167 protein-coding genes, 1 tRNA gene and 1 pseudogene are annotated in these 200049 nt (G+C 61.9%); 107 read left to right on the top strand and 62 right to left on the bottom strand.

Annotated elements, in window-relative coordinates; genetic code table 11:
• The 10 genes from PLU72_01760 to PLU72_01715 all read left to right on the top strand — a co-directional run.
• Positions 1-3954 (top strand): hypothetical protein (locus tag PLU72_01760; protein HOT26882.1); only part of this gene is annotated, 3954 nt, incomplete at its 5' end.
• A 119-nt stretch (positions 3955-4073) separates the two neighbouring features.
• On the top strand, positions 4074-4655 hold the full coding sequence (locus PLU72_01755) for a DsbA family protein (GenBank protein ID HOT26881.1): 582 nt from the start codon (positions 4074-4076) through the stop codon (positions 4653-4655).
• 8 nt (positions 4656-4663) lie between these two features.
• Entirely contained in the window at positions 4664-5326 is a 663-nt protein-coding gene (locus tag PLU72_01750) for an NUDIX hydrolase (protein ID HOT26880.1), read from the top strand.
• Positions 5327-5336: 10 nt separating this feature from the next.
• Positions 5337-7052, top strand: coding sequence for a hypothetical protein (locus PLU72_01745; GenBank protein ID HOT26879.1), 1716 nt, complete (start codon positions 5337-5339; stop codon positions 7050-7052).
• Entirely contained in the window at positions 7039-7818 is a 780-nt protein-coding gene (locus PLU72_01740; GenBank protein ID HOT26878.1) for an ABC transporter ATP-binding protein, read from the top strand. The genes PLU72_01745 and PLU72_01740 overlap by 14 nt, the downstream gene beginning before the upstream one ends.
• A 1-nt stretch (position 7819) precedes the next feature.
• On the top strand, positions 7820-8743 hold the full coding sequence (locus PLU72_01735) for a DMT family transporter (protein ID HOT26877.1): 924 nt from the start codon (positions 7820-7822) through the stop codon (positions 8741-8743).
• Between the two features lie 52 nt (positions 8744-8795).
• On the top strand, positions 8796-10199 hold the full coding sequence (locus PLU72_01730; protein ID HOT26876.1) for an RNA polymerase sigma factor RpoD/SigA: 1404 nt from the start codon (positions 8796-8798) through the stop codon (positions 10197-10199).
• Between the two features lie 449 nt (positions 10200-10648).
• On the top strand, positions 10649-11983 hold the full coding sequence (locus PLU72_01725; GenBank protein ID HOT26875.1) for a protein-arginine deiminase family protein: 1335 nt from the start codon (positions 10649-10651) through the stop codon (positions 11981-11983).
• Between the two features lie 158 nt (positions 11984-12141).
• A complete protein-coding gene (locus PLU72_01720; protein ID HOT26874.1) occupies positions 12142-13068 on the top strand; it encodes a 3-hydroxyacyl-CoA dehydrogenase NAD-binding domain-containing protein in 927 nt (308 codons plus the stop codon).
• Positions 13069-13075: 7 nt separating this feature from the next.
• Entirely contained in the window at positions 13076-14284 is a 1209-nt protein-coding gene (locus tag PLU72_01715) for an acetate kinase (GenBank protein ID HOT26873.1), read from the top strand.
• A 350-nt stretch (positions 14285-14634) separates the two neighbouring features.
• Here PLU72_01715 and PLU72_01710 read toward each other — a convergent pair whose 3' ends face one another.
• From PLU72_01710 to PLU72_01700, 3 genes are all read right to left on the bottom strand, one after another.
• Positions 14635-15597, bottom strand: a complete 963-nt coding sequence (locus tag PLU72_01710) for a deoxyribonuclease IV (protein ID HOT26872.1) — start codon at positions 15595-15597, stop codon at positions 14635-14637.
• Positions 15584-16771: an SUMF1/EgtB/PvdO family nonheme iron enzyme gene (locus PLU72_01705; protein HOT26871.1), complete on the bottom strand. Its 1188-nt coding sequence runs from the start codon at positions 16769-16771 to the stop codon at positions 15584-15586. The genes PLU72_01710 and PLU72_01705 overlap by 14 nt, the downstream gene beginning before the upstream one ends.
• Positions 16772-16839: 68 nt before the next feature.
• Positions 16840-19044 carry a HEAT repeat domain-containing protein gene (locus PLU72_01700; GenBank protein ID HOT26870.1) on the bottom strand — a complete coding sequence of 735 codons (2205 nt, stop codon included), beginning with the start codon at positions 19042-19044 and terminating at the stop codon, positions 16840-16842.
• Positions 19045-19120: 76 nt separating this feature from the next.
• Between PLU72_01700 and PLU72_01695 the strand changes: the two genes are divergently transcribed.
• The 11 genes from PLU72_01695 (at position 19121) to PLU72_01645 (ending at position 28475) form a co-directional block, all read left to right on the top strand.
• Positions 19121-20314 (top strand): FMN-binding protein, encoded by a 1194-nt coding sequence (locus PLU72_01695; protein HOT26869.1) that lies wholly within the window; start codon positions 19121-19123, stop codon positions 20312-20314.
• Positions 20311-21525, top strand: a complete 1215-nt coding sequence (gene amrS / locus PLU72_01690) for an AmmeMemoRadiSam system radical SAM enzyme (GenBank protein ID HOT26868.1) — start codon at positions 20311-20313, stop codon at positions 21523-21525. The genes PLU72_01695 and amrS overlap by 4 nt, the downstream gene beginning before the upstream one ends.
• A gap of 119 nt (positions 21526-21644) precedes the next feature.
• Positions 21645-22286, top strand: coding sequence for a polyhydroxyalkanoate synthesis regulator DNA-binding domain-containing protein (locus PLU72_01685; protein HOT26867.1), 642 nt, complete (start codon positions 21645-21647; stop codon positions 22284-22286).
• Positions 22287-22584: 298 nt separating this feature from the next.
• A complete protein-coding gene (locus PLU72_01680; GenBank protein HOT26866.1) occupies positions 22585-22869 on the top strand; it encodes a hypothetical protein in 285 nt (94 codons plus the stop codon).
• A gap of 36 nt (positions 22870-22905) precedes the next feature.
• Positions 22906-23184: a hypothetical protein gene (locus tag PLU72_01675; GenBank protein HOT26865.1), complete on the top strand. Its 279-nt coding sequence runs from the start codon at positions 22906-22908 to the stop codon at positions 23182-23184.
• A 71-nt stretch (positions 23185-23255) separates the two neighbouring features.
• Entirely contained in the window at positions 23256-23546 is a 291-nt protein-coding gene (locus tag PLU72_01670) for a hypothetical protein (protein HOT26864.1), read from the top strand.
• A 188-nt stretch (positions 23547-23734) separates the two neighbouring features.
• Positions 23735-24847, top strand: coding sequence for an alpha/beta fold hydrolase (locus PLU72_01665; GenBank protein HOT26863.1), 1113 nt, complete (start codon positions 23735-23737; stop codon positions 24845-24847).
• A gap of 16 nt (positions 24848-24863) precedes the next feature.
• Entirely contained in the window at positions 24864-25226 is a 363-nt protein-coding gene (locus tag PLU72_01660) for a poly(R)-hydroxyalkanoic acid synthase subunit PhaE (protein HOT26862.1), read from the top strand.
• A 193-nt stretch (positions 25227-25419) separates the two neighbouring features.
• Positions 25420-25764 carry a hypothetical protein gene (locus PLU72_01655; protein ID HOT26861.1) on the top strand — a complete coding sequence of 115 codons (345 nt, stop codon included), beginning with the start codon at positions 25420-25422 and terminating at the stop codon, positions 25762-25764.
• Between the two features lie 33 nt (positions 25765-25797).
• Positions 25798-26883 (top strand): alpha/beta fold hydrolase, encoded by a 1086-nt coding sequence (locus PLU72_01650; protein HOT26860.1) that lies wholly within the window; start codon positions 25798-25800, stop codon positions 26881-26883.
• 245 nt (positions 26884-27128) lie between these two features.
• Positions 27129-28475, top strand: coding sequence for an outer membrane protein transport protein (locus PLU72_01645; protein ID HOT26859.1), 1347 nt, complete (start codon positions 27129-27131; stop codon positions 28473-28475).
• 92 nt (positions 28476-28567) lie between these two features.
• Here PLU72_01645 and PLU72_01640 read toward each other — a convergent pair whose 3' ends face one another.
• The 15 genes from PLU72_01640 to PLU72_01570 form a co-directional block, all read right to left on the bottom strand.
• Positions 28568-29200 carry a nitroreductase family protein gene (locus tag PLU72_01640; GenBank protein ID HOT26858.1) on the bottom strand — a complete coding sequence of 211 codons (633 nt, stop codon included), beginning with the start codon at positions 29198-29200 and terminating at the stop codon, positions 28568-28570.
• Positions 29197-29499 carry a hypothetical protein gene (locus PLU72_01635; GenBank protein HOT26857.1) on the bottom strand — a complete coding sequence of 101 codons (303 nt, stop codon included), beginning with the start codon at positions 29497-29499 and terminating at the stop codon, positions 29197-29199. The genes PLU72_01640 and PLU72_01635 overlap by 4 nt, the downstream gene beginning before the upstream one ends.
• Before the next feature lie 39 nt (positions 29500-29538).
• Positions 29539-30507, bottom strand: coding sequence for a hypothetical protein (locus PLU72_01630; GenBank protein HOT26856.1), 969 nt, complete (start codon positions 30505-30507; stop codon positions 29539-29541).
• A complete protein-coding gene (locus PLU72_01625) occupies positions 30494-32641 on the bottom strand; it encodes an SNF2-related protein (GenBank protein HOT26855.1) in 2148 nt (715 codons plus the stop codon). The genes PLU72_01630 and PLU72_01625 overlap by 14 nt, the downstream gene beginning before the upstream one ends.
• Positions 32638-33894: a LysM peptidoglycan-binding domain-containing protein gene (locus PLU72_01620; protein HOT26854.1), complete on the bottom strand. Its 1257-nt coding sequence runs from the start codon at positions 33892-33894 to the stop codon at positions 32638-32640. The genes PLU72_01625 and PLU72_01620 overlap by 4 nt, the downstream gene beginning before the upstream one ends.
• 140 nt (positions 33895-34034) lie before the next feature.
• The gene (locus tag PLU72_01615) at positions 34035-34532 is read right to left on the bottom strand and encodes a hypothetical protein (protein ID HOT26853.1); all 498 of its coding nucleotides are present in this window, start codon (positions 34530-34532) and stop codon (positions 34035-34037) included.
• A 43-nt stretch (positions 34533-34575) separates the two neighbouring features.
• Positions 34576-35091, bottom strand: a complete 516-nt coding sequence (ispF, locus tag PLU72_01610) for a 2-C-methyl-D-erythritol 2,4-cyclodiphosphate synthase (protein HOT26852.1) — start codon at positions 35089-35091, stop codon at positions 34576-34578.
• Positions 35088-36284 (bottom strand): 1-deoxy-D-xylulose-5-phosphate reductoisomerase, encoded by a 1197-nt coding sequence (locus PLU72_01605; GenBank protein HOT26851.1) that lies wholly within the window; start codon positions 36282-36284, stop codon positions 35088-35090. Before PLU72_01605 ends, ispF begins: the two co-directional genes overlap by 4 nt.
• A 15-nt stretch (positions 36285-36299) precedes the next feature.
• A complete protein-coding gene (ispE, locus tag PLU72_01600) occupies positions 36300-37181 on the bottom strand; it encodes a 4-(cytidine 5'-diphospho)-2-C-methyl-D-erythritol kinase (GenBank protein HOT26850.1) in 882 nt (293 codons plus the stop codon).
• Between the two features lie 93 nt (positions 37182-37274).
• The gene (gene ispD, locus PLU72_01595; protein ID HOT26849.1) at positions 37275-37964 is read right to left on the bottom strand and encodes a 2-C-methyl-D-erythritol 4-phosphate cytidylyltransferase; all 690 of its coding nucleotides are present in this window, start codon (positions 37962-37964) and stop codon (positions 37275-37277) included.
• A complete protein-coding gene (locus PLU72_01590) occupies positions 37961-38872 on the bottom strand; it encodes a polyprenyl synthetase family protein (protein ID HOT26848.1) in 912 nt (303 codons plus the stop codon). Before PLU72_01590 ends, ispD begins: the two co-directional genes overlap by 4 nt.
• The gene (gene xseB, locus PLU72_01585) at positions 38869-39168 is read right to left on the bottom strand and encodes an exodeoxyribonuclease VII small subunit (GenBank protein ID HOT26847.1); all 300 of its coding nucleotides are present in this window, start codon (positions 39166-39168) and stop codon (positions 38869-38871) included. Before xseB ends, PLU72_01590 begins: the two co-directional genes overlap by 4 nt.
• A complete protein-coding gene (xseA, locus tag PLU72_01580) occupies positions 39165-40490 on the bottom strand; it encodes an exodeoxyribonuclease VII large subunit (GenBank protein HOT26846.1) in 1326 nt (441 codons plus the stop codon). The genes xseB and xseA overlap by 4 nt, the downstream gene beginning before the upstream one ends.
• Positions 40450-41907 carry an acetyl-CoA carboxylase biotin carboxylase subunit gene (gene accC, locus PLU72_01575; protein ID HOT26845.1) on the bottom strand — a complete coding sequence of 486 codons (1458 nt, stop codon included), beginning with the start codon at positions 41905-41907 and terminating at the stop codon, positions 40450-40452. The genes xseA and accC overlap by 41 nt, the downstream gene beginning before the upstream one ends.
• A gap of 49 nt (positions 41908-41956) precedes the next feature.
• Positions 41957-42379, bottom strand: a complete 423-nt coding sequence (locus tag PLU72_01570) for a hypothetical protein (protein HOT26844.1) — start codon at positions 42377-42379, stop codon at positions 41957-41959.
• Between the two features lie 513 nt (positions 42380-42892).
• Between PLU72_01570 and PLU72_01565 the strand changes: the two genes are divergently transcribed.
• Positions 42893-43900 carry a hypothetical protein gene (locus tag PLU72_01565; protein HOT26843.1) on the top strand — a complete coding sequence of 336 codons (1008 nt, stop codon included), beginning with the start codon at positions 42893-42895 and terminating at the stop codon, positions 43898-43900.
• A 155-nt stretch (positions 43901-44055) separates the two neighbouring features.
• Entirely contained in the window at positions 44056-45363 is a 1308-nt protein-coding gene (locus tag PLU72_01560; protein ID HOT26842.1) for a tetratricopeptide repeat protein, read from the top strand.
• Between the two features lie 3 nt (positions 45364-45366).
• On the opposite strand, the gene PLU72_01555 is transcribed toward PLU72_01560, so the two are convergent.
• Together PLU72_01555 and amrB are read right to left on the bottom strand one after the other, a co-directional pair.
• Complete coding sequence (locus tag PLU72_01555; GenBank protein HOT26841.1) at positions 45367-45603, bottom strand: hypothetical protein; 237 nt, start codon at positions 45601-45603, stop codon at positions 45367-45369.
• Positions 45604-45615: 12 nt separating this feature from the next.
• A complete protein-coding gene (amrB, locus tag PLU72_01550; protein HOT26840.1) occupies positions 45616-46458 on the bottom strand; it encodes an AmmeMemoRadiSam system protein B in 843 nt (280 codons plus the stop codon).
• A gap of 85 nt (positions 46459-46543) precedes the next feature.
• Here amrB and PLU72_01545 point away from each other — a divergent pair, with 85 nt between their 5' ends.
• From PLU72_01545 to PLU72_01495, 11 genes are all read left to right on the top strand, one after another.
• Complete coding sequence (locus PLU72_01545) at positions 46544-47788, top strand: DUF1343 domain-containing protein (protein ID HOT26839.1); 1245 nt, start codon at positions 46544-46546, stop codon at positions 47786-47788.
• On the top strand, positions 47785-48267 hold the full coding sequence (locus PLU72_01540) for a hypothetical protein (protein ID HOT26838.1): 483 nt from the start codon (positions 47785-47787) through the stop codon (positions 48265-48267). Before PLU72_01545 ends, PLU72_01540 begins: the two co-directional genes overlap by 4 nt.
• A 20-nt stretch (positions 48268-48287) precedes the next feature.
• Positions 48288-48932: a prepilin-type N-terminal cleavage/methylation domain-containing protein gene (locus tag PLU72_01535; GenBank protein ID HOT26837.1), complete on the top strand. Its 645-nt coding sequence runs from the start codon at positions 48288-48290 to the stop codon at positions 48930-48932.
• Positions 48929-51238 (top strand): hypothetical protein, encoded by a 2310-nt coding sequence (locus tag PLU72_01530; protein HOT26836.1) that lies wholly within the window; start codon positions 48929-48931, stop codon positions 51236-51238. Before PLU72_01535 ends, PLU72_01530 begins: the two co-directional genes overlap by 4 nt.
• A gap of 452 nt (positions 51239-51690) precedes the next feature.
• Positions 51691-53307, top strand: a complete 1617-nt coding sequence (locus PLU72_01525) for a hypothetical protein (protein HOT26835.1) — start codon at positions 51691-51693, stop codon at positions 53305-53307.
• 264 nt (positions 53308-53571) lie between these two features.
• Positions 53572-54627 carry a protein-glutamate O-methyltransferase CheR gene (locus PLU72_01520; GenBank protein ID HOT26834.1) on the top strand — a complete coding sequence of 352 codons (1056 nt, stop codon included), beginning with the start codon at positions 53572-53574 and terminating at the stop codon, positions 54625-54627.
• Between the two features lie 48 nt (positions 54628-54675).
• Entirely contained in the window at positions 54676-55134 is a 459-nt protein-coding gene (locus tag PLU72_01515; protein ID HOT26833.1) for an NUDIX hydrolase, read from the top strand.
• Positions 55135-55153: 19 nt separating this feature from the next.
• Entirely contained in the window at positions 55154-57724 is a 2571-nt protein-coding gene (locus PLU72_01510) for a tetratricopeptide repeat protein (GenBank protein ID HOT26832.1), read from the top strand.
• Positions 57725-57740: 16 nt separating this feature from the next.
• Positions 57741-59729 carry a right-handed parallel beta-helix repeat-containing protein gene (locus tag PLU72_01505; GenBank protein ID HOT26831.1) on the top strand — a complete coding sequence of 663 codons (1989 nt, stop codon included), beginning with the start codon at positions 57741-57743 and terminating at the stop codon, positions 59727-59729.
• 334 nt (positions 59730-60063) lie between these two features.
• Positions 60064-60237: a Flp family type IVb pilin gene (locus PLU72_01500; protein ID HOT26830.1), complete on the top strand. Its 174-nt coding sequence runs from the start codon at positions 60064-60066 to the stop codon at positions 60235-60237.
• A gap of 185 nt (positions 60238-60422) precedes the next feature.
• The gene (locus tag PLU72_01495) at positions 60423-60596 is read left to right on the top strand and encodes a Flp family type IVb pilin (protein HOT26829.1); all 174 of its coding nucleotides are present in this window, start codon (positions 60423-60425) and stop codon (positions 60594-60596) included.
• A gap of 89 nt (positions 60597-60685) precedes the next feature.
• On the opposite strand, the gene PLU72_01490 is transcribed toward PLU72_01495, so the two are convergent.
• Together PLU72_01490 and PLU72_01485 are read right to left on the bottom strand one after the other, a co-directional pair.
• Positions 60686-61651: a DUF362 domain-containing protein gene (locus tag PLU72_01490; GenBank protein ID HOT26828.1), complete on the bottom strand. Its 966-nt coding sequence runs from the start codon at positions 61649-61651 to the stop codon at positions 60686-60688.
• Positions 61648-62511 carry a terpene cyclase/mutase family protein gene (locus PLU72_01485; GenBank protein HOT26827.1) on the bottom strand — a complete coding sequence of 288 codons (864 nt, stop codon included), beginning with the start codon at positions 62509-62511 and terminating at the stop codon, positions 61648-61650. Before PLU72_01485 ends, PLU72_01490 begins: the two co-directional genes overlap by 4 nt.
• A gap of 176 nt (positions 62512-62687) precedes the next feature.
• On the opposite strand from PLU72_01485, the gene PLU72_01480 reads away from it, so the two are divergent.
• Positions 62688-62897: a hypothetical protein gene (locus PLU72_01480; protein ID HOT26826.1), complete on the top strand. Its 210-nt coding sequence runs from the start codon at positions 62688-62690 to the stop codon at positions 62895-62897.
• A gap of 100 nt (positions 62898-62997) precedes the next feature.
• Positions 62998-63948 (top strand): SH3 domain-containing protein, encoded by a 951-nt coding sequence (locus tag PLU72_01475; GenBank protein ID HOT26825.1) that lies wholly within the window; start codon positions 62998-63000, stop codon positions 63946-63948.
• Here PLU72_01475 and PLU72_01470 read toward each other — a convergent pair whose 3' ends face one another.
• The 3 genes from PLU72_01470 to PLU72_01460 all read right to left on the bottom strand — a co-directional run bounded on the left by PLU72_01470 (position 63949) and on the right by PLU72_01460 (position 67878).
• Positions 63949-64803 carry a hypothetical protein gene (locus tag PLU72_01470; protein ID HOT26824.1) on the bottom strand — a complete coding sequence of 285 codons (855 nt, stop codon included), beginning with the start codon at positions 64801-64803 and terminating at the stop codon, positions 63949-63951.
• 83 nt (positions 64804-64886) lie between these two features.
• Positions 64887-67115, bottom strand: coding sequence for a fused MFS/spermidine synthase (locus PLU72_01465; GenBank protein ID HOT26823.1), 2229 nt, complete (start codon positions 67113-67115; stop codon positions 64887-64889).
• A 25-nt stretch (positions 67116-67140) separates the two neighbouring features.
• The gene (locus PLU72_01460; protein ID HOT26822.1) at positions 67141-67878 is read right to left on the bottom strand and encodes a hypothetical protein; all 738 of its coding nucleotides are present in this window, start codon (positions 67876-67878) and stop codon (positions 67141-67143) included.
• 200 nt (positions 67879-68078) lie between these two features.
• On the opposite strand from PLU72_01460, the gene PLU72_01455 reads away from it, so the two are divergent.
• Together PLU72_01455 and PLU72_01450 are read left to right on the top strand one after the other, a co-directional pair.
• A complete protein-coding gene (locus PLU72_01455; protein ID HOT26821.1) occupies positions 68079-68627 on the top strand; it encodes a type II secretion system protein in 549 nt (182 codons plus the stop codon).
• Positions 68628-68646: 19 nt separating this feature from the next.
• Complete coding sequence (locus tag PLU72_01450; GenBank protein HOT26820.1) at positions 68647-69060, top strand: type II secretion system protein; 414 nt, start codon at positions 68647-68649, stop codon at positions 69058-69060.
• Here PLU72_01450 and hflX read toward each other — a convergent pair.
• Genes hflX through PLU72_01435 form a run of 3 tightly spaced genes read right to left on the bottom strand, consistent with a single transcriptional unit; the run spans position 69050 to position 72593 of the window.
• Positions 69050-70327: a GTPase HflX gene (gene hflX / locus PLU72_01445; protein HOT26819.1), complete on the bottom strand. Its 1278-nt coding sequence runs from the start codon at positions 70325-70327 to the stop codon at positions 69050-69052. The genes PLU72_01450 and hflX overlap by 11 nt on opposite strands.
• Positions 70324-71151, bottom strand: a complete 828-nt coding sequence (locus tag PLU72_01440; protein ID HOT26818.1) for a PrsW family glutamic-type intramembrane protease — start codon at positions 71149-71151, stop codon at positions 70324-70326. The genes hflX and PLU72_01440 overlap by 4 nt, the downstream gene beginning before the upstream one ends.
• Positions 71148-72593, bottom strand: coding sequence for a hypothetical protein (locus PLU72_01435; protein ID HOT26817.1), 1446 nt, complete (start codon positions 72591-72593; stop codon positions 71148-71150). Before PLU72_01435 ends, PLU72_01440 begins: the two co-directional genes overlap by 4 nt.
• A gap of 269 nt (positions 72594-72862) precedes the next feature.
• On the opposite strand from PLU72_01435, the gene PLU72_01430 reads away from it, so the two are divergent.
• The 12 genes from PLU72_01430 (at position 72863) to PLU72_01375 (ending at position 85962) form a co-directional block, all read left to right on the top strand.
• Positions 72863-74416 carry a glycoside hydrolase family 3 N-terminal domain-containing protein gene (locus tag PLU72_01430; protein ID HOT26816.1) on the top strand — a complete coding sequence of 518 codons (1554 nt, stop codon included), beginning with the start codon at positions 72863-72865 and terminating at the stop codon, positions 74414-74416.
• Positions 74417-74504: 88 nt separating this feature from the next.
• Positions 74505-74948 carry a HEAT repeat domain-containing protein gene (locus tag PLU72_01425; protein ID HOT26815.1) on the top strand — a complete coding sequence of 148 codons (444 nt, stop codon included), beginning with the start codon at positions 74505-74507 and terminating at the stop codon, positions 74946-74948.
• A gap of 4 nt (positions 74949-74952) precedes the next feature.
• Positions 74953-75396: a hypothetical protein gene (locus PLU72_01420; protein HOT26814.1), complete on the top strand. Its 444-nt coding sequence runs from the start codon at positions 74953-74955 to the stop codon at positions 75394-75396.
• Between the two features lie 85 nt (positions 75397-75481).
• Positions 75482-77065 carry a PP2C family protein-serine/threonine phosphatase gene (locus tag PLU72_01415; GenBank protein ID HOT26813.1) on the top strand — a complete coding sequence of 528 codons (1584 nt, stop codon included), beginning with the start codon at positions 75482-75484 and terminating at the stop codon, positions 77063-77065.
• Complete coding sequence (locus PLU72_01410) at positions 77062-77781, top strand: hypothetical protein (protein ID HOT26812.1); 720 nt, start codon at positions 77062-77064, stop codon at positions 77779-77781. The genes PLU72_01415 and PLU72_01410 overlap by 4 nt, the downstream gene beginning before the upstream one ends.
• A 1-nt stretch (position 77782) precedes the next feature.
• On the top strand, positions 77783-78532 hold the full coding sequence (locus PLU72_01405) for a tetratricopeptide repeat protein (protein ID HOT26811.1): 750 nt from the start codon (positions 77783-77785) through the stop codon (positions 78530-78532).
• Positions 78533-78711: 179 nt separating this feature from the next.
• The gene (locus tag PLU72_01400) at positions 78712-80397 is read left to right on the top strand and encodes an ATPase, T2SS/T4P/T4SS family (protein ID HOT26810.1); all 1686 of its coding nucleotides are present in this window, start codon (positions 78712-78714) and stop codon (positions 80395-80397) included.
• 337 nt (positions 80398-80734) lie between these two features.
• Positions 80735-81940: a type II secretion system F family protein gene (locus PLU72_01395; GenBank protein ID HOT26809.1), complete on the top strand. Its 1206-nt coding sequence runs from the start codon at positions 80735-80737 to the stop codon at positions 81938-81940.
• On the top strand, positions 81937-82770 hold the full coding sequence (locus tag PLU72_01390) for a glycosyltransferase family 2 protein (protein ID HOT26808.1): 834 nt from the start codon (positions 81937-81939) through the stop codon (positions 82768-82770). The genes PLU72_01395 and PLU72_01390 overlap by 4 nt, the downstream gene beginning before the upstream one ends.
• The gene (locus tag PLU72_01385) at positions 82763-83158 is read left to right on the top strand and encodes a DUF2304 domain-containing protein (protein HOT26807.1); all 396 of its coding nucleotides are present in this window, start codon (positions 82763-82765) and stop codon (positions 83156-83158) included. Before PLU72_01390 ends, PLU72_01385 begins: the two co-directional genes overlap by 8 nt.
• A gap of 23 nt (positions 83159-83181) precedes the next feature.
• On the top strand, positions 83182-84786 hold the full coding sequence (locus PLU72_01380) for a hypothetical protein (GenBank protein HOT26806.1): 1605 nt from the start codon (positions 83182-83184) through the stop codon (positions 84784-84786).
• On the top strand, positions 84787-85962 hold the full coding sequence (locus PLU72_01375; protein HOT26805.1) for a glycosyltransferase family 4 protein: 1176 nt from the start codon (positions 84787-84789) through the stop codon (positions 85960-85962).
• A gap of 3 nt (positions 85963-85965) precedes the next feature.
• On the opposite strand, the gene PLU72_01370 is transcribed toward PLU72_01375, so the two are convergent.
• Positions 85966-87246, bottom strand: a complete 1281-nt coding sequence (locus PLU72_01370; GenBank protein ID HOT26804.1) for a hypothetical protein — start codon at positions 87244-87246, stop codon at positions 85966-85968.
• Between the two features lie 114 nt (positions 87247-87360).
• Between PLU72_01370 and PLU72_01365 the strand changes: the two genes are divergently transcribed.
• The 7 genes from PLU72_01365 (at position 87361) to PLU72_01335 (ending at position 95231) form a co-directional block, all read left to right on the top strand.
• Complete coding sequence (locus tag PLU72_01365; protein HOT26803.1) at positions 87361-88104, top strand: hypothetical protein; 744 nt, start codon at positions 87361-87363, stop codon at positions 88102-88104.
• Between the two features lie 281 nt (positions 88105-88385).
• Positions 88386-88976, top strand: coding sequence for a prepilin-type N-terminal cleavage/methylation domain-containing protein (locus tag PLU72_01360; protein HOT26802.1), 591 nt, complete (start codon positions 88386-88388; stop codon positions 88974-88976).
• A gap of 164 nt (positions 88977-89140) precedes the next feature.
• Positions 89141-90961: a pilus assembly protein PilM gene (gene pilM, locus PLU72_01355; GenBank protein HOT26801.1), complete on the top strand. Its 1821-nt coding sequence runs from the start codon at positions 89141-89143 to the stop codon at positions 90959-90961.
• Between the two features lie 6 nt (positions 90962-90967).
• Positions 90968-91585, top strand: coding sequence for a type 4a pilus biogenesis protein PilO (gene pilO, locus PLU72_01350; protein ID HOT26800.1), 618 nt, complete (start codon positions 90968-90970; stop codon positions 91583-91585).
• Positions 91586-91590: 5 nt separating this feature from the next.
• Positions 91591-92277: a hypothetical protein gene (locus tag PLU72_01345; protein HOT26799.1), complete on the top strand. Its 687-nt coding sequence runs from the start codon at positions 91591-91593 to the stop codon at positions 92275-92277.
• 40 nt (positions 92278-92317) lie between these two features.
• The gene (locus PLU72_01340) at positions 92318-92836 is read left to right on the top strand and encodes a hypothetical protein (GenBank protein ID HOT26798.1); all 519 of its coding nucleotides are present in this window, start codon (positions 92318-92320) and stop codon (positions 92834-92836) included.
• A gap of 355 nt (positions 92837-93191) precedes the next feature.
• On the top strand, positions 93192-95231 hold the full coding sequence (locus PLU72_01335) for a secretin N-terminal domain-containing protein (protein ID HOT26797.1): 2040 nt from the start codon (positions 93192-93194) through the stop codon (positions 95229-95231).
• A gap of 182 nt (positions 95232-95413) precedes the next feature.
• Here the strand turns inward: PLU72_01335 and PLU72_01330 are convergent, their stop codons facing one another.
• Positions 95414-97240, bottom strand: coding sequence for a carboxypeptidase regulatory-like domain-containing protein (locus tag PLU72_01330; protein ID HOT26796.1), 1827 nt, complete (start codon positions 97238-97240; stop codon positions 95414-95416).
• Positions 97228-99561: a hypothetical protein gene (locus PLU72_01325; GenBank protein HOT26795.1), complete on the bottom strand. Its 2334-nt coding sequence runs from the start codon at positions 99559-99561 to the stop codon at positions 97228-97230. Before PLU72_01325 ends, PLU72_01330 begins: the two co-directional genes overlap by 13 nt.
• 120 nt (positions 99562-99681) lie before the next feature.
• Between PLU72_01325 and PLU72_01320 the strand changes: the two genes are divergently transcribed.
• Genes PLU72_01320 through PLU72_01290 form a run of 7 tightly spaced genes read left to right on the top strand, consistent with a single transcriptional unit; the run spans position 99682 to position 107176 of the window.
• Positions 99682-101439 (top strand): GspE/PulE family protein, encoded by a 1758-nt coding sequence (locus tag PLU72_01320; GenBank protein ID HOT26794.1) that lies wholly within the window; start codon positions 99682-99684, stop codon positions 101437-101439.
• A complete protein-coding gene (locus tag PLU72_01315; protein ID HOT26793.1) occupies positions 101430-102566 on the top strand; it encodes a rod shape-determining protein in 1137 nt (378 codons plus the stop codon). The genes PLU72_01320 and PLU72_01315 overlap by 10 nt, the downstream gene beginning before the upstream one ends.
• Positions 102563-103141, top strand: a complete 579-nt coding sequence (locus PLU72_01310) for a hypothetical protein (GenBank protein ID HOT26792.1) — start codon at positions 102563-102565, stop codon at positions 103139-103141. The genes PLU72_01315 and PLU72_01310 overlap by 4 nt, the downstream gene beginning before the upstream one ends.
• A 2-nt stretch (positions 103142-103143) precedes the next feature.
• A complete protein-coding gene (locus PLU72_01305; protein HOT26791.1) occupies positions 103144-103704 on the top strand; it encodes a GspMb/PilO family protein in 561 nt (186 codons plus the stop codon).
• Positions 103697-104602, top strand: a complete 906-nt coding sequence (locus PLU72_01300; GenBank protein HOT26790.1) for a hypothetical protein — start codon at positions 103697-103699, stop codon at positions 104600-104602. The genes PLU72_01305 and PLU72_01300 overlap by 8 nt, the downstream gene beginning before the upstream one ends.
• 10 nt (positions 104603-104612) lie before the next feature.
• Positions 104613-105824, top strand: a complete 1212-nt coding sequence (locus PLU72_01295; protein HOT26789.1) for a type II secretion system F family protein — start codon at positions 104613-104615, stop codon at positions 105822-105824.
• A gap of 2 nt (positions 105825-105826) precedes the next feature.
• Positions 105827-107176 (top strand): HEAT repeat domain-containing protein, encoded by a 1350-nt coding sequence (locus tag PLU72_01290; protein ID HOT26788.1) that lies wholly within the window; start codon positions 105827-105829, stop codon positions 107174-107176.
• Positions 107177-107316: 140 nt separating this feature from the next.
• On the opposite strand, the gene PLU72_01285 is transcribed toward PLU72_01290, so the two are convergent.
• Together PLU72_01285 and PLU72_01280 are read right to left on the bottom strand one after the other, a co-directional pair.
• Entirely contained in the window at positions 107317-107760 is a 444-nt protein-coding gene (locus tag PLU72_01285; protein ID HOT26787.1) for a hypothetical protein, read from the bottom strand.
• A gap of 93 nt (positions 107761-107853) precedes the next feature.
• Positions 107854-108624 (bottom strand): prepilin-type N-terminal cleavage/methylation domain-containing protein, encoded by a 771-nt coding sequence (locus PLU72_01280; GenBank protein ID HOT26786.1) that lies wholly within the window; start codon positions 108622-108624, stop codon positions 107854-107856.
• 110 nt (positions 108625-108734) lie between these two features.
• Here PLU72_01280 and PLU72_01275 point away from each other — a divergent pair, with 110 nt between their 5' ends.
• Positions 108735-109703 (top strand): hypothetical protein, encoded by a 969-nt coding sequence (locus PLU72_01275; protein HOT26785.1) that lies wholly within the window; start codon positions 108735-108737, stop codon positions 109701-109703.
• A gap of 478 nt (positions 109704-110181) precedes the next feature.
• Here the strand turns inward: PLU72_01275 and PLU72_01270 are convergent, their stop codons facing one another.
• From PLU72_01270 to PLU72_01260, 3 genes are read right to left on the bottom strand one after another with little or no spacing between them, the layout of a single operon-like run.
• Positions 110182-121779, bottom strand: coding sequence for a discoidin domain-containing protein (locus PLU72_01270; protein HOT26784.1), 11598 nt, complete (start codon positions 121777-121779; stop codon positions 110182-110184).
• A complete protein-coding gene (locus tag PLU72_01265) occupies positions 121776-122873 on the bottom strand; it encodes a hypothetical protein (GenBank protein ID HOT26783.1) in 1098 nt (365 codons plus the stop codon). Before PLU72_01265 ends, PLU72_01270 begins: the two co-directional genes overlap by 4 nt.
• Before the next feature lie 28 nt (positions 122874-122901).
• Positions 122902-123537, bottom strand: coding sequence for a rhodanese-like domain-containing protein (locus PLU72_01260; protein ID HOT26782.1), 636 nt, complete (start codon positions 123535-123537; stop codon positions 122902-122904).
• A 234-nt stretch (positions 123538-123771) separates the two neighbouring features.
• Between PLU72_01260 and PLU72_01255 the strand changes: the two genes are divergently transcribed.
• The 8 genes from PLU72_01255 (at position 123772) to PLU72_01220 (ending at position 135608) form a co-directional block, all read left to right on the top strand.
• Positions 123772-124128: an STAS domain-containing protein gene (locus PLU72_01255; GenBank protein HOT26781.1), complete on the top strand. Its 357-nt coding sequence runs from the start codon at positions 123772-123774 to the stop codon at positions 124126-124128.
• Positions 124121-126583 carry a hypothetical protein gene (locus PLU72_01250; protein HOT26780.1) on the top strand — a complete coding sequence of 821 codons (2463 nt, stop codon included), beginning with the start codon at positions 124121-124123 and terminating at the stop codon, positions 126581-126583. Before PLU72_01255 ends, PLU72_01250 begins: the two co-directional genes overlap by 8 nt.
• A 36-nt stretch (positions 126584-126619) precedes the next feature.
• Positions 126620-127300: a hypothetical protein gene (locus PLU72_01245; GenBank protein ID HOT26779.1), complete on the top strand. Its 681-nt coding sequence runs from the start codon at positions 126620-126622 to the stop codon at positions 127298-127300.
• Positions 127301-127452: 152 nt separating this feature from the next.
• Positions 127453-128646: an Ig-like domain-containing protein gene (locus tag PLU72_01240; protein HOT26778.1), complete on the top strand. Its 1194-nt coding sequence runs from the start codon at positions 127453-127455 to the stop codon at positions 128644-128646.
• A complete protein-coding gene (locus tag PLU72_01235; protein ID HOT26777.1) occupies positions 128606-131755 on the top strand; it encodes an Ig-like domain-containing protein in 3150 nt (1049 codons plus the stop codon). Before PLU72_01240 ends, PLU72_01235 begins: the two co-directional genes overlap by 41 nt.
• A 31-nt stretch (positions 131756-131786) precedes the next feature.
• The gene (locus PLU72_01230) at positions 131787-133709 is read left to right on the top strand and encodes a HAMP domain-containing sensor histidine kinase (GenBank protein HOT26776.1); all 1923 of its coding nucleotides are present in this window, start codon (positions 131787-131789) and stop codon (positions 133707-133709) included.
• 7 nt (positions 133710-133716) lie between these two features.
• Positions 133717-134163: a ribonuclease HI gene (gene rnhA, locus PLU72_01225; GenBank protein ID HOT26775.1), complete on the top strand. Its 447-nt coding sequence runs from the start codon at positions 133717-133719 to the stop codon at positions 134161-134163.
• Entirely contained in the window at positions 134112-135608 is a 1497-nt protein-coding gene (locus PLU72_01220) for a hypothetical protein (protein HOT26774.1), read from the top strand. Before rnhA ends, PLU72_01220 begins: the two co-directional genes overlap by 52 nt.
• 23 nt (positions 135609-135631) lie before the next feature.
• On the opposite strand, the gene PLU72_01215 is transcribed toward PLU72_01220, so the two are convergent.
• Together PLU72_01215 and PLU72_01210 are read right to left on the bottom strand one after the other, a co-directional pair.
• Complete coding sequence (locus tag PLU72_01215) at positions 135632-136327, bottom strand: hypothetical protein (protein ID HOT26773.1); 696 nt, start codon at positions 136325-136327, stop codon at positions 135632-135634.
• A gap of 118 nt (positions 136328-136445) precedes the next feature.
• A complete protein-coding gene (locus PLU72_01210) occupies positions 136446-136628 on the bottom strand; it encodes a hypothetical protein (GenBank protein HOT26772.1) in 183 nt (60 codons plus the stop codon).
• A 170-nt stretch (positions 136629-136798) separates the two neighbouring features.
• Between PLU72_01210 and PLU72_01205 the strand changes: the two genes are divergently transcribed.
• The 5 genes from PLU72_01205 (at position 136799) to pgl (ending at position 142615) form a co-directional block, all read left to right on the top strand.
• Positions 136799-137689 (top strand): HEAT repeat domain-containing protein, encoded by an 891-nt coding sequence (locus PLU72_01205; GenBank protein HOT26771.1) that lies wholly within the window; start codon positions 136799-136801, stop codon positions 137687-137689.
• Positions 137690-137792: 103 nt separating this feature from the next.
• Positions 137793-139412, top strand: a complete 1620-nt coding sequence (locus tag PLU72_01200; GenBank protein ID HOT26770.1) for a bifunctional UDP-sugar hydrolase/5'-nucleotidase — start codon at positions 137793-137795, stop codon at positions 139410-139412.
• Positions 139381-140343, top strand: a complete 963-nt coding sequence (gene gnd / locus PLU72_01195; protein ID HOT26769.1) for a decarboxylating 6-phosphogluconate dehydrogenase — start codon at positions 139381-139383, stop codon at positions 140341-140343. Before PLU72_01200 ends, gnd begins: the two co-directional genes overlap by 32 nt.
• Positions 140340-141875: a glucose-6-phosphate dehydrogenase gene (zwf, locus tag PLU72_01190; protein ID HOT26768.1), complete on the top strand. Its 1536-nt coding sequence runs from the start codon at positions 140340-140342 to the stop codon at positions 141873-141875. Before gnd ends, zwf begins: the two co-directional genes overlap by 4 nt.
• A complete protein-coding gene (pgl, locus tag PLU72_01185) occupies positions 141872-142615 on the top strand; it encodes a 6-phosphogluconolactonase (GenBank protein HOT26767.1) in 744 nt (247 codons plus the stop codon). The genes zwf and pgl overlap by 4 nt, the downstream gene beginning before the upstream one ends.
• A gap of 62 nt (positions 142616-142677) precedes the next feature.
• On the opposite strand, the gene PLU72_01180 is transcribed toward pgl, so the two are convergent.
• Both PLU72_01180 and PLU72_01175 read right to left on the bottom strand, forming a co-directional pair.
• Complete coding sequence (locus tag PLU72_01180; GenBank protein ID HOT26766.1) at positions 142678-143349, bottom strand: LysM peptidoglycan-binding domain-containing protein; 672 nt, start codon at positions 143347-143349, stop codon at positions 142678-142680.
• Between the two features lie 239 nt (positions 143350-143588).
• Entirely contained in the window at positions 143589-145769 is a 2181-nt protein-coding gene (locus PLU72_01175; protein ID HOT26765.1) for a rhomboid family intramembrane serine protease, read from the bottom strand.
• A gap of 145 nt (positions 145770-145914) precedes the next feature.
• Here PLU72_01175 and PLU72_01170 point away from each other — a divergent pair, with 145 nt between their 5' ends.
• Positions 145915-146679 (top strand): LmeA family phospholipid-binding protein, encoded by a 765-nt coding sequence (locus tag PLU72_01170; protein ID HOT26764.1) that lies wholly within the window; start codon positions 145915-145917, stop codon positions 146677-146679.
• Here the strand turns inward: PLU72_01170 and PLU72_01165 are convergent.
• Complete coding sequence (locus tag PLU72_01165) at positions 146650-148839, bottom strand: DNA topoisomerase 3 (protein HOT26763.1); 2190 nt, start codon at positions 148837-148839, stop codon at positions 146650-146652. The genes PLU72_01170 and PLU72_01165 overlap by 30 nt on opposite strands.
• 328 nt (positions 148840-149167) lie before the next feature.
• Here PLU72_01165 and gspF point away from each other — a divergent pair, with 328 nt between their 5' ends.
• Together gspF and PLU72_01155 are read left to right on the top strand one after the other, a co-directional pair.
• A complete protein-coding gene (gspF, locus tag PLU72_01160) occupies positions 149168-150379 on the top strand; it encodes a type II secretion system inner membrane protein GspF (protein ID HOT26762.1) in 1212 nt (403 codons plus the stop codon).
• Between the two features lie 45 nt (positions 150380-150424).
• Positions 150425-150577: a hypothetical protein gene (locus PLU72_01155; GenBank protein HOT26761.1), complete on the top strand. Its 153-nt coding sequence runs from the start codon at positions 150425-150427 to the stop codon at positions 150575-150577.
• Between the two features lie 102 nt (positions 150578-150679).
• Here the strand turns inward: PLU72_01155 and PLU72_01150 are convergent, their stop codons facing one another.
• A complete protein-coding gene (locus tag PLU72_01150) occupies positions 150680-151906 on the bottom strand; it encodes a PLP-dependent aspartate aminotransferase family protein (protein HOT26760.1) in 1227 nt (408 codons plus the stop codon).
• 145 nt (positions 151907-152051) lie between these two features.
• A tRNA-Pro gene (locus tag PLU72_01145) sits at positions 152052-152124 on the bottom strand.
• Positions 152125-152570: 446 nt separating this feature from the next.
• On the opposite strand from PLU72_01145, the gene PLU72_01140 reads away from it, so the two are divergent.
• From PLU72_01140 to PLU72_01095, 10 genes are all read left to right on the top strand, one after another.
• Positions 152571-152798 (top strand): hypothetical protein, encoded by a 228-nt coding sequence (locus tag PLU72_01140; protein HOT26759.1) that lies wholly within the window; start codon positions 152571-152573, stop codon positions 152796-152798.
• The gene (locus tag PLU72_01135; GenBank protein HOT26758.1) at positions 152791-153708 is read left to right on the top strand and encodes an RnfABCDGE type electron transport complex subunit B; all 918 of its coding nucleotides are present in this window, start codon (positions 152791-152793) and stop codon (positions 153706-153708) included. The genes PLU72_01140 and PLU72_01135 overlap by 8 nt, the downstream gene beginning before the upstream one ends.
• An 11-nt stretch (positions 153709-153719) precedes the next feature.
• A complete protein-coding gene (gene rsxC / locus PLU72_01130) occupies positions 153720-155078 on the top strand; it encodes an electron transport complex subunit RsxC (GenBank protein HOT26757.1) in 1359 nt (452 codons plus the stop codon).
• The gene (locus PLU72_01125; protein HOT26756.1) at positions 155075-156112 is read left to right on the top strand and encodes an RnfABCDGE type electron transport complex subunit D; all 1038 of its coding nucleotides are present in this window, start codon (positions 155075-155077) and stop codon (positions 156110-156112) included. Before rsxC ends, PLU72_01125 begins: the two co-directional genes overlap by 4 nt.
• Positions 156113-156115: 3 nt before the next feature.
• On the top strand, positions 156116-156760 hold the full coding sequence (locus PLU72_01120; protein HOT26755.1) for an RnfABCDGE type electron transport complex subunit G: 645 nt from the start codon (positions 156116-156118) through the stop codon (positions 156758-156760).
• 9 nt (positions 156761-156769) lie between these two features.
• Positions 156770-157372 carry an electron transport complex subunit E gene (locus PLU72_01115; GenBank protein HOT26754.1) on the top strand — a complete coding sequence of 201 codons (603 nt, stop codon included), beginning with the start codon at positions 156770-156772 and terminating at the stop codon, positions 157370-157372.
• On the top strand, positions 157372-157953 hold the full coding sequence (locus tag PLU72_01110) for an RnfABCDGE type electron transport complex subunit A (GenBank protein HOT26753.1): 582 nt from the start codon (positions 157372-157374) through the stop codon (positions 157951-157953). The genes PLU72_01115 and PLU72_01110 overlap by 1 nt, the downstream gene beginning before the upstream one ends.
• 10 nt (positions 157954-157963) lie before the next feature.
• Positions 157964-158977: an FAD:protein FMN transferase gene (locus tag PLU72_01105; GenBank protein ID HOT26752.1), complete on the top strand. Its 1014-nt coding sequence runs from the start codon at positions 157964-157966 to the stop codon at positions 158975-158977.
• Between the two features lie 307 nt (positions 158978-159284).
• Entirely contained in the window at positions 159285-159665 is a 381-nt protein-coding gene (locus PLU72_01100) for a VOC family protein (protein ID HOT26751.1), read from the top strand.
• A gap of 237 nt (positions 159666-159902) precedes the next feature.
• Complete coding sequence (locus tag PLU72_01095) at positions 159903-160463, top strand: ferritin-like domain-containing protein (GenBank protein ID HOT26750.1); 561 nt, start codon at positions 159903-159905, stop codon at positions 160461-160463.
• 250 nt (positions 160464-160713) lie between these two features.
• Here the strand turns inward: PLU72_01095 and PLU72_01090 are convergent, their stop codons facing one another.
• From PLU72_01090 to PLU72_01040, 11 genes and pseudogenes are all read right to left on the bottom strand, one after another.
• Positions 160714-162090 (bottom strand): MlaD family protein, encoded by a 1377-nt coding sequence (locus PLU72_01090; GenBank protein HOT26749.1) that lies wholly within the window; start codon positions 162088-162090, stop codon positions 160714-160716.
• Positions 162087-162716, bottom strand: coding sequence for a paraquat-inducible protein A (locus PLU72_01085; GenBank protein ID HOT26748.1), 630 nt, complete (start codon positions 162714-162716; stop codon positions 162087-162089). The genes PLU72_01090 and PLU72_01085 overlap by 4 nt, the downstream gene beginning before the upstream one ends.
• Before the next feature lie 108 nt (positions 162717-162824).
• Positions 162825-163490 (bottom strand): hydrogenase nickel incorporation protein HypB, encoded by a 666-nt coding sequence (hypB, locus tag PLU72_01080; protein HOT26747.1) that lies wholly within the window; start codon positions 163488-163490, stop codon positions 162825-162827.
• Positions 163450-163842, bottom strand: coding sequence for a hydrogenase maturation nickel metallochaperone HypA (locus PLU72_01075; GenBank protein ID HOT26746.1), 393 nt, complete (start codon positions 163840-163842; stop codon positions 163450-163452). Before PLU72_01075 ends, hypB begins: the two co-directional genes overlap by 41 nt.
• A complete protein-coding gene (locus tag PLU72_01070; GenBank protein ID HOT26745.1) occupies positions 163808-164152 on the bottom strand; it encodes a 4Fe-4S dicluster domain-containing protein in 345 nt (114 codons plus the stop codon). Before PLU72_01070 ends, PLU72_01075 begins: the two co-directional genes overlap by 35 nt.
• Positions 164153-164168: 16 nt before the next feature.
• The gene (locus PLU72_01065; GenBank protein ID HOT26744.1) at positions 164169-165248 is read right to left on the bottom strand and encodes a nickel-dependent hydrogenase large subunit; all 1080 of its coding nucleotides are present in this window, start codon (positions 165246-165248) and stop codon (positions 164169-164171) included.
• A gap of 7 nt (positions 165249-165255) precedes the next feature.
• A complete protein-coding gene (locus PLU72_01060; protein HOT26743.1) occupies positions 165256-165669 on the bottom strand; it encodes an NADH-quinone oxidoreductase subunit C in 414 nt (137 codons plus the stop codon).
• A gap of 139 nt (positions 165670-165808) precedes the next feature.
• Positions 165809-166204 (bottom strand): annotated as a pseudogene (gene nuoB / locus PLU72_01055) (NADH-quinone oxidoreductase subunit NuoB).
• A gap of 20 nt (positions 166205-166224) precedes the next feature.
• Complete coding sequence (locus tag PLU72_01050; GenBank protein ID HOT26742.1) at positions 166225-167085, bottom strand: NADH-quinone oxidoreductase subunit H; 861 nt, start codon at positions 167083-167085, stop codon at positions 166225-166227.
• The gene (locus tag PLU72_01045; GenBank protein HOT26741.1) at positions 167082-168983 is read right to left on the bottom strand and encodes a proton-conducting transporter membrane subunit; all 1902 of its coding nucleotides are present in this window, start codon (positions 168981-168983) and stop codon (positions 167082-167084) included. Before PLU72_01045 ends, PLU72_01050 begins: the two co-directional genes overlap by 4 nt.
• A gap of 4 nt (positions 168984-168987) precedes the next feature.
• Positions 168988-170337 (bottom strand): radical SAM protein, encoded by a 1350-nt coding sequence (locus PLU72_01040; GenBank protein HOT26740.1) that lies wholly within the window; start codon positions 170335-170337, stop codon positions 168988-168990.
• 240 nt (positions 170338-170577) lie between these two features.
• On the opposite strand from PLU72_01040, the gene PLU72_01035 reads away from it, so the two are divergent.
• Entirely contained in the window at positions 170578-171405 is an 828-nt protein-coding gene (locus PLU72_01035) for a nitroreductase family protein (GenBank protein ID HOT26739.1), read from the top strand.
• A gap of 81 nt (positions 171406-171486) precedes the next feature.
• Here PLU72_01035 and PLU72_01030 read toward each other — a convergent pair whose 3' ends face one another.
• The 3 genes from PLU72_01030 to PLU72_01020 form a co-directional block, all read right to left on the bottom strand.
• A complete protein-coding gene (locus tag PLU72_01030; protein HOT26738.1) occupies positions 171487-172716 on the bottom strand; it encodes a CaiB/BaiF CoA-transferase family protein in 1230 nt (409 codons plus the stop codon).
• A gap of 117 nt (positions 172717-172833) precedes the next feature.
• Complete coding sequence (locus tag PLU72_01025; protein ID HOT26737.1) at positions 172834-173727, bottom strand: carbon-nitrogen hydrolase family protein; 894 nt, start codon at positions 173725-173727, stop codon at positions 172834-172836.
• A gap of 157 nt (positions 173728-173884) precedes the next feature.
• Positions 173885-174232, bottom strand: a complete 348-nt coding sequence (locus PLU72_01020; protein HOT26736.1) for a phenylpyruvate tautomerase MIF-related protein — start codon at positions 174230-174232, stop codon at positions 173885-173887.
• Between the two features lie 159 nt (positions 174233-174391).
• Between PLU72_01020 and pgi the strand changes: the two genes are divergently transcribed.
• Both pgi and PLU72_01010 read left to right on the top strand, forming a co-directional pair.
• Entirely contained in the window at positions 174392-176068 is a 1677-nt protein-coding gene (gene pgi, locus PLU72_01015; protein ID HOT26735.1) for a glucose-6-phosphate isomerase, read from the top strand.
• A 66-nt stretch (positions 176069-176134) separates the two neighbouring features.
• The gene (locus PLU72_01010; GenBank protein ID HOT26734.1) at positions 176135-176332 is read left to right on the top strand and encodes a flagellar basal body rod C-terminal domain-containing protein; all 198 of its coding nucleotides are present in this window, start codon (positions 176135-176137) and stop codon (positions 176330-176332) included.
• 43 nt (positions 176333-176375) lie between these two features.
• Here PLU72_01010 and PLU72_01005 read toward each other — a convergent pair whose 3' ends face one another.
• The gene (locus tag PLU72_01005; protein ID HOT26733.1) at positions 176376-177329 is read right to left on the bottom strand and encodes a DMT family transporter; all 954 of its coding nucleotides are present in this window, start codon (positions 177327-177329) and stop codon (positions 176376-176378) included.
• 101 nt (positions 177330-177430) lie between these two features.
• On the opposite strand from PLU72_01005, the gene PLU72_01000 reads away from it, so the two are divergent.
• From PLU72_01000 to PLU72_00990, 3 genes are all read left to right on the top strand, one after another.
• Positions 177431-183577, top strand: coding sequence for a HAMP domain-containing protein (locus tag PLU72_01000; protein HOT26732.1), 6147 nt, complete (start codon positions 177431-177433; stop codon positions 183575-183577).
• On the top strand, positions 183574-184416 hold the full coding sequence (locus PLU72_00995) for a pyruvate, water dikinase regulatory protein (GenBank protein HOT26731.1): 843 nt from the start codon (positions 183574-183576) through the stop codon (positions 184414-184416). The genes PLU72_01000 and PLU72_00995 overlap by 4 nt, the downstream gene beginning before the upstream one ends.
• A 61-nt stretch (positions 184417-184477) precedes the next feature.
• The gene (locus PLU72_00990) at positions 184478-184675 is read left to right on the top strand and encodes a hypothetical protein (GenBank protein ID HOT26730.1); all 198 of its coding nucleotides are present in this window, start codon (positions 184478-184480) and stop codon (positions 184673-184675) included.
• A 25-nt stretch (positions 184676-184700) separates the two neighbouring features.
• On the opposite strand, the gene PLU72_00985 is transcribed toward PLU72_00990, so the two are convergent.
• Positions 184701-185345: an HAD family hydrolase gene (locus PLU72_00985; GenBank protein ID HOT26729.1), complete on the bottom strand. Its 645-nt coding sequence runs from the start codon at positions 185343-185345 to the stop codon at positions 184701-184703.
• Between the two features lie 253 nt (positions 185346-185598).
• Between PLU72_00985 and PLU72_00980 the strand changes: the two genes are divergently transcribed.
• The 3 genes from PLU72_00980 (at position 185599) to deoC (ending at position 187697) form a co-directional block, all read left to right on the top strand.
• On the top strand, positions 185599-185865 hold the full coding sequence (locus PLU72_00980) for a EutN/CcmL family microcompartment protein (protein ID HOT26728.1): 267 nt from the start codon (positions 185599-185601) through the stop codon (positions 185863-185865).
• Positions 185866-185867: 2 nt separating this feature from the next.
• Positions 185868-186176: a EutN/CcmL family microcompartment protein gene (locus PLU72_00975; GenBank protein ID HOT26727.1), complete on the top strand. Its 309-nt coding sequence runs from the start codon at positions 185868-185870 to the stop codon at positions 186174-186176.
• A gap of 852 nt (positions 186177-187028) precedes the next feature.
• Entirely contained in the window at positions 187029-187697 is a 669-nt protein-coding gene (gene deoC / locus PLU72_00970; protein HOT26726.1) for a deoxyribose-phosphate aldolase, read from the top strand.
• 341 nt (positions 187698-188038) lie between these two features.
• Here the strand turns inward: deoC and PLU72_00965 are convergent, their stop codons facing one another.
• Genes PLU72_00965 through PLU72_00955 form a run of 3 tightly spaced genes read right to left on the bottom strand, consistent with a single transcriptional unit; the run spans position 188039 to position 189981 of the window.
• A complete protein-coding gene (locus tag PLU72_00965) occupies positions 188039-188911 on the bottom strand; it encodes a hypothetical protein (protein ID HOT26725.1) in 873 nt (290 codons plus the stop codon).
• A 51-nt stretch (positions 188912-188962) separates the two neighbouring features.
• On the bottom strand, positions 188963-189508 hold the full coding sequence (locus PLU72_00960) for a hypothetical protein (GenBank protein HOT26724.1): 546 nt from the start codon (positions 189506-189508) through the stop codon (positions 188963-188965).
• 23 nt (positions 189509-189531) lie between these two features.
• Positions 189532-189981, bottom strand: coding sequence for a hypothetical protein (locus PLU72_00955; protein ID HOT26723.1), 450 nt, complete (start codon positions 189979-189981; stop codon positions 189532-189534).
• Positions 189982-190137: 156 nt separating this feature from the next.
• Between PLU72_00955 and PLU72_00950 the strand changes: the two genes are divergently transcribed.
• The 7 genes from PLU72_00950 to PLU72_00920 all read left to right on the top strand — a co-directional run bounded on the left by PLU72_00950 (position 190138) and on the right by PLU72_00920 (position 199636).
• Positions 190138-190551 (top strand): response regulator, encoded by a 414-nt coding sequence (locus tag PLU72_00950; protein ID HOT26722.1) that lies wholly within the window; start codon positions 190138-190140, stop codon positions 190549-190551.
• 203 nt (positions 190552-190754) lie between these two features.
• Positions 190755-193532, top strand: a complete 2778-nt coding sequence (gene ppdK, locus PLU72_00945; GenBank protein HOT26721.1) for a pyruvate, phosphate dikinase — start codon at positions 190755-190757, stop codon at positions 193530-193532.
• Between the two features lie 22 nt (positions 193533-193554).
• Complete coding sequence (gene nusB / locus PLU72_00940; protein ID HOT26720.1) at positions 193555-194271, top strand: transcription antitermination factor NusB; 717 nt, start codon at positions 193555-193557, stop codon at positions 194269-194271.
• The gene (locus PLU72_00935) at positions 194271-195980 is read left to right on the top strand and encodes a methyl-accepting chemotaxis protein (GenBank protein ID HOT26719.1); all 1710 of its coding nucleotides are present in this window, start codon (positions 194271-194273) and stop codon (positions 195978-195980) included. The genes nusB and PLU72_00935 overlap by 1 nt, the downstream gene beginning before the upstream one ends.
• A gap of 12 nt (positions 195981-195992) precedes the next feature.
• Complete coding sequence (locus tag PLU72_00930) at positions 195993-197765, top strand: ATPase, T2SS/T4P/T4SS family (protein ID HOT26718.1); 1773 nt, start codon at positions 195993-195995, stop codon at positions 197763-197765.
• A gap of 10 nt (positions 197766-197775) precedes the next feature.
• The gene (locus PLU72_00925; GenBank protein ID HOT26717.1) at positions 197776-198690 is read left to right on the top strand and encodes a radical SAM protein; all 915 of its coding nucleotides are present in this window, start codon (positions 197776-197778) and stop codon (positions 198688-198690) included.
• 7 nt (positions 198691-198697) lie between these two features.
• A complete protein-coding gene (locus PLU72_00920; protein ID HOT26716.1) occupies positions 198698-199636 on the top strand; it encodes a radical SAM protein in 939 nt (312 codons plus the stop codon).
• Positions 199637-200049 lie beyond the last annotated feature (413 nt).

Here is a 200049-nt window from a genome sequence, read left to right as displayed (position 1 = left end):
GCACGCATCAGGGAAAAGGGGATCTTCGTTCTCTGGATCGGCATGGGCATCTCGACGCCGGCGAAAGAGACGGTGTTCGCCGATGCGGCGAAGGCGACGGACGGCGAATACGTCATCAGCGAATCGACGGACGAGATCGCGAAGAAGCTGACCGCCCTGCTGGAACGTCTCGAGAAACCCGTCGAGTCGAAACTCGTCCCGATCGCGATCGAGATATCGTACACCACAGCCCGGGGCGAAACGCTCCGATACAAGGCCCAGGACCAGGCGACCTTCACGCCCCCGGCGAAGGCCGGCACGCCGATGGAGCCCGACGCGGTGGAAATCGCCACCGGCGAGAAGGCTCTTCTGCACGACGCGCCCACCGCACACACCGTCGGCGGCGCACCCCTCGAGGGGACCGGCACCTCAATCTGCGCCCGGACGGAGATCGGCCGAACGACGAGCAACAAAGCCATGGAGATGACGGTCAAACGGGCCGCCTATTTCGACAGGCTGAAGGGTCTCGACGCGCGAAGAAACGGGTTCCAGTTCGTCGCCTTCGAGATCGAACTCCGAAACCGGACCGAGAAGAACACGCCATATATCATTCCAAGTATATTCAAACACTTTTATCTCGGCCTCGGCGCGAAGGGCCTGTATCCAGCTTCGAAGGCGACATGGCTCGTCGAAACGCCCGTTACCCGGCACGGCGACCCGTCGATCGAGATCCCGGCGGGCGGGACAGCGGCAGGGGCTTTGATCTTCCAGGTGCCGGCGCAGAACGACGGATTCACGCAGCAGTCTCTTCATTTCTACGACACGGAATACGGACACATCCAGATGCCGATCGCGGGCGCACTGCCGGACAAATGGCTCGAACTGGAAAAATTGCCGACCGCCCGGCCGGCAGATCTTTCCGATACGTTCAAACTCGTCGTGACGGCAACGGGGCTCGAATCGAAGCTCGACCGATTCGAGACGGAGCACGGGGCGCGGTTCCGGGTGATCGAAGGCTCATTCGAGTCGCGGGTGCAGGCCTTGCTGAACATCGATCCGGCCCGGCGAATCCTGCTGCGATATCCCACCGCCGCGGGAGACCTGATGGCCGGCCTCAGCGACGTCACGGGGTTCATGCCGCTCGGGTTCCGGGATCCCGTCCTGTTGGCCCCCTCATCGAACAACCCGATCCGGCTGTCCTACGAAATCCCCGCCGCGCTCGATCCATATCAATCGGAATTGTATTTCGATCTTGCCAGCGGAAGCGCCGTCATCCCCGTCACGAACGGGAAACCCTACGGGGCCCCCGCCCCCATCGCCGAGTTCGACGGGGATCTCTTCACGGTCAGGATCAACCAGCTCACGCAGGTTCCGACCGGAGTGACCGTCACGGATGAAACGGGCGATACGAAGACGATCCTCAAGGGCTGCGTCCTGCTCGACGCAACCTTCGCCGACAAGCCGGGGAACGCCGGCACGGTGATTCCGCAGCAGTATTTCGCCCTGGTCAGCAGGTCGTACAAGGCCGATCCCAAGGCCGTCGCCGGCCGCATCGGGCTGGGCGGGGGCGGCGCGTCCCGCAAGGACCTTCTGCCCCCCTCGCGGGCCAACGACAGGCTGGTGTTCGGCATCGGCAACCGGTTCGGCGTCTTCGAAGGGCAGGATCGGCGTGCCGTCGTGATCTTCGACGATCCGGGCACGGATCTCGCGAACTGGAGCCTCCAGTCCCCCTTCAACGACAAGATCCAGGTTCCCGTCAGCCGGGGCGCGTTCGCGTCTCCCGAGCTGATCGCCTATCGGGTCGCCGTGCCGGACCGGGAGATTCCATTCACCCGCCTTCTCGATGACGCCGTCAACGCGGCGGTCCAGACCTACGCGACACTGGACGGAAAGCGGCGTTCCACCCCCGTGATCAGACTCGAGACGAACGACGGCTTCGACGGGCCGATCGTCCCGCCGATCGGCACATTCGGACTGCGCGCCATGGGCGACATAACGAACGTGCAGCAGGTTCTGGATCTGTTGTCGGCGATCACCTGCATCCCGAAAAACGCAAACGGTGACCGGGTGACCGCCTTTGACGCAAGCCCGGAAAGCGTGGTCACGCAGGGATTCGGCGACATCGGCGCGACCGCCAACCTCGCGGTGGCGCTCCTGGCGAAGCTCGGGCTGTCGCCGCGCCTCGAGCCGTTGGAGTTCACAGACGCCGGCGCACAGGCCCTGTCCGAGTATTTCGGCTTCGACGTGAAGAAGGAAAAATCCGTGCCGATCGGCATCTCGTATGACGACGGCGCGAACGGCCGCAAAACGTTCGTCGTCCCGTTTATGCGTGACATCGCCGAGCTCTCGGGCTTCGTGTATCCGCCGAAGGACGCCGCGAAGGTCAGCTCCGCGTCCTCCGGCCGTTCGGCCGTCATCACCGTCACGGCGGTCTACGAACCATCGTCCGACGGCTCTGTCAACGCTGCCGCGGGCGATGCCGGGTCGGCCCTGGGCGGGGGCGGCGGCAAGAAAGCGACCGAACTGCGCATGCTGCAGACCTCGCTGCGACTCGACACTCTGAGCCGCGACGCGGTCGATCTCGCGTTCGCGCCCGTCACGGCAGGCGGGAAAACCGCATACGGGGCGGTCCTGACGACACCGGAAGGCGTCATGACCGGGGAGAAAATGCTGGAGCATGTCGGGCGGATCACGGCGATCCGGGTCGAGATCGGCGGCCTCGACCGGCCTTGCATCCACACGATCGACCTGGCCGGGGAGCGGAAGCCCGAGAGGTTCCTGATCACCCTCGGGATCAACCTCCCCGACCTTCCCGCGAAGGCGGCGTCAGCCTTGTCCGAGGCGTTCAAGGCCGCGTATGCCGGCGTGAAGCAGCCGGAACCGTTCACCGCGGTGCGATGGCACAACCGGCAGATCCTGTACCGACTCATCGCCGGCCAGACGGCCTTCGACACGGGCCTCGTTCCGGCCGGGCTGGTCCTGGGCCGCATCAGGAAGCCGCGCTGCATCGTCGTGGTTTCGGAGCGAGACGGAGCGGGCCAGGTGTCCACGTCGATCGATCTTCTCCAGCCGTTCAACGAGATTCACGCGGGTGCCGACGAGTTGCGGAAAACGTATTTCCTGCTGAACGGCCTCTTCCAGTCGAGCCTGGAGTCTCAGCTTCTGCCGGAAGGAAGCAGAATGGGGTATCTCGACGTGTGGCGGAACGCCCCGAAAGACGCGGAGATTCTCGCCATCGCGGTCGGGCCGGACCGCAGCGGTCTGCTCAAGCAGCTGGAGAAGGCGGGCACATTCCCGGCCGGGTTGCTCAAGGCGGTGAAGGAAAACAAAAAGATTCTGTTTTTCCTGTCGAAGCCGGCAACGATCGCGGGCAAGGAGCGTCTCGCATGGCTGGAGGTCGATCCGGTCACTTTCGAGACGCTGTCCGTGCTGGACAACGGCCTGCACGGCGGGACCGCCGAATTTTCGATGCTGACCACATCGCTGGGTGAAGACACGCGCGAGTTCGTGAAAGGCACCTGGATCGGGATCAACATGTCGGTCTGGTCGGTGGGAAGCATCGCCCTCAAAACCCAGGAGAAAGGCCAGATTTTCACCGAGGCGAAGGCGCTCGCGCTGAAGATCGGGGCCACGCTGGCCGAGTTCCAGGACAATCTGGGAAAGGCGAAGGAATACTACGACAAGATCGGAGAACTACAGGAAAAGTCCGCCGAAGCGCTCGAGAACATGGGCGGCAGCGGAGATGACGGGGGCGATTCAGACGATACCGACGACGGCGCAAAGATCAAGGAGAACCTGACGAAGGTGTTCGACCAGCTTCCCCGCGTGAAGATCTTCGGGGTGGACGCCAACGAGAAGCTGAAAGAGGGCTTCCGGGGCTTCACGAACGGGTATAATACGGCGGTCGACGTGTATTTTCACGCGTTCAGCGGCACGAAGAAGCATGTCGAGGTCGGGGCAGGCGGCGGCAACTGATGGCCGCGTCCTGCCAAAAAGGTGCGTTTCGTTCGATTTTCCTGTGATAGACTCATGACGGCGAACGGGGATTCCGGTCGCCGATTCCGAGTGTTGCCGATGGCTGGAGGAGTGTGGCGGTGGCGGGTGATGCGCTGACTTTCTATTTCGATTTCACGTGTCCCTATTCCTATCTCGGCTGGGAGCTGCTGGAGAGAAAACGGCGCGAGCAGCCGTTCCAGGTGAAACTGGTCGGTATCGGGGCCAACCCGCCGGGAAATCCCGGGCTGCTGGGGCGTGAGTTCTGGAGCGATGCCCGTTGGTCGGAACTTCACGCCATCGGCCACAAACTCGGTATCGTCATCAACAAGCCGCCGTCCCCGTCGTCGTCCCAGGTTGCGCTGCGCGGGCTCAGCCTGTATGAAGGATTCGGCCTGACGGATTACGTGTCGGGCGTTTTCAAGGTGTTTTTTCGGGACAGCGTCGACATCTCCACTTCAAAAGCGCTCGTGGAGCACCTTCAGTTGAACGGAATCGACACACTGCCGCTTTTGAACGCCCTGAAGGATCCCGAAACCCTCAAAAAAGTCGAAGAAGACTCGCTGCTCTGGGGTCACGCCCGCATCAGAACCGTTCCCACCCTCGAGTTCGGCGCCGAACGGCTTGCCGGTCTGTTCGACCAGCGAGCCATCGATAATTTTCTCATCACACTGGACGTCTGAAAACCGCCATGACATTCACGTATGAGTATCCACGGCCGACGGTCACGGTCGACGCCGTCGTTCTCCGCCCCGACCTCGCTTTCACACGCATCGAGATCCTGCTGATCAGGCGCGGGCACGAGCCGTTCACCGGCTGTCTCGCCCTGCCGGGCGGCTTTCTCGAGATGGACGAGTCGCCCCTGACGGGAGCGGCCCGCGAACTGCAGGAGGAGACGGGCATTTCCGGAATTCCTCTCGCGCCCCTGTTCGCCTGCGGCGAGCCGGGCCGCGACCCGCGCGCGCGGTGCATCACCCTCGTCTACGGGGCGCTCGTTTCGGGGGCCGACCTCTCCCCGCGCGGCTCCGACGACGCCGACGAAGCTTCCTGGTTCCCGCTCTTCGACCCTCCGAAGATGGCGTTCGACCACGCCCGCGCGATCCGGGAGATCACGGCCGGGCTCCGATGGCAGGCGCGCACCGCCGTCATCGGCCGCACCTGTCTGCCCGACTCCTTCCGGCCGGAAGCCCTCCGGGCGCTTCACGCCCTCGTCTGTCCAGAGTCCGCGCAGGGCGACGACCCAGCCGAGCGCGGTCTCCGGCTCGGGCTCCTGAAATCCGCGGGAACGTCTAGCGAGCTCCGGTTCGCGATTCCCCCCCAGCCGGATCCCGATTGGCACCCCCTGCCCTGGTGACGCGTCGTCGATGAATCCGAACTCCCTCCTTTTCCCGACCTATCGGGCGTTCGTCCAGAGCGTCCGGAAACGGGGCGCCAGGTTCGCCGCCCTTCTCGCCGGCGGCGGCGTCTTCACGGCGTTCATTATTTATTTTGCATTATATAAATTTCTCGCCTATGTTTCGAAGGCCCCGATGCTGGGGGCGGTCATCGGCCCGATGATCGGCGGCCTGCTGGTGTCGAAACTGCTCGAGATGCTGTATCTCGCGCTGTTCATCATGATCGTCTTCAGCAGCGTCATCGCCGCGTTCTCCTCGTTCTATCTCGACGACGAGATCCGGTTGTTGATGTCGTCGCCGATCCCCTCCGCCCGCATCTTCTGGTCCCGGTTCGTCCTGATGGTGGGGGAAAGCAGTTGGATGGCCGCGGCGTTTTTCCTTCCCGTCTTCCTGGCGTTCGCCACCGCCGCCCAGGCGCCCCTCTGGGCGTATCTGATCTACCCGTTATATATCTTTTTCTTTCTTCTCGCGCCCAACCTGGTCGGGGGGCTTCTCGCGCTCTCGCTGGCGACGCTGTTCCCGATCAGGCAGATGCGCAAGGTGTTCCAGTTTCTCTCGGTGATGGTGCTGGCGGCGATGGTATTTTTCTTCCGATACATGGAACCGGAGAAACTGCTCAACCCAAGCTATTTCGGCAGCGTCTCGAACTACATTCTCAATCTTCAGAACCCGCTCACGAAGATCGGGCCGAGCGCCTGGATGCACACCGCGACGCGGACCCTGTTCGAGGGCGATCCGCTCGTCAGCCTCAGGCAGTTGCTTCCCCTGCTGACTCTGCTCGGAATCGGCCTCTTCATCATGCACGTCCTTGCACGCTCGTTCTACCGGCGAAGCTGGCAGATCTCCCTCGAAGCCGTCGAGAACCAGGTCCTGGGCCTCGAGTGGCTGCGCCGGGTGCTCATCATCCCCCTGAGGTTCGCCTCGCCGGAGTTCCGGGTCATCGGGCAGAAGGAGATTACGGTGTTCTTCCGCGATCCGGCGATCTTTTCCCAGATCTTCATGATGGCGGCGATCATCTTCGTCTACGGGTACAACCTGACGATTCTGCCGCTGAAAGACCTTCCCTCGCTGTATTCCGGGGAAATCAACGATACGATGGTCTATTTCAACGGTCCCTTCATCGGTTTCATCATGGCGGCCGTCGCGATGCGCTTCGTCTACCCTTCGATCAGCATGGAGGGACGGGCGTTCTGGGCCGTCAAGGCATCTCCCGTTCCGGCGTCGCGGCTCCTCCAGGTCAAGTTCATTCTGTATCTCGTGCCGATGATGGCGCTCGGCCTCCTGCTGTGTTTTATATCAAACAGAATATTCGCCGTCACCACCTCGTATCTGTTTCTGATCAGCTTCCTGAACGTCTTCATGATGTCGATCGTCATCACGGGCCTCGCCATCGGACTCGGCACGGTCTTCGCGCGGTTCGACGCCGACAACCCCCTCAAGATATCCGGCTCGTTCGGCGGTTTCGTCTTCATGATCAGCTGCGCGCTCTACGTGATGAACCTGCTCGTGCTCGAGGCCTACCCCATGTTCAGGATGTATTTCTATCGCTATTATCCGATCGCCGGCACGGGAAGCCGGCTCCTCATCCTCCTTTCCTTCGTTCTGCTGATCTTCTGCAGCGCGCTCTGGACGATCGTGCCGCTGATGCGGGCACGGGACACAATCGAACGCTATGAACCAGAATGAACCCGCCATCTCCCTGACCGGCATCGGCAAGCATTACGGCGATTTCGAGGCGCTGAAGCCGACGTCGCTCGACATCATGCCCGGCGAATTTTTCGGTTTTCTCGGCCCCAACGGCGCCGGCAAGACGACGATGATCCGCATCATCACGGGCATCATCATCCCCACCTGCGGCTCGGTGCGCATCTCCGGCCACGACGTGGCGAAAGACCCGGACGCGGCGAAACGGCGCATCGGATATATTCCCGACCGGCCGTATCTCTACGAGAAGCTGACGCCGCTCGAGTATTTCGAGTTCGTCGCCGGCCTGTACACTCTCACCGATGACCTGTGGAAGCAGCGCAGCGAGGAGCTGCTGAAGCTGTTCAAGCTCTGGGAATGGCGAAACGAGCTGATCGAAAGCTTCTCTCACGGCATGAAACAGAAGGTCGCGATGTGCTCGGCGTTCCTGCACGACCCCGACATCATCATCGTCGACGAACCGATGGTCGGCCTCGATCCCAAGAGCGTCAGACTGGTGAAGGACATCTTCAAGGAGCAGGTGAAGAAGGGCAAGACGATCTTTCTCACCACGCACACGCTGTCCGTCGCGCAGGATCTCTGCTCGCGGATCGGGATCATCAACCGCGGGAGCGTGATCGCGCTCGGCACGCTCGAGGCGCTGCGCATCCAGTCCGGCTCCGACACTTCCGATCTCGAATCGGTGTTCCTCAAGCTGACCGAGGAAGAGGCCGAGGAAGCGATGAGCCACCATCCGACCCCGGCCTGACATGTCGCGCCGCACGGGAATCCTCCTGCTCCTGGCGATGAACTTCGTCTGGGGCGGTTCGTATGCCGTGGCGAAATGGGCCCTCCTGTTCATGCCCCCCGCCATGCTTCTCATGTCGCGATTCCTGCTGGGCGGTCTCGTTCTGCTGCTGGTCGCCCCGCGTCCCCTCCCTCGCATCTCCCGGCGCGACTGGCTCGGCGTGACGCTGGTCGGCGCCCTCGGCATCACGCTGGCGTTCCTGCTGAACTTCTGGGGTCTCCAGCGCACGACCGCGACGAAAGCCGCCATCGAGATCACCCTCGAACCCATCATCCTGGTGCTTCTCGCGCGCATGTTTCTCGCCGAGCGGCTTCACCCGAGAACGATGGCGGCGCTGGCGATCTCGCTGGCGGGCACGTTCCTGCTGTTGCTGGGCGGCAAGGACCCGGCGACGCTCTGGAAGGAGATCGTCGGCGCCGGGGAACTGCTCGGCGACATTCTCGTCCTGTTCTCGGTGGCGCTGGGCGGGGTGTACACGGTGATCAGCAAGCCGGTGTCGCGGCGGATCGGGGCGATGTGGACCACGGCGCTCAGCAGCCTCATCGGCGCGGGCCTCACGCTTCCTCTCGCGGCCTGGGAAATCGGCGCCGGCCATGTGATACAATGGAGTCCCGGGCTCGTGCTGGCCATTTTGTTTCTCGGTCTGATCTGCACCGCCCTCGGATTCGCCCTCTGGAATCTCGTTCTCATCGACATGCCCGCGGGTATCATGGCGGTGACGCTGAATATACAACCGCTCGCGGGAATCATCATCGGGTGGCTATGGCTTGGCGAGACGATGACGCTCACGGGATACGCAGGAACCGCCCTGATTCTGGGCGGCGTCTCTCTCCTCCCCGTGGAGACCCCGCCCGCGGCGCCGGCCCCGAAGCCCGTTCCCGCCTGACCGCCCGGAGAGCCGGCGTCTTCCGGCCCGCATCGTCCGGATGAACTGAGCGATGCACTGTTACGAAGCCTTTCATTGCGACCGGACCGACTGCCCCGTCCGCCGAAACCGGATCAAACGATGCTGGCAGTGGTTCGGCGAGAACGGCACGGAAAGCGTCGACGACTGTCCCCACGCCCCATGCTCGACCTGCCATTACCGGATGGGCTGGGAGATCGGGCTGATCGGGGAAAGCCTGTTCCCACCGGATCAGCCGCCCGAACCCGAATCGGTCATTCCCTCTCCCCTGCCGCCAGCCAAACCGGAAGAGGCGCCGGAGCCCTCCCGATCTGCCGGAGAGACGGCGGAGACTCTTCCCGAAATCTCGGGCAAACCTGGCATGCGCTTCTGCTGGGAAGTGCTGCCTTGCCCGAACCCGCGCTGCCCGGTTCGAGAACGACGCATCATCCGGTGCTTCAAGTTTTTCGAGCCGCGCGGCATGGAGGCAAAACTCGCCGTCACCTGTGGCGAGCGGAGCTGCGACGAATGCCACTACCGAACGGGATGGGAAATCGGCACCATCAGCGAGGAACTGTTCGAGGACGTCCTCGCCGAGAAGCGGCTGAACATCGCGCGCGCCGACCGGATCAAGCGCCACACGCTCGTCGAGATGTATCTCGACGAGCTGTCGCGAAAACCCCTGACGCGGCAGCAAGAGCAGGATCTGGCCCGCAGGATCGCCGGCGACCGTGACGCAAACGAGCTTCTGCTGACGGCCAATCTGAAACTGGTTACCCGCATCGCCGCCGGGTATTCGAACCGCGGGCTCAGCATCATGGACCTCATCCAGGAAGGCAACATCGGCCTGATCAAGGCCGTCGCGAAGTTCGATTATACGCTTGGCTATAGATTCTCGACCTACGCCGCATACTGGATCAGATATTACATGCAGAAAGCGGTCAGCGAACAGGGTCGGGTCGTGCGCGTCCCGCACCATCTGCTCGCGGTCGCGCACAAGATCCGGCGCAGCATGCGCGAGCTCGAGGCCGAACTTCTCCGTCCACCGACCCTGCGCGAGCTGTCCCAGGTCCTCGATCTCGAGGAGGACAAAGTCCTCGAGATCATCCGGATCACGCAGACACCGGTTTCGCTCGAGGCGGGAAACAAGTCCGATGACGATACCGGAGAAACCGCCCCAGAGTATTTCCTCGCCGACCGGCGCCAGCTGTCGCCTGAGGAAATCGCGCTCGAGCAGGCGAAATCGGAGGCATGTCGAAAAGCAATCTCCCTCCTTCCGGACCGCCAGCGCGAGCTCGTCGAACTGTATTACGGTTTCCGCGACGAGGTCCCGAACCTCGCCGAAATCGGCCGCCGCATGGGCATCTCCCGCGAACGGGCGAGACAGATCCTGAAGGAAGCTCTCGAAACCCTCGGCCGCCACGAGTTCGTCGCCTCCCTGCAGGATTTCCTGGCGTAGGGCATGCGCATCGTTTTCACAACCTCGTGGTTCATCTCCTCGTCTCATACGTACCACCACAATCACCCGCATACTCGATACCGTTCGTGGTGAGCTTGTCGAAGCACGAATGCACTCGCCCTTCGACAAGCTCAGGGCGAACGACCGTGCCATGTCGGTCTGGAGAATTCTATTTTCCTCGTGATAGCTGTTGCCTAACATATGAGACGAGGAGATGGTGTCATCCGTATGCGTGTTTTGCGTTGAGATCCGATCCGCAGATGACGCCGACCAAGCAGATCTCGCAGATGAAATCTTGAAAAGCAGGTTTTTTTCAGCGAAATGCCTCTGCGAATCACGGCCATTCTCGTGAACACGAACCGATGCACATCGTCTTCATTCGAGGTATACTGTACGTATGTGAGAACAAAGACGCCGTGCCATGCACGTCGCGGGAAAGGAACGAACGAATGAATCTGCGCACGATCCTGGGGGTCACTCTTGCGGCGTTTTCCTGCCTGGTCGCGCCGGCTGCCGATGCGGCGCCGACGGCGGACAAGGTCGAACGGATCCAGCTGGTGAACAACAATCATGTTCCGCAGAAGCTGCTCGTGGTGTACACCTATGGGAACGGGCCGTTCGTGAAGGACCTGTTCAAGGTTGTCAAGCAGATCAACGAGCAGGACCGGCTGCCCGAGAACGACCGGCTGAAGCTGCACATCGTAACGTCCGGGGGTGATCCCGTGAAGGATCTCGGAATCGGCGCCGAGGATGCCGCCCGGTACGTCGAGATCAACCCGACTTTCAAATCGAGCGACATCTGGATGCAGGACTGCATGGAACTGTGCTCCGCCTGGGCGGACGGGAAGCGCGTGCAGGCCGTCTTCGACAGCAATCGCGGGCGCGGCCTCGCCGGGTTGCCGAGAGCTCTCGCCACCCTGTGGGACCTCGTCTATTTCAAGAATCCGGCGACCCAGATGTCGCACGGAGATTACGGCGGCAACCTCGAAGTGACGCCCTTCGACGACATCATGGTCGCCGGCAACACGATCACCGCCTCCTGCAAAGCCTTCTTCGAGAAGCTCGGGTATTCGGGCCGACTCGCCACCCCCGACACGCGCTGGCTGACGGTCGGGCATATCGATGAATATATTTCCTTCATTCCCACCCCCCACGCTCCCGGCGGCTACTCAATCGTCAAGGCCGATCCGGTCTACGCGCTCGAACTTCTCACCAACATCGAGGACGGCGAGCTCGACCGTCTGAACCGCTCCGACCGCGAGTTCCTGCTCCGGGTGAAGCGCGTTCTCAACGAACGGCTCGACGATCCCGACGCCGGCCGAGGGACGGCAGAGGGCGATTTCGTCACTCTGAACCGGGCGATCGGCGACATCATCGAAAAGAACGTCGGCGAGTTGAAGCAGTTCATCCGCGCTGCGGCGAACGACCCGGACCGCGACATCGCGGAAGTGGCCTGGCCGTCGTTGTACGAAGGCCGCGGGGGTACCCGGCCGACCGGCTGCTGCGCCTTCCTGCCCGGGGTCGTGAACCTGACCGTCGTGCGCAACCATCTGCTGGTGCCGGCCTGCCACATCCCGAGCTTCGACCGCATCATCGAGGCCCGGTTCCGCGCCCAGGGGAACACCGTTCATTTCATCGACGACGAGCCGTATCACGCCTCGATGGGCGAGATTCACTGCGGCACGAACGTTCTCCGCGACCCGAACCGCACGATTCTCACCGGGCGGCAGGTGCAGGCGGTCCAGTCCGTGAAAGCTCGCTTCCGGAGCATTCACAACGACTGACCCGTTTCCCGAACCTTGTCCAGACACCGAAGGCCCGTCAGCCTTCGGTGTTTTTCCATGTTTGACTTCTCTTCGAAGGGCTGGTACATTGAGTCGCTTTTGCCGGGGTACAGCCCGGCTGTCGTTAGACAGTGGTTACTCGCATCAGGAGAAGAATGATGAGTCAGAAACTGGTCGTGGTGTTCGGCGTCGGCCCTGTCGGACAGGGACTGGCGCAGGCCGTTGCGATGTCCGGCTGCGACGTCGTGCTGATCGATGAGGCGGCGGACAAGCTCGAGGACAGCCTGGTCAGGATCACGCAGGCGCTCGATTCCGAAATCGCCCGCTGGGGGCTTACCGAGGGCGAGAAGAAGTCGATTCTGAATCGCATCCGCACCTCGACGGATCTGAAGGAGGCGGCGAAAGCAAGCCACGTCATCGAAACGATCCCGGAGGGGCTCGAAGGCAAACGCCAGTTGTTTTCCAAGCTCGACGCCATCTGCCCGGTCGAGACGCTCCTGATCACGAATTCGGCGACGATCACCGTCACCGACACGGCGGCGGGCATGAAGCACCCCGAGCGGCTGATCGGCATGCACTTCCTCAATCCCGTCCGCAAGACCCCCGTCGTCGAAGTCTCTCGCGGCACACAGACCAGCGACGCCGCTCTCGAGAACGCGAAACGTTTCGCGAAGATGCTCGACAAGACCGTCATCCAGGTCTACGAGTATCCCGGCCTCGTCACGACCCGCGTCTTCCTGCCCATGCTGAACCAGGCGGCAAAGGTGCTCAACGAAGGCATCGCCAGCTGCGCGGATATCGACAACGCGATGAAGCTCGGCTTCGGGCTCAACATGGGCCCCTTCGCCCTCGCCGACCAGATGGGCGTCGACTCCCTCCTTTCCTGGATGGAAAGTTTGCACCACGAGACCAATGACAACGCGTATCTGCCCAGCAAGCTGATCCGCAAGATGGTCCGCGCGGGCCTCTACGGGATCAAAAGCGGCCGCGGCTTCTACCGCTACGGCCCCGACGGCCGGCGCATCGAGGGCAGCGGTCTGTCCATTCGCGAACTGAGCGCTCCCGGCGCCATTTCCCAGAGGTGACGAACGAATGAAAATTCTTGTACTCAACTGCGGTTCCTCCTCCCTCAAGTATCAGCTGTTCGACATGGCCGACAAGAGCGTCATGGCGAAGGGCCTCGTGCAGCGCATCGGCATCGCCGGCTCGAACATCGTCCACCGCAAGGGCGACAACGGCCCCAAGGTCACGATCAATACCGAGATCCTCGACCACAAGGACGGCATCCGGAAGGTGTTCGACCTGCTGATCAGCGCCGACAACGGCGTCGTCACGTCGCTGAACGAGATCGAAGCCGTCGGACACCGCGTCGTCCACGGCGGCGACAAGTTCGCCAGCAGCGTACTCCTGACCGACGACGTTCTCCAGGCCGTCCGCGACTGCATCGTCTTCGCGCCGCTTCACAACCCGCCGAACCTCAAGGGCGTGGAAGCGGTCTCTGAAATTCTGCCCAGCCTGAAGCAGGTCGGCGTCTTCGACACCGCGTTCCATCAGACGATGAAACCGGAAGCCTTCCTGTACGGCATCCCCTACAGCTTCTACGAGAAGGAACGCATCCGCCGATACGGCTTCCACGGCACGAGCCACCGGTTCGTCTCCCGCCGCGCCGCCGAACTGCTCAAACGCCCCCTCGAGGAACTGAAGCTGATCACCATCCACCTCGGGAACGGCTGTTCGATGTGCGCCATCGACAAGGGCAAGTCGGTCGAGACGTCGATGGGCCACACGCCGCTGGAAGGCCTGATCATGGGAACCCGCTCCGGCGACATCGACCCGGCGGTCATGCTCCACATCATGAAGCGGTATGAACTGACCCCGCACGAGGTCGACAACCTGCTCAACAAACACTCGGGCGTGCTCGGCATCAGCGCCGAGTCAAGCGACCTGCGCGACCTCGAGGAGGGGTGGCCAACCCGCAGCGAGCGCGCGAACCTGGCGCTCGACGTTTACTCGCACCGCATCAAGAAATATATCGGTGCATATATAGCGGTGCTCAACGGCTGCGATGCGCTCGTCTGGACAGCCGGCGTCGGCGAGAACAGCCCGATCGTGCGCAGCATCGTCTGCAAGGAACTGGGCTGGCTCGGCATCGAGATCGACCCGGTCGTGAACGACAAGACCTGGCGCGGCGCCGAGGGCGACATCGCGACGCCGAACGCGAAGGTCCGCAACCTCGTCATCCCGACGAACGAAGAACTCGTCATCGCCGAAGACACCCTCGAAATCGTCTCGAAGCGCTGAAGAGTTCCCGGGTTCGCCGCAACAGCAGGCACAGGCACAAAGGAAGCGTTCGTTTTTCCTTTGTGCCTGTGCTTGCTGTTGCGGGATCCGTTCGGAGAATCATACTCGTCTCATATATGAGGCGACAATTATCGCATTCGAAATATATCGTATACGACCTGACATGACACAGCCGTTCGCCCTGAGCTTGTCGAAGGGCGAGAGCTTTTGTGCTTCGACAAGCTCAGCACGAACGGCATCGAGTATGCGAGTATACGGGATGAGTGTCGTGGTACGTTTGCGACGAGTAGTCAATCCGAAGATACCGCAGGTCTCCCCTCAACTGGGGATGGATTGCTTCAACCAGAGCCTTATGCCAACGGAGCGTCTTTGGGGCGGAAGGCGCGTTTCGCACAGGCTTTCAACGCCGTGCGAAGGGTGGCGAGGTTTTTGAGGTCATCGGCGGGGTCTTCGTTGCCGGCTTGGGGGGTTTCCATGATGACGGGGCGGCCGGTGAAACCCGGCCGCAGCAGGAGTTCGGCGAGGTTTTCTGCGCCGATCACCCCGCCGCCGATGTTCTCGTGCCTGTCGTGATGCGCTCCGAAGGGCTTCATCGAGTCGTTCAGATGGACCACCCTGACGCCGTCGGGGCCGAACAGGCGGGCTGCGTCGCGTTCGAGCCGGTCGCGTTCCGCCACCTCGCGAAGATCGTAGCCGGCCTGGAACGCATGGCAGGTGTCGATGCAGACGCCCGTCGGGAACGGCATCTCGTCGCGAACGCCGGCGATCTCGGCAAGGTCGGCGCCGAGATCGTTCCGTTCCCCGGCGGTGTTCTCGAGCAGAAGCAGGGGCGAATCGGCCGCCACTCCGTCGAGAGCGGCATGGAGTCCGGCTTTCATGTGGCTCAAGCCGTCCTCGCGATCGGGATTGCTGCCCATGTGGACGACGACGAAATCGGCCCCGCACCGCGCCGCCATCCGGTATTCGAACCGCAGAACCTCGACGGATTTTCGCCGGACATCGGGGTTGGCGGAGGCGAGGTTCGCGAGATACCGCGCATGGACGATCAACGGCGGGGAACCGGCGGCCGCGCGGGCGGCATGAAACCGTTCGACCATCTCGTCAGACCAGGGGCGCAGTTCCCAGACTCTCGGGCTCGACGTGAATATCTGGAGCGTCGTGCATCCGCGGACCCGGTACCGCTCGAATAGGGTTTCAGGGCCAGAAGCGATCGAGAGATGGAACCCCACCCGCAGCCCGTTCGGCCACGGTTCCGAGGAGGTTTTTCTCTTCGCGCGCGGTCCTGCCCGGTCGGGGTGGTCAGGGTTTCGCATCTGGAGGCGGCGTATCGCGCACGCACCGGAACCCGACGGTGGTGCTGCGGTAGAAGGGCGTCCGATGCACGTCGCGGGCGCTGACCCGGCACCCTTTCGATTCATCGTCCCACGAGCCGCCGCGGATGATCGGCTGGCCGAAATGGCCGTTGAAATCGCGGCCGTCGCGGGCGTCGGGTTCGTAGGCGGTCACCGTCCACTCGGCCACGTTGCCAGCCATGTCGAGGGCCCCCCACGGCGAGGCGCCGTCCGGGAAGCTCCCCACCTTCACCGGATACCCGCCTATATTCACGTTTTCGACGCGAAAACTGCTCCCCCACGGGTATTCGCGGCCGTCACCGCCGCCCGCCGCGATCTCCCACTCGTCTTCGGTCGGGAGTCGTTTGCCGGCCCACTTCGCATACGCCCAGGCGTCGTACCAGTCGACGAGGACGACCGGGCACTCCTCCATTCCGGCCGGGGGTCGCCCCCCGAGCCAGCTGAACCGCAGCGCCCAGGTATATGTATGGTATGGTATATGATCTTTCTGCATGGGCTCGGAAGGATGGCACCACTTGTGTCCTTCACGTTTGATCGCATCGATGAAGCGGAGGTATTCGGCGCAGGTCACTTCGTATTTGTCGATCCAGAACCCCGGGCTCTTGATCTTCCGCAGAGGCCGTTCGTCCGGGTTGCCGCGCTCGTTGCCAAGCATGTAGACACCGCCCTTGACCTCGACCATTTCCCCCCTGGGGCGGCCGTTCGCGGGGGCCGCGGCCGGCGTCGAAGCGGGCATCTGGGTGACAGGGGCGAGTTCCAGCGTCAGTCGCTGTTCCTGGCCGGATGCGACGCTGAAGCTGAGCTTCTGGGAGGCGAAACCGGGAGCTGCCGCCTCGAGGCGGTGCTCTCCGGCGGGAATCTCGAACCGGAGTTCCGGCCCCGTGCCGCGGGGAAGACCGTCGATCAGCATCGTCGCTTCCGGCGGCGTCACGCGCACGATGAGGGTTCCCCGCTCGCCCCGAGGGCTCTGCTCGAGTTTTCCCCCGTCGAACGGGCAGAAGTTCACCCCGTCGTCGAACGACTTTCCGCACGCCGGACACTCCCTGCTCGCCAGGGCCGGGCGGATCAGAAGAGCCGCAAGGAGAACGAGCAGGATGGTGATTCCACGGTGAATCCGCATGTAAGCCCGGGGCATGGTTTCCCTCCACCAGACAAGATAGTCATGCCATCATAATACACGGCCACCCGCCTCGCAAACCGTTTTCAGGCATTTTCCGAACGCATGGCAAACAGCTTCGCGGCACACTGGCACAGCTTCAACAGTTCCGCGGTCCCCTTCCCCGAGGGGTGTGCGAGGATTTTCGAGACGAGAAGCACCAGGTCGCGATAGGCGGCCCCGCCGTTCCCCTCGAATGCCATACCATACGATATAATAAAATGGCAGGCCAGGTCGATCTGCCCGTGTTCGGCCGCCTTTTTCGCGGCAGCAACGGCTTTCGTCGAATCCCCGACGAAAAACGCCGCCCGCGCCAGTCGTTGGAGGGCGGCGGGGTTGTCCGGCACGAGGTCCGCCAGGCGAAGCAGGGCCTTGTAGGCGTCCTGGGGCCGCTGAAGCTCTTCGAGAGCCTCGGCCAGCAGTAGATACGCCTGCGGCAGCTTCGGATACAACCGGATCGTCGCATGAAGCGCCTCGGCCGCCTGCTTCCATTCCCCCCTTGCGTGGTGGATCTGACCGAGGGCATACAGGGCTTTCGGCAAGTTGGGCTCCAGGGCCAAGGCCGAACGGAAACAGTCGATGGCCCGCACATGGTCGTCCCCACGATGGGCCAAATCGCCAAGAGCCATCCAAGCCTGAACATGCCTCGGGGCCATCTTCAGCAGGCGTTCGAGAGCGTCCGCCGCCTCGGTGTTCCTTCCGGAGCGGATGTGCCCGGCCGCGAGGTTCCAAAGGTTCTGGGCATCTGCCTGGGCCGCAGAAGATTTACTCTGTTCGAGCCTTTTCTGATGTTCGGCGATAGCCGCTTTCAACTCACGCTCGAAAGTCGTGAGAAGCTCGCCTCCTGATCGCGATACTTCGGCGCACACCTCCCCGAAACACTGGAGAAACATCTTCCGAATATCCTGGCGCTCGTGACGCAACCCGACGCACAACTCGTTGAGGACGTCGAAGGCGCCAAGTTTCCACAGGGTCTCGACGGTTTTCCTGCGAACCCGGATTTCAGGATGCTTCATACTTCGCCTGATCGACTTGAGGACGACGGACGTCACCATTTCTGGCTCTATTCCGCCGATGGCGTTCAGTGCGGCGATGGCAACCTGCGCTTCGGAGTTGTCGAGATAGGAATCGATGATCGAGAGAGTCTCGGGCTTTCTGAACCGGCCGATCGTATCGATGATCTGCGCGAGAACCCCGGCGGCTTTTTCCATGAGAAGCCGCTTGACCAGGGGCATGAAGGCTTCGCCGCCCATCGTCGCTTCCAGCGCAGTGACGGCCTGGAGTCTGACCGCCGGCTCCTGGTCCTCCAGCAGGGGAAGCACGCTGTCTTTCAGCGTCGCGAGAATCGGGGCCTGTGCTCCGACGGAGATTTTCCGAATCGCAATGAGGGCATTTCGTCGGATGTCCGCGTCCTGGTCTCTGAGCGCCGCCAGGACATGCTTCTGAAAGCCGGCGAGCCTGATTTCCCCGATGGCGTAGAGAGCCGACACGCGCTGCCGCTTGTCCTTGTCGGCCAGCATTTCCTTGAGCGTGGCGGAAACCTCGAAGTCACCGTATTGCCAGACGGCCTTGATGGCGTTCGCGCGCACGCGCTGGTGCGGATCGTAGAGATACGGCTGAAGAACGGCGATGATGGATGGATTCTTCAGCGCCTGGAGGGCCTCGACGGCATTCGCCCGGACGCGGGGGTCTTCGTCTTTGAGAAACCCCGCGACAAGGGTCAGCAACGAGTCGGTCATTCGCGGAACGATGGCCGCGAGAATCGTTGCACGGATACGCGGATTCGTTTCCTTCATAAGAAGCTTGCGCATCAACGCCATGCAGACGGGCGTGCCGAGTCTCCCGAGCGCCCGGACGGCGCCGGAAATGGCTTCCTCGCTCAGCAGAACGGCGTCCGCACCGCCGCCCGACCCCGCGAGATACTGCTCGACCGCATCGCTGAGCACCTGGACCGCTTCGTCGGCATTCAGCCGCGACAGGGCGTCGGCCGCGGCGAGCCTGGTCTCGACGTGCGTATCGTGGAGAGCCTGAAGCAAGAGTTTTGCCGCCTTGTCGGCGCTCATTCTGCTGAGCGCGAAGGTCAGGTAATCATCGAGATTGTCGCTTTTGAAGCGCTCGAACAGAATCTCGGCGGCGGTTTCCCCCCGCAATCTGCTCACCGCCGTGAGGGCCGCCTTGCGCAACTCGTATTCGGCGCTGGTGAGATTGTCGAGAAGAAGACGGAAGATATCGGATAGGGCGGGAAAATTCATTTCAGGTTCGCTTTGAAAACAGGTATCATGGAGCCGTTTCACTATACCACCGAACGAGATGAAACGAGGATGAATTTTGAGAGCGAAGACACATCACGTCTTTGCCGGAGTGACGGTTCTCCTGCTGGCTCTCGTCTGGCTCCACGGCGCCCGTACGACGAGAACGCCGTCAGATCGCCCCGGTCCCGCCGGGGACATTCCGGCGGCATGGGAAGCTGCCGCCCGGTCCATCGGCCCGTCCGGTCTCTCTCTGCGCCCCGCTTCTCACGGACCTTGCCGTCTTGAAGGGATCGACGCCTCGGGAACCGTTCGCTGGCACGCCGTTTTCAGCGCGTTTCTCGCTCCACGCCCGGCAGGCTATGCTGGCCCCGTCGATCTCGTCGCCGGCTTCGACGATGCAGGCCGCATCACCGGCGTGCGCCTCCTCTCGCATACTGAAACGCCGACGTTCGTCGCCGGCATCGATTCAGACTGGTTTCTCGGACAGTTCGCCGGAAAAACGGCCCATGACCCCCTTGTTCCGGGTGAGGACATCGAAGGTCTGACGCACGCCACCGTCTCGGTCGAAGCCCTGTGTCAGGCCCTTCGTCAGGGGTTTGCCGTCGCGAACGCCTCCTCCGGTCGGCCCCTTCCGAGAGAACCCGCGTCCGCGCTTCCTTCCAGGAAAGGCGTTCGGACCAGCTTGGTTGCCGTCTTCATCGCCGTCCTCGCGGCATGTTTTCAGCGATTCATCGGAAACGCCCTTGCGGCGACCTTCGTCGTTTTTTCCCTCGGTCTCCTTTCCCCGACATTCGTCTCCCTTTCGCATCTCCGCTTCCTGACGGGCGGTTCGGCGTCCTTCCAGGCGGGCCTGATTCTGGCACTCGCGGCGACGGCCGTCTTTCTCTCAAGGCGCGGCTACTGCCGGTTTCTCTGCCCCTGCGGCCGCCTCCAGGACGTCATTCACTCGATCTCGCCCGCGGCTTCTCCCGGCTCATGCAGCCCCGGACCTGGTCGTGCCCTCCTCTGGACGGTTCTCCTGCTGTATCCGATGACGGAAGACCTCCCCCTGGAGCGGGCGGAAGTCTTTTCGGCCCTCTTCTTCCGGAATCTCGGCGCGTGGGGAACGCTTCTCGCCGTTTCGGTTCTCGCAGGCGCGGCGCTGGTTCCCCGCTTCTATTGCCGGAAACTGTGCCCTCTGAACCCGCTGTTTGCCGACATCGAGACGTTCAAAACGAGCCTGGCCCGTCTCCGGCCAGCCGAGAAACCCGGTCCGGGCGGCGACTCATGAACAGGCGCCGGTTTCTCATCGACGTCTGCACCGCGGCGGCAGGAATCAGCCTCGGCGGACTTCTCCTCGACGGCCGTGCCGGGAGCGGACTGAAAGCCGTTTCCCCGGAACGGGCCCAGCCCGAAGGGCCGGCGGGCCGGCATACCTACGACCGCGCCGCCGCCGAGGCGAACCTGCGCGCCCTCGAAGCGGCCGGCTTCTCCCCGCGTGATGCGATGTACTGGTCGCGCACCGCGAACGGACTGATCCGCTGCGAACTCTGCCCCCGTTTCTGCACGCTGAAGCCGTTCGAACGAGGTCTCTGCAGGGCGCGCATCAGCCTGGAAAACCGTCTCGGCACTCTCGTGTACGGCCGCCCCTGCTCGGCGGCGATCGATCCGATCGAAAAAAAGCCGGTCTTTCATTTCCTGCCCGGCAGCACAGCCTTCTCGATCGCGACGGCCGGGTGCCTCTTCGGCTGCCGCTACTGCCAGAACTGGCAGATCTCGCAGATCGGGCCGGAAGAGTGCGAGTTTTACGATCTCCCTCCCGGGCGGGTCGTCGCGGAAGCGCTTGCCAACAAGTGCAGGAGCATCGCCTACACGTACACCGAGCCGACGATCTTCTACGAGTACATGCTCGACACGTCGAAAGCGGCCCGCGCGGCCGGCCTCGCGAACATCATGATTTCCTGCGGCTATATCAACCCCGAGCCTCTCAGGGAGCTCCTTCCCTGGCTCGACGTCATGAAAGTCGACCTCAAGGGGTTCACGGAACGTTTCTACCGCTCCGTCTGCGGAGGGACTCTCGCGCCGGTTCTTTCGACGATCGAACGATTGGCCGGGAGCAAGACCCTCGTCGATATCGTCACGCTCGTCGTTCCGACGCTGAACGACGATCCCGTGACCTGCTCGGCCATGTTCCGATGGCTCGTGGAACACGCCGGCCCAGACATCAGCCTGTTCCTCTCACGGTTCATGCCCACCTACCGTCTTCGCAGCCTTCCGCCGACGCCGCCCGACACCCTCGAACGACTGCGGGAACTGGCGATGCAGGCCGGCCTTCGGTATGTCTACCTGGGAAACATCCCCGGCCACGAGGGAGAGAGCACCTTCTGCCCGGGCTGCAAAAAGCGCGTCGTCGAGCGGTTCGGGTATTCGATCGGGGAAATGCATATCAGGAACGGCGCCTGCGCTTTTTGCGGAACCGCCATTCCCGGCCGCTGGGAGTGAGCGCGGCTTTTGCGCGACAACAAGGGCCTTTACCTTCCGGCCGCAATGCATTATAATTTTCGAAGGACCGCACGGGAAGCGCGACCGGTCCATTCCGCACCACGAACCGGAGGCACGGCATGACACAGAAACAGCACGGCGAAGGCCAGGGCGAAACCATTCTCCGCAAGTATCCGAACCGCCGCATCTATGATGCGACGCGAAACACCCATGTCACGCTCGGCGAGATCGCCGATCGCATCAAGGCCGGCGAGCGGATTCGGATCCTCGATCACAAGACCGGCGAAGACCTCACGCAGGTCACCATGGGGCAGGTTCTCGTGGAAACGCTGAAATCCCGCCCCGACTATCTCCCGCTCGACCTCGTCACGCTGATGATCCGCGCGCAGGACAACGTCGTCCGCGACTTCCTCTACAACGGTCTTCCCCAGGCGTTCCAGGGATATCTCGACCAGCAGCGGCGCCTGATGTCCGGGATGATGATGAATCCCTGGCTTCCCGGAAGTTTTCCGACCATGTCGCCATTCGGAAGTTTTTTCGGCGCTTCTCCGCAGCCGCAGCCTCAACCACAGGCTCCCCAACCGCAAACGCCGCCTCAGCAGCCCACCCACGGCCAGGCGGCCCAGCCGGTTCAGTCCCCCGCCCAGCCCGCCCCGCATGCGGATGATTCGCTTCGCGAGGAACTCCAGCGACTCCGCCGCGAGGTCGAAGCCCTGAAGCACGCCGAGAAACCGGGGACCGTCCGCCGCCGCAAGAGGTAGCGGCCTCCCGCTTCATTCAGAAACAGCCCGGAAGCTCCCGGGCTGTTTCTTTTCCCTCGCATCCCGGACCACACATTTCCCACGGGTGCCTCGCCCTCTTCGGCTCACCCCGGACGCCCCGACGACGAGTCGCTCCGGGCGCGTCTTGGCACCTCCGCGAACGAGCGGCAGAAAAAATATTTTGCATTGCAAAATTATTTTGCTTGACACAATTTCTTACCGATGCTATATTTGCTTCTGTAAGACCAATTCAACACAAGCACGAAATTGCACCGCACAATTTCAGGAGAACAAAACCATGAACGCCTTCCGCAGCACCATGACCCCGCTCACGGATCTCGCCGATCTCTCCACGCACCTGTTCGACGCCTCGATGCGTCTGGCCGTCCAGTTTTCGCACAACGTCGAGAAGGTCGCCTCGATGCAGGTCGAGACCGTGAATGAAGTCCATCGCCGCCAGGCCGAGATTTCCAACCTAGTCATCGACGAGTCGCTGAAGGCGGCCAGGATTCTCCGGAATCACTGCGAATCGCTCTTCAACCGCGCCATCGACCGCCAAGCCCAGACCGGGACCGACCGATGACCACCCGCAGACACAAGACACGAAAGGATCCGACCAATGACAAACCCGTTGTTCGACCGCGACGAAGTGCTCCGGCTCTCGAGACAGGGGATGGAAAACTCCCTGAGATTCTACATGACGCTGACCGAGAACGCCCTGAAACTCGGCGAGATCCAGAAGGACACGATGAACGAAGCTTCCCGCCGTCAAATCGACCTCGTCAACAAGTCCTTCGAGGAGTATCAGAAGAGCAGCCGCACGATCACGAGTGGCTTCGAGAGAGAGTGGCGGAAGCTCGCGGACCAGTTCCAGTCCCAGCCCCAGGCCGCCCTGTAACGTTCGGTTTCACACAGACGGCGATTCGAAACGCCTTCTCTATTTTGAATACAATATCAAGGAGAATACCAATGACCCCGACCACCAACACCCCCCTGTTCGACCGCGACGAGATGATCCGCCTTTCCCGCGAAGGTCTCGAGAACTCCCTCAAGTTCTACACGACCCTCACCGAGAACGTCACCAAGATCGCCGACATGCAGCGCGAAGCCTACAACGAAACCGCCAAGAAGCAGATCGAGATGGTCAACAAGGCGTATGAGGACTACCAGAAGAACACCCGCGTCGTCATGCACCACTTCGAGAACGTCTGGCGCCAGGTGATCGAACAGACCGCCCCCAAGGCCAAGGCTGCCGAATAATCCCCCGCTCGTCTCCACGGCCGCCGGTCTGCCCAGGCAGTTCCGGCGGCTTTTCATTCCCGGCGTTGCAACCACGGCCATTCCCGATTTGACACCCTCGGAGGGAGCCCCCTATACTTTCCCGGCCGGTATCGGCCGACACACACCGGATATCAGATCCGCCTATCCCAGGGAGGAGCTTCGTTATCATGAGCAAACAGCAGGGAGCAGCCCCCGTCCAGGACCCCCGTCTTCAGGAGGACCTTGCGCGGGCGCGGAAATTCGTCGAGTATCTTCAGCACGCCGCCGCCGTCGGCAACCGGGCCAGCGACCAGCAACTCGCCGCCCTCGGCATGGCCCAGACGCCCTGCCGTACGGTCTACACCGAAGGCACCTGCCGGCTGTTCGAATACGAGGTTCTCGGCAAGCCCCTCGACGCGCCGCCGATCTTCATGGTGTACTCTTTCATCAACCGCTGGTATATTCTCGATCTCCAGCCGGGACACAGCTTCATCGAGGCCCTGTCGAAGGCCGGATACAAGGTCTACCTCCTCGACTGGGGCATCCCCGGACCGGAAAACGCCCAGCACGGCCTCGCCTACTACCTCGAGAGGGTCGCCCTCCGCGCCGTCCGCCGCGTCCGCCGCGCCGAAGGCGGAAAGAAACTCACCCTTTTCGGATATTGCCTGGGCGGCACCTGCGCGGCAATGATGGCCGCCCTGCATCCCGACGAGTACGCAAACCTGGTTCTTCTCGCTACGCCGCTCGAGTTCACCGAGGGCGGCCTTCTCACGCTCTGGACCAATAAGGACTCGTTCGATCCGAAGAAGCTCGCCGACGCATTCGGCTGTGTGCCGGAAAAGATCCTGCACGCCCCGTTCCCCTACCTGCAGGCAAGATCGACGTTCGCGAAGCCGCGCATCCTGTTTGAAAATATATTGGATGATACATACTTGAAGAATTTCAAGGCCCTCGACCGATGGGCGACCGACAACGTCCCGTTCCCGGGCCAGACGTTCGTCGAGATCATCCGCGACTGCTACCAGGAGAACCTGCTCTCGCAGAACGCCATGCGCATCGACGGGAAAACCGTCGACCTGCGGAAGATCACGTTCCCGACGCTGAACCTGTATGCGACGAATGACCATGTCGTCTCGGTGGAGTGCGCCGAACGGAATCCCGGCATCCTCACCAACTCGAAAGTGACGAACCGGAAGTACGAAGCCACCCATTTCACCCTGACCGTCGCCCACCCCATCCGCGAAACCGTCTGGAAAGATACGATGGAGTGGCTGTCCCGCAACAAGCCTTCCAATCCGTGAAGAGGAGACGAACCCCGTGACGAACCCGTTTGATTTCGGCCGCAACATGATGGAACTCTGGGAAAAATCCATGACCGAAACCTTCGAGCGCCTGACGAAGGACGAGCAGTTCCTCAAATCCATGAGCCAGGTCATGTCCCAGTCCCTTGACGTCCGCAAGCACCTCGGCACCCAGATCGAGTCGTATCTGACCTCGATCAACATGCCTTCCAAGTCCGAACTCGACCGCATGTTGTGCTATCTCCAGCGGATCGAAGCCAAACTTCTCGACCTGGAGGATCAGTTCAGCGAGATCCGCGGTGAAATTTCCGCGCTGCGCCCCGAGCGGCCGGCGAAGCCGAAGCCGTCAAAACGGTCGTCTTCCTCGAAAAAATCCTGACTTCCGTCCGCCAGAGCCGCCCGGGCATTCGCCCGGGCGGCTTTTTTTTGCTTCACAGCTTCAGTCTTTCTCAGATTTCAAGGCGATTCACCCGATAATGTTTGTGCATTGCAAAATTATTTCTTGACTTTATATCGCAATGCAGGTATCCTCTTTTCATACGCACCCGGAATTCGACAAAGGAGCAATGACGATGGAAGCACTGTTTCAGGAGTATCTCAAGGCCGGCCGCGACGTCCAGACGTTCTGGGAGAACCGCATCGCGCAGGCGATGGACGAGTTCGCGAAGTCGCAGACGTTCGTCAACACGATGACCCGCTCGCTCGAGCAGAGCCTCGACGTGCGCAAAATGTGGGAAACGAACCTCAACCGCTGGGCCGAGACCTTCCAGGTCGTCACCAAGCGCGAACTCGACGAGATCAACCGCCGTCTCTACGACCAGAACGCCTATCTCGACAAGATCACGACCCAACTCGCCGACATCGCGGGGCATGTCCGCGCCCAAACCGAAGCCGTCACCAGCGGCAAGACCAACTGAGTCTGAATTTTCTATCGCCAACAGGAGGCGACGATGAACGACACCCTCTCGAAAAGCGCGGCCAGGCTTCTCGAAGCGACGGCCGCCAACATCGACCTCGCCGGCCGCATCATCGAGAAGAATCTCGACTCGGTCCTTTCCGGCTCATCTGCAACGCGTGACGAACCGTATCGCGGCGCAACAACGGTCGAGGAGATCTTCCGGTTCGACTCGATGAAACTCCTGCGCTACAGCGGCACGGCCCCCGTCACCTGCACAACGCCGCTGGTGCTCGTTCCCTCTCTCATCAACCGCGCCTACATCATGGATCTGATGCCCTCCGCAACACTGGCCGGCCATCTTCGAGAGGCGGGAATCCAGGTCTACCTGCTCGATTGGGGCACGCCGGGCCCGCAGCACGACCACCTGCCGTTCCGTTTCTTCGTCGACGACCTCATCGGCATGGCCGTCCGCGAAGCCTGCCGCGATACCGGCGCCAAAAAAGCGTCGCTTCTCGGCTACTGCATGGGCGGCACCATGTCGCTCCTCCACGCCGCGCTCCACCCGAACCGCATCGAGCGGCTCATCATGCTCGCCGCGCCCGTCAACTTCCACGACGAAGGCCCTCTCTCGGCCTGGGCACGCAAGGACGCCTTCGACGTCGACACGCTCGTCGATGTCCTCGGCCATGCCGATTCCGCGATGCTCCAGTCGTCCTTCCAGCTGATCAAGCCCTTCTCGGGATATCAGAAATGGAAGAACGTGTTCGAGGGCAGTCTCGACGCGAAGGCCGCCGAAAGCATCGTCGCGCTCGAATCCTGGTTGAACGACAACGTCAACGTTCCCGGCGAGGCATATCGCGGATACGTGAAACTCTGCTACCACGACAACGCCATCAGGAACCGCCGTTTCGATTTCGACGGCATCGAGATCGACCTCGAAAACCTTTCCATCCCGGTCATGAACGTCATGGCCTCGAAGGATCACATCGTTCCGATCGAGTCTTCCCGGTGCCTCTCGCAACTCGTCTCGGGGCCGGTCACCGATCTCGTGATCGACGCGGGGCACATCGGCGTCGTCATGGGTCGCAAGGCCCGCGGCATGTTCGAATCCGTCGCGAAGTTTCACTCCACCGTCTGATTTCACCATTTGCATCCCACGTTCCTATGTTCTCGGGACCGACTCGCAAGAGTCGGTCCATTTTGTATTATATATAGAATATATTATTGTTATCGACGCATGCGGAAGGCTGTTTTTCCGGACACCCGAAAACGAAACTCACGCGGGTCACGGTATGATTCCATTTGCCAACGGCCCTGTATATCGAATATGATCCCTGTCGAAAAATGAAACTCCCTTCGTTTCATCATCGTCTGGAGGAGCCCATGAGCCAGGATCTGAAGAAGTGGTCCGTATTCCTTCTCTTTCTCGTCATCGTGTCCCTGCCCGGTAAAGTCACCGGTGCGGGATACATGGTCCGCGAACACGGCACGACCGGCCTTTCGAGCGCCTTCGCCGGGGCACATACCGGCGCGCACGATCTCGCCGACACGTATTTCAACCCGGCGGCTCTCATGCTTCATAAACCGGGCGAAGCGATCATCTCGGTGCTGCAGCTCGATCCCGAAGTCCGCTTTTCCTTGAGAGGGGCTTCAACGGCCGGCGGAACGGCAGTCGGCGGGTATCCCGGGGGCGAGGACGGAGCGCCCACGGCCACGATCCCGGCCCTCTACGCCTCACTTGCCGATTCGAAGGGCTGGCGTTTCGGCCTCGCCCTGAACGCCCCCTGGGGCCTCAGCACGAAGTATACGCCGACCTGGGTCGGCCGCTACTACGCGATCGATTCTGAAATGACCTCTCTGGCCGTCATGCCGGTAGCCGGCAGAAAACTCGACTCGAAGTGGCTGTTCGCCGCCGGGCTGAACGTTCAGTCCGTCGATGCGAAGCTCACCAACGCGGTCGATTACGGGACGATCGCCGCAGGCAGCGGCATTCCGGGCGCCGCGCCGACCACGCAGGACGGCGTCGCGGAAATGACCGGCGATGCCCGGGACGTCGGCTTCGTTCTCGGATTCATCTGCGACATCTCCTCCAGGGAACGCGCCGGTCTTTCGTATCGATCGGCCGTTCGGCACACCCTGAAGGGCGACTGCCGTTTCGGGTTCGACGCCGCCGGCATGGCGGGCGCGATGAACGCGGCAACCGGGATCTTCTCACAGACCGGCGCGCGCTCCGACCTCACGACGCCCGAAATTCTCGGCGTCGGGTACAGCCGCACCTGCGGCGCGTCCTGGACGCTGATGCTCGACGCGGCGAAGACGTTCTGGCATCGGTACGGAGGACTGCGGGTCACGTTCGACAACCCCGCGCAGCCTGATTCCTTCACCGCGGAAGACTGGAAGGACGTCTGGTATACCTCGCTCGGCGCGATCTACCGGCCGAGTTCGCGACTCGCCTGGCGCGTCGGCGTGGCCCGCGATCGTTCTCCCATCCCCGATTCGCGCCGCACGCCGCGCATTCCCGGTTCCGACAGCCTGCAGGTCGCTCTCGGCGCCGAGTATCGCACCTCCGACCGCATGGTGATCTCCGCGGGTTTCATGCGAATCTGGTATGACGACGCCCCGATCGATCTCCGGGCGTCAGCCCCCGGCAATCTCCTGAGGGGCAACCTGTCCGGCGACTTCACCACCGGTCTCGACATTTACGGCGTCCAGGCGTCATATACCTGGTAATATAGTTCAATACCGCAACGCCCCGCCGGCTTCGAGCCTGCGGGGCGTCTTGCTTCTCGCCCTTCGACAAGCTCAGGGCGAACGGGTGGTTTTCATTCTGCAGGATAGCCGCTCAGGATGTCCCGGACGGCCGGTTTTTTCGGGCATTCCGGCTTCACCGCCGGCCAGCCGACGGGAATCACGGCACCCAGCCGCCAGGGCTTTTCGATGCGCAGAAGCCGCTCGAGCGGATTTTCCGCCACCAGCGGCCCGCTCATCCAGCAGCTTCCGAGGCCGACGGCGTGCAGGCCGAGCAGCAGGGCATGCACCGCCCCGCCGAACGCCTGGATCTCGGCGAGGCCTTCGAGCGTCCGGTCGTTCTCCCCGCTCGGCAGACGGGACGCGAAGCTTCGATACGCCCCGAACAGGACGACGGGCGCGCGGTCGAAAAAGGTGAACCATTTCGAGTAGTCGCGAAACGCCGCGGCCGAGGCTTCGTCGAGCCTGCCGGCGATCTCGTCGATCCGACGCAGGACGTCCTGGCTCATCGATTGGAGCAGAAGGCGGTCGGAAACGGCGATGAACCGGAAACACTGCCGGTTGGTCGGCGAGGGCGAATACCGGACGGCTTCGACGACGCGTTCGATGATTGCAGGGTCGACGGGGTCCGGGCGGAACTGACGCACGCTCCGCCGTTCCGACATCAGCCCGGCGAAGGCTTCGAATGTCGCGGAAGCACCGCTCACCTGAACGACTCCTGGACGGCCCGTTTCTTCTCGAGTTTACGAACCTCCTCGTCACGCTTGTTCAGATAGGTTCGCAGGTCCCCGTTCCGTTTGACGAGGATGTCCATCATCTTGTAGGCCTCCTGCCTGTGCTTGCTGTTCGGGTAATACCGAACGATCCTCTCGAACGCTTCATAGGCGGGGAAGTCATACTGCCAGCTGATCATCAGATTCGCCTGGAAATAGAACACCCTGTCGCCGTAGACGTAGCCCAGGATTCCCAGGATGACGAGAATAACGAATATGTGCTTGAAAAACATCGCTCAACCTCCGTGCCGATCTGATTCCGCCTCCATGCCTCAGACTGCCGGGCGCACCTCGCAGCGGTCTCCCGTCGGAAGGGGCATCGGAATGACTTTCGCATCCCGCGTCCGCCGGGCCGTCTGGCCGGTGGGCATTCCCAGGGTCGGAATGCACAGGACGACGGCATTGATGAGGCTCACCTGGATCTTCAATGCGTGCTTTTCCTTCAGTTCCTCGATTTTCCGCGCCTGCTCCGCCTCGAGTTCGCGCATCATCCGGTCGATTTCCTCCTCCTTCTGGAAGAAATACAGGTGGAAGCAGACGTTTTCACGTTTTTTCAGAAGTTCCCGCTTCTGGTCCTCGAGATACTCCTGGACCTTGGCGAGTTCCTGCTGGTAGGCCTCCTCGGATTCGGCCTGCAGTTCGCGGATATGCTCCTCGAGAGATGATTCGAGGGTCCTGCACGCCTGGAGATACAAACGGACGAGATCTTCACCGGATTCCTGTATCGGGAGTGACGGATCGGGCTTTTCGCTGAATTCGTTCAGATCGATTCCGCTCAGCCCTTCCTTCAATGATATTTCGCGCTTCGCGGGGTCCGCAAGTGCCGAGAAGAGCAGCTCGCGGCGCTGCTCCGCCGAGACGCTGACGCGGAAATGGAACAGCACCTGCTGCCGGTAATGGGCCTTGCAGCCGCTGATCACACGCAGATCGCCGGGCTGGCCCGACGAGGACGGGAGCTCGGGTGCCGCGGCGCTGAACAGCCGGCTGACCTTGGGAATTTCCACGAGCCTGTCGACGATCTTGCGGAGCATGAACGAGCCCGAGCAGATCAGTTCCAGTTCGCGCCGCCGTTCCGCGATCTCGCGATCGAAGGTGAAGTGCAGGTGCTCGTAGCCGTTGAAGAACGCCCGTTCCGACTCGGGGATCTCGGCGCACCAGACGCCCTCGGAGGTTTCCCACCTGGAAATGCCGACCTTGTCCATGAACGAGAAGACGAGGGTCTGGATTTTACTCGTTTCCATTGAAGATGTCCTCCTGGGCGCGGGTGATGTCCTGATGGATCTTGAGGGCCTTTTCGAGCTTGTTGCCGAGCGTCTGGAACTTGCGCTTCATCGCTTCCTGGTTGGGCGACATCGTCACGATATCGATGATGATCTGCTCGAGCGTCTTCTTCGAATGCATATTGCCAAGAATCATTTCGAGCTCGCCGATGATGAGGCGGAACATGTTGATCTTCTTGTCGAGCAGCTCGAGCACGTAGGACTCGATCGTGTCGCTCGCGCTGAGGTTGATGATATGAACGTCGTCTGTCTGCCCGAGGCGGTGGATACGACCGATTCGCTGTTCGATGCGCATCGGGTTCCAGGGCAGATCGTAGTTGACGAGCACCTTGCAGAACTGCAGGTTGCGGCCTTCGCCGCCGGACTCGGTCGAGATCAGGATCTGGTTCTTGTTCCGGAACGACTCGATGCACGCATCCTTCTCGGCCTGCGACAGCTGTCCGTTGAAGATCGAGACCGAATACCCTTTCTCGCGAAGCAGGTCTGCGAGATAATCCTGGGTGCCGCGGAACTGCGTGAAGATGATCAGCTTCTCGTTGAGATTGCCGAGCAGTTCCAGAAGGACCTCGGTTTTTCTCGACATGCCGACGTTGTTGGCGAGATCGAGAAGCCGCTTGAGGGATTCGTCGAAATCGTCCTTGTAGAAGTTGCTGGAAATCATCTTCGTGAGCGCCCGTTTGAGCGCCTGCGTCGAGCTTCCCATCAGTTTCTGCAGGAGGATGAGGGTGAGGCGATTGATGCCGCGAGGATTGTTGTGGGTCGGCAGGGTAAAGTAGCGGCGACGGATGAAGTCGGTCAGTTCGCTGTACAGGCGCGCCTCGTCGGGCTTGAGATTGATCGCCTGGGTATGGACGAACCGCTGGGGGAACTTGATCATCGTGTCGCTGCGGCGGTGTCGGATCATGATCTCCGACAGCATGGCCCGCAGTTTCAGCGAGTTTTTCGGAATGCGCTTGTCGCGCTCGGCCAGAAAGTCGCTCTTGAACTTCTGCAGGGTCGACAGGTGGCCCGGCTTGAGGATCGTGATCAGGTTGAACAGTTCGATCAGGTCGTTCTGGATCGGCGTCGCGGTGAGCATCAGCAGATACTTCGTCTTGATCGAGTTCACGAACTTCCAGTTCTGCGTTTTTTTGTTCTTCAGCTTGTGCGCTTCATCGATGATCAGCAGGTCGTAGTTGACCTTCTGGACCGATTTCTGGTTCTTCTGGCTTTTCGCGGTGTCGAGCGAGGCGATGACCAGGTCGGACTGCTCCCAGTCGGAAATCTCGTTGTGGTTCTTGAAGCTGAGGTCGAACTTGGTCTTGAGTTCCTGCTGCCACTGCGTGATCAGCAAGGCCGGCGTGAGGATCAGGACCTTACGCACCATGCCGCGAAGCAGGTATTCCTTGAGAATCAGCCCCGCTTCGATGGTTTTGCCCAGACCGACCTCGTCCGCGAGCAGGGCGCGGCCGTTGTAGCGCCCGAGCACGCTGTGAACGGTGTTCAGCTGATGCTGATACGCCGAGACGCCGAAACACGTGGCGAGCGACATCAGCTCCTGGTCATCGCCGCGGGCGTTCATTTCCTCGCCCTGAAGGATCAGCCCGGTCTCGGCGTAGGGGGAGAAATCGCCGGCGATCAGCTTGCGAAGGACTTCGAGGTTCCCCGACGTATACTGGATCGGCAGGTCTCCGCCGGAGCGCATCGTGATCTTGACCTCGTCGGATTTCGCGGCAAGTTTTTCCGCATCGGGAACGACGCGATACAGCCGGTAGCGGCGCTCGGCCAGGCTGATCAGCTCGATGCCGATCTGATCCCCTTCGCGCATCTGGTTCTTCTCCCACCATTCGCCGAAGGACAGGCAGACCATGTAGCCGCGGGCCTTGTGATATATCGCTGAATATACAACTTCGGCGTCGTCGACGAACAGGATCGAACTGAGCTCCTCCTTGAAGGGGAACAGGCGGAGCATTTCGGGGGTGAGAAACAGATATCCCTCCTGGAACGCCTTCCCCTTGACCTGGAACGCGACGCCGGCGTGGCCGACACTGTTGATCTGGACGAGCGGCGACTTCACGCCCCCTCCCCGCTTCACGGTCATCGAGTTCGTCATCATGCCTTGTCTCCCTTCTCAGCGGGGATCACCACTTCGGTTCCGATCTTGAGGTTCTTCGGATTCAGTCCCGGGTTGGCCTTGATGATGATGCCGGCCTTCGACGCCTTGCCGTAGAACCGCTTCGCGATGATCGCGAGCGTGTCTCCGTTCTGGATCGTGTACCGCTGGACACACGCCGAAGCATCGCCGGCGGCAATCGCTTCTGACGCCTTTTCGGAGGGGCGAACCGAGGTTTCCTTCTTCGGTTCATTCTTCGAGTCCTTCTTCGGTTCCTTCTGGGCGGTGTTCTGCTTCAGCCCCGAAAGCGGCTTCACATCGACGATGATCTCCTCGCCGGGCTTGACCTGAGCACGGGCTTCGATGAAGTTGAGGTCGGCGATGGTCCTGTCATGACCCGCATCGCCATAATACCGCTCGGCAACGCTCTGGAGGGTGTCTCCGGCCTTCACGACGTAGATCACCAGTTCCTCGTCGATGGTGTGGAGGGTCTTGAACTCGTTCGGATTGATCACGCGAGGCTTCGCCGCGGGTGCCGGGGAGGGATTCTTCGCGACGACGTCCGTCGAAGGCTTCGCGGACACCGCGGCCGGAACCGCCGGCGCGACGGGAGCAATTCCGCTCTTCGCCGGCACGGGGGCGACACCGGCCGTTTTGCCGGGCTTCGCGGTAGGAACGGCCGCAGCGGCGCCGGTCGCGGGCTTCTTCTGCGTCGATGCGGCTGCGGTCTTCGGAGCGGCCGGGCGGACGACCTCGTTCTCGAAGGGGATTTCTCGAGGCGGCGCATCGGAGCCTGGTTCCGGAGCGACTTCCGTATACAGCGTCGTGACGACGCCGTCGGAGCTCTTCACGGCAGCCTGGCGGCTGCCGGCAAACGGCTCGGACCAGATTTTCCGACCGTCGATACGAGCGAACGCCCTGACCAGCTCGGGTTTGCCTCCAGCGTTCAGCGGCACCTTCAGACGGAACGTCCGCAAGACCCCGCCGGCGATATCGCCGGTCGGCTTCATCACATACGTCTTGACGCCCTTGGAGCCCTGAACTTCAACCCCGACGTCATACCGGCCGGCTTTGAGGGCGCCGGGATCCTGGTTGAAGACATGTGCGAGAACGATGTTCCTGCCGTCCACGACAGCCTGTTTGCCGCCGGGAAGGCGCTCGAGAACGTAGCCGCCGACGACCGGTTCCGCCGCGAGAGGGGCGCAGAGCGAGAGCAGTCCGGCCAGCAGGCCGAGATTCCGAATGGTTTGCCTCATGTTCGTTCGTCTCCTGAAAGCGAGGTCGCGTATTCTCTGAGAAGCTTATCGGCATGAGGCGGCTCACGCTTTAGGAGTTCGGCGAACGTGGCGAAAAAAACGAAAGAGCCCCCGAGAGGGCTCTTGTCGGCGGTTCGGTTTCAGTTTTCTTCGTAGACCGTCACGGGAGACCATGCGCCCTGCATCAGAACGGGCAGGACGGGATCGGCGCGCAGGGAGATGGTGACTTTCGAGGATTCGGCCGTAACGGCTTTGGACGTTTTTCCCATGCCGTAGAACGGGACGAACGGATTCCGCCCGACGCGGAAGGGGCTGGATTTGGCCGTGACGATCCTCAGCTTGTCGACGACGGGGGGGAACCCCTCCCGGGCCAGCTTGTCGATATCGGCCGACGTCATGCGAAGCGGCACTTTTTCGAAGCCCGCCTTTTCGGAGGCTTTGCTGGTGCCGGCATAGGTCTGCATTTCGGTGACCATCTTGCGCATCTCGGTGTTGAGACGGCGTTCCTCCTCGAGTCGTTTCCGCAGGACCTCGGCCTCGCCGAAGTAGCTGCTCATCGCCATCTCGCCCGTGACGGCAACGATGCCGCGCGAGTCGCCGCGCTGGCCGATATAGTTGATCAGGATGATCCCTGCCACGAACAGGTATCCTACGCCGAGGAACAACTGGGATCTCTGCTTTTCACCTGCCACAGCCGACATTCCTCCGGGATTCAAGTAACACCACGGCGTTGCATACCATGGCGCGCCGCTCCCCCACCGCGTCGAACCCCTCGTTCGTGCCGGCTTTCACCGAGACCCTGCTCTTGTCGATGCGCAGGCCCCGGGCGAGCGACTCGCGAATGGCTTCACGGTGAGGAGAAATTTTCGGACTCTCACACTGTATCACAGTATCGATGTTGACGACACAAAAACCGGCTTCCTCGATGCGGCTCATGACGCGCTCGAGCAGCAGCATCGACGAGATGCCGCGATAGGCGGGATCGGTATCGGGAAACAGCATGCCGATGTCGCCGAGCGCGGCGGCCCCGAGCAGGGCATCCATGACGGCATGAAGCAGGGCATCGGCGTCCGAGTGGCCCTTGAGACCGTACGAATGGGGAATGCGGACACCGCCGAGCCACAGTTCCCGGTCGGGAATCAGGGCATGAATATCGTGGCCGAAGCCTATTCTGAGGCCGCTCATCTCCCCGTTCATGCCGCGGCCTCCCCGCCTTGCCGGACGGCAGTCCGCGCCGCAACGCAGACCGCTGCGGCCCCGCGCGCGAGTTCGTCGTGTCTCAGCAACGTCTCGAGGTCGGGCGAGGCCTCGAACGGCAGTTCATCCATCACGGTGCGGATCACGACCGGAATATCGGTGAACCCGATGTCCCCGCGCAGGAACGCCGCCACGGCGACCTCGTTCGCCGCATTCATCGCGCAGGGAAGGCTGCCGCCGCGCCGCCCCGCCTCGTATGCGTAGGATAGGCAGGGAAAATCCGCCATCCGCGGCGGTTCGAACGAGAGCGTTCCCAGTTTGAGCAGATCGAGCCGCTCGCCGCTCGCTTCCCAGCGTTCGGGATAACTTAGCGCATACTGAATCGGCAGGCGCATGTCCGGGGCGCCGAGCTGGCCGAGAAACGAGCCGTCGATGAACTCGACCAGCGAATGAATGATCGACTGCGGATGAACGACCACTTCGATCCGGTCGAAATCGATGTCAAACAACCAGTGGGCCTCGATGACCTCGAGACCTTTGTTCATCAGCGTCGCCGAGTCGATCGTGATCTTGCCGCCCATGTCCCAGTTCGGGTGTCGAAGAGCTTCACCGGGCGTCACCCGGGCAAGACTGCCGGCGTCGGTCATGCGGAACGGGCCGCCTGACGCCGTCAGGATCAGGCGTTTGATCCGGCTCCCGTCCTTGTGGCCGTCAGCGAGGCACTGGAAAATCGCGGAGTGTTCGGAATCGATCGGAATCAGGGGAACGCCCTTCCTGTGAGCCGCAGCGGTGACGAGGGCCCCGGCGACGACGAGCGTCTCCTTGTTGGCGAGGCAGACGGCCTTTCCCGCATCGATGCCGGCCATCACCGGCCGCAGGCCGATCGAGCCCACCAAGGCGGACACAAGCGTATCGGCTTCATCAAGGCCGGCAGCCTCGAGCAGGCCCGGCATCCCCTCGCGGACGGCCACGTCCGAGCCGCGCATCGCGTCCCTGAACCGGGCGGCCGCTTCCGGGTCGAAGATCGCGACCATCCTGGGCCGGAATTCACGCGTCTGGCCGACGAGGCGCTCCCATTGGCGACCGGCGGCCAAGGCAACCACGGAAAGGCGGTCCCGGTGGGCTCGGATGACGTCGAGCGTGCTCTGGCCGATGGAGCCGGTCGAGCCGAGGAGGGAGATGCGGCGTTTCATTCCGGCAATTTCCTCTCAGCGCGACTGCGAGCGCAGTGTATGTTCGATGAACACATCGACCGTGTCCGGGTCGAGTGAGCTCGCGGCCTTCACGGCATCGCGACGCTCCTCGAACAGGCCGAATACGGACGGCCCGCTGCCGGACATGAGAACCACGCCGTCGCCGGTTGCGGCCAGACGCTCCTTGATTGCGGCGACTTCGGGATGCCGGTGCAGCGTGACGGACTCGAGGTCGTTGAACACGTTTTTTCTCAGGAGGGCGAGGTTCCGCTCCCGGCATGCGGGAAGGAGGGTGGCGAACAATTCTTCCTTGCGGGTGTTGTCGCCCGGCTGGTAGTTTTCATACGCCCATTTCGTCGAGACGCTGACGTTTTTCGGAACGGCGATGACGACGACGTAGGGCGGCTTCGGCGCGTCGTAGAACGTCAGGTTCTCGCCCCGGCCCGTGGCGAGGGCGAGGCCTCCGTGCATGACGAACGGCACGTCGGAGCCGATCGACTGGCTCATCGTCATGAGATCGAGCATCGGCAGGGACGAGTCGTAAAAACGGGCAAGCGCCAGCAGCACGGCGGCGGCGTCGGTGCTTCCACCAGCCAGTCCCGCGGCGACCGGAATCCGCTTTTCGATCTGGATCAGGAGACGCGGCGGAATGTCGAGTTTCTTCAGCAGCAGCATCGCCGACTTGTAGGCGAGATTCTCGGGGCCGGTCGGAACGCCGGGGTGATCGCACTCGATCCGGAGGCCGTCTTCGCGGGTCTCTTTGATCGCGATCGTGTCTGCGAGCGAGATCGTCTGCATCAGGCTTGCGATCTCGTGATACCCGTCCGCCCGTTTACCCTTGACCCAGAGCCCGATATTGATCTTCGCAGGTGCCTGAACAATCAGCGTTCGTTTCATTCGTCGTGCGCTCCTCGCTTCTTGCGGCCAAGTCTAGCAATCACCCTCGTTCTTCGTCAATGCCGGATGCATCGGCACACGCATCGACGGCGGTCAGCCTGGGGGGCGGAGGACCGACGCGAGCAGGAGCAGATCTTCGGGCCGGGTGACTTTGATGTTTAGGGGGGAACCCGGGGCCAGATAGACAGGCAGGCCGAGACGCCTGACGAGTCCGGCGTCGTCGGTGGCATCAACGCCGTCGGCGCGCGCCCGGGCGAGCGCCTCCCGCAGAAGGTTCACGGGGAAGATCTGCGGGGTCTGCATGGCGAACATCTTCGACCGATCGACGGCGCCGGTCACGAGACCGCCGGCAGTTTCGACGAGGGTGTCGGAAACCGGCACCGCGCACGAGGCGTTTCCTTTCGCGACAGCCATCTCAAGGCAGGCCCGGACGATTTCGGGCGTGATCGCCGGACGAGCGCCGTCGTGCACGGCAGCCCACCCGTCTTCGTCGGGAATGCTCGACACGCCGGCTTCGACGGAGTCCTGCCGTCGCAGTCCTCCGCATATATAACGAATGTTATGTTTCGATCGCCAGCCGGACAGGCGGCGTTTGCCTTCCTCGAGCCAGGCTTCCGGAAGAACGACCGTGATGTCGACGGTTTCGGAAACCGCGTCGAAGCACTCGAGCGACCATTGCAGGACGGGTTTTCCCCCGATGTCGAGAAACTGTTTCGGAAGATCGCTTTTCATGCGCGTTCCCGACCCGCCGGCGACCACGACGGGATACAGTTTCACGGTCACCGTTTTCTCCCGTGCAGCCATCCGGCGAGTTCCGACATGCGGGAAATCGGCCTCGGGAGCGATGCGGCGGCTTTCAGCGCCTCGTCGCGCACGCGGTCGGCTTCCCGTTTCGCCCCGTCCATGCCGAGAAGCGCCGGAAACGTGGATTTGCCGAGGCGCGCATCGCTTCCCGGCGTCTTTCCGAGGGCGGCGGCGTCTCCCTCGATGTCGAGTATATCGTCTACTATTTGAAACAGAAGACCGATGTGGCGGCCGTATTCGGTAAGTTTGCGCATCTCGTCGGGATCTGCGCCGCCCAGGATCCCGCCGATTCGGATCGAGGCCGTGAGGAGCGCGCCGGTCTTGAGCCGATGGATCCGGCGAAGTTCGTCGATCGTCACCTCTCCGTTCTCGGCGTCGATATCGAGCATCTGACCGCCCACCATGCCGGCATGGCCGGCAGCCTCGGCGAACGACTTCACTGCGGAGACCGCCCGGCCCGCGGGAACGTCGTAATCTGCGATGCGCGCCATCCACTCGAACGCAAGCGTCAGCAGGGCGTCTCCGGCAAGAATCGCCGTCGCCTCGCCGAACACCTTGTGGTTCGTCGGCCGGCCGCGCCGCAGATCGTCGTCATCCATCGCCGGCAGATCGTCATGGATCAGAGAATATGTATGGAGCAGCTCGAGTGCGCAGGCAGCCCTCAGCGGCCCGTTTCCCGAGACGCCGAAGCCCTCCGCGATCATCAGGCACAGCGCCGGCCTGATCCGCTTTCCGCCCGCGCAGACGCTGTACCGCATCGCCTCGTGAAGGCGCGCGGGCACAGCATCGGCCGGGGGCAGCCAGCGGTCGAGCGCCTCGTCGACACGCGACCTGCAGGCGCGCAGCCAGTCTTCCAGCCCCGTCATTGAAGCCCCGTCCGGGGTCATGACGGCCTGCCGTCCTTCTCGGGATCGAACGGCTCTTCGCGGGCCGACTCGATGTTGCCGATCAGCTGCAGCATCCGCGCCTCGGCGGCGTCGAGCACGTTTCCGCACCGGCGGCTCAGCCCCGTGCCGACTTCGTACAGGCGCAGGCCGAGCTCGAGCGGGGTCCCCTCCTGTTCGAGCGCCTCGACGGTTTGCTCGAGACGCTCCATCGCGTCTTCGTACGACAGCTTTTCGATCATCTCGGGAGTGAGAGCTGCGAGCTCCTCGAGTTCTTTCCGATCGAACACCTTTTTCATGAACGCGTGCCTCCCGGGGTTTTGATTTCGACATCCTCGACGGCCACGCGGGCCCGACCGTCGACCATCTGCAGATCGAGTTTTCGTCCGGTTTTCAAAGCCGCGGCGGACGTGACGACCACGCCGTCTTCGTTCGTCGCCAGCATATAGCCTCTCGCGAGCACCGCCCGCGGATCGAGGGCCGTCAGCCGTGCGGCGGCCATTTCCCATGCGTGGCGGCACCGTCGCATGAAAGCCTCGCAGGCGGTTTCCAGGTCTCGGGCCGTGTTTGCGACGTGCGTCCGGCGTTCGGCGACGAGCAGGGCCGGTTTCCGCAGGAATCGGCAGGAACGGGCATGAGCCAGCCGCCCGGCCAGGAAAACGATCATGTGCTTCAGGGCTCGGCCGAGCCTATTGCGCCTGTCGGCGATCGCCTTCACGAGGTCTTCCTTGAGGGGAACGACCAGTTCGCCCGCCACCGACGGCGTAGCCGCCCGCTGGTCCGCGACAAAGTCGGCGATGGTGAAATCCGTCTCATGGCCGATCGCCGATATGACGGGGGTTTCGGCCGCCGCGATCGCGCGGGCGACGCGTTCGTCGTTGAACGTCCAGAGATCCTCGAGACTGCCGCCCCCGCGCGCGACGATGATCACGTCGACCCGCGAATCGGCGTCGAGCCGTCGGATGCCGGCCACGATCTCTTCCGCAGCTCCCTCACCCTGCACCTTCACGGGGACGAGATACAGCGGCATGTTCGGAAAGCGCCTTCGTATCACTCGATATATATCCTGCACGACGGCGCCCTTCGGCGAGGTCACGATCCCGACGCCCCGCGGCAGGAACGGCAGGGGCACCTTCCGGTCGGCGTCGAACAGGCCTTCTTCCTGGAGTTTCGCCTTGAGTTTCTCGAAGGCTTCATACAGCGCACCCAGGCCGGCCGGGCGCAGGTCGGTAATGATGAGCTGGTATTCGCCACGGGGCTCGTAGACCGAGATGGAGCCGTAGGCGGCGATCAGGTCGCCGTTCTTGATTTCATGCCGGATCCTGCGCCTGTTCCCGGCCCAGACGGCGGCTTTCAGGACGGACGTCGCGTCTTTCAGGGAAAAATACCAGTGTCCCGATGCCGCCTTGACCAGGTTCGACACTTCTCCCTGAACCCAGACGCTCTCGAGAAGGCTGTCCTTTTCGAGAAGCCGCTTGATGTGGCGAGTGACGTCCCCGACGGACAGAACCCCGCGCGTCAGCTCGCCAGACTCGCGTTCCGTCTCATCCGGGGGGGCGTCGAACAGGGTTCGTTTCGCTTCAGGCTCTTCCCGTGCCGTTCTGGTCCTGAGTTTTGCCATGTTCGACCGCCTTCCCGCCGGCTCCGTTCGCGCGCTCACGTTCATCCTCGTCGGCCCGCTGCATACAGGCGATCATCGACACCTGGTGCTTGTCGACGAAGCCTGTGGTCAACAGCCCCGCCCGGAACTCCTCGTGCCCGAACGCCCACTGATGAAACGGGATCGTCGTTTTGATCCCTTCGACCCGGAACTCGTGCAGGGCCGCCTGCATGCGGTCCATTGCCGTCTCGCGATCGGGGCCCCAGACGATCAGCTTGGCGACCATCGAGTCGTAACTCGGGCTCACCGCGTATCCGGTGTAGGCCGCCGAGTCGACGCGCACCCACGGCCCCCCCGCGGGCAGATAATCGTTGATGCGGCCCGGACACGGCGAGAAGCCGTTCGCAGGATCTTCGGCATTGATGCGGCACTCGAACGCCCACCCGTGAGGGGCGATGTCTTCCTGCTTGAAGGGAAGCGGCTCGCCCGACGCGACGCGCAGCTGCATTTCGACGAGATCGTATCCGGTAACCAGCTCGGTGACGGGGTGTTCGACCTGGAGACGGGTGTTCATCTCCATGAAGAAGAAGTTCCCGTCGGCATCGAGCAGGAACTCGATCGTGCCAGCGTTCACGTAGTCGATCGCCTTCGCAGCCTTCACGGCCGTTTCGCACAGTCGCCGGCGCAGATCGGCGTTGACGGCCGGGGATGGCGACTCCTCGATCAGCTTCTGATGCCGGCGCTGGATCGAACATTCGCGTTCGCCCAGGGCGACGATGTTGCCGTGATGGTCGCCCATGATCTGGACTTCTATGTGGCGAGGGTTCCGAAGGTATTTTTCGACGTAGACGCGGCCGTCGCCGAATGCCGACTGGGCCTCGGCCTGAGCCGTGCTGAACAGCGTCCGGAACCGGTCCTCCGTCTCGACCAGGCGCATGCCGCGTCCGCCGCCGCCGGCGGAGGCCTTCACGAGGACGGGGAAGCCGACCTTGTGGGCGATCTTCAGACCTTCCTCGGGATCCTCGACGCTGCCGGTCGAACCGGGCATCACGGGAACGCCGGACCGGATCATCAGGTCGCGCGCGACGGACTTCTGGCCCATCCGTTCCATCGCCCGGTGGCTGGGGCCGATGAACACGAAACCGCACTTTTGGGTGATCTCGGCGAACGTCGGGTTTTCCGACAGGAAGCCGTATCCGGGGTGAATCGCGTCGCACTGGGTCGCGTGGGCAACGGAAAGGATGTTCGGGATGTTCAGATACGAAAGGTCTGGGCGGGCCGGCCCGATGCAGTAGGCTTCATCGGCGAGCCTGACATGCAGAGCCTGGCGGTCGACTTCCGAAAAGACGGCGACTGTTTTGATGCCGAGCCTGCGGCAGGTTCTGATGACACGGACCGCGATTTCCCCGCGGTTCGCGATGAGAATCTTGTTGAACATGGTTACACCTCACGTAAGGCTGTCACGCCACATCGGCATCGGCCGGGCGTCAATCAGGAAGGATTGAAAACAGGGCGCGGCCGAAGTCAATGATCTCGCCTTCCCGAACGAAAACGGCATCCACGGTGCCGGAAACGGGGGCAACCACCTGGTCCTGGATGCTGATTCCCTTGATGATCCCCAGAGCCTGCCCTTTGGAGACCTTCGATCCGGCTTCGATTCGCTGTTTTCCGAAGGAGAACACGCCGACCCGCTCGGCAGTCACGGAAACCGGTTTCGGCGCGGCATCCTCTGCGGACTTTCCGGGCAGCTCCGAATCGGGAGACGGTGCGGGGGCAGAAGCCGGGGCAGAACCAAGAACCATGCGCACGTTCAGGTCCGCCGATTCGATTTCCAGCTCTGCGAAGCCGGCATTGCGCATTTCACCGATGAGCATCCGCAGCTGTGCGGCCAGTTCTTGTTTTTCTGACATGTTTGCCATCCGTCTGTCCTTATTGGTAAGGTGGCGCGAAGCCGGTGCATGGTAGCATGATGCCGCCCAAGGCGCAAGACAGCCCCCTCCGGTATTCTGGGGACGTGATACCGATTTCGCGTTCCTGTTCGTGCTGAGCCTGTCGAAATGCATGCGACTCTCGCCCTTCGACAAAGGTCAGGATAAACGGGCATTATTCTTACTTTCACCGGGGGGCAATAACAAGAAAGGCCGGATCCCCAGAGACGTTTCACAGCGTTTTTTCAGAAGTCAGATGTAACGTCGTATTTGGCCACGTTATGATCGGAAAGATATGTATCACGTCCCCAGAATTCCCCCCCCCGACAATCCGCCGACGATGTCATCCGTTCGACGATGAGGATGCATCCGTCACGCGATACGACCGAGCATGCTTGACTTTCCCCGGGCTCGCGTCTATCATTCCGGAATCCGGCCGCACCCGACGAGGGAAGCGCCCGAATGACGAAATCAAGAGGAGAAAGGGATCGACCGATGTTGACCAAACGTTTTCTGGTAACCGTACTTCTGCTGGCCGCCACTGCGATGAGCGCCATGGCCGGCGACCTGATGCAGCTCGTTCCTGAGAACACCGCGTTCCTGCTGAACCTGAACCTGAGCAAGATGTTCTCGACCGAAGCGATCAAGAAGCAGATCGACGAGGGCATGGCCAAGCAATCGCCCGATCAGAAGAAAGCCTACGACGAGTTCATCACCAAGACCGGCATCGACCCCTTCAAGCACCTGAAGAGCGTCGTCGTGTTCGCCGCCGCCAAAACCGATGCCAAGTCCGAGAAGCAGGACGCCGGCGTCCTCATCGACGGCACCTTCGAAGTCGCCAAGATTCTCGAATCCATCAAGAGCGACAAGAAAGCCGCCGAAGACGTCACGATCGAGAAGTTTGAAGGCTTCGATGCCGTGAAGGGCAAGAAGGACGCCGACGGCATGGGCGTGTTCCTCGACAACAGCACCGCCGTCCTCGGAACTCTCCCGGCCATCAAGACCGTCGTGGACGTGAAGAACGCCAAGGCCAAGAACCTCTCCGCCAACGCCGCTCTCGGCGGTCTCCTCAAGAAGGTCGACACCGGCGCCACCCTCTGGGGCGTGGGTATCATCCCGCAGACCCTGAAGGACCAGGCCAAAGCCAACCCGCAGGCCGCCCCCCTCGCCGCCGTCAACTCCCTGTTCTTCTCCTTCAACTACGATGCCGACCTCACCTTCAACTTCACCGGCGAAGTCGACAAGAAGGAAAACATGGACCAGGTCATGACCGCTCTCAACGGCTTCCTCGCCATGATCAAGATGCTCGCCGGCCAGACCCCCGAAGCCGCCGAGATCCTCAACCTGATCAAGGTCGAGGCCGTCGACACCGCCGCCAAGATCACCCTCAACGTGCCCAAGGCGAAGCTCGACGAAGTCAAGAAGAAGATCGAAGAGCGCATGAAGGCAGCCCCGGCTCCGGCCGCCGAAGAAAAGGCCCCCGCAGCCCCGGCCGGCAACTGATCCGAACCGCGCCTGACCGACCGCTCCCCCTTCGGGGAGCGGTTTTCTTTTGCACGCCATCCGAAGGAAATAACGAACTCCCCGCCTCCTGCCGATACAGGGTGTTGATGTGTCGCCAGCTCAGGTTTGCACAGGAATTCCGGCTTTTCTCCAGGATGTTCTTTCTATTCCTGGCTGTCGCGCTATGTCTCGCATCTCCGAACCCCGCCCTCGCCCAGCCGTTCGATCTGATGGTTCCGGACGAACAGACAGGAGACTCGCTGAGCACGGAACTCCGGCGCATTCAGAGCATCGAGCGCGACATCCAGCTCGAACGTCTGACGCAGCGCCCGCACAAATTCGACGCCCTGGTCGAGATCGGAAACCTCCGGCTCGAGCAGGGCCGGCTGGAAGAGGCCCAGCGCTTCTTCGAGCAGGCGCTCGAGATCCAGCCCGACAACATGCGGGCGAACGAAGGTCTCGCGGCCGTCTTCCTGCGCCAGGGTCGATTCAGCGACACGAAAGCGATCTACGACCGGCTGACGCTCCTGTATCCCCTCAGCGACAAGCTCCGTGAGAACCTGGAACGGGTCCGTTCCCGCCTCAACTCGGTCGCGGAGATCGGCGTCAGGCTTCACGAGGACAATGCCGGTCAGACCGAGTTCGTCTCGAGCCTCGAGGCGTATTTTCCCTCTTTCACGTATCCAAAACTGTCGGCCCGGTACAGGCTCGAAACCTGGGCCTACGAAGACCGCAACCTCGACGAGACGACCGACAGCCGCATCCTGTCGGGAACCTTCGAATACAGCCTCGATCATCGCACCCGCGTCGCCGCGACGTTCGCCCCCGAGCGGTTTTCCGATGTAGACACGGTCAACGGGTATTCGTTCCAGGGCGTGACGGGGAACGGGCAGCTCAATCTCGCCGCCTTCGCGGGCCACGGCTCGTACAAGGAAAATCTCGAGACGGCGCGCAGGCTGCTTTCCGAGGACTACGCGACGCTGACGGTCTTCGGAGACCTGCACGAGCAGACGCGCATCCAGCAGTCGTTCACCACGGGCGACATCTCGGACGGCAACGCCAGGCGCAGGTTCGACACCGAGATTCTGCACTACATCAAGCGCCGCGGTATCCCATTCCTGTCGCTCCAGCTCAAGCTTTCCCAGGCGAGTTTCGAGAATCAGCTCGCCGCGGACGGTGCGGCGTATCCCTACTGGGCGCCCCGAGATTTTCGCGGCGCCGAACTGGTTGCGGGCTGGGAGCGGGCCGTCGGCTCGAACTGGTGGTGGGGGTTCGACACCCGCCTCATCTCGAATTCCTGGCGCGACACGTCACCGGAAACTCGCCGCGAAAGCGGATTGGGAATGACCCTGCACGCCAGTTACCGGTTCGACACCGGCCGGCTTCATGCCGAGTTCGGCAACACTCTCCGTGATTTCACCCGCGAACGCATGCTGGGCGTGTACGGCAGTTTCGACTTCTGACGTTCACCAGATCAGCGAGGCGAGCCATCCGATCACATAGCCGCTGATGAACCCGTCGGCGAACGCCCACGCGGCGCCATGCAGGATGCCGCGCGGCGTCAGGTCGAAGCCCTCGTAGACGATCGCGACGACCAGCAACCACGGGCTGGGCTCGCCGCTGGTGATCTCGGCGAGAGCCCAGACCGTCAGCACGGCGGCCCACGCCATCCCGACCAGGATGCCGATCTCGAACGGGGTCACGGGTCTCCTTGGTTATATGTGTTCGAATATGACGGAAGCGTATCCGACGCCCCGGGGGTGAGCCATGACATCCATGGAGGTGGCGTAGGCCAGCTTCGTCGCGCGAACGCTTTTCCCCGTCAGCGAGGCGAGGAACGCAGTGATGGGAATGACGCCGCAGATGCTTCGGTCTTCCCCCACGACAAGTTCGTGAAAGGCCTTCGCGTCAAGCGACAGGATGACGTCGAGCGCCTCGCCATCGATCCGGTAGGCTTCGTCTCGGGGGGTTTCGTGAGAGAAATCGGAACTGACGACGCAAACCGTGTCGGCGAACTCGGGTTTCGCGAGCACATCGGCGATCGCCTTTCCCCACCGTTCACATTGCGGATAATCGGCGAAGCCGAGAGCAAGCGGAACGATTTTCGGCAGTGACACGTGCATCATCTGCTGGACAAAGGGGATCTGGACCTCGATCGAGTGTTCGAAGGCGTGGGCCGAGTCGTCCCTCGTGAAAACGCCCGTTTGCTCGAGAGCGGCTCGCAGCATTTCGTCGGTTTCGATGCTTCCAAGCGGTGTCATCCAGGCGTCTTCGGCGCTCAGAGCCGCCGTGGCGCCGTATGGCGTGTGCTTCGGTCCGAGCATCAGGAGCCGCTTCGGGGCAGGCTTCTCATCGCCGAGCCGCAGGAACGACCAACTCGCGACCGGGCCGCTGAACACATACCCGGCATGCGGCACGATCATGCCTGCCAGCCTCCCGGCCTGGGCGTGATGGCGGTCACGAACGCCGAGCCTGTGCTCGTAACACTGTCTGATCATCTGATACAGCTCGGTCGGCTCGTCGGGATAAAAGCGACCGCTCACCGCAGGTTCTCTCATTTCGATCCTCCTGTAAAAATTCTCTCCCCAATTCTACCACCATTTTCTTCACGCATCGGTGTATAATCCCTCTGAGGACTCGATCATGAAACAGACAAGACTCCTTCTTCGAATCATTTTTTTGGCAATGTTCGCGTTCACCGTCGGCTCGACGGTTTCGGCATCCGAACGTTTGTCGATCGGCCTGGAAGTCCTTGCAACCGGACATCCCGACCTCGTTGCCGGGAAAAAAATCGCCCTCCTCGTCGGTCTCGCCTCCTACGATCAGAGCATGCGCCACACGGTCGACCGGCTCGCCCGGGCAACCACGATCACGGCGATCTTTTCCGGCGATCCGTGGCCGCGCAAGCTGATCGAGTCAGCCTCAGGATCGAAACAGATCGACGCCCTCACGCAGGCCCCCGTCCACATCATCCGCGACCCCCTCGAAAAACCGAGGGCGGAGCAGCTGAACGGGGCGGAAATCATAGTTATTGATATACAAGATATCGGCATCCGTTTTTTCCATGCCGTGACGCTTCTCGCCCAGTTTCTCGAACTCGGCAAGACGGCGGGAATTCCCGTCTTCGTTCTCGACCGGCCGAATCCGATCGGCGCGTCGAAGGTTTCGGGTCCGTTGCTCGACGTCCAGTTCAGAAGCAGGTTCGGCGTGTATCCGATCCCGCTGGTCTACGGCATGACGTTCGGCGAACTTGCTCTGTTCTTCAACAAAGTATTCGGTTTGAACGCCGATCTCACGGTCGTCGGCATGGAGAACTACCGTCGGAACGTCACCTACCGGAACTGCGGCCTTCACTGGGCGATGCCGTCGGAGCATCTCCCGGATCCCGAATCCCCGGTCTATTACGCGACGACGGGCTTCCTCGGCGAAATGGGCATCTTCTCGACCGGCGTCGGCACGACGCGGCCGTTCCACTACGTTCTGGCGCCCTGGATCGATCCCGACGTGCTCGTCTCGAAACTCACGGTGCTGAACCTGCCGGGCGTCGCCTTCCTCCCGGCGGCGGTACGGCCGTATTACGGGCTGTTCCAGCAGAAACGGGTGCCCGGCATCGAGATCGTCGTAACGGACCATCAGGCATACGACCCCGTGATGACCGGCATCGCGATTCTCCACACTCTCTGGACGCTGTATCCCGACAAGATTCCCCTGTCGAACCAGACAGCCGCAGAGGGCGTCGATATTCTGCTGGGGGGTTCCGACATCCGCACGGCGATCATCCAGGGAAAAGGGATGGACGAGATTCGAAGTCGAATCAGGTCGTCGGTTTCCGATTTCATGAAAAGACGAAAACAGTTTCTCATCTACCCGGAGGCGGAGACGCCATGACCGCTCCCGTTCATTCCGACCGTCTCGGCATGTCGATGGTCGAGGTCATGATCGGCGTCATCATCCTGGCGCTGGTTCTGATACCTTCGCTCAACGTCATCATTTCCGAAACCAAAACCGTCAACGCCACGCGCGACCATACGCAGGCGTCGTTCTTCGCCCAGAAAATTCTCGAGTCGGCCCATGCCTGCAAATTCGATCTGCTCGATGCCGACCAGTATGATCACGATCCCGCCACGCAGAAGACCACCTTCGAATACATGCTGAAAAACAACGAAGACTTCCGCACGGAAACCATCAACGGGATCAAATACGAAGTCGTCAAAACGGACAAGGATCAAGTCAAGTATGCCGCCGACAAGAACGATCCGGATATCAGGCCGAACATGGTCTTTCTCTCTTTCACCGTCAAATATACCGGTCAGGATAAAAATACGCACACGCTCGACATCCATACGGCCATCAACAAGCGCCAGTAATCCGAAAGGACGGGCAGATCATGCGACGTGAAGGTGTGACGCTCATCGAGGTCATGATGGCGGTCATCGTTCTCGCCCTGCTCCTGACGGCCCTCTATCACACGTTTTCCTCATCCCGCAGACAGGCGCAGGCGGTCATGCAGGCGCACCAGACGAACGACGAGCTTCAGCGGCTCTTCGACAAGATCACCGACGACATTCGCGAGTCGAACTTCATCCTCGAAGGCACGCCCCCCAAGGCAACTCTGGAGCAGTCGAAAACGCTGAACACCGGAGACGCGGCAAACTATATCTCGTTCCATAAAGTGACGTACGATTTTTCCATTCAGCCGAAAAGTCTCGGAGACAACCAGTATAACTACACGCAGTTGCGCGTCACCTACAAACTCGAGAAGGTGGACCCCGATCAGGCGACCGGCCCGTATATTCTCTGGCGGGAAACGTTGCCGTTCGACGACCGGCGCCAGGAAGTCCCGGCCCAGCGGGCGCGCAAGGTCATGATGGAAAACATCGACGAAATGGTATTCTTCAGGCTCAATGAGCCGAACCTGCCGCACCATGACAGCGTCTGTATTCGTGCGCGGCTGACGGGCCGCGGGAAGGAAGGCAAATACGACTCGACGCTTCTGACATCGATCAGGCAAAGGGGGGCCGAACCGCAATGAATTCCCGTGGTCGTAAAGGCTCGGCGATCGTCATCGCCCTTGGGCTCGGTTTCGTTCTTCTGATCGTCATCGCCTCGCTCAGATCGTTCACCTCGTATCGCGTTCAGAACACGATCATGGAAAACAGGAACCTCAAGGCACTGGCCCTGGCCGAAGCTGGCATTTCCTTCGCCATGACGGAACTGAGCCTGAACAGTTCGTTCAGAACCCACAAGGTGAAGATCGATGCGGCCCAGAAGCAGGTCCTCTGGGACGAAACCAATCTCCCCACCTGGCAATCGTCCATCGCGAACGACAGCGGGGTTTCCTTCTCCCAGCTGAACACCTCGGGAAAAGGATCATATCAGGGGACGCTCGGGGACGGGCAGTTTCGGTTTCGCGTCGGTCTGATCGAGTATGAGGACGACGAGCGGACGAAGAACATCGACGAGAGCAAGTGCTTTTTCAAGATCGACTCGATGGGCCGGGTCGGAGATACGATGCGCAGCATCTCCTGCGTGGCGCAGCGACGGTTTCCGGGCCGCGAGTTTCTGATGTTCGACATGGAGTTTCTCTCGATCGTGTATGGCGAACCCGGCCAGAACAACGTGAACAAGTTCTCGACCGGCAATCTGTACGGTCACCACGGCGTCGAAATCGGACAGATCCTGATGGATGGCCATACCCCCTGCACGCCCGGCACGAAGCAGGAGCTGTTCGATATTCACAGCATCATCAGCGGGGCGGGCGGGATTTTCTTCTGGCAGCCAACGAAGGTCACGTTCCGGGCGAGGCCCGGCATGCCCGAAGAGACGATCACGATGCCGCCAAGCAACATTCCGTTCCCGCAGCACGGCACCTATTCATCACCCGAAGGGGAAAAATACGGAGAGGTGCCGGCGGAAATTCGCGGAAAAACGCCGACGATTCCCGACAATCTGACAGAGAAACTCAAGGGACGCATCCTGGATAAAACGTCTCAGATCAGCCTTTCGCCAGGCGAACCTCGGTTCGGCGACCTCAAGAAGCAGGCCCAGAACGGCGGTTATATTCCTGAAAACGACGGCGCGAATCCAGCCCAGGCATACAAGGTTCCCGCCGGCTGGGCGCCTTCCAATGGAGGCTCGGTCGATGCCAGAATCCTCGATTTCGGAACGGGGCTTCGCAAGGGAAACGTGACGTTGCCGCCGAACTTCAACGGCGTGATCTACTCCGACACGAACCTCGTCATCAAGGGGAACCCTCCTCGAGACGTGAAGATCGTCTCGAAGAAGAGCATCTTCGTCGCCGGCGATTTCAACCAGCGGAACAACAAGTCGAAAAAAGCGGAAAAGTACAGTTTTCCCCAGGACTACGACCAGAACGCACTTCTCAGCGACGACTACAAGGAGAACTCCAGAAAGCTGCTGACAGACGATCTGAAGGCGGGATCGAACCCGGACGACCCGAACAATTACAAGCACCATTTCGCGGCGAACGTGATCGCCAACGAGCGCGTGGTTTACGATTATCGAAGCCCGGCCGACTGTTTCGAGAACGAAATATATCCCATCATGAAGTTTGCCCTCGCGAAGGAATTCATGGCCGAGGCTGACGCCGAGACGAGCATGCTCACTCATGCCGGAGACGGCAAAATCACGGCCGATCTGAGCGACGCAGAAGCCACGAAAAATAGAATCGCATCGTATTTTGAAAAGTTCCCTCTCGCGGACGGGACCGACAAGTCGGCCCAGGAGGCGATCGCAGAACGTTTCGCGACGAAGTTCAACTCCACCGACGGCATCAGCGAGGCCGATTTCGAGAAGTTCTGCAACGAAGAAATCTGGCCCGCCCACAGGAAGGGATACGAAGAGAACGTCCTTTCCGAAAATAACGGCGTATACAAGCTCTTCAACAAACTCCTGGAAAAGGTCGAGGGGAAGACCGACAAGGACAACGACTACCTGTATTTCCCCGAGATGACGACGAACGGGATTTTCCAGAGTTGCGGCGTCCGTTCCAACATTTTCTACATGGGCCCGGATTATAGCAAGCGATATGACGAGATCGGACGGTCGCCGTCCTGCCAGAGCGCGGGCGTGGGCCGCCCCTACTGCACCATGGAGCAGATGGTCCATCGGGTGTATGGGTCCGAGGTCCGGTATGCGACGAACAAGACGCTTCCCAAGATCACCGGCCCGTCCTATCGGCCGCCCACCCGCAGAAAGCTGTATGATCCGACGCTTCCCTCGCTTGACATCGGTGACGGCAGCGGCGACATGGCGGCGTTCGTGATTCTCACCTGGAAAGATCTTCGCGCCGCGCCAGACGAGTTTACGAATTTCTGAGGCGCCGGCGTATTTCCCCTGTACATGGCAAACCGGATGGCTTCCTTCCATCCGGTTGCGCAGGATATCCTGAATTTTGCCGTTCAGACGAAGTTCAGGACACCATTTCCCCGCGGGGCGCCTCTTAGCGTCCCCGCACCCAGGGGCCATTCGTGCGGCACGGAACGTGAGCGTTCGTCGTTTCCCACAACGGCGTTTCGGCCACCCGGGGTTTTGCGATCATCCGTGTTCGCACCATATGCCTGCCTCCTTGTTTTCGGGCCGGGAGGGGGGGTATCCCCAACTCCTTATCTCTATGATTTACATCGTCAGAACCCACACCCGACTTTCACCCGATATATTCAGATTTTTCGCCTAAACCGCCCTCTTTTCGCCCCCGATCTTTCGTTTTCTATCACAGATAACTAAATAGAAATTCTTTTCGGCGCCTCATCACGAGCTTTGTTCGTCACGTGCTCAAACTTGAAAATCAGGGTCGCGCGTCTTCTGCGGTCCGTATTATCATCCGGTTCATGGTTACCACCCGCACGGGGTTGTCTTCGATCCTTCAAGAGGCCGGTTCCCTCAGGGCCGGGCGGCTTGCGCTCCTGGTCATCTGGCTTCTGCTTCACATCTTTTTCCGCACGTCCTTCTTCAATGATTGCGGCACCTATTCCCACACGATGTATGGGAATGTCATGCTTCACTCGGGAAGCCTGATCAGGATCGATCCCTTCACGTGCTCGAGGTTCGGCCAGCCCTGGATTGCCCAGCAGTGGCTGAGCGAAGTCGGTATGGCGCTTCTGAGCATGGTCGGCGGATTCGACACGCTGCTCCTGGCCGCCACCCTTCTGACCGCTCTCACCTTCACGGGGATCTGGATCAGGCTGTACAACTCTGGAATGCATCTGCTGATAACGGTTCTCATCATGGCCATGGTGTTTTCGGCAGCATCGATCCAGTTTCTCATTCGACCGCTTCTCATCACGATGGCCGCACTTGCCGTTCTCTTCGCGATGCTCGTCGATATCGAGGCGGGGCGGCGCCCGGTCAGCCATCTTCTGCTCCTGCTCCCCATGTTCTGGATCTGGGCAAACAGTCATGGCGGCTATCTCGCGGGAATCGGCACCTTCGGCCTGACCGTTGCCGGCTGGACCGCCCTGCGCCTCTCCAGCGTCCCTACGCCGCTTTCAGCGCCCCGCAGGGTGTTCATCGCCTGGGCGTCTCTCTTTTTGGCCTGCGCCATGTCGTTTCTCGGTCCGTACGGCGTCGAACTTCCAAAGACGTGGGCCACGATCATGGACTCCGCGGAAGTCAGAGCCCTGATCATCGAGCATATGCCCATCTATACGACTTCCGACGGAGTCGTTCCGATCCTCCTGTTCCTGGGATACATCGCATTTCTGGCGAAATTCGGGGAGCGCCCCCTGCGGATTACCTGGGTCATTCCCATCGTCTGGTTTCTCCTCGCCTGGAGCCGCGTGCGCAATGCGCCGCTGTTCGCGATCACGGCCGCCATCGCTTTGGCCGAGATCTATTCCCAGTCTTCCCTCCTAAAAGAGATTGCGGAAAGGAAACCGCTCTATGGCCTTGTGAAAGACCGGCTCCCCGCGAAGCTTCCGCTCAGAACCGCGACCGTTCTCCTCCTCGCCGGCTTCTGGCTTCAGGCGAGCGGTTCCGCGTTGCCGCTCCTCGGAACCGGGTGGGCCAAGCCCGACGATGCCCGCTGGCCGTTCGAGCTTGTCCCGGTCATTCGCGCGTATGCGGAACGGAAGACGCCGAACAAGGCGGTGTTCACCGAGTTCAACCTCGGTTCCTGGGCCGTCGGCGTCGATCCGCGTCTGCGCGTCACGATCGACGACCGGTGCGAACTGTTCGGCGACCGGCTCATGCGCGAACATTACGAATCGGCTTCGAACACCCGGTTGATCGCCTCGTGGGTGAGGTCGTTCTCGACGACCGCGGCCCTCACCTCCCCCGATTCGGGTTTCGACCGCTGGTTCCGCTCCGCACCGGGGTGGCGCGTCGTCGCCACGGCACCGGCAGGAGTCTGGCACGAACTCGACACGGGCGAAGTTCCAGCACCGTAATCGCCTCAAACCGGCTTGCGAACGGCCTCTGCCCGTGATACCATGGATCGAGGGACGCACCATATGCAGGAAGAACGCTGCCCGCTCTGCTTGCGGATCAAACACTATGACATTTCCAATAAGACGTATTACCGCTTCCAGAACACCGAACGTCTGGTGTGCGAGCCTTGCGCGAAGGAAGTCGAAAACCGTCTCCGCCCGACGTGGCAGATCGTCGCCGGCAGGGTTTTTCCCCGAAGCACGAAGAATGACTGAGCGGCCCCGATGAGCCGCTCGTTCTCTCCCAACGAGTATGCCCAGTTGCGCGATTTCCTTTCGCGCGAGTTCGGCCTTTTTTTCGACACGAGCAAGGTCACGTTTCTCGAAAACCGCGTTCTCCCGCTCATCGAAAAGTACCGGTGCTCCGACATGAACGGGCTGATCTCCGTCATCCAGTCGGATCAGGCCCGGAGGATCGAACTGCTGGACATCATCACGACGAACGAGACCTGGTTTTTCAGACACCCGAGACATTTCGACATTCTCCGGGATGAACTGCTCCCCCCCCTTCTCCGTTCCCGCGACCAGGAAGGCCAGCGGAAGCTTTCCATCTGGTCCGCCGGGTGTTCGATCGGCGCCGAGGCATATTCTATAGCCATATCGATATTCGAGACGCTTCGCGATCCGACTCCATGGAACATCTCCATCATCGGCAGCGACATCGCCTCATCGGCCCTCGAGCGCGCCCGCCGAGGGGTGTATACCTCGACCGAACTAAAACTGCTGTCGAACATGCTCATCACCCGGTATTTCACACCCACCGGCACCGGCGAGTTCCGCGTCAAGCCCGATCTTACCGCGATCGTGCGCTTCGAGCACCTCAACCTGCTCGACGTCTGGCCCGACCGGAAATTCGACATCATCTTCTGCCGCAACACGATGATCTACTTCAAGGAAGCAACCAAGGCCGCCCTGACCGAACGAATTTACAAAGCCCTCGAGCCCGGCGGTATGTTCTTCACGAGCGCGACCGAAACCCTCCACTGGAAAGGCGACGACGAATTCGAGAAGCTGTTCCTCCACGGCGAATACGTGTATCACAAGCGCCCGGCGACGAAGTCCTACGTCCTCTATCGGTTTCAGACGCCCTCCGATCTTCTGCGGGCCCTGAACCTCCTCGTCAAGTTCAACCATGAGTATCAGCTCATGAACATCCCGCAGACTTCCCCCTCTTCCCCCCGGAAGGCGCTCTTCGTCCCCAAGCGCCTGCAGTTGGCCGTCGGCCGGCTGTTCGACGAGGCGAATCTGCGCAACGTCGTCTCAGAAGAGTTCCGAAAATAGGACTGCACACCTTCCCTCGGCCTGCCGATAACAGGAAGGGGGGAACATATGCTCGATTCGTCCGTACCTGTCGTCCGCGTCCGCGTGACCGTCGCTCTGCGTCATCCGGACGGCCGCCTCTGTTTCGTCCGGCATCTCAAGGATGGCCGGCGCTACTGGCTGCTTCCCGGGGGCGGACAGGACGCGTTCGAACCCCTCGAGGAAACGGCCCGGCGCGAGTTACGGGAAGAGCTCCGCATCACCGTTTCCGGGCTGAAATTCCTCGGCCTTCGCGAGACGATGAACCGCGCGGCCGGCCGGCACATCCAGTTCCCCATCTTCGAGGCTTTGAATCCCGATCTTTCGACGCTCGGCACGGGGGAAGACCCTCGCGTCGAAGGCGTCGACTTTTTCACGGCCGACGAACTGACCGGGCGACCGATTTTCCCGAACATGGGCGAGGACATCCGGAAAATCGCCCGAGGCGAGCGTATCGAACCGTTCCGCACCCTGGAATGGGTCCCCTGACAAAACCCTGGAGGCGCGCATGATCGACAAAAAATACGATCAGATCATCAACGACTGCAAGAAGCGCATCGCGGCCAATCCCCGCGACTTTTTCGCGTATTACCAGCTCGCGCGGGCGGTCGAGATGACCGGTGAGACCGACACGTCGATCGGTATCTATCGCGAGGCTCTCGCAATCAATCCCAAAGATGCGTACGCGCACAATTTTCTCGGGCTCGCGTTCAAGAACAAGGGCATGCTCAACGAGGCCATCACCGAGTTCAAGAAGGCGATCATGTTCAACACGAACTACGCCTTTCCCTACTCGAACCTCGGCATCATCTACAAGCAGAAGGGCATGTACGACGAGGCGATCATCCGCTTCAAGAAGGCGATATCGCTCAAGCCCGACTTCGCTTTCGCGCACCTGCAACTCGGCCTCATTTACAAACTCAAGAAGCTGTATGACGAGGCGATCATCCGGTTCCGCAACGCCATCGATCTGAACCACGATTACGCCTACGCCCATTTCGCGCTCGGATCGACGTATCTCGAGATCGGAAGGCCGCGCAAGGCGATCGTCGAGTTCAAGAAGGCGATCATCCTGAACCCGCAGGATTCGCACGCCTTGAGCCAGCTCGGCCGGGCCATGATCTCGATGAAGCAGTATGACGAAGCCGTCACGGTTCTTCGCACCTCGATCGAGCTGAACCCGGACAACGCGTTCACGTTCCTGAACGTCGGTCTCGCCCACTTTCACGCCGGTCGCAACGACGAGGCGATCGAGTCGCTGAAGCGGGTCCTCGACATCAGCCCCGACATGACCGAAGCGCGCGTGCTGCTCGGCCAGTCGTTCTTCCGGAAATCGATGGACGACGCCGCCCTGCAGGAGTTCAGGCGGGCCCTCAAGACGGACCCGAAGTTTCCGCGGCTCCATTTCCACATCGGGACGGTTCTGCGGAAGAAAAACGAGACACAGAAGGCGATCGACGAGTTCAAGCTGGAAAACGGGCTGAATCCGAACGACGCCGAATTGCATTTCAACCTGGGCCTCGCCTACAAGGACCGCGGCATGCTCGACGAGGCCGTCGGGGAACTGAAGCGGGCGCTGTATCTCGACGCGGGTTTGTCGCGCTGTCATGACATGCTCGGCGAGATCTACGACGTGAAGGGACAGAACGACCAGGCCGTCACGCACTGGCGCAAGGCCGCAGAACTGCGCAAGAAGGGCGAGGCCCGGGACATGGCCGAAAAAGTCGCCCCTCCCGTGCGGACGCGCTCCGAGATGGATCTCATGATCGAGCGGTACCGCGTCGAGGTCGCCGCCCACCCGGACAACGCCGAAGCTCACTACAAGCTTGCCTCCGCATACAAGAACAAGGAAATGTACGACGAGGCGATCATCGAGTTCCGAAAGGTCCTCGCCCTGAATCCCTACGACTCGTTCGCCCATTATAATCTAGAAGTTATATATCGTTTGAAAGGCATAGACGATCAGAACCTCGTCCGCTGGAAGCGATCGGTCGCGATCAACCCCGAGAACGCGGGCGCGCATTACCGGCTCGGCCTCGCCTACAAGGAGAAGGGCATGCTCGACGAGGCGATCCGCGAGTGGGAAAAGGCAGTCGCTCTCGACCCCGACTTCTCGCACGCGCATCTCCAGCTCGGCATCGCCTACAAGAGCACGGGCCATTCGGACGAGGCGTTGAAGGCCTGGAACCGCACGATCGAGATCGATCCCGAGTTCCAGGAGGCGTTCATGCACCTGGGGAAGGCCTACCTGAACCAGGGCATGCTCGACGAGGCCGTCGCCGCGATCAAGAAGACGATCCGGCTGAAGCCCGACGACGTCGAGTGCCGATTCGTTCTCGGGCTGATCTACAAGAACAACGGGATGCTCGAGCAGGCCCGCGACACCTTCGAGGATCTGCTGTCCGTGAAGGAAGACCATGTGGCCGGACTGGTGAACCTGGGAGCCGTCTACAAGAACCTGAACCAGCTCGAAAACGCCCTCAACTGCCTGATGATGGCCATCCGGCTCGACGAACGACAATTCTTCGCCCATTACCTGCTCGGAACCGTTTACCGTGCGCTGGGCAGCTTCGAGCAGGCCGAAGAGTCGTTCAAAAAGTCGATCACGCTGAACCCGGACGATGCCTTCTCGCAGTACAGCCTCGGCGTGATCTACAAGAACTCGGGCCGCCTTCCGCTCGCGATCAAGGCGTTTTCCAAGGCAATCGAACTCGACTCGGACGACGGGTATTCGTATTCCCATCTCGCATTGTCGCTATATGAGCAGGGACAGCTGCACGACGCCATCAACGCGTTCCGGCGCTCGGTCGAAATCAACCCGGAAGACACCTACGCGCTGTACAACCTCGGCATGGTGCTGATGGACAATCACGACACCGACTCGGCCATCGAGGTTCTGGTGAAGGCCGTCAACCTCGCGCCGGAAGACCCGTATGCCTGCTTCAACCTCGGCCAGGCATACGAGGAGAAGCGGTTGCTGCCCGAAGCGAAGGCATGCTACCAGCGCGCCGGTCAGCATGCGCCCAAGAACAGCCAGATCTCGCGGTTCGTCCAGGAAGCGATGGCCCGACTGAAATAACGCCGGAGAAGACTCGATGCGCTCATTCATACGCACCAACGCCCTGGCAGCGGTTCTTGTCTGTCTCGGCGCGCTCGCGGCGCTCATCGGATGCGAGGCGGACAACAGCGTCACGCCGCGCGAAGGCGAGCTTCAGGGAACCGTGTATTCGAAAAGCGGCACCGCCCTGAAAGACGTGCTCGTGAGCTGGACGTATGATCCCACCCGCTGGGGACGGAGCGGCGCCGACGGCGTGTTTCACGTCGCCGGCATCGGTTTCGGCGAGCAGGAGTTCGTCGCGACGAGATCCGGCTACCGCCCGAAGACGTTCAGGGCCGCCATCTATTCGAATGCCGTTTCCGTGATCACGAACGTCACCATGGAGACCTCCTCGTTCGATTACCAGGACATCACGGTCGCTGATTATTCCTCCACGCATGCGGTGATCACCTGGAAGACGACCGATTACACGAACGGCCTCGTCGAATACGGCACCACCGACAGTTACGGAAGTTACGTCAACGAGCCCTCCGGCCAGTATGCGACGACCCACAGCGTGACGATCACGGGCCTCAAGCCCAATCAGCTGTATTTCTTCCGAATCGTGGCATCCCGGCAGGGACGAGAATCAGAGACGTCATCGAGCGGCTCTTTCTCTACGCTTGCTCCGCTGGATGACTCGACCGTGCCTGCCCCGCCGTCGGGAACATCGATCGCCGTTGACGGAACTCCGAACCAAGTTGTCGTCTTCTGGGCGCCAAACACCGAGAACGACCTGAAGGGATACCGGATCTACCGCTCGGAACTTCCATCGAGCGGCTACGCGATGGTTTCCGACACGCTCATTGCGAAAGGCCAGGAACGGTATACGGACACGACGGTCAGAACCGGCATGAAATACTATTACCGAGTGTCGGCCGTCGACCAGGCGGGGAACGAAAGCGGGCCGTCCGAGATCGTGTCGATGCTGGTTCCCGGCGAAATCACGGGCACCGTGACCTGGACTCTGGCCAACAGCCCCTTCGTCGTCCCGGGTGATATTACAGTGACCGATATGGGAACGCTGAAGATCGACCCCGGCGTCGTCGTGAAAATCTCTGATTCCGACGTGCTGCGAACAAACGACACGGGGAAAGTCGAGCTTCTCGTCACCGGCGGCGTTCTGATTGCCAGCACGAGTTCCGAACAGCCCATCATTTTCACGTCAGAGCGGCCGACGCCGTCTGCAGGAGACTGGGGCGGAATAACCATTTCCGACTCGCCAGACGCCACGACGTCCCTCTGCGGCGTCACGATCGCGTATGCAGCCACAGGACTGAAACTCGAAAAAGCGGCGGGGCATTTCCAGAGATTAATTCTGGACCATTGTTCCGTGGGCGCCCGGATTCTCTCCTGCACCGATCTAGCTCTCAACGCCTCGAGGGTTCTGTACACGCCGGACGGCGTGAAGGCCACAGGCAACACCCGGCTTTCGATAACAAACAGTACCTTTTCTCACGGCGTCACCGGAATCGATGCGAGCGGGAACGACGCCTCGACCTACTCCGGCAACAACTTCTTCGATCTTTCCGGGGTCGGGCTCTCCTGCGCCGACACGGCCGGCTCCATCAGCGTCACGAACAACCTGTTCGTGGCGAAGACGGGGCTGGGGCTGAGAATTTCCGATCAACCGCCGATCGTTGATTACAACACCTTCGACGCGGCGTACGGCATCCAGGTCGTCAACGGCGTTCCGACGATCCGAAAAAACATTCTCGTCGCGGGCACGAGTTTCACGGGCCAGGGTTTCAAGGGAATCGAGAATCTCGGAGGCCAGACCACGCCGCCGGTTTTCGGACCGAACAGCGTTTACGGATTCCCGGCCGGAAAAGAGTACATCGGTTGCGCGTCGGCATCGGGAAGCCTCGCCTCGTCGCCTCTCTTCGTCAGGGACTTTACGGGCGACACGTATGACTACCGCCTTCAGCAGGCGTTCCCGAGCACCGGCGACCAGTGGGGCATCCAGCGCACCGAACGGCCGGAGTGATGTACGCCGCTGCGGAAATTCTTCGTGGTTCGAGGTAAATAAGCCTCGCGCAGGATATGGTCAACTTCTGCCCCCCTCCCATGGGAAAAGAATTATTTGTGCGAATTCACTGTTCTGTACCAATGAGAAAATAAGCAATTCTAAAGTTTCATGAAGATCTCTCGTGAAATGGCTTGCCCAGCGGCTTTTCAATTTGAAAATAGGAGTTGCATTTTTGACGACGATGTGTGATATACTTCCGTCTGAGAGGGGCAATATGCAGCGTCGAAGTTTGGCATGCGGATTGCGCTATCTTCAAGCAGGACAGATCCAAAATCTTTTCAGGAGGAACCATATGAACCTGATTCAGCGCTTTGTGAGAGAAGAAGAAGGCCAGGGTCTTGTCGAGTACGCCCTCATCATCGGCCTCATCGCCGTTCTCGCCATCGTGGCTCTCACCTTCGCCGGCGGCAAGGTCAGCGGCATGCTCGGCTACATCGGCGACCAGATGGTCACCACCGGCTCCTGATCACCGTTTGAGGTCAACAGACCTCGTGCAGATGTTCGCTGCACGAGGTTTTTTTTTGAAAGAAACGTCTCGCGAATGTGAGAGACTCCAATGGGAACATGAATGTTCGATATCTCATTTCTGGCACACGACTTGCTAGTAAATCAGTGGCTCAAAGCCGAATACATTCCAGCAGGAGGAACCATATGAACCTGATTCAGCGCTTTGTGAGAGAAGAAGAAGGCCAGGGTCTTGTCGAGTACGCCCTCATCATCGGCCTCATCGCCGTTCTCGCCATCGTGGCTCTCACCTTCGCCGGCGGCAAGGTCAGCGGCATGCTCGGCTACATCGGCGACAAGATGGTCACCACCGGTTCCTGATCACCACATCAGGTCGTTAGACCGCATCCAGGAGAGGAGCAATCCTCTCCTGTTTTGTTTTACTTCCGTTTTGATTTCCCCGGATTTTCTTACCAGAACGGGCCAGTCTGCCACGATCTGAACGCATCCACACAGGCAAAGGTCGAAGCGAATCTGCGGGGATGCTCGGCCGGATAATCGTTCATCTCGTCCAGCATTCCAGGGATATGCGGCATGGCAAGCGCCATGTATGGGATATTTCCAGGCTCGAAGCCCATCATGCGGGCGCAGGTTGCATCGACGGCCAGGGGGTCCCTCCCCATCACCACAACTCCCATCGGCTTCGCCGTTCCCATGATCGGGCCGTCCCCTTCCATGCCGGTAATACCGTCCACAACAACGAATGCGGGCGGCATCGTGAGAGTGAGGTCCACGATCGACCTGGCAACGCCCTGCACGTGCAGGAGGTTTTTTGGCCAGCCATAGACGATGCCGGGCAGGTTCCCGAACAGGTTTTTCATGGAAAGCGTCACGCCCATCCAGTGATGAGTCTTCATCTTGGGCATACTGATGACGAGATCCGCTTCGGCAAGCGGGGTCGTGATGTAAAAATGCTGGAGTTTGGTGTACCACCCTTTATTTGGCACTTTCACGAGATCGCCATGATTGAGGTCAATACACCTCACTTGGGATGGTAATGCCTCACGCAATGTCGAATGATAGATCGAATACCAAGGGTCCCGCCTGTGGCCGGGACCTTCCGCCACCGCTACGGATAAAGCGCCCAGCCGGAAGCAGGCGTCGGCAACCTGGGCGATGAGTCTTGCATCGGTATTGATAGGCCTTCCCGGGTGACATTCAACGAAGTTGGGCTTTATGAGAACCTTTTTCCCTTTCAGAGCGAGTTCTTCCTGTGCCAGCACTCCAGCAACATCACGGGAAAGATCACGTTGGTAATCCTGTCCGGGGAGCACCCATACACGGCACCGTCTGTGCCAATAACGGCCGATGAGGGCCCCAAGGCCCGCAGCCCCGACGGCGGCAAGGGACCATTTCAAAAACTGTCTTCGATTCATTCCCAGAGGACTCCCCGTGACCCCAGAGCCTGAAGGGCCAGACCGAGATGCACCGTATTCAGCCGCTCACCCGCCATCATCGACACACAGCCTTCCAGGCGTTTCAACACGGCATCGCCGTTCGGTCTTCGGCAACGTCGCAGAGCGAGCCCCGTCAGCGCCAGGCCATAGGGAGACTCCTGAGTTGCAGCATCCGTTTCGAGGAATCGTATCGAACGTTCAATGGAAGCCTCGGGAACCCTCTCGCAGAGGGCCAGAAGGGCCAAGGCCGTCGTATCGGCGAACGGGATCAGTTCCTGTCCGTAGACGGTCTTGTTGCCGTAGTTCCATCCCCCGGCCGGAATCTGCCTGTCCAGCAACAGTTTTCGTCCTTCTTCAACCCTGGGATGGTCACTCTTTCCCGCCGCTTCGAGTGCGAGCAGGCTCCAGGCGGTCGGCTCTACCCAGGAAAACGCACCTTTTCCCCAGGGCCAGCCCGTCAGCGAGCCGTCGAGATCGTTCGTGCTGGTGTTCTGCACCGTGATGGAGACGAAGGAAAGCAGGAACTCGACAGCGGCGGAGACAGAACGGGTATCTCCAGCTTTCGCCATGGCAACGACCCAAGGAGCGGTGACCCAAAGACCCTGATCCGGGAATTCAGGGGAACAGGGAACGGAACCGTCCTGGTTCCGTCTTCCGGAAAGCCATGCGATGGAAGGGGCAAGTTCCCGGGGATCCACGCCCCCGGCCAGTCCTGCAAGAACGGCATGAATGGTGGGTTCGACCGCCGAACGCAATCCTGGCGCATAGGGGAAGCTGCCGTCGGGAAAACGCATTCCCGCAAACAGATTCCAGTGGCGTATCCATTCATCGGCTCTCATCATATTCCCCGTTGCCGCTTGCGATTATATCACACGAAAATGCCGATTTTCGGGGGCGATTCAGGCAAAAATCGGAATCAGGTTGCCCACCAAATGAAAATTTCTGGTAAAATCATCCGAGGTCATGGAAAGTGAACTGGCATAATGTTTGCTGTTTTCATGAAGGGGGATCACTTATGAACAGATACTGTCTGAAAAGGCTCAACCGCCGCTCCGGCCAAGGACTCGTCGAGTATACCCTCGTCATCAGCCTGGTGGCGATAGCTTTGCTTGTGGTGCTTTCCCTCGTCGGACAGCTCATTCGCGATAATTATCTCGGAAATTTTCAGCGGGTGGCCGACTCCGTTCTCCCGTCCTCTTCTTCCGCCCCTCCCAGCGGAGGTTGAGGAATCATCCGACCGAAACCCTTTACAATATCCCGCAGGGTCTTGACACCCCCCGGTCTCGGTACTAGAATCGAGATCAATTTCTGGGGGGATTTTTATTGTGAAAATTATTAAGATTATCTCCGTTCTCGTGATCATCGCTTCCGTCATCGCCCTGGGCATTTTTGCGGGCAAGCAGATGTTTCGGATGCTGGAAGAGAAAAGCCAGACTCCTGCCGCATCGGCCGGGCCGTCGCCGAATACACCCGTCGCAGCGGCGCCCGCACCCGCCGTTTCTGTTCCAGCGACGGGAGGAACGTCCCCGGAATTCCGGCCGTCGGCGCCTTCAGCAATCACACAGACCGCCGGCGTTGCGCCGGCATCCCCCTCGCCCGCTCTCTCTTCCGGCAGCTCGACTGCGGCAACGGATCCCGGGAAATCTCTTCACGGAAACGAGGTCGCATACGCGCTGACGAACGGCGTGAAGGTTCGTGAATCCGCTTCGACACAGGCAAAAGAAATGATGCGGGTCAACCAGGGAACGAAGGGGTTCGTTCTCGAGCGCAGCGATGGGTGGACGAAAATCAAATGGGATTTCAACAAGAAGATCGGCTGGACCCGCGACGATCTGCTGCTGATAGGCCCACAGGAAGTTCTTTCGACGATGGTCGATCATAACGGGAAACTGATCGGCGACCAGAGCGTTGCGAGTGTGACTGCTTCCGCCGTTGCAAGCATGACCGCCGCCCGGATCCAGGCGGCGGCGAAGAAAGCGCAAACCATCGCGATGACGGTCAGCACCGCCGTCGCAAAGCCGGCGGCTCCGGCCGAAACGGTGAAGGGATACGTGGCCGGCGGCAAGCTTCCCGAAGAGGGAACGATCATAGCCGACCCGCTCGCGAAGATCCGGAGCAGCCCCGACGTGAAGTCTCAGCTGGTTGGAAAAGCTCCGAAGGGGCTCACCGTGAAGATCCTCGCCGCCCAGCAGGCCGGGAAATACATGTGGTTCCGCATTTCCTACAACAACGGCAAAAAAGAGGGCTGGACGCGGGAGGACAATCTCCAGTTCTGATCAGGGTTCGCCGCCCGCTTCTCCGAGGACGATGCCGCGCCATTCCCAGCCGCCAGGAACGCGGTGGATGGCGAATTGGACGTTCCTGAATCCGCCTTCCATCTCGCTCCAACCGTGGGTGTTCGCATACAGCACCTTCTCGTCCGCCTTTTCACTGAGCGAGGCGATTTCAGCTTCGTTCGACCAGGAAATCCCGGCTTCCCGATGCTTCGCCAGGAACGCGATCAGATCTTCGCGAGCGGTCGGCTCGAGCTCGCTCTGCCACCACCCGACGTAGATATCGGGCACGGCGAGCAGCGTATCGAGCCGGGTCGTTCCGCTCGCGGCGACCGCCGCCATGATTTCCCGGGCGAGCTCGACTGCGCTCGGTCGCGCCCAAGGCCGTTTCCCGCCTCCCCGGATCCACTCGAGCTTTCCCTGGATCAGGTCGCGGAAGGTTTTCTGGCCATCTTCATCGGCGATCTGCCCGCCGAATTCTTTCTCGAGACGTTCGTACCAGGGGCGGGCGGCTTCGAGATCGCCGCTCTCGCACAGGTGGTTTGCGAGGGCAAGCATGAGTTGAGGGACGTTGACGAGCACCGTCGACGTCTTGTCGTTCATGGTACCGGTCAGAATCGACTCGGCTTCCGAAGCCTGGCCACGCGCCAAGGCGTCGTAGAATCCGTTCTCGATGACAGTTGTGGCATCCTGAGCCTCTTCGGCGGCTTCTTCCGGGACATCCTGAGCCAGGGCGGGAGTCAGGAACGCCGTTCCGGCGGCGAACGCGCCGACGAGGGCTGCTGTGCGCCAGAACCGCCGGTATTCCGAGCGCCGAAACCCTCCCATGCATGCTTGCAGAGACATATTAAAAGACATACACCTCTCCTCCGAATCCCCTTTTGGGGAATCGGCCGGCGCCATTATTACCCGCGCCGAAGGAGCCTGTCAAAGTATTTCGTTCACGGCGTGCGGTATGCCTGCCAGATGCTCGAGAATGCATCGCTCCAGGCGACCCCGGGAGGTCCTGCCTTCGTCGGTCTCCAGGCGGAGTCACGCGCCAGTTGGCCGAAATGCTCCCGTTGCGATGCGATCAGCATCCATTTCGAGCCGAAGACGTAGCGCACATCCGATTCGTAATGCAGGGCCTCATTGTCACCGGGGTCGTAGAGGGCCGTCATCGAAACCAGGCGAAGGCTTGCGGCAATGGCACCGAGAACCGGCTCGAGATCGAGATATCGATTTGAAATATGGAAAAGGAGAAGACCGGACGGCGACAGTTTTCTCATATACAGACCTATCGCCTCGCGCGTCAGCAGATGCATCGGTATCGCATCGGAGGAGTAGGCGTCGAGAATGATCAGATCGTATGCCCCATCCGGGGCTTTTTCCAGATTCACTCTCGCATCGCCGGCGACGATACGCGTTTTCGCGGCGGTATCCTGCAGGAAACTGAACAATTCGGGATCGTTGGCGATCCGGATGATAAGCGGATCGATCTCGTAGAAGACGAACCTCTGCCAGGGCCGCCCGTAGGCGGCGATTCCGCCGGTTCCCAGGCCGACCACGGCGACCCGCTTGGCACGTCTTCCGATGGACATCTCCCGGAACACTCTGCCGACCGGGCTCTCGCGGGAATAGTAGAACATCGGCACGTTCCGTCTGCCGGCCTCCCGCCGTTGCCCGCCGTGATGGATGTTCCCGTGCTGGAGGAGATGGTATCTGCCGCCGCCGGTCTCGACCACCTGGAACGCGCCGTAGAAACTTCGGGCCCGCAGGACCACCGTCTGGTCGTGGAACGCTGGTCCCGCTCCGCCGATGAGGCTGACGGCGAAGACGGCGCCCCAGAACGACGGCTGCCACAACGCCATCGCCGTCATGGCGAAACCGCTCGCGATGGGCATGAACAGGCGACCCGCCGAAGGCGCCGCCCCGAATGCGCCTATTTTATAGAGGATTGCATATACGATCATCAGCCCGACGCAGACGGTTACGGCGCGCGAAAACGTGCGTTCTTCCGAACGAAGCCGGGACGCAGGAAAGAGCAGGGCGGCGGCGACGAGCATCGCGGGATACTCGATGATGTCGGAAAACAGGCACGGGGCGGCGATGCCGTTGAACAGGCCGCCGGTAGCGCCTCCTGCGGCGAGGGTCAGATAGAACGACGTGAGGCGGCCGGGAGGCGGGCGGGTGGAGGCCAGCATGCCGTGAAATACCAGGCATGTCGTGAAGAACGCGGCAAGATGCACCATGAGCTGGACCGGGATCGAGGTCGCCCCGCCGTGCAAAAACACAGGCAGAAGAACGGCGAATGTGACCGGCATGCCGGTGAGAACAATCCATGATGCGGGCCGAACGCCCGGCGCGAAAACGATGACGAACGACAACAGATACGCGGCCAGAGGAACGACCCAGAACAGCGGCAGAGGCGCGACATCCGTCGTGATATGCGTCGTCATGCCCGCGAGGAGGCTTGCCGGAATGGCGCTCCAGACAAACCACATCCATCCCGGGCAGGCGTCCGTCGCTTCCGGGCCCGGAGATTCGTCGACGCCGACGCATTTCGCGCGAAAGTCGGGCGGCACCGCCGCCATGACGAGCATGCAGGCGAAGACGGACAGGATGAATGCGGCAAATCCGACACTCCACCAGCGGGCCTGGAGAGCGAGCGGGCTGGAGGGTTCGACGACGAAGGGATAGGCGAGCAGCGCCGCGAAACTACCAATATTGCTTGCACTATACAACTGATACGGGTCCGCGCGGCTGTCGCCGCGGGCGACGAGGAACCAGTTTTGAAGGAGAGGAGCCGTCGCCGCCAGGAGGACGCACGGCAATCCCAGCGTCCCGAGCAGGCGGAACAGCAGGGCCCATTCCGGCCGTCCCGGAAATCCCCCCGGGTCGACGGCCGCCTGCAGGCGGGAGATATCGAGAGGAAGCAGGGGCATGACTCCGAGCAGCAGGAGGAGATGCACCGGAGCAACCTTCTGCGGGCCGACGCCTACAACTCCCAGATGAGCGTATCCGTATCCGGCGAGAAGCGCCGTCTGAAAGAAGGCGAGGCAGACGGCCCAGACGGCGGGAGCGCCTCCGAATGCGGGAAGAAGGGCTTTCCCGGCCATCGGTTGGATCAGAAACGTCAGGAAAGCTCCGAGGCCGCTCGCAACCGCGAAAAGGAGTCCGACCGGCCTCATGGCGGTGACGCCGGGAAGTCGCCGATCATCGTGCGAAGACCCATGCATCGAACGGCGATTTCACGCCGTATGTCGCGCGTATCGCATCGAGACGCTGAACGACGAACGAAACCGAGACTTTCCCTCGCTTGAGGCGAAATTTTTCGAGACCCCACGGAGCGTTCGGCATGGAGCGCAGGAAAAAAAACTTCCCCTCGACGGGAGGTTTGCCCGGCCGCGTGACCGTCACTTCCCGCCTCTTTCCCCGTTCCTTCGTGGTGCTGGAAAGGCGCATCCTGACCCGGTTGATCTCGATCGAGTCCTCCGGCTTCGGCTCGAAATCCGACCGCCGGAGTTCCGACAGGAGCAGAAGGAAATCCTTGGCGGCTTCCTGGTGCGATGGCTCGAATCCCTCGAACCGGGCGTAGATCTCGGACGTCCTGTTGAGCACAGCATCGGCCCGGCGTCCGGTTTCATTCACTCTGAACGCGTAGTAGGTTCGGGCCTTTTCGGGGTCCTGGACGCAGGCGTGAAAGATCACCTGGTTCTGGCCGTCGCCGAGTCCCTGGAAATACCCGATCGCGCAACCGAGCCGTTCGGAAGCCTGTTTCACCGACCCGCGATACTGGGCGTTGATCTCGAACGCCTCCCATTCGCCGGCCACCGCTATAGTATACGTTCCTAAATATATCTGGAACAGCAGAAGAGCGAGGAATAACACCACTCCGTTGCAGCAGGGCGCTCTCATCTTCTCCCCGTTTTCCGCCACGCCGTTTCGTATCATTCGATACCTCCCAGGCCGCTCGATGCTGGCACGTTTTTCATTCGACCGGTCACAAAATACTTTACCACACGGCAGTCGCAACGGTGTCGCTCGTGACTGACAGAATCGAAGCAGCATCCGGGTATCGCAGAGCCGATCGCCCCCTGCCCGCTTCATCGTCGAGCTGGAAAATTCCCCCACGTATCGGATATAGTAGTCGCATGCTCAAAGCCGCCCGAATTGCTCTTCATGCTCCTTCCAGAGGCGCGATCGCCGCCCGTCGGGGCCTGTCGCTGATCGAGATGATCATCGTCGTTTCGGTCATCTCGGTGCTCGCCCTGATGGCCCTTCCGACGGTCGAGCTGTTCGACATGAAGACACGGGAACGCATGCTTCGCGACCGCCTGTACGACATGCGCCTCGCGATAGACAGATACAGGAACGCCCGCATGGACAACCTGCCGCCGAAATCCATCAGAACGCTCCTGGACGTCATCCCGGAGGCCGAAACACGTTCCCGGGCGACCGAAGGGCCGTTTCTCACGCTCGGTCAGACCCAGAATCCGTTCACGCCAAATGACGATATGTTTCGCTGGGATCTGCGATTCATTGCCACCTCACCGGCCGCCAGCATCTGGGTGACGAACGTCGCCAGCATCGAGCACCAGCTGACCAACTCGCGCGTGTTCGACGTCCGTTTCCCGGCAGATCCGACGTTCATCGGCGGCTGGAGGATCGGGTTCGACGATACCCTTTACAAAGACTGGTGACACGTGGAGGAATCATCTCATGCACAGGCAATACTCCTTGGCCCCTGCCGTCATGGAAATCGGGCGCCGTAAGCGCTCCGGTTTTTCGCTCGTGGAACTTCTCATCGTCGTCGGCGTCATGGCGGCGCTCGTCGGCCTGGCGATGCCGTTTTATTCCGATTACGTCGCCCAGAGCGAAGTCGCCGTCATGAAGACGAACCTCAAGGCGCTCCGAAAGGCTCTGATGGAGTATCGCACCGACAAAGGACGATACCCGTACACCGCCGAAGTCGGCATTCTCGCGACGACAACGCTCGGCAAAGGGTATCTCCTGGATTTTCCGAAAGATCCGATGAAGGAGCACCAGTCGATCGCGACGTGGGGGTACGAGTACCAGGCCGGCTGGACGGACTACAAGCTCGATCCCGTCTACGACGGCGTCATCAACGAGTGACTCCCGTCCTGAACGCGGCAACCCGCGAAAGAAACGTCTTGGGAAGATCCGCCCGCAGCTGAACAGCCCCTTCCATCCATTCTTCGCTGAGAATGCGCCCCAGGAGCCTGATGTCCTTCAGCACCGGCGCGTCCGAAGGTACCGTGAGCTCGACCGTTTCGAACGACGCGCATAATTTTTCCTCCATCACCCTCCTGAGTTCATCCAGGTTTTCACCAGTCCGGGCCGACAGGAAGATGGCATCGGGGAACATCGCGGAAAGGGCCTCGCGGTTGTGGGGAACGCCGCGATCGATCTTGTTGAAAACGATGATCCGATCGGGGTCCTCGAGTTCCATCTCCTGCAGCACTCGTTCCACGGCGGCCAGGTGCTCGCGGGCCTGGACGTTCGATACGTCGCAGACGTGAATCAGGACCTGCGAGTGCCGGACGCTCTCGAGCGTGGCGCGGAACGCCTGCACGAGCCCGTGCGGAAGTTTTCTGATGAAGCCGACCGTGTCGGAGAGGATGCCCCGGAGGCCGCCGGCCAGCTCGACGCGGCGCGCCGTCGGATCGAGGGTCGTAAACAGCCCGTCGCACACCCGGACGGCCGAACCGCTCAGGGCGTTCAGGAGGGTCGATTTTCCGGCGTTCGTGTAGCCGACCAGCGCGAACAGCGGGGCATACCGGTCGGTGCGTTTGCGACGCTGGAGATCGCGGTCCTGCACGACCTTGTCGAGTTCGTCGTTCAGCCGTTTGAGGCGCATCTTCAGAACGCGCCGGTCCGTCTCGATCTTGGTCTCGCCGGGGCCTTTCAGACCGATGCCGCCGCGCTGTCTCGACATTCCCCTGTATCCGCCCGCCAGCCGGAGAAGTGAGTATTGCACGGCAGCCAGTTCGACCTGGAGTTTCCCCTCGCGCGTCGAGGCGTGATCAGAAAATATATTCAATATTATACCGGTTCGATCCAGGACCTCGCAGCCGATGCCCTCTTCGAGACGGCGCACCTGGAGCGATGTCAACTCGTCATCCGCCACGACCTGGACGGCGCCGGTCGTTTCGATGAGTTCGGCGACCTCCTTCATTTTCCCGGTTCCCAGGTAGCTCGAGCGGTCATACCGCTGCCGCTTCTGAACGACGGAGCCGACGACGACTCCCCCCGCCGTCTTCACGAGCTCGGACAGCTCGGCGAGAGAGTCCTCGATTTCCGCGTCGGACTGTTCCGGAAGCTGGACGGCGATGGCGATGATGCCTGGTTTGTCGGGTTTTGTCGCATGGGTAGGGCTCATCTGATGGATCTCCTGGCGCCGCAGCGGGCGCAGAATCGGCCGCGGGAATCGAGCGGAAACGCTCCGCAGGCGGAACAGGGCGCTTCGCTTCCGCTTTCAGCCCTGTCGAGAACGAGAACGCGCATCCATCCCTGGCGAAGCAGGGAGATGCCGAACGCAAGCATGACGGCGAGCATCGGAACGGTGGTCGACGCCGTGAAACGCATCGCGATCATGTTGAATCCGCCGTGAAGGACCGCCGCGCTCATCAGGCCTGCCAGGAACAGACCGTATCCGCGCCACGTCACCGCCCGTTCGCCGTCTCCCTGCTGTCGGCAGAGCGCCACCGCCGCGGCCCAGCCGGCAATGCCGGAAAACAGCACATGCCCAGTCGTGCTGAGGGGGACCCTGGCGAACAGGACGTCGGTTCCGAAGAGGGAAAGATAGTCCAGGCTTTCCATCGCCGCGAAGCCGAGACCGGCGGCGAGAGCGGCGAGGAAAACGGCGGTCGAGCGGCGCAGGGAGCCCATCCAGCCGGCACCCGCCAGCGCCGCTCCGAGCTTGGCGGACTCCTCGAGGCAGCCGACCAGGATGACCGCGACGCAGAAGCGCATCCAGAAATCGTCGGAATCGGCTATCACCGAGCGAAGATCTACGTCGAGAGCTATCTGAAGCACAGGATATATAATATATTTTATAGGATAAATCGAGAGGGCGCCGGCCACGCCGCCGGCGACCGCGGCTTCGCGAAGCGCCGGATCGCCGAGAGCCGACCGGAACAGCCAGACGAAGACGGCGACCGGAAGCAGGGTGAGCAGGATTCCCCCCAGCGATCCGTCGATCAAGGGCGGGGGGTCTTCTTCAGGGTGACCAGATACAGGCTTTTCCGTCCTTCGCGGTCGGCATGGGCGACGATCCCGCAACCGTCGCTGGTCCAGACGGGCCGGAAGGCGTCGGCCCCGCCGAACGCGGTGATCGGAAACTCCTTTCCAGAGTCGATCCGCCTGACGCGAATCTCGTTGTCGCTGCCGTCGGTGCTCTTCGACCGGACATACGCGAGCCAGCGACCGTCGGGCGAGGGGTCGGGGAGCCAGCTGCGCGCCTGGTCGCCGACGAGGGTTTCAGGCTTTCCGAGCGGCTCCAGGGCGAGTTTCATGATATGCGACACTTTCATCTTCTGCACGATCCGGGTGAACACGATCGCCTTTCCGTCGGGCCACCACCGGGGTTCCCGGTCGTCCTCGGGGCCCGACGTCAGTTGCGTGAGGCCTTTTCCGTCGATCCCGATCATCCAGATATCGTTCGAACCGGCGCGGTTCGAGGTGAACACGACCCGCTCGCCGTCGGGAGAAAGCGCCGGCATCATGTTTTTGCCGCCTGTGCCGGTCAGATTCCGATGCTGCTGCGTCACCCGGTCGAAAACGAACACCTGCTCGGCCTTCTCGCTGTCGCTCGAAAAGACGAGCCGGTTCCCGTCACGCGTCGATTCGGGCGTCCAGACGTTACCGGGCCAGGGAAAGAGACGGACGGCCCCCCCCTTCGCCTTCAGCGACCTGAAATAGCACTGGTATTTCGAGTCTGCCCCGCCGGTCGGGCGGTTCGAGGAAAAGATCAGGCTGTCCCCGTCGGCGGCCAGACGGCCGTGGTAGTTGTTCCCCGCCCCCGTTTCGAGCTTCTCGAGCCCCGACGGAGCGAGGTCCGCATCCGGCAGTTCGGCGGGCTTCGCGGCAACGGCGGATCCCGTTGCGGAGGCGGCCTCGGCTGCCGTCGCGACAACGGCATCGGGGCCGGATACGGCGGCAACCTCGTCGAAGCCAGCGGCGACCGGTCCGCTTGCGGCGGCCTGCGCGGGCGATGAAGCCGCGGTCGCATCGCCGGGCGTACGTTCGAGGGGCGGCAGCTGCGCCATCGAGGGCGCCCCGGGCTCGCCGGGCTTGAACGCCACGCCGGAGGGAGGCACCGTCCCCTTGCCGCTTCCGGCCGGCTGGATCTGCGGCTCGGAAGAAGGCGGGGAAACCGTCTCCCATTGCGGCCCGGGCGAGATCTGCGCCGGCTCGCTCGCCGGCCGGCCGCCCCCTGTCAGAAGGTCGATGAGAGAATGGTCCCACGAGCGGCCCCTGAATACAATACTATCAAATATACTTCCGGTGAACGCGCCGGCGAGGAAGATGAACAGCCCGAGCAGAAGCCGCTGGCGATGGCGCTGTCTTCGCTTCTGCGGAGTGTCACAAGTGGGGCAGACGGCGGAGCGGGGCTGAAGTTCGTGACCGCAACGGAAACAATACATGCAGAATCTCCTGGCGAATATGCCCCGCATCATACATCACGCAGGGAATCTCACACAATATCCCCCCTGTGAGAAAGCTCTATTCCCAGCTCACAAGAGACACGACAATCGCTCGCATTCGCGATGCCGTTCGTGCCGAGGCTGTCGAAGCACGAATGCTCTCGCCCTTCGGCAGGCTCAGGGCGAACGGTCGTATCCTGCCGGGTAGGGCACAATCTACCGGTATCAGCCCCTTGCGAAATTTCAGGGACGGCATTTATCATCACGGCATGAATACGTTGCGACAGAAAATCGGACAGCTGTTCGTCATCGGATACCAGGGCCTCGAGCCTTCTGCAGACGTTCTCCGGTTCGTCGGGGAATGGGGCATCGGCGGACTCATCGTCTTCGCGCGCAACCTCGAGGATCCGCTCGCGCTCGCTCCTGTGCTGAAGCGCTTCGAGGCGGCATCGGGAGTCCGCATGTTCACCTCCATCGACCAGGAAGGCGGGCTCGTGATGCGCATTCTCCGCCACGGCAGCCTCTTCCCCGGCGCGATGGCCCTTTCGGCGACCGGCGATCCGGAACTCGCCCGGCGCATCGGGGCCGCCATGGGCGCCGAAATGCGGTCGATCGGTCTGACCTGGAACCTGGCCCCGGTGCTCGATATCAACCATGCGGGCAACCCCGGCATCGGCGCACGCTCCTTCGGCGACACCCCGGAAACCGTGATCAAATTCGGCATTCCCTTCGCGAACGGCCTCCGCGATGGCGGCGTGCTCGCATGCGCCAAGCACTTTCCGGGAAAGGGCCACGCGAAAGTCGATTCCCACCTCACGCTTCCGGTCATTCCCTACGACCGCGATCGCCTGCTGTCGTTCGAACTCGCCCCCTTCAAAGCGGCCATCGACGCGGGAATCGACGCCGTCATGACGGCGCACGTCTTCTTCCCCGCGTTCGAGCCCTCCCCCAACCTGCCGGCGACCCTTTCCGAGAACGTTCTCACCGGTCTCCTGCGACGCGAACTCGGCTTCGATGGGTTGCTGATCACGGACGACCTCGAGATGGGCGCGATCACCGAGACATACGGCGTGGCCGAAGCCTCCCGCCTCGCCTTCCTCGCCGGGGCCGACCTTCTGCTCATCTGCCACGATCTCGAACGCCAGAAGGCCGCGGCCGAAACCATTCTCCGCGAGGTCGAATCATCGCCGGCGGCGGCCCGCAGGCTCGACGAAAGCCTCGAGCGCATCGCCCGGGCCCGCGCGAAGCTCTCAGCCACGACGCCGTCCGCTACTCTGGTCAATCTCGCGCAATCGCACGAAGCGCTGGTTCGCGAGGCCCACGACAAGGCCGTTCTCGCGTCTCGCGTGCAGACGGGCGATCTGCCGCTCGCTCCCGACACGCGCCTCGTCGTTGCATGCCCCCACATCGCCTCGCTCGTGCAGGTCGAGGAGGACCACGCCGATGCCGGTCCGGCGCACCAGATTCAGAAAGCGTTCAAAAACGCCCGCTGCGTCCTGTATCACCCGAAGGATGCCGCCGACGCCATCGCGGCGCCGGTCCGCGCGGCTCTCGAATCGGCGGAACAGCCCGCGAAGCTCTTGATCCTCTCCTACAACGCCCATTTGTTTCCCGGTCAGAAAGAGGCCTTCCGGAGTCTCGCGGCCGCAGCTCCGGGAACGATTCTCGCGGCTCTGCGAAATCCCTACGATCTCGACTGCGTTCCCGAAGCCACGACCGGCCTCGCGACCTTCGGCTTCCGGTCACCGGACATCGAGAGCCTGATTTCAGTATTCGAAGGAAAGCTCCCCGCTGATACCTCCCGCTGGCCCGTCATGCTCTGAACCGTCGGACGAAACGTCCTCTTCGGCTTTTGTCGTTCGATGCCGATAGATATCGGAGAAAAATATCCGATCGACGGAGGCATCAGCCATGCTGGAACTCGAATTCAAGATTCTGCTCCTGACGATGGTCTATTTCGCGGGATGGTTCATTTTCGAGAAAGTCTTCTCGGCCGCCTGGGAACGCTGGACGGCGCAGCCCTCGACCGGCTCGCGGCCGGCGAACAGGACTCGCGTTCCCACCCTGGCTTCCGTCACGCCGCTCGATCAGACCTTTCGGTACATCCGGGGCCTGAAGAACCCCGACTGGCGCGTCCGCCGCATCTCCTGCATCCAGCTCGGCGACAAGCGCGGCACGGCCGTCGTCCAGGCCCTCATCGCCGCCCTCGCCGATCCGAAGGAAGAAGTCAGCATGGCCGCGGGCGAAGCGCTTGCCAAAATCGGCGATCCCGCCGCCATCAACGCGCTGCAGGAGCATCTGCAGAAGCTCGACAGCAGGCTCGACGGCACCTGGGAGCAGTATCGGGCCGCATGATCGCGTGACAGCCTCTTCAAACGACAAGCCAGAAGCCGCCGTTCCCGATGGAACCGCGGCTTCGGCCATTTCTCCGGCATCCACACCGACGCCTCCTTCAGGCAGGAGTCTGGTCAAGGCGATCCTGCTCAGCCTTTTCGTCTGCCCCGGCATGGGGCATCGGGCCATGGGACGCTCGCTCGCCGGCTGGGTCGTGATCGGCCTTTTCCTGCTCACGTTCCTGTATCTGAGCGTCACGTTGAACCACCTCGTCCAGGACGTTGTGGCGCAGATGCGCTCGCAGAGATCCACCGATCTGCTCCGGATCGTCAGCCGCGTTGAAGATGCGTGCAAAAACGCTCCAGACGTTTCTCAGGCATTGGAACTTCTGCTGATCGTGTATGTCGGCGCCCCGATCGAGCTGGTGCTCACATGGTTTTGCACCCCTTCGGGGAAGTCAGACGTTTGAAGCTTGAAGTTTGAAATGAGAATGGCAGTCAGGGCGCGTTGACGCAGGGAGTTCGGGGGGTGTAGAGTGACGGGACGAAAGTCCTATGCGCACCTACCTGAAACGATACCCGTTCATTCTGTTCACGGCCGGCATTCTGCTGGTCGTGGGCGGCATCGCGCTCACGCTGAATCGTATTCCCGCTGATATACGGTATTCGGCGGAGAACCTGCTGAGCCTCGGGTTTCTCGTCTTCACGTCTCTCCTGCTCGGCATCATCAGCTTCTGGTGGAACACCATCAGGAACCTGTCGACCGATCACGTCGACGGTTCGCCGCTTCCCGATACCCCCCCGGCGGATCTGACGGATCTGTTCTTCCAGTCGAACGCCCTCATCGACTGGTACAAAAGCAGCATTTCCCGCCTGCACAACCGGTGCGTCGATCTCGAGCGCATCTCGCACCTGCTCGGCTACATGAACTACGCGGCCGAGCTCGGCCGCCAGCTGCACGTGGCGCTCCAGCTCTGTCAGGAGCTGTTCCCCACGATGACGATCCTCATCTACACGCGCGAGGCGTCAGCCCTTCAGTTCGCGTGCGGCACGAAGCCGCGCACCGGCGAGGTTCTCCCGCTGATTTCGAAAGACGACCCGATCACCCGCAAGATGCTCGAGATCATCCGGCAGGAAATCGACATCGAGCGCCTGAACTCGGATGACTGGAAGAACTTCTCCCTGCCTCTCCGGGGGCGCCAGGAGCCGCGTGATTTGACGATCCTCCCGCTCATGGTCTGGAACCGCATTCTCGGTCTCGTCGTCTTCACGAACTCAGAAAGGCGCGCGCTCGCCGACGACGAGAAGGTGATGGCGACCCTGTTCAACAAGCACATCGCCATCTGCATCGAGAACCACCGGCTGTTCAAGGAGAACCTACGCCAGGATCGTCTGATCCACGAGGTCGACATCGCCCGGACGCTGCAGACCTCGACGCTTCCGCAGCAGTCGCCGATTCAGCAGGGCCTCGACGTTCACGGCACCTGCGTTCCCTGCAACGAGATCTCGGGCGATTACTACGACCTGATCCCGCTTTCCAACGACCGCCTGCTCGCGACGATCGCCGACGTTTCCGGGAAGGGGCTTCCCGCGGCCCTGTTCCTGTCGAAGATCCAGGCGCTGGTTCGCGCCATGGCCGACAAGTTCGACGGGCCGGGCCCGTTCCTGCTGTTCCTTTCGGAGCAGCTCGCCAAGGAGCAGATGGGGCCGCTGTTCGCCACGATGATCATCGCGGTGTTCGATCCGAAGAAGCGCACCGTGACCTGCGCGAGCGCCGGCCATTGCAAGCCGCTCGTGGTGCGCAGCGGCACAGGTTTCGTCGAGGAGATCGACTTCGATGCGGGCATCCCGCTCGGCCTGTTCGAGCAGGAGGAGAACGCCTATTCGGAACGCACCGTCGACCTTCTTCCCGGCGACGGCGTCTTCCTCTACACCGACGGCGTGCTCGACCTCCTCAACCGGCAGGGCGAGCGGTTCGGCCTCGAGCGGCTCAAGACGGCCCTCGACACGGCGCCGGCAGGAAAAGCGGCGTCGGTGGTGTATCATGTGATGAACGAGATGAACAGGTTCAAGGAAACCATTCCCCATGATGACGACATCACGATGGTGTATGTGAAATCGGAAAAGGCAGCCACATGAACGAGACATGCGACATTTTTGAGAAATACGTCTTTTTCAGCAGCCGCAAGGACCGCGAGATTCTGTCGAATGTGCTCGAGACGATCCTTGCCATGCCCCTCGAGCGTCTGAGCATCACCCGCTCCGACCGGCCCGACGAGGAGTTTTCGACGTTCAACGACCGCACCCGAAAGATTCTGCTGAACCTCGAGAAACCCGAGCGCATCGAGGTCATCAGGGGCGATTTCGAGCTCGGCGGCATGTTCGAACTGCGCGGCGGCGAGCTCGCGATCACGATTCCGGCCGAACAGTACAACTACGAGGTCGTCGACGCGATGAAGCGGTTCCTGTCGCCGATCTTTCCGATGTGCGTGTTCAAGAACCCCTACATCTGGGGCGTCGACCTGTACGAGGCTTACGAACGCGAGCACTTTTTCGCGGTCCGGCGGTTCGGTTCGCGCAGCCAGCATCTCGAAGATCCCGAGGTCGATATCTTCCGGCGTGACGACGGTATCGTCTACAAGCTGCGGTTCCACCTTCGCGAGGAGGAGCAGATCGAGCCGGGCATCCATCATCTCGCGCCGCTGTTCGAAGGCCTGCTCGATTCGCTCGGGAAACGCGCCTACGAAGGCCTCGAGGTTCTCCATCGGTACTGCACCGACCGCTCGTCGTTCCGGCTGGTCGAGCCCCGCACCAAGCTCGGCCGCGACATCAAGTCGGTCCTTTCCCAGCGCTGACGTGGCCCCCGTCGATAGCTACAACACAGCCCTGATCGACGAATTGGTCGACGCCTGCATCAAGTTCCTGCGGGTGCATCCCAAGCACCACGAGGTGCTGTTTCATCTCGGAAATGCTTTCTACATCAAGGAGCAATACGACAAGGCCTCGTTCTGCTTCGTAAAAGCGGTCAATATACATCCCAAGAACCCCGTCTACTACCTCCACATGGGCCACGCCTACCGGCGCATCGGCGACAGGGAACAGGCGATCGCGGCATACGAGTCGGTGCTGACGCTGAATCCCCGCTTCGCCGACGCACACTTCAACATCGGCCTCCTGTTCTACGACAACCGCTCCCTCGACAAGGCGATGGCCAGCTTCTCGAACGCTCTGGCCATCAATCCGCGCTACGCGGCGGCGCGCTACTACGTCGGCCGCATCCTCCAGGATCAGGGAGCCTTCAACAAGGCGATGATCGAGTACCGACGCGTCGTCGAGGATCATCTCGGCGGGCGGCTGGACAAAAGCAGCGTCACCATCGATTTCGGTCTCGTCTTCACCGACCTCGGCCTACTCGACATCGCCGAACGAGAGTACAAGCGCCTGTTGAAGGAACATCCCGAATACGCCGACCTGCATTACCATCTCGGGATGGTTCTGAAGAAGCAGGGACGCACGGATGAGGCCATGGACGAGTTCCAGCAGGCGATCAAGCTCAACCCCCACTACATGGATGCCCGCCGCAAATACTGGGAGTCAGCCCGCTGAAGAAGGATTTTTCGTCCCGTGAGACACCGATATGATGATTTGCAGATTTCGCAGATTCCTGCTCTTGTTATATCGAGTAATTTACATTCGTTATCCGCGTCATCTGCGAATAACATCCGATCCAGTCGAAGAATTTCAGGCTCATGCGTCGTAACGTAGCAGGATAGAGGAACCAGGCAATGTTCAAACGGAAAAAAATCGGCGAGATGTTGATCGAAGCCGGCCATATCACGGACAAGGAGCTGAACATCGCCCTTGCCGAGCAGAAGAAGCGCGGGAAGCGCCTCGGCCAGGTGCTGATCGAACTGGGGTATCTCACCGACGCGAAGCTCCTCCCGGTGCTGGGAAAGCAGCTCAAGGTGCCGTTCGTCGACCTGAACAAGGTCGAAATAAAGCCTGAGATATTGAAAATGGTGCCCGAGAAGATCGCGCGCAAGCACATGCTCGTGCCGATCAACTTCGACGGCAAGAGTCTGATGATCGGGATGGCGGACCCGCTCGACGTGTTCATCATCGACGAGATCCAGTTCCAGAACAACTGCGAGGTCGTCCGCTCGATCTGCTCCGAAGTCCAGATCAACGAGACGCTCGACAAGCTGTACGTCGCCGGCGCCATGGCCGACGCCCTGAGCCAGATCACCGCCGACGGCCCCGAGGGCGACAAGAAAGGCGACATGGACAACCTGAAGAAGGCCAGCGAGGAAACCCCGATCATCAAGCTGGTCAATCTGATCCTCACCCAGGCCGTTCAGAAGGGCGCCTCCGACATCCATATCGAGCCCGACGAAGGGGAGTTGCGCATCCGCTACCGCATCGACGGCACCCTCCAGATCGCGATGACCCTCCAGCCCGAAGCACAGGCGTCGGCCGTCTCCCGCCTCAAGATCCTCTCGGGCATGGACATCTCGGAGCGGCGCATCCCGCAGGACGGCCGCATCCAGATGACGATCATGGACAAGCCGATCGATTTCCGCGTCAACACGATTCCGGTCGCGTTCGGCGAGAAGGTCTGCCTGCGGATTCTCGACAAGTCGAACGTCCAGGTAAGCCTCGACCAGATGGGCTTCACCCCGGACAACTACAAGCTGCTCACGAAAGCCATCGGCGCCCCAAACGGCATGGTGCTCGTCACGGGCCCCACGGGCTCGGGAAAAACCACGACGCTGTATGCGTGCCTGAACGCCATCAAGGGCGTCGACATGAACATCTGCACCGTCGAAAACCCCGTCGAATACAAACTGAAGCTGATCAACCAGGTGCAGGTACGCCAGGAGATCAACCTCGACTTCGCGACGGTGCTGCGCGCGTTCCTGCGACAGGATCCAGATGTCATCATGCTCGGCGAGATCCGCGACAAGGAGACGGCGACGATCGCCATCGAAGCGGCCCTCACCGGTCACCTCGTTTTCGCGACGCTCCACACCAACGACGCCCCCAGCACCGCGACCCGCCTCGTCGACATGGGCGTCGAGCCGTTCCTCGTCTCGGCCGCGCTTCTCTGTATCGTCTCTCAGCGTCTGGCGAAGCGCATCTGCAAGGTCTGCCGGAATCCCGACACGACCATCACCCCGGAGGTCCTCAACGAGATCGGCCTCCCCCCCGAGGCGATAAATACCACGTATTATAGAGGCAAGGGCTGCGACAAATGCGGCAACACCGGCTACAAGGGCCGTCTCGGCGTCCACGAGGTGATGTACACAAGCGAGAAGATCCGTCGCCTGATCATCCAGAACGCCGGTCCCGACGACCTGATGCAGGCCGCGATCGCCGGGGGCATGAAGACCCTGCGCGAGGACATCACCCTGAAATTCCAGCAGGGCCTCACCACCCCCGAAGAAATCTTCGCCCTCTCCCGCAAAGAATAGAGCTGAAACGACAGCCGAACCGCTCGTTTTTCAGGAATCATCCGCGCCATCTGCTTCATCAGCGGTATCTGCGGATTGATTTTATTGAGTCCTGCATATCAAAAACCAGCTTCGTGTCTCCGTTCGTGCTGAGCTTGTCGAAGCACGAACAGCCACTTGCAGATGTTTCCTCATTTCGCCCTTCGACAGGCTCAGGGCGAACGGGGGGCTTTCATTCTGCAGGAATCAATAAAAGTGAAAAACGCATACCACAACACAGCGATTTCACAGAGATCTTCCGGGAATTTGCATACGGGGCGGCGGACCGGTAATATGTCGGTGATGCGGGGGTGACCGGATGCCGAAGTTCGACTGTGAAGTCAAGAACGCGAAGGGCGAAGTTCTCAAAACACAGATAGAAGCGGAGAGCATGGCGAAACTCGCCTCGATGCTGTCCGACAAGGGTTTCTACCTGATCAAGGCGACCGCCGCGAAGGAAGGCGGCAGCTTCAACCTCTCCTTCGGCGGCAGCGTTTCGGCCAAGGAGTTGATGGTCTTCACCGTCCAGCTGTCGACGCTCGTCGGTTCGGCCATCCCTCTGGTCGACTCGGTTGGCATCATGTACGACCAGGCCGAGAATCCCTATTTCAAAGACGTCCTCGACAAGGTCGGCAAGGATCTCCGCTCCGGCCAGCCGTTCTCTGGGGCGCTCCGCAAACATCCGAAAGTTTTCAACAATATCTACTGCAATATGATCGAGGCCGGCGAGGCCGGCGGTATTCTCGACAAGGTGCTCATGCGGCTGGCGGCCTTTTCCGAAGCCGATTCCAAGATCAGGGGCAAGGTCAAGTCGGCCCTCACCCTTCCGGTCGTCCAGTTCGTTCTCGCCATCGGCTGCGTCGTCTTCCTGCTCGTGAAGATCTTCCCGAACTTCACGAAGATGTTCAAGAAGATGAAAGCCGAGCTTCCGCCCATCACGAAGTTCCTGATCTGGGCGTCGGACACCCTCCGTGAGCAGTATGTCCTCGTGATCGGCGTTCTCGCGGGCGTCGCCTTCGGCCTTTACACCTTTTTCAAGACGGAGCTCGGGGAGTCGCTTCTGGCGAGATTCGTCATCTCCGCCCCGATCCTCGGGCCGATTTCGAAAAAAATCGCGATCAGCCGGTTCGCCCGCACGCTTTGTTCCCTTCTCGGTTCCGGCGTTCCGATCCTCGATGCGCTTCGCATCACCGGCTCGGTCATGGGCAACAAGGTGCTCGAGGAGATCGTCGGCCAGATGGCCATTTCCGTACAACAGGGCAAGGGGCTCGCATCGAGCGTCAAGGGCAGCAAGATTTTTCCCTCGATGGTCCAGAAGATGATGGAGGTCGGCGAGAACTCCGGCAATCTCGACAAGATGCTCGAGAAGGTCGCCGACTTTTACGACCAGGAGACCTCCGAGGCGCTCGAAGGACTCACCAGCGCCCTCACCCCGATCCTCACCGTCTTCATGGGCATCGTCATCGGCGGCATCGCCCTGTCGGTCTTCATGCCCCTCTTCTCGATCGTCCAGCAGATGAAATGATCCCTGTCCAGCCCCCCTCAGGCTTCCCGACACGACGTCCGCCGCCCGGACGGCACAAATCGCGACCCCACCCCCCGCGCGAATCTCTTGAACGCGCTGGTCCGGCGCCTTTGCGGCGTGTCCTGATATGCATTCCGGCGTTCAACGAGGAGCACAGGCTTCCGGCAACGCTGAGATCCCTTGCAGATACCCTGCCCGGCGGCGCAGATGTTGTCGTCGTGAGCGACGGGTCGACCGATGCGACGGTTTCCATTGCGGAAAAAGCCGGCGTACATTGTATATCATTACCGATAAATCTTGGCTACGGCGGCGCACTGCAGACAGGGTTCAAATATGCCCTTCGCCAGGGATACGACGTTCTCGTGCAGATGGACGCGGACGGGCAGCACGACGCCGGCTCGATTCCGAAGTTGATCGCCCCCATCCAGCAAGCGCAGGCCGATTTCGTCGTCGGCAACAGATTCCACAAAGGGTGCCCTTACGACTCCCCGTTCGTCCGAGATGTCGGCAGACGGTTTTTCGCATCGATCTGCCGGTGTCTCACCGGTGTTCCACTGAAGGATCCCACGTCGGGATTCAAGGCACTGAATCGCCGGGTTCTGGAACTGCTCGTCCGCGACGGATTTCCCATGGATTACCCTGACGCGGATGTTTTCATCATGCTCCATCTCGCGGGAATTCGGATTCGCGAAGTGGATGTGATGATGCACAGGGCGCTTCCGGGACAGAGCATGCACAGCGGCTGGTTTCATCCGGTCCGCTATACGGCGAAAATGCTCATGTCCATCGTGATGACACTTCTTCGCCACCTCGGAGGGCATGATGTCTGACCAGTTCGAAGAAACCCGTCTCCCGCCCCGGCAGAAAGCCTGGGTCGTCACCCTGAGCTGCAGCATCCTGTATCTCACCCTCGACCTCGTCCGGCGCCGCAGGTTTCGGGAAGACGATTCCTGGCTGTGGCTCCTTGTCGGCATTATCACCTTCGTCCTGGGACTCCATTACAGGCTGCTGAAGCGCATCAGTTCCCTCCTCGGCATCGTCGCTCCGACCTCGACCATCTTCTTCTTCGGCCAGCTGTTTCTGATGCTCCTCGCCCTCCAGAGCTCCCTCCGCCATGCCGCGCTGACAAGGGCCATCCAGGTTCTTGCCCAGGAGCATTCTCTCCATCTCGCGACTCACCATCGCAAGCAAGCCCCGGGAACCGGAAGAAATCCCTGATGTGCGGCTTCCGGCCAGCAGCCATGAACAGAATCACCACTGACGCCGTCGCATTGATATCGCTCGTCATATTGACCGGCTTTTTCGCATGGCGGTTCGTCGATTTCAGTATCCCACCATTCGAAGACGCCGCGATCCTCATGCGATACGCGGAGCATCTCGCTGCGGGAAAAGGGATCGTATGGAACGTAGGCGAACCTCCCGTCGACGGGGCGACGGACTTCCTGTTCCTGCTGGCGGTTGCCGCAGTGCACGGCATCGGATGTTCCCTGGAATGCGCCGTCAGGCTCCTGACTCTGCTGGCGCATTTCGGAACGACGGTGCTCATCTACATCGGCATGAGGCGGATCCAGGGGGCCGGAATGATCCCCGCACTGCTGAGCGCAATCTATTTCACGGTCGGACCCGGGCTTTTTTTCGCGGCGGCCTACTTCGGAACGCCATTCTTCGCATTTTCCATCTGCCTGGCTTGGCTTCTGGCACAGCGTCTGCTCGTTTCTACCGGGACAACCCGTGATTTCATCCTCTTTTCCATCGTCTGTCTGATGACCGGTCTCATCAGGCCGGAAGGAGTATTCATTTCGATATATATCATGATCGCTCTCGGCCTCCTCATGCCATGGGCCGAGTATCGGCGTCTTGCGTCCACATTCTGCTCGATCTTCCTTGCTCTCGGGGGAGCCTATTTTCTCTGGAGGTGGAACTACTTCGGGTATCCCCTTCCCAATCCCTTTTACAAAAAAGGCGGCGGATTTCTCCATTATCCCGTCCTCGAGATTTCATTCAGGAACAGCTACGTCTTCCTGTATCCCTTCATTCCGGCCTTTCTCCTGACCTTCCGAAAGAAGGAGCTTTTCCTGAAAGGGCTGGCATTCCTCATCCCCATCGTCGGCTCGATCGTCATGTGGGTCATGCTGTCGGATGAAATGAATTTCGGAGCCAGATTCCAGTATCCGGTCCTTGTTCTTGGCGTGCTCTCATGGTTTCCCCTCGTCAGCACGCTGCGGGAAGACCTTCATCTCCCCACCCTGTCCGAGCTGACGGGACTCGAACGAACAGCTCTCATCATCGTCGCACTTCTGTTCGCGGGTATGATCCTCCGTCGGCAGGTCATTCATTCGACAACCGTCACATATGCAAAAGACGGGCGATACGACATCGCCATCATGCTTCATCGTTTTGCAGACCGGAAGTATACGATGGCCACGACCGAAGCGGGCCTGCTCCCTCTGTATTCAAAATGGCGGGCCATAGACACATGGGGGCTCAATGACCAGTGGATCGCCCATCACGGGCTCGTCACGAAGGAGTATCTCGACAGGAACAAGCCCGATCTTCTCGTGTGGCATGGATATTTCTCTCCGTTTCACCCTGTCGATCCAGGACTCCTCCGCTCGCCATGGGGTCATCAGACGCTCGTCTTGTATGAATACGCGAAGCAGTACCAGTTCACCCCTGCCGGCGTCTTCGGCATGTCTCCGCAAGACACCCATTGTTACTACGTTCGTCCAGGGATTCCAGACCACGACGAGCTTGTACGACTGATACGGTCTCTCGACTATGCATGGTATGAGAACGGTGGAAAAAGCACGAATTTTGCCCTCACCCTCCCGGGACATGGGGATTGAATGGCCCGTCAGAAGTTCCTGTTCATCAACAAGGCATCGCCTCTTCACCCCGGCGGCGCCGAGATCAGAAGCTGGGAAGTCGCAAGACGCCTCGTCCGGATGGGGTATGCAGTCATCTGGATCGGCGCAAAAACGTCTGTACAGGAACGTGTATCGGAACTGCGGGACAACGTTCGAGTCATCAGCGTGCCGACGTTACCGGACTTCGTGCTGAAGCGGTTCGAACCGACGTCTCACGTTGTCCTGGCCTGGTCGTGCCTGATGCTCATGGGAACCATCCGCAATCTTCTGGGCGCAGAGCGGTTCGACGCCGTCCGGGAAGACTGGTCGCCCTTTCCGCCTTCGTTCATCCTGCCCCTCAGGCGTTACCGCGGACCACGTCGTCTCGCGATCATCCATAACCACCCTGCATGTTTTGCCACCTGGCAAGCGTCTTACGGCCTGCTCCCCGGCATTGCCGGTTTTCTCGCGGCCCGATGGACGCATCCGCCTCTCGGGGCGTATCATCACGTGATCTGTGCCAACCGGACCGATTTCGAAAGGCTTCGCCGGTGCACTCCTCCGTCCCGCATTCATTTCATCCCCAACGGGGTCGACCTGGAGTCCCTTTCCCCCGGAAGGGCTGATGCCCCTCGGGAGGATGGTCCGGTCCGCCTGCTCTTCGCTGGAAGACTGGTCGCGGCAAAAGGCGGAGAGCACCTTCTCCGCGCCCTGCACATTCTGAATGACACCCGTGGTGCCCCCTTCACCTGCACGTTCGCAGGTTCCGGCCCTGACGAGAAGCGGCTTCGCGAACTGGCTGGCATACTCGGGCTCGGGTCCCGGGTCCGGTTCCGCGGCCATGTTCCACACGAGGAGATGGCAACCCTCTATCATTCCCACGATATTCTGGTTCACCCATCCATCAGCGAAGGGCACCCTCTCACCATTCTCGAAGCTTTCGCGGCCGGCCTGCCGGTCGTGGCCAGCGACCTTCCGGCAATCCGGGAAATGGGACCGTCACCGGCCCTGAACCTGGTTGAACCGGGATCGGCGGAGAACCTTGCCGCGGCGCTTGCGGCCGCCCTCGCGTCGACGGCGTTCCGGACATCCGCCGGCAAGACGAGCGCGCAAGTCGCGGGCATCAGGTCATGGGACGTGGTCGCGCGAGAAGAGCTGGATTGTCTTTTATCGTAACTACTATTTAATATCCATCACCGATCCGGCATCGACATCAGCTTCCGACACCCGTATCTTGCGATTCACCTTTTTGTTTCCGATCGTCTCCACGATGTCATAGTCACTGCCAGTCGTTATCCTGCCGACGGCATATCCCGTGGGGTAAGCCACGCGAACCTCGTAGGCTCCGTCATCACCGGCGCGTACGCTTTTCCTGTACCGAACCGGGGCCATGGAGACCCTGCAATCGAGGGAAACCGTCACGTGGCTTCCCGGGTCTGCCCGCCCCTTCAGCAGAGCCCCGTCCACGACCTTGAAGATCAGGACCGCGGGCACCGGATTCGTCCAATCGTTTTTCGAGGCAAAGATCAGGCGAAAATTCGATGCTCCCTCCCTGAAGGCCGGCGTCGAAAAGAACGACATCATTTCATATGCCCAGCAATAAAATGTTTTATCATACTCAATGTTCCGGGAAACACCTGAGGTCTGCCATCCCAGATCGAGGTATTCCCCGCGAATCGCGCGCCCGGCGTTCATCTTGTATTCATTCAGGATATCGATCGTCTGCGCACGCCCGGAGAGGTCGGTCATGAAAAGATACCTGATCCCATATTTTCTGCACGCATCGAGAGCGTCCCGCTCGCTTGCCGCCGTGAACACATCGGCCAGCCTCACGATCCCAAGCTGCATATTGTTTGCAATCACAGGGCGTCGGGCATAGTAGGCAATCGAATTTCCGTGATCCCACATCGTGAGAACACCGTATTCCGGCTTTCCCTCGTCAGAATATCCCGATGTGGGAGGAGAATTTCTCTCGAGCCATTCCGCAGCCTCGATGATATGGGCACTCGGAAAATTCCAATGGGCGGAAGAATGCCATGAAACCCCAAGCTGCACCATGATGACGATCGCCATGGTCGCGAACGCCAGCGGATCTGGCGGACAGGGCTCATTCTCTCCGTTCTTTTTCCTGGAAAGGGTTCTGAAAAGTTCGGCGAGAATCGAGCCGGCCAGTAACGCCTGGCCTGGCCCCAAAAGCCGGAGCCACCTGCGTTGCGCAGATCCGAGAACGAGAATGCTCATCAGGGATATGAATCCGAAACGCCCACCACCGGACCAAAGACCGAAGGTGTTCCGAAAGACCAGGGGAAGAAACAGGACGACGCATCCGAACCAGGCGTACCATGCCTGCTGATAGCGGATCTGGCCATCCGGCCCGCCAAGCGATCCAATCGGCTGGAGTTCGCTTATGGTCGCCATCAGCCTGTTCTTGTTGAAAAGCAGGGAGAATGCATCCCTCATGAAGGGAATTTCCTTCACCCCTTCCTGGAACAGAATTCCTATTCCGCAAACGGCCATGACTGCAAGGAACAACCGTCTGTCGCGGGAATAATCTGACAGCCGCTGAAGCAATGCATGGAAACATCCGCCGGCAACGAGACACAGGGGCTGAAGCCATTGAAACTCATTGAAACGTTTCCAGCTTCCCGTCGGCGGATGCCAGATGAGATATATGATCCCCATTCCTCCGGCGATGAGCATTGCAGACTTCCCGAATTCGACCGTCCGGTCAGCATGCGACCAGGCTCCAGCCCAGAAGATACCCGTGATGAGGCAGATGATAAGGAAGTAGAGAGGGGCGCTCAACGACGAAAGAAGAAGTCCCCCTCCCATCAGCCCTCCGAGAATGATGAGGAATTCTTTCCCTGTATCGATGAACAACCATCCCGAAAAAATGAACATCCAGAGAAAAAAGGCCTCCAGAAAATGGTGATCAAGCCGGAGTGCATCGAAGCAATGAGAAGCGGCGATGCCCGGGAAAGCCCCCACGATCACAAAAATCGGAACGAGAAGCCCTCCGGTTTTCCATTTCGCAATGCCAAAGGCGATGAAGATCAGAAACGCATATGCCAGAGGCGGAAGGATTCCGGCCAGCCACTCGGGCTGGAATGCCCCCGCACCGGGTACCAGCGCATGAACAGCAAGGATCGTCTGGGTCATCAGGCCCATCAGGAGGGGTGGAACGCGGATCTCATAGCCGGTCGGAAAACACGAGTAGGAATCGAAGGAAATTGTTTTCCCGGAGAGAATCGACTGCTCCAGCCACCGGACATACAGAAGAACGTCGGGATCGAAAAATGGAATTCTGCCGTCACCTGACAGTTCAGACGTTTGAGCGAAAAGCCAGGACAACACTGGTATCAGAATGCAGGTTGCTATGATGATATGTGTTTTTTTGAGCATATTGTCCCTGGTGAAGGTGTAAATTTGTGTGGATTTCCATGCGGGATGACCCGATAGTATCACAGAGGGATTTCCCAGTTCTGCCTGCGACAAAATAGTTTCCGGGTGTGAATTCCCTTGACACCCTGTTTATCGTTCCCTATATTGCTCATGTTGTAAGCGAGTGAATCTGAAACGTCCTTAAAGGGAGGGCGCCTATGGCATGGCCCAAATCTAGACCAGTAGCCAATAGAAGCGGCTTTACACTCATGGAAATCATGGTCGTCATCATCGTCATTGCCGTTCTGGCATCTGTCGCCGGCCCGATGATTACCAGCATCACCGACCAGGGACGTGCCTCTGCGACAAAATCCAAACTCTCCAGCCTGAAGAGTGCAATCCTCGCCTATAACGGCGATGTAGGTCGGTATCCTTTCTGGGGCGATGCCGCACAGGTGTCTTGTGCGGTTCTTTACAATTCAGACGCCAATCTGTTCGGTGACAGCATCGATAATAACATCCTGACCTGTGGTTCCTACGGAACAGGCGTAATCAATAACATCGGAGGCTTTGTTTTCAATATCTCCAAGTATTCCAATCAAAAGTGGAAGGGGCCATACATGGACTCCGAGCCCCTTGATTTTATGTATGACTCCTGGGGAACACGGATCAGATATTTCCATTACAACAAGGCCATCTGGCTGCATGCGGCAGGCCCGGACCAGACCTTCGACAACTACACCTCTGCAACGTTGACCAATTATACCGGCGATGACATCGTTCTTTCGGTTGCCCGAACGAAATTCTAATCTGACAATAATCCCAAGGGCGCATTTCGGTGCGCCCTTTTTTATTTCGCTCGATTGCATAGATTTCGAGGATACAGGGCTGGACGTTCAGATATGGTATACTTTTCCCTGCGTCTCTTTCAGGCGCAGGGAATTATTCCGCGGTTTTTTCCCCGGGCGATGACATGGCAGAAAACACCTTTGATCCGTTTGCAGCGATAGATATCGGGGCTTTCTCGCTCAAGTTCGTTTATATCGAGCGGGACGGCAGCGGTTCTCCGGAACTGAAAGCGGTGGCGCATCTGCCGATTCCGCCGTTCACGCATCTGTTGACGGCGGAAGAGAAAGAGCGGATGAGCCGGGACGATATCGAGAAGGACGCGCAGGTCAAGCTGCAGAAATTCCTGACGAAGCATCTCACGGAGCTGCTGTACGACAACCAGATCCAGACGAAGCGAGGGATCACGCTGGCATCGGGGCGTGCGGTCACGATCCGGTATTTCGAGATTCCGCCGATTCCCGAGAAGAACGCGTTTGCGAGTGCGGTGAAGGCCGAGGCGGCGAAGCAGATGCCGTTCTCGATGGAAAACGCCGTTCTCGGTTTTTCGAACATCGGCGAAATCGTCAAGGAGGAGAAGGCGCTCGCGCAGGTCATGGTCGCCGCGCTCCAGAAAGACGTCGCCCAGCTCGTCTCGGACAATTTCAAGGGCGGCGGCTTGAGCAACGAAGGCATCCTCACCCTGCCCCAGGCCCTCGAGCTCTCCCTCGGCTCCCAGCTCCGGCCGCCCCCGGGCAGGGAAGCGAAGGTCGCCGTCATCCACTGCGGGCACAAGACCACCTCCGTCATGATCTACAAGAACGGCATCCTGAACTTCTACCGCGACATCAACATGGGCGGCGAAACGATAACGGAAGCTATTTTCGCAGGCGGCGAGCAGGACGGGGCGAAGATCGAGTTCAAGAGCATCGACGAGGCGACCGAACTGAAGCACAAGCTCGGCATTCTGCCCCCCGACGAGCTTCAGAATCTCAAAGGGGTCGAGAAGTTCGCGGCAAAGCAGATCTTCGCGACCGTCGAAAAGATATTTCAGCATATACAACTTTCGATCAGCTTTTACATCTCTCAGCTCGGCGAGAGCGGCATCGACCGGGCGATCCTCTCCGGCGGCTCGGCGGCGATGAAAAATTTCAGGGAATTCATCGAGGAAAGCCTCGAAATTCCCGTCGAGCTGGCGAATCCGTTCAAGGAGCTTTCGACCGCCGGCGTCGCATATTCCGCGGCCAGGCTCCAGGCGGAAGCCCCCCAGTTCGCCGCGCCGGTCGGAGTTGCCATGTACGACGGCTCACCATCCATCATCAATTTCACCGACATCCTGTTTCCGAACCGGCATGTCCAGACGCTTGATCTTTCGAAGGTCAGCTCGAAATTCGGGACGGGTATCGCAAAAAAATTCGGGCTCAATCTCGAACTCGACGAAAAAAAAATCAGGCTGATCGCGGCTCTGGGCGGCATTCTGTATCTCCTGCTTCTTCTCATCCCGGTCGTAAAAATCCGGCAGGATGTCTCCGACGTGAAAACCGAGTATCAGAAACTTCAGAACAAGCTGGGCGAGCTCACCTCGTCGCAAAACGAGGTCACCGAACTGCTCGCCGAAAAGGAACGGCTGACGAAGGAGATCGGGTTTCCCGACGAGATCCAGAAGCTCCGGTTCCCGAACTCGCAGATCCTTCTGGAAATCGCGAGCATCACGCCGAAACAGATCTTCATCCAGGAACTGGTCATCTCCCGGCAAGGCAATCCTCCCACGTTCAAAATTACGGGCCAGACCGACTCGTCCGACCGCGTGTTCGATTACATTCGGTATTTCGAAAACGCGCGGTTCCTCAAGTCCCCCGCCATCGATTCGACGGAGGAAGTGCCGATCGACGACAAACAGTATTTCATCAAGTTCGCCCTCTCTGGAAAAATCGTCATTCCGCCCCCGGAAGCGGCTGAAGGGAATTGAGACACCATGGCTGAAGACATCAAACTGTACGAGTGGTGCCTCAGGGCGAAAGACGATCCGAAGCTCGCAGCACAACCCATCGTCATCCTGCTCGCCGTGATATTTCTCTGCTGGAAGTTTCTGTATTCCCCACAGAAGCTCCTTCTCGAAAAAGAGCGGAAAAAGAGCAAGAGCATTCAGGACCAGATTCGCGAACTCGAATCGGCCGTCGCGAACATCGAGGAGATCAAGATCGAGGTAAACGATCTGAAGAAAGACCGCCTCGAAGCAGAAGAGTTGTGCTACGGCAAGATGAGGGCCCCCGAATTTCTCCAGGACCTGCGCAGGATCGCGAAACAGGCAGGCCTCGAGTTGAAGAGCATCAACCCCCAACCGCCGGTCACCAGAAGTTTCGAGACGATCACCTTCGAGGAGTATCCCGTGAAGATCTCCTTCAATGGTGATCTCAAACAGCTCGGCATTTTTCTCAGAATTCTCGAATCGCACAAGAAGATCATTTCCATCAGCCTTCCCCCGCTCGTTCCCGATGCAAGCGGAACATTCAAATTCGATATCAGCCCCACGGCCGTAATGCTTCCCGAACAACAGAAAGCGCCTGCTGCGGCAGCGCCCGGTGAAGGCTGAGTCGCATGGGCATCCGGCTGTTCTATCTGAGTCTGCTGATCCTATCCATCGCGATGGGAACCCAATTCTACAAGAACCGACCGAAGCAGACGCCGAAAAAGCCGCCACGACCGGCCGCCTCCGTCAATCTCGACGATCTCGACCTGCAGCAATCCCCTGAATCCGCTTCAGGCACCTCGAAACCGGGAGTCCCTCCGGATACAGAGGCCCCGGACGGTACGGCAACGTCGACCACCATCGCCACTCCGAGCGATTCAGCCGACCTCCGGCCCCCGAATGATGAGACGGAACTTCGGAAGGACCCCGTCATCCTGGGATTCGAGAAGCTGCAGCGCAACCCCTTCGAACCCTCCCCCTTCGCGAAAATGATCGAACAGGCTCAGGCGTCGGCCGCCGCCGAGATGGCGGCCAACCCGACACGCACCAGCAAAACGAAACCAACCGAGATCATGACCACGACCTTCGGGGGGACAATCGAGACGAAGAACGCTCTCGTCGCGATCATCGACCGCAATGTCTATCGCACAGGCGACACCTACATGGGGAAGACGATCCGGAAGATCGAAAAAACCCACATCACGCTCGACGATGCAGACAAAATCTATCTCATGCCAAAATTCGGGGTAAAAATCCAGATCAAGGACGACACCCTCTCGGTGGTCGACGAATTCACCAGGGGCAAGGGACAGTAACAACCTTTCGTGACCGGCGTTCCCTGCCGATAGATACAGCATGAGCTCGACGCGAAGGCACGGACGCTTCCTTCTCTTGTTTTCCCTCGCAAGCCTGATCCTGATCACGGGCTGCATCGAGAAAACCGTGTATCCGGCCGTCCTGATAACCATGACGAGCGTGACGCCGAACCCGATCACCGCAACCGTCACCACGGACGCGAGCGGCTCGATCAGTCTCACCGCCGACCCGCTTTCCGTCAGGTTCAGCGTCGAAACGGGCGTTCCGTCGCGTATCATCAGCTACTCGGTCCTGTATGAAACGAGGATTGGAGAGCCGCTTCCGGAGCTTTCCGTTCTGGACATGCCCTTCGACCTGTATCTTCCTCCCGGAGGGGAAACCCCGGTCGAGACCACCGCCGCGGTCGAGGTGTATACGGTTCAGGCCGCTTCGCTCATGCTGAACTCGCCGTCCGACATCGCCCCCCTGCGGGCAACCGTGTCCTTCGTCATCAAGGACGTCAACGGCAACGAACTGGTGAAGGAAGCGCACACCCAGCTTTCGAAGCCGTCGGCCTGATCGGATCACGTACACATTCCGCAGATGGTGCGGGCAGGGCTGGCTTCAGACCCTCCCCCGTGCGTTTTATTGATTCCTGCAGAATGAAAGCCCCCCGTTCGCCCTGAGCCTGTCGAAGGGCGAAATGAGGAATCATCGGCAAGTGGCTGTTCGTGCTTCGACAAGTTCAGCACGAACGGAGACACGAAGCTGATTTTTGATATGCAGGACTCAATATGATGCTCTCCGGGAGGCCCGGGAACCGTCCCGACGGTTATATAGCGAGTGATTTTACATTTGCGATTCCTTGCCGAAGATCTCCCCTCTGTCGAAAAGGTGGCGGCGTGCCGATATCTGAAGGTGGAGGAGACTCATCTTGATCCTGCTCAGATGCCGGAAAATCGCGTTTGCCGCGCTGGTCGCCGCCCTGTTGCTGGAAGGCTCGTTCCATCCGGTCGCCGAGGCGGGCTCCCGGCGCCGCGCCCCACGTCAGAACCAGGCGTGGCAGCCCCTGCCGCAGGCATCGACGCGCACGCCGGCGATCAAACCTCCTTCCGCGAACGGCAGCTCCAACCCGATGCCCTCGCCCTTCCTGCCGACGGTCAGGCAACCGTCGACGGCCGTTCCGATCCGGCCGCCATCACGCAGCCTCGGCTGGACCGACATGGGCAACGGCGCGAAGATCTATAGCCAAAACTATTCGGACCGCATCGAGCCCGCCGCACTCTCCCTGATTCCCGACGCTCCCGTCGAGCCGGCATTTCCGTTGTATCAGGCGTCCGCCGCCCCGCCCGCATCCGGCGGCCTGCCCCAGGCAGGCACGACATCTCCCGCCCCCTCCCCGGTCGCTCCCATCACGGGCGCACCGTCGCAGGGTCTTCTCCAGCCTGCCACGTCGGGCTCGACGACAACCTCCGGTCCAGGCAACGTCCTCGAACTGCCCGACGAGATGAACATGTCAATCAGGTCTCTCGACTTCCGGCAAACGGACGTGAAGGACGCCCTGCGCTCCCTCGCCTCGCTGATCAACCTGAATCTGATGCTGGCCAACGATATCGCCGGCGAGGTGACGGTGCTCTTCAGCGACGTCAGCATCGAAGAAGCGTTCAACACGCTCATCCGCAGCTTCAACCTCGCCTTTTCCTGGGACGGCACGATTCTTCGCATCTTCAAATCCGAGAATGCCCCGCTCGTCACCCGGATCTTCAACATCCGAAACACGACGGCCAGCTCCGTCAAGGAACGCGTCGACAAGGTGCTCCTCAGCGAAAAGGGAAAATCCGAGGTCGATCTCCGCACCAACGCCCTGATCATCACCGACACCTCGACGGTGCTGGAAAAGATCCATTCGCTCCTTCCCCAACTCGATGTCCGGGAAGCCGAGGTCGAGGTAACCGCTCGTCCGATCACCGAGGTGTTCTATCTCGATTACGTCGACGCTTCGGTTCTCCAGCAGCCGATCCAGACGATCGCGAAGGAAGCCGTGATCCAGTCCTTCAGTTCGAGCCAGGCTTCCCAGGCGGGCGCGGCCGGCGGCGGCACGGCCACCGGCCGGCAGGACATGATGATCATCACGGACACGCCCAACAACCTCGAGCGCATCCGCGAAATCATCGAAAAGCTCGACATCGCGCCGCTGCAGGTTACTATAGATGCGCAAATATATGAAATCGACCTGAACGAGGAAGAACGCCTCGGGATCAACTGGCAGAAACAGATTCCGATCGCGGGAACCAGCGAGTCGGTGTTCGACATGTCGATCTCCCCCGAAGAGTCGACGGCGGGCGGAACCGGCGTCTTCAGGTTCGGCAGCCTGTCGGTGAACCAGTTCCGCGCCCTGCTCGCGATGCTCAAGACCCATTCGTTCGCGAAAGTACTGAGCAACCCGGTCATCACGACGCTCAACAACCGCCAGGCCAACATCACGGTCGGTCAGGCGATTCCCTACATCTCGGCCTCACAGGTGAACGCCCAGACGGGCCAGGTGACGAACACCGTCTCCCAGGCGAACGCAAACATCTCGCTCCAGGTGACGCCGTCGGTCACGGGAAACGACGAGGTGTTCCTCGACATCAACCCGACGATCAGCAGCGTGCTCGGCTTCACGACGCTGGGCGGCAACTCGACCCCGAATTTGAGCAACCGCACGGCCCAGACCCAGGTCATCGTGCGGAACAACCACACGATCGTCATCGGCGGCATGATCAAGACGGACAAGAGCGACTCGATCTCGAAAGTGCCGTTCCTCGGTGATCTTCCCGGCGTCGGCAAGTTGTTCCAGAAAAAGACGACAAAGGAAACGCGGACCGAGCTGATCATCTTCATCACGCCGCACATCGTCAGGCCCGGTCCCAAATCCCGAAGCATGGATACGGCAAAAGCCGGTCTCACGCCCCGGGTGAGCGTCCAGCCCTGATGTTCCCGGCTTGAGAACCATCACCCATCACGATTCCCCCAGGGTGGGTGTAGGGGCGGGTTTCAAACCCGCCCCTACAGACGCATTTGCGAATTCAAACAGCTATATATATCATACGATTTTGGTGTCATATCGTCGTGGCGCGACGATCAAAGCCGGATTGATCGCAGGGCGGGAGAGGGTCACTCTTCCGGGATCACCATTGCGTCGGGAGGTTCGGCGTAGAGGACGTCGGCGTTCTGCGGCTCATCGGGCATGGCAGCGGTCGCCACGAGTGGGCGCATCTTGATGTCGTAGGACTTTCCGTCGGGGTCGACGTAGGCGATCTCAAAGGTGTCCATGTAGCCCGGCGCCGAGCAGGCGATCTGGTGGTAGGTCGCGGCGACCTTCGGAATCCGGAACTCGCCCGTGGAGCTCGAGATGACGCTCTGGGCGCCGAGTTTCACTCTTGCTCCGGACACGGGGTCGCCGGTTTCGGCATCCACGATGCGGCCCACGAACGAGATGAGGACGGGCCGGAGCTGGAGAACGAGCGGCGCCTTCCGGAACCCGGCCCGGTATTTCAGCGTCAGGGCCTCGTATCCTTCGGCATACGCCGTTACTTCGATCAGGGCGTCTTTCCGGATTCGGAACCGGAAGGTGCCGTCCTTCTCCGTCGTGAAATCCTTCGTGCCGATCAGGACGGTCGCGCCCCCGATCGGCCGGCGGTTCAGGCTGTCGAGGAGACAACCGGTCACCTGGATGACATCAGGTTCTGCCGTCGGAGCGGGCCTTTCAGCGACCACCGCCTGGTCTTTCGACATGCGGGGATCACCGACGGAAGGTTCCGCCGCCGGGCCCGGTACCTGCCTGACGGGAATCGGCGGTTCCGGTGCGGGCATCGATGTCTGTTCGACGGGCTGCATCACGCCTGCGGGCATCCCGTTCAGGGCGAGCACCTCAGGGGCGCAGGCAGCTTCGGCCTCGGGAACGAGGGGGGCCGGGGGGCGGTTTCCGGGAACGTCCCGCGATGCGGAGGCGCCTCCGTGAAGTTTCGCATAGAGCGCGTTCAGATGCGCTTCGAGCCGCTTGCGGGTATGCTCGTCGGTTTCGTTCAGATGCAAGGCGGGAGCGGACGGTGCATCATCCTTTCCCACACCGCGCCGCTCACGGATGACTTCGCCGGTATTGCGCCGGACGGCCGCGAACCAGACATGCCCCTTCAGCGGAACGACGTCGGTCGGCGTCACCGACCATTCGGCCGCGGCGATATGAAGGAGGCCGCCCGATTTGCGTTCTTCCCACGGAATGACGCCGGACTCCGGCATCATGCGCCAGACGCCGCCGGCCCAGCAGTACCGGAAGTCGCGCATCGAGAGTTCGCCGATCGCGGGTTTCAGGGAGACCCCGAGCCCTTCGGGCAACGACTCGATGACGGCGACGTCCTGGCCGTAGTAATCAATTATACTATTACCTATAGAACGAAGTTCCGTTCCCGTCAGCGGCTGGTCGGGCGAGAACCGGTCTTCGCCGAACGACGAGAGAGCGCCGATGCCGCCGAGGCGGCTCAGCGCGTCGAACAGCCAGTGGCCGTCGACGATGTCGGCGAACGCTGGACGCCGCTCGCGCTTTTTCGGCATGTTCCTCATGCTCGCCCGGATGAACTCCTCGAGCCGGCCGGCGGCGAGCACGCCCTCGCCGCGGTTCATCCGGCGTTCGGGCTGGAAGCGCCCGTCGGCAAACCCCTGCATCAGCCCGGCGCCGAGAACGGCGACGACCATTTCATCCTGTTCTCCGGGATAATCCGAGAACGGGGGCATGCGATACGAAGAGAACGTTTCCTGGTTCAGGAGGGGGCGGAGGATTTTGAGAACGCGCGCCCACTCCCGCACCACGTCGATCCGCGTCACGCTGCTGGCCGACTCGAGCGCCCGGTTTTCCCCGAAGAAGCCGGCGATGGCGGCGACGAAGAAAAGCCCCAAGAACATCAGGGGCCGAAGCCGGCTGACATGCCTGTTCACCTTTGCCATGTCGCCGCTCCAACCGTGGCTGCCGCGAACGGATCATCCGCCGCATCCGCGAACCGTGCGTCGGGCTCCGGGTGTTTCCCGGCGTCGACGAGGGTTGGCAGCAGCGTCGGGTTGCTTCCCTTCTCGGCCTCGCTCCCGACGACGTGAGGGCGCAACAGGATCACCATTTCCGTCTCGTCCTGTTCGTTGTCGCGATACTCGATCGGCTTCACGAGCTTGCGCAGGAGGGGGATCTTGTGGATGATCGGTATCGGTTTCCGAGTCGTGCCGTTTTTCCGCCGAATCAGGCCGCCGATGACGACGGTCTCGCTACTCTTGACGCGGATGCGGGTCTTCACATTCCGCTTCGCGGTCCACGGATGCCCCTCGACGAGCTTCACCAGTTCGGTGAAGTCGGCGTTGACGTCCATCGTCACCTCGTTGTCGATATGGATGTGCGGTTTAATCGTGAGCTTTATACCAATGTCGTAGGTCGACCAGTTGTCTGAGGTGCGCGCGGCGAGCGTCGTCGAGGCGAGCGGCAGGTATTCCGTGGATGTGTTCTTCACGGGAATCTGCTCGGAGATATCGATCGTCGCCTCTTCCTTGTCCATGCACCGGAGCGTCGGATTCGCCAGAGTCTTGGCGTTCACGAGGGTGTTGTCGAACGAGAAATCGGCGGGCAGGGTGACGCTCGTCGGCGGCCGAGAGATGTCGGCGGCGGCGATCGAGGTGGCCTGCACCTTCAGCCCGAGCGTCGAGAGGTCCTGCCGCTTCAATTCCAGCAGGCGCACCTGGATGATCGCCTGGCGCGTGCGGGGGCGGTCGAGATTCTTCATCAGCGCGAGGGCGCGGTCGACCGCGTCGGACGAGCCCGAGACCACGATCGTGTCGGTCCGGTCATCTTTCTGCATCTTGGGCGTGGCTTTTTCCCCGAGGGAATCGGTTGCGAGTTTTATCAGGTCTTCGGGTTTCGTATTGACCGGGCGATACAGCATGCGTTTGACACTCTCGCCGGCGCGCGCGATCTTCCCTTCGAGCGCCTCGACGAAGCCATGCACCTGCTCGACGGCCTCGCGGTCGCCGATGACAACGAGGTTTCCAAGGTCTTCCTCCAGTTTCACCCGTTCGAGCAGCGCGGGCGTGAAAGACTTTTCGAGCAGGTTCTTGACCTTCTCGATGCTGTATTTCAGCGGGAGCACCCGCACGGCGTTGCCCGCCGCGAGGCGCGAGGCGGCCAGCGTCTGGACGAGCAGTGTGTGACCGTCGATCTCCCGCACCGTCAGCTCGTTCAGCCTCAGGAGCGTTTCGAATGCGCGTCGATACGTCATCCGCTGGAGGAGCGCGTCGACGGGCTGATCCTTGAGGGCCCCGAGCGACTTGTCGAGCACGATGTTCAGCTCGCCGATCTGGCCGAGGGCTCTCAGCACGTCGCCCAGCGCGAGGCCGCGCAGGTCGGCGCCCTCGACGAGATCGGTATCGGAAAATGCCAGCAAGGGGTTTCCTACCAGCGAAATCCAGATCTCGCCGTCCTCGATCGACAGAGTTCCGCCGAGCTTGGCCACGACGGTCGTCATCGCCTCGACCGGGCTCGAGGCCACGGCCTGCACGTCGATATACGAATCGAATGCGTCGCGGAAATGCACGTTCATCCCGGCCTGCTTGGCCAGTTCCTTCAGCAGGTGCGAGGCCTGGACGCCCTTGAGGTTCAGGTCGATCGGCGTCACGACGGTATCTCTCGCCGTCTGGCCTGCCCACCGTTCGGAACCGGGCTGGCGCATCGAGGCGGCTTCGGACGCCATGCTGGCGCCGGGCTCGAGCAGGGAATACGGCTGCGGGGCGTGCTGCTTCGTCGAAACGATCACGGCATCCGTCGCCACCCCCGACGCCCCCGCATGGAAGCTGATCTCGAGGGTGTCTCCGAGCGCGCGGATGTGCGGCGTTGCCAGTTCCCGCAGGAAGAAGGTGGCCCGGACGACGGGCGGATCGTTCGCGAGCTGCGTCAACCGCACGAGGCGGGCCGGCCCATCGGCGAAGGGCATCACCAGCGGGCTCATCGCAATCCGGCCGCCGAGAATGTCGATGTAGGCGAGCGGCAGACCGACCTCGCGGCGAAGCCGGCTCGACACGGTGCCGTCGAACGCGAGAAAGAAGCGGCCGGGAACAGCGTTTCCATCATTCCGCTTCTGGGGCGGGGCAAAATCGAGGCGTTTGAAGTTGCTCGCAGAGACAGCCGAAATGCCGGTTCCGCCCTGGAAAACGAAGATGACGGCGCACGCCGCAAGAGCCGCAATCAGCGTTCTCGCCGCCGTCAGGATCGATTGAGATTGTCGGTTGATCATTCGTCGAGTTCCCAGAGTATCTTCGGCACAACGGGGGTATTTTCTGAGAGTGCACGAAGTGCCCCTCTTTGACGATAGAATACGTGTCGATCCATGAAATAAGCTTCAAGGAATGAGAGTATGGCAAAATTCATCACGACGACCCTGTTCCGCCGGACGCTCCAGGCCGTCCTCGAAGAACGGAAAAGCCTTCCGGCCGAGGCGCTTGCCGAGTTCGTCAAGCTGGCCGAAAAAGAGCGGCTTCCTCTCGAAAAAATTCTGAGCCGCGAAAAAGCCATACCGGACAACGACATCTACGCGGCTCTCGCCGACGCGGCCGGGCTGCCTTTCGACAATCTGGCGACGTGGCAGCCGCCCGATTCGGTGCCTGCGTCGATTCTGCCGATCTGCCAACGCGAAAACCTTCTGCCGCTGAAGCTCCAGGAGGGCATTCTGACGGTCGCCACGGCCAACCCGGCCGGCACCGGCGCCGTCGAGGGGCTGCTGAGCGCCATGGGCATGCGGCCGAAGTTCGTCGTCGCGCCGCCCGGCCCCATCAAGAAACATATCGACAGCCTGCTGGCGATCGCCGAAAACGAGGACATGGCGAGCGGCCTGAGCGATCTGGCCGTTTCGCTCGATATTTCCTCCGCGACCGCGGAGGAAAAGCCGGTCGCGGGGAGGCAACAACAGGCCGCCCCGGTCGAGATCAGCGGCGGCTCAGACGCCCCCGCCGTCATTCAGCTCGTCAACAAGACCCTCATTCTCGGCGTGCGCCAGGGCGCCAGCGACATCCACGTCGAGACGCTCGAGAAGGGCACGCGCGTGCGGTTCCGCCTCGACGGCGTTCTCCAAACGCGCCTCGAGCTGACCGGCCAGGCGGCCAACTCGTTCGTCTCGCGCATCATGGTCCTCGCCGGCCTCGACATCACCGAGCGCATCCTGCCGCAGGACGGCAGCTTCAAGGTCACCTACGAGGGCCGCACGGTCGAGTTTCGTATCGCCTCGATGCCCGGCCTCTACGGCCAGAACCTCACCCTGCGCCTGCTCTCGGGCCAGGAGCACCAGGTCATCACCCTCGAGGGCATGGGCCTCAGGCCTGACGAGACCGAGGTCATCAAGCGCGCCATCAAGTATCCGCACGGCATGATGCTCGTCTCCGGCCCCACCGGAAGCGGTAAATCGACGACGCTCTACGCCATCCTCGAAACGATGGCCAACCCGGCCCTCAAGATGATCACCATCGAAGACCCGGTCGAACGCCGTATCGAGCAGGTCCAGCAGATCCAGGTCCGGATCAATCGGAACGACCCCGAGCGGTCGCTGACCTTCGCCCGCGGTCTGCGCACCGTCCTGCGCCTCGACCCGGACATCATCATGGTCGGCGAAATCCGCGACCTCGAAACCGCCGAAATCGCCGTCCAGGCCAGCCTCACCGGCCACCTCGTCCTGTCCACGATCCACGCGAACTCGTCGATCGAGACCCTGCGGCGCCTCAACAACATCGGCGTCGACTTTTTCCTGCTGATGGCCTCGCTCAACCTGGTCCTCGCCCAGCGCCTGGTGCGCCGCCTCTGCGCCGCCTGCCGCGTGCCCCGCGAGCCCACCCCGGAGGAGCTGAAGCTGTTCCCGGCCGGCAGCCGGCCCGCCCAGATCTACGAGGCGAAGGGCTGCAAGCGGTGCATGGGAACGGGCTACCAGGGCCGCGTCGGCATGTTCGAGTTCCTGCCGATCACCGACGAGATCCGCGACCACGTCCAGGAAGGCAAGCTCAGCGACGGCCTTCCCGTGATCAAGCAGACCATCCTCCGCACCCTTCGCCAGTCGGGCATGCTGCTCATCAACGACGGCGTCATCGACTTCAACGAACTGGAGCGCGTCGTCGGCCCGTGTCACTGACCCGAACCATCACCGAGTGGCTCCTGTCCCGGGTTCAGCCAGACCTGATCGAGCTGGGCACCCGGTGGTTCAGGCTGCTGCGCGGCACCTGGGAGGACGGGACGTGGAAGATCAAGACGGCGGCCGCCGTTCCCGCGCCCCGGGGCATTATTTTCACGAGCTACCTGACGACATGTCTCTTCAGCGAGGCAAGTATCGTTACAGCTATAAAATCTCTGTATGACGGCATCGTTCCACGCGAAACATACGCGACCCTGATCCTGCCCGACCAGGCGTTCCACATCGGCACGCTCAACCTGTCGACCGTCATCATCAAGGCGAATCCGATCGCCGCCCTCGAGCGCGAAGTGCAAAACACGGCCCCCATGCCCCTCCGCGAGTATTTCCTGCGGTTCGAGGTCGGCATGCAACACGGCAACCGCAGCCTGATCCCCTTCTGCGCCCTGTCCAAGGGGGTGATCGCCGAGCTCGAGCAGCTGTTCCAGGGAATCGGAATCCAGCTCATGTCGATCCAGCCGTCGTTCATCGGCACCACGGCGCTCTGGAAACAGATCGACCAGAACCCCTCCCCCAACCCGCTCGCCCTGATGCATCTCGGCAACGAGGCAACGACGATCGGCATCGCCGGCAGCGCCGGATTGAAGCGCATCCAGCTGATCAATGTGGGCGTGAAGGACGCCGTGAACGCCCTGTCGAAATACAGCGAGATGACGCCCGACGACGCCGAGGCGGCGATCATGAAGGAGCTGATCCTGCTCGACGACCCGACGCAGGAGGCGCAGACCGAGATTCCCGCCTACAAGGCCCTCGAATCGACGTTCTCCACCTGGCTTCACAAGCTGTACGGCATCCTCCAGCTCCACGCGGCGGAGGTGCCCGCCGACACCACCTACCGGCAGATCGTCCTCTCGGGCGGCGGCGCTCTCTGGCGCAACTTCGACCGGCTCGTCGCCGACAACCTCGGCCTCTCGGTCACCCGTTTCGAATCCGTTCTCGGAAGCCGCCTGACGTCGGCGTTCGCCGGCATCGACGTGAGAGGCGGCGCCCAGGGCTTCATTCCGCTGCTCGGTCACCTGATGCTCCAGCCCTGGAAGCTCGACCGGCTCGATCGGATGGCAGCGACATGACCACCGCGTTCGAGTTCCTTCAGCGCGACTCCCGCCAGATCCACGTCGGCAGGCGAGCCCCCATCGCGTTTCTCGTCGCGACGGTCGCGTTCGTCGTCGTCGCCTGGTGGCTCAGCAGCTCAGCATCCAGCGCCCAGCGCGAGTATACCCGGCAGGCCGACGCGCTCAGGAAGCGGCAAACCGAGTTCGCGAGCCAGGCGGCGGCTGCGCTCCCCTCTTCCGCGCAGCTTGACGATCTCGAGATGCGGCTCACCCGGCACAACGAGATGATGATCGGCCGCCAGGTGAGCTGGACGCGCCTGTTCGCCCTTCTCGAAGATGCTTTGCCATCCGAGGCGATCATCGTGAAGATCGAAAACGCCCTGACGGGCGACGCGACCTTCAACGCCGGCGACAACCATTTCAAGATGACGGTCGCCGTCGAGAACGCCGATGCCGTCAACATGCTCTACATGAACCTTTCGACCATGCGCGGCATCGAAGGTCTCAGCTTCACCCCCAAGGGCGACGTAACGACCCAGGGCCGCGCCTCCACGATCGTCGAGGTCGTGTTCCAGTTCAGGGAAGGCGACTGAGCATGAAACGCGGAGATCGCGCCGTTCTGCTGCTCGTCTCGTCATGCGCGGGCATCACGCTGCTGTTCCTCATCGGAGTTCTGTGGTTCCCGAAGCTGCGGACCGAGTACAGCCAGGCGCGCGCCATCATGGCCAGGCTCCCGAACCCGCAGACGCTCGAATCCGAGGGTTTCGCGCTCATCAGCAATCTCCAGAGCCGGAGCCAGCAGTTCGCCGCCGAAATGGCGCGGATCGAAACCCTGCTGCAAAACGCCAGCTTCACCCCGCGAAGCGACAAGACGATGCCCGAGTTCGTCGAAGACCTCCAGAAGGCGCTCGCGCATCCCGGCGTCACCGTGCTGGGCCTTTCATACCAGACCCGTATCGACGACGGAGAGTTCACCACCCTCCCCTTCGAGGCGCGATTCGAGTGCACCTACGCCGGCCTGCGGGCCCTGATGTATGCGCTCGAGATGCACCCTGCCGGGATCTTCATCGAACGCCTCGAGTTCCAGTCGTTCAACAACGATCGCAGATGCATCGCCTTCAAGGCGGCCTGTAAGGTGAGGTTCCGCCGTGAATAGCGAGTGGTTGGAAAAGAACAAACGCGCGTTGATCGGTCTCGCCATTTTCGCCATCCTGCTGATGCTCAATTTCATCACGTATTCCCGCCGCGCGAAACCCGCCGTCGCACCGGTCGCCGTCACCGCCGCGCCAGGCGCCCGGGCGGCCGGAACGGCGCCCACCAGCCCCGCCCCGGCAGCGCCGGCGCCGGCGACTCCCGCACCTCGCCCGGGAACGTCGTCACCCCCACCAGCCGCGGCTGCAGCCCCTCCCGGCGCTGCTTTCCCCTCACCCGTCGCCCCCCCGGCCGCCTCTCCCGGGCAGCCGTTCACCCCCGATCCGACCCAGCCCATCGGCCAGCTTCTCGCCGGGATATCAAATACACTGACAGATATGGAAACGCGACTGGCGACGATTCCGCTCCCGATCACGCGCGTCATCCTCCACGAGTCGTTCGCCTCGACCACCCGTGACCTTTTCCATTGGCCAGGGTCCGAGGTTGTCGTCCCGCCGCCGCTCCCGACGGGCACCGAGCCGATCGCCCAGCCGGCCTCTCAGCCGGCGAAGATCGTGTATCTCGGGAGCATCACCCGAGGAGCGCGGAAATTCGCTCTCGTGCGGGTCGATTCGCGGGCCTTCATGATCGAGAGCGGCGCCGGACTTCCGTCGACCGATTTCCTGATGAAGCAGGTCGCTTCGCGATCGATCGATCTCGAAGCACCGGACGGCAAGAGCCGGAACATCCCGCTGAACGCGTCCCAGTCCAGCAAGGTCGATGAAATCGTCGATATGCTCAGGAAGAAACCCGACCGCACCCAGATGGAAATCCGCTGGTTCCCAATGGAAGGCACGGCATCCGGAACGGCGTCGCCGACGGCTGGGGCAGCGGGGCTGACATCGACGGGACGCCCGAGGTAGAATACGAGCCATGAAGAAATTCCGCGTCACGTACCGCACCATCAACGGCGAGACCGAAACCCGGGACCTCTCGGCGCAGACCCCGGCCGAAGCCTCGGAGATGATCCGCATGCAGGGCGGCATTCCCGAGAAGATCGCCGAAGCCCCCGAAGGGTTTTCGTTCGGTTTCGGCAAACCCAAGGTGCCGCTCGGTGAGCTGTATCACTTCACGAAGTTGTTCGCAACGCTCGCGAAGGCCGGCGTGGCGATTCTCGAAACCCTCGACATGCTTGCCCAGCGCTCGACGCACCCGGCCATGACCGTCGTGCTGAAGGCGATCGTCGACGACGTGAAAAGCGGCTCGGGGTTGGCAGCCGCATTCAAGGCGCATCCGCACGTGTTCGAGCCGACCTACCTGCACATGATCCAGGTCGGCGAGGAGTCGGGCGAGCTGCCCAAGGTGCTGTTCAGGCTCACCTCGCTGATCGAAAAGCAGATCGAGCTGCGCCGAATGATCAAGAAGGCCCTCACCTACCCACTGCTCGTGCTGGCGCTGTCGATGCTGGTCACCTGGGCCATCCTGACCTACATCGTCCCCCGCTTCAAGGACATCTACTCGCGCTTCGGAAGCGATCTTCCCTGGATCACGAAGATGACGATCTCGATCAGCGACGTTTTGACGCGCCACGCGCTGCCGATGGCAGCTCTGTTCGCGCTCCTCGTGTTCGGCTTCATGGCCCTGATCCGCACGCCGTCCGGCCGCCGCGCCTGGGACAGATTCCTCCTGTCGCTGCCGCTCTTCGGGCCGATGTTCCACACCTACGAGATCGCCGGCTTCGCCAAGAGCTTCGCGATCCTTATCCACAGCGGCATCACCGTCAGTTCGTCGCTCACGATCATCACCCCCGCGATCGATCGGGCCCCGGTGCGTGATGCCGTCGAGAAGGCCGCCGAGGCAATCCGGGGCGGCACCTCGATGAGCGAGAGCTTCTATGCGCACGAACCGTGGCTGCCCGACCTTCTCAACCGCATGGTCATGGTCGGCGAGAAGACCGGCAACCTGCCCGAGATGCTCGAGCACGTCGCCGAGTATTACGAAGACGAGTTCCACTCGAACGTCGAGACGCTCGCTTCGCTGATAGAGCCGATGTTGATCGTCTTTCTGGGCGTCATCATCGGCGGCATAGTCATTTCCCTCTATCTTCCGATTTTCGGGATGGCAAAGCTCATCGCGCGCCGCTGAACATGCAGATCTCGGAAATCAACCAGCTTCTTGCCGCGAACAACACAAAGCTCGCGGATTACGCCCTGAAGCAATGGTTGGAACTCTACCCCAACGATCCCGAGCCGCTCATGCTCGCCCTGCGCTCCGCCGACACCGGAACCGTCCGCAAAGCCCTCAAACTCGCGGTGGCGCACCACCCCAAGGCCTGCATCGCGACGATCGTCGAGCTGCTGAAGAATCCCGACCACATCATCCGGAGAGAGGTCGTGATGCGCCTCGATCCGTCGATGGGCCCCACGGCCGCGACGGCAATCCGGGGCATCTTCACCTCGGACCAGCCGGACACGCACCCCCACGTCATCGCGACGGCGGTCGTCGCGGTCGGCCGGTTCAGGTTGGAAGCCGAGCTGATCACGCCGTATCTCAGGCACAAGGACGACCGGGTCCGGGCCAACACGGTCCGGGGCCTCGCCATGCTCGCCCCGCCCGATCTTCGGAAGCATCTCGAGCCGCGTCTGCACGACTCGTCAACCCGTGTCCAGAACGAGGCGATCAAGGCGCTCGCGCCGCTGATCACCGAAGCCGACATCGAGAATCTCATCCTGCGTCGCATCGCCTCGCCTGATGTCAAGATTCGGGCCGCCACGGCCGACCTCATCGGGAACCTGCCCCTGTCGCGAAAAGTCGCCCATCTCTGCACGATGCTCTCCGACACCGAGGCGCGCGTCATCGCCGTCGCCGCCCGCGTGCTCGCCCAGCTTGGCGACTCGACCGGCATCCGGACGATCACGAACACGTATTTCACGACGCCCGACGAGGAGGTCGCGAACGGACTTTCGGAGATCATGGCCTCCATCCCGCCCGACAAGGTGATCCCGCTCGCGGAGCGGTATCTCCCCGTGCAGGCCGCTCCCGAGCCGATCGTGCGGCGGACGCTGAACATCGTCTCCCAGTCGGCCGGCTGGGAGGGCTTCCTCCCCTGGATCATCGGCGCCGTCCAGCGTCACGAGCCCGACCTGCGGATTTCCGCGCTCACCATCATGCTGAAGCACGCCGATTTTTTCACGGCCCAGCTCGACGAGCTGATCAAGAACGTCGACCGCATCACGCAGCCGAAGGAGCGCGCGATGGCCGCGCTTCTGCGCTGGCGGGCCGGCCGGTTCGACGGGTTCGAGACGCTCAAGACCATGCTCTACGACCAGGCCTCGATCGAGAGCCGCCAAGCCGCTGCGAAGGTTCTCCAGGGCGAATCGGGCATCCTGGCCCGCCAGATCCTCGCCGAAGCCGCCCGCGCCGGTATCCGGGAAGCCCTCATCGACTCCCAGGAAGGCAAAGCCCTCGTCACGACCTCGATCAAACTGCCCCTGTAGACAACGAACCACAGAGACACCGAGGCACAGAGAACAGTTCACCACCAAGGCACAAAGGCACATAATGAAGGCATACATATATGTGCATCCATAGGGGCGGGTCTGAGACCCGCCCCTACATCATGGTGGTGAACCGTGTTTCACCAGGCTTCGTAGGGGTAGCCGTTGAGGCCGGTGCCGATGCCCTCGGAGCACCTGATGTCGGCGATGCCGCCACCGCCCGTGACGGTTGTATCGGTTGCGATCGTATATGGCGGAACGCCGCTCCAGGGATACCATTTCGTCTGGGTGGCCATGGCGTAAGTGATCGTGGCAATCTGCCAGTAGGGTTTCGGAGGTGACGTCGGCGATACGGGGTTGTCGGGAAACCGGCGCAGGTATGGAAATCCTTCGGTATCCGTCGCGGTGAGAAGAACGCCGAGATTCGCCGGAAGGGCGCCGTTATTGAACGTCCGGTACCGGTCGATCGCGCTTCTCATATCCAGCAGGGTCTGCCGAAGCCGCACTTCCCTGTCACGCTGGTTGATCAGGTCCCCGATCGAAACGGCAACAAGCGAAAGAATGATGATAATGCTTGTCGCCACAATAAGTTCCACAAGCGAAAAACCGCCACGACTCAAACGATATCCTGGCGGCAAGAAAACGAATGTTTCCCGGTAACACATCAGATATGGAGACTAATATGTAAAATCAAATTTTCCAACCCAACCTGTTTCAGGATTTGCGTCAGCAGTTGCTCCTGCAATAGGTTTCAGGTTTACATCTGTAATAGTATCGGCAACATTAACGGTATTTGTTCCCTTGGCCATCGCGGCTGTAAGAGTCACACGGAATATTGTCTCAGATACTTTCTGAACATTGAGGGTAGTACGTCCAGTCACGGTAAATGCAGCATTCATAACTGCCGCAGTTGCTGATGCAACACGCCGTGAGAATACAACTTCAACCATTGTTGAATTGATAGCCTTGGCCGAAGAAATGAAGAACGGAGGCTTGTAAGTAATGCAACTGTCATCACCTTGAGGCATACGCGGATTAGGCGATGCTGGGACTGCATTCTTCGTCGTCTGATCTGTACCATCGATCCCCGTGCAAACGACAGAACCATTTACCTTATCGATCAAATAATCATTGCCCCATGGATCTTTCGGCTTAACCTGCCCAGAATACGTTCTAAAATCTTGAATATATTTACCAATCAACGGCAAAAAATTGTCAGATGTGTAGGTAGTTTCAGTTTGTTCATACAAAGACAAGGCTTTTGCATAACTCGTCAAATCGGCCTGGGCGGCGGTGATGCGGGACTGGTTGATGTAATCCTGGTAATACGGCAAAGCGAGAGCAACGAGCGTTGCCAGGATACCGACGACAACAAGCAGTTCGAGCAGCGTGAAACCTTCACGCCGCTTTCTTCCGCATGTCATTCTCACAAGTTTACCGGTGGCCATGGAAGCTCAACTTTAGCCTCAGGATTTTCGCCAGCTTGATTAACCCAGAATTATATCGGCAAATCCGAGGAATCTTTACATCTTTTTCTCAGAATTTTATACTTGCGGTAATGAAGAGATCCTCCGGGTATGCCCTCCTGTTCCTGATCATGATCATCACGATGCTGTCGCTGAGCAGCTCCGTGGCCGTCATTCAGCAGGACACGCGTCTCAAGCGATACACCGAGCAGGAGCTGAAACTCAATCTCGACGCGGTTCGCCGCGCGTTCGACCTCTACGTCCTGAAGGAAAACCCTTCCGAAGCCCTCATGACCACCCTGAGAGAGGGCACGGTCGCCTCCCTGACATCGTTTCTGGCGGAAAAGGGGTATCTGCGCAGAAGCGCTTGGTCCCAGGCGTCGGCGAATCCCAACGACGCATTGCCCTCGTCGGCAGGCGATCTCTGGCAATTCCGACGTAATCTCATCCGGAATTCCAGCTTCGAGGATGATTTCGGGTATGTCGATGCGAACGGGCTCCCCACGTCGACATCCGATCCTTACATCGCTTCCGTCACGGTGAAAGATGACGGGAAACCCGACTACTGGAATATCGACGAGCAAAACTGGACCGTCAACAAGTCCGCCACGCAGAAGATCTACAAAGACCTTCTGACGAGTAATGCCACATACGTGATCAGTTACTGGGGACGGTGGTCGCCGCCGGTCAACGCCACGTCCGAATTTTCTCTCAGCGTGATTCGGGAAAGCGATGGGGCCGAACTGAAAAAGCTCAAGGGAAACAGCAAACACTGGAAGCGCTATTTTGCCGCATTCTTTCTTCCGACTGCGGCGACGCTGACCGTGAAGCTGACCGTGAACTCGAACAAGGGTGAAGCCGCGTATTTCGACGGTCTGATGCTCGAGCGCTGGATGGGCAGCGACACGATGACGCCCTTCCCGAGCGCCTGGGCGAAAGATTTCGTCGTCACCTCGGCGATCGCCTCCGTCGCGCTCCAGCAGACCCAGGTGTTCGGCCTGACCGGAAGCGACTCCGTCGACCTCCCCGAAGGCTGGGTCCACCGCTTCCTGGAGTGGTGAAAAGCCAACGCTCCACTGATTTCCCGATGACGGAATTTCATTCGCCACCAAGCCGCGAAGATACTCCGTTGAAAAAAAACGAGGTTTTCAGAAATATATCCGCAGATGAAGGACAGATGAAAACCCGATGAAGAGCAGATAAGAACGAACGTCTGAAACGAGCTTTTTTCGCCAGGGATCGGAAGCTCCAAGGGAAGAAGGTTTTCCGAGTTTCATCTGCGAAACCTGCTTCATCAGCGCCATTTGCGGATTCCTACTCGGCTCATATGTTATTGATTCCTGCAGAATGAAAGCCACCCGTTCGCCCTGAGCCTGTCGAAGGGCGAAATGAGGAATCATCTGCAAGTGGCTGTTCGTGCTTCGACAAGCTCAGCACGAACGGAGACACGAAGCTGGTTTTTGATATGTAGGACTCAATAGTTCTCGAAGTGAATGATCTGCGTCGTGTCTTTGCGACTTTGTGATTCAGCGGTTGGTTCTACTGGCCGATGCGCATGATGCGGCCGGTATTGGAGCCGGGGACGCCGTATTTGTTCTGACCCTTGTATTCGTCGTAGGTGTCGATCGGGTATTTTCTCTCGCCGAAGGCGTCCGGCTGGTCATCGCGCCTGCCGATAGGCGTCGACGACAGGATGTCGATGTATTGGATCTCCTCGGTGAACGTGCTCATGTGGCCGTAGATATCACGGGCGCGCAGCGTTATCGTCCAGAGGCCGAAGCCGCCGGGGTTCGCCACCGGGAACGAGATCGGCACAGGATAGATCGTTGCGTGATGCACGCCCTCGGGCTGTGGTGCGGATTCATTTCTGAACACCGAGGTATCGTTGTAGTTCCACGTCGTCCAGATGCCCGGCCGGCCGTTCGACATGACGGAAATCGAGGCGATGCCGCTCCAGTCCATCAGGGTGATGCACAACTTCACGCCGCTCGAAGCCGTCGTCAGCTGCCCTTCGTTGATGAAGAAGGCTCGGCCGGCGATCGGCCACGGGGCCGAGTTGTCGATGTAGATGCCGTCGGAATACGCACCCCACGTCGACCACCCCGCATGATCGGTGGCTTTGATGCGGGCGCGATAATACCTGTTGTCGACGCAGCCCGAGTAGTAATACCCCGTCGCCGTGCCGGCCAGCACCACGTCAGTCGCGATCGACGTCGATGAGAAGGTCGGCTGTTCCGACACTTCCACGACGATCTCGATCGATTTGAGCGTCCCGTCGACGTTGTAGATGTTCTTCGGGACGAACTGGGCGTCGGTCGAGCCGGAGAACGTGAACATGATGTTCGTATCGCTCGACACCTGGTGGTTCGGATCCTCGTTTCCGATCCAGTCCGTCGTCGCGGCGGGAACGGGGGCGTTCAGGTCGATCGCGATCGGAACCGCCGTCGCATACCACGGTGAGATGTTCCCCGCGACGTCCTTGAACTGGGCGCGAGCCCAGATGTACGCCCCGTTGGAAACGGCGAGCGTCCGCGCCACGGCCCCCGTCGTATTCCCTAGCCACTCGTCCTTGAGGGTCGTTCCGAAATCAGAAACCTGGGCGATCTGTACATGCACATCCTGCACGCCCGAAAGATCGTCGGTCAAATTCGTGGCGATGAACCCCACCGTCGTGTCGCGCGACCAGAGCACGTCGGGATCGAGGTTGGAAGCCGGATCCACGATATACGAACCGGTCGGGGGATTCGAGTCCTGGGTCGAGAACACCGTGGCCGACCAGGCGCTGATATTCTCGACCGCATCCTTCGACCGGACCCGGAACCAGTATTTGGTGCCGTGCACCATGCCGTCGAAGCTGAAGACCGGGGCCACCAGCCAGCCGCTGCTCACGACACCCGTCGAGAAGGCGGCATCGGTGGCGCGCTGGAACTCGTACCGCACCCCGCCCGAGGTGGCATCGATCACGGCGGGGCACGAAACGATGTTCGAGGTTCCGGAGGAGTATTCCGGTTCGGGGTTCATCACCGGAACCGGCGGAGGCGAAAGGTCGCAGGTGATGCCGTCGGCGACAGACCACGGCGCCGGCGTGTTGCCGCCGTTTACGGCGCGCACATGAATGAAATAGGTCACCCCATCCTGCAAGGTAAGCGACGAGTTGGTGAACTCGAGGTTGATGCCGACCGACGTCGCGTTGAGAACGTTCGTGGTTCCGCTTGCGGTGCCGATGGCATATTCGTAGCGACTGATGCCCGACTGGGCGTCGAAACTCTGCGTCCAGATCGCATGCAGGGTCGTCGCCGAGGGCGTGAACTCGCCGTCGTCGGTGACCGTCACGGGGTCAGGAGGCGACGGGTCGCCTGCCTTGATGCCGTCGGAATAGCCGACCAGCGATACGTTTCCGGCCCTGTCGGTCGCCCGAACGCTGAAGTAGTACAGCGTCACGCCGTCGAGAGCGAGGGTGAGGTTCGTGAAGCTCCGCTCGGTCGCCGTTCCGACATTCGTCCAGGGAACGACGTCCGTGCCGTCTTTCGAGGTTCCGATGCAGACCTCGTATTTCTGAATACCGCTTCCCTCCTCGACCGACGTCCAGGTTGCATGAAGAACCGTCGGAATGCCCGAATAGTCTCCGTCGTCGATGACCACCGGCTTCCCCGGCTTGGTCCTGTCGACCCAGATGCCATCGGAGTATGCCCCCCAGGCGCTCGTCCAGCCGGCTTTATCTTTGACCTGGATGCGGGCCCGATAATTTCCGTCAGAGAGTCCGATGAACTGGTATGAGGTCGTCGTTCCCGAAAGGGTGACGGAGTCCGCCAGCGCGGGCGACGAGAACTCCTGATTGTCGTCGACTTCGAGCTGCAGGGTGACCTGGTCGAGAGTCAGGCTCTGGTTATACATGTTTTTCGGAACGAAGCCCGGATCGGTCGAGCCATTGAAGGTGAAGGTGATCTTGTTGTCGCTCGAGCAGAAGTGGTCCGGATCGGTATTTCCGATCCAGTCTGTCGTCGCGGTGGCGATCGGCGCCTCCAGGTCGATGGCGATCGAGGCGGTGGTCACCGTCCATGCGGAAATATTCCCCGCGACATCTTCAAACCGGGCGCGGGCCTTGAGATACGTTCCGTTCGGCACGTTCGGCGTGCAGGTTACGGCGCCGTCGGTGCTCGCAAACCAGCCTGAGGACCAGGAAATATCCGTCCAGGTCGTGTCGCTCGCCACCTGGACGGAGGCGTTCTTGATCCCTGACGGAACGTCGGCCAGGCTCGTCCCGATGAACGAAACGGTCCTGTCGCGCGAAATTTTGACGTCGGGGTCGGTATTCGTGGCCGCAATGGTGTAAAAGCCGGTCGGAGCCTGAGCATCCTGGATCGAAAAGACGCCGGCGGAAAAGGCGCTCTTGTTGAGCGAGCCGTCCTGGGCCTGGACGCGATAATAATACTTTTTGTTATGCAGCAGGGAGTCGAACTCCCAGAAGGGATACTCCGTCCATTCGCCGTTGACGACGCTCAAAAAGTCGGCGTCAAGCGAGCATTGAAAACGATATAATACTGCAGGAGATATATTATCCACGACCGTCGTGCAGGATACCAGGTTGACGGTTCCAGAGGAGTAGACGGGCTCGGCCAGCATCGTCGGCACCGGCGGCGGGGTTCCGTCGTAGTAGACGGTCGCGGAGAAGATTTCCGATCCGTTCCCGAGGTCGTCGAAATACTGGGCGTAGAAAACGTAGGTTCCGTTCTGGACCGGAAGCGTGTGGGCCATGGTCGGGACGAACCCCGAGGTCTGGCTGGCCAGCGTGCCGTCGGGGCCCTTGCGGGAATACACGATCGAAGCGACGCCGTTCATGTCCGTCGCGGTGAACAGCAGGTCGATGTCTCGCGTCGTCGTGTACGTTTTGCTGGTGCTGAACGTTCCGGTGGGACCGGACGAGTCGAGGCCGATACCGTCGGTGTAGGAGATTGATATATTTTCGGCATTATCTTTGAACTGGACGTAGACGACCTTGTTTCCGTCGCCGGCTTTCAACAGCCAGGCGTAGGAGGTCGCGAAGGGATACCAGCTCGACCAGTTCGTGCCGTCGTTACTGGCGCGGAACTGCGCGACCCCGTTCGCGTCGGCGGCCGTCATATTCAGGGTGACGCCGCGGGTCGTCGAGAACTGAGCCCCGTTGTTGATGACCATCGACCCCGTCGGCTTGGTTTTATCGACGATGATGACGCCGCTCTCGTTGCCGTAATCGCTCTGGTTGCCGGCTTTATCGGTCGCGTACACCCGGAACTTGTATCGCCCCTCGTCGAGCCCCGTCAGGTAGAAGGAGCGGACCGGCGCCTTGCTGGTCGTGAGCACCTTCCATGGTCCCCAGGTGGTGGTGCCGAAGGTGCTCATCTCGAGAACGTACAGATTGAGCCCCGCTCCGCCGTAGTCGAAGGACGCGCCGCACGAGACTTCGAAATCGCCCGTGTTGTTGAGGGTCTGATTGAACGTCAGCGCCCCCGGCGCGGAAGGAGGATAACGGTCGATGAACGACACCGCCTTTTCGACGGTCACGCTGCCCGCCTGAATGGTGACGGTGGCGGATCCGAGCAGGGAAGCAGTGAGCGTGAAGCTCGCCCGTCCGCCCAGAACCTTGACCTGGTGCCCGGCCAGCGTCCCGTCGACATCGGCCGGCCCGAGGGTTCCATAGGTCGTCGTGATCGTCAACAGGGTTCCGTCGGGAACGAGGTCGCCGGGATTTCCGATGTCAGACGTGTTGAAGGTGATGACCGGATTCGGCGTGTTCTTGGTGATCTCGATTGTGGTCGCCGAAGGGGTGACCTCGAATGCAGGCAGGGGAATCAGCGTGACGCTCTGGTCCGTGGCGCCGGCGAGGCCGAGTTTCGCCTGGACGCTCGCGGTGCCCGTCGCGGTGCCCGTCGCGGCGAGTCCGAAGGTGATGGTGCCGTCGGCGTTCGATTTGACCTGATGCCCGTCTCTCGGCCTGTTGTTCGAATCCTCCGGCACGAAGGACCCCTTGGTGGTTTTCAGCGTCACGTCGATCCCGCCCGGGATCGGCATTTCTTCGGTCGTCATGATCGGCGAGGAGGTGAACGTCGCCACGTGAGGGGGAATGAGGCCGGCGTAGAGTGAGGTGCGCTGGGGATAGAGGTAAAACTCTCCGATGGCCGCCTCGTACAGCGACGTGGCCGCCACGGGCGCTCCGCGGTTCAGCGCCTTGTCCAGCGGGTATACGAAGGCGACGTAGTAGCCGCCTTTCGTGATCGGCTGGCTCGTGACGGCGGACACCACCGACGTCCCGTCGTTGGTCGTGAAAAACGGCATCGGAAGCAGAACGGCATACGATTTCACGGGCTCCATGCCGCTCGCAGAGACCGTCAGCACGTCGCCGCCGTTCGCGGTGACGGTTCCGTCGAGGAAGACGTCGGTCGGCTGGCTCGCGGCCGTGAGTTCGCACAGAACGACGGACGCCCCGACCGCGACGGGCACGTCGAGCTGGTTCGTGGCGGTCGCATCCTGGCCGAGGACCGGGTTCGAGAACACGGTATCGCTCACCGGCGCTCCTCGTGCCAGGAGTTTGTACGGGATGACCTGGGTTCTGGCCGTATCCATGTTGGGACCTGCGCCGGGAGTTCCATCCGGGAGGGGCGGGTCGGCGATGATCGCATTGAAGGAGTCGATGGCGTACACCTTTGCGCCGTCGGCCGGCTCCAGCTTCGAAGGAACCGGGGGAATGGAATCGAGGATGTAGGGGAACGAGGCGACGGCCGTGTGTGGGCCCGGAGACGCGGCGTCCTCGAGCTGCACGACGTAGTAGTAGGTTCCGTCCGTCGCCGGCACCGAGTCGAGGGTGTAGGTGAATCCGTAGAAGGCGTTCCCGACGTCGTATTCGCGGGTCAGGGTTCCCGGGACCACCGTTCCGGTCAGTGTTTTCAGCGCCGCCGAGCTCGCGGCGACCTTGAGATAGGCGCGGATCGTCTCGCTGGCGAGGTCTTTTCCCTGGACGTTGAAGTCGGTCGGGAAGGGTAGCGCATCGGCGCCGACAAGGCGATTGAACAGGTTTGCCACGGGGAAAGCGTTGAAGATTTCAGGCGGCATCGTGTCGTTGCGGATCCAGGCGTAATACCAGTTTTTCTGATACCTCGGAACGGTCAGCGACCGCGTGCCGTTCGCGACCGTCCTGATCTGGAACTCGAGCTTCCCCGGCAGGTCCGACTGGTTGAGCGTGATCGCCGCATGACTGTCGCCGGGGGCGACCGTCGCGTTGGCGATGACCGTGCCGGAAGTCGCGACGATCTCGACCGTCTGCGGGACATCCATGACGGTGACGGCGATGCTCGCGACGACTCCGGAGACGTTGTCGGTGACGAACACCTCGCGGTTTTCGATGTCGATGCCGGTCATCGGGAACAGCGCATCCCATCCGTAGACCGAGTAGACGGTGGACGGATCGGCGACCTTCTGGAACTGGACGGCGGACGGCGGGTCGGGCCGCAACAGCGGGGACCGGACGTTCAGGACCATGGTGAAATAGTCGCGGTTCTCGGCCGTGTCCGATACGACCAGCTGCTGCGAAAGCATGCCGTTGATGACCGTCAAGAAGGGGAAGCGGAAGGTGTTCGTATTGCCCAGACCATCCGCGGCCGCGGTGATCGCGGAGGAGTAGCCCCAGCAGGCTTCGACCTTGCAGGCGAAGGAGTCTTTGCCCGCCTGAACGGCCGGATTGAGCGTCTCGCCGACGTGGACGGCCCCATACACGCCGATCGAGTTGAAGAGAATCGCGCGGGGCGAATACTCGTCGCTGACGAGGGAGGCGTTCACGAACGCGGGATCGACCATGAAAGCGCCGGAAGCGACAGACCAGGTCAGCGGAACAATGGCGCCGGCGGGGGGCATGGCCGGCCAGGGATACGCATCGAGGTCGTAGACGTACAGTTTCTTGATCGGGCTGTTCGGGGGCGTGGTGGCGGGCGTTCCGGCGGCGAGGCCGGGTTTCGTGTTGTCGACGACGAAGTCTCGCGTGATAAACGCCGTGTTGCCGGCGGCGTCCGACACCTGGCAGCGAACGCGGTACCGGTGTTTTTCCTGGAGGATGTTGTCGTACGGAGCGCTGAGGAGGGGGATGAACCGCGCCGTGTCGACCGACATGACGCGGGTGCTTCCGAGGACGGGGTTACTGTAGGGAAGCGACACGGCGATGGGGTTTCCGGCGTCGTTGATATCGGTGATGGTCATCGAGGCGGTCGTCATGTCGACGCCCGAACCGCCGGTGTCGGATGCGACCATGCTGATGCTTTCGAGGCTCATCTCGCAGTTGACGGAATCGTTGCTCATGTAGGTGCGGTTGTCGAACGGCAGGTTGTTTTTTGCGAGCACCTTCATCCGCATCGTCGGCGGTGTCTGCTCGATGACGACGGTCGCGGTCGCCGAAAAATCGCTGGTGCCGAACAGGTTCTGGGCCCGCACGGACACCAGGTGCGTGCCGAGCGTCATGGTGATCGACCCGACGTACGCGCCCGAAGCCGTGCCGAGGCAGGTGTCGAGGTATGCGCCGTCCAACCAGATCTCGATCAGGTTTTCAGCTTCGCACTGGCCGGCGATTCCGAGGTTCGCCGTCTGATTCGTGTAGATATTCTGGCCCAGCACGACCGGCTTGCTTGCGATCGTCGTAATGGTCGGGATGTTTGGCGGGCGCATGGCCTCCTTGGAAAACACCATCAGCCCGTCGGAAGAGGCGCCCCAGTTGCCGATGTTCCCGCACCGGTCTTTCGCCCTGACGCGGGCGTAATAGGTGACCTTGTGCTGGCCGTCGGCGAAACAGTACTGGTTGACGTTGCCGATCCAGCCGTCGAAAACGGGGGCGAGGAACGTCGCTTCGGTCGCGACCTGGATGTTCACGTCGACGACGCCCGAGAGGGTGTCCGTCGCATTCCAGTAAAAATATACGTTGGTATCGGCCGAGAAGCGGTAGTCCGGGTCGTTGTTGCCGGGGCCGTTGTCGGTGCAGGCGACGGCGGTGGGGCCGGTGCGGTCGACGATCACGGTTCTGGTGGCGACGGTGAAGCTGCTGATGTTCAGATCGTTGTCCCGGGCCGCGACGCGGAACGACCAGAGGCCTTCGGGGAGGTTCGTGAGGTCGCGTTTCAGGGTCGCGGGCATCGTGATGGTCGCGACGAGGCCGTAGGCCGCGCCGTTTCTGGAACTCTCGAGCCGGAAATCCTTCGTTCCCGCACCGCCGATGTCCGTCGTGTATGGCCAGGTCAGGCTGCAGCTGCCGGTGGAATACGTGACGTCCGGAAGAATCCAGGCGGGCGGCGGCGGGGGATGGCGGTCGAGGAAGGTCACGGTGCGGTCCGGGCACGTCACGCCGCCGATGCTCATGTTCACCGTGGCCACGAGCTTCGTGCCCGCGCTGATGTTCACGCTCGCGGCCCCGCCCGCGACCTTCGTCTGGATCCCCGGGGCCGCGAGGTCCTCGTCCGTCGTGAGGGTTGCCCCGAGCCCCTGCCATTCCATCTCGCGGATCGTCCCGCCGGTGCCCGGCGTGTTCATGAGTCGGAGGCGCCAGTACCGGTGGGGGCCGACGTCGTCCCAGAACGTTTCGACCCAGCCGTAGCCGGTCGGGGCGAGCCCCTCGGCGACCGTCGTCCAGACCGTATTATCATCGGAATACTCGACGTTATATATCCCTTTATACAAGCCACCCTGCGCGTTCAGGCGAACTTTCGTATAGGGCATGGCGTAGCCGGAACCGAGATCGACCCGCACCCAGGCGCCGGCGACGGCGGAGTTCGTGTGCCAGCCCGTAGTGGTCAGGTTGTTGTCGAGACAGTAGGTCGAGTTCCAGTAACTCATCCCGGATTGGCTCAGGTTGGCCGGCTTGGGGTCGAAATCCGTGTTGTAGGTCCAGGTGGCGAGCGACCCGTCGGGCACGGTCAGGGTGAGCGACGTGTCCATGAGGTTCGCGCAGGTGAGCGAGGCGATCGGGTTGGGGTTGTCCGGGGTGATCAGCAGGGTGACGGTCGTCGGGCTGATGGTGAAGGCGTTCACCCGGTTCACCGTGACAGCCGGGCTCGTGCCGCTCGCCTTGCCGATGAACCCCGCGATGTACAGCGAACCGGCAGTCGAGTCGTTCATGACGAAATCGATCTGGCACCGGCCGTTGTCGGGAGGGTCGCCGGGAATGCCCATGGGTGTCTGGATGCCGTCGTCCTCGAGGCCGTTCGAATCGGGGGGCCGGGGGTCGCCGGGACCGTTCTTGGCGAAGGACAGCTCCTGTCCGTCGACGACGGTACTGCCGTCGCGGCACGTGATCTGGGAGGTGGTGAACGACACGTAGTCAGGCGGGATGAGTCCCGCGAAGACGAGGCTTTTGGACGGGGTGATCGTGAAAGTGCCGTACGGCACTTTGCATCTCGAGTAGTTGAGAATGACGGTGCCCTGGTTTCCGGCCCGGTCGAGCGTCTTGATCTTGACGAAATACTCGCCGTCGGCCGTGATCGGGTTGATCGGCACGGCGCCGACGCGGTCGACGCCGTCGTTCGAGGTAAAGCAGGGAACCTGATATACCAACACGTATGTTTTACCGGCCTCGAACATGGCGTCGGTTCTCTTGACCGTCAGCTTGTTCGGCGTCGGAGAACCGTTGTAGACGAGTTGTATGGAGGATGACGGGATGACGGTCTGGGTGAATTTGCCGGCGACTTTTTCCCAGACCTCGAGATTTTCCTCGTAAATGGCCTGCATGCCGGGAATGAACGCGATTTCGTATTCGTTGACCGCCTTTCCGTTGATGGGATCGGAGATCGGCATCGTCTGGGAATACGCCGTCGTGACCGGGGTGAAATCCACCGTCAGGCGTTTGTAGGCCCACACCTGGTCTTTGAACGGGTTGAGCTCGACGCCGGTTCCTTCCGACTGGTCGGAGGTGAGGGCCGGATCGATGATGCGCGCGTTGAAGCTGGGGAACGAGTTCGAGAGGCCGCCGGGCGGGGGCTGTTCGTCGGTCGTGTTCGGCGCCACGTTGTCGATCTTGAACACCGAGCTGGTCGGGGAATCCACGACCTTGTGGCCGAACTTGTCCTCCATCGTCGCTTCGACCCGGTAGGTTCCGTCCGGGAAGTTCACCGCGGCGCAGTTGATCTCTGCCTGGTGGGTGGTCTGACGATCGATGGCTTTCCATATTTTCTGCGGCGGGATGATTTCCTGGTCTTTGCTGTTGACGACGCGGATCCAGGACTTCGTATAATCGAGAGAATAGGCGTCGCAGCAGCCGGAGACGCCGGGAGCATACGTATACGCCTTGAAATAAATATACGTCGGCTTATACGCCGACGTTCTCGGGTTGACGCGGGGAAGCGGCTGGCAGTAGGCATCGGCGACGTTCGGAGGGTAATCCGTGTTCACGCAGTATCGGATGACGCCCAGACAGCGGGAGACGCCGAGGTAGTTCGTCGAAAAGGCGCGGATGCACGTGCGCATGTTGGCGTGCATTTGCAGGTTGAGGAAGTTCGTCAGCGTCGCCGTGATCCCGTCGCTGACCCGCGGCCCTCGCGGAGGCTGGTCCACGTATGGTTCGCCGGGATCCCAGACGGTGTTCTTATTCAGGTCCTGGAAGGGCTCGCCTAGGTCGTATTGTCCTGGAGTGTTGTCAAAATAGGGTTCATTGGCCTGCCTGTAGCTGTCCCGGTTCAGATCCTGGAAGACTTCGCCCTTGTCATACTGGCCCGGGGTATCCAGATACACCAGTCCCGACGAGATCACCTGCTGAGCCAGCCGCGGGCTGAAGCCTGCGGTTCCGCCCCAGCCATAGTCGATGATGGCCGTCTGGTCGGTGGCCAGAGGCCAGACTTTCACGACGATGTCCGGGCATTTCGTGTCGCCCGCCTCTTTGATGTAATAGGATCCTGTCTTCAAGCGGTATGTGCCGCTGGCGAAGATCATTTCCGTGGGTCTCTGGGGCACGCCGTATTCGTAGATCAACTGAAGGGGAACTCGTCCCTGGCGGCCGGCGTCGCAGGTGTGAAGCAGGCCCGAATCCATGGAATCGATGTTCATGACATGCGTGCCGACGGGGCATCTGCGGTTGTAATCGATCTGCCAAGCCCCGTTCGAGGTATTGGGAGTCGCCAGCCAGGTTCCCCACTGGCGGGCGCACGAACGAATCTCGTAGGTGTCGAACCCAGAATCTTTCGGGACGCTCCATGAGGCCACGTAGCCCTTCACTTTCGTCGGATTCTCGTACAGCGTCATGTATGGGTAGTATTTCACCCAGCCGTTTTCATCGGGCAGATTGTCCGGCGGCTCGCCTATCCCGGTGAAAGATTCCGATCCCAGGTAGTGAAAGGGATCGTACACGTGGGTGATGACCGGCGGCGGATTCGTCGAGTCGATATAATATAAATACGTGTAGCTTCCCTGATTGCCCGCCTTGTCTTCAATGTAGCAGGACAGGTAATACTGATGCCGGTCTACGGCCGCAGCCGACCAGTCCCCGCCCGTGGGGTTCCACCAGAGGTATCTGTCGTAGTCGGTCGTCACGTCACCCGGAACGGTGGGCCTGCCGACGATGCTGTAGTCTTTCAGATAGAAATTCACCGAATCGAAGTTCAGACCGGAGGACGCGGCTCCCGGGACCGTCGGATCGATCACGTCTGCACGGAGAAGGTTTTCATAGCCTGCTATATATTTTTTCAGCGCAACGTAGTCGCCGCTGTGAACGTTGATGGAGATCGTCGGCGGGGTCATATCCAATGAGACCGTCGCGACTTTCGACTTGGCGCTGAGGAACGGCTCTTTCACGCCCGAAGCCAGCACTTGGAATCCGTAATCCCCATCGCCCGGAAGGGTGACGGACGTCGACCAGACGCCTTTCAGGTTCGGGGAGATGTTGTTCTGCAGGAGCTGGCCGTTCATGTACAACCAGACGCGGACGATACGATTGGACTGGGACACGCCGGCCATGGTGAACGTCTTGCTGGTGACGTACGTTATTTCCCCGGGAACGACGGTTTTGCCCTGAATCGTCTTGATGACCGGCGTCGTGATGGTTATGGCCCCCGCCGCGACCGCCAGCAGGATGATGCAAACGATGCCGGCGAGCAGTCTGCCCGTCGACGGAAGCGGTGGGTTCGCGAAACGTCTGCTCATCGCCCGTCTCCGAAGCCCCGCGCCAGGGACTCGGGCGGGGGAACGTAGGGATTGACGCCGTATCGCGTATCCATCGGGTTGATCCGCCGAAGGCGTTCTTCGTCGAGGAGTCTGGCGGCCGCGCTTCCGATGATGGCCGTCATCGCCGGAATGCCGTGGTGGCGCAGAAGAACCGCCCGGCGCGCCGAGCCGGCGGCGCGAGCAAACGCATCCGGCGGCATCGAGACCACCAGGTCGAACAGGTCGGCCGTCGCGGGAACGTCGGTTTTGATGACGGTTTCGAGCATGAATTCAACATCGCTTTCCGGAAGGGCGAGCTGGAGTATCTGCGGGAGCCACGCATCGGGAAGGCGCAACGCGAGCTCGCGGACAGCGCCCCACTGGAAGCCGGCGGCATTGAGGATCCCGATGTTTTCCCATATCTGAGGCGGGGAATCATCTTTGTCAGATAGTATAACAGCCGCAAAAACCGAGTTCAACGAGATCTCTTCGGCGGCAGGAACGAGCAACTGCATCAGGCCGGCGAACGGCCGCGGGAGGATCCCGCCCACCGTCGCGAAAAAATCGTCCCATGTCTGCCGGATGGGCCGCATGAGCAGGTACAGGGGCCACTGCATCAGCCGCACCTCCGAAGCGTCATCCGGCGGCCATCCTGCGAGGATCCTGTATCGCCGTTCGCCGCCATACCAGCCGTTGATCTCACGGGTCCAGTAGTCCGCGGGGGACTCCGCAGGATCGCGGTTGGCCCAGAAAAGCTCGGCATCGCCGATATCCATCGCGACCCGCAGGAACACCCTACAGCGTTTCGAAGGCTGAAGCCGGGCAAGACGCGCTGCTGTCCGCGCCCATCCGCTCGAATACAAACGCTGAACGAGCGGTTCCATGTCCGTGTCGGAAGCGACCGATTTCGCCCGGACGGCCTCGAGAAGCTCTGGCCCCGTTGCAATGCGGGTCAGCGGTGAAACGTAGGCGGGTTCGGAAATCCGGGCGCTCCGGCGTTCGTACGAAACGAGGAGCAGAACGACCGCGCAGAGAACGGCGATGCCGCCGATCCATCTGCCGCTGAAGATCCTCGTTGTCGAATTACTGTTCATGTTTCACTCATGCGGCGCGAATGTCGCGTCAGTTCCCGGATGCCGGAGGAACAGGCTCCGGCGGTTCTTCCATCCGGGTGATGATGGTTACGCCGCCTTTCTCGATCCACCCTTTCAGGCCTTCCTTGAACTCGAGGACGTTGGCGTATCCGAGACGCCGGAGCTCAGCCGCAACTTCGGCGACCGTCATGGTCGTCTCGTCGTTTCCGAAAACGACCACCATGCCGTTTTTGTCGGGCAGAACCGCCTGGAGGGTCTCGGTGGCCAGGGGCAACTGGAGAGGGAACGCCTCGGGAATGCTCACGCCGGTGTCTTCCGCCGGGAGGCGGGCGTCGATGAGCCTCGGCTTCGCATACATACCGAGGAGATCTTTCAACGTCGTGGCGGAAATGGACCACCGCGGGTTCGAGAGGTCGAGGTCGGGGCGGTAGGGAACCTGAGTCGGGGTTGATGCTGACTGGCCGAGATCGAACATTTCCGATACCTTGAAACGGGTGATGGACGGATTCGTAGCCTTGAGGGCGAGATAGGTGCTTTCTTTGCAGGGGCCCCAGCATCCCTGCGGAAACGCCGACGGGTCTTCAGGCTTCCTGGGGGAATTCTCCAGGTCGGACTCATGGCTTGGAAGGGGAGCGGAAAGCGGTTCCTGAGGGACGAAAGGCATCGATCCTTGCGCGTGAAGAGCGGAAGGACAAGAAAGCACGAGGCAGAAAACGGCAAGCAGTCGAAGGCGAACGAAGATCATTGCATGGTTTCCCTCGGATTTCTCCCTCTGTACAAGCATACCATATCGGCGCGAGGATGCGACAAGATTCCGTGACTGCGAACCCGCAAAAACCGGAATCACTTGATCGGGAGATTGAGGATTGTATAGAATGAAAGCCGAGGTGAGAGAGATATGACCACCAACTTCGCCTGCCGGACCCGGAAAGATGGGGCCTGGCTCATCATCACCCCGGTCGGGTATCTGAACGACCAGGGCGGCACGGTCATGAACGACGTCATCGGGGCAATCGATCTCGCCGGCATCACGACCGTTTTGTTCGATTTCGGCGAATGCACCCTCGCGAACAGCCAGGGCATCGCATGTCTGCTCGACCACTGCGACCGGTTTGCGGAGGAGTTCCAGCTGAAGCTCGTCTTCTGCCGGCTTTCCCCTCTGCTCCGGGAGGCCTTCAGTCTCGTCGGTCTGATGGAGATGGTTTCGACCTTCGGCACCGAACAGGAGGCCCGTTCGGCTCTCGGTCATGGCTGACACATCGCCGGAGCGGCAGCTTCTCGAACAGCTTCGCTCGGAGAAACGCACGCTCCGCGTCAACGCCGTCGTCCAGCTCGCGAAGACCGCCGCATCGGGCGAGGCGCTGAAAGCTCTCCAGGAGCTCGCCGACGGAAGCGATCGCGAACTGTCGTTTTTTGCCGCGCAGGCCATAAGCCGCATCCGGTCGAGACGGGGAGACGCCCGTGCGGAAGGGCCCGAGGCACCGCCCACCGGGAGTTGCCCGGCGATCACGCGAACGAGTCTCCTGTCGCCCCGGCGCGACGAGATCGAACCGCTGTTGTCGCGCATTCGTTCCGATCCCGCCTCGATTCCCGAGGAACTGCAGCCGCCGGCCGCCGCGTTTCTCGGGAGATACGGGAGCGAAGGCGACGTCTCGTTTCTGGCCCACTGGCTCGGAGACGGCCAGAGCGGACTGATCATCCCGGTGATCGAGGCGATCGAAGCCCTGGCGCCGCACGCACTGATGGCGCATTTTCCGATGCTTCTCGCGTCGAATCACCCGATCGTCCGCATTCGGGCGATCGCCGCCCTCCGCAAGGTCGACGAGCAGGAAGCCGAGGCGCATCTATCGGAGCTTCTCGCCTCGCGAAAGAGCGAAGAGCGGATCGCAGGCCTCTCGGCGGCGTTCGCCTTTCCCTTTCCGCGGATTCGCGAGTATGTGCTCTCCATTCTCGGAGACGAGCAGGATCCCGAAGTCCTGCATGGATGCGAGACCCTGCTCGCCAGCAATCCTGAGATCGATACGGCCCTCCGGATTCTCGACCTCATCGACACCGTGCCGAAACCGCAGGCGGCGCGGCTCAGCGCGATTTTCAAGGAAATCAGCGTTTCAGCGTCGGCGGCGGGGCTGATTGCCGGCCCCGACGCACCGCATGAGGCAATTCTGAAACTGTGGAGGCGCGAACGCCTCAGGAAGTTCCTCGCCGACCTCGAGATCCAGATCGCGGTCGCCTCCCCCACACGCCGGGAGGCCATCGAGGACTGGCTGGCGAAGAACATCCAGACGCCCGACGTGGCCGCGTTCGTCGAGAAACTCGCCCTGAATCCCGCAACCGAGGACGTCTACCGCCGGCTTGCCGATTTTCTCCCCCATGCGGCCTCCCTTCAGCCTGTCAAGCCCGAGACCGCCCCGTCGAAACTGCCCGAACCGGAAAAACTGGACCTTCTGGGGCGGCTCGATGCGACAACCTGGGAAAAACACGCCCCGTGGGTCCGCGACGAGGCCAGATTCGGCTCGCCCGCCACCCGGGCCCTCGCCTTCCGGTGTCTGATGAAGCTGAGCCGGGACGCCGAGGATCTTCCACTCGCGGAATCCGCCCTCCAGCAGGACGAACCGGCAGTTCAACTCGCGGCGTTCATTCTGCTCGAGGCCCGCTCGCCAGACCGCCTGGTTCCGAGACTGTCCGACCTGCTGGCTCTGCCCGACCCGAAGATCCGCGGCAAGGCCGTCCGTTTTGCCCTCAAGTGGGATGAACGCAAAGCCGTCGAAAGCATCGAGAAGATGCTCCGCTCGACCGACAAGACCCTTCGCGCCCAGGCCGTGAGCTGCCTGATCCTGGTGCCGTTCGAGAAGATCCGGAACATCCTGCTCCGGGCGCTCGAGGCGGAAGACCACCCCGCGATCGCGCGGCGGCTGATCGTCGTTCTGCTGACGAACCCCTCCAAAGAGCTTCTCGAGCGCCTCGACAAGATCCAGGCGAGCTCGAACCCCGGCGTGACGATGCTGATCGCCCAGGCGCGCATGGACATGTTCGACACCCTCCTGCGTCTCGGCATCGACATGCAGCAACCGGCCGCGCCCGCCCCGAAACGGGAAGAGGCTTCGCCCGAGGCGGCGCCTCCGGAAAAACCGCAGACGGCGGTCGACCAGCCGATGCAGCGCGAGATTCCGAAGCCCTACGCCGTGAGCGAAGTCCGCCAGGCTATCCGGAACCGTCAGGCCGAACTCCGCGCCCAGCAGAAGCCGCCGGACGCGAAGAACGCAGAACGGGAAGGGCTGGCCGGACTCGTGCGGCGCGTGCCGGTTCCTCTCGTCGCGGCGCTCGCGGTGATCCTCCTGGCCCTCCTTCCGATCCTTCTGCCTCGCTCGACGGAGCCGAGGGTGCCGGAAACGTCCCGGAAGGCATCTTCAAAGACCGGCCGCGGCCAGGACGAGCGTAGGGCGGAGGAGAAAGTCGACAGGCTGACCGGCATCCCCACCGAGTTCCGCATGGGCAGGCCCTGCAAGCTGACCGGCCGGGTCCTGAAGACGATCGACAAAAAGACGTTTTTGTTCGAGAGCGAAACGAGACAATATCGATGCGTCGCTCCGGCCTCGCTCCCGATGCTCCTGGACGGCGAGCAGATCGTCGTCGAGATGCTCCCCTACCGCACCCTTCCGAACGGCGCGATCGCCGCCGAGGTGATGAAGGTCACCGCCGGGAAGCAATAATATCACATACTATTATCATAAGGATTATATATCACGATGACACGCCAGACGTTCGGGAACCGGTCGCGGCCGGCCAGGTTCTGCATCGCCTTCGCTCTCCTCGCGCTCGTTTTCGTTTCCGGAACGATCGGCTGCAGGATCATCCAGCCCTACTGGTCCGAGAACCGGAACGGCGGCATTCCCGGCCAGATCGGCCGGTATACGATCGCCGGCGGGGGCGCCCTCGACATCCGGTCGGACAATTTCCGTCTGGTGATTCCCGCGGGAGCGGCGGCCGACGGGACGACCCTGAACGTCTCGATGGTGTATGAACCGCCGATCCTGTTCGGGACGACACAGACGACGGGAAGCCGAGTTCTTCCCCCGGACGGCTTCGTGAAACTCTCCAGCGCCTACGACGTGACGATTTCCCCCGCCACGACGGTCCTGTCCCGCCCCGCGCGGCTCGAACTGCCGTTCCAGCCGGACGCCCAGGCGCGCGCGCATCCCGACGCGATTCTCGTCGCCTGCGAACGCGAAACGACCGGCTGGTCGCTGCTCGTTCCGCCGTCGACATCGACCACGGCCTCGCTGTCGTCGAGACGACGGTGTTTTCGCGCTGGATGGTGGTGCGGCCCACCGACACGAGCCGCACGTTCCCGACGCTCGCGATCTCGATGGAGCCGGCGGCGGCCGTCGCGAGCCAGGGCCGAGCTTTCGCGGGCAATCTCACGCTGACGCACACGGTGCGGGATATCGACCCCGGCAGCATCGTCTCGAACGAACTGACCATCGTCGGCGTCAACGGCGCTCTTCCGCCGGGGACGATCGCGGATTCCTCCGAGTCGCGGGCGTTCCCACCGGACGGGCTCGGCCGCGCCGTCCTTTCCATGAATAATTCTCCATATATATCACGCTCTTCTCAGGGCGGCTCTCTGATCTATACGCTTCGCTTTGCCATCGCCGGCCTGAGCCCCGCGGACCTGGCCGACCGGCTCCTCCTGCGCTGGGTCATCAAGCGTTCCGACGGACTCTCCTTCGCACGGGAGTTCCCGGTGTCGCTGATCGAGGCCGAAGCCGCCCCGACCGGCGGAACACCCCGGCTGGTCGCGTTTTCCCCGGCCGACGGCGCCTCGGACGTTCCCGGCTTCACGCCCGTCGAACTGGCGTTCGATCTCGAGATGGACCGCGACAGCGTGGTCGGGGCGACGACGATCTCGCCCGCGCCCGGCGCGGCGGAAGCGACCTGGACCGACAACCGGCACCTGTTCCTGACGTTCCCCGCCCCCTGGGCCGGCGACACGGTCGTGACGGTGTGCGTCGCCTCGTCGGCGACGAGCCTGGCCGGCGCCGGGCTGGGGAGGGAGTATGCCTGGTCGTTCACCACCCGCGATCCCTCCGGTCAGCCGGCGCCGGTCCTGGCGGCCGTCGCCCCGGCGAGCGGCTCCCTCCAGGTCGCGATCAACTCGCGCATCTTCCTCCGGTTCTCGAAACCGATGATCCGCGCCTCGGTCGAGGCGGCCGTCGCAGCGGTCCAGCCGGCCGTCAGCCAGTTCAGTTTCGACTGGTCGGCCGACCGCACCGTCGTCGGGATCCTTCCGGCGACCCTGTGGCAGGCCGAGACCGACTACACGATCGAAATCGGGGCCTCGGCGGCCGACACCGACGGTCTGACCCTCGGCAAGCCTGTCAGATTCACCTTCCGCACCTCCGCCGCATCCGGGCCGACCGTCTCCATGCTCGAACCCGAGCCCGAAAGCATCCTCTCCGTTCCGCCAACCACGCTGAAATTCGGGTTCAGCAGGGCGATGAACCGCACGCTGACCGCGGGCGCATTCTCCGTCGCCCCCGCCCCCGCGGGCACACCGACCTTCAGCTGGGCCTCGGGCGACACCGAACTGACGATCGCCTGGACGTCCCCGTTCCACGAAGGCCGGGAAGTGATCGCCAGCTTCTCATCGGCGGCGCGCGACAGCTCGAACCTCCCCCTCTCGGGAACGACGAGGTTCCGGTTCTTCACCCGCGACGCCACCCCCCCCGGTCGTGGCCGGCGCCGTTCCGACCGACGGCAGTTCGGGGAATGAGCGCAACGCCCCGATCCTGCTGACGTTTTCCGAACCGATGAACACGGCGGAGACCGAAGCCGCCATCCGCGTCTCGCCCGCGACGGACGGGCTCGTCTACCGATGGGATACGACCGGCACCCGGCTGACGATCACGCCGACCCTGCTGTGGCCGGCCGAGAGCCAGATGCTTCTGACCATGGACACGGGCGCCGCCGACCAGTCCGGGAACGGGCTTTCCGCGCCGTTCATCCTCACGTTCAAAACCGGCTCCGTTCTGGCCCCGGCGCTTGCCGGCTCGACGCCGGTTTCCGGAGCGACCACCGTTTCCCGCGGGCAGCCGCTCACGCTCGCGTTCACTCAGCCGATGCTCACGACCGGCCTTGCGGACGCCCTGACCCTCGTTCCGGCCCCCTCCGGCGGCGTCTCGATCTCGTGGAGCGCCGACGCCACCGTCGCCACGCTCACCCCGTCTCCGGCCTGGGCAAACGCCACCACCGTCACGGTCACCGTCGGCACGGCCGCGAAAAGTTCGACGGGGATCGGCCTCGTCGCGACAGCATCCGTCGCGTTCACGACCATCGACGACGAGGCTCCGGCCGTCGTCTCGATCACCCCGGGGAACGGAGCGACCGGCGTTTCGACGACCGCTTCCCTGACGATCCTGTTCAGCGAAGCGATGGACGCAGCAAGCGTGCTCGGCGCCGTCTCGCTGAGCCCCGCCGCCGCCGGCACCCGCAGAACACGCGTTTCCGACGGCGGGCGGCGGTTCGAGTTCTCCTGGTCGCAGCCCCTGAGCAGTCTCACGACCTACACGCTCGGCATCGGCACGGGAGCCCGCGACGCATCGGGCATTTCGCTCGTCCAGCCGGTATCGAGCGTTTTCCGGACCCTCGACGCCTCGTTCACCGATACGACGCCGCCGACCGTTCTCGACGGGCAGGAAACGCCCCGGGCGAACGCCACGTTCGTCGCGTCTTCGACCGTCGTCAGCCTGGCGTTCTCGACGGCGATGAACCAGGCAAGCGTCGCATCGGCCTTCAGCCTGAAGACGGGCGGCAGCGCCGTCGCCGGCAGCTCCCGCTGGGAATCGGACCGGTTCGTCTTCGTTCCTTCCTCCCCTCTGGGGATGGGCCTCGAATACACGGTGCGGGTGGCCAGCAGCGCGACCCGGCTGAACGGCGTCCGCATGGCCGCCGACTGGATCGCGACGTTCACGACCGCACCAGACACGGCTCCCGTGATCTCGTCGACCGTTCCCGCCGACGGCGCGGCGAACGTGCCGGCCAACCAAAGCGTCGTCCTCGACTTTTCGGCGCCGATGGCGACCTCGACGGTTTCCGTCGCCGTCGCTCCCGAAGGACTCGGGCAGAAGAGCAGCATCTGGAGCGCGGATCAGCGGCGTCTCACGATTTCCTACACGGGCGGATTCGGCGGAGGAATTCTGCACACCGTCACGGTCGGAAACGGGGCCCGGAACATCGTGGGAACCGCCATCGCGGGCGACCTGGTTCTCGAGTTCACAACCGCGGCCGCGGTCGGCCCGAAACTGCTGGCGATATCGCCGGCCGTCGGCGCAACCGATGTGCGCCGCACGACGAGCCTGACGCTGACCTTCGACGCGGCGATGGATCGGGCCTCGACGGTCGCCGCCCTGTCGGTCGCCCCCGCACCCGCCGAAACGCCCGTCGTCACGTGGAGTTCGGGCGACACCGTCGTCGGCCTGACCTGGCCGAACGGGCTGGCATTCGGAACCGCGTATTCCGTGCAACTCGCGACGACGGCGAAATCGGCCGCGGGGCAGCAGCTCGCCGGGACGTTCTCGAGCTACTTCATCGTCGAGAGCCGGCCGCAGCTTGTCGCGGGCAGCGAGTATCCTGCACCGGGGGCAACCAGCGTGGCGACCGGCACCGTCGTCCGAATGACGTTCTCGAAGACGATGGACCAGGCGTCCGTCGCATCGGCGTTCGGCATGACCGCCGGAGGCGCCGCCGTCGCAGGAACGTTTTCCTGGTCCGGTACGACGATGACCTTCACTCCGTCCGCTTCGCTTCCGGCCTCGGCCGCGTGCGTCGTGACGGTTTCGACCTCGGCCCGCGACGGCAACGGCAACACGCTGGTCGCGCCGGTTTCCTGGCGGTTCGACACGGTGACGCTCGCGGGCACGGTCTGGAGAGAGATTCTCCCGAGCGATTTCACCGCGACGGACAGGTTTGCCCCGAGACGGGGGCACGCGACGATCTCGTTTCTTGATCGCCTGTGGGTCATCGGCGGAACGGACGGTGCGACGTTCTTCAACGACGTCTGGAGTTCGAGCGATGGCGAGACGTGGACTCCCGTGCTCGCACACACCGAATCGCCCGGGTCCGGCCAGTTCAGCGGCAGGACGAACCACGCCTGCGCCGTGTTCAACGGGCGGATCTGGATGACGGGCGGCTACATCGACACCGGCACCGGGATCGACGTGGCCGACGACGTGTGGTCCAGCGCCGACGGCGTCACCTGGCGGCTCGAATCGGCTTCCGCGGAGTACTGGGCGCGGGGCGATCATAACATGTTCGTTTTCGACAACAAGCTCTGGATGATCGCCGGCCAGACCTACGACGCGGACGGTCTGGAAACCCTGCTGAACGACGTCTGGACGTCGAGCAACGGCGTGTCGTGGAGCGAGACGTCCGTCACGTCGGCGTATTTCCCGCGCAGGCTCGCCGCGGCGGGCGTGATCGGCGGCAGGATGTTCGTCTGGGGGGGATACGGCACCGATGCGGCCGGCGCGGCCGGGCCGCTGGGTGATATCTGGCATTCGACGAACGGTTCGCTCTGGACGCTGTCGACCGTCTCGGCCCCGTTCTCGGCGCGTCAGGGCGCGGCCCACGCGGTCATCGACGGCAAGGCCTGGCTGATCGGCGGCTTCGGGGTCTCCCCTTCCGGCTTCGACGATTGCCTGAACGACGTCTGGACGAGCGGCGACGGGATTTCCTGGAACAGGCTTCTGTCGCACGATGCGCTGGACGCCGGCAGATTCTCGCCGCGCCAGCAGGCTGGCATCGCCCGATCGGGCGGCCGGGTCTTCCTCGTCGGCGGGGAGGAGACGTATGATATTCTTAATGATATATGGACATTCGACTGATTCTCCTGCATAATGGTCCGGAGGACGCGATGTGAGAGAGCGCAAGGATACGATGCCCGACGGGGACGGCGAATGGCACCTGCTGTCGGATGCCGCACGGTCCGGTGAAAGCTCCGCGACGTGCAATCCGGAATCGTATCCTCTCCCCTCCTTCGGTTATGAGGCCATGCAAGGCATCGTCCTGCTCGCGACGTTCGGTCTCGGCTTTTTCGCCTGCCGTCTGCTCGGGTTCGCGAGCGGCACGACCGAGCACGCCCGCATCATCTTCAGCGTTTTCACCGGTTTCAACATCGCGGCCGTCTACGTCGCGTGGCAGGGCCTGTCCCAGATCCCGCCCCGGAGCATGCTGCGCGATTCCCTGACGAACGTCACGATCGCCCTCGTCTGCGCCGCCTGCGCGAACGGATCGGACCTGATCATCTGGCTCACGGGCCTGGGGATGATCAAGACGTCGATCGTTCCCAACCTGTTCTTCGTTTCGGCGCTCGTTTTCGGCGTCGCCGGCGTGTTGCAACTGGCGCGGGTATGCCGGGTCTCGCCGGGGATCGGTTCTGCGATGACGTTCATCGGCATCATCATCCTGTATTCCGCGATCGCGATATATATTTCACCAGATATTATATCGATCGACCCCGATATCCCGCTCAAGAAGGAAGTCGTCTTCGGGCTGCTGTATTCCTTCGTCATCGGGTATATGACGGCCATCACCCTGAAAATCTGGCGGGACGCCCAGGGCACTCTCAGGACCGCGGCGCGCCAGATCTGTTTCGGAACGCTTCTGCTGAGCGTCGGCTGCGCGGTCTACGGCCCCCTCTTCGCCGGCCATTCCCCTCTCGCCGTCGCGTCGCATCCGGTTCACGTGATCCTGGCCCTGGGGTATTTCATCGTCGGTCTCGGCGTTCAGCGGATGGGGATGACGGTCGTCTCGGTCTTCTCCCCCGAGATCGAGCCGCTGGCGGTCGAAAAGCCTCTCGTGGACATCTTCGGTCCGGTTCTCGGGCTTCGGGTGTACGAAACCATGGCGAAGAAGATCCGCGACGCCCACGAGGCGTTCGTACGGCTCGAAACGGAAAGCCAGCTTCGCAAGGCGCACATCCTCGAACTCGAGCGGGAAATCCAGCGAAGCACGCAGGCCGAGGAGGCGCTGAAAATCGCGAAAGAGTCCGCCGAGACGGCCGTCATCTCGAAATCGCATTTTCTCTCCCTCATCACGCACGAGCTTCGCACGCCGCTTTCCGCCATCCTGGCCTACGGGCAGATGCTCGGCGATTCGACCGGTCCCATGAGCAGGTTCACGGGCCCCGAAGTGCGAGAACTCGGCACCCGGATCCAGAAAAGCGCCGCTCACCTTCAGAACCTGATCGACGGCATTCTCCAGTTCTCGAAACTGGAGAACGGCATCTCGTCGCCCGATCTCAAGCACTTCATGCTGCAGGAACTGCTCGACTTCCTCATGCCGCTCGCCGAGGCTCAGGCGCGGGAAAAGAAGCTCCGGTTCGCACTCGAGGCCCCGGATGCCCCGGTCAGCCTTTACGCGGACCAGCAGCATCTGAGGCAGATCGTCGTGAACATCCTCCTCAACGCCTTCAAGTTCACCCGCGAGGGGACCGTCACGCTGAGCATCACCGCCGACGACCGGGCCCTGCGCATTTCCATCACTGACACCGGGATCGGCATCCCCGCGGAAAACATCGGCAACGTCTTCGAACCGTTCTACCAGGTCAGCTCCGGCATCACCCGGAAATACGGCGGGGCTGGCATCGGCCTCCCCATCGTGAAACAGCTCGTGACGGTCATGAACGGACAGATCACGATTTCGAGCAAGGTCAATCAAGGCACACGCGTCGATATTGTATTACCGGATATCGTTCTGACGGCGGCTCCCGCCCCGGACGTTTCCGCCGGATACATCGTCGGCACGGTCGATACGCGCGGGGGTCCGAATGAATCCTGATCAGGAGTTGAAGACGGTCGAGTTGTTCTGCGACGGCGCATGCAGCGGAAATCCCGGGCCCGGCGGCTGGGGGGCCATTCTCCGGTTCGAGGCGGCCGAACGGGAACTGTCCGGAAGCGAGCCCCACACGACGAACAACCGCATGGAGCTGATGGCGTGCATCGCCGGCCTCGAGGCGCTGAAAGAGCCGTGCCGCGTCCGCGTCACGACGGACAGCCAGTATCTGGCGAAAGCGTTCGGAGACGGCTGGCTGGAAAAATGGCAACGGAACGGCTGGCGCACGAGCTCGAAAGAGCCCGTCAAGAACCGCGAGCTCTGGGAACGCCTCATCGAGCTGTCGAAGAAGCACCGTCTGACCTGGCACTGGATACGCGGCCATGCCGGCCACGCGGAAAACGAGCGGTGCGACGCGCTCGCCGTCGCCGCCCGCGAGAAAGCGGCATCCGGACGCTGATGCCCCCTCGCATCGCCCGCATTTCTGCCAGGGCGGGGGTTTTCTGCACTCTTTTGTTCTTTGGCCTCCATTCCTGCGCGGCGCCGGCCGCCACCGCACCCGCCGATCGAAGTGCGGCGAGCATCTTCGACCTGGTCCAACCTCCCGACGTCCGCTATCCCGTCCAGGCGCCGGTCACCGGCTTCGACGTCGACGGAACGAAGCCGCCCGTTTCTCCAGCGGCACCCGAACCGGCGCGCCCAGACGCCGCGGCATCCGTCTCCCCCCTTCCGGAGCAGCCGCTCAGGCACGTTGCGTCATCGGCCGAACGGCACAAAGCCGGTTCAAAGACAGGCCAGGCCGGCGGGACGGCCTCGACCGCCGCATCCGTTTCGGCCGTTTCCCCGCCCAGGGGCGCATCTTCAACGTCGAAGATATCCGTCACCCCGCAACAAATCTCCTCTGGTGCGTCCGTACGGACGGAACCGAAAGCCCCATCGGGGAGCCCGGCGGCATCCGCAACCTCTTCGATCCCCCAGAAATCCGCCGCAGACGGCGTGAAAGCAGGTCCGGCGACGGCAAGCCCGGCGATCGTTTCCGCTCCCGTTCCAGCTTCCATCCCGAGGGTGACCGCGCCTTCGCCGGTGGTTTCTTCTCCGGTCGTGGCGCCGGTCGCCTCCCCCGCCCCGGTCGTCGTCGCTTCAACCGCCGCCCCGGCTCCCGCATCTTCGGCCGCTACGCCCGAAACGACGGCAATCCACGCAGCCTCCCAACCTGTCGGCACCTTCTCCGAACCCGCCCCCCCGGACGAGCTTGAAATCGTCAGCGCGGCAGCATCGGAACCTCCGGCCGAGACCGGCCAACCGGCCCAGACAGCGTCGGCCGACGCCATTCTCCAGAAAGCGCGGGAGTATCACGAAGTGGGCTCATACAAGAAAATGCTCGCTCTGCTCGACGAGAACCAGGATCTCGTCGGGGACATGCCTGAGGTCGCCGCCCTGCGACTCGAACAGTATCTGAGCGATCCCCAGCCCGATTACCGGCTGATGCGCTCTGCGGCAGGCATCGTCCTGGAACGCGACGCCGGCGACGCCGATGCGAATTACGCCATGGGCCTGTATTGGAGCAGCCTGAAAAAACCGGATCTCGGCAAGGCGCTCCAGCACCTGGCCCTGGCGAAAAATGCGAAGAAGCCGCGCTCCGGGGCTGCCGCTCTGTATTGGCGGTTATACGTGAAAAACGTCTGGTATCTCTTCCTGCTCCCGCTCGCGATCGTTGCGGCAATCATCGACAAGCGCCGGAAACGGCAGGCAGGAGCGCCGACAGCCGAGGCGGTCACGTCGCAAAGCGGGGGATGGCGGCTGTCTTCCCTGCTGGATCCTCTGAGGACGTTCGCGGCGAAGTTCCGGCGACCGCCCCCCCCTTCCGGGAAATCGGCGGACAGAGGTTCCGGAGAAAGCGCGTGACGGCGTCCGTCACCGGTCTCGGCTCACCGCTTCCCGCCAATATATTTTATTCCGTATATATAGCATACGTCCCGTGATTCGACGGCCACTTCGGGCCAGAACCACGTCACCAGCAGGGCATACGACGGCTTTTTCTTGAACCCGCCGATCGGGCCCGCATGAGATCCGCCGCCGACGACGGCCTTCCAGGCATCCGCCCCGCTCCATCCGCGGCGGGAGCGGAGATATTTCGCGATGACGGCGCCGGTTCTGTCGCATCCCCATTGGCAATGCACATATGCCCCCGCGTCGATGGCCTCGAGGAGCTCGGCCGTCTGCCGTTCGGCGGGAACCTGTTCGGCGGTCATGCGACACGGCAGCCATCGAAGGCCTTCCTCGCGGCAGATCCGCTTCAGGGCGTTGTTGAACCGGTCGTTGCCGGCAGGGACATGGAGCGTGATGATCGTCTTCACCCCGCGGCCGCGAAGGTCGCGCACGTAGCGCCTGACGAGCGTTTCGTCGTTCGCCCAGGTTTCCGGGTTGAACAACGTCCCCCCAGCAAACAATCGTCCGTCGATCGCACGGAAATTATACGGCAGAGGCCCCGACCCCTTCGCCTGCGCGGCTTCGCCCTTGATACAAGCCGAATCGGTCGCACCGCCGAGGGAGAATGCGGGCCGATCGAGGAGCAAAAAAAACGATACGATCGCAAGAAACCGAACCAGTCGGACCATTTTCATCAGCGCGCTCCCGGGGCATGTACAAGAAAACGCGTTTTCCGGCGATTCTCCCGACGCGGGAACCGGAAAACGCGTTTTTCAGCGATGAACGTTTTGGCTTTCGAGAGCCGGGGAAAACTCAGTTGGAGGTTTTCCTGTAGACGTTGAGGCCGACTTTTTCATCGCGGCCGGGAAGGGCGTAGTTGCCTTCGGTGGTGGCGATGATCAGGGATTTCCCGGACGAAGACTTGCCGAATTCCTTGTTCAGATCGACTTTGATGGTGAGGATGTGTCCCTCGACGGTCAGTTCAACGTTCTTCATAGTTTCCTCCTGAATGTTATGGGTGGTTCTCGGTCGGTAGGGGAAGATACCACAAAGCCGGCCGAGTTTCCATACCCTGACAGCATTTTTCCCAAAACCCCTCTCCACAAGGGCAATCCGTCATGGGTTCGGGCAGGCACGACGGACCGGCGGCGTGGTATACTGAGGCCATGAGTTTTTCTTCGAGACGCCGGCTTTCCGCAGCCATCGGGTGTATCGCGCTGCTCTTCCTCTGCGCGCCTTCGCTGCAGGCGGAACGTCGCGGCCCCGATCCCAATGCGGTGGCGGTCGCCGAGAGCGTCGCGGCAACGGGAACGGACCAGCTGAACCCTGACGCCGTCGCCCTCGTCGAGGATGTCGAAAGCCTGCTCGAGCCGGAAAAGGCCCGCGGAACGTTCGATCGTCTTTCCCGGCTCGGCGCCGGGGCCGTTCCGGCGATCCGCGAGATGATGCGGCGCCAGAACCTCCGCCTGGTGCGCGCCGGCCTCGATCTCAGCGAACGGCTCGGCAACGGGGCGCGCGATGCGAGAGCGGATCTGGCGGCGGTCGTGTCCGACCGGAAACTCGGCGCTCTGCGCGTTCGTGCGGCGCGTATCCTCGGGACCCTCGGCGACAAGGCGGCCGACGCTCTTCCCCAGCTCGCGAAGAGCCTGGGCGACCCGAGCGAGCGCGTCCGCGAGGCCGTCGCCCGCGCGTATCTCGATATCGCCTCCCAGAGTGACCGCTGGACGCCGGCCGTCAGACAGCTTCTCGGCTCGAAGGGCCGGTGGCGGGAACAGGCGGTAAGCCTGCTCGTCACGTACGGCCCGTTGATCCATCCGGCGCTGCCCGCCCTTGCGAAGCTCGCCGAGAAAAAGCCCGCGACCGCCGGAGAGGCGGCGGTCATCCTCGTGCCGCAGCTGGTCCCCGGATTGAGCGGACTGGCGAAGGCGGCGGGCGTTTTTATGAGCACGCCGGAAGGCGCTCACGAAAAGATTGGGGCGAACGACGCGGCCCGCGACGCGGCTGCCCGGCAGGCAGACGAAGCGGCTTCGTTCGAGGATGTCGCCGCGTCCGACTGACGCATTCCCCGCTTGCCCTTCCGGACGAATGACGGTACAATTGAGGCCATATAGATACACAATTTCTCCGGCGCCCGCCCGGCGTCGGAAAGCGAGGTCAGGAATGTCATCTCTCCGTTCGATCGTCGGACCGGCTTTCGCCGCTCTTCTTTCCGTTCTCGCCCTCATCTCCGGGCCGGCCGCGGGCGCGGGTCTCACCGCTCCCGTCGAGATCACCGTTCTTCACACCTCCGACACCCACGCCCACCTGATGCCGTCCGACTGCGCCTCCGGGACGGCCATGGGCGGCTACGCCCGGATGAAAGCCTACCGCGACCGCCTTTCGGCGTCGGGAAAGAAGGTCGTCATGCTCTCCTCCGGCGACGTCTTCCAGGGCACCCTGTTTTTCCGGTTCTTCCGGGGCATTCCTGACGCGACGTTCATGTCCGGGATGGGCTACGCCGCAATGACGATCGGCAACCACGAGTTCGATGCGGGCCAGGATGCGCTGTTCGAAGCGTTCCGCGACGTATCGTTCCCGATTCTCTCGGCGAATCTGCGGTTCACCGCCAACAAATCGCTTCCCGGCCTCGTCAAGCCGTCGACCGTCGTCACCATTCCCGTCGGCGGGCAGGCGTTCAGGCTCGGCCTGATCGGCATCACCGACGAACATCTTGAAAACGACGTTCCCAAAGCCAACCTGAAGGGCATTGTGGTCGAGGATGCGGTCACGGCGCTTCGCCGGGAAGTGAAGAAGCTCCAAGCGCAGGGGTGCGACGCGATCTTCGCCCTCACCCACTCAGGATGGAATCGCGATCTCGAGCTTGCCGCCCAGTTTCCCGAGATTACCGGCTTTCTCGGCGGCCATTCTCACGTGTTCGCCGATCCGCCGCTCGTCGAGGGCAACAGCGCCGGGCACCGGTTCATCAGCCAGCCAGGCGAGTTCGGAACGCACGTTTCGCGGCTCGATCTCCGGTTCGAACCCGACGGAACCGGCGCGCGGTGCATCGTGACGGCCGCCGGGCTCGTTCCGCTGACGTCCGACCTGCCCGAGGATCCCTCCATCAAAACGACCGTCAACCAGCTCTGGAAGCAGGTCGAAGAGAAGACCTCCGAGCAACTCGCCGAAACGGTGACGCGGCTCGACGGCGATCGCCCGCTCGTCCGCTCGCAGGAGACAAACCTCGGGAACGTAATCGCGGATTCGCTGTTGAATGCGGTTCCCGGCCAGATCGGTCTCATCAACGGCGGCGGCATCCGGACGTCCATCGCGGCCGGCGCGGTCCGCATCGCCGACTGTCTGAACGTGCTGCCGTTCGATAATTATCTGACGAGCCTGCGGATGTACGGAAGCACGATCCAGCGGCTGTTTGAGCAGGTTCGCAAAGAGATGACGACCACGGCGGGCTACGGCGGATTCCTGCAGGTTTCCCGCGGGCTCAACGTGAAATACACCCCCTCAGGCGTCGAACTGACCTATCTCGGCAGGCCCCTGGACCCCGAAGCGATCTACACAGTCGTCACCAACGATTTCCTCGCCAACGGCGGCAACGGTCTTCCGCAGTTCACCGAGTGCGTTTCCTCCGAGACCACCCCGGTTCTGTGCGCGGATGCATTGATGCAGTATGTGAAGAAACTCAAATCGATCGACGCACGCATCGAGGGACGCATCGACCGCCAGGTCGAGCTCATGCCGTTCCGCAGGCCGGCCCATCGGATTCACGTTCCTCGGCCAATCGACTGATCCTGGCGAAGGCGCAACCGTGATGAAACTCGGGTTCATCGGTCTCGGCAGGATGGGGCTCAACATGGTCCGGCGGCTCGCTGCGGGCGGCCACGAAATTCTCGCGACGGCCCGCACGACGGCGAAAAAAGCCGAAGCCGAGTCGGCCGGCGCTCGCTGGGTGAACGACCTCGACGGGTTCGTCGATGCGTTGCCGGCTCCCAGAATCGTCTGGGTGATGGTTCCATCCGGAGCCGCAACCGAAGAGACGATCGACGCCCTGTCCCGCAAACTGTCGGCCGGCGACATCATCGTCGACGGCGGTAATTCCGACCATCGCGACACGGTGCGCCGCGCGGAGCGGCTTTCCGGACTCGGCCTGCGGCTCGTCGACTGCGGAACCAGCGGCGGTGTCTGGGGCCTCGAGAACGGCTACTGCCTCATGGTCGGCGGGGACTCGGACCCCGTGGCGCATCTCGCCCCGCTCTTCACGACGCTGGCCCCCCCTGACGGCTGGATGCACGTCGGCAGGTGCGGGCTCGGCCATTACGTCAAGATGATCCACAACGCCGTCGAGTACGGCATGATGCAGGCCTACGCAGAGGGATTCGAACTGCTGCGGCAGCACTGCGGCGAATCGCTGGATCTCGGCGCCGTTTCCCGCCTCTGGAACCGGGGAAGCGTCGTGCGATCCTGGCTCCTCGAGCTGTCGGAAAAGGTGTTCGACGACCCCGCCGTCCTGGACTCGATCGCCGGCCGCGTCGAGGATTCCGGCGAGTGCCGGTGGGCGCTGGAATCGGCGATCGCCGAGAGCGTGCCCGCGCCGGTCTTTGCCGCGGCCCTGTTCGCCCGGTTTTCCTCGCGACGGCCCGACAGTTTCGCGAACAAATTTCTCGCCGCCCTGCGCAATCAGTTCGGCGGGCACGCCATGACCCGCCGCGGGGAAACGTGAGCGTCGCCACGCCGGTCGCGGAGGAGCGGGCGGCGTGCGCCGCGACGCTCGTCATCTTCGGCGGCACGGGCGACCTCGCGCGCAGGAAACTCCTTCCCGCCCTTGCCCATCTGAAGGCCTCGAACGCGCTACCCCAGGACCTCGAACTGATCGTCACGGGAAGAAACGACGTCAGCGTCGCCGAATATATATCTAGTATTATAGATTTACGAGCGGACCGCTTCGCGTCTTCGGAGCAGACCCGGCTCGGTCTCGAGGCGCTCCGGCCGCTGATTCGCACGATCAGGCTCGACCCTGCCGCCCGCGGCGCGGCCGAGGCATTCGCCTCGTCGCTCGCCGGCATCGAGGCTTCGGCCGGCAACCGGGCCCGTCTCTTCTACCTTGCCGTCCCCCCCGATCACGTGGAGCCGTTTCTTCCCGTCTTGGAGCCGCTGCTGGATCGGAGGACTCCCTGCGGGTGCAGATCGCGCATCATCGTCGAAAAGCCGTTCGGGCACGATCTCGCCTCAGCGAATCTCCTTCAGGAGCGACTCGCTTCCGTTGCGACGGAGGACCAGATCCTGCGCATCGACCACTACCTCGGCAAGGAAGCCGTGCAGAACATTCTGGTGATGCGGTTCGCAAATGCCTTTTTCGAGCCGGTCTGGAACCGGCACTACATCGATCACGTCCAGATCAGCTTCGCCGAGGAACTCGGCGTCGGCCACCGCGCGTCCTTCTTCGAATCCGCGGGAATCCTGCGTGACGTCGTTCAGAATCATCTGATGCAGGTTCTGTGCCTGACGGCGATGGAGCCCCCGATTTCGCACCGGCCGGAAAGCATCAGGCTCGAAAAGCGCAAGGTGATGGCGGCCCTCAGGCCGATCGCACCGTCGGACGTCGCGTCGGCGACGGTCCGCGGCCAGTATGCCGCGGGGCGGAGCGGGGGAGCGCGCGTTCCCGGCTATCTCGAGGAAGCGGGCGTCAGGCCCGGTTCGCGCACCGAGACGTTCGCGGCGCTCCGGTTGTTCATCGACACGTGGCGCTGGTCGGGCGTTCCGTTTTATCTCAGGGCGGGCAAGCGCCTTTCCGCGAGCCAGACCGAGATTTCGGTCCATTTCCGCCCCGTTCCGGGCCACCTGTTCCCCGCATCGGCCGGGCAGCCCAAGCCCAACGTGCTGGTCATGCGGGTCCAGCCGAACGAGGGCAGCCATCTCCGGGTCAACGTGAAGGTCCCCGGCAGGCAGCTCGAACTCGGAACGGCCGGCATGGATTTTTCTTACCGGACGACCTTCGGGTCCGACCGGCCCGACGCCTACGAGCGACTCCTGCTCGACGCAATCCAGGGCGATCCGTCGCTGTTCATCGGCCAGGATGAGATCGAAGCCGCCTGGCGGTTCATCGACCCGATTCTTCAGACGTGGCGCGAAAACGACGACGCGCCCCTACCCGCCTATGCCGCCGGCAGCGACGGCCCCGCGGAGGCCGACGCGTTCATCCGGGCCGACGGCCGCAGCTGGCGCCCTCTCTGCGTCGGGGCATGTCCCTGGTGAAACGGTTCGGCCCCCCGGCCGCCGGTGCGACCGTCGAGATTGCTCCCGCCGCATCGGATGCCGTCGCTTGGCTCGCCGATATAATAGCCAATACCATATATGATTTCGGCGACGTTCACGGAAGGCGGCCGTCGATCGCCCTTTCCGGCGGCTCCACTCCCGGCGCGGTCTACGAACGCCTCGCCGCAGCGTATCCGGCGCTCGTTCGCCGCGCCCTGTGGTGCCAGGCGGACGAACGGGACGTCGCCCCGGACGACCCGGCCAGCAACCGCGGCATGATCTGCCGGACGCTGTTCGGGGCCCGGCCGGCCGAACCGCCGGCGAATTTTCTCGCCGTTCCTCTCCCCGCCGCGGATGCCCGTTCGGCGGCCCTCGCCTACTCTCGTCTTCTCGCAACGCATCTCGCGGAACTCGGCGCGGGTTCGATCGACATCGTGCTGCTCGGCATCGGCGAAGACGGTCATACGGCCTCGCTGTTTCCGGGAACCGGCTGGCGCACCCTTTCCGAGCCGCTTTTCGCCGCGGTCGACGCCCCGTTGCCCGCCGGCCGGCGATACACCCTGACGCTGAACGGCATCCTCGAAGCAAAGCATCGCATATGGATCGTCCGGGGAGAAGCCAAGGCGGGGATCGTCCGCAGGATCCTCCGCGATGCCCCGGAACACCTGCCCGCCGGCGCGATCGTGCGCGCCGCCGAAACGCGCTGGCTCCTCGACACCGGCGCCGCGGCAAGCCTCTGAAACATCAACGCCCCCGGGCCGAAGCCCGGGGGCGTTGATGAGAATCGGATGTTCCCTGGATCTTACTGCGGGATCTGGAGGGTCATGCCGACCTTCAGGCTCTTCGGATTCTTGATGCCGTTCGCGTCGGCGATCTTCTTCCACTTTTTGGTGGTTCCGTAGACCTTCTTGCTGATCTTGGCGAGGGTGTCGCCCTTTTCGACCTTGTATTCGCTGCCATGGCCGCTCGTTGCTGTCTCATCGGTTTCACCGGGAACCGGGGCGGACTCGGTCACGGGTTCGTAGGTCGGCTCAGGAATGGGCTCGGGGGCCGGGGCGGGCTCGGCGATCGGCTCCGGAACGGGTTCCGGGGCGGGTTCCGGGGCGGGCTCGGGTTCGGGTGCCGGTTCCTGAACGGCCTGGGCCTCTTCGACGACGCGGAAGTTGCGCACTTCGACGCCACCGGACGGGAACTTCGCGTCGGGCTTGCGAACGTTTCCGAACACGCGGATCGTGGCGCCGCGCTTCCCGCCGATCTGCTCGGCCTTGCGGCCGGTCAGCTCGAGAACCTGGCCATCGCTGGTCTTGAACATGACCTTGCGGCCCTCGACGGACTCGACCTGCCCGGTGATGGTGGTCGAATGGTTCTGCTTGGTAAACCACTCGTTCACCTTCCACCAGGAGCCGGCGTACGCGGAGGTGCCTGACAGGCTCAGCATGAGGGCCAGGGCGGAAACAGCAACAGTCTTTCTCATCAACACTTCCCCCTTATGGATATCGTAACTATGCGGGCCTTGCCCGCGTGATGTGGAATTTATACCGTTCCGCGAAGTTTTGCAAGGGGGGATGACGCATTTTTTCTTCCGACCCATTTCTCGAGTTCCAAAGCATGAAAAGGCGCCCGTTCGCCTGAGTCATCGTGGGCCAGAGCTTCGCGTGTCTCGAACCCTCAACACGAGCGGGAACGCCGAAAGCGTTTTTTTCTGCGCAGGCATCAAGGCTTCACGGATATGGAGGCGAGGATTCTCTCCAGCAGCGGAATATACAGGTCATCCCGGCCGGTAGGGAGAAGGCATTGGGCCAGGATGAACGCGCCGGACGGGAAGATGAACCAGTCGTCCTGGGTCAGCACGCGGTCTTCCGCGCGAAGACGCCATGAGACCATCCGTGCGTCGTTTTCTCCGACCCGAGCCCTGGCGGGGTCGCGACGTGATTCGAACCGGATGCCCTCGGTATCGATCAACGCCCTCGTCCGATGCTCGATATAGGCTTCGATGACCTCGTCCGGCGATTCGCGCCCGTTCGGGCCCGCCATGACGTCGATCCGTTCGTGGAACGGGCCGGTGATGACGACCGAGACCCAGCCTGGCTGAGGCGCCGCCGAGGGCCTGATCGTCCATCCCGACGGCAGATCGACGTCGAGCCCGGGAACGTTCTTCCGCTCGAACGGCCCCTCGGCATAGCGCATCGGATAACGGTTCGAGCCGAGATGGCCGGCGAACTGGACGGCGGCGGTTCCGATGCTCGTCACGGCAAACAAAATCGAGATCATCGACGCGAGGGTTGCAAGGGCCGGCCGCTCGATCAGGCGGGCGAGCACGATTCCGGCAACGGCTCCGCCCGCGAGCCCGCCGAGATGCGCGGAGTTGTCGATGCCCTTTTCCACGGCTCCGATGGCGAGGTTCACGAGCAGAATGAAGACCAGGGTCGAAAACTGGCCCTGGCGCGACAGAGCCTTCGCACGCGGCCCGCCGAACAGCTCGAGAGAAATGGCGGCGCCGAGCAGGCCGAGAACCGCCGCGGACGCTCCGACCGACAGCCCCGTCCCGAACCATGCCGTCGCGATGCCGCCGCAGACGCCTCCGAACAGATACACGCCCAGAAACAACGGCCAGCCGAGGATCGTTTCGACGGGGGGGCCGAAATATTTGAGCGCGAGCAGGTTCATGAACAGATGCAACCAGCCCAGGTGCAGGAACTGATAGGTCACGAGGCGGAACCACTCGCCTTCCCGCACGAGGAATCCGCTGTTCGCACCGAACCGCATGAGATCGAGCAGGTCCTCCTGCGATGCGCCGAACTGGTAGACGACGAAGATGCCGAACAACAGGCTCATCATCCGCTTCGTCGCCCGCTCGGCCATCACGGGCGGCTCGATGACGCGGGCATTCTCCGCGACAAGAGCGAGGAAGGCATCGCGACGGGCGATGCGAATCTGGGCGAGCCTCGGAACAAGGCTCGTTTCGAAAAATTCCCGCTGCTCGGCAAGCCCGTCGATCCGCTGGCGCATCCAGGCGATCCACTTGTCCGGAAGCTCGGTCTGTCCCTCGCGCAACGCCGATTCGAGCAGTTGCCGCCCCTCGTCGCTCCGCCCGGCGTAGCAGGCCGCGATCCCGCGCCAATAGAGCCTCAGGGATGGGGGCAAGGCCTCGACGGCGGCCTTGTCGGTCTCCAACATCGCTTCGAACTCGGGGTGCCAGCCCATCATCGCGTAAAACAGCAGACGGCAGACGATCAGGTTCGACGCCTGGTCGGCCGAGAGGCCTGGAACGAGCCGTTCGATGGCCGTTTGCGCCTCCATCGCCTCGTCGTGGCGGCCGGTCTCGAGAAGGGCGCGAACGATGTAGATCAGCTCCTCGAAGGGGTATGAGGACCAGTCCCGGGCGGGATCGTGGAGCACCTCGAGCAGCAGCTCGAACCGGCGCTGGTTGAACAGGGCGATGCCGATGAAGATCCGCGTCGTTCCGTCGAACGGCTCGCCGCGCGGCATGAGGGCACGCATCCGCCCGAGCGCGTCTTCGGGACGTTCCCCGATGCCCTGCAGAGCGATCGAGACGTCGTGGAGATGGGTGTTGATATCGCTCCAGGCCAGCCAGGCCTTCCAGCGGGCGAGCGGCTCGATCTCGTCGAAACGCTGCTCCGAAATCAGGCCCTCGATCCGACGCTGGATCAGCATCGGCATTCCGACGAGCACGAATATGCCGGCGCCAGCCGCCGTCACGCCCCAGAAGCCGGCCAGGTCGCGGCCGAGCAGAAAGACCATGAACGACGCGAGAACGCCCAGCTGCGCGATGTAGCCGGAGAACGTCCAGAACCCCTGCCGCGCGAGCGAGAAGATCATGAACCCGACGTTCGCCAGGAGGATATAGAGAATCAGCCGATACGCCATTTCCATACGGGGTTTCAGGGTAACACAAGCCCACCCTCCGCGAAACCCCGCGTTCACCCGACCGTGCGCGATGAATTCGATGCTGCGGAAAAGTTCGTGTATACTGATTCGAAGGCGATCCGAACTTCAACCTCCGCGAAGGATATAGTATATGTTTAATTATATATTCGGTTTATTCCCTTTCATGCGCCGTTCGGCCGTCGCAACAGCGCTCCTGTTCGCCGCCGTCGCAGGTCAGGCATGGGCGCTCGAAATGACGGCCGGGCGGATCGCGGCCTTCCAGCGTGACGTGATGAACGCCCTGTATGAGCTGCTGCCCGATGCGAAAAGCGTCGGACAAACCGACCTCTCCATCGACGTGCACAACCGCTCGATCCGCAACATCACCGTCCGCTCGCTCCGCGCCTCGATCGAGGGGATCGACGAAAAGCTGCACGGGCGGCTCGCGCGCCGGGAAGCAAGCTTCGACGACCTGAGCGGGGTCCGTGCGATCGACGTCGCGATCGAGCTCGACGCCGCCGACATCCGGAGCTTCATCGCCGGCGAACTCGCCCGCCAGCGTGAGGCGCACCGCGTGTTCGAAAGCGTTCATCTCACCTTCGGCACCGGCTCCGTGCACGTGTCCGGCACGGTCGACGTGTCGAAAATCCCGGGCAACCCGCTCGGCTTCATCAATCTCGGCGCGGCACCGTTCACGGCCGATGCGGCGGTGCGCATGGAGGGCGACCGGCTGATGGTCGACGTCTCGAACGCGACGCTGAACGGGGTGGCGTTCGTTCCGCCGCTCAGCACCCAGGTTCTCGACTGGCTCAACCCGCTGCTGGACTTCTCGGCGCTTCCCCATCCGGCCGGCATCACCGCGCTCGAGATCACGCCCGGGGGAATATTACTCCGCGGCTTTCTCTTTTCCCGCTGATTTCGGGGTTTTCGTCTTCGCCTTCGTTTTCGACTCGACAAGCTCGATGCCGGTCTTGTCCTCGCGCATCCGGACGCGCCCGTCGACGGTTCGTCCGTCGGCGGTCTTGAACCCGCTCAGCACCTTCGTCGCCTTGCCCGCGATCAGGGCGTCGATCGCCTCCTGCGGCAGCGCGAGGCCTTCGAACTCTTTCCAGACCACGTAGGAACACCCCTCGCGGAACCGGTCGCAGCCGAAGCCGCGCTTCCCCTCGATGATGCTCCCCTTCCCGCAGGCCGGGCAGACACCGAACGTCGGCCGGGGGGGGCGCAGGTCCTCGCGGCGGACGGTCTCGAAGCGACCGGTCTTGACCGATGAGACGATGTCGCGCACAAACGCGGTGATATCGGTCATGAACTGCTTCGCGTCGGCCTTTCCTCGTGCCACGTCGGTGAGCCGCTTTTCCCAGGAACCGGTCAGTTCGGGGCTCGCGACCTGCGGCGCGACGAGCGAGACGAGCTGAATGCCCTTGCTGGTGGGCGTCAGCTTCTTTTTCTCGCGAAGCATGTAGCCGACGCGGATCAGCTTCTCGATGGTTTCGGCACGGGTCGCCGGCGTGCCGAGGCCGCAGTCTTTCATCGCCTGCCGCAGCTCGTCGTCGTCGATCAGCTTGCCCGCGGTTTCCATGGCCTGGAGCAGGGTCGCCTCGGTGTAGGCCGGCGGCGGCTTCGTCTGCCTGACCTGGAGTTTCGCGTCCTTCACCGACCGGATATCGCCCTTTTTCATCTCGGGAAGGGCCTGTTCGTCGTCGCTTTCCTCTCCCGGCGCGTCGGCATCGCGCGTTTCCGGGGCCGTCTTGTCGTAGACGGCCTTCCAGCCGACTTTCACGGTGACGCGGCCGTTCGCCTTGAAATGGTCTTCCTTGCCGGCCTGGAGCGTCACGCTGGTGGCGAGATACTCGTGGTCGGGATAGAACACGGCGAGGAACCGGCGGGCGACGAGGTCGTAGATTTTCTGTTCTTCGGGTTTCCAGCCCATCATACCGCCGGGCTTCTGCTCGGTGGGGATGATCGCGTGGTGGTCGCTGACCTGGGCGTTGTCGAAGATCCGCTTCGATTTGGAGAGTTTTTCCTGGCGCAGCGGGGCCAGATACGGGCTGTACGTCGGGGGCAGCGCGGCGAGCCGCTGGGGGATCGTCTTGTACAGGTCTTCCGAAAGGAACCGGCTGTCGGTTCTCGGGTAGGTCAGGGCCTTCTTCTGCTCATACAGCGACTGGGCCGCGGCGAGGGTCTGGGCGGCCGTGTAGCCGTACCGGCTGTTCGCCTCGCGCTGCAACGTCGTCAGGTCATACAGCAGCGGCGGCGGCTGTTTTTTCTTCGAGGTCGTGACTTTCGTGACGTCGAGCGTGGCGCCGCGCAGGCGGTCCATGATCGCGTTCGCGGCCTCGACCGTCGGGATGCGGGTCGGCGTGGTTTTCTCGCGCGGATCGAACCAGATCGCCGAGAAATCGCCCAGGTCGGCGATGATTTCCCAGTAATCGACCGGCTTGAAATGGGCGATCTCGTGGTGCCGTTTCACGACCATCGCGAGGGTCGGCGTCTGGACCCGGCCGACGGAGAGCACCGAGTCGGTGTTGAATTTTTTCGTGTAGGCCCGCGTGAAGTTCATGCCCACGAGCCAGTCTGCGCGGCTCCGGCACTCGGCCGCCGCGGCGAGATTGTCGTATTCGGCGCCGGGCTTGAGCTCGGCGAAGCCCTGCCTGATGGCCTCGTCGGTCATGCTCGAGATCCAGAGGCGGCGCACCGGCTTCGCACACCCGGAATGGGCGTAGACGAGCCGGAAGATGAGCTCGCCTTCGCGGCCGGCGTCGGCGGCGTTCACGATGTCGCCGATGTCGTCGCGCCGCACCAGGTCGCTGACGATATCGAACTGGTCTTTCGTCTGGGGAATCGCGGTCAGCTTCCATTCGGAGGGAATCATGGGCAGCGTCGCCAGCGACCATTTCTTCCAGTCAGGGTTCTGGACGTCGGGCTCGCCAAGGCAGACCAGATGGCCGACGCCCCAGGTGACGACGTACCGCTCGCCCTCAAGGAAGCCTTTTCCCTGGCGCGTGGCGCCAATGATCCGGGCGATGTCGCGACCGACCGAAGGTTTTTCTGCAAATACGAGCGTCTTCTTCATCTGTGCATCCACGTGTGAGGGCTTATGGTAACGCACATCTGGCGCCATGTCCAATCCCCTCAGGACAGGCTCATCACCTTTCATCGGTCCCTGATCGGCAGCAGTGGTTCGCGAACCGCCCCTTCGCCAGACGTTCAGGGTAAGGAAATATCCGAATCATACCGATACCTGTGCCGAGTTGCGAAAGCGGGGGAATGTGTGCGGAAACCCGCACGCTTTTTCCGCACAGGAAGATGGGAATGTGGGATTGATGCCGGGTGTTGTCTATGGCATACTTCCTGCAACTGTATCGATCGAAGCGATTGTCATCAAAAGGGGGGACCAGCCAATGGCAACCTTTACCTACAAAGCACGAAACTGGGACGGTAAGATCGTCACGTCCGAAATGGACGCCGAAAGCAAGGAAGTCTGCATCTCGAAACTTCGCGAGAAAGGCTACTTCGTCACGAGCATCGCCGAGAAAAAGGGCGGCGGCGGCATCAACCTCAGCTTTTTCGAGCGCGGCGTGAACTCGCAGGAAGTCTGCATCTTCGCCCGCCAGTTCGCGACGATGATCGGCTCGGGCGTGCCGCTCGTCCGGTGTCTCACGATCCTGCAGCAGCAGTCCGAGAACCCGACGTTCAAGCGCATCATCACGCAGATCCGCTCCGACGTCGAAGGCGGCGCGACGTTTTCGAAAGCGCTCGAGAAGCACCCGAAGGTGTTTTCCGATCTGTTCTGCAGCCTTGTCAAGGCCGGCGAGGTCGGCGGTATTCTCGACCAGATTCTCAACCGTCTCGCCGACTACCTCGAAAGCTCGGAAAACCTGAAATCGAAGGTCAAGGGCGCGCTCACCTACCCGGTCGTCGTGTTCGCGATCGCCGGCCTCGTCGTCGTGGCCCTGGTCATGTTCGTTCTGCCGCAGTTCAAGGAAATCTTCATGGGCATGAAGGTCGAACTGCCGATGGCCACGCAGATTCTGCTGGCGACCTCCGACTTCATGGTCAACTGGGCCATTCTCGTCATCCCGGCCATGCTGGGCGTTCCCTTCCTGATCTACAGCTTCTTCACGACCAAGACGGGCGCCCGCATCTTCGACACCAACATCCTCAAGATGCCCGCCATCGGCATGATGATGCGCAAGGTCGCCGTCGCGAAGTTCACCCGGACCCTCGGCACGCTGATCGCCTCGGGCGTTCCGATTCTGCAGGCGCTCGAAGTCACGGCGCAGACCGCAGGCAACGTCGTCATCGCCGAGGCCGTCGACAAGACCCGCGTCTCGATCCGCGAAGGTGAATCGATCGCCGAGCCGCTCAAGAACTCGAACGTGTTCCCCCCGATGGTCGTGCAGATGATCGCCGTCGGCGAGGAAACGGGCGAACTCGACAAGATGCTCAGCAAGATCGCCGACTTCTACGACACCGAGGTCGACAACGCGGTCAAGGGCCTTACGTCGGTCATCGAACCGATCGTCATCGTGTTCATGGGCGTCGTCATCGGCGGCATCGTTCTGGCCGTCTTCATGCCCATGCTCAAACTGGTCAACGCTTCAGAAGGCTGATCCCAGGCCAACCGCACGGAACATCCCGCCGGGAGACCCGGCGGGATGTTCATTTCTGACGGCCCCAATCACCCACCGTTCGTGCTGAGCCCGTCGAAGCGCGAACGTCCTCTCGCCCTTCGACAGGCTCAGGGCGAACGGCTGGTTTTCATTCCGCAGGAATCGACCGGAACGCAGCACACGCTTTTCCAGCCGTAAACAAAACGCCGCCCGCTGGCTTCACGCGTCGCGGACGGCGTTTTATTTCTATAGTTATCGTTTTATACGAAACAGTTTACAATAACCCGGCGTGGGTCCGTTTCAGATGCCGGCGATCTGGACGCTCGTCTCGGGCTTCGAGGCGAGCACCTTGTCGAGGGCCTGGACGAGGTCGTCGCGGATGTCCTCGTAATCCTCGCAGCCGACCGAGAAGCGCACGAGACCGTCGGAGATGCCGGCGGCCTGGCGGCCTTTCGGGCCCATGCTGGCGTGGGTCATGCTCGCCGGGTGCTGGATGAGCGTCTCGACGCCGCCCAGGGAGACGGCGAGGGTGCTCAGTTTCACGGTATCCATGAGGATGCGCCCCGCTTCGACGCCGCCCTTCAGCTCGAAGCTGATCATCGCGCCGAAGCCCTTCATCTGCTTCTTCGCGAGCTCATGCTGCGGATGGGACGGGAGGCCGGGGTATTTCACCCACGCCACGGCGGGGTGCTTCAACAGGTCGTTCGCAAGTTTCATGGCGTTGTCCTGGGCGACGCGGACGCGCATGCCGAGGGTCTTGATGCCGCGCAGGACGAGCCAGGCCTGATGGGGATCGATCGTGCCGCCCATCTGGACGAGCACTTTCTTCATCTGGGCGAACAGCTTCGGGTCGCGAGCCACGATGATGCCGGCGACCACGTCGCTGTGGCCGTTGAGGAACTTGGTCATGCTGTGAAGGACGACGTCGGCGCCCAGGTCGAGCGGCTTCTGGAGCATCGGACTGCAGAAGGTGTTGTCGACGACGAGGATGGCGCCGTTGGCGTGGGCGATCTTCGCGCAGGCGGCGATATCGCTGATCGAGAGGGTCGGATTGCCCGGCGTTTCCAGGTAGACGAGCTTCGTGTTCGGCTTCATCGCCTTCTTCACGGCGTTGAGATCGGTGGTATCGAGGAAGGTGGACTCGACGCCGAAGCGAGAAAGCTCGTTCTCGGCCAGCGTGCGGGTCGGGCCGTACACCGAGTCGGTCGCGACCATGTGGACGCCCTGGCCGAGGAAGGCCATGAACACGGTGGAGACGGCCGCCATGCCGGACGCGGTCGCGAGGCCCAGGCCGCCGCCTTCCAGCTCGGCAACGCACTCTTCGAGGCCGGCCGTGGTCGGGTTGCCGAGGCGGGTGTATTTGTAGCCGCTGTCCTGGCCGCTGAACCGGGCGGCGCCCTGGGCGGCGTTCTCGAACGCGAAAGTCGACGACTGGAAAATCGGCACGCTCACGCCCCCATACAGCTTGTCGGGGTGCTGCCCGGCATGAATGCAGTCGGTGTCGAACCCGGTCTTACCCTTTTTCATGATAGAACTCCTTTCCCTGAAGGCGCCTCGTGCGCCGTTTTCTTTTTGATGGTGGCATTCTAAATGCGGTTGGACCGCTTGTCCAGAGGAAATTCCCGGGAAGGAAAAACGGGCCCCGCGGATGCGAAGCCCGTCTTCTTACCGGTCGGGGCGGCCAGACTCGAACTGGCGACCACTTGAACCCCATTCAAGTACGCTGCCAACTGCGCTACGCCCCGGTGGGTCGAATGCCCAGAACCTTGAGAACGAGGTTCTTTATACCACATTCCGGTTTGGCGCGCAAGTGATTTCGGACCGTTCGCCCTCAGCGGCCTGACTCCACCAAGGCAGAGCCGCCTGCCGGCGGTATGGGAAACGATTCCCAGCAAAGATGAAATTTGTTTCCGGGCTTTCAATTCGACACAGCGAACTGGTGATTTTCGTTCATCCGAAGGAGATGCATTTCTACGAAAACGTGGTTCGGAAGAGAGAAAAATCGGCTTCGCAGCCGGTTTTCAAACTCTGGTGCACGGCGATGCTCTCACTGGGTTACAGCTGTCTACCTCTGCAGGATACTATTGTTTTTCGGCACGGCTTGCTTTATCCTATTCGCCGGTTCGACGCCCCCACACATTTTGGAATCCGGTATTGCGCGCGCACGGAACGTGCGCCGCGACGAAGGCGAATGATGAACGAAATTCTCGTTGCAATCGGCTTTTCCTCGGCAATTGGCGCGATGTATGCCGTCGTCCATCTCCTGTATCAGCGGGAACGTGCCGCCCGCCCGGGGGCCTGTCGCTCCGACGCCGACGCCTGCGCTCACTGCGGTTGCTGCAGTTTCCATCGGCCGCAGGACGCGAACGAACCTCTTCCTCCACAACCGTTGACGGAAAAAGGAAACACGTATGAGTGAAGTTCTGACGGCCATCCTGGTCATGGGCGGCATAGCGTTCCTGCTCGCCCTCGCCCTCATCTGGAGTTCCAGGAAATTCTACGTCGCCGAGAATCCGCTGGTCGACGAGATCGCGTCGCTTCTCCCGCAGGCGAACTGCGGCGCGTGCGGATATCCCGGCTGTTCCGGGTTCGCGAAGGTGCTCGTCGAGACGCAGGACCCCAAAATGGTCTGCCCGGTCGCGACGAAGGAGAAACTGAAGGAGATCGGCCGTCTCGCGGGTATCGAGGTCAGCGAGCGGGAGCCGATGGTCGCTGCGTTGCACTGCCGCGGAACCCGGTCGAACGTGAAAACCGCTTCGGAATACGTGGGCATCAGAAGCTGTATCGCCGCCCACAGCCTCTATTCCGGCGACAAGATGTGCATGTATTCCTGCATCGGATACGGCGACTGCATGAAGGTCTGCATGTTCGGGGCGATCCATGTCGATGACGGCATCGCGGTTTTCAACCCCGAGAAGTGCACGGGATGCGGCATGTGCGTGAAGACCTGCCCGCGGAAGGTCGTTTCCCTGGTGCGGAAGCGGCTCTCGAAGGTCGTGGTCACCTGTTCCTCGCGCGACCCGGCCCCGGTCGTCATGAACCAGTGCAGCGTCGGGTGCATCGCCTGCGGCCGCTGCGTGCGCGTCTGCCCGAAGCAGGCGATCACCGTCGAGCCCGGCTCGAACCTGGCCATCATCGACGACGCGAAATGCGTCCTGTGCGGAAAGTGCGTCGCCGAGTGCGACGTGCGGAACGCGATCGACGGCAAGGGCCCGGTCGAGAAGGCGGTCGCGTTCCTTCGCGAAAAGCGGGCGAAGGAGAAAGAGGAAAAACGCGCGGCGGCCCTGGCGGCCGCGGCGAAGCCAAAAACGGACGGGGAGCCATCATGAGCCTGTTCGACATGAAAACCTTCTCCATGGGCGGCATCCACGTCGATGACCGCAAGTTCACCCACGCCTCCCCGATCGAGCCGATGCCGGTGCCGAAGGAGATCGTCCTTCCGGTCTCCCAGCATATCGGCGCCCCGGCAAAACCGCTCGTCAAGAAGGGCGACGCGGTGAAGGCCGGCCAGATCATCGCCGAAAAGGCCGGTATGATATCGGCAAATATTATATCATCCGTCTCCGGAACCGTCAGAGCGGTCGAGAACCGCCAGGGGCCGGGCGGCTTCCACCTGCTGTCGATCGTCATCGACAACGACGGCCGGGACGAGTGGATCGCGGCGCCGACGTCGACGGCCCCGTCCCCCGATGTGGTCGCGAAGACGGACGTTTCCGGGATCGTCGCGGCGGTCGAGAAAGCCGGCATCGTCGGCATGGGCGGCGCGACCTTTCCCACGTCGGTCAAGCTTTCCCCGCCGCCGGGAACGGTCATCGACACCGTCATCCTGAACGGCGTCGAGTGCGAGCCGTATCTCACCGCCGACGCGCGCATCATGATCGAGCACGCCGACCGCATCGCGGCGGGCCTCGCGCTCGTCATGAAGCATTTTTCGAAGAACGGGCCCGTCAAGGGCTACATCGGGATCGAAGCGAACAAGCCGGACGCCATCGAGGTTCTCTCGCGCATCGCGCCCACCTACGGCGACATCGCCGTCGTTCCCCTCGCCCTGAAGTATCCGCAGGGCGGCGAGAAGCAGTTGATCAACGCCCTCACCGGAAGGTCCGTTCCGTCGGGCAAGCTGCCCTCGACGGTCGGCTGCGTCGTGCAGAACGTCGCGACCGCCGCGGCGATCTACGACGCCGTCGTCGACGGTCGCCCCCTCGTCGATCGCGTTGTCACCGTGACGGGCGGCGGGGTGAAGAACCGCAAGAACCTGCTCGTCCGCCTCGGAACGTCGTTCGCGTCGGTTCTCGAGCACTGCGGCGGGGTGACCGACGATTCCGCCATGCTGATCAGCGGCGGACCGATGATGGGCAAGGCGCTCAATTCGGCGACGGTGCCCGTGACGAAAGGCGTCTCCGGCATTCTCGTGCTGAACGAGGACGAGGCGAATCTCTACGACGAACAGCCGTGCATCCGGTGCGGCCGGTGCGTCGAGGTCTGCCCGATGGGGCTTCATCCCGCCCTGCTGGCCAGAAATCTGGAGATCGGCGACTATGCCAAGCTCGAGGAGCTCGGCATCCTCGACTGCATCGAGTGCGGCTCGTGCAATTACATCTGCGCCGGCCACAACCACCTGGTGCAGAGCATCAGGCTCGGGAAAATCAGGGTCAACGAGCTGATCCGCGAGCGCAACAAAAAGGCGGAGAAGAAATGACGGGGGAAAACGTCGTGAACATTCAGCAGAAAAAATGGGTGGTGAGTTCCGGCTCGCACATCACGCACCCGATGGATACACCGCAGATCATGCAGCAGGTCATCATCGCGCTGCTGCCGGCCTGCGCGATGGCCGTGTATGTGTTCGGCGTGGATGCGCTTCGGGTCATCGCCTTCGCGGTGGTCTCGGCGATGGTCATCGAAGGGGCGATCCAGAAGTTCCTGATGGCGGCGCCGATCACGCTGAGCGACCGCTCGGCCGCGCTGACGGGTCTTCTGCTGGGGCTCAACCTTCCCGCGAGTTCGCCGTGGTGGATGATCTGCATCGGCTCCCTGATCGCGATCGGTATCGGGAAAATGGCCTACGGCGGTCTCGGGCAGAACCCGTTCAACCCGGCGCTGGTCGGCCGCGTCGCGCTGCTGGTCGGCTTTCCCGCCCTGATGACGGACTGGAGCGTGACCGGCGGCTACCTGGGCGATCTGTACAAGAGGCTGGCGCCCGAGACGATGACGGCCGCCACGCCGCTGGGCTTCGTCAAATCGTATACCGGCACCTCGCTCGGCGCCGACGCCGTGGCCTATCTCAACAGCTTCTCGTTCGACGTCAAATCGCTCTTCATCGGCACCAGCCCGGGCTCGATCGGCGAAGTGAGCGAACTGGCCCTTCTCATCGGCGGGCTGTATCTGCTCTATCGGGGCATCGCCAACTGGGAAATCCCCGCTTCGTATATCGGCACCGTTGCCGTGATCGCCGCCGCGGCGTATCTGGCGAACCCGGCGGGTTTCCTGCTTCCGCATTATCACATCGTTTCCGGCGGCCTGTTCCTCGGCGCGTTCTTCATGGCCACCGACCTGGTGACCTCGCCGATGACTTTCAGAGGAAGGGTGATCTTCGGCATCGGGTGCGGCGCCATCACCATGCTGATACGCCTGTTCGGCGGGTATCCCGAGGGAGTCTCGTTCGCGATCCTGATCATGAACGCCCTCTCTCCGCTCATCGACCGAACCGTGAAGCCGGCGCGCTTCGGAGTCTGAACCATGAAATCACGCAACAGAGGCCAGACCGACCTGTATCTCGTCATGATCCTCACCGCGTTTTCGGCCGCATCCGGGCTGCTGCTCGCCCTGGTGAACAACCTCACCAAGGATCGCATCGCCCAGGTCGCGGTCGAAAAGCAGAAGAAGGCGCTCGCAGAAATCATTCCCGAGTTCGATGCCACCGAAGCCGAAACCCTTCTGCCCGATTCGACGGACCCGTTCGAGCTGATCGTCTGCAGGAAGGGCGGCTCCGTCTCGGGGGTCGCGATCAAACTCTCGTCGCGCCTTCTTTCCCCCCAGGCGCTCCAGAAACTCTCGCTCCCTCCGGACACCCGACAGGACCAGGCATACGGGGATCCCATCCGGCTGATGGTCGGCTTCACCCCGGACCGGAAGATCTCCGGCGTCAGCGTTCTCCAGTGCCGCGAGACGCCCGGTCTCGGAACAAAGATAGATACGCCGCACTATAAATCAAACTTCGCCGGCCAGGACATCGCGGCGAAAAAATGGCTCGTCAAAAAAGACGGCGGGGACATCGAGCAGATCACGGCCGCCACGATCTCTTCGCGCGCCATGACATCGACGGTCGCGAAGGCCGTCGCGATCTTCACCGCCAGGGCGACGGCCCTGAATCTCAGCAAGTAGGGGAACGCCATGCAACTCGATTACATCAAGAAGGAGCTGTATCGGGGCGTCGTCACCGAAAACCCGATCTTCCGCATCGTTCTCGGCATGTGCCCGACCCTGGCCACGACGACGAACGCCACCAACGCCGTCGGCATGGGCATCTCGGTCATCGCCGTTCTCACCTGCTCGAACGCGGTCATCTCCCTGCTCCGGAACGTGATTCCGAACAAGGTGCGCATCCCGGCGTTCATCGTCGTCATCGCGACCTTCGTCACCGTCGTCGACCTGCTGATCGCCGCGTTCGCCCCGCCGCTCTACGAGGCGCTCGGCATCTTCATCCCCCTCATCGTCGTGAACTGCATCATCCTCGGCCGCGCCGAGGCGTTCGCCGCCAAGAACCCCGTCCTTCCCTCGATCGTCGACGGCGTCGTGATGGGCGTCGGCTTTACCGCGGCCCTCGTGCTGATCGGCGCGCTCCGCGAGTTTCTGGGCGCCGGCACGCTGTTCGGCCACGCGATCGCGCCGTTCAGGAACGAATTCATTCTCATGAGCCTCGCCCCGGGCGCCTTCATCACCCTCGGCCTGGTCCTCGCGGGAATCAACCACCTGCAAAGGAGCGCCGGCAAATGATGTCTCATCTGCTCGCCATCGTCATCACCTCGGCGATCTTCAACAACGTCATCCTGTCGCAGTTTCTCGGCGTCTGCCCGTTCCTCGGCGTGTCCAAGGCCATTTCGACCGCCTGGGGCATGGGAATGGCCGTGACCTTCGTCATGGTCCTCGCGAGCGCCATCACCTTCTTCGTCCAGCTGCTGCTGGTGAAGGCGGGCGTCGGATATCTCCAGACCCTCGCCTTCATCCTCGTCATCGCGGCGCTGGTGCAGATGGTCGAAATCATGATGAAGAAACTGTCGCCGGCCCTTTACCAGGCTCTCGGCATCTACCTGCCGCTGATCACCACGAACTGCGCGGTCCTGGGAATCGCCCTGCTCGCCGTGAAGAAAAACTACGGTTTCGTCGAGTCGATCGTCTACTCGTTCGCCACCGCGGCCGGCTTCACGATCGCCATCGTGATCTTCGCCGGCATTCGTGAGCAGATGCGGTTTTCGAAGATTCCCGAGGCCATGCAGGGCGTTCCGATCGCCCTGATCACCACGGGCATCATGGCCCTCGCCTTCATGGGATTCGCCGGCTTCAAGCTCCCCTTCTAGGGAAGCGGCCGTGCCGGATTTTCGTCGGCTCATCCCCGCGCTCCTTCTCGGCGCGCTTCTTCTCGGCCATGCCTGGCTGTTCCCGCCGCAACGACAGGCCACGGATCATTTCCGTTTCACCCAGCTGGCGATGGGAACGATCTTCCACCTCGACTGCTACGGCGTCGACGAGAAAACCGCCGCACGAGCGTCCCAGCAGGCGTTCGCCCGCCTCCATCGGATCGAAGCGTCCCTCTCGCGCTTCAAGGGCGATTCCGAGCTTTCCCGTCTCAACGCGTCGCCGGAGACCGTTCTCCCCGTTTCGGAAGAGTTCGCCGACTGCCTCCGCGTCTCCCTCGAGGCGGGCGATGCGACGGACGGCTCGTTCGACATCTCGTTTCTGCCCCTGTACGAGTTCTGGGACTGGCGCGGCGGCAGGACGAGCCTTCCGGCGCCCGCTTCGGTCGCGGAAACGCTCGAGCACATTGGATATCGAAAGATATCGTTCGATCCCGCTTCCCGGACCGTCTCTCTCAGGAAAGACATGAAGCTGGATCTCGGCGGCGTGGCCAAGGGCTTCGCGATCGGCCGGATGGCGGCCGTGCTGAAGGAGCAGGGCGTCGCCGACGGGATCATCGAGGGAGGCGGCGACCTCGTCGTGACCGCTTCCCGCTCGTACACCATCGGCATCCAGGACCCCTTCGGGCCCCGCGGAAAGCCGGCCGCCCGCCTGATCGTCACCGGCCCGGCCGCGGTTTTCACGTCGGGCGATTACGAGCAGTATGCGACCATCGACGGAAAGAGCTACAGTCACATCATCGATCCGAGGACCGGGTATCCCGCGGAAGGGCCGAAATCCGCGACCATCATCGGATCGGACCCGGCCATGACGGATGCGCTCGCCACGGCCCTCATCGCCATGGGCCTCGCCCGGGCGCAGGAGTTCGCCCGCGAGCGCGACCTGCCGGTCGTGCTGATCTCCTCGTCGGGCGAGTTCCATTTCTCCCCAGCCCTGGCCTCGTATGCCCGGCTCATCAGGGACTGACGGGGCCGCGAAACCAGCCATGTACTACTCGTCTCATATGTTATTGAGTCCTGCAGAATGCAAACCAACCGTTCGCCCTGAGCCTGTCGAAGAGCGAAATGAGGAAGCATCGGCATGTGGCTGTTCGTGCTTCGACAAGCTCAGCACGAACGGTATTGAGTATGCGGGTGATTGGCGTCTTCCTTGTGAAACGAGGAGTAACGGCATACACATACTATTGTTTATACGATATTTCCCGGCTTCGACGCGGGCGGGTTTGAAACCCGTCCCGACATCGGATGATTCGATAAAAATAAGGGGGCAGATGATGTCGTTTTCGTTCAACCATTCGAATATCAACGTTCGGGACCTGGAGAAGAGCGTGGCGTTCTATACGAAGGCGCTCGACCTGCGGGAGGTGCGCCGCTACTCGCCGCCCGACGGGAGCTTCACCCTCGTGTATCTCGGCGACGGGAAGACCGGATACCGCCTCGAACTGACCTGGCTGCGCGACCGCGCCGAAGGCTACAACCTCGGCGACAACGAGTTTCATCTCGCGCTGACGACCGACGATTACGCCGCCGCGCACGCACGCCACAAGGAGATGGGCTGCATCTGCCACGAGAACCCCGGCATGGGCATCTACTTCATCGAAGACCCCGACGGTTACTGGGTCGAAATTCTCCCCTCCCGTCACGCAACCGCCTGACCGGTCTCGTTCTCGCCCCATCGCTGGAAAGGCGCGAAACACCCTTCGGAACAGCATTCGCCTCTTCGAAACGAGGGCAGACCACGACCTCTCCCTGCATTCCAGGAACTACCCGTTGGCGGGCAGGGGCGCATCGCGATGCGCGCGTCTCGCTCTTTCTATGTTATATGATATTTTATAACAAGTGAATTTTCATGGTATAATGGGTCATCGGATCTATCATACATGGAGGATGAGATGAAAACCGTCAAGGTCGCAGGAAAAGCCCAGAGGGACGCGAAGAAGAAGCAGGTCGTCGAGGCGTTGAACACGGCCCGCAGCATGGAACTGCACGGCATTCACCAGTACATGAACCAGCATTACAACCTCGACAACCTCGATTACGGAGAACTCGCCGCGAAGATGAAACTGATCGCCATCGACGAGATGCGCCATGCCGAAGCGTTCGCCGAGCGCATCAAGGAACTCGGCGGCGAGCCGACGACCGAGCAGGCCGCGAAGGTCGAGAAGAACCAGAAGGTGAACGCGATCTACCCGTTCGACGCGAATCTCGAAGACGAGACGATCGCCGTCTACAACGAGTTCCTGAAACTCTGCCTCGACAACGGCGACAGCATCACCGCGAAGCTGTTCGAGACGATCATCAAGGAAGAGCAGATCCACTTCAACTACTTCGACAACGTCGGCGAGCACCTCAAGACCCTCGGCGCCTCGTATCTGGCCCGCATCGCCGGCACCCCGGCCGAAGTCGGCGCCGTCAGCCCCGGCTTCGTCGGCACCCCGGGCGGAGCCGCCTGAGGTCAGCCGTCCGGCGGCACCCCTGCCGGACATCATCGCGATACCACATCCGCTCACGGGATCGACGGATTCCGCGAGCGGTTTTTATATGATACGTTATATTTATCAGCCTATTGCGCGCCGCGGATCCGAGTCCCTCCGTTCGCCATGAGCATGTCGAAGGGCGAGTGCATTCGTGCTTCGACAAGCTCAGCACGAACGGTATCGAGTATGCGGGGATTGTCGTGTTACATGCGAGACGCGTAGTACGTCATTGAAACAGATCGGCGGGCAACCGACGTATCTCCCAGGTTCCTTTTCCACCTGGATTGACGAGCATCCCCGCCAGGCGGCAGGAGCGGTCGACGACCGGGACTCCCTCCCACTCTCTCCTGATCGCGAGGTCGGACTGGAGGGTCAGAGCGGTTCCCGCCGCGTCAGGCCGGAGAAACTCCGACGGGAGGAAGAAGGGCTGTTTCGCAGGGTCAATCACGGCAAAGACGTCTTCGCCAGCGACGGGAAGATCGCGTGCAGGCGGCGCCGGCACGGCTTCGGAAAAGGAACCGGGCAGGATCCAGAAGCCGAGGGCATGCTTTCTAAATGCAGCAGCCTCGTATGTTTTCCCGAGAACCATCACCGAGGAAGGGTCGAATTTTTTCAGGTCGGGGAGAACCAGGCCGTTTTGAAAGCCGATTCCGGAGATTCGCACCGCAGATCCGAGGAAGCCGGGAGGGATTTCCGCCGGCACGACCCGCGGGAGCGAGGCGGGAGGAAGATCGACGGCGTCTGGTCCGAGAGCGACCGAGGGACGCCATGCCTCCGCTTCTTTCGGCGCGAACTCGCGAAGAGGGAAGCGGCGCGCCGACGAAGCCGGATACGAGAGAAGATCCGGAAGAAGCAGGTGGATTTCGCCGGTCATCATCGACTGGAGGGGCGCAAGCGACCAGGAGAGGCCCTCGAACAGGCCGGCGGAGAACTTCGCCCCGGACGCCCGGCAGAAGACAGCTTCGGGAACGACGAAGGGCGCGAACTCCGGGAAGATCAGGGCTTTGACATCGACGCCGCCGGCGTTCCGGAAGAGTGATATCTCAGACACGATGCCGATGCGCGTGTTCCGGTAGGTGACGGCCATGCCGGGTCTCAGGGCTTCCGCCTGCGATGCGGCGAGGGTGATCTCGACCGTGCCGGGGGGAACGACGTCGAGGACGGGCGGCTCCTCGAGTCCGGCGAAGGCATCCTGATAGGGGCCGGTTCCGGGCTGGACGCGGATGTAGTGAGACCCAAGAACCGTTTCGAGGCCCCTGGCGCCCTCGAGGTCGATTTTCGGCCGGACGATCCAGAACCGGCTCCCCTGCCGGGCCACGCCGCCGGCGTTCGGGTGGAGGATCGCCTCGACGCGGACGCTCTGGAGGTCGGGGGCAGGCTCGACGGCCGTGATCTCCCCCACGGCCACGCTTCTGTACCTGATCAGGTCGCCGGTCTTGAGGAAATGCGCATCTTTGAACGAGATGGCAATCGACTGACGCGCCGGGAGGATCAGCCGGATTCCGAGGAACAGAGCAGCCAGCGCGAGAGCGGTGCAAAGAATCCAGACGGTATAGTTCTGGGAACCCTTCGATACGATCGTTGCCTGCGGGTAGTTCGTCATGATTCGTCCTTTTCATCCGCTTCCCAGAGAATGCGCGGGGAAAAACTCTGGGAAGCGGCCAGGTTCAGGAAGACCCCCGTCGAAAACACGATCGCGCCGGGGCCGGATGTGATCAGCAGGATATTTCGCATCTTCGCGATCGCGACCAGGACGGCCAGCAGCAGCACGTCGAGCGTCCCCCACCGGCCGACGACCTCGATGAAGAGGTGGAGATGCCGCCTGAACGACGGTCTGATCCGGCTGCCGAACACGCACAGGAAAAACATGCAGAACGATTTGAGCAGGGGGAAGATCACCGAAAAGACGGCGATCAGGCCTGCAAGAAACCACTGACCGGACTCGACGAGATCAACGACACCCATGATGATGCCGGTTTCGTATACAATGCCGAATTTTTCGATCTTCAGCAGAGGAAGATACAGTCCCGGAACGAGAAACAGCAGCGAAATCCCGCACAGGACGAGGGTCCGGACGGTCGCCGCCCGGGGGTCGAAGAAGACGTCGAGATTCCCGCCGCATCTGGTGCAGCAGGCCTCCGAGCCCTCGGGAACCGAGGCCGGAATCGCATTGATCTGCCCGCAGACCCGGCAGGCGATATCTCTCTCACGAACCGTTCTCTCCGACATGCCACCCCGAGTGTACCACAATCCCCTTCTTGAGAGCACGGACAGAAGACGGCTGAGGAACCAATCCGCAGATCATACAAATTACGCAGAATATATATTGTAATTTATTTACTGTGGACAGGCTGTTTCGCGCTTCACCACGAGCCAGTCGACGAGGGCGTCGACGCCTGCCATCGCGCCGCGGCAGGAGACGTCGAAGATGGGCGCCCGATCGTTGACGGCCCGAACGCCGGCCTCGAAGCGGGGGCGGTCGAACTCGACGTGGCCGGCAAGGTCGGTCTTGTTGAGGACGATCGCGTCGGCAAGAGCAAAGATCGCCGGATATTTCCGCGGCTTGTCGTCTCCCTCGGGGACGCTTGCGATCACGAGGCGGATATCCTCGCCAAGGTCGAACTCGGCGGGGCAGATGAGGTTGCCGATATTCTCGATGAAGAGCAGACCCTGTTCCGGCACGGCGGGCAGCGCCTCGAAGGCTTTGCGGACCGAGACGGCGTCGAGATGGCAGTCGCCGTCGGTGTTGATCTGGAAGACGGGTATTCCCGCGGCCGCCACCTTTTCCGTATCGATCGACGATGCGACGTCGCCCTCGATGACGAGGGGCTGAAGCCCTACCGGCAGGCGCTTCGCAAGCGCGAGAATCAGGCTCGTCTTCCCGGCGCCCGGCGAAGCCATGACGTTGACGACGCGCACGCGGCGCGACTCGAACAGTTTCGCGTTTTCGGCCGCTTCGGCGTCATTGTGGGCCAGAACGGCTTTTCTGACCGGAATCAGCATCCTCGACCTCCATCGATTCGACGTACAGTTCGCGGCCGCCTTCGAGCCGGTTCGGCCCGCCGCAGGAGGCGCATTCCAGCTCGACCGTCATGCCGGGGCGATGCTCGCGCCTGTTGCCGCACGACCGGCACACGAGGATGGCCGGCAGAACGGTCAGGCACAGCCTCGAACCTTCGGCCGCCGTTCCGCGGCACAACTCGCCCCAGAAGACGTCGAGGCTCTCGCCGACGATTCCGGCGAGAGCCCCGGCCGCGACGCTCACGCGGACGATGCGCCGTTCCCCGGTCGCGCCCGAAGGGGCGGCCGCGAGAACGGCATCAAGAATTCCCTTGGCTATCGCCGCTTCGTGCATCCTGCACCGCGTCGCGCGCCAGTCCGTGAGCCGTGTCGAGCCACATGCACTTCTTGGGGCAGACTTCCACGCAGTGGCCGCAGACGATGCAGCGGCCAACCTCGAGCTTCCACTCCTTCGGCTCGCGCGAGACGGCGATCGCCTTCGTGGGGCATCGTTTCGAGCAGGCGCCGCAGTAGATGCAGACGGCCGGATCCATGTCGAGATGGCCGCGCGAACCATCGAAAGCGGGCCGCTTCGTTCCAGGGTAATCTCTGGTGACAGGCCCGCTGACAAGGTTCGCAAGCGTCTTTTTCAACAATCCGAACATATCGCCCTCCTTGGTCTCAGCGCTCGGTGCAGCTGATGCACGGATCGATCGCGAGAACGATCACGGGCACGTCGGCGAGCTGACAGCCGGGAAGCATCTTCAGCAGAGGCGCGAGATTGGCGAACGTGGGCGTGCGGATGCGAAGCCGTTCGAGGTTCCTCGTATTGTTCGCACGCATATAGTATATCACCTCGCCTCTGGGTTGTTCGCAGCGTGAAATCGTTTCGCCATCAGGGTTTCCCTTGACGGGGACGGCGAGCGGCCCTGCGGGAAGCTTGTCGAGCGCGCCGCGCATCAGGGAGATCGACTGGGGCATCTCGTACAGCCGGACCTTGCACCGGGCGTAGCAGTCGCCGCCCTCGAACACGACCGGCTTGAACTCGAGATCGCCGTAAGCTTCGTAGCCGGTGGTGCGGAAGTCCATCGGAATGCCGCAACCGCGCGCGACGGGCCCGACGGCGCCGAGTTCGTGCGCCTCTTCCTTCGTCAGGCGGCCGATGCCGACCGTGCGTTCCCGGACGGTGTAATCGTCGCGCATGGTCGTGATGATCGGCTCCAGCTCGCGCTCCACCTCGTCGAGGGTCGTGCGAACCATCTGTACCAGGTCGGCCGTCAGGTCGCGGCGCACGCCGCCGATGCAGCAACTGGACATGATGACGCGGTTGCCGCCGGTGGCCTCCATCAGGTCGAGCACTTTTTCTCGAAGGCGGAACGCCTGCATGAACAGGTTCTCGAAGCCGAACGAGTCGGCCATCAGGCCGAGCCACAGCAGATGGCTGTGCAGGCGGCTCATCTCGCTCCAGACGACGCGCAGGAAGCGCGCGCGATCGGGAACCGTGAGCCCCATCAGGGTCTCGACGCCGCGACAGTAGGTCAGCGAGTGGATGAAGGAGCAGATTCCGCAGACACGCTCGACCAGGAAGACGTCCTGCAGGATGTCCTTCTGCTGGGCGATCTTCTCGAGGCCGCGATGCACGTAGCCGAGCGCGGGAAGCGCCTCGACGACCTTCTCGTCCTCGAGCACGAGCCGAAGCTGGATCGGCTCGGGGAACACGGGGTGCTGGGGGCCGAACGGAATCAGGGATTGCGTAGACATGGCGTGATCAGTTTCCTCCCGTTGACGACGGTTCGGCCGGCTGTTTCAGCCGCAGATCGATGCCCGAGCCTTCGCGGCACTGCGGCGCCTTTGGGGCATTCTCGGTGAGCAGGAACCGGCCACCGAAGTCGATCGCAAGGCCGGTGAACGGGACGCCGAACATGTCCTTCACCTCGTTCTCGACGACGGCCGCAGCGAAGTAGACGTTCGACACGCTGGGAACCGCCTGGCCATGCCCAACCCTCAGCCGCAGCGTGACGAGCCGGTATTCCTTGTCGAAGTGGTACATCAGGTCGAGCCCGTCGCCCCTGTCGACGCAGGTCATGGTGACGAAGCGCCAGCCGGTGCGATGCTTTTCGGCGACCGCGTCGTCGATGGTATCGACGGTCAGATCGGTCAGATCAGGAAGATTGACGGCCATCGGGATCTGCCTCCTCGTTCTGCGTCGGCTGTGCGGCGGCGGCCGGGGTGACGGGCCGGGCCGCCGAAGCCGGTGGTCTGCGGATCAGGGACATGCGGGCCGCGCCGCCCTGTGGCTGGAACGCCGGATTGGCCTTCCACAGCTGGACGGCCCTGACCATGCCGTCGATAATCGCTTCCGGCTTGGGAGGGCAGCCGGGAATCCAGACATCGACCGGAATGACCTTCTCGACGCCACCCAGCACGTTGTAGCAATCGGCGAAGATGCCGCCGGTCGAGCCGCACGCACCCATCGCCACGACCATCCGGGGACCGGGCATCTGGTCGTAGACGTTTTTCAGCACGCGGGCGTTGCGATGGTTCACCGAGCCGGTGACCACGAGAATGTCCGCATGCTTGGGGTTGCCGACGTGCAGGACGCCGAACCGCTCGAGGTCATACAGCGGCGTAAGGCACGCCAGCAGTTCGATGTCGCAGCCGTTGCAGCTGTTGCAGTTGTAATGGACGATCCAGGGTGAGCGGTCGACGCAGCCGATCACGATTCATTCCCCTTCTTTCATTTCCAGTAGAGCCAGATCAGGTTCGTCACCGAGAGACCGAGGCCGACCGTCCACATGTGGGAGAGCATCCACTGGTAGGTCAGGCGGGCGCACAGGTTGTCGAACAGAATCTCTATACCGTAAGATATAATAGCGATCAGTATTCCTATTTTCCAGTTGGTGGCCCAGAAGGCGGCCAGAACGAGGAACACCAGCGCGGTTTCATACCAGTGGGCGATCTCGAGGACAGCGAGATACGGACCCGCATACTCGATCGTGATGCCCTTGACGATCTCCTGGTGACCGTGATGCGACGTCGCCAGGTCGAACGGCGATTTTTTCAGCTTGATCGCGGTCACCAGGAGGAACGCGAAGAAGATCAGCGGCAGGGTCAGCAGCAGCGGTTTTCCGGCGAGGGTGATGTCACGCGCCATGAAGCTGCCGTTGGTCAGGAAGATGCCGATGACGAGCATGACGAGAATCGGCTCGTACGAGAGCATCTGCATGATCTCGCGCTGGCTTCCGATGCGGCTGTAGGGCGAGCGGACGCACATCCCCCCGAGGATGAGGGCGATCGTGCTCACGGCGAGAACCAGCAGGATCATGATCATGTCCTGGCCGAGAACCACCAGGGCCGTGGCGAGCATCAGGAAGAAGAGGTGAAGCCAGGCATACAGAATCTGCGTGCGGTTGAGCATCACGACTTCCTTGCCGAGCAGCTTCATCACGTCGTATACGGGCTGGAGGAGCGGCGGGCCGACGCGGCTCTGCATCCGGGCGTTGACGATGCGGTCGATTCCCTGAAGAAGCGCCCCCACCGCCGGCGCGAGGAGAACGGCAACGAGCGCGATCACCACCTGAGTCATGTTCGTCATCATATCGCGATCACTCCGAACAGGCTGAGAACAAGGGCCAGCGCGACGGGGTCGGCCCAGGAGGTGACGCTTTCCTCGCCGAAGATGGAAGCGAAGTAGTAGCTTCGCGACATCGCGACTTCCCTGCGGTCCATGATGCTGCGGAATTCGTACGACAACTGTCCGTCGGTGACGTTTTCCCCGCACATGAACGGCCTTCGGATCTTCCCGTCGTGGACGGACCTGAACATCAGCAGAACCGAGCCGACGAGCAGGGCGGCGAGCGCGTAGATGGGCCAGGTCATGAAGGACTCCGTCATCTGGAGCATCTTCCAGGATGCATCGGTCTGGCTCGAGAGGGGAAACATCACTCTGGCCAACGGCTTGATGAAACGCTCGAAGAGCGGGAACGCGAAGAACCCGCTCAAAAGAGTCGCGATGCCCAGCGCCAGCATCGAACCGCTCATGACGGGAGGGAGTTCCTCCATCGTGTATTTGTGGTGGTATGAAACGGTCACGATGCGGCCGAGCCATTTGGCCCAGAACACGACGGTGAGAGCGCTTCCGAGAACGATCATCAGCATCACGACCGGCGAGTGGACGGCGGTCTCGATCGCGATCCATTTTCCGAGGAGAACGCCGAACGGCGGCATCAGCATCGCGATCATGCCGACGATGGCGATTACGGTCGTGAAGGGCATTTTTTTCATCATGCCGTGCATGTCCTCGATATCGCGGCTGCCGATCGCCTGTTCGATCGTGCCCATGCAGATGAACAGCAGTCCCTTTGTGATCGCGTGGAACACGATCAGCAGGAAGGCGGCCGCGTAGCCGAGCGGCGTGGACATGCCCGCACAGGCGATGATCAGGGCCAGATTCGCGATCGTCGAGTAGGCCAGGACCTTTTTTCCGTTACTCTGGCCGACGGCGAGGGCCGAGGTGGCCATGAACGAGAACGCCCCGGCGAGCGCGATGACCGTTGCGAGTCTCGAACCGCCGTAGCCGGGTGCCATTCGCATCATGAGATACACGCCGGCGTTCACCATCGTGCTCGAGTGGAGGAGCGCCGAAACGGGCGTTGGGGCGAGCATGGCACCGAGAAGCCAGCTTTGGAACGGCATCTGCGCCGACTTCGTCATGGCTGCGACGGCCAGGAACGCCAGCGGGACGAGGGTATGAGCCTGGTTCAAGGTGGTCAGCGCGTCGCCGTTCCCTTTGAGAACGGCCACGAGCCAGCCTGTCTGCAGGCACATTCCGCCGAACACGTTGATGAGAATGGCCCGACGGGCGCTGTGGTCGGCTTCGGGCGTGCGGTCGTGCCCGATGAGGAAAAACGAACATAGCGTGGTGGCTTCCCAGAACGCCGACAGCCAGCGCATGTCGTTGGCCAGCACGAGGCCGTTCATGGCCCCGAGGAAGGCGGTCAGGAAAAAGAAGAACCGGCCCTGGTCCGCCTGGCCTTGCGGCCCGTGGTGCTCGTGCCGGTCCATATAGCCTACGGCGTAGACGAGAACCAGCGCACCTACGACGGATGTGATCAGGACGAGAATCAGCGAGAGCTGGTCGAACACGAACGCCGCCTGGGTGGCCGTCTGCGGCGCGCGCGGCAGGAATTCCAGGGCGAGCCCCATGGCGGCCTGAACGACGCCCATCACGAGAACCGCCGTATGCCTGGTGAAGTGCCCGATCGCGATGACGGCGGCGATCATCAGCCAGTCGAGAAGGATCGGCAGGGCGTGCGATGAGGCGTGAATCTCGCCGTAAGCGGGGCCCCACCGTGACAGGAAGAGCGCGGCTGCGGCCGTGACGCCGGCGGCGGCGAGCGTCAGACCGACCCGGAGTTCGCGGGCCGGAACGAGCAGGATGCCGAGTCCGAACAGGATCGGACCGGCGATTAGGACGATCAGGAGCCAGGACACCATGATTTCACCTCGCTGTCTCGGACGTCTCCGCGCCGCCGATTCCGAGCCCGTTTCCGGCCCCGAGATCGGTGGGGGCCCGGCCGAGCCGGTTCAGCAGCGCCAGCGCGTCTTCGATCTGGCCGGCAACGCTCTCATGCGCGTGGGCCCGCCCCGGATACAGGTCGTAGGCGGGCCGCACGGCTTCGGGCGTCAGGTTCAACATCAGGGAGTTCGCCCCGGCCGTCAGCCCCATCTCGCGGGCACGCGGCTCGAGGGTTTCGAACGCGGTCGTCACGACGAGCCTGGCGTCGCGCGGTTCGGCGATACGGCAGGCCGCCATGAGTTTGCGGGTCATCATCAGCGTTCCCGCGGCGACGGCTCCGGCGAGCGGGGTCGCGGGGTGCGGCACCAGCGGCCCGAACGAGAACATGTCGGGCTGCAGGGAAACGGCGGTGCGGATGTCGCCGACCAGGTCGCGGACCGTCTGGCCGGGCAGGCCCACGAGACCGCCGGTGATCAGCAGATAGCCCGTCTCGCGGGCGGCGCGAAGCAGGGTTAGCCGGTCCTCGAGCCGTCGCCCCGGCCGCATGCGCGCGTAGAGATCGGGATTCGAGGTCTCGAAGCGCATCAACAGGCCCCGGGCACCCGCATCGTAGCAACGCCGAAGAGCGTCGATGCTGATCTCGCCGACGCTGATGAACAGCAGCAGCGGCCACCGGGCCTTGATTTCGGCGATGATTTCGACCAGTTCATCGACGGTACGGCCGGCGTCCTCGCCCGACTGGAGCACCAGCGTCTTGAACCCCCAGATTTCGACCGCTTCGCGCACCGCGCCCAGCAGGGCATCCCGATCGAGCCTGTACCGCGGGAGCGCCGTATTTCCGGCCGAGAGACCGCAATAGAGACAGGCACCGGAGCAGTGGCTCGAGAACTCGATGATCCCATGCACGCAGCAGGAGTTTCCCTGGCGTTTATGGCGGAGGAAGTTCGCGACGCGGAACAGATACTCGACCTCGGACGGCGATTCGAGGGTAAGAAGCTGTTCGAGATCGTCGTCGGTTACGGGCCGCTCCTCTAGGGCACGGTCAAACAGGCTCAGCAGGCCGCGATCGATCGAACTGTCGTCGAGTCGGAGCCGCGAAAGCTGGAGGTCGCGCTCCTGGAGTTCGAAGAAGGTCTCCTTCCAGAAGGCCAGCACGGAATCAGCTTCGGTAGCGGGGATGCGCTGGATGACGAAACCGCCCTGGGCGTAGACGTAGTCACCGACGGTGAGGTCGTGCATCTCGCTGATCGCGCGACGAGGCTCGCCAAAATACTCGACGGTGACGTTCCGTCCCTCGATGCGCACGACCTTTCCCGGTATTGAGTAGCACATTCGATGTCTGGGAGCCGCGACGACGGCGACCTTATCCCTTTCTGACGCCCCGCAAGCGCGGGCGAGATCGGTCCAGAGACTATACCCCCGTCCCCCCGGCCATGTCAATCAAAACCTGATCATGCAACCCGCTTCCCGAGAGCGTATTTCCGCTCTCCCGGTCATCGCCGACTGCGCCGCTTTACAAATCCGCCCGCTTCATGATTGAATGAGGCAAAATCCACCCGTGAGAGGTTCACCATGCCACTCGACTTCGTGGTCGATACAACCCGCTGTACCAAGTGCGGCGCCTGCGCTGCGGACTGTCCCTCCCTCATCATCTCGCTCGAGTCCGGCGCTCCGGCGATCAAGGCCGAGAAAGAGGTGAAGTGCATCAAATGCCAGCACTGCCTCGCCGTCTGCCCGACCGGCGCCATTTCGATTTTCGGCAAGAACCCGGCCGCATCAACCCAGATCAAGGGGCGGTTCCCGGATGCCGACAAGATGGAAGCGCTCATCAAAGGCCGACGCTCCGTGCGCCGGTATCTCGACGAGAATCTGCCGCCCGACCTGATCCAGCGTCTTCTCGACGTCACCGCGCACGCTCCCACCGGGTGCAACTCGCGCAAGGTCTTTTTCAGCGTCGTCGATGACCGGGCCGTCATGACGAAGATCCGCACCGAGCTCCTCGACATCATCGAGGCCCGCTCGAAAGCTGACCAGCTTCCGCCCGACCTCAAGTTCTTTGGGGATTTCGTTCCACTCTGGCGCGAGAAGAACATCGACGCGATCTTCCGGCGCGCCCCCCACATGCTGATCGTCTCGGCCCCCACCTCGATCGCGACCCCCGAACAGGACTGCATCATCGCCATGACCCAGTTCGAGCTGTTCGCCCAGTCGCTGGGACTCGGCACCCTCTGGTGCGGCCTTGCCACCTGGGCGTTCAACGACATCGCCCCGAAGTTCAAGACCTGGCTGGGCATCCCGGAAGAAAACCTGATCGGGTACGTCATGCTGTTCGGAAAGCCCGCCGTGACCTACCATCGCGCCGTCCAGCACGCCCCGGCAGGCATTCACCACATAAAATAGTTTATAACATAGAACAGCGCACCGCCGGCCCTCCCGTAAGGAAGAGGCCGGCGGCGAATTTTTCCCGCCTGCGGAGTCCGGTCAGATCACCTGCTGGGCCTTGAGGGACTCGATCTCGACGGGGCCCAGCCCGAGCATCTCGCCCAGGACCGCGGCGGTATGCTCGCCCAGCAGGGGAGCGGGGCCGCGGACTTCCGAGAGGGTATCGGAGAACTTGATCGGCACGCCGGGAATCTTCATCAGGCCGGCGACGGGATGCGCGACCTCGACGAGCATCTTCCGCGCGAGCAGGTGCGGGTCTTCCATGACCCGGCTGATCGGGTTGATGGGGCCGCAGGGGATGCCGCCCGGCTGGAGGATCGCCATCCATGCGTCGGTCGTCTTCTTTTTCATCGCCGCGTTGATCAGCTTTTGCAGGTCAGCCCAGTGTTTGACGCGGTCGCCATTCGTCCTGAACCGGGCATCCTCGATCAGCTCGTCGAGGCCGGCGAGGCGGCAGAACTTCTTCCACAGCTCGTCGTTGCCGCAGGCGATGTTGATGGCTCCGTCGGAGGTCGTGACGGTCGCGAAGGGGGAGATCGACGGATGCGCGTTTCCGATCGGCACCGGATCCTTTCCGGTGGCGGCGAAGCGGGCGATCGCGTTTTCGAGGATCGCGACCATGCAGTCGAGCATGCCGACGTCGACCATCTGGCCGCGGCCGGTCCGCTCGCGGGCGTGGAGGGCCCCAAGAATGCCGATGGCGGTGAACATGCCGGCAAAGATGTCGGCAACCGAGCTGCCGACTTTCGAGGGGGTTTCGGCGTTCGGGCCGGTGATGCTCATCAGGCCGCCCATTCCCTGGATGATCAGGTCGTAAGCCGGCCGGTCGCTGTAGGGGCCGTTCTGACCGAACCCGGACGACGCCGCATAAATGAGCCGCGGATTATGTTTCGCGAGCTCTTCGTAGGCCAGGCCCAGCTTGGCCATGACGCCGGGCTTGAAATTCTCGATCAGGACGTCGGCTTTTTTGACCAGATCGATCAGAATCCCGCGGCCGCGTTCGGACTTGAGATTCAGGGTGACGCTCTTCTTGCCCCGGTTGATGCTCATGAAGTAGGCGCTCTCGCCGTTCACGAATGGGGTAAACGCGCGGGCATCGTCGCCCCCCTCGGGCCTCTCGATCTTGATCACGGTCGCGCCCATGTCGGCGAGCATCATCGAACAGTAGGGGCCGGCGAGGACGCGCGTAAGGTCGATCACGACGATGCCGTCGAGAGGGCCCTTCGCCGCGTCCTTCGGCGAGAGGTTTTCATTCGCTTTTTTGTTCATCGTTCCGTTTCCGTTTCCGTTTTGCTTGATGTGTCTGAGAAGTCGGCGACGGCGCTCCGGAGAGCGCCGTCACGGTATACTATCCGCTATTCTATCTTGTCGTCCGGCGAGAACCGTTCACCGCCAGCGCTGGTAGGGAACGCGGCGGGCCGGCTCGAAGGAGGAGCGGCCGGTCTTCATGATGCCGGTGTAGGAGACGACGTTGCGGTCCTCGATGTGGTCGAAGATCTGGGGCGACGAGGAGTTCGGCACGACGGTGCGGATCGGGTCGGGGTCGAGTTCGGCCCAGACGAACTCGTCGCTGGCGCGGGCCTGGGCCATCTTGACGCCGCTGGGATGGATGATCATGGAGGAACCGAAGAAGTAGGACCCGCTGGCATCGACGCCGACGCTGTTGGTTGCGATCCAGTAGACGTGGTTGTCGTAGGCGCGGGCGCGATTCGTGAGTTCCCAGTGGTCGAAGGTGCGCATGAACGCGGAGGGGCGGCAGATGATCTCGGCGCCCTGCAGGGTGGTCACGCGGGCCAGTTCCGGGAAGTCGCCGTCGTAGCAGATCACGATGCCGATGTTGCCGATGGGGGTCTCGACACAGAACGGCTTGCTGCCGGGAGTCGTCCAGCCGCCGCCCTCGAGGCGTTCGGTGGGGAACGGGTGGGTCTTGCGATACACCCCGAGAATGCCCTCGGGACCTATCAGCGCGGCGCTGTTGTACACCTGACCTTCGCGTTTGCCGCGTTCGTAGGTCGGGAAGACGATATAGGTGTTGAACTCTTTCGCCCAAGCCACGACCCTGTCGGTGAGCCTGCCGGGGATGGTGTCGACAACGTTCCAGAGGTCTTTGGCCCCGCCGAGCGGCGTGAAGCCGGTGGTGACGCTTTCCTGGAAGACGACGAGGTCAGCCTTGGATGCCTTGTGGCACTCGGTGAGCAGAGCGTAGGCGCGATCCATGTTTTCTTCGACCGCCATGGGCTTGGCTGCGAACTGTATGGCCGCCGTGACAATGCGCTTCATCAATACAACTCCTGTTCATGCAATGAGAGCTGATTCGTTCTCTCAGCAACACCCCCGAAGGCCGGGCGTCATTGAAAAGTGCCACAATTGTACACTATTTTCGGGAAACCCGGAAGAACCTTCGATTCGAGCCGCGGATGGGCTTCCCGGGCCAGGATCACCCGAAGGTGCCGCCGTTCCAGCCCCAGGAAGACGCCGGAATATCCGTGAAATTGAGAAAAATCCGGCTTCCGGAAATGCCGAGGTGCTTGTTCACGATCGCCGAAACCGCTTCGCTGATGGCCTTGTTCTTCTGCGTCGAAAAGCCGCCGATGCTGCGCAGATCGACGAACGCCGCCGGTTCGTCGGTTCCGGACATGCGCATCTCGGCTTTCTCGACCGAGATCATGACGTAGGTCTCGGGCTTCCCGAGCAGGCGGGAAACGGCCTGCGAAAGCTCTTCGGCGAGCGCGGCGGCCTTCGCGGGCGTTTCGGGAGCGGAACTGGTCAAGCGAAGAAAGGGCATACTCTCCTCCTCTGAACGATTGGTGATGATCAAGTATCGCATATCCCGAAGCCGTTTGGCATATTGCCCTCGGACGACTGATGGAGTAGATTGACGTCGATTGATTTCGCCCGACGAACGTCACAGCAGGAGGACAACATGCTTCCTTTCGAAACACCGATGGACAAGTTGATCCGCAGCGGGTCTCCCCTCACCCGCAGCCCGGAATGGCGCGCCCTCAAGGATCATCACCAGAATGTCCGCCACATGCACATGCGCGACCTGTTCTCACAGGATCCGGACCGGTTCGCGAAATACAGCGTCGAGTTCGAGGACATCCTCGTCGACTACTCGAAGAACCGGATCACCGACTCGACGATGCCGCTTCTGATCGCCCTCGCGAAGGCCTCAGGGGTGAAGGATGCGGCCAAATCGATGTATCGCGGCGACCGCATCAACTGGACCGAGGGCCGCGCGGTTCTTCACATCGCGCTTCGCAACCGTTCGAACACGCCCATTTTCGTTGACGGCGAGGATGTGATGCCGGCGGTCAACGCCGTTCTCGAACGGATGCGTCTGTTCACCGAGCGGCTGCGATCGGGCGAATGGCGCGGTTACACGGGGAAACCCATCAAGACCGTCGTCAACATCGGCATCGGAGGCTCCGATCTCGGGCCCGTGATGGTCTGTGAGGCGCTCAAGCCGTATGCAAAGGGGGGGCCGGCCGTTCGGTTCGTGTCGAACGTCGACGGGACGGACTTCTACGAGAAGACGCGCGATCTCGACCCGGCCGAGACGCTGTTCGTCGTCGCATCGAAAACGTTCACCACGCAGGAAACGATGACCAACGCCCACACGGCGCGCCGGTGGCTGCTCGCCGCGCTTTCCGACGAGAAGGCCGTGCGGAACCATTTCGTGGCCCTTTCGACGAACGGGAAGCTGGTGGAGCAGTTCGGCATCGACCCGTCCAACATGTTCGAGTTCTGGGACTGGGTCGGCGGACGGTATTCGTTCACATCGGCCATCGGTCTGCCGATCGCCTGCGCCATCGGATTCGACCGCTTCGTCGAGATTCTCGAGGGCGCGCATGCGATGGACCGGCACTTCATGGAGGCGCCGCCCGAGAAGAACATCCCGATGATCCTGGCCCTGCTGGGCATCTGGTACAACAATTTCTTCGGCGCCGAGTCCCATGCGATTCTGCCCTACGACCAGTATCTGAGCCGCTTCGCCGCGTATTTCCAGCAGGGCGATATGGAAAGCAACGGCAAGCGCGTCGACCGCGAGGGCAATCCCATCGAGTACCAGACCGGGCCGATCATCTGGGGCGAGCCCGGAACGAACGGCCAGCACGCCTTCTACCAGCTGATCCACCAGGGAACAAAGCTGATTCCATGCGACTTCATCGGCTGCGTCAATTCCCAGAACCCGATCGGCGACCATCATCTCAAGCTGATGGCCAACTTCTTCGCCCAGACCGAAGCCCTGATGAAGGGCAAGACCGAAGACGAAGTCCGGGCCGAACTCAACGGCTCAGTATCCGAAACACAGCTTGAAATGTTGGTTCCGCACAAGGTCTTCCCCGGAAACCGGCCCACCAACTCGATTCTCGTAAAGAAACTGACGCCGCGCGTGCTCGGCATCCTCGTCTCGATGTACGAGATGAAGATCTTCACGCAGGGCATCATCTGGCGCATCGACAGCTTCGACCAGTGGGGCGTCGAGCTGGGGAAGGTGCTGGCGAAGACGATTCTGAACGAGGAAGAGGAGTTCATCGCGGGCCAGGAGCCCGACTTGTTCCATCACGATTGCTCTACGCAGTCCCTCCTTCGCTACTTCGCCAAAAATCGCGAATGACCTTCATTTGGCAAAGGGGCGGTTCGGGGTTATACTTATGGTGAAGGACATCGAAGGGAGTTGCACATGAGAATCACGAACGGCACCCCGAATCTCCTCAGGGAATCGATCGCCAGAGCCGATTCCGCGGCCGGCACCATGAACGCCGATCCGGTGAAGGGCATGACGGATCTCATGCAGTCCGAGAACGGCGTCAAAATGGCGAGCAAGCTGATCAAGGCCAAGGACGAGATGCTCGGTACGATCCTCGACATGAAAGCCTGACCGAAAGCGAGTTTTCAGGGCGGGAATCCGGCGATTCCCGCCCTTACCTTTTGTCCGGAATGCGGCTATTCGCACGAACGATCCCGTAGACGGCCATCGAGCCGAGGATGAGACCGGCGCCGAGAACGGCGTTCCCGGACGGCCATTCCCCTGCCCCCAAGCCAGCCCAGAGCGGATTGAGGATCGCCTCGAGCATCGCGAACAGGATGCTTTCGACGGCCGTCACGTACCGGATGCCGACGAGGAAGATCACATACGGGAGAGCCAGTTGGAACACCCCGAGAGCGGAGATGATCGCCCACTCCGTCATATCGGCGGGGATATCACGCGCCATGGACGCCGAGCTGAAGAGAATGACGAAGATGTTTCCCGCGGCGAGCGCGGGAATGCCAGCCCAGCCGTCGCCCGTTCGCACGGGACGTTCCGGAACGTCCGCGGCGTCCGCGGGCTCGGGGACGGTTTCACGCGAGAGCCGGCGAAGGAAGAGGGTGTTCAGCCCGCAGGCCATTCCCGAGACGATGGCGTAGACGATGCCGAGCCGACCTTCGAGGCTGAGTCGATCGAGAAAGAAAAAAGCCATGCCGACCAGACAGGCCGCCATCATCAGCCACTCCCGGCGCGTGACGATTTCGCCGAGAACCAGCCGCGAAAACACGGCCACCCACAGCGGGGCCGTATATTGCAGAACGATCGCGTTTGCGGCAGTCGTCATGCGAGTCGCGGAGATAAATAACATCACCATCGCGGCATACGACAGGGCCGAGCCGAACATCACCCTCCGCGTGCCGGGCCTGACGGCGACGCCGCAGTTCGCCCAGACGGCAAGGATGACCGGAAGCGCAAATACGCTGCGCCAGCCGGTGATTGCAAGCGGGTCGAGCCCCGGAAGTCGCTTGACGGCTACGCCGGCGAAGCTCCAGAGGGTCGCCGCGACGATGACGAGAAAAAGACCGGCCGTATGCGCCGACACGAAGCGGTTGCGGTGAAGATCGATCATGCGATGCGGTGACTTTCGGAAGGGAATGGGATGCGAACGACGTTCGAGGTTCTGATATACTCCGAACCGGTCGGAAATTCCATCGCCATGACGATTTTTTCGTGAACGATAATAATATATCTACTCATATTATCGCTGTCAAAGACGCCGCCGTTCCGTCACCGGGAACGCCGCGATCCCGCATTCCTCTTTCGGGCACGCTGCTGCTCCTGCTGCTGCTGGCGCTGCCGTTCGCCTCGATCAATGCCGGGCTGTCGTTTCTCGCGGCCCGACAACGGACATGGCAGGAGCGAAATCTGGAAAGCGACGCCCGGCGGGAACTCGAGACCCTGACCAACAGCGCAGTCGCCGCACCGTATCTCGAACGGTCGGCCGCCGCCCTCCGGGCCCTGATGTCACGGCCGACACCACTGCCGTCCCCATTTCCACCGGCGACATGGGCGGCGGGCCTCAGCGTTCCGCACGATCTGTGGGTATTCGAGGACGACGCTCCCGATGCCGGCGACAGGCCTCCGCGTGTGACGCTCGCCTCGTCCTCGGTCAAGGTCCCTCCCCGCGTCCTTTCGACGGCGTTCGCCTGCCTCGCCCACTACTCGATGAACGCGCGGCTTTCGCCCCAGGCTCTCAGGCGGGCGGAAAAACTTGTGGTGGCCGCGTTCGGCACGGGACAGAGCGCCTCCCATCTCGCCATGTACCAGCGAGGCATCCCGACCCGGATGATCCACGAACGGACCTCGGCCCTCCTGATCTGGAACGGCATCACGCTCCCGGACGGCCGACGGCGCGGATTTTTCTTGATATTCCGCGACCTCGACGCGGTGACGAAGTTCGGCCTCACCTCGGCGCTTCGGGCGCATCATCGGCGCGGGGGAGCACCGGCCGGCTTCATCCGGACGCTCCGAAGTGCCGTTCCCGATCTTCTCCCGGAGTCTCTCGCAAAGTCAGAAAGTTTTTGCCGATGGCGGCAGGGGCTGAGACCCCACGCCCAGAGATCGGACTGGGAAATCCGCGGAACACCGTCCAACATCCGCCTCAACGAAGGCAGGCTGTTCACCCGACACCTGACGACCGGCAGGCACATGGCGGTTCTGCTGAAGCCGGAAATCCCCAAATCGAACATGCCCGAACCGGTTTTTCTCGTGAACCTCCTCGTCTGCGGGGGCTTCCTGCTATTCGTGACGCGCGGCATGCTGCTCGGCGTCTGGCCGGCGCTCCCCTTCGGCATCAGGTTTTCGGCCCTGTTCTCGCTTTCGGCCCTTCTCCCCATCAGCCTGCTGCTGATCGGAAGCCATGCGTTCATCCAGGAAACGGCGAACACCGAGCGCCACGCCGTCATCACGCGCATCCGGAGCGCTCTCGAAGGGGTCGACTCAGCCAGGGAACGGCTTTCCGGAAGTTTCCAGACGTCGTTCCTGCGGATGCTCCAGGCACCGTTTCTCCGCGAACAGATGGCGAAGCACGGGCTGGATGCGCCGGGGCTTCTCGATCTGATCAGAAACCAGTTCCGCGACGAAAAGGGAAAGAATCAGCTGATGTTCGTCGCCGTGATGGACAGCCAGGGGACGATGCGCGCGTCATCCAGCCGGGGGTATCCCCTCAGCGCCCTGGAGGGCGTGATGCGGTTCTGCCGGACCGGACTTCTCCGGTCTCTGAGGAACAACCGCGTCAGGCAGGCCGGCCCGGGCGCCATCGGTCCCGACACGCTGACGGAGGAAGACCGGGCTTTCATCGCCGGATACGACGGGGCGACCGGCAACTCGATCGCCAGCGAAGCCGAGCAGACAAGGGCCATTCCCTTCAATTATCACGTCGGTCCCCGGCGGGCCAACATCCTGTATGACATCGTCGCCGTCGACGGAATCGACACCTATGCGGTCATCATCGCCTGGAACGCCGACGATCTCGCGAACCGCATCATCCTGAACAACCTGGCCGAAGCGCAATTGCGCACTCCCGGGAGTCTGCTCGCGGCATACCGTCACAGGCACGGCCGTATGACGCGCCTCACGCCGGCGACCCGGCATGAAACCGCGGCGCTGTTCCATCACTTGCGGAACGTTGCCAGAAGCGCCGCCCAGCGGAACGGACCGGTCATCGAAATCACGCCGGAAGCGGCCCGCATCGCCCTGCCTTCCCTCGGTTTTCCGGGCTTCGTTTTCGCCGCCACGGCTGATACGGCCGTGATCCTCGCCGAGGAATCGTATCGGCGGATGCTGGTCTCGATGCTCGCCGTCTTCTGCATGGTGCTCGTGCTGCTTTCCGGCCGGATCACGGCCCGCCGGATGCTCCGGCCGATCCTGGCCCTGCGGGAAGCACTCGAGAACGTCGGACGCGGCGATTTGTCCGTCTCCGTCACCGATCCGCGGCCGGACGAACTGGGCCGTCTGAGCGCCGCATTCGGCACCATGGTCGAAGGCCTGCGCGAGCGCCGGCGGCTGGCGGCTCTCGTCTCGGACCAGGCGATTGCGACGCTGGAAAGCGCCGCGGATCCGGGCATGGCTCTTTCGGCCGGCACGTTCGAGGGGATCATCCTCATCTCGGATATCCGGGGATTCACCCCTCTCTGTGAGAGCAAGCCCCCGACGGAGATCACGCGTCTCCTCGAGCGGCACTTCGCCGCGATGGCGCCTCTGATCGCGGCCGAGGGCGGCCGTATCGACAAGTTCATCGGCGACGCCATTCAGGCTGTTTTCATCGAGTCGCCGGACGGTTCGCCCGCCGTCATCCGCGCCATACGGGCCGGCCAGGCGATGCTCGGCGCCATGGCTTCGATCAACCGCGAACGACGGGCCGCCGGAATGTTCACCTACCAGGCGGGAATCGGCATCGCCGGCGGCCGCCTTCTCAGCGGGGCGATCGGCCACCCGTCCACTCGTCTCGACTTTGCCCTTCTCGGCCCCGCGATCGGACGGGCCGCCGAACTCGAGGCGCTAACCAAGCTGGTGCCGAAGCATCCGATCGCCGTCGACGCTGCATTGGCGCCCTTCCTCGGCGAATATGCCCCCCGCGCCCTGCCGATCCCCGGCCACGAGTCGTCGGCCGTGGCCATCGCCCTTCCCGATGTTTCAATATCAGATCATCTACGTTCACCCGCAGACGACGCTCCGGACGCTCCGAATGAAAACGCCGGCACGCCGTCATCCTCCCCCGGGGATCCGATTTCCGCGAACATAGTCCCCCCGCGCCCCGATGAGGACGTTCGCTGGAAATGGGCGTTCGCATTTCTGCCGGGACTGCTGTTCCTGGCCCTTCCGTTCGTCTCCCTGTTCGTTGCGACGGACTCACGGCTGAACGGCACGACCGGGCGAATCGTGCGGGAAGCGCTCGAGACACACGAAACGGCGATGCTGAAACTTCGGGTGACGAACCCGGTGATTCACATGATCGAAGACCGGCTCGACCAGCTATGCGACAGACTGGCCGTCACGTTCCTGGAAAGCGATCCGGACCGGGGCGAGGAGACACGCCTTGCCGCCTGCAGGGAAGCGGTGTCGGAGCTGGCATCGCTGGAGTTCCGTCCGACGCTCGCCGCGGTCCTGTACCGCCGGCCCGAGGCCCCGCCCGCCTCCTGGCCTCTCGTTTTCTGCACAGGCTCCGACGAAACGACGCCGGCCGCTTTTCTGCGCGACCTGCTCGCGAAGGGGGCCTGCAACTTCGATGGAACCTCGATCCAAAGCATGCCTTCCGTAGCCTCCGGGATTCCCGCCCTCGTCGGCAAGCATGTCGGCCTCGGCCGCCTTGAGGCGAACATGCTGAACGAGGCCGTTCCCGCCATGCGAAACGGCCAGAACACCTGGTTTTACTGGCGACCGCTTCTGCGCCCCTTCGAGATCCGCGAAGCGGATATCGCCACATCGGCGCTGTCACTTTCACCGCGGAGAACCCGCTATCGCCCCGTCGCCGGCTATCTGCTGGCGGTCTTTCCGCGACATGCCGGAGACGAGGTTCCTCTGCGGACCCTCCTCAAACTCCTGAACGCGGACGGAATGGAAGTCAGGATCGACAGCCGTCCCGCGGCCGACGGAGCGTCGGCTCCCTCCACCATTTTCTCCCCTCACTTCCCGCTCGGCCTCTCGGAATCGGCCTCCGGCCTCATCGAAAACAGAGGCGCGCGGTACGTCGTCTCCAGGAACGAAACGGTCGTTTCCGGCAAGCCGCTCACGTTCACGCTCGCCACTCCCCTGCCCTCGCCGGCAGAGGATTTCACCCGGCGACCGCCGGTCGCGGCCGCGTTGCTCCTGCTGTATCTGGCTGGCGCCGGCGTCTGGTACCGGACGATCTTCCGGGGCGGCGGCCTCGCGAAGTCCCTCTTCAGCCAGCTTCTGACTGGATTCCTCGCGGCGGCGCTCCTCCCCTTCGCGGCCATTCTCGCCGGAACGGCGAGGTTTTCGGCGGAAGACCTCCATATCCGCACGCGGAACGAGCGGTTCGACCTCGTCCAGCAGCTCGACGAGGTCGACCGCCTCCATCAACTCCGGTATCCTTTCGTCTGGGACCGCATCGAGCGGCTGGGCACCCATCCGGGCATCATGCGGGCAATCCAGAAATACGGGCATGCCCCTCCCCCGAAGGCCGCCGGCTCCCCGGCAAGCGAAACCGCGTTCGCCGGCACGACGCCATCCGGCGGTGCCTCTTCTCTCACGAGGCTGCTCGCCGCGATCAAGAACGCTTCGCATCGCGGGCCCATTCCCTATTACATAAACCAGATCATTCTCGCGGCGCCCGGAGGATGGAAATTTTATATCCGGGAAGGGGCCGCTGACGAGCCGGCAAACACCGGGTTCATCTTCTATCTCTCGAGCATCGCCGACCTTCTCTTCGACTCGATCGGCGACGCCCCCGCACGGTCGGTCAGCGCGGAGCCGCTCGGAAACGCCGTCAAAAAGGAGATGGCGATCGACATCGGCTTCTCGATCTTCAGGTCGGTCTTCATCTCCGACATTTCCTATCCATTCCTCTATTCGCCCCTCGTACACATTCTTCTGCCCGGCGGGAACGGCGTCTACGGCATCTCGAACCTCCTTCTGCCCGACGTCGAGCGGCCTCGCGGCTTCATCTCGATCACATACAACGCTTCGCGCATGGAACAGGATGCCCTCCAGGACATCATCCGAGACAATCCGTCGCGATTCGCACTGTTCGGCTGCCCGTTGCAGAACTGCGCAGCCATGATCAGGCCCGATATCGGCGGCATGTTCACGCCGATCGCCGGGATCGCGAGGTGGACGCAGGCCGGGAACACGCCGATGAGTTTCCGGACCGGCAACGGCGCGTTCAGCTTCCTGGTCGAGGCCCGCCCCGGCGTGTATAATCCGAGGGTGTTTCTCGCCGCCGCCGCATCGGAACTCCCCATCCTGGCCGCCACACACAGCGTTCAGAGGGGGCTGTTTCTCTGGCTGGCGGCAGGCATACTCGCGACCCTTCTTCTGGCCTGGCGTTCCGCCGTCGACCTGATCGCCCCCATCCGTGGGCTCGAAGCCGGCATGAAGGAACTGGCGGCGGGCAGATTCGAAACGCGCATTGGCAGCTACAGGACCGACGAAATCGGCGACCTGCAGCGCTCGTTCGACCGGATGGCCCGCAGTCTGCAGGAACGCGAGCTCATCAGGACCATGATGTCGAGCGAAGCCCGCAAATCTGCCGTGACAGGGGCATCCGGGGAGGAGCCCTCGGCAGGAGCCGACGGAGAACGCATCGACGCGGTCATCGCGATGACAGGCGTCCCGGGGTTCCAGGGCTTCATGGCATCGATGGCCACGGACAGTCTGTTCGAGGCCCTGACGACGCAGACGACCCTCCTGTGCGATCTTTTCATCGGGGCCGGCGGAGACGTCGACAAGGTCATCGGCGAAAAGATGCTGGTCGTCTTCCGCGGCGGCCCCCAGGCGGAAAACGCCGCTCGTCTGCTGGAAGCCGTGCGCCGTCTGGGAGACGCCGGCGGTCTGCACCTGCCCTTCCCCGTCTCGGTCGGGGTCTCGGCCGGCCCGGTCATCAGCGGGTTCATCGGCTCGGGGCCGAGGCGCGACCACACCGTCATCGGCGACGCGGTCAACACCGCCGCCCGTCTCCTGGCCTGCGCCGACAAACTCGCCGGCCGGCCCCGGGTCGTGCTTTCCGCCTCCTGCCGTGCCCTGCTTCCGGAAGGAGAGTCCTGCGTGAGCCTCGGCAGCGTCGAGGTGAAGGGAAAATCAGAACCACTTAATATATATCGTATTTTATATAGTGTAACGGAGCGCAACCAGGCATGAGCAAACCAGGCGGCATCTGCAGGATCTTCGTCGTGTCGGGAGGCGTCGGGGCGTGCGGCGAGCAGGTTGTGAACACCGTCCTCGCGCAGTTTCCCGACGCCAGCGTTGAGGTCGTCACCCTCGGGAATGTCCGGGAAAGCGCCCAACTCGATCGCGCCGCGGACCTCGCCGCGGAATCGGACGGCATCATCGTCTTTTCCCTCGTCGACGCCGGGCTCGGCGGATACATGCGGAAGCTCGCCGACAGGCGCGGCATCACGGCCCTGGATATCACGGGCCCCCTCCTCGACACGCTGGCGAAGAGGCTCAACATGCCGCCCCTCGGCCAACCCGGCTTGTACAGACGACTTCACAGGGAATATTTCGACCGCGTGGCCGCGATCGAGTTCACCATGTCCCACGACGACGGCCGCAACCAGGAAACCTGGCATGAGGCGGATATCCTTCTCCTCGGCGTCTCGCGCACCGGGAAAACGCCCCTCAGCATCTATCTCTCCGTCCTCGGCTGGAAAGTCGCCAACTTCCCAATCGTCCCCGGCCTGGAGATCCCGGACATCCTCTTCCGGCAGGATGCCTCCCGGGTCATCGGGCTGACCCTGTCCCCCGACCGTCTTCTCACGTTCAGGAGGCACCGGAGCGGCATGCTCGGCATGAGGGAGCGAACCGATTACGTCGAGCCCGCCAAGGTCGTCGAGGAACTCGAGTTCGCCGGAAGACTCTTCGCGAAAGGCGGCTTCGAGGTGATGGACGTGACCGACAAGACCGTCGAGGCGAGCGCGAACGAGATCATCAAGCGCCTCGGAGCGGTTTCCGATCCCCGGCGGGCGCCTCCCGTTTGACAGAGGAGAATCCCTTCGGGTACGATTGGTCCGGAACGCATTTCAGCCGTGAGGGAAACCCATGGACCGCATCTCACAGAACACGACCTACCAGCCGCCCTGGATGCTTCGCCGCGAGGTCCCGCCGGCGACCGTCGAACGTCCGAACGACGCCCAACCGGCTCGAGCGCAACCGGCAGAACCGAAGCCGGTTCCGGCGCAGCAGAACCGGGGCATTCCCCTGCCGCGGCTGGGACAGAAGATCGACGTCCGGGCCTGACCGCTCCGGGCGGACGCTCCCCCGGTCAGAACTCCAGTTCGTCGAGAGAGCGATAGACGGGAACGCCGCCGGTCGCGAGCCGGGCGTGCGAATTGTGGCCGGCGGCCACCAGGACGCAGTCGATGCCGAGCTGGCGCGCCGTCTCGAGATCGTGCAGCGTGTCGCCGATCATCAGGGTTCGGGCCGTGTCGACGCCGCACTCCTGCACGAGGCGTTTTCCCAGCTCGATCTTGCTGGCCGCATACTGGTCCGGGAGGCCGCGAACCGCCGCGAAGTAGCCGGCCAGATCGAAATGCTCGATGATGCGTTTCAGATCGCGTTCGAACAGGGCCGAAAGAACGTATTGCTGTTTTCCCTCTGAGCGAAGCCGGTCGAGCAGATCCCTGGCCCCTTCGTGGAGATGGCAGCCGAACATGGCCGATTCATAGGCATTGATATACTCTCTGCCGATCTTCTCGAACGGCTCGCTCGAAAAGTCGAACCCGGCGCTTCGGTAGAAATTGATCACGGGAAATTCAAATATCTCAAGATATTTTTCAGCGGACAGTTGAGGCAATCCCCGCGACGCGAGACTGCGGTTGAGAATCTCGACGCAGACCCTCACGTCGTCGATCAGGGTGCCGTTCCAGTCCCAGATGAAGGCGTCGTAACGGTGACTCAGCGGCTTCATGCGCGCCTCCTCGAAAATTGATGCCTTTCCATGATGCTCCACCCCGACCCGAAATTCAATCCCACCCGTACGTTCGAGCGCGCGTCGAGGCGTTCACCCTCGAGGGAAGGAGGCCCCGGGCTCAGCCAGGGACCAGACAAACGTATGAACCCGGTGTCACGCCGCGAGGGATATTGCATGGGGGTCGGGGTTCTGGTAGAGTGGACAACGTACCGGCCGCTGGCCGTCATTTCACACTGGAACCGGAGTCGGCATGTATCTCGGGCGCGTTCTCGGGCGCGTGGTCTGCACCCAGAAAGACCACATGATGGAGGGGCTGAAGCTCCTCATCGTCACAGCCATCGACGGAAGCGGCAACCCCAGGGGCAAGCCGTTCGTCGCGACAGACTCGATCGGGGCCGGGGCAGGCGAAACCGTCTTCCTGTGCGGCGGCGGCGAAGCCGCCCTCCCCTTCCCCGGCAGGCAGCGCCCCCCGTCGGATGCCACCATCATCGGCATCGTAGACTCGATCGAGCGCTGACCATGCAGATCGGAAGAGTCGTCAAAAAGGTCGTATCGACCGTCAAGAACCGCGTTTTCGACGCGCACCCGCTGCTGCTCGTCCAGCCCGTCGACATGGGGCTGAAGCCGCAGGGCTCAGAGGTGCTGTGCATTGATTTTATAGGCTCAGATATAGACGAACTCGTGATGATCATGAAGGAAGGCAGTTCCGTCCAGCAGATGCTGGGCATCAAGGAAGCCGCCGCCGATGCCGCGATCGTGGGCATCGTCGACGCGATACACCTCCACGACGCATGCATTTTCGACAAATCGACCGAAGCCACCCGCTGACCAGGAGACGTTGACATGGAACAGATCGTAGAACAGATCGCCCGTGAAGTGATGTTGAAGCTCAAATCCCAGTCCTCGAATCGCGGCGGCTCATACACCCCGCCCCAGGCGGCGGGCTCGCAGGGCCGACCCACGGCGTCGGGGTGCGTCGCGGTCCTCGTGACGGCGAACTTCAAAGTCGTCGATCAGGTGATGCAGCAGATCGGCGCCGTCGTTCCGCAGGGCGGCCGACTGCTCGTTTCCGACTACATGGTCGAGAACGTCGGCGTCAAAAATCTCGGCGGCTCCGTCCAGGTGCATACCTCACGCACCATGAACGCCTGCGACGCGATCCGCGGCATCAGCGAACTGGTTATCCCGTCGCTCTCGCTGAACACGCTTTCCAAGGCGGCGAATCTGATCGCCGACAGCTACGCGACCCAGGTCATCTCTTACGCCCTGTGCGAAGGGATTCCCGTTACGGTGACGGACGAATCCCTGCTCGATGCGTCGCGCTACTTCCCGTCCGGCATCGCCCGCAAGATCGACAGCTTCCGACGCGATCTCGAAGGGATGGGCGTTCGCTTCGGCCGCGGCACCATCGTCGTGAAGCCCGAGCACAAGTGCGCCACATGCACGGGAACCGGCGGCTGCGGCTCCTGCTCGACCGGAACCGTCTCGTCGACGCCCGCCTTCTCGCCCCTCCCGGCGAAAGCCGACCAGGCGCAGGGTTCCGGCTCGTGCCTCCGCGACAACTGCCCCCGCACCTACGGAAGCTGCGCCTCCAACTGCCCCTCCTCGGTGAAGCAGGTCATCGCCGCCGGCGCCGACCGCATCGAAAAGGGCCACGACGCCCTCGTCCCTCCCGCGGAACTGGCGCGCTACATCGACCACACCCTGCTCAAGCCCACCGCCACGACCGCCGAGATCACGAAACTGTGCGAAGAAGCCCGCCAGTCGCGGTTCGCATCGGTCTGCGTCAATCCGGCCTACGTCGGCCTCGCCGCGAAGCTGCTCGCCGGCAGCGGCGTCATGGTCTGCACCGTCGTCGGCTTCCCGCTCGGGGCCACCTCCTCGTTCACCAAGGCGATGGAAACTCGCGATGCGATCGCGAACGGCGCCGACGAGATCGACATGGTCATCAACGTCGGAGCCCTCAAGTCGAAGGATTACGAATTGGTCAAGAACGACATCGCCCGCGTCGTCGAGGCCGCCAACGGCCACACCGTCAAGGTCATCCTCGAAACCTCTCTTCTGACCGATGAAGAGAAGGTGAAGGGCTGCGAGCTGGCGAAGGCCGCCGGCGCCGACTTTGTGAAAACATCGACCGGCTTCAGCTCGGGCGGCGCAACGGCCGCCGACATCGCTCTCATGCGCAAGACCGTCGGCCCGTCCATGGGCGTGAAGGCCAGCGGCGGCATCCGCGACACCCAGACCGCCCAGCAGATGGTCGCCGCCGGCGCCACCCGCATCGGCGCAAGCGCCTCCGTCGCCATCATCCGCGGCGACGCGCCCGCCACCGGCGGCGCCAAGGGCTACTAAGCACACACGGTCGCCTCATACAGCGAACCGGGTTCCGTTCAGGAACCCGGTTCGTCGTTTCGGGCAACGTCATGTTCGTCACATGCAGCCTGCGAGGCTCGTCGCCCAGAACATCGATACGAGGGCATACAAAATGATGCGCCTAAACATGGTGGTAAGCCTCCTTCACGATCAGACCGACAGTCACGACAGATAGAATCCAGAAAAGGATCATGGCAGTTCTCCGGTATGTTCCGCTGGGTGCATGTCCGCGCATCTGGCGGCGCCACATCCTATCGGCAGAAGTCGGAGCTTTGTGAAGGGGAGACAAACAAGGGTCGCGAAAGAAGCCCCCGGTCCCGTTATTCTCCGGAAACGGGCTGTTCGACCGGAGTCGAGACGACGGCCGCGCCGGGATGCGCGGCCGAGGGAACCGTCACATCCTGCGTCGCACCGGTTGCAAGCGGCGGGACATCGCCTTCCGTCGACGCCGGATCCGCCGTCGGCGAGGCAACGGGGGCGAGATCGTCCGTGCGGGTCGCGAGGTCCCCGGTATCGGAGGCGGGCACCTCCGTTCCCGAGGCGAGATCGTCGGTCTCGGAAGCCGTCTCGTCCTCGTCCGGGACGTCCGGGCGGGACGGGGCCGGCGGTTGCGGCATCCGCCAGAAGACAGGGGGAGCCTCCCACATCCGGCCGGCATCGACGGGTTTTTCGGGAGTTCCATATTTTGGAATATAGTATTGTTTTCCCGGCGAGAGTTTCCCGATCGTGCGATCGTCCATCTTGATCCAGCCCGTTCCGCGACGAAGGGCGAGCGTTACGTCGCCGGCCGGGGAGGTCTCGAGGAGCAGCTCCCCGTCGGGCATCTCGACGACGCCCCGCCGGATATCGACCGACAGACCGACGCCGCCCGAGGCGACGAGCCGCATGCGACCGAGATCGAGTCGCAGCGCGTTCCTCCCGAGGGCAAGAACCGAGCCGGGGTAGAGTTCCAGCTTGTCCCCCGCTCCGGCGCGGACAAACTCGGTCATGGAAGCAAGCTCCGTATGGAGAAACGGCCTGGTCCGAACCAGGTCGCCGGCGGCCAGCGTGGGCATGCCGTCAGGAATCCGGATTGATCCGTTTCCGCGCCGGAGAAACACGGTTTCGGTGGCGACGCCGGAGATCTGCCGCCAAACCGGGCCGGTCTCTTTCGCTTCGAGGTTCCCGGAAAGGGGGGATAACAGAACGAGCATGGCAAGCCCAGTTCCGACGCGTCTCACGAAGGAAGAAGGGCGGGGCATCGCTCAGCGGTTGTCCTGCGGGGCGGGCGGCGGCGAATCGGAGGGCTCCGTTCCCGGCCGAACGGCTTCGTCCGGGGGCGCAACCTCTTTTTTTGCTGCTTCCGCGATCTCGTGCGCCTTGAGGCTCGACGAGAGGGAGAGCACCTCATCGCGAATCGTCAGGACTTCGAAATACAGAACGGTGATCATGAGAACGGTGCCGAGAAAGGTGAACAACTCGTTCTCGCTTTTCGTATAGACGAACACGCACGAGAAAATCACCGTCGCGAAGAGGACGGTGATGAGCTTTCTCAGGCGCTGCTGCCGCATCGTCTGCTTGGAGAAGAACGCGTCACGCCAGCGCCGAGCCTCGCTCAGGCTACCCTCGATCAGCCAGAGATGATCGCGAATCATCAGCACCTCGACGTACACGACCGTGATCATCAGGATCATGCCGACGTTCGTCAGCAGTTGGCGATGTTTGCTGCTCAACAGGAGAACCGTGATGAAGACGAGAAAGGAAAACGCCAGGGTGACGATCTTCTGCAAGAAGCGCGGCAGGTTCTGCAAGTCAGCCTCCTCGTTTCATCGGTTCAGCTTTCGAACGCCTTTTTCACGAGTTCGGGACGGGTCCTGAACACGGTGAGAATTTCGGCGTCGAGAGCGAAGGGTTCGGAAGCGTCGGTCGGGGATTCGACCCGTTCGGGGACGATCCGGTAACCGCTCCGGAATGCGTCGAGCAGCTTCATCGCCTGATCGAGTGAGGATTTCGACATCCGGTAATGGATGAACCGGTCGATGATCTTTTCGAACTCCGCCGGTTTCAGGTGAAGACGAGCGAGCTCGCTGCGGAGCTTCGCGGCATCGCCGGTATGCCGATGGCTGATATAGGCTTCGAGGCAAGCCTCGACGCGCATCGTGCTGATGGTTCTCGGGCGCGGACTGAAAAGCATCATGCCGGCGAAAAATCCCGCGACGGCGAGGCTGATCGCAAGAATCCAGTTCCAAAGGGGCTTTCCGGCTATCTGCAGCATACGAAACATGGTAACATCGCCGTATGCACGTGTCAATGTATGGTTGACAAGGGCACCCCTCGATGATAGATTTTTCGGTATCCGGTCATAGTGTAGTCAGAAGGCACCCCGGACAACGCAATAAAAGCTGAAATTCCAGCCAGACTCCGGAGAACCGTTCGCCAAATGATGATGATGGACGCGACGAAAAGCAGCGGCCCCCGCAGACGCATACTGATCGTAGACGACGAGGAGCAGATTCTTCTCCTCCTGAAGACGATCCTCAACGTCTACGGGTATGAGAGCATCGAAGTGGTCTCGCCAAAAGAGACGTTCGCGAAGGTGAAGGCGGAACAGCCCGATCTCGTCATCCTCGACATCGCCATGCCTGAAATGGACGGGTACCAGGTCTGCAAACTGATCAAGAGCGACCCCGCCTCGAAGAACATCCCGGTCGTCATGATCACGGCCCTCGCCCTCGAGCAGGACCGCAAATGTGCCCTGGAAGCGGGCGCAGACGGTTTCATTCTCAAACCGTTCGATCCGCGCGACGTCATCGCCGAAATCGAAAAACTTTGCGGGGGTCGGCAGTCGAGCTGACCCGGCCCGGATTTTCTCCCGGTCCCGCCCCTGTTTCAGGCATTCTTCCCGTTGCCCGGCACCGGTTCCGTGCGACGTTTTCCATCGGGAACCGGCCATTCTTCATCATGATCTCTTGAATTGAACCCAGGCCTGTGCTAGACTTTTCCGCCAAGCAGGGGATTTTTCCCCTGCAGGTCAGAAATCATAGGAGGGCACCTGGGATGAACAAATACGTATACGTTTTCGGTGGCGGGAAGGCCGATGGCCGCGAGAACATGAAGGATCTCCTCGGCGGCAAGGGCGCGAATCTTGCCGAGATGTGCCACATCGGGCTGCCGGTCCCGGCCGGTTTCACCGTGACCACCGAATGCTGTACCGAGTATTTCCAGCTCGGCAGCAAGTATCCCAAGGATCTCGACGCGCAGGTCAAGACCGGCCTGAAGGCGATCGAAGAGACGATGGGAATGAAGTTCGGCGACACCACCAACCCGCTCCTGCTCTCCTGCCGCTCGGGCGCCCGCCAGTCGATGCCCGGCATGATGGAAACCGTTCTGAACGTCGGTCTGACGACCAAGACGATCCCCGCGCTGATCAAGAAGACCAACAATCCGCGCTTCGTCTGGGACGCCTACCGCCGCCTGATCATGATGTATTCCGACGTCGTCATGGAGAAGGCTGAAGGCATCGAGCCCGCCGAGGGCAAGGGCATCCGCAAGCAGCTCGACGACATGCTCCACGAGATCAAGGCCAAGAAGGGCTACAAGTCCGACACCGACCTGACCGCCGAAGAACTCGAAAAGCTGGCCGGCGATTTCCGCGCCCACGTCAAGAAGGTTCTGGGCAAGGAATTCCCGGACGACCACATGGAACAGCTGTGGGGCGGCATCGGCGCCGTGTTCAAGAGCTGGAACGGCAAGCGCGCCATCTCCTATCGCCGCATCGAGGGCATCCCGGACGAGTGGGGCACGGCCGTCACCGTCCAGGCCATGGTGTTCGGCAACATGGGTGACACCTCGGCCACCGGCGTGGCGTTCACCCGCAACCCGGCCAACGGCGAGAACAAGTTCTACGGCGAGTGGCTGGTCAACGCCCAGGGCGAGGACGTCGTCGCCGGCATCCGCACCCCCAGCCCGCTGAACAACGACACCAAGAACGAACAGAACAAGCACCTCCGCAGCCTCGAAGAGGAGATGCCCTCGACCTACAAGCAGCTCGTCGATATCCGGAACAAGCTCGAGTCGCATTACAAAGACATGCAGGACATCGAGTTCACGATCCAGGAAGGCAAGCTGTACATGCTCCAGTGCCGCAGCGGCAAGCGCACCGGCACCGCCGCCCTGAACATGGCGATGGATATGCTCGAAGAGAAGCTCATCACCGAGGAAATGGCCGTCCTGCGCGTGAAGCCGGCCCAGCTCGACGAGCTGCTCCACCCGATCATTGACCCGGCCGCCGAGAAGAAGAGCGAACCGGTCGCCAAGGGTCTCCCCGCCGGCCCCGGCGGCGCCACGGGCCACATCGTGTTCACCGCGGCCGACGCCGTCGCCTGGGCCAAGAAGGGCAAGAAGACCATTCTCGTGCGCGAAGAGACGAACCCCGAAGACGTCGAAGGCATGCGCGCGGCTCAGGGCATCCTGACCGCCCGCGGCGGCATGACCTCGCACGCGGCTCTCGTGGCCCGCGGCTGGGGCAAGTGCTGCATCGTCGGCGCCGGCATGCTCCACCCCGACGTCGAGCACAAGACGCTCAAAATCACCGGTTCCAAGAAGACCTTCAAGGAAGGCGACCTGATCACCCTGAACGGCACCCGCGGCCTCGTCTACGAGGGCGAGCTGAAGATGATGGACGCCAGCGAGAATCCGCGCTTCCAGAAGTTCATGAAGATGGTCGACAAGCATCGCAAGATGCAGGTCTGGACGAACGCCGACACGCCGGCCGACGCGAAGATCGCCCGCCAGTTCGGCGCCGAGGGCATCGGCCTGTTCCGCACCGAGCACATGTTCTACGGCGAAGGCTCGGACAAGCCCCTGTTCCTGCTCCGCAAGATGATCCTCTCCAACACGCTCGAGGAGCGCAAGGCCGCTCTCGACGAGCTGTATCCGTTCGTGAAGAAGGACATCAAGGCGACCCTGGCCGAGATGGAAGGCCTGCCCGTGACCTTCCGCCTGCTCGATCCGCCGCTGCACGAGTTCGTTCCGCAGTCGGAAGAAAAGATGGCCGAGCTCGCCAAGAGCCTCAAGATCAAGGTCGAGGACATCAAGAAGCGCGGTGAAGCCCTCCACGAGAACAACCCGATGATGGGTCACCGCGGCGTCCGCCTCGGCGTCACCTATCCCGAGATCTCCGAGATGCAGATCAGGGCGATCTTCGAGGCTTCGGCCGAGCTGCTGAAGGACGGCAAGAAGGTTCACCCCGAGATCATGGTTCCGGTCACCTGCGACGTGCGCGAACTCGATTACACCAAGAAGATCGTCGACCGCGTGTATGAGGAAGTGCTGAAGAGCAGCGGCCTGAAGAAGATCGACTACCATTACGGCACGATGATCGAGATCCCGCGCGCCGCGCTGTTGGGCGATCGCATGGCCAAGACCTGCGAGTTCTTCTCGTTCGGCACCAACGACCTGACCCAGATGGGCTTCGGCTTCAGCCGCGACGACATCGGCGGCTTCATGCACGACTACCTCGAGAAGCGCATTCTCGACGCCGATCCGTTCCAGACCGTCGATCAGGAAGGCATCGGCCAGCTCATCCAGATCTGCGTCGAACGCGGCCGCAAGACCCGCTCCACGCTGAAGGTCGGCATCTGCGGCGAGCAGGGCGGCGACCCCGCCTCCGTCGAGTTCCTGTTCAAGCAGGGCCTCGACTACGTCAGCTGCTCCCCGTTCCGCGTGCCGATCGCCCGCCTCGCCGCCGCCCACGCGTCTCTGAAGTATCGCGAGCTGCGCGAGAAGGTGCTCAAGGACCAGAACCACACTCCGCTCAAGGCGCTTCACGCCTGAGCGAACGACCGAAGAGCCGCACATGCCGTCACGAAGGCGTAAAGCCAGGGAAACCGCTCTGAAGGCGCTGTATCAGATCGATCTGGTGCAGCAGGCGCCCGGGGAGGCGATCGAGCACGCGATCGCCGAAGACCTCTACCAGGTGCCGATCGAAGGTTTCGCCCGGGAAACGGCAGTGCGTCTCGTCGGGAACGATCCGGCGGCCGGCGACGTCGAGGGCTTCGCCCACGGCGTTGCCGGCCGTCTCATCTCCTCGAGGCGTGATCAGGCTGGCGCGCGCCAGGCCGTGGAGATGGCCGCGAAGGAGTTCCTCCCCGTCACCCGGGAGTATCCCGGGCTGGCCGACGAGCTTAGCGCGCTCTGCGGCCGCGCTTTCGAGAAATTCGACAGTCTCCTCGAGATCGAGCAGTTCGCGCGCACCCTCGTGGATCGCACCCTCGAGCATCAGGGGGCCATCGACGGCCTCCTTTCCCGCTACGCCGACAACTGGTCGCTCGACCGCATGGCTAGCCTCGACCGTTGCATTCTGCGCTTCGCGACCTGCGAACTCCTTCACTTTCCGGAAATCCCGGTCAACGTTTCCATCAACGAAGCTATAGAACTCGCGAAGAAGTTTTCCACCGAGCGGAGCTGCGAGTTCGTCAACGGCATTCTCGACAAGGTCCAGCGCGAGCTGAAGCCTGTCAAAACCGAGGCGCGACGGCGCGAATCCCAGACGAGCACCGACGGAGAGGGCTGATGGCGCTTTCCTCGATCGTCATCAACAAAAACTCCGATTCGCTTCGCAACGTCTGGATATTCGCTTTCGTCATCGGCGCAATCGCCGGTCTCGCCTTCGCGGGCGTCGGCCTTGCGATCGGGAAGGTCGCCGCATCGGCCAAAACCAGTTTCATTCTCGCCACCCTCGGAATCGGCGTCGGGGCCGGTCTGCTGATCGGCTGGTTCGGCCGCGAGATCATCCTGGGCCTTATCAACCTCGTTCTTGACGAGCTCGAGACGAAAGTAGGCCTCCAGCGCGCGAGCTACTCGAGCAAAAAAACCGGCCTCAGTCGTGAACTCGATATCTTCGACCAGATGTTCAAGGTGGTCGTCTCGATCCTCAAACGCGTGCTGATGATCTCCCTCAGGCTCGAAGAGGCCTCGATCGATCTTGACCGCACGGCCCAGATCAGTTCGACCGTCATCAAGGAGATCGTGGACAAGGTCGACAGCATCAACAAGAACGCCGTGGACAACGCCAGCAACCTGCGCGAAACCATCTCCTCGCTCGAAAGCAGTTTCAGCCTCAGCAAGGACATCAGTTCGAAGCTCGTCATCGCCCGCGAGGACAGCCAGGGCGTCGCTGAAATAGCGCAGAATACACAAACCTCGGTCAAGCAGTCGGTCGAGAAGATGATGCGCATCAAGGAGCTGACCGAAGGCTCCGCGAATCTCGTGAACGATCTCAACGACCGCGGCAAGCAAATCGGCGCGATCCTGACCGAGATCGCAAACATCGCCGAGAAAACGAATCTCCTCGCCCTGAACGCCGCCATCGAAGCGGCGCGCGCCGGCGAGCAGGGCCGCGGATTCGCCGTCGTCGCCGACGAGGTGCGCAAGCTCGCACGCGGCTCGGCCGAGTCGTCGAAGAAGATCAACACCCTCATCAACGACATTCTCGTCAAAACCGAGAACGCGGCCGAGATGATGCGATCGAACACCAACAAGGTGTACGAGGGCATGGACGTGATCAGCGCCGTCGACACGAGCCTCAGTAACATGGTCGACACGGCCCTCAAGCTCAACGTCATCATCAAGGACATCAGCGACTCGGCCGACCGGCAGAGCCAGACGTCCGACGTCATGTACCAGAAGGTGAACACGATCTCCAAGATCACCGACCAGATATCGCAACAGATACAAAACGTCGCGAGCACCGCGCTCAGCCGCACCGTCATCGTCGACCAGACGACGAGTTCGGCCCGCGAGTTGCGCACCCTGTCGGACATTTTCCAGAACGCCCTCGTGCCGTTCAAGTTCAAGGTCGAAGGCGCGAACAAACGCGCGTTCGTGCGCACCGAGACGCGCATTCCCTGCAAGTTCAAGGTGCTGCTCTCGGGCGAACTCATCGACGGCACGCTCAGCAGCGGCGACTACGAGATGCGCGGCGTCATCACCAACCTGTCGGCCGGCGGTTGTCTCATGGAAACGACCGAGGATATCGAGCAGGGCAAATACATCATCTTCGCCTTCCAACTCGGCAGTCAGTTCATCCAGGGTGTCCAGGGGCGCCTCGTGAGGCTCCGCAGGTCGACGTCGGCCTCCGATGACGCCGTGGGCAAAGAGGCATACGAGGGCATCATCTCGTTCAACAACGTTTCCCCCGACCACGAAAAGGTGATCGTGGACTTCGTCCTCAACGCCCAGCGCCAGTTCGAGCAGAACCTGGGCATCACACTCGAAATCTGAGGTACCGATTCGATGGCGCGTATCGAGAAACGTCTCCTCGGCGAGTCGCTCGTCAGCGAGAAACTGATCACGGAAGAGCAGCTCAAGACCGCGCTCGCCGAACAGAAGCGGACCAGCGACACTCTTGGCTTCACCCTGCTTCGGCTCGAGTATCTGAAGGAGCAGCAGCTTCTCGATTTCCTCGGGAGCAAGCTCAACTTCAGTTACGCAAACCTCCGCAACTACGTCATCGACCCGAAGATCGTCAAGATCATCCCCGAGAACATCGCCCGGAAGTATCACTGCATCGCGCTCCTGCGCGTGAAGGGTTCGCTCACCGTCGCGATGGTCGATCCGCTCGACTCGTTTCTGATCGATAATCTCAAGTATACGACGAACTGCGACATCAAACCGCTCGTCACGACCATGACCGAGATCCAGGAGGCGCTCGACCAGTTCTACGGCGGCATCTCGCCGGCCACGGACGCCCAGCAGCCCGCGACCGGCGCCGGTTCAGCGGCGGGCGTCGATCTGAAGTCGGGCTCGAGCCTCCAGGAGTTCGCCAAGAAGATCCAGGGAACGGGCGCGAAGCCCGGTATCGGCCACCAGGGTGCGGTCATCGATCTCTCCGCGGCCGATCAGGCGAACATCATCCAGCTGGTCAACCTGATTATCATGCGCGCGATCAAAGAAAAGGCGTCGGACATCCATATCGAACCCGACGACACGGTAATGCGCACGCGCTTCCGCATCGACGGCATGCTGCAGGAGGTCATGGCGCTGCCGAAGAACCTCGAGGCCGCGACGATCTCGCGGTGCAAGGTCATGGCCGAGCTCGACATCGCCGAGAAGCGCGTTCCGCAGGACGGCCGCATCAAGCTCAACCACGAGGGGCGCGAAATCGACCTCCGCGTCTCAACCTATCCGACCCTTCGCGGCGAAAAAATAGTCATGCGTATTCTTGACAAGAGCCGCGTTCTGTTCGGTCTCGAGGATCTCGGGTTCGCCGACGACGTGCTGATCAAATTCCAGACGCTGCTGAGCAAGCCCAACGGCATCATCCTCGTGACCGGCCCCACCGGAAGCGGCAAGACCTCGACCCTGTATGCCTCGCTGATGCGGATCAAGGACCCGGCCATCAACATCGTGACGATCGAAGATCCGGTCGAGTATCAGCTCGCCGGCATCAACCAAGGCCAGATCAACCCGAAAGCCGGCTTCAGCTTCGCCGGCGGCCTCCGCTCGATCCTCCGGCAGGATCCCGACGTCATCATGGTCGGCGAAATACGCGACGTCGACACCGCCGAAATTTCCATCCGGGCGGCCTTGACCGGCCATCTCGTCTTTTCGACACTTCACACCAACGACGCGGCCGGCGCCATGACTCGACTCATCGACATGGGGACCGAACCGTTCCTCGTCGCCAGCTCGATCATCGGCGTCATGGCGCAGCGTCTCTGCCGACTCATCTGCGAGAACTGCAAGAAGGAGTTCGTTCCCTCCGCCGGCATCATCAAGCACAGCAAGCTTCTGTATCAGGCCGGCAAGACGCACGTGTATTCCGGCGAAGGCTGCGAGCAGTGCAACAAGACGGGCTACAAAGGCCGCACGACCGTCAGCGAACTGCTCATCCCAAACGAGCGCATCAAGGAACTGATCGTCGAGAAGTCTCCGACCAGCGTCATCAAGAACGAAGCAATGAAGCAGGGCATGCGCACGTTGCGCCAGGACGGCCTCGCGAAGGTGCTGCGCGGGTTGACGACTCTCGAGGAAGTCATCCGGGTTTCGGCCGAAGACGAGATCTGAGGCTCCATCCATGAGTCAACGGCTCGATGCGCTTCGCCGGGCGCTCGGATCGCTCCTCCCCCCGGAGGATCACCCCCTCTTCGATCGCCTTTGGAATGCCGCTTCGAACCGCCCCCTGCTTCTCCGACGATCGAGGCCGCATCGAACGCTCGCGGTTTCCGTCACGGGCCCGCAATGCGAGCTTCGTTGCTCCCACTGCAACGGCCACTATCTCGAGGCGATGCGTCCCCTTTCGGCGCTCGACAGCAGCGATTACGAAACGTTCCGCTCGTTTCTGATCAGCGGAGGAAGCGACTGCTCCGGCCGCGTTCCCCTTTCGGGGCATATCGACAGGATTCTGCGCATGCCTGCGGAAGCGGGGCTGAACCTTCACGTCGGCGTCCAGGGGGCCGAGTCGCTCCTTCCGCTCAAGGGGCGGCCCGTCACGGTTTCCTACGATCTCGCCGGCGACGCGGAAACGGTTCGAGAAGTGTACGGCCTTTCCCGGCCGGTTTCCGAGATCGAGGCCTGTTACCTCGAACTGGCGCGACATTTCCGGGTGGTTCCGCATCTGACGCTGGGCCTTCGCGGCGGTGCCATCTCGGGCGAACCCCACGTGATCGACTTTCTCGCAGCCAATCCACCGGCCGCCCTGACGTTTCTCGTGTTCCGCCCCACCCAGAACACGCCGTATGCAGACAGGCAGGCCCCGGATATTCACGAAGCCGTCGCTATCATCGCGGACGCGGCCGCGCGGCTTGCCTGCCCGATCCACCTCGGCTGCATGCGGCCGTCCGGGCTCTATCGCCGCCGGTTCGATGTTCTGGCCTGGGTGGCCGGGGCGCGCGTCATCGTAATGCCCGAGCACGAATTCGTCCGAATTCTCGCGGAGCACGGCGTTCAGGTCGAGGAACAGACCGAGTGCTGCTCGCTCGAGTATGCCTGACGGCCCGATGAATCCGGAAAAGATCAGGGTCAGCTACGGCACGGCGCTCGTGCTCGGCCTCAAGCGCGGCACCCAGGACGCGCCGCCGACGACCGCATATCTGCTCTGGGACACCGGTTGTCATGGAGCATGCAGTTTCTGCCCGCGCGCTAACGGCAATCTCGAGACTCAGCGGCTTTCCCGCATCGTCTGGCCGGAATTTCCAACGGAAACCGTCATCGACGCGCTGTCGCGCGAACCCAGACCGTTCGGGCGCGTCTGCATGCAGACCGGATGGAACCCCGACACGGAAGAGTCGCTGATAGATATTTCAAAATATTTTATAGACCGGCATTTCACCCTCAGCGTGACCATCCACCCGTCGCAGACCGCGCTTGCCGCGCGGCTGCTCGGCCAGGGGGTCGACCACGTCGGGATCGGTCTCGACGCGGCCGGCGCCGACACCTATCAGCAGCACAAAAAGCGACGGCACGACGCCGATTACCCGGCCGTGCTGGACCTGTGCAGGGCATGGCCCGGCCGGGTCGAGGTCCACCTGATCGCCGGCCTCGGCGATTCCGAGGAAACGTTCATACGGCGGATGGACGCGCTGATGGACGCCGGCGGGGATATCGCCCTGTTCGCCTTCACGCCGACGAACGGAAGCGGCAGTCCGCCGCCTCCGTCCTCGTATCGAAGACTCCAAGCCTGGCGTTGGCTGCGACGCAACGGATCAGTAACCATCGACCGGGCCGTCTTCAGGGACGGTCTGCTCGTCGATTTCGGCCTGCCGCCGCACGCTCTCAGGCGCCTCCTCTCAGACGGGCTCGCCTTTCGGACGTCCGGGTGCGGCGCCTGCAACCGCCCCTATTACAACGAGCGGCCGGGCGGCGTCATGTACAACTACCCGCGCCCCCTGACGGCCGAGGAGTCGGACATCGCAATTTCAGAAGCTCTTTCACTTTGATATTTCAGTATGTATATTTTCTGCCCGTCTCCTGAATGCGGCGTCTGTGCATGGAACCGGTATTGATGTAGAATGAGGACATAGAATCCTCTCGCATCGTCCGGAAAACGAAAAAAACGGAGACTTCACCCGAATTCTTTCCCCCCCCCGCCTTCCCGGTGGATGTCCGGTACAACGCCAAGATCGGCCGCAAACAGCTTTCGGTGCTGGTCTCGGAGCATCTTACTACTCGTCTCACAGGTAACACGACGATCATCCCATACTCGATACCGTTCGTGCTGAGCTTGTCGAAGCACGAATGCACTCGCCCTTCGACAGGCTCAGGGCGAATGGCTGTGCCATATCTGTCTGGAGGGATTACTACTCGTCTTGTATGTTCAGTTGGGGGTGTTAACGTAGATGTTGAATTTGGG

It is taken from the genome of Candidatus Ozemobacteraceae bacterium, from assembly GCA_035373905.1.
Taxonomy (GTDB): Bacteria; Muiribacteriota; Ozemobacteria; order Ozemobacterales; family Ozemobacteraceae; genus MWAR01.
Note: the sequence above shows the minus strand (reverse complement) of the source record. Positions and strands in the feature narration are given on the sequence as shown.

Coding starts and splice junctions, on each gene's coding strand:
- PLU72_01310 (HOT26792.1), top strand. CDS start 102,563: ATGACCACCGCGTTCGAGTTCCTTCAGCGCGACTCCCGCCAGATCCAC.
- PLU72_01720 (HOT26874.1), top strand. CDS start 12,142: ATGAGTCAGAAACTGGTCGTGGTGTTCGGCGTCGGCCCTGTCGGACAG.
- PLU72_01750 (HOT26880.1), top strand. CDS start 4,664: ATGACATTCACGTATGAGTATCCACGGCCGACGGTCACGGTCGACGCC.
- PLU72_01455 (HOT26821.1), top strand. CDS start 68,079: ATGCTCAAAGCCGCCCGAATTGCTCTTCATGCTCCTTCCAGAGGCGCG.
- PLU72_00925 (HOT26717.1), top strand. CDS start 197,776: ATGAGTCAACGGCTCGATGCGCTTCGCCGGGCGCTCGGATCGCTCCTC.
- PLU72_01370 (HOT26804.1), bottom strand. CDS start 87,246: ATGAGGGATGCATTCTCCCTGCTTTTCAACAAGAACAGGCTGATGGCG.
- PLU72_01430 (HOT26816.1), top strand. CDS start 72,863: ATGAATACGTTGCGACAGAAAATCGGACAGCTGTTCGTCATCGGATAC.
- PLU72_01735 (HOT26877.1), top strand. CDS start 7,820: ATGTCGCGCCGCACGGGAATCCTCCTGCTCCTGGCGATGAACTTCGTC.
- PLU72_01075 (HOT26746.1), bottom strand. CDS start 163,842: ATGCACGAAGCGGCGATAGCCAAGGGAATTCTTGATGCCGTTCTCGCG.
- pilM (HOT26801.1), top strand. CDS start 89,141: ATGGCAGAAAACACCTTTGATCCGTTTGCAGCGATAGATATCGGGGCT.
- PLU72_01470 (HOT26824.1), bottom strand. CDS start 64,803: ATGTCTTTTAATATGTCTCTGCAAGCATGCATGGGAGGGTTTCGGCGC.
- amrB (HOT26840.1), bottom strand. CDS start 46,458: ATGAGAGAACCTGCGGTGAGCGGTCGCTTTTATCCCGACGAGCCGACC.
- PLU72_01540 (HOT26838.1), top strand. CDS start 47,785: ATGACCGCTCCCGTTCATTCCGACCGTCTCGGCATGTCGATGGTCGAG.
- PLU72_01200 (HOT26770.1), top strand. CDS start 137,793: ATGTCATCTCTCCGTTCGATCGTCGGACCGGCTTTCGCCGCTCTTCTT.
- PLU72_01045 (HOT26741.1), bottom strand. CDS start 168,983: ATGGTGTCCTGGCTCCTGATCGTCCTAATCGCCGGTCCGATCCTGTTC.
- PLU72_00930 (HOT26718.1), top strand. CDS start 195,993: ATGGCGCGTATCGAGAAACGTCTCCTCGGCGAGTCGCTCGTCAGCGAG.
- PLU72_01295 (HOT26789.1), top strand. CDS start 104,613: ATGAAGAAATTCCGCGTCACGTACCGCACCATCAACGGCGAGACCGAA.
- PLU72_01745 (HOT26879.1), top strand. CDS start 5,337: ATGAATCCGAACTCCCTCCTTTTCCCGACCTATCGGGCGTTCGTCCAG.
- PLU72_01500 (HOT26830.1), top strand. CDS start 60,064: ATGAACCTGATTCAGCGCTTTGTGAGAGAAGAAGAAGGCCAGGGTCTT.
- PLU72_01740 (HOT26878.1), top strand. CDS start 7,039: ATGAACCAGAATGAACCCGCCATCTCCCTGACCGGCATCGGCAAGCAT.
- PLU72_01340 (HOT26798.1), top strand. CDS start 92,318: ATGAGCTCGACGCGAAGGCACGGACGCTTCCTTCTCTTGTTTTCCCTC.
- PLU72_00965 (HOT26725.1), bottom strand. CDS start 188,911: ATGCTCGTTCTGTTATCCCCCCTTTCCGGGAACCTCGAAGCGAAAGAG.
- PLU72_01590 (HOT26848.1), bottom strand. CDS start 38,872: ATGACCCCGGACGGGGCTTCAATGACGGGGCTGGAAGACTGGCTGCGC.
- PLU72_01180 (HOT26766.1), bottom strand. CDS start 143,349: ATGAGAAAGACTGTTGCTGTTTCCGCCCTGGCCCTCATGCTGAGCCTG.
- ispF (HOT26852.1), bottom strand. CDS start 35,091: ATGAACGGGGAGATGAGCGGCCTCAGAATAGGCTTCGGCCACGATATT.
- PLU72_01175 (HOT26765.1), bottom strand. CDS start 145,769: ATGGAAATGGCGTATCGGCTGATTCTCTATATCCTCCTGGCGAACGTC.
- PLU72_00920 (HOT26716.1), top strand. CDS start 198,698: ATGAATCCGGAAAAGATCAGGGTCAGCTACGGCACGGCGCTCGTGCTC.
- pgi (HOT26735.1), top strand. CDS start 174,392: ATGGACAAGTTGATCCGCAGCGGGTCTCCCCTCACCCGCAGCCCGGAA.
- PLU72_01625 (HOT26855.1), bottom strand. CDS start 32,641: ATGATGACGAACTCGATGACCGTGAAGCGGGGAGGGGGCGTGAAGTCG.
- PLU72_01480 (HOT26826.1), top strand. CDS start 62,688: ATGAACAGATACTGTCTGAAAAGGCTCAACCGCCGCTCCGGCCAAGGA.
- PLU72_01030 (HOT26738.1), bottom strand. CDS start 172,716: ATGAACAAAAAAGCGAATGAAAACCTCTCGCCGAAGGACGCGGCGAAG.
- PLU72_01090 (HOT26749.1), bottom strand. CDS start 162,090: ATGACGAACTACCCGCAGGCAACGATCGTATCGAAGGGTTCCCAGAAC.
- ppdK (HOT26721.1), top strand. CDS start 190,755: ATGAACAAATACGTATACGTTTTCGGTGGCGGGAAGGCCGATGGCCGC.
- PLU72_01620 (HOT26854.1), bottom strand. CDS start 33,894: ATGAGGCAAACCATTCGGAATCTCGGCCTGCTGGCCGGACTGCTCTCG.
- PLU72_01005 (HOT26733.1), bottom strand. CDS start 177,329: ATGATCGATCTTCACCGCAACCGCTTCGTGTCGGCGCATACGGCCGGT.
- PLU72_01280 (HOT26786.1), bottom strand. CDS start 108,624: ATGGCCACCGGTAAACTTGTGAGAATGACATGCGGAAGAAAGCGGCGT.
- PLU72_01435 (HOT26817.1), bottom strand. CDS start 72,593: ATGTATTGTTTCCGTTGCGGTCACGAACTTCAGCCCCGCTCCGCCGTC.
- PLU72_01385 (HOT26807.1), top strand. CDS start 82,763: ATGTCTGACCAGTTCGAAGAAACCCGTCTCCCGCCCCGGCAGAAAGCC.
- PLU72_01100 (HOT26751.1), top strand. CDS start 159,285: ATGTCGTTTTCGTTCAACCATTCGAATATCAACGTTCGGGACCTGGAG.
- PLU72_01025 (HOT26737.1), bottom strand. CDS start 173,727: ATGAAGCGCATTGTCACGGCGGCCATACAGTTCGCAGCCAAGCCCATG.
- PLU72_01710 (HOT26872.1), bottom strand. CDS start 15,597: ATGCGAAACCCTGACCACCCCGACCGGGCAGGACCGCGCGCGAAGAGA.
- PLU72_01205 (HOT26771.1), top strand. CDS start 136,799: ATGAGTTTTTCTTCGAGACGCCGGCTTTCCGCAGCCATCGGGTGTATC.
- PLU72_00990 (HOT26730.1), top strand. CDS start 184,478: ATGGACCGCATCTCACAGAACACGACCTACCAGCCGCCCTGGATGCTT.
- PLU72_01050 (HOT26742.1), bottom strand. CDS start 167,085: ATGATGACGAACATGACTCAGGTGGTGATCGCGCTCGTTGCCGTTCTC.
- amrS (HOT26868.1), top strand. CDS start 20,311: ATGAACAGGCGCCGGTTTCTCATCGACGTCTGCACCGCGGCGGCAGGA.
- PLU72_01095 (HOT26750.1), top strand. CDS start 159,903: ATGAAAACCGTCAAGGTCGCAGGAAAAGCCCAGAGGGACGCGAAGAAG.
- PLU72_01545 (HOT26839.1), top strand. CDS start 46,544: ATGAAACAGACAAGACTCCTTCTTCGAATCATTTTTTTGGCAATGTTC.
- PLU72_01150 (HOT26760.1), bottom strand. CDS start 151,906: ATGAAAAAGGGTAAGACCGGGTTCGACACCGACTGCATTCATGCCGGG.
- PLU72_00975 (HOT26727.1), top strand. CDS start 185,868: ATGCAGATCGGAAGAGTCGTCAAAAAGGTCGTATCGACCGTCAAGAAC.
- rsxC (HOT26757.1), top strand. CDS start 153,720: ATGAAAACCTTCTCCATGGGCGGCATCCACGTCGATGACCGCAAGTTC.
- PLU72_01415 (HOT26813.1), top strand. CDS start 75,482: ATGCGCACCTACCTGAAACGATACCCGTTCATTCTGTTCACGGCCGGC.
- PLU72_01725 (HOT26875.1), top strand. CDS start 10,649: ATGAATCTGCGCACGATCCTGGGGGTCACTCTTGCGGCGTTTTCCTGC.
- PLU72_01115 (HOT26754.1), top strand. CDS start 156,770: ATGCAACTCGATTACATCAAGAAGGAGCTGTATCGGGGCGTCGTCACC.
- PLU72_01020 (HOT26736.1), bottom strand. CDS start 174,232: ATGCCCTTTCTTCGCTTGACCAGTTCCGCTCCCGAAACGCCCGCGAAG.
- hypB (HOT26747.1), bottom strand. CDS start 163,490: ATGCTGATTCCGGTCAGAAAAGCCGTTCTGGCCCACAATGACGCCGAA.
- PLU72_01065 (HOT26744.1), bottom strand. CDS start 165,248: ATGTCTACGCAATCCCTGATTCCGTTCGGCCCCCAGCACCCCGTGTTC.
- PLU72_01715 (HOT26873.1), top strand. CDS start 13,076: ATGAAAATTCTTGTACTCAACTGCGGTTCCTCCTCCCTCAAGTATCAG.
- PLU72_01570 (HOT26844.1), bottom strand. CDS start 42,379: ATGTCAGAAAAACAAGAACTGGCCGCACAGCTGCGGATGCTCATCGGT.
- PLU72_01365 (HOT26803.1), top strand. CDS start 87,361: ATGGAAACATCCGCCGGCAACGAGACACAGGGGCTGAAGCCATTGAAA.
- PLU72_01605 (HOT26851.1), bottom strand. CDS start 36,284: ATGAAACGCCGCATCTCCCTCCTCGGCTCGACCGGCTCCATCGGCCAG.
- PLU72_01125 (HOT26756.1), top strand. CDS start 155,075: ATGACGGGGGAAAACGTCGTGAACATTCAGCAGAAAAAATGGGTGGTG.
- PLU72_01035 (HOT26739.1), top strand. CDS start 170,578: ATGCCACTCGACTTCGTGGTCGATACAACCCGCTGTACCAAGTGCGGC.
- PLU72_01665 (HOT26863.1), top strand. CDS start 23,735: ATGAGCAAACAGCAGGGAGCAGCCCCCGTCCAGGACCCCCGTCTTCAG.
- PLU72_00985 (HOT26729.1), bottom strand. CDS start 185,345: ATGAAGCCGCTGAGTCACCGTTACGACGCCTTCATCTGGGACTGGAAC.
- PLU72_01560 (HOT26842.1), top strand. CDS start 44,056: ATGTTCTTTCTATTCCTGGCTGTCGCGCTATGTCTCGCATCTCCGAAC.
- PLU72_01630 (HOT26856.1), bottom strand. CDS start 30,507: ATGGAAACGAGTAAAATCCAGACCCTCGTCTTCTCGTTCATGGACAAG.
- PLU72_01325 (HOT26795.1), bottom strand. CDS start 99,561: ATGATCAACCGACAATCTCAATCGATCCTGACGGCGGCGAGAACGCTG.
- PLU72_01425 (HOT26815.1), top strand. CDS start 74,505: ATGCTGGAACTCGAATTCAAGATTCTGCTCCTGACGATGGTCTATTTC.
- PLU72_01395 (HOT26809.1), top strand. CDS start 80,735: ATGCCGAAGTTCGACTGTGAAGTCAAGAACGCGAAGGGCGAAGTTCTC.
- nusB (HOT26720.1), top strand. CDS start 193,555: ATGCCGTCACGAAGGCGTAAAGCCAGGGAAACCGCTCTGAAGGCGCTG.
- PLU72_01275 (HOT26785.1), top strand. CDS start 108,735: ATGAAGAGATCCTCCGGGTATGCCCTCCTGTTCCTGATCATGATCATC.
- PLU72_01345 (HOT26799.1), top strand. CDS start 91,591: ATGGGCATCCGGCTGTTCTATCTGAGTCTGCTGATCCTATCCATCGCG.
- PLU72_01685 (HOT26867.1), top strand. CDS start 21,645: ATGACACAGAAACAGCACGGCGAAGGCCAGGGCGAAACCATTCTCCGC.
- PLU72_01655 (HOT26861.1), top strand. CDS start 25,420: ATGGAAGCACTGTTTCAGGAGTATCTCAAGGCCGGCCGCGACGTCCAG.
- PLU72_01210 (HOT26772.1), bottom strand. CDS start 136,628: ATGAAGAACGTTGAACTGACCGTCGAGGGACACATCCTCACCATCAAA.
- PLU72_01505 (HOT26831.1), top strand. CDS start 57,741: ATGCGCTCATTCATACGCACCAACGCCCTGGCAGCGGTTCTTGTCTGT.
- PLU72_01530 (HOT26836.1), top strand. CDS start 48,929: ATGAATTCCCGTGGTCGTAAAGGCTCGGCGATCGTCATCGCCCTTGGG.
- PLU72_01400 (HOT26810.1), top strand. CDS start 78,712: ATGTTCAAACGGAAAAAAATCGGCGAGATGTTGATCGAAGCCGGCCAT.
- PLU72_01270 (HOT26784.1), bottom strand. CDS start 121,779: ATGAGCAGACGTTTCGCGAACCCACCGCTTCCGTCGACGGGCAGACTG.
- ispE (HOT26850.1), bottom strand. CDS start 37,181: ATGAAACGAACGCTGATTGTTCAGGCACCTGCGAAGATCAATATCGGG.
- PLU72_01040 (HOT26740.1), bottom strand. CDS start 170,337: ATGTGCTACTCAATACCGGGAAAGGTCGTGCGCATCGAGGGACGGAAC.
- PLU72_01260 (HOT26782.1), bottom strand. CDS start 123,537: ATGCCTTTCGTCCCTCAGGAACCGCTTTCCGCTCCCCTTCCAAGCCAT.
- PLU72_01515 (HOT26833.1), top strand. CDS start 54,676: ATGCTCGATTCGTCCGTACCTGTCGTCCGCGTCCGCGTGACCGTCGCT.
- PLU72_01670 (HOT26864.1), top strand. CDS start 23,256: ATGACCCCGACCACCAACACCCCCCTGTTCGACCGCGACGAGATGATC.
- PLU72_01155 (HOT26761.1), top strand. CDS start 150,425: ATGTTCATTTCTGACGGCCCCAATCACCCACCGTTCGTGCTGAGCCCG.
- PLU72_01085 (HOT26748.1), bottom strand. CDS start 162,716: ATGTCGGAGAGAACGGTTCGTGAGAGAGATATCGCCTGCCGGGTCTGC.
- PLU72_01305 (HOT26791.1), top strand. CDS start 103,144: ATGAAACGCGGAGATCGCGCCGTTCTGCTGCTCGTCTCGTCATGCGCG.
- PLU72_01140 (HOT26759.1), top strand. CDS start 152,571: ATGATGAACGAAATTCTCGTTGCAATCGGCTTTTCCTCGGCAATTGGC.
- PLU72_01135 (HOT26758.1), top strand. CDS start 152,791: ATGAGTGAAGTTCTGACGGCCATCCTGGTCATGGGCGGCATAGCGTTC.
- PLU72_01250 (HOT26780.1), top strand. CDS start 124,121: ATGGCTGACACATCGCCGGAGCGGCAGCTTCTCGAACAGCTTCGCTCG.
- PLU72_01520 (HOT26834.1), top strand. CDS start 53,572: ATGAGCCGCTCGTTCTCTCCCAACGAGTATGCCCAGTTGCGCGATTTC.
- PLU72_01465 (HOT26823.1), bottom strand. CDS start 67,115: ATGAGGCCGGTCGGACTCCTTTTCGCGGTTGCGAGCGGCCTCGGAGCT.
- PLU72_01320 (HOT26794.1), top strand. CDS start 99,682: ATGGCAAAATTCATCACGACGACCCTGTTCCGCCGGACGCTCCAGGCC.
- PLU72_01650 (HOT26860.1), top strand. CDS start 25,798: ATGAACGACACCCTCTCGAAAAGCGCGGCCAGGCTTCTCGAAGCGACG.
- PLU72_01565 (HOT26843.1), top strand. CDS start 42,893: ATGTTGACCAAACGTTTTCTGGTAACCGTACTTCTGCTGGCCGCCACT.
- PLU72_01460 (HOT26822.1), bottom strand. CDS start 67,878: ATGATACGAAACGGCGTGGCGGAAAACGGGGAGAAGATGAGAGCGCCC.
- PLU72_01380 (HOT26806.1), top strand. CDS start 83,182: ATGAACAGAATCACCACTGACGCCGTCGCATTGATATCGCTCGTCATA.
- PLU72_01070 (HOT26745.1), bottom strand. CDS start 164,152: ATGTTCGGATTGTTGAAAAAGACGCTTGCGAACCTTGTCAGCGGGCCT.
- PLU72_01330 (HOT26796.1), bottom strand. CDS start 97,240: ATGGCAAAGGTGAACAGGCATGTCAGCCGGCTTCGGCCCCTGATGTTC.
- PLU72_01245 (HOT26779.1), top strand. CDS start 126,620: ATGACACGCCAGACGTTCGGGAACCGGTCGCGGCCGGCCAGGTTCTGC.
- xseA (HOT26846.1), bottom strand. CDS start 40,490: ATGGCAAAACTCAGGACCAGAACGGCACGGGAAGAGCCTGAAGCGAAA.
- hflX (HOT26819.1), bottom strand. CDS start 70,327: ATGAGCCCTACCCATGCGACAAAACCCGACAAACCAGGCATCATCGCC.
- PLU72_01675 (HOT26865.1), top strand. CDS start 22,906: ATGACAAACCCGTTGTTCGACCGCGACGAAGTGCTCCGGCTCTCGAGA.
- pilO (HOT26800.1), top strand. CDS start 90,968: ATGGCTGAAGACATCAAACTGTACGAGTGGTGCCTCAGGGCGAAAGAC.
- PLU72_00955 (HOT26723.1), bottom strand. CDS start 189,981: ATGTTTCGTATGCTGCAGATAGCCGGAAAGCCCCTTTGGAACTGGATT.
- PLU72_00935 (HOT26719.1), top strand. CDS start 194,271: ATGGCGCTTTCCTCGATCGTCATCAACAAAAACTCCGATTCGCTTCGC.
- PLU72_01265 (HOT26783.1), bottom strand. CDS start 122,873: ATGAACAGTAATTCGACAACGAGGATCTTCAGCGGCAGATGGATCGGC.
- PLU72_01700 (HOT26870.1), bottom strand. CDS start 19,044: ATGAATTTTCCCGCCCTATCCGATATCTTCCGTCTTCTTCTCGACAAT.
- PLU72_01120 (HOT26755.1), top strand. CDS start 156,116: ATGAAATCACGCAACAGAGGCCAGACCGACCTGTATCTCGTCATGATC.
- PLU72_01495 (HOT26829.1), top strand. CDS start 60,423: ATGAACCTGATTCAGCGCTTTGTGAGAGAAGAAGAAGGCCAGGGTCTT.
- PLU72_01170 (HOT26764.1), top strand. CDS start 145,915: ATGTTTAATTATATATTCGGTTTATTCCCTTTCATGCGCCGTTCGGCC.
- PLU72_01645 (HOT26859.1), top strand. CDS start 27,129: ATGAGCCAGGATCTGAAGAAGTGGTCCGTATTCCTTCTCTTTCTCGTC.
- PLU72_01410 (HOT26812.1), top strand. CDS start 77,062: ATGAACGAGACATGCGACATTTTTGAGAAATACGTCTTTTTCAGCAGC.
- PLU72_01535 (HOT26837.1), top strand. CDS start 48,288: ATGCGACGTGAAGGTGTGACGCTCATCGAGGTCATGATGGCGGTCATC.
- PLU72_01390 (HOT26808.1), top strand. CDS start 81,937: ATGATCCCTGTCCAGCCCCCCTCAGGCTTCCCGACACGACGTCCGCCG.
- PLU72_00980 (HOT26728.1), top strand. CDS start 185,599: ATGTATCTCGGGCGCGTTCTCGGGCGCGTGGTCTGCACCCAGAAAGAC.
- PLU72_01375 (HOT26805.1), top strand. CDS start 84,787: ATGGCCCGTCAGAAGTTCCTGTTCATCAACAAGGCATCGCCTCTTCAC.
- PLU72_01290 (HOT26788.1), top strand. CDS start 105,827: ATGCAGATCTCGGAAATCAACCAGCTTCTTGCCGCGAACAACACAAAG.
- PLU72_01680 (HOT26866.1), top strand. CDS start 22,585: ATGAACGCCTTCCGCAGCACCATGACCCCGCTCACGGATCTCGCCGAT.
- xseB (HOT26847.1), bottom strand. CDS start 39,168: ATGAAAAAGGTGTTCGATCGGAAAGAACTCGAGGAGCTCGCAGCTCTC.
- PLU72_00950 (HOT26722.1), top strand. CDS start 190,138: ATGATGATGATGGACGCGACGAAAAGCAGCGGCCCCCGCAGACGCATA.
- PLU72_01240 (HOT26778.1), top strand. CDS start 127,453: ATGAATAATTCTCCATATATATCACGCTCTTCTCAGGGCGGCTCTCTG.
- PLU72_01635 (HOT26857.1), bottom strand. CDS start 29,499: ATGTTTTTCAAGCACATATTCGTTATTCTCGTCATCCTGGGAATCCTG.
- PLU72_01060 (HOT26743.1), bottom strand. CDS start 165,669: ATGGCCGTCAATCTTCCTGATCTGACCGATCTGACCGTCGATACCATC.
- PLU72_01730 (HOT26876.1), top strand. CDS start 8,796: ATGCACTGTTACGAAGCCTTTCATTGCGACCGGACCGACTGCCCCGTC.
- gspF (HOT26762.1), top strand. CDS start 149,168: ATGGCAACCTTTACCTACAAAGCACGAAACTGGGACGGTAAGATCGTC.
- PLU72_01490 (HOT26828.1), bottom strand. CDS start 61,651: ATGAATCGAAGACAGTTTTTGAAATGGTCCCTTGCCGCCGTCGGGGCT.
- PLU72_01450 (HOT26820.1), top strand. CDS start 68,647: ATGCACAGGCAATACTCCTTGGCCCCTGCCGTCATGGAAATCGGGCGC.
- PLU72_01165 (HOT26763.1), bottom strand. CDS start 148,839: ATGAAGAAGACGCTCGTATTTGCAGAAAAACCTTCGGTCGGTCGCGAC.
- accC (HOT26845.1), bottom strand. CDS start 41,907: ATGTTCAACAAGATTCTCATCGCGAACCGCGGGGAAATCGCGGTCCGT.
- PLU72_01255 (HOT26781.1), top strand. CDS start 123,772: ATGACCACCAACTTCGCCTGCCGGACCCGGAAAGATGGGGCCTGGCTC.
- PLU72_00995 (HOT26731.1), top strand. CDS start 183,574: ATGAGCAAACCAGGCGGCATCTGCAGGATCTTCGTCGTGTCGGGAGGC.
- PLU72_01485 (HOT26827.1), bottom strand. CDS start 62,511: ATGAGAGCCGATGAATGGATACGCCACTGGAATCTGTTTGCGGGAATG.
- PLU72_01360 (HOT26802.1), top strand. CDS start 88,386: ATGGCATGGCCCAAATCTAGACCAGTAGCCAATAGAAGCGGCTTTACA.
- PLU72_01215 (HOT26773.1), bottom strand. CDS start 136,327: ATGAAAATGGTCCGACTGGTTCGGTTTCTTGCGATCGTATCGTTTTTT.
- PLU72_01110 (HOT26753.1), top strand. CDS start 157,372: ATGTCTCATCTGCTCGCCATCGTCATCACCTCGGCGATCTTCAACAAC.
- PLU72_01705 (HOT26871.1), bottom strand. CDS start 16,771: ATGCCCCGGGCTTACATGCGGATTCACCGTGGAATCACCATCCTGCTC.
- PLU72_01510 (HOT26832.1), top strand. CDS start 55,154: ATGATCGACAAAAAATACGATCAGATCATCAACGACTGCAAGAAGCGC.
- PLU72_01010 (HOT26734.1), top strand. CDS start 176,135: ATGAGAATCACGAACGGCACCCCGAATCTCCTCAGGGAATCGATCGCC.